The following is a 230,686-nucleotide window of genomic DNA, read 5'->3' as shown; positions in this document are numbered from 1 at the left end:
AGAAATGTGAAACTTTCCTAATAACATCAACACCGTGAGTACCGTTTTCTGGGAATAAGTTCAACGCATCGGGATGTGAACTGTTTCCATACAATTGACAGGATTTACATTGACCACAAGCAATCATTACATCGTCATTTGCATCATAGTGTACTGCACTGCATAACAATACACTCGTCAACCACCGCATAACATCTTCAGCTCCTAGTGCTAAACTACCTTCTAACAAAATCGCGTGTGGTAATTTTGCCTGCTGAATCTGTTTGCTTAGCTGTTTCTTTACTGGTAATAACCATGAGTTCATGTGTATGCCACTTTAAATACGATAAACTTTAGTAAACCAACACGACTTTCTGCATTGGTGAATAATTTCTTGTTATTTTGTTTTCTGCAAATACCTTTGCAATGCTTCATTGTGCGCTTGTAAATTGGTGCTAAACACGTGTCGACCATTTCCATCACTGACAAAATACAAAAAGTCTGAGATTTCTGGATCAACGGCTGCTTTAAGTGCCTCAAGCCCAGGCATAGCAATAGGAGTTGGCGGTAACCCTTTTATTTTATAGGTATTATAGGCATTTACATCGTTTAAATGACTACGTTTAATGTCACCTTGATATTCGTCTCTTACACCGTATATAACCGTTGGATCTGTTTGTAATCGCATTTTCTTATTTAATCGATTAATAAATACAGAACTAATGCGACGATATTCGGATTTATCTGCCGATTCCTTTTCAATAATAGACGCCAGTATCAACGCCTCATAATCACTATTAAGTGGCAATCCCAATTCTCTTTGTTGCCAAACTTTTGTCAACTCTTGGTTCATTCGTTGGTACGCGCGCTTAAGTATGGCGATATCAGTCGTATTATCAGTGAATGCATAAGTATCTGGGAAAAACATGCCTTCTGGATGCAAGTTTTCAATACCTATCGCTCTTGCAATATCGGCGTAGTGATGACTTTCTACTTTTTGTTGGATATTTGGGTGCTCGGCTATGATCTTAAGCCAGTCGGACAGACGAGTACCTTCTACAAAAGTAATATAGAACTGGTGCTCATCGCCTTTGTTCATCATGTTAAGTACTTCACCTACATTATGGTTCGGTAAAATTTGATAAGTCCCTGCTTTAATTTGGGCTAAGGTTGGATATAAGCGTACATAGTTTCTCAACCAGAATCGTTCACTGATGATATTTTGTTCTACCAATTGCTTACTGATCTGATTAAAACTGCTGCCCTTTGAAATCTTAAATAATTTAGGCTGAGAAACGAGAACTGGTTCTCGTACGACCTGATGGGTTAAAAATAGTAAGATACCCGCCATACTCACTATTAACAGTAAGCAACTTAAAAAGACAAGTTTAATCTGTTTACTATTAGTTTGCATAACGTTCAAACCTATTGATAATGTCTCTAACAGGTGCCATATCTAATGACTGTCCTTGAAATGTTGCCACAGGCACTACCTGCATAACCGAGTTGCAAACAAACATCGACATTGCACCGGAAAGCACGTTTATTCTTGAGTTAACTAATTTAACATCAGGTAATAGATTCATTAGCTTACTTCTCATAACCCCCGCGATACCAGCGCCAGTTATGCTTGGAGTGAACCACTGTTGTCCGTCGAACCAAAAGACATTGCTGCAACTCGCTTCGACAATAAAACCCTGAAGATCTGTAACCAGCAATTCCTGCTCGTATCTAGTGTCTAGTTCGCGTCTAATGAGTACTTGTTCTAAGCGATTTAAATGTTTAATCCCCGCAAGCGCCGGGTTATCACCCAATTGAAAGGTTGCAACACCTAAAGATATGCCATTACGTTTCCAATCAACATAATGAGCAACAGTATCATACACAAAAACATAAACATTAGGCTGCGCGTTTTCATCTCTGGCATATCCACGCCCACCACTACCAGCGGTAATTACTATTTTTAATACGCCCTCGTCAAAACTGGCGGCAACGCTTTTTACATAGATAGCAAGCTTTTGCCACTCAACATTTCCCAAAAACAAGGCTTCATTTCCGTGTTGTAAACGCTCAAGATGTGCGTGTAGAAATTGAATCTGTCCTTTGTGGATTCTAGCGGTAGTAAAGTGACCATCCCCGTAAGAAAATCCTCGCTCTTGCGAGTTTACGTGAGATATTTCTTGAAAATTAAGCGAACTAAAGCGCATATAAACGACTATTAGAAATGAAAAAACCTGAATACTTTAACATAGTATTCAGGTTTATTAACTGCGCTTCAAGCAATTTATCGTCTTAATTGATGATAATTAAGCGACTAAATTTTCTTAAATAGCAATGAGCCGTTTGTGCCACCAAACCCAAACGAGTTACATAAAGCAAACTCAAGTGACGCATCACGACCAGTATGAGCAACATAATCGAGATCGCACCCTTCATCTGGGTTATCCAAGTTAATTGTTGGAGGCACCTGACCATTCACTAGTGCTTGTATCGTGAATATCGCTTCTACCGATCCAGCAGCCCCTAATAAGTGACCTGTCATCGATTTAGTAGAGCCCACCATTAACTTGTGCGCATGATCACCAAAAATAGATTTCACCGCATTAGTTTCTGCAATATCACCCGCAGGCGTTGAAGTGCCATGCGCATTAATATAACCAATTTTGGTTAAATCAACTTTTGCGTCGTTAATGGCATTTTTCATAGACTGTGCAGCGCCTGCGCCATCAGACGGAGGTGATGTCATATGGTATGCATCACCACTCATTCCGAATCCGACAAGCTCAGCATAAATTTTAGCACCACGTGCTTTTGCTGTTTCGTATTCTTCTAATACAACAACTCCAGCACCATCACCAAGAACAAAGCCATCACGGTCTTTATCCCAAGGACGAGAAGCCTGTTGAGGCGCATCATTTCTGGTAGACAAAGCACGTGCTGCACCAAATCCACCCATACCCATAGGTGTTGACGCTTTTTCTGCACCGCCAGCAACCATTGCGTCTGCATCACCGTAAGCGATCATTCGCGCTGCATGGCCGATGTTATGCACGCCACTAGTACAGGCTGTAACAATAGTAATGTTTGGCCCTTTTAATCCGTATTTAATCGATAAATTGCCAGAAATCATGTTAATAATTGTTGAAGGCACAAAGAAAGGCGAAAGCTTTCTAGGGCCGCTTTTTAACATTTTTTCGTGATTTTCTTCAATTAAACCAAGACCACCAATGCCTGAACCAATGGCAACACCGATACGCTCGGCGTTTTCATCATTAATTTCAATGCCCGAATCTGCAATTGCCTGTGAACCAGCTGCAATACCATACTGAATGAACAAGTCCATTTTTTTGGCATCTTTTTTGGCCATATAGTCTTCAACTTGAAAACCACTAACTAAGCCAGCAAATTTGGTTGTGTAATCAGATGTATCAAAATGCTCGATATTACTAATGCCGCTTTTACCTGCCATCAAATTTTGCCAGGTAGCTTCAGGAGTATTCCCAAGTGGGCTTAACATACCAAGACCGGTAACTACAACACGCCGCATAGGATGAGTTGCCTCCGATAGATAAGAATAGAGAAAGGTATCAATGTAGCCATTAATGGCTGAATAAAGCAAATCAGGCGGTAAAGACCGCCTGATTGTTCACATTACTGGTTAGCAGTAACGTAGTCGATAGCAGCTTGAACTGTAGTGATCTTTTCTGCTTCTTCGTCTGGAATTTCTGTATCAAATTCTTCTTCTAACGCCATTACTAACTCTACTGTGTCTAGTGAGTCAGCACCTAAGTCGTCAACAAATGAAGCTTCATTTTTAACTTCGTCTTCGCTAACACCTAGTTGCTCAACAGTAATTTTTTTAACGCGTTCTTCGATAGTACTCATTTTGTTTCCTTTACTAGAAAATACAATTTTTTCAAATTGCGTGTAGTGTATTCGTCAACAGCTCACCATGCAAGCTTCTAATTTTGCTTTTTATGCTGGTCTAACCTGTTGACCATTAATATATTATGCTAAAGCACGTTGATTTATCAATAATTTTACCATTATTGATTAAACCATATACATGCCACCATTAACATGCAAAGTTTCACCAGTAATGTATGCAGCAGCGTCAGAGGCTAAAAAAGCAACAGCGCTAGCAATTTCTTCTGGCTTACCTAATCGGTTTGCAGGTACTTGTGAAAAAATACCTTCTTTTTGCTCATCCGTTAATGTTTGTGTCATATCAGTGTCAATAAAACCTGGGGCAATAGTGTTTACAGTGATACCACGTGATGCCACTTCGCGAGCCAATGATTTAGTGAACCCAATTAAGCCTGCTTTAGCCGCAGCATAATTTACCTGGCCTGCGTTGCCCATTGTGCCAACAACTGAGCCAATATTGATAATGCGACCATTACGCTTTTTCATCATTGGACGCATGACAGCTTTACTAATTTTGAAAACTGATGATAAGTTCGTGTTGATGATGTCATCCCACTCTTCATCTTTCATACGCATAAATAGGTTATCACGCGTAATACCCGCGTTGTTAACGAGAATATCTACAGTACCAAATTTTGCTTTAATTGCTTCAAACAATGCGTTAATTGACTCATCGTTAGTTACATTTAGCACTTGGCCACAACCTTCACCTAGGTATTCGCTAATTTTTTCGGCACCATGTTCAGACGTTGCGGTACCAATAACTGTAGCGCCTAGTTCCTTAAGTTGTGTAGCAATTGCTTTACCAATACCACGACTAGCACCAGTTACTAATACAACTTTTTCGTTTAAATCAAACATAACTATCCTATTCAACACACGCCAACGCTTTCTCGAGCGTTGCCTGATCATTTATTGACACACTTACTAAAGCTTTGTCGATTCGCTTCAATAAACCTTGTAATACTTTTCCAGGGCCGACTTCTAGGGCAATTTCGACACCTGACGTCGACATTTTTTGCACGCTTTCAGTCCAACGCACTGGACTATATAACTGTTTAACTAACGCTTGTTTAATTGCATGTGCATCGCTTTCAATCGCAACATCGACATTATTGATAACAGGAATTTGTGGTGCATTAAATGTAATCGCATCAAGCTCATTAGCTAATTTATCCGCAGCATCTTTCATTAATGCGCAATGTGAAGGAACACTTACTGGTAAAGGTAATACTCTTTTAGCACCTGCCTCTTTACACAGCTCTCCAGCTCTTTCAACAGCATCCTTGTGTCCTGCGATGACCACCTGACCAGGTGAGTTAAAGTTAACCGCAGATACAACTTGGTCGCCCGCTGCTTCACCACATGCTTTTACGATATCGTCATCTGCAAGTCCAATGACTGCGGCCATGGCACCTACACCTTCTGGTACAGATGCTTGCATCAATTCGCCACGTTTCTCAACTAGGACGACGGCATCTTCTAGAGAAAGTACGCCAGCACATACTAATGCTGAATACTCACCTAAGCTATGTCCGGCAAGTACACTAGGCTTTGCTGACGAAGAACCTTGCCATAATTCCCATAATGCTACACTTGCTGTAAGTAACGCCGGTTGGGTGTAGTTAGTTTGATTTAGCTTTTCTACTGGCCCATCTTGAATTAACGCCCATAAATCATACCCAAGCGCATCAGAAGCGCGCTTAAATACATTTCTTACGACGTCGTTTTCTGAGAATTCACTTAACATTCCAAGTGTTTGAGAACCTTGACCCGGAAAAATAAAGGCTAAATTTTCTTGCATGTATTTTCCTAATTTATTTGTTTGTCATGTCACGACCATATTCACTACATCGCAACACATAAATTTAATTGTTAGGAGACTGTCTGTTTATTAACGAATTACGTTGGTTAGTCCTTTTTCTAAAGAACATCTGATTTTATCAGGTACTTGACGTTCAACTTCTTTAGCAGCCTCCATAATAGCAGCGTGAAATGCTTTTGCTCCCGCGTTGCCATGACTCTTTACAACTATGCCGCGCAATCCTATCAGACTTGCACCGTTATACTGGTCGGGGTTCAGTGTTCTAAATAACTTTTTTAAAGAAGGAGATAGTAATCGACCCACAAATTTCGCTAGAACATGTCTCGATAGCACAGCTTTTAACCGCTTGTACACCAATCGAGCTACTCCTTCACATGTCTTTAACGCAACATTGCCAACAAAGCCGTCACAAACAATAACATCCGCTTTATTGGTGAAGATATCATTACCTTCAACAAAGCCTATGTAATTGATCGAAGGATTATCCTGTAACATGCTGGCGGTCATTTTGATATGATCGCTGCCCTTAATATCTTCTTCACCCATATTTAACAGTGCTACGCGAGGACTCGCAATACCATCAACCTCTTCCGCCATCACAGAGCCCATAATGGCAAACTGGTAGAGTATACTTGAATCGCTAAAAACGTTAGCGCCTAAGTCCAACATGAAAACATGCTTTTTCTCATCATATGTAGGCAACGATGAAATTAATGCAGGTCGTTCAACACCAGGCAATGTTTTTAAAACAAAGTGTGCCATAGCAAATAAGGCACCAGTATTACCCGCGCTGACACAAGCCTTGGCTTCTCCCGATTGCACTAAATCGAGTGCTTTACGCATAGATGAGTTTTTTTTCGTTCTTAATGCGATGCTGGGTTTTTCATCCATGGACACGATATCTGTCGTGTTGACGATGGTAATTCGTTGGGTATATATAGAAGAGTGATTATTAAGTTGTTCTTTAATAGAAGATTCTTCACCACACAAGAACAAGTGTAGCTCTGGCATGGAATCCAATGCCATGATAGCAGCGGAGATCGTTACAAGGGGGCCTTGATCGCCCCCCATAACATCTAACGCAATGGTTAGATTATTCAAAGCAGATTTCGCTTATTTAGCGATAACTTTAACGCCTTTGTAAAAGCCATCAGCTGTCACGTGGTGACGGCGATGAGTTTCACCAGATACTGGATCTACTGATAAGTTTTCTGCTGTTAATGCGTCATGTGAACGGCGCATGCCACGTCTTGAACGCGACTTCTTGCTCTTTTGAACTGCCATTGCCTAACTCCTAAAATCGGTTATTTACTTAAGTTTCTTTAATACGTCAAATGGATTCGGCTTATCTTGCTCCTCAGGCAACTTCCCCCAAACACTGTCAGCAGGTGCATGACAATCTTTAAGTTCGTGCTTAGGTATTAATGGAATCGCAAGTAATAACTCGTCTTCCACTAATTCGCGCAAATTCACTTCACCATTTTCATCTAATTCAATTGCGTCATAATATGACGGCAAGTTGTCAGCGGCCTCTGCATTTCTCACTGGACTAAAGCAAAACTCTACTTCCAGTTCATAAGCGAATGCTTCTGTGCAACGCTGACATGTTAATGTACTTGATGCCGAACCTGTGCCTGATATCACTACCAGCCCCAATTCATCCACATCAAATTTTACATTAACATTTACATGCTCACTACATGATACACATACAGCAAGCAGACGTTCCATTTCCGATGTTTGAAATAGCCCTTCACACTCAGTTCTACGCTGAGCATTCTTGTAGGGATCAATCGTAATCGGTAGCTTTAGATTCTGCATAAGGCGCGCATAATAAAGGTGATAAGTCTTGGTGTCAAAGAAAAATCACTAAATTTGTTTAAAATCCTAATATAGTCCTCATAATAGCAGCAATCTGATTAAAATTTGAAAGAAATACTATGAATTCTATCGTTTTGGCATCTACCTCGCCTTACCGCAAACAGTTGCTCGAAAAACTCTCAATTACATTTGTTACAGCTAAGCCAAATGTGGATGAAACGCCAATATTAAACGAATCACCAAACGCGCTGGTTGAACGACTGGCAATATTGAAAGCACAAGCGGTTGCCAAGCAACATAACAATGCATTAGTTATTGGTTCAGATCAAGTTGCTGTTCACGAGGGCAAGATATTAGGTAAACCACATACGAAAGAAAACGCACGAAAACAACTAATGAGTTTCAGTGGTAATAAGGTGACATTTTTAACAGGCCTATGTGTGTTAAATGCTTCAAGTGGTGAATTCAAATCGCTGGTGGAACCATTCAACGTATATTTTCGCACACTTACTGAAAACGAAGTTGACTTGTATATTGAGATAGAACAGCCGCTCAACTGCGCTGGTAGTTTTAAAAGCGAAGGCCTCGGCATCTGCTTATTTAATAAATTAGAGGGCAATGACCCTAATACTTTAATTGGCTTGCCGCTAATTCAACTAACTAACTTGCTTAAAGCATTTGGCTATAATGTATTAGATTCAGCTAATCATTCAGTAGAGCAATAGCCAAACTATCCTCTGTTTACAGATAGTGCAATTACAACAAATGTAATTGCACTACAATGGGCTATTTAGATAAGCGCTTAAGTAACTTACTTAAAGAAGGTTCTAGAGGAGCTTCTATTTTTAGTTTCTGCTCAGTTAAAGGATGTGTAAATTCGATACTAGCGGCATGCAAGAACAATCGTTTTAGGCCGTTATCTTTCATGAATGCATCAAACTCTGGATGTCCGTATTTCGGGTCACAAGCAATGGGGTGCCCCTTAACTTGGCAATGAACGCGAATCTGATGTGTTCTACCAGTAACTGGAAATGCCCTGACTAAAGTTGCATTATCGAAATGCTGAATTACTTTAAAACGCGTTTCAGATTCTTTGCCATTAATATTATCCACAACCACGACACGCTCGCCGGATTTCAAATCATTCTTCTTTAACGCATCAGTAACACGTGTAAGCTTAGGCGACCATCTGCCCTTCACTAACGCGTGATAGAATTTTTGCACTTTCTTATCGCGTAATTGTTGATGAAGGCTTCGTAGGGCTGAACGTTTCTTAGCAACAACTAAACATCCTGACGTATCACGATCCAGCCGATGTACAAGTTCAAGCATACGAGCATCAGGTCTTAAAGCACGGAGAGCTTCAATCACACCAAAGCTTAGGCCACTTCCTCCATGCACCGCCATACCAGAAGGTTTATTAATGACGAGTAATCTATCATCTTCAAACAGGATTTGTTTTTCTAGGTTAGCAACAACATTGAGTTGAGTAGACACCGTTGGTTCTTTTTCTGACACTCTGATTGGCGCAACACGAATCACATCTTCCGCTACTAATTTATACTCAGGTTTAGTCCGCTTCTTATTGACACGAATCTCACCTTTACGCAGCAAACGATAAAGCATGCTTTTCGGCACACCTTTCAATGTTTTCATTAGATAATTGTCGATTCTTTGTCCCGCATCTTCGTTGTCGATGGTAAAGAATCTTACTTGAGGTTTAGTACTTTCGTTCATGGGCGCTAGTCTAACACACTTTATTTTCGCCTAGTTAGTCTTTCTCCCCTGCTTTTTAAGAATATAAGGCAAATGTTACAGGTTCATTTTTGGATAAGTCTAAACACTGATATTACAACACGTTAAAATACATAAAACCCTATAGTACACACGACCTTTACACGTTAACCCTACTAATAGGTTCATTAATATCTCGACAGTCAAAACGAAGCTACAAATTAACTCAAATTAAATTCCAGATTTATTTGTCTTTTTCCAAGAAATAGTGGGATAATAAAAAGGTCGCGGCGTAAAAACGCTGAATAAGACATAAATAGGAAGCTTAAAGCGAAACGTAAGAGGCTGAATGCGGCCACATTATTGTACGAAGCTAATATATACTTTGATGCGATAATAGAAAGGCCTATTGCTGAATCCAATGTGTGTAACTTGTTGGAGTATAAAGCATAAACATAATGTCCAGCGCAAATTAAGCTTGTTTTAAAAATGATACATTGAAGTAGTCATGAAAAGAAATTGATTACCGGTATCTATAAGCACAGCACTTATAGCTGAGCACATGAAGAACAGATTCTCTTTAAAGGACAACCTTTAAAGCTTTAACGACAATCAGAATTTTCTAACAGCTTATTGCGTATATGGCGTAATAAGATTGACATCCGAGAGGCTGACAAATTGCTGTTAACATTGCGATAGATTGCTTTATGTACTAAGCAAGTAGTGTGCTGTGTCTAAAATTAGGTCACAGATAACTATGAAACGTATGTTAATTAATGCTACACAATCAGAAGAATTGCGTGTAGCGCTTGTTGACGGCCAACAGCTATATGATTTAGACATCGAAAGCCCAGGTCACGAACAAAAAAAAGCAAATATATATAAAGCCAAAATCACACGTATTGAGCCTTCACTAGAAGCAGCGTTTGTTGATTATGGTGCAGAACGCCACGGTTTCTTACCGATGAAAGAAATCGCTCGCGAGTACTTTCCTAAAGGCTACACCTTTCAAGGTCGACCAAATATCAAAGACGTACTGACGGAAGGTCAGGAAGTCATTGTTCAAATAGATAAAGAAGAGCGTGGTCAAAAAGGCGCTGCGTTGACAACATTTATCAGTTTGGCTGGTAGCTACCTTGTATTAATGCCAAATAATCCTCGTGCAGGTGGTATTTCTAGACGCATCGAAGGTGACGAACGTTCAGATTTAAAAGCATCACTCAGCAAGCTAGATTTACCCAAAGGTATGGGGCTAATTGTTCGTACCGCGGGTGTTGGCAAAGAATATGAAGAGCTTGAGTGGGATTTAAATGTATTACTACACCACTGGAAAGCTATTGAAGAGGCAGCAGAGAGCCGCCCTGCTCCTTTCCTTATTCACCAAGAATCAAATGTCATCTTAAGAGCGATTCGCGATTATTTACGCAGAGATATTGGTGAAGTACTCATTGATCGCCCTAAGATTTATGAAAACGTTAAGAAGCATATCGAAATCGTTCGTCCAGACTTTGCCAGCAAAGTAAAACTATACACGAATGACGTACCACTATTTACACATTATCAAATCGAGACACAGATCGAGTCAGCGTTTAAACGTGAAGTACGTTTACCTTCTGGTGGTTCAATCGTAATTGATCCAACAGAGGCGATGACTTCAATCGATATTAACTCTGCCCGAGCAACTAAAGGTGGAGATATCGAAGAAACGGCCTTCAACACAAACTTAGAAGCTGCAGATGAAATTGCACGTCAGTTGAGGTTACGCGATTTAGGTGGATTAGTGGTCATTGACTTCATCGATATGACACCAGTAAGGCATCAACGCGAAGTAGAAAATAGAATGCGCGAAGCAGTTAGGCCAGATCGTGCACGCATACAATTAGGTCGTATCTCACGTTTCGGTTTACTCGAAATGTCTCGCCAACGCTTACGTCCTTCTATTGGCGAAACCAGCCAAGGAGTTTGTCCGCGTTGTAATGGTACTGGCCACGTTCGTGGCGTAGAATCTTTAGCACTTTCTATACTCCGTTTAATGGAAGAAGAAGCAATAAAAGATAACACGCAGCAAGTTCACGCGCAGGTTCCGGTTCCGGTTGCTACCTATTTACTGAATGAGAAACGTCGTTCAGTTTTCCACATTGAAAAACACCACGGTGTTCGCGTCCTGATATTGCCTAATCCGAATATGGATACACCACAGTATGAAGTGATCCGCGTAAGAAAAGATGAAACCATCGCTGAAGCTAGCTACGACATCCCTGTAAATGAGGGAGTTTCAGAAGAGGCCGTAATGCCTAAATTTGAACAAGAGCCTGTCAAGAAAGACGAGCCGGTTCTACAAGGCATGTCTGCGCCTAAGAAAGCACCAATACAAGCTAAGCCTAGCAACGTAAAATCGCAGAAAAGCGAAAAACAACCTGAATCCAAAGGGTTAATTGCGAGCATAATCAGCTTTTTCGGCGGCTTGTTTAAGGAAGAAGTTAAAGAAGAGAAACCAGCGCAACGTCAAAATAACAAAGGCAGAAAACCACAAGAGCGTCGTCAAAACAGAAGCCGCAATGCACAACGCAAAGGTAACCGAAATGACAATCGCGAAGATAAGCGTGGTGATAAATCTGCTGTAAGCAAAGATGTAAAAGAAGAAAGAACTTCTAAACAATCAAGAAAACCACAAACTGAACGCCAACCAAAACCTAAAGAAGAGAAAGTTGCAGAGAAGCGTCAACGTCGTAAAGTGCGTAAGAAAGTTCGTGTAACAGAAGACGCGGCTAAACAAACAGATACTGCTCAGCAAGCTAGTAAGCAAGTTGATGTAAAAGTACAGCCAACGTCAAAGAAAGCTGAACCAGCTAATGTTGCGACGCCTGAAGTTTCAGTGGAATCAAATGGTGAAATAGTTGCTTCAGACGCTATAACAGCGCAAACTAACGAATCTAAAGCAAAGAACGAGAGTAGACAACGTAATAGACGCTCTCCTCGCCACTTACGTTCTCATGGACAACGTCGCCGTAGTCAAGAAGACGCTTCAAATGAAAAAGCGAAAGATGATTCTCAAGCTGTAGAAAAAGCGAATGCGAATGAAGAAGTACATGGTGAGATCACAATAGATCCGGTAGAAGCACGTTACCCTGCTGCTGACAATGTTGACGCGGTTCAACAATCGTCAACAACGACTGCTAATGAGAAAGTTTCTGAAGCAATCGCTGATAATCAAGCTATCGACGCTAAAACTTCGAATAATGCGGAAGAAGTGCAACAAGACTTGCCGTTTGAAACTGACGTTTCTAGCAGTGGGAACGATAATGCTGTTATAACGTCGGCCCAAGAACCACAAGCTATCGAAGTTGAAGACAATTCTATTTCAAATAACACTGAAGAAGATAAGCAAACCGAGCTTGCTTTCTCAAGTGAAAATGAAACAGAAAACAGTATTGAAGCATCAACTAGTGATCAGAAAGATGATGACAATGTTGCTGAAGTACAACGAACAGTCGCAGACGAAGCATCCAATACTGACAGTGTAATCAAGGAAGAATCTGCTGAAAGTGAAAATACTGCTGAGACAGAAACTGAATTCAGCGAACCAAAAGTTGAAGACGTTGCAGCGAAGGTAGACACTATCGATGTAGCTGCTAATAATGAAGAAGTAACAGTGGCTCAATCAGGTAACGCCTCTTCAAAAGAGATAATTGTTTCTGTAGCTAAAATCAAAACAAGAGCTTCATCTGGAATGGCGAAGCCGGAAACAGTCTCGTCAAACTTAGCAATACCTAGTGATGCTGTTGCTCCAGAGCAACGACAAAGCTTTAACAAGTCTGAAAAAGTGGCAATGGTAACAAGTGTTACCAACCATAGTCAGTCTGGTCCATTTAAAGCCGTTTAATCATGTCAAGGTTAATCCGATAATGAGAAACAACGCCAGTCAATAGACTGGCGTTTTTTTATAACGTTAAACGTGTACGGTTAATTTCCAAAATTGCTTTGCCGATTCCTTTTACATTGAGCAAACCCTCAAGGGTCTTGAATTCGCCAAACTCCTCTCGATACGCAATTATAGCCATCGCTTTTTTCGCGCCGATCCCTTTCAGCATGCTTAGTTGCTCTACATTTGCCTGATTCAAGCTAATCAAACCGACTTCGTCTGACGCTATTACAGAGTGTTCACTTGATATTGAATCTTGCCCCGTTGATAAGGAAGAAAACAATAGCCCCAATAAAACAATTGATATTTTAAGTAAGATTTTCACGATAAATTTCCTTGTTTAAATTTAACTAGCTAATGACACTCATTCCTCGAGTGACTCCTTATTGATAGTTAATTCTTTTTATATTCTCAACTAACATGCTAAGCATAAATATTGTGTAATTGTTGTTTTAATATTGGGAAATAAACATATACCGAATGAAGTAAATATTTGGTCAATTCAAAGTAATGTCAGGGGAGTTAGGACAAAGCAATTAGATAAAGTAGCAGTCATTTTCGGTTTTGTCTTCAGAGTGACATTTCCAACTTCCTGTCCATCGACGAGGATTAAGTTATCACATTGCTAATAAACCCTAATACCGAAGTTAAGAGGGTCACACGCGGCAATGTATAGTTCAACGTGGTTTTCACAACGATATTGCTATTTTTGCGATAGCAGGGTTCGGAAGATGTAATTCGAGCGATTTAACTCAATTGGTATTATTTTACATCCATCAATGTAGGTATTAAGCATTGGTAAATGTATGATTCCGTTTTGAGGCTTCTTATTAATTGGGTTGGAGTAAGTTATCAATTGTTTTTTGCTTTTTGTTTACAACAATGCATGTAAGCGATAAATAACTAGAGGTGTTTTATGGGCGGGAATGTTGTTTGTTGAAACCAGTAAAATTGCCACCGACGCTACTTATTCGATAGCAAATTACTGATAGGTAATTGATTAGCTCAAATACTTAGAATGTATTATAAACCTGCTATTGACTGGTTTATTTGGTTCAATACTGCTTGTGGAACATCTGATTTAGTAATTGGTCGGCCAACTACGAGATAATCTACGCCATCTTTAATCGCTTGTTCTGGCGTCATGATGCGCTTTTGATCATCACTACTCGCCCCTGCTGGGCGAATACCCGGGGTTACTAGTTTGAAATTTTGGCCAAATGCATCTTTTAACATCTTGGCTTCTTGTGCAGAACATACAACGCCATCGAGTTGCGCTTTGTGTGTTAAACTCGCTAGCGCCATGACTTGTTCTTGCGGTGTCTTCTGAATGCCAAGTCCGAACAGATCATCCTGTCCCATGCTTGTTAATACGGTTACAGCAATTAGCAAAGGTCTATTATCACCATAGGCTTGTAGCGCCTCGCGTGCCTTAATCATCATTTGCTCACCACCGCTGGCATGAACGTTAACCATCCATACTCCTAGATCGGCAGCCGCTGTTACCGCTTTCGCAACAGTATTCGGAATATCATGGAATTTTAAATCGAGGAAAACGTCAAAACCTTTATTGGTTAGCTGTTTCACAAATTCAGGGCCAAAATAGGTAAACATTTCTTTACCCACTTTCAAACGACAATCAGTTGGTGCAATCCTATCAACAAATGACAATGCATCTCGTTGGTTGTCAAAATCTAAAGCAACGACGACTTTAGGATCAATCATTCTGTATTCCTCTAACATTCAATCTTTTAGGACGTAGCGTTGAGACAAAAAAGAATTCACTATTCCCCTTCTAACCCTCTAACAGGCTTCAACTGTTCCCAGTCGTGGCAGCTTGGGCACGACCAATAATGCACGCTACTATTAAAACCACAGTTGCGGCAATTATACCTTTGTTTCACGTTTAGGTATGCACTAATCAGCTCTTTTATTACTTCTAAATGTTCGCTTTCAACATTACGCTGTTGAACTGACATCTGCATTTTTACAAAGTGCTGGAATCCCCTAATTGTAGGACGGCGTTTTAATGCCATTAATAAGAATTCTTGCGCAGTTTTATTACCTTTTTCACGCTCTAAATAGCTTAAGTATTTAATAAGGGCGGATGCACTTCCAGTCTCATCAAATACCTTCTTAATAAACTGATAAAATTCATCCTCGGCATCTTGTTGAAGATAACAATGGTGCATTTGATCGATAACGTCAGGGAAAAACTCTTTATCTTGATGATATATTGCCTGATAACACAAACACGCTTCATTATATTGCTGGTGCTCTTCGTATATTTCGGCAAGCAACCAATTTGCTCTTGAAGATTTGGGATCACACTTTAATGCGGACTCTAATAATTCAACAACCTCAATGTACTGGTCGTTTTCCTTAGCTAACGTTGCCAGCTCGCAGTAAAAATTCGCTAAGCTATGCAGTAATCGCTTATCATTGCTTTTGATAATCGCCTTATGCAGATCAATCCCTTGCTGCCAATCTTTCGTCGACTGATAAATCTGTAACAAGTAAATAAGGCATTTAGTTTGGTATGTTTTTGCCTTTAGTAGCTTCAAGAACATCGACTCAGCGCGGTCGTATAGTCCCGCACTTAAGAAATCTTTGCCTAACTCAAACGCGGCGTGCTGCTTGTCTTTTGTAGGTAAATGTTTTTGTCTAACTAAATGCTCATGAATTTTAAGTGCACGATCTAACTCTCCGCGCTTGCGAAATAAGTTAGCCATGGCGAAATGTGCTTCAATAGTGTCGTCTTCAAGTAATAATGCTTCAATTAAGTGTTCTATCGCCTTATCTTCTTGATTAGACAATAAATAATTAAGACCTGTAGAATATTTTATTGATAAGTTTTGCTTGGCGGTGTGTTGATTTTGTTTGACACTATTTCTTCCCATGAACCAGCCATAGCCCATCGCAACAGGAAGTAATAAAAACAATAACTCAGACATAACGTTTTAGACTGGTACCTGATTAAGCTTTTGACTTATCTTTTTTAAGGGAACGCGAAAGCTTCCATAACACACAGATGAGTATGCCAATAAGCACACCAATACTGGTAAACAAACTTACGGCTGCTGCAACTGGTAACTCTGTTTTGGCTATCATGTAGTTAAGTGTAATCACCTGCTCATTTTGACTACCAAAGACAAATGCCACAAATAGGCAAAAAAACATGACAATTAACGTTAGGTAAAATCGCATCCTAGTACCCTCTATGTACTAACAATTAAAAAAAACGGCATGCTAAAGCATGCCGTTTTTTATACAACTTTTCAATTACGACGCGGAAAGATTAACACGTTCTCGTAATTCTTTACCTGGCTTAAAATGAGGAACATATTTACCAGACAATTCTACGGATTCACCAGTCTTTGGGTTCCTCCCAATGCGCGGGGCTCGATAATGCAACGAAAAACTACCAAAACCTCTGATCTCAATACGTTCACCCTTTGACAGAGTTTGCGCCATCATTTCAAGAATTTCTTTAATAGCTTGTTCTACATCTTTTGCAGATAAGTGGCTTAATCTATCTGCGAGTCTTTCAATGAGTTCTGACTTGGTCATTAGACCTCCCAGTGTTCACTTAGCGTCACGCCAATGGTGGTTAAATCCGAGAAGGGTATAAATACCCTTCTCAATCTTCTCACTAAAAATTAGCTTTTAGCGTTTTTAAATGCTTCAGCCATTGCACTTAAACCAGTATCTTCTACTTGGTTTAAGCTATCCATAGCTTCACGCTCGTCTGCTTGGTCTTTCGCTTTGATTGACAAGCTAATAGTGCGGTTCTTGCGATCTACACCAATGAACTTAGTCTCAACGTCGTCACCTACAGATAATTCTGTTGTTGCGTCTTCGATACGGTCACGAGAAATCTCTGCAACACGTAAGTAACCTTCAACGCCTTCAGCTAATTCAATTTTAGCGCCTTTTGCGTCAACTTCAACAACCTTACCTGTAACAATAGCACCTTTTTTGTTATCTGTCAGATACATATTGAACGGATCGTCTTCAGTTTGCTTAACACCTAACGAGATACGCTCACGCTCTGGGTCAACCTGAAGTACAACAGCTGAGATTTCGTCACCTTTCTTATATTCACGAACAGCTTCTTCGCCGCCGTTCCAAGAAATGTCAGATAAGTGAACAAGACCATCAATACCACCGTCAAGACCAATGAAGATACCAAAGTCAGTGATTGACTTGATCTTACCTGATACTTTGTCGCCTTTGCTGAAGTTCTTAGCAAACTCTTCCCATGGGTTAGGGATACATTGCTTAAGACCAAGAGAAATACGACGACGCTCTTCGTCAATCTCAAGAACCATAACTTCAACTGTGTCACCCAAGTTAACAACTTTAGATGGGTGGATGTTTTTGTTAGTCCAATCCATTTCAGAAACGTGAACAAGACCTTCAACGCCTTCTTGGATTTCAACGAAACAACCGTAGTCAGTTAGGTTAGTTACACGGCCTGAAAGCTTAGAACCTTCAGGGTAACGCTTAGCGATAGCAACCCATGGATCTTCGCCTAATTGCTTCATACCTAGAGATACACGCGTACGCTCACGGTCGAACTTCAATACTTTAACTTGGATTTCATCACCAACATTTACGATTTCACTTGGGTGCTTAACACGCTTCCAAGCCATATCTGTAATGTGTAGTAGACCGTCGATACCGCCTAAGTCTACGAATGCACCGTAGTCAGTTAAGTTCTTAACGATACCTTTAACTTCAATACCTTCGGCTAACGACTCAAGAAGTGCATCGCGTTCTACGCTGCTTTCTGATTCGATAACTGCACGACGAGAAACAACAACGTTGTTACGCTTCTGGTCAAGCTTGATAACTTTAAATTCTAGGTCTTTACCTTCTAGGTGAGCAGTGTCACGTACTGGACGAACATCTACTAATGAACCCGGTAAGAAAGCACGAATGTTGCTAACTTCAACCGTGAAACCACCTTTAACTTTACCGTTGATAACACCGATAACAGTTTCTTTTTCTTCGTATGCTTTTTCAAGCACTTGCCATGCTTCATGACGTTTTGCTTTTTCACGAGAAAGGATTGTTTCACCGAAACCATCGTCAGTTGCGTCTAATGCTACATCGATTTCATCACCAATGTTGATTTCTACTTCACCAGCTGTGTTTTTGAACTGGTCGATAGAGATTACACTTTCAGACTTAAGGCCAGCATCAACTAAAACGTTGTCTTTGTTGATTGCAACTACAGTTCCTTTGATGATAGAACCAGGACGTGTTTCGATTTCTTTTAAACTTTCTTCAAAAAGTTGTGCAAAATTATCAGTCATTTATATATGAACTCAGATTTAATCCAATCAACTTACTTGTTTCATGGGGTTATTAATAATACCTTTCGCATCCTTACTAAAGGCTTAAGTTTAATTAAAGCTGGTTTTCAGTATTTAACCAGCTTCTTTTTGTGTCAGTTTTTCGTTAGCAAATGACAGTATTTTCAACACAACCTCTTCGATAGAAAGTTCTGTAGAATCAACCACTAACGCACCTTCTGCAGGTAAAAGCGGAGCTACCTTACGGTTCTGATCACGCTCATCTCTTGAACGAATGTCATCCAAAAGGCGCCCGATTTTAACATCAAAGCCCTTTTCGTTCAACTGATTAAATCTTCGCTGCGCACGTTCTTCTGCACTGGCAGTTAAAAATACTTTTACAGGGGCGTCTTTAAATACGACGGTTCCCATATCGCGACCATCGGCAACCAAACCCGGCGCAACTTTAAATGCTCGTTGTCTACGAAGTAATGCTTCTCTAACTCTAGGAAAAGCTGCAGCTTTTGAGGCTAACGCACCAACTTCTTCTGTGCGGATTGAATCTGAAACATCCTCACCTTCCAAAATGACGACACTTTCACCCTTACTGTTAATCTCAAACTGCACGTCTAAATGCGCTGCAACAGGAATTAAATGTTCTTCATCGTCCAAATTGATGTGATGATATTGAGCGGCAACCGCCAAGACGCGGTAAATTGCACCGCTATCGAGTAAATGCCACCCCAACTGTTCCGCCACCAAACGTGCTGCAGTTCCCTTCCCTGCTCCGCTTGGTCCATCAATGGTAATTACAGGTATTTGTTCATTCATATTTGTTACCTTGAGTAATTTATCGTGTTGCTAACGATAAACCTACGTGATTTGCCAACGTCACAAAATTTGGAAACGACGTTGCAACATTATCACAATCTAAAATAGTTATAGCACCAGTCGCTCTTAATGAGCCAATGGCGAAAGACATCGCAATTCGATGATCATGGTGGCTATTAATCGTACCCGTTTTCATTTCGCCGCCAATGATATCAATACCATCTTCATAGACAGTACATTCGATGCCAAGTTCCGTTAAACCGTCAGCCATCGCTTGAATACGATCGCTTTCTTTAACTCTCAATTCTTCAGCTTCTCTAAGTCGCGTTTTTCCTTGAGCACATGCTGCGGCGACAAATATAGCGGGAAATTCGTCAATGGCAAGTGGAACATCAGCAGGATCGATATCGATCCCCTTAAGTTGAGATGATTTTACGACGATATCTGCCACCGGCTCCCCGCCAGCCATGCGCTCATTGATAACAGTTAAATCACCATTCATTTGTTTCAGAATATTAATGGCGCCGATTCTTGTTGGGTTCATACCCACATTTCTAATGGTCAAATCACCTTCTTCAGCTATTAAACCAGCAACCATAAAGAATGTAGCTGAAGAAATATCGCCTGGCACTTCGAAGTCACAAGCAGTTAAGCGTCCACCACCTTTAATAGAAACCTTGTTACCGTCAACGTTTACCGGATAGCCGAACGCATTCAACATTCTTTCTGTATGGTCACGTGTAATACCAGGTTCAGTGACAGTAGTGACACCTTCTGCGTACATGCCTGCAAGTAGAATACACGATTTAACCTGTGCGCTAGCCATTGGTAACGTATAATCAATTGCCTTTAATTTTTGGCCTTCTTTTAAGCCGTGGCATTCAACTGGTGGCGTGCCATCGTCTGCAGCGTTAATATTCGCTCCCATTAATTGTAGCGGATTTACCACTCTACCCATGGGGCGTTTATTTAATGAAACATCACCACTCATTGATGAAGCAAACGATTGGCCAGCAAGAATACCCGAAAGCAACCTAATCGATGTACCCGAATTACCAATATCAATGTTTCCTTCTGGCGCAGATAACCCATCTATACCACGCCCCACTATCGTCACATTGTTATCTTCGTCAGGTCCATTAATTTCAACACCCATCGCTTTGAATGCATTCATAGTGGCAATACAGTCTTGTCCCGGTAAAAAGCCTTTAACGTGCGTTGTCCCATCAGCCAATGCACCAAACATTATTGAGCGATGTGAACAAGATTTATCGCCAGGTACTTTAATGTCACCTATCGCTTTGTTACTCGGTGCAGTTTCGATTACTAACCCATTACTTATTGAAGACATGTCACTTACTTCCTTAATCTACGAATGATAAGTAGCGAGCACTTCACTCATCATTCCTTTAAATTCAATACAAATAAAACCAAAAACCTGATGACTAAGCATGCTGCTTGGCAAAATCAGCCATAAAGCCAACTAACGCCTCAACACCTTCTATCGGCATTGCGTTATATATACTGGCACGCATGCCGCCAACTATTCTGTGTCCTTTCAGTGCAACTAAGCCAGCTTGCTCTGCCTTTTCGAGAAACGCTGCATTTAATGACTCATCTTTTATCCAAAATGGTACATTCATCAAGCTGCGAAATTGTGGTGAAATATTATTGTGATAAAAGCTATTGCTATCAATAAAGTCATATAGCAATTTCGCTTTTTGGCGATTAATGGCTTCAATTGCTGTAACACCGCCCTGTTCTTTCAACCACTCAAAAACCAATCCTGCCAAATACCATGCATAGGTAGGTGGTGTGTTATACATGCTGTCGTTTTCAGCGGTAAGCTGATAGTTCATGATACACGGCGTTTGTTTTTGAGCGTTACCAAGCAGGTCCTCTCTTACAATTACGATAGTTAACCCTGATGGTCCTATGTTCTTTTGTGCTCCCGCGTATATAACACCAAACTGACTAACGTCGATTTTTCGTGAAAGGATGGTTGATGACATATCTGCCACTAACGGAATGCCATTGGTGTTGGGTACTTCAAAAACTTCAATTCCGTTAACCGTTTCATTAGGACAATAATGGACATATGCTGCATCTGGTGACAATGCCCATTCAGATGTAGGTAACACACTAGTTTGCTCCTCGGAGGCACTAGAAATATCGATAGTATTGATTTTACCAAAATTTGAGGCTTCTTTTGCGGCTGCTGAAGACCACGAGCCCGACACTATATAATCAGCGTGTTTACCTTCAGGTAAAAGGTTAAGTGGGATTGCTGAAAACTGGCCTCGACCTCCACCATGACAAAACAGCACTTTATAGTTGTCAGGTATTTCCATTAATTGACGTAAGTTAGTTTCCGCTTGTCTTGCCAAAGCCATAAATTCTTTACTACGGTGACTGAGTTCCATCACCGAACAACCTGTATGTTGCCAATTGACGAATTCAGATTGAGCTCTTTTCATTACCGGCTTAGGTAACATCGCGGGCCCCGCGCAAAAATTATAGATTTCTGACATGGAAAAACAGCATCCTATATTTGGGGTATTAATTATTTATAACGTTATGCATTTGTTTCAACTGACACCACTCGGTTACAGTTAAAACAAAAAACTGCCTTATCATCCGAAAAAAAATAGGCGGTAATAACCGCCTATTTTAACTGTACGTGCGTTAACTATTCGTTATCGCTATCTTCGCCAGTTTCGGCATTTTCATTATCGCTTACCGCATTTTCATCCGTAGCAATATTTTCAGTGGTTTGTTCAGTGTCCACTTCACCTTCGACGATCGTATCATCCTCTTCGATTTCATCGATTCGCTGCAATGCTACAACGCTTTCATTCTCTGCCGTACGGATAATACGCACACCTTGTGTGTTTCGTCCGATCACGCTAACTTCATTAACGCGCGTTCTAACCAATGTGCCATTATCAGTGATGAGCATTATTTCGTCTTGGTCTTCAACCTGAACAGCGCCAACAACCGGACCATTTCTATCACTTACTTTGATTGAAACTACGCCTTTGGTTGCACGGCTCTTAGCTGGATATTCAGCAAGTTCAGTTCGCTTACCATAACCATTTTGTGTCACGGTTAATATCGCACCTTCAGATTTAGGTACGATCAGTGAGACTACTTTCTGATCACCTTCTAGTTTAATACCTCGAACACCAGTTGCAGTACGGCCCATAGCACGAAGTGCTTGCATCTCCTCGCCAGTTTCAGGATCTAATTTCACTTCCCCTGTTTCACTGTCGCGAACTTTTTCGTTAAAACGAACAACCTTACCTTCATCTGAGAATAACATGATGTCGTTAGTGCCATCAGTAATATCGACACCAATCAATGTATCGTCATCTCGCAAGTTTAATGCAATGATACCGTTTGCACGCTGATTAGAGTACGCAGTTAATGGCGTTTTCTTCACCGTACCTGACGCTGTCGCCATGATGATGAATTTATCTTCTTCATACTCGCGCACTGGTAAAATTGCTGTGATTTTCTCATCACTTTCTAGTGGTAATAAGTTCACAATTGGGCGACCACGAGCAGTACGACTTGCTAACGGCAACTGATAAACTTTCAACCAATACAACTTACCTCTGTTTGAGAAACATAAGATAGTATCGTGTGTATTCGCCACTAATAAACGTTCAATGAAGTCTTCTTCTTTCATCTTAGTAGCTGCTTTTCCTTTACCACCACGGCGTTGTGCCTGATAGTCTGAAAGCGCTTGGTATTTTACGTAACCTTCATTAGAAAGTGTTACCACTACGTCTTCTTCGTTAATTAAATCTTCTAACGACAAATCATGTGAAGCAGACGTAATTTCAGTACGACGTTCATCACCAAAATCATCGCGAATAACCTCAAGTTCTTCACGAATAACTTCCATCAAACGAACTGGGTTAGCAAGAATATGCATCAATTCTGCAATTAATTCTAATAACCCTTTGTACTCATTTAGAATCTTTTCGTGTTCTAAACCAGTTAACTTATGCAAACGTAAATCAAGAATTGCTTGCGCTTGTTGCTCTGTTAAATAGTATTGACCATCACGGATACCAAATTGTGGCTCTAACCATTCTGGGCGTGCAGCATCATTGCCCGCACGCGACAACATGTCACTAACGTTACCTAGTTGCCATCCACGACTTACTAATTCTACTTTCGCTTCACTTGGTGAAGGAGAGTTTTTAATGAGTTCAATGATTGGATCAATGTTAACGAGTGCGATCGACAATCCTTCTAGGATATGTGCGCGTTCGCGGGCTTTGCGAAGTTCAAAAATAGTACGACGCGTTACAACTTCGCGGCGATGTAAAATGAACTCTTCTAGCATTTCTTTCAATGTAAACAGTTTTGGTTGGCCGTTGGTTAATGCCACCATGTTTAAACCGAAAGAAACTTGCATTTGTGTTAGCTTATATAAGTTATTTAAAACTACTTCACCAACGTCACCGCGTTTCACCTCAATCACCATGCGCATGCCGTCTTTGTCAGACTCATCGCGTAGTGCCGAAATACCTTCGAGGCGTTTTTCTTTAACTAGCTCAGCCATCTTTTCGATAAGACGAGCTTTGTTTACCTGATATGGTAATTCGTGAACAACAATCGTTTCTTTACCCGATTTGTCGTCCACTTCAATTTCAGCGCGAGCACGGATTTTAATTTTTCCACGCCCTGTTTTATATGCTTCAAGAATACCTGCACGGCCACTAATAATACCTTGCGTAGGGAAATCAGGCCCTGGTATATGCTCCATCAATTCATCGATGGTCGCATCCTCGTTTTCAATTAGCGCTAAGCAGCCATTGATAACTTCGGTTAAATTATGCGGAGGAATATTCGTTGCCATACCAACAGCAATACCTGACGTACCATTTACTAGTAAGTTAGGAATTCTTGTCGGCATAACCGCTGGAATTTGTTCAGTACCATCATAGTTCGGTACAAAATCAACGGTCTCTTTGTCGAGGTCAGCAAGAATTGAATGCGAGATTTTCGCCATACGGATTTCCGTATAACGCATCGCCGCTGCAGAGTCACCGTCAACAGAACCAAAGTTACCTTGTCCGTCTACAAGCATGTAACGAAGTGAGAATGGCTGTGCCATACGAACGATCGTATCGTAAACCGCAGTGTCACCGTGAGGGTGATATTTACCGATTACGTCACCAACGACACGCGCTGACTTTTTATATGGTTTATTGAAATCGTTACCCAGTACATTCATTGCGAATAAAACACGGCGATGAACCGGTTTCAAACCATCACGTACATCAGGTAAAGCACGACCTACAATTACGCTCATTGCATAATCTAGGTATGAGCTTTTCAGCTCGTCCTCAATATTAACTGGGAGAATTTCTTTTGCCAGATCGGTCATAAAACGACAGTATCCCTAAATTTAGAACTTTAAGTTTATTATTGTATAAAGGCATAGGATGTTATCATAAAAGCACCCAATGCCATACAGCTTTATGACCCAACATTTTGCGATGGAATAGTTTTCTTTTCAAGCGTTAATTAAACAATGGAGAATAAAAGCCTAACACCTTGTTGTTTATAAGTAATTTTAACGAGTATCGACAAAAAAACGTGAGTTTCAGTACTCGCAGTGATAGCGGCTGACGCTAATCGCACAAATGACATACAACGAATCACCGTACGACTGTACCAAATGTAGTCAAGTGCTCAATTATTACACACGTAACTATTGCCGTTGCTTTGCCTCGTCAAATGATGCTCGTTTCTTGATTGCTTGAGTTTCTACTTGTTGCGCTAACTCTTTGTTAAAACCTAATCCAAAGTTTACTTCTGCAATCAAAAACAATGGTCCGATAAACAACTGATTTAAATCATCTACGAATGCAGGCTTTGCTTTTTCATACGCATGCCCAATAAATTGTAATATCCAACCAATAATAAATGCTGCAATTGCCAGATGAACCTGAAATTCAAGCCCAACAGTTAAGTGCGCACTATATATAAGAGGACCAAATAGTATGAAAGCCCATAGTGCGAGTACTGGTGATAAGAGCAGATAATAAAACAATACCACTACAGAAGCGATTGTAGCTAGTGTCGTCGCGGCAGTAACACCAACCAGAGAAAACTCAAATGAAACCCGTGTCAACAACACAGCGATAGACCATATGATCAGTGGAATTCCAAAAAAATGCGTTCTTACATTCTTAGCGTTCAAGTGAACACTTTTGTACGTTGAAAGTTGCTCTAACACTGTTTTCATATTAATCATCCTTAACCCACTTTATTATACATTTGTACAAATTATATGATAAGCATCGCTGGTGCAAGTCGTTAATGTTGCCATCTTACGTTGTATTGCACGCGGATTCGTTTAAAATCACAAGCATTAATATACACGTATAGTTCAAATTATCATGTCAAACGAAATTAACGTTAACCCAGAAGAAATTGCAAAGTTTGAAAAAGTCGCCAGCCAATGGTGGGACTTAACGGGTGACTTTAAGCCGCTTCATCAAATAAACCCATTAAGAAGACAATTTATCTTACAGCACTGTCCAGAATTGTTCGGCAAAGAAGTCATTGATGTCGGTTGTGGTGGTGGAATCTTGTCTGAAAGCATTGCCAAACTCGGTGCCAATGTCACCGGCATAGATATGGGAGATGAACCGCTGAATGTCGCCAAGCTCCATGCGCTGGAAACCAATGTTTCTGTGAATTACCAGAAATGCACAGCAGAAGCAATGGCACAGGATAAGCCAGAACATTTCGACATTGTTACCTGTATGGAGATGTTAGAGCACGTTCCCTCGCCCTCTTCCATTATTGAAGCTTGCGCCAAAATGGTTAAACCTGGTGGTTACGTATTCTTCTCAACGTTAAACAAAACGATTAAATCTTACCTGCTTGCTATCGTTGCTGCTGAAAAAGTCTTAAAGCTTGTGCCTGATGGCACCCATGATCACAAGAGCTTTATTAGGCCTTCTCAACTTATACATTGGGCAGAATCGGCAGCTCTGAAGTGTATCGATGCTGCGGGTATTCATTACAATCCGATTACCGAGAATCATAAACTAATTTCATCTCTCGATGTGAATTATATTCTTGGTTTTCAAAAACAATAAGCGGGAAACTAATGAGTAAAGCAGTATTATTCGATTTAGACGGTACGCTATTAGATACCGCCAAAGATCTTGGCGCAGCACTTAATCATGTGCTTGCAGTTAACCATTTGCCCGAAATTGCATATGACATATCTCGACCTTTAGCGTCAGACGGTGCCAAAGGTTTACTTGAACTAGGGTTTGGCAGTGCTTTATCACGTTTCAACTATGATGAATTGCGTGAGCTATTCTTACAATATTACGAAGAAAACATTGCTGTACATACAAAATTATACGCTGGTATTGAATCAATGCTCGCCAATATAGATAAAGCAGGCATACCATGGGGAATTGTTACAAACAAACCTGAAGCACTCGCTCAGAAACTCGTTGCTTTCTATCCCGCTTTGAACACAAGCCAAGTATTGTTAGGGGGTGATAGTTTACCTCAACGTAAGCCTGATCCTGAGCCATTACGAGTAGCTTGTGGGCAGCTTTCATGTGAAACAACCAATACGTGGTATATTGGTGATGCCCTAAGAGATATGCAAGCGAGCAACGCTGCCGGAATGACATCTGTTGTAGCCAATTGGGGCTATATTAAACTGACCGATGACGTAGAACAGTGGCACGCAGATTTTATAATCAACGATCCCCACGAGATCCTTCAGCTGATTAATTAACCAATCCGTACATTTATCACGCAAATCATCTATGTTATTGATCAATAAGAAAAACGGAGTCTATATTACTATTTGTCATATAGACTCCGTTTTTGTCACAAAAATAATTATACAAGCAAAAAAATTTGCAAATTATTCGTTGCGTTTCCTAAAAATCAAAACTTAAAAGAGTTGCTACGTTAGTCATTACTAACTGGTCAAATGTAGGGGTAATTTTCGTACTTTTTGACAAAGGTTTTAGGGTTGCAATAAGTCACAAACCTCATTATCTTGTGATGATGATTTAAAGGAACCCCTATATATAGTGCATTAACTAATCAAGTCGGTTGAAGTCTAATCAATAGGGATTTGTGGTAGATTTATTCCTTCAGAATAACTAAAACAACAATAAACAGATTTACAGGTCTTACATGAATAGCAATCTTTTTGTTACCAAACGCAATGGCGAAAAAGAACCCATTGACTTAGAGAAAATTCATAAAGTTATAGCATGGGCTGCGGAAGGATTAGATAACGTTTCCGTATCGCAAGTAGAATTAAAATCTCATATTCAGTTTTACGACGGTATTAAGACAGAAGATATTCATGAGACCATTATCAAGGCCGCTGCCGATTTAATTTCGGAAGAAACGCCTGATTACCAATTCCTTTCTGCACGCTTAGCAATATTCCATTTAAGAAAAAAAGCGTATGGTCAGTTTGAGCCACCTAAGTTATTTGACCACGTGGTTAAACTCGTAGAGTCAGGCAAGTATGATCAACATTTGTTGCAAGATTATACCCAAGCTGAATTTGAGGCGATGGAAGCATTTATTGATCACCGCCGTGATTTGAACTTCAGCTATGCAGCCGTAAAGCAGCTAGAGGGTAAATACCTTGTTCAAAATCGAGTGACTGGTGAAATATACGAAAGTGCACAATTTCTATACATTCTTGTAGCCGCGTGTTTATTTGCGAAGTATCCAAAAGATGTTCGATTAAGCTATGTTGAAGGGTTTTACAATGCTATTTCAACATTCAAAATTTCATTACCAACACCTATTATGGCGGGTGTTCGTACACCAACACGTCAATTCTCGTCATGTGTACTTATTGAGTGTGGTGACAGCCTAGATTCGATTAATGCTACATCTAGTTCGATCGTTAAGTATGTTTCTCAACGTGCAGGAATTGGTATTAATGCCGGTAGAATCCGTGCACTAGGTAGTTCAATTCGTGGCGGTGAAGCATTTCATACCGGTTGCATACCGTTTTATAAGCATTTCCAAACGGCGGTTAAAAGCTGTTCTCAAGGTGGTGTTCGTGGTGGCGCAGCTACCCTATTCTACCCGTTATGGCATCTTGAAGTTGAAAGCTTACTTGTACTTAAAAACAACCGTGGTGTTGAAGAAAACCGTGTTCGTCATTTAGATTACGGTGTTCAGTTTAATAAATTAATGTATCAACGCCTTATTAAGGGTGAAGCAATTACTTTATTTAGCCCAAGCGATGTACCAGGCCTATATGATGCGTTCTTTGAAGACCAAGAAAAGTTCGAAGAGCTGTACCTAAAATATGAAGCAGATGACAACATTCGCAAAAAATGCATTCAAGCAATTGAACTGTTTACTTTGTTTGCACAAGAGCGTGCCAGCACTGGGCGTATTTACCTGCAAAACGTTGACCACTGTAATACACACAGCCCGTTTATTCCTGAAGTTGCGCCTATTCGCCAAAGCAACTTGTGTTTAGAGATTGCGTTGCCAACGAAACCACTCAATGAAGTAAGCGATCCGGAAGGTGAAATTGCGTTATGTACGCTTTCTGCATTTAACCTTGGCGCTATTGATAGCTTAGATGAGCTTGATGAGCTAGCAGATTTGGCAGTACGAGCACTCGATAGTTTATTAGACTACCAAGACTATCCTGTACCAGCAGCTTACAATGCGACGATGGGCAGAAGAACACTCGGTATAGGTGTAATTAACTATGCCTACTACCTCGCCAAGAACGGTGTTTATTATTCAAATGGCAGTGCTAATAATTTAACACACCGTACCTTTGAAGCAATTCAGTATTACCTATTGAAAGCGTCAAATAAGCTAGCTATCGAGCAAGGAGCTTGTCCTAAGTTTAACGAAACTAAGCTATCTAAGGGTATTTTACCAATTGATACTTATAAGCGTGATATTGATAAAGTGACAAGCGAACCTTTGCATCTTGATTGGGAAGGGTTACGTGAAAGCATCAAGCAACACGGTGTTCGTAACTCAACCGTTTCAGCATTAATGCCTTCAGAAACTTCGTCACAGATTTCAAATGCAACTAATGGCATCGAGCCGCCTCGCGGATTGATCAGTATTAAAGCAAGTAAAGATGGTATTTTAAAGCAGGTTGTTCCTGAATATGAGCGCCTCAAAGGCAATTATGAACTGCTATGGAATATACCAAACAACGATGGTTACCTTGAGTTGGTTGGTATTATGCAGAAGTTTATTGACCAAACTATTTCTGCCAATACAAACTATGATCCTGCAAAGTATGAAGGTGGTAAAGTTCCCGTTAAGCAAATACTTAAAGATATACTTACTGCCTATAAATTAGGGGTTAAGACTTTGTATTATCACAACACACGTGATGGCGCTGATGACAGCCAAGGTGTCGCTGAAGACGACGGCTGTGAAGGCGGTGCGTGTAAGATCTAAGACAAATGCCGTATCATTTTGATACGGCATTTAGCTGTACTCAATAATAATAATAATTTTCTAATATTACCGAATAAGTTGTATGCCAAGGAGCATTTGATGACCTACAGTACATTTAACCAAATCCCAAATGACCCATTGCTCGAGCCAATGTTTTTGGGAAATAGTGTAAATGTCGCTCGTTACGACCAACAACGTTATATTGCCTTTGAAAAACTCATTGAAAAGCAATTATCTTTCTTTTGGCGCCCTGAAGAAGTGGATGTTTCTAAAGACCGTGCTGATTGGCAAGGGTTGACTGCTTCAGAAAGGCATATCTTTATATCGAATTTAAAATACCAAACGCTATTAGATAGCGTCGCGGCACGTTCAGTAAACGCGGTATTATTACCACTAGTTTCATTACCTGAGTTAGAAACTTGGGTTGAAACTTGGGCATTTAGTGAAACAATTCACTCTCGTTCGTACACGCATATCCTACGAAATTTGTTTACTGATCCTAGTGAAGTATTCGATGACATAGTCGTAAATCCCGCTATTTTAAAGCGCGCGACATCAATTGCGAAGTATTTTGATCAGGTTATATTAACGACGCAATTGCTGCAATCACAAGGCGAAGGCACCTACGAAGTAGAAGGCGAACAAATCGAAGTCTCTGCACGTAAATTAAAAGAAAGATTGTATTTAGCAATTTGCTCAGTAAACGCATTAGAAGCAATAAGGTTCTATGTTAGTTTTGCCTGTTCATTTGCGTTCGCGGAGCGTGAATTGTTAGAAGGTAACGCGAAAATCATAAAGCTAATTGCTCGCGATGAAGCATTACACCTCACAGGAACACAGCACATTTTAAATAACTGGGCGTCAGGTAAAGACGACCCTGAAATGAAGGAAATATCTGACGCACTTAAAGATGAAGGCTTGCAGATATTTATGGATGTTGTTGAGCAAGAAAAAGAATGGGCACAGTACTTATTCAAAGACGGTTCGATGATAGGTTTAAATGCGCAAATACTTAACCAGTATATTGAATACATCAGTAATCAGCGCTTAGTCGCGATCGGTTTTCCTGCTCCATTTGAAGTCAAGAGTAACCCTCTTCCTTGGATGAACGCTTATTTAGTCAGTGACAATGTGCAGGTTGCTCCTCAAGAGACAGAAATTTCAAGCTACCTTGTTGGTCAAGTAGACTCTTCTGTATCAAGTGATGACTTCGACGATTTTGATCTGTAATTCGCTATAAGCTAATTGAAGTGCGAGAGCATTGATTATTGACGTTAAACAAGTCGTTAAAACGAATAAAGAGTAATGGAAAAACATTACTCTTTGTCTTTACAGCAATTATCATTGGCTATTGTACAAACGTTGCACTATGAATCAGACCACAACAATTATTGTAACCAAGAGCTTGTTGACAACTTATGGCGCTAAATAATTCCATGACGGCGTCTATTCCGGTCGTAATTGTTGATGAAAAACGACTCGACTATCAGCAGTCTGATAAAACGCTACTTAATTGTTTAGAGCGTCATGACATTGAAGTGCACTTTCATTGCAGGGATGGATTTTGTGGGGCTTGTAGAGTAACACTTGAAGGTGGTCAAGTTTGTTATCCTAATGGCGAACCACTCGCGTTCGTAGGCGAAAACGAAATTCTTCCTTGTTGTTGTATTCCAACGAGTAACATCAAATTAAAAATAGACTGAACACTTGCAAGCAGCAATAAGAAAACTGCTTGGCTAGCTCATTTCAGTTTTATTACTTTCGAATTCTGCTTGCAGCTCTCTTAAGCCATTAACTATAGTATCTAGGTCTTCTGCCATTGCGTTATACAAACTACTATATTCATCTGCTCGCTGCTCATTAATAGCCAAATCTAATTTTTTCGTTGATTCAAATAGTTGCATAGCACCAATTGAACAGGCTACTCCTTTAAGTGTATGAACTAAGTTTTTTGCTGCGAATATATCGTTTTGTGATAATGCCTTGTTGATTTTTTCTTTATCTTGCCCATGATCTTGATAAAACATCAACAAAATTTCTTTAAATAGACCATCATCCCCTAAGACATTATTTACACCGAGCTGGTAATCTATGCCAGGGTAAATATCTTCATCCGATATATTACTACCTTGAGCGCTTGCGTGTGTTGACTGCGCTAGCGGTTCTTCGACATATGGCAACATTATCACCCTATTACGCCCTTTCGATTTAGCTTCATAAAGTGCTTTATCTGCTATTCGCATTAGATTTTCTAAACTAGTTGTACCTCCTTGTACAGACACAACACCAATACTTACTGTAATTGAAATATTCCCGTGATTATTGCCAACATCTATTTCCAATTTTTCTGTATGTTGCCGTATGCGGTCGCAAGCAAAAATGGCATGTTCGTCAATAGTGTTAGGCATGCAAACTGCAAACTCTTCACCGCCTACACGTCCTATAATGTCATAATCTCTTACTTGATTTTTAAGATTTTGCCCGAATGCCTTAAGTACTTTATCACCAGCTTCATGACCGTAGGTGTCATTCACTTTCTTAAAAAAATCAATATCCATCATGGCAAATGACAATGATTGATTACATCTGTTTGCCTGACTAATAGCCTTGCCCGAAAGTTCTTCAAAGCTTGCTCTATTATTAATATCTGTTAAGAAGTCTATTTTTGCTAAGGCTTCTAATGCCTTAGTTTTTTGAATTAAGCGCAAAGAAGTGCGAATTCGAGCCAACAATACCTTGGCTAAATATGGCTTAGTAACATAATCGTCTGCACCTAACTCTAATGCTGCAACTATTTCATTACCATCATGTGACGAAGAAAGCATGATTACGGGGGTATTGGCATGATTGTTTGATGATTTAATGCGCTTTAGCGTATCTAGCCCCGACAAACCTGGCATATACATATCTAAGAGAATCAGCGAGACATTCTGTAAACTCAACACCTCTAATGCCTGTTCACCCGATTCAGCGAAAATTACTGAATATCCTTCAGCAGTCAAATCAAACTCTAGTAAAAGTAACGTATCCTTCGCGTCATCAACAGCGAGTATTGTCTTGTTATCCACTAATCTTCCACCATTAGTTAGTCCGTCGTAGCTACTAACAAATACGACGCTTATTCGTCCTAGTTTCAGTATAGATGACTATTCAAATTTCTCCGTAGATATCTGAATTAATTCTTATTAATTAACATCAAACATGAAGTTGCCGCCAACGAGCGCTATATACAACTTAACTGACTATAGAGTCTGATTCACAACTAACTTGCTAATATAGGCAGTTCACGTACTGCTTGATAAAACAACTCAAATTGTTCTCTTGTTTGCGCGATATGCGCCTCTAATGATTGCTTGTCTTGGTTTTCTGCAAATAATTCAATCTCAATAGAAAGCGTTGCGATCTGTTGAGCGCCTATATTATTGGATGCCCCTTTCAATTTATGTGCATGCGCTTTAACCTGAATGAAATCATCGTCATTAATGCTTTCAGATAAACTATTGAGTAATTGCGGCGTATCATCTAAGTATAAATCGATGAGTTTTTGCGCAAGTTGCTGATTGTTTTGTATTCTCAGCAGAAAGTCTTGTTTTTTCCAAACCTGTGTATTTGAAGAATTTTCTCCGTTTTGAACAGTTGGTTCATATGAAGGAGTTTCGGAAGGTGTCAGATATTGATTCTGTTTTAATTCATTTGCATCAACCGTTTGAAATTGCTCTGTCAAATCACCGCCTGATTTGCTCATATGAATATGCAACCATTTAAGCAACGTATCCTTCACTGCCTCTGCATCAACTGGCTTGGCAATGTAGTCATTCATACCAGCTTCCAAACACCGTTCACGGTCCCCTTTCATGGCATTGGCGGTTAAAGCAACAATAGGAATCGTACTATACCTATCTCCAGCACTTCCTCGTCTGATCTCTTTTGTTGCTTCATAGCCATCCATTTCAGGCATTTGACAGTCCATGATCACTAATTGAAAAGGTGAGTCACTGTGAGACTGATTGAGCTTATCCAATGCATCAATGCCATTTATCGCAACTTCCGTATTCGCATGCAAATTTGCTAAAATACCAAGTAATACCGCCTGATTTACGCGATTATCTTCGACTATTAAGATTCTGACATTATTCAAAGAGTTGGACTCCCAAGGGCGATGTCGTACCACTTGCAAATTATGCGTTGTTATTAACGGTTTTAGCTGGGAAATTACGCTTTTGTTTTCAATGACTAAAGCGAGAGCATCATGTAAATCAGTTGTTGTAACTGGCTTAGGAAAGTAACCAGAAAACCCAAGCTGACCAAAATATTCAGTATCCCCAGGTTGCTCCAATGATGTCATAATTATCAACTTTATGTGCTTGCCGTTAGGATGCTGTTTTAGTTTTTTTCCGAGTTCTACACCATTCATTTCAGGCATTTTCATATCCAATAGCGCTATTGCAAATGACGAAGTATTCTTGTCCACTATCTCCATTGCCTCTTTACCATTTTTGCCACTAGTCACACTTGCGCCCCAAATTTGCAGTTGTGCCTTTAATACAGCTAAATTGGTGTCATTATCGTCAACGATTAGTATCGGTGTACCCGCAATATCTATTTCTGGGACACTAACATTTGACATCTGGCTAGGCAGCAAGCTAACTGCCACTGTAAATGTGCTGCCTTGACCAAGAGAACTTTGGACCATCACTTCACCTTCCATCAACTCGCAAAGCTGCTTGACTATCGCCAAGCCCAGTCCTGTTCCTCCGTATTTTCGAGTAGTAGTTGCATCCACCTGCGAAAATGATTCAAATAGTCCCCCTATCTTGGCGTCATCAATGCCGATGCCAGTATCGGAAATTTCGCACCTAAACAACACTCTGCCTGCGCCCTGTTTTGTTTTTACTTTAACGACAATTTCACCTTGTTCAGTAAACTTAATAGCATTGCCAATTAAGTTTGCAATGATCTGTCTCAACCTTCCTGGGTCACCACGCGCAATTCTTGTCTTAACCCCTGTTACATCAAGTATCAGCTCAAGTCCTTTTTCTTGCGCGCGGTAAGCCATAGACTCCACAAGCAGGCTCAGTTCGTGTTGCACATCAAAGTCAATGAGTTCAAGCGTCAGTTTTCCAGCTTCAATTTTTGAAAAGTCTAGAATGTCATTAATCAAGGTTAAAAGAGAATGAGCGCTTGAATTAGCTAGCTTCAGCTGATGGCGCTGCTGAGGCATTAAATCACTTTGCTCCATTAAACCCAACATACCTATTACACCATTCATTGGGGTACGAATTTCGTGACTCATACTTGCCAGAAATTCTGACTTTAGCTTTAGAGACTCGTTAGCGATGTCGAGGGCTTGTTCTTTAATCACTTGTAAATTATGTTGCTCAGTAATATCTCTGCTCGTTCCAACAATACGCTTGTCATCGCCTTGATTCTGTATTTGCGCGTGTGATTCAAGCACACGAATCGACTTATCAGGCAAGATAACTCGATAAATAAAGCTGACAACCTCCTCAGTGGCGATTATTTTCTCGAACTCCTTACTAATGATCACCGCTTCATCTGGGTGAATAGAGTGAAGCCAGATTTCCTCGGGGGTTAGTTCACTATCCATTGATGTCCCAAAGAGTTCGTACATTCTGTTGTCCCAGTGAATCTGCTGACTATTAATATCGAAGTCCCAAACGCCAATACCTGGCGCATCAAGGGCAAAATCTAATCGCCAAGCCAGTGCCTTGGTATGATCTAATACACGCTTTCTTTCGGCTTCAATGAGTTTTTGCGCGGTCACATCTCTAAGTAGTCCAGTAAAAATAACGCCATCAACGGTCTCAACTCGGCTAATACTTAAGTGCACAGGAAATTTATCGCCATCTTTTCTAATCGCCGGTAACTCCCTGCCGACACCTAAAATTGATGACTCGCCCGTTTCAAAATACCGCTCAATATGCTTACCATGTTCTTTTGCATACTCAAAGGGCATTAACATAGCAATATCTCGACCAACTACTTCTTGTTCCTGGTAACCAAATATATTTTGTGCAGCTTTATTAAATGAAAGAATTTTCCCTTCATTATCAATATTCACTACCGCATCAGCGATTGAGTCCAGAACTGCTTGAAGTTTAGCACTCGCATCTTTTGCCTCCTGAGTCGACGTTTTTTCCTGTTGAGATTGATTGTGAACCCTGAATAATAGGCGACTAAAGCTGCGCGCTAATACACCAATTTCATCTACATAATTAACTGGCAATGGTTTGAATATCCCTTCTTTTTCGTAACCATGAATTGCAGATGTCATATCAGCCAACGGCTTTATCATTCTCATCGACGCAATTATGGCAAAACCCAGCGTTATCACCGCAAGAAAGAATCCCAACAGCAACACGCGATATTGCATATTGCGTGCTTGTGTTAAGTAATCGGTTGATGCATTTTCAACAAGCAAATATAGCGGTTTAGTCGTTGAACCCTTCGTAGGTGTGATTTTAGATACAATGCCAAGTGAAAACTTGTCTTGAGACAGATTCAAATTTCTCTTACTTGCATCTAAATCGTTTACGAAAGCGCGTAATTCATCAACAACATGAGGGAACTGCTGAGAAATAGTAGTATTGGAACGATCAATATTTTCTGACCGAATGGGTCGGTAAATAATGCCACCATGGTAATCAGCCAAGTAAAAATTGATATCTTTGAGTTCATTTTGTGCCAAGTAACTAACATAACGTTCAAAATCTATTTCTATAGCCACCATGCCAAACAATGAACCTAATTCATTATCAAAAACCGTACCTGCTACGTATAAATTTACCTCACTTGTGTTTGTTGTATTGGCTGAAAGTACATTTGAAACGATTATACTCCCTAGCGGAGCGTTTTTAATTGAACTCAATGCTTCTAGTGGAACATCTTGAGGAAGCTGTTGGTCTGATAGCGCAGTTACAACACCATTTGTCCGTTTTGCACTTACCAATACTTGGTTCTTTTCACTAACCAAAATATAACTAATTTTATTGTACGAAGGCTTAGTTTTGAGTAGTTCTGTAAATATTCGTTGTAAGCGGGCCTGCCACACTCCTAAGCTTGCTTGGTCTTTATATTTAATCGCTTTTACAATAGCTTCAATCGGAGGCGTGTTTCGCAGAAAATCAATATCCTTGACCCCTTGATCATATATTTGAGTGAGCATAGGAGTAACAATTTGACTTTGCTGTTCTATTTTGAGTTGTTCTTGTGCGGTCAATATTTTTTGGCTTTCAAAAAGGTAAACTAGGCCAACGCCAATTGAAACAAATAAAGTTAAGCAAAAAACGGCCAAAGGTATCTTGTGCATCAAGCTAAATTTAGCCGATTGCTTATCGCTTTCTAGGTCTTGTTCTACGCCCACTATATTTTTCAAATGATTTTGTTGGTATTCAACCTCGTGAGTGTGTTGTTTGTCTCTATCAATCAACTATCACCTCAAATCTTATTTTGAAATATACTCACAACCCACCACTATTAGGATAGAAATTCTGCTAGTTCATGGGAATTGAATGGTTTGCGCAAAACAGGATAATGCCATTTATGGTCATCTTCACCTATATAGCCACTCATAGAATAAACGCTGATTTTCGGAAAATGTGCAAGTACGGTCTCTACAGCTTCCCGCCCTGAAATATCAGGCAATATCATGTCGGTAATAAATATGTCAAACACGCTCCCTTTGTCTAATTGTGCTAACAATTCGGCTTTGTTTGTAACATAAACAGCATTTGCTCCTTCGCTCTCAAGGTATAGTGAAACAAACTCAGCAATACTCTGCTCATCGTCAAGAACTAAGACATTCTTGCCCCTGATTTCCATTTTATGGCCACTAGGTTCAGCTTTAGATTGTAAGTGATGTACAGATTGGCACTTAAACAACAATGTGAAATGGGCACCTCCAAAGGCTCCTTTGCCCTCTACCCTGATTTCTCCATTATGTTTGTAAATTGTATCGTATACATTGGCCAAACCTATTCCATTGCCTTTGTTCACCGATTTACTGCTATAGAAAGGATCAAAAATTTTGGATAAGTTCTCTTGTTCAATACCAATTCCGCTATCTAGTACATGTACTTCTAACCAATCATCGTTAGTTACATTTGCTGAAATCTCTATCTTTCCAACTAAACCAGCTTCTCTTATGGCATCTTGCGCGTTTAGCACGATATTCAACAAGATGTTTATAAACTCCCCTTGCGGAAACTTTATTTGACAATGCACATTGTCGACATTGATTGAAAAATCAATCGTGCTCAATAGTAGCTGTTTGAATAAATACTTGTTTTCTTTAATCTCTTGAATGGGATCAAATACAACCACTTCAACGGGGGGCTTACGCGTAAATGCTAACAGCCTTTCTGTGACACTCTTTCCTTTATCGATGGCATTCTTAACTCTATCAATATAATTAGAAATATCTTGCTCACCTTGTGAAAACTTTATCTCCAGCATTTCGATCGCTCCCAAAGCGACCCCCAATACATTGTTAATGTCATGCGAAACGTTTCCAAATGTATTACCCAATAGAGCCAATCTATTGCTAATGATTTGTTGCTGTTCTTTCTTGAACTTCTCGGTAACATCTTCAACTATCCAAATATAAACAGATTCGTCTGCTTCAAATGTGACCGATATATCAAATACAGTGATAAAGTTATCAAAACTGATATTGGACTTTTTAACTTGCCCTTTTTCTTTGGCAAGTGTTTTAAATTTTAAGTAGTCGGAAATGCTAAAATTAATGTAGTTAAATAGTACTGAGCTTTGATTGCCAAACTGTGGGGATAAATCCTGATAAACAATATTGTCTTTTTCATCAATAAAAAATATAGGCACGCGAATGGTGTAGTTTACCATAGCTAGTAGCTTTAACTTTTCAAATGTCTCTTCAACATGCGTTATATCCCTGATTGCGCCGTAAATACTAATGACTTCGCCACTGTCATTTAATTCAACATCGCCTAAACATTCAACTTTTATACGCTTTTTTCGCTTATTAACAATCGTACTCTTAAAATAAAAGCCTCTCCGGTTTTCTATGGCCTGTTCCAAGTATTGTTCTATTCGACCGCGCTCTTCTTGGACATAAAATTCGATTGCACTGACAACTGTCGGGGAATACTCTTCTGCTGATAAGCCATGAATACGATAAACACCACTAGACCAGAATAACGTATGATCAAGCATATCAATACGCCAGTGGCCAGTGTTTGATAACTTTTCTCCCAACTGCTGACAGTGGTCATATTCTGGGAGTCGATACAAACGACTAAATTTGTCTGTTACGTCCTTTAGTACACCCTTTATGAATCGAGGCTGACCACATTCAGTTTTTTCAAATTGTCCAACGGCAGTAAACCAGTATTTAAAACCTTGTTTATTTACAAACGGAAACGTAACACATAATTGTTCTGTATACCCACACAAGTATTCTTCGCCAAGTTGATATATCCTTGCCCTCTCCATCCTTGAGATATGCTCATTGATAAACGACTTATCGAGGATTTCACCTTCTTGAGCGTAACCCAACAATTTTTTAGTATCATCTGAAACCTTTACCGTTTTATCAGCAAGATCCCATACCCATGTCGTTTTTAGCGAATTATTCATGGTAAATTCCTTTGCGCATCACAATGCCTACTGAGTGTCTTAATGCTTAATCGATAACATCAACCTACTTAACGCATTATCAGAAGAGCTCGTCTTCCTCATCAGTCTCTTCAATATTTTTGCGATGCTCAGATGAAACATTCATTGATTTCAATCGAGCAACACTTTCAAGTGCACCATCAAGCAATGCACCTATTTCAATAAAATTCTCATCATCCTTTGAGTGTTTTTTCAAGGCGCTATGAACTAAGTCTGTGAGATAATTTTCCTGTTCTTCATTCAAGTCAAGCACATGAAAACTCATACCAACATTCTGTACAATCTCATTCATCACATCCTGTTGATGACATTTGGACTGTATTAGCATCTGTTTCGTTTTATTCACCGCCAGTTCTATTTGTTCCTGCACTTCGACAAGTGAATCCTTGTATGAAATAAACTCCATACGTGCACCAATACACTCAATAACAGAGGCTAGCGCATCTATATAAATGTCAGTATCTACCGTACCTTCTTCTAGGTTCAAAATGAGAATTGATACCATTGGGTGATTAAAGATGGTGCGTGTTCCAAAACGAAATAGTCGAGGTTTTACTTTGAGTAGCTCCATTACACCAATTTCAACAGGTGAACAAAGACCGTTTTTGGAGCTGTAAAATACAGGAGGAACTTTTACAGGATAAAATGCCAAACAACCGCTTAATCCCATACTATAAAGATAGGTGAATACCTCATCCCTGATTTCTTCAATTGAAAAGCATTGATTAACTTTCGATGTCAGCTGCATACAGCTACCATATTTGGATGCCTGCGCCATCGAAATATTAATGACCCTGTCCTTCGAATTTAACTCACTTTCAAAGTCTTGAATCTTTCCTTGGTATGTCACTAATTTTTCTAACTTCGTTTTAAGCGTAAGCAATGAAATGGGTTTACTCAGGAAGTCATCTGCACCGCATTCCAATCCTTGCAACATTGCTTCTTCAGACGCCAAGCCGGAATATAGAACAAATGATGTGGCAACATCCCCTTGCGCCACTTTTTGTTTGATCCATTCAGACCCCTTTTCATTACCAATATTTTCATCAACTAACGCGATGTCTACACAACCATAATCACATATTTGACGCTCCGCTTGTGTCAAGTTTTCAGCGCTGCGTACTACAAAACTATCCTCTAACGCTTCCTTAAGTAAATCTAAATAATCGCTATCGTCATCAATAACTAGTACGCTAGGCTTAGACATAATTATCACTCCTGTTGTATTCCCGTTAGTCTCACTTCCATATACGCCAATCTAACTACACAATTACGTTAATCTTTCAAAAGTTACTAACAAACGTAAATTCTTACCCAAATTCATATTCTGTAGTTAACGATATTTGAGCCGTTTTAAATGTTCACTCATTACGCCATATATAACGCGCTTCAACTAATGAACCGCCTTCTTTGTATTCCAGTGAATCACATAGCTGCTTCACCAATTCAATACCTCGGCCACTTAATTCTTTCGATTGCTTATCAATATTTTCCGTTTGGCACGGCTCAAGGTCGAACCCATTGCCACTATCTTTTATTGTCACTAATACGCATCCACCATTTTCTACAGCAAAATAGCAAATAGATAGATTGACAAACCCATCTTCTAACCGGGCAAGCCTTAATTCACGCTCCCTGAAGTACTCTGCAAACCCTTCAGGTGAATCCTTTAGTTCTGACGACAGCTGCAAAACGCCATGGTCTAACGCATTAACGTAAAGCTCAGTCAGTACAGTAAATAGATTTTTCCAATGTTCTGCTTGACCTTCAATTTCACCAATTTGTGACATAACTAAAGGAATCGTATTAGTATTGCGTAGTCGACTCCCTGCTAAGCTCAACTGCCACGACCAACTAGGAGTTACACTAGAGTCGATAACGCAATTGTCATTGGTAGAGATATCTGTTTTATGTAAGTTTTGATTATTCTGTTCCCAACCTGAACATGGGAGGTCGACGATTGAAATATCGTCTTCTTGGGGCTGATTTTCACAGAAGTCCTGAACTGACGCCATGATGCTATCAACCACTTTACCGGCTATTATTCCGTCAGTCGCCGCTATTTCAAATCGCTCATACTCAAACATTTCGCCAGCGCTATTTCGTGCTTCCACAATGCCATCACTAATGAGAATTATGCGTTCTCCGTCATTGACGCTTCGCACCTCGATATGCGATTCCGGAAGCAGTTCAGGCAGTACACCTAACGGCGGGTGGGTTGAGCTGAGTTTTTCAACGATTTTTCCGAGGGCATCATAATGGTACACGTCTGGCAAACCTGCATTGAATACAAAAACTGATTTTTCGCTAACCGACAATGAAACAAACGCAGCAGATAAAAACAAATCAGCGGGTAATAGTTGGTGCAATTGTCGATTTACCTGTTCGACAATATCAAATAATGAAAATCCTTTACGCGTCATTGCTCTGAAAGTTTCACTTAAAGGAATCGCGCCAACCGAACTCCTTAATCCATGCCCAGTAAAGTCTCCGAGCAACACATTAATATTGCCATCTGGACTGGCAGCGGTTAGTTGAATATCTCCACTAAATAGGGTTGCAGGTTGCTTAACTATACCTATTTTATCCAGCGCATAATTACGCGACTCTATCACGCGCGACATCAATTGCTCGGCAAGCTCTGCATCTTTTTGTTGCTCTAGTTGCAACGACTTTACTTGGCTATAAAGATCACTAATGCGCTGAATCGATTTTATTTTGGCTTTAAATACATCTGGAGAAAATGGTCTTACAAGAATTCCGTCGCCACCTGCTTCTATCGCCTCAATAAATGCCTGATCACTGTCCATACTGGTAATAAATATCAATGGGCACAAAGAGTTTTTTGACAATGCCTTGATTTCTCTTGTCGCCTCGTAGCCATTCATCACCGGCATGTTAATGTCCATCAATACCAAATCAGGTTGGTACTTAATGTACATAGAAACGGCTCGCGCGCCATCATTAGCTGTAAAGACTCTGTATCCTTCTTCTTTTAACAAGACACTTAAGACTTTACATTGCATCACGGAGTCGTCAACCACGAGAGCTAATTTGGCGTTAATTTTACTCATGCCGTTATTTTGCGATCGTCATGAGGCGATGAAACTGCGCAATCTCAAGAATTTTATTCACGGCATACGTTGGACGGTTAATGATGACATTGCCTGATAGTTTTTCAGCGTGATCTTTTAATAATAAAATCATGCCGAGTGCCGAACTATCCATGTAATTAGTTTTTGACAAATCAAGTACGAATTGAGCTCCTTGCTCTTCGCACTTGATGTATGCATCACGAAATTGTTGGTGCAAAGAAAAATCAAATCTCTCGTCAATAGAAATGGATATTTCTTTACAATTATCAGATATGTGTTGTGTAACAGACATAGTTAACTCCATTTAATTTATCGCTAGAACAATTCAACGTCTCCTTCTTCCATCGACATCTGCGTAACACTTCTGCGTTGGTCGCTCTCCTTTGAGCGCTGACCTAACTCTTCGCACTGATGTTGCAATTCGACGAGCAAATTCAAAACATCTTCTTTCGGACTTAGTTTAATCCTAGTCAATTGCTGGGAAATTTCTCGTAAAATAGTTAAATTAGTTTGAAGAGAAGAAATTGTCTGACTAACCATATCTTCAAACTGCAACGAACGAACGCCAATTGCGGCCAGTTCAGAGATTTGTGGTGATATTTGTGCAAGCTCTGCGACCACATCATTAGATTCAGCATTGACTCGATTTACATGCTCCATCATTTGTTCAATGCGTTTTTTCTCGTGCAAAGTAGACGTCAAATCTTGTGATGCCATGCTTTCAACCGCATTACGCAGCTGTTCTATCGTGCTTTGCGCTTGATGTATTTCATTGCGAATATTTTGATTCAACGAAGTAGAGTTCTCAGATAAAGTCCTCACTTCGTTGGCAACAACCGCAAATCCGCGTCCAGCATCCCCCGCTCTTGCGGCTTCAATCGCAGCATTTAATGCTAATAAATTCGTTTGTGACGCCATGCTTTCTACTTGTTCTAATAACTCAAACATCCTTTCAAATTGTGCGACTACATCGTCTGTAAACTGAACCGTTTCCAAACTTTGTTTACTCGTATTCACAATGACTTCAACAAATTTATCTAGTGTACCCGCTGAATTCAAAACAAATTGCTCTATTGTAGTATGTTGGCTATCTCCCAAATTTTTGTTGACACTGACCACTTCTTTGACTTTTTCTACCTGTGTTTCGCTCAAATTTTGTAATTGCTTAAAACTCTTTGATAACCCAACGACAGATTCTTTGACAATTGTATTGGTACGAGTTAGCTCTTGCTCGACAACCTCTATTTGCTGTTGTAAAACGGATTCAATTCCAGACATCGATTGCGTTAGCATTTGAGACTCAATGTAACTGTTCGCGTCTTCCACTTTACGGTCAGTTAGCGTATTTACACTTGTTAGCCCCTTTCGCCATAGAATAAATAACGCGATTGCCAACAGTATTAAACAAGAACTAAAAAGCAGTTGATTAGCAACAAACGTATGCTCGATGAATAATAATAAAATTGCTGATGCTATTAGATATTTGCTGTGGTTCTCAGACATAAGTTGTCACCACCTTTTTCATAGATTGACGATCATTTTGCGCATGAGTCAGCGAAATATTTGCAATATCATTTAGCGGAGTCACTACACAATGAGCCTGAATTTCGTACGCGCTACCGGGCATTCCCCAGATTAAACTTGAAGCTTGGTCTTGAACGATCGTGAATGCCCCCGCATCCTTTAATCGCTTCATGCCACGAGCGCCATCTTGTCCCATTCCGGTGAGTAAGATAGCCTGAACGTTATCTGCCACTTCTATTAATGAGTCAAATAACACGTCGACGGACGGTCGATGCCTATTCACGGAAGGGCCATCATCAAGCGCACAAAACAACGAACCAGACTTAGCTACAATTCTTAGATGCTTGCTGCCCGGTGCGATATAAACATTGCCTTCCTTTATTTTTTGACCGTGTTGTGCCTCCTGTACTACGACAGCGCTGTACGCATCTAAGCGATTAGCAAAGCGCTCGCTGAATGTCTCCGGTATATGTTGCGTTACTACAATTGGTGGTGCATTGTTTGGCATGCGTGTGACAACTTCTCTTATCGCTTCAGTTCCACCAGTAGATGCACCAATGGCTACTAAGTGATTAGCTCGTGCTGTGCCAGTATATGCAATGGTTTTTTTGCACGTATCTGCTTTTAATGAGTTGATGAGTTCATAGTTTTTTCTATCTACTGTTACTGCACTTTTGACTTTATTGATCAACTCACCAGCAAATAGGTTTCTATTTTCAACTAACGATTCAAAGCTTGGTTTAGCGATAAAATCAAAGGCTCCCAGCTCAAGCGCCTGTAGGGTAATGTCGGCTCCCTGTGTAGTTAACGTAGATAACATAACCACTGGCATAGGTCTTAATCGCATGAGGTTTCTTAAAAAAGTAATGCCATCCATTTTCGGCATTTCAACATCTAACGTAATAACGTCTGGATTAAGCTCTTTGATCAATTCACGTGCAACAAAGGGATCTTTTGCTTCTCCCACTACGTCTATTTGGGGATCTAAAGACAAGATTTCCTTAACAATATTACGGATGACGGATGAGTCATCAACGATTAGCACTTTTATCCGTTTCATTTAGCGTCCCCTAGAACAACTCGATGTCACCATCAACATCATCATTGTCAATGCGATTACGGTAATCAGTTTCGCGCCTAACAATGGTGTCATTATGTAGATTATCGAGCTTCTTAATAAATGCTCTCCCAGTCGTTGGTTCAAACAAAACCTTTCTAGGAAAAACCGAACCAACATCTTCACCAACAATTGGAATGTCTTCAGTGACCAAGTATCGTTTGACAAACTCAGTGTTACGCTCACCTACGTCAGACATTTTTTTTAGAACCTTGCCGCCACCAAAAATTTTGGCTTGCAAGTTACAGCGTCGTCCGCCACATTTTAGAATTGCATTGATCAAATGCTCCATGGCAAAGTTTCCATAGCGTGTTGCGTCGGTCGCTTTGCCACGCTGTCCCCAATTAATTTCATGCGCTTCTTTTTCAGTTAATGGCAACATAAAATGATTCATGCCACCAATATTTGCTTTGCCATCCCAAATACAGGCTGAAATACAAGAACCTAGTGTTGTTGCTATATAGATTGGTTGAGATGTCATATAAAACTCACCAGGCAATATTTTGGCAACGACCTGTTGACGCTGACGATCCCAGAAGTGATTTATGTGCTCAAATTCTGGCTCGCAACCACTGAGCACCCTGTCAATTTCAACTTTAGCAACTGCGTTCGACAACATATTAGCCACACTGCCTGTTCAATATTGGTTTACGAAACATCGTCCGGCCTACATTTTCAAAATATTTCTGAAAGCCCCCAAGATTCTCACTGTGTCCTAAAATTAGCAGCCCATTGGGTTCAAGCAATTCATAAAACCGTTCAAATAATTCTTGCTGTGTTGGCTTATCAAAATAGATGATGACATTGCGACAAAAAATTACGTCAAATGGCCCTTTCATTGGCCACTGATGCAGCAAATTCAAGCGCTTGAATGTAATCAGCCGTTGAATTTTGGGGTGAACTTTTACACTGCTTTGATTAGTCCCTTTTCCTCGAATAAAAAAATCGCGTTTGTATTCTGGTGGGACACTTTCGATTTTCCCTTCTTCATAAACACCATTTTTGGCTTTTTCCAATACATTGCTATCAACATCAGTTGCAAGAATTTTGGCATCCCAATTTGACAAGTGAGGCTGCAATCCGCTGTATAAAGTCATTGCAATGCTATAAGGCTCTTCTCCCGTTGAACTGGCACTCGACCAAATACGAATTCGTTTTCCACTATTCCGCTTTAGTTCAATCAAACGAGGCAGTTCATTTTCTAAAAGATAACGAAAATGATGATCTTCTCTAAAAAAGCTCGTTAAATTAGTTGTTATCGCATTCACAAAGTAGTCTTGTTCACCTGTTGGATCTGCCTGTAACAACTGGCAATATTCACCAAATGTCTGCAATCCTCTGTCTCGTAATACTCGTGTTAGACGACGGTAAACCATTTCACGTTTACTGTCGCCTAACACGATGCCTGCGCAGTCATACGCAAATTGACAAATGAAGGTAAACTCTCTTTGAGACAAGCGAAACGAACGTTCTCGTTCTCTCATATTCACATCCGTATTAGAATTCTTCCCATTCTTGATCAGCTTCTACGACCGGTCTGCTATTTGCCTTTCTTTTCACCTGTAGAGTCGCTGGCTTAATAACATTTTTTGCCTGACTAAATGTTCCTGTTACGTTTTTAGACTCACCATTATTGAAAAACGACACTTGTTCTAGCAATAATTGCGATTGCTCTTCCATCGACTTACTTGAAGCTGCCGCCTGTTCAACTAACGCTGCGTTTTGCTGTGTCATTTCATCCATTTGACTTACCGCAGCGCTAACCTCGCCAATGCCAGCAGATTGTTCACGGCCTGCACTATCAATATCTTCAAGCATCTTGCCAACTTCTTCAATCGACGACACAAGTTCAGTAAAAGTTTGGCCGGTTTCATCAACGAGTTTAGTTCCTTGTCCAACTGCATCAACACTATCATTAATTAGCCCCTTGATTTCCTTCGCTGCACCTGCTGACCGTTGTGCTAAGTTACGTACCTCGGCAGCAACAACGGCAAAACCTCGACCTTGTTCTCCTGCTCTTGCTGCTTCTACAGCGGCATTAAGCGCAAGCAAGTTTGTTTGAAAAGCAATTTCATCGATCACGCTAATAATATCTGCAATCTTATTGCTCGACTTATTAATATCACTCATTGCGGTAATAGCATTTTGAACAACCAAGCCACCATTTGTCGCTTTTTCCATTACATCGTTCGCGAGTTTATTGGCTTGTGTGGCGTTTTCTGAGTTTTGTTGAACGGTACTAGTTAACTCTTCCATCGCAGACGCCGTTTCCTCTAAACTAGACGCTTGCGACTCAGTACGATGGCTTAATTCGTTATTACCTTCGGCAATCTCGCGGGAAGAATCAAACACATTAGTTGATGCTGAACGAATCTCATCAACCATATTACTTAATTTATCAATTGAGCCATTCATCGCTTTTGCTAACGCTAAGAATTCACCACCGTATTGGCCATCCATTGTTTGAGTTAAGTCGCCCTGAGCCAATGACTGAGCAATGGTGATAGCTTCATTGATAGGTTCAACAACCGCATTCATAAGTCCATTGATGTTGTCGCCTAGGTTTTTCATGAAGCCTTCATATTCAGAAGTGTCAATACGGCTGTCCAACTTACCAGAAATCGCATCGCTGATAAGTTTCTCAACTTGACGTTGTGCATCCTTCTCTTCGGTTAAATCCACCCATTGCACCGCTGTACCTAAGTGATTCTGTTGTTCATCACGTAAAGCAATAGCGATAAGTTCAAATGTCAGGCCAGCTACTGTGATTTCTGTTTTATATGGTAGGTTATCTGGGTTACCCAATAAGTTTTGTTGATGTGCGGGATTCTTATGAAATGAATCAAAGTTTGTTCCAACAATATTATTAACACTAAAAGAAGAGAAAACCGAGCGTAACTTGTCTTCGCGCTTGCGAAGCATAGATTTCACAGCATTATTTGCATATACAATTTTACCGTCGGTATCGGCCATCATAAAACTAGTTGTGCTACCTTCTACTGCAGAAGTTAACCGACCAACCTCTTCTTGTTTATCTTTTAGCGTTTGTTGCATGTCGCCTATGGCATGCAACAATTGGCCAAACTCGTCTTTATTGTCTGTTGATAAATCGTTGTCTAAATTTCCTTTGGCTATTCTATCGAATGTCGCAATGGCAAAGTCCATTGCTTTGATTGCTCCTTTAATAATGACAAAAGCAATAAAACAAGCCACTACTACCACCACTAAAATCAATGAAATTTCAGTATACATTCTGTTTTGTTTGCTTGTTGCGCGCTCTTCAAGAATGCCTGTCAGCGTGGTCATTACGGCGTTATTCAGATCGTATACTTTATCGATAGTTTGTGTTGTTTCTTCAAAGTAGTTGACTGTTCCGTAAGAGAAAGAAGTTGAGCGAACAACTTCACGGTTTATGAGTTCTACAGTGCTTCGAACTGAAGATAATGTATCTTCATATTTTGAAGATAGAACACGTTTAGCATCTGGGTTTTCTTCAAAAATGCGAACACTGCCCGTTTCTAATTCAGACAATAACCCGCTAATATTACTCACCTTTTCAAACATTGCTAACTTGGTTTTTTCATCCATTGTTTGGCTTGCAAGCACTTTCGCTCCTTGCGCTCTCGCAATTCCAAGATAATTCGCTAAGTTCGGTAATGCGTTGGTAACCGCCACCACCATATAATAGGAGTCTAAGTAAGCGTCGAGTGATAAGCCTGACTTATCAGAAACGAGCATGATAGCGCCGATAATATTTGCAAGCACTTGATTATGCATGTTTACAGAATCATCAGCGCTAAGTGTTAAATTAACATCAGCCAAGTCATCCCAACTCTTTTTCAAGCTATTTATTTCACTGTTTATTGGAAGTGACTCCGCTCCTTCCAAAGCCTTATTAAGCTCGTTAAAATGTTGATTAATATCATGTTCGAGAGGCTTTAATCGCGTACCTAATGCTTGGTTGCCGCTTAAGAACCCAGCAGAGGCTCCTCTATGTTGTGCAACTTTTTGAGCAATATCCTGTAAAGGTGCGATAGCTCTAACACCTTCAATACCGTGCTGTGCGATACCAATATCTTTTAGTGCCGTGGCGGTAAGGTAGTAGGTCGTAATAACTAAAGGAATGAGTATCATAAAAAAAGCTAAGCTTAATTTATAAGTTAATTTTACATTGCCAAGTAACTTATCTAACATCTTTCTCTCCGTAATGGTTCATTGAAAAAAGCGTCTACCTCATTTTTCAATCGTTTACTTCCTTAAACTTGTGTTTTCAGGGATGTTATACCAATCCGTATAAGAGATTGCCCACTTAGCGAGAGTTTAAAGGCTTAGAGGCAAGTCATTGATTGCAAAGAATGGTTACTCTCGGCAACTGCGTCCTGCGTTGCCCTACTACCCTACATCCATGTAGGAACCATGTTAAAATCAATAACGCAGCATATAAGTCTTTAAAACTCGCCCTTTGGGAATGCATGGGCAACATGATAACTTCACAAAATGAGCTTGATGTAGAATAACTATATCTTTACTCATTTCGTTTGTTCTAATGCCGCCCATGTCATTCTAAGTGAGTAATTCTTTATGCGGATTGGTATTAAACTACTTAATCAACAACAAACTCTCCTGTTTGCACAAACTATTTCAACTATCTAATTATTCTGCTACTTCCAGTACATCGTCTTTTTCTGACACGCAATATAATTCATCTTGATCGAGCAATTTTTTGGTATCAAGTAAAATAATCAGCTTGTCGTCGATCGATGCCAACCCACTCAAAAAGCAGCTGTCTATATGACTACCAAATTCAGGTGCTTGCCGTATTGCTTTAGGATTGACTTTGTATACTTCTGATACCGAATCAACGACAATACCTACCGCATTCATTCGCTCAGCTTTCTGACTACGGAGTATAATCGTGACTGTTTTTGCATCATATTCGAGTGGTTCGATATCAAAACGTTGACGTAAATCTATGACAGGAATAATTACGCCACGCAAATTGATGACCCCTTTAAAATAATTAGGCTTATTGGGCAATTCTGTCACCGAGCTCCATACTCGAATTTCCTGGACGTATAGAATATCAACACCAAACTCTTCGCCTTTCACTTTAAATGTTAAGTATTCTTTTTCTTCACTCATAACGATTACACCTCCATATGTTGCATTTAGGTTTGTTCACCTATCTGCTGTAAGGCTTTTACATTTAGCACAGTTACAACACTGTCATTTACATTGACTAACCCTTGAACGTTTTCCGGCGGAATACTACCGACAAATCCGGAACCGGCTTTGATATCGTTTTCATCGACATCGATAACATCCGAAACTGCATCCACTACTAACCCCATTGTTTTAGTTGAGGTATCGTTCTCAATGGTCAATACCATCACTACAGTTGAATCAATGTAATCTGCTCGGCAGATATTAAATTTGAGTCTAAAATCGATAATAGGAACAATTAGCCCTCTAATGTTAATCACTCCTTTTACATACTCAGGCGCATTAGGTATTTTTGTCGGTGCTTCCCAACTCCGAATTTCTTCTACACATAAAATGTCAACGGCATAACACTCACTACCGAGATTAAACATCAGGAACTGCTTGCCATTGGAAATAAAATCAATACCGTCAGCTACTGACTGATCACTATCTGGGATCTCATTAACTAGTGCTTGAATATCCATTTAAGCCTCAACCTCTTCAGGTAAGTTTTGTATATGACGATGATTAACATGCATATTATTGCCAATCGCCAGTTGAATTAGCCCAGGAATATCCAGAATCATCGCTACAGAACCGTCACCTAATATCGTAGCGCCAGAAATACCATCAACATGTTGATAGTTGTCTTTCAAGCTTTTGATGACAACTTGTTGTTGCGCCAACAAATCGTCAACCATTAAACCAACTTTCTGACCATCCGCTTCCACTACGACCAACAGAGAATTTTCAATTGACTCATGTTCAGCTTTTAGGTTAAACAATTGAAAAATAGGAATAACTGGCACGTTATCTTCTCTTAATCGATAAAGCACCATATCTCCCGACACTCGATTAATAAGTTCAGGCTTGGTTTGTAATGACTCTACGATAGTTATAAGCGGGATAATATAGGTTTCATCGCCAACACGAATCAGTTGACCATCTAATATCGCCAACGTTAATGGCAGGTTCACACGAAAGGTGCTACCAACATCAATGGTTGATTCAACCTGAACTCGGCCACCAAGCGCCTGAATATTTTTTTTGACTACATCCATGCCAACACCGCGTCCCGAAATATCACTTATTTCTTTAGCGGTTGAAAATCCCGGTTCAAAGATAAGATCAAATACTTGATTATCTGTAAGCATCGCGTTCTGTTCGACGATACCTTTTTCTATTGCTTTAGCGAGCACATCGTCTCGTTTAATACCACCACCATCATCACTTATTTCGATGACTATATTGCCGCCTTCATGCGAGGCATCAAGTGTAATAGTTCCCTTATCAGGCTTGCCTTTCGCTCTACGAACGTCTAAAGGTTCAATTCCGTGATCCACTGCATTTCTCACTAGGTGAACCAACGGATCACCTATTTGTTCCATAACTGTCTTGTCCAGTTCGGTATTCTCACCATTAAGTACCAATTCAATCTCTTTTCCAGTTTTTTTAGATAAATCATGTACAACGCGAGGAAATCGATTAAATGCAAAGCTTATCGGTAACATGCGAATTCGCATCACGCTCTCTTGAAGCTCTTTAGTATTTTGCAATAGTTGCTCTAAGCCTGAGGTAAGACGTTCAATTTTTGAAATGTCGAAGTCATTACCTAATTCAGATAACATCGATTGAGTGATAACAAGCTCACCCACTAAATTTATTAGACTATCAACTTTATCGACACCAACACGTATGGAACCAACTTCCGCTTTATTTTTGGAAAGACCTTTTTCAGTACTTGGTGAAGGCTGATTTGCAGAAGCGCTTTGTTCTATTGATTTACTAACCGATTTAATTTGCTCTCCTTCGCTTTGTGTAGAATGGTCACCTAATTCCGCACTGGATTTATCAGTATCGCTTGTTTCAGCACTTAACGAATGATTGGGAGTTGAAACAGGAGTTACTATCAGTTCGCATTCATCCTCTACCCATTCAAATACTTCACGAATATCCTGTTCTGTTGCATTAGATTTAAGTGATAATGTCCAACTTAAATACAGCTCTTCTGCATCTATAGCTGTTAATGCGGGTAAATGACTGCAATCTGCATTAACTTCAAGTTCACCTAAATCTCGTAATGCATTAAATAGAAATAGTGGGTCATTGCCAGTCTGGACTAAGTGATGCTCAGGTTTAAATACAATATGCCAAACCGTGAGCTCTTGTGTTTGTAATTGACTTTCTTCAGCACACGCAGCAGGTGATGTTTCACCGGATTGTAGCAATGTTTCGAGTTGGCTTGCTGTCTCGCTAATTTTTAACTCATCATAATCAACGCCATCGCGAATGGCTTCGATAAGCAAACGCATACAATCCACTGCTTGTAACAATAGCTCAACATCGGCAGATTGAATTTCTCGGCGTCCATCTCGCATTTCATCAAGCAATGTTTCAACAAGATGCGTAAACTCTGTGACGTGATTAAAACCAAATGTTCCCGCACCACCTTTGATTGAATGTGCGGCACGGAATATTGAATTAATTGTTTCTCCGTCTCCTTGCTGCAAATCCAGCAAGCTAGACTCCATCAATTCCAGCCCTTCGAAACTCTCTTCCAGAAATGTTGGTATGAATTGCGAAAGATCGACGCTCATGGTATCTCCCTATACTACGCGTTTTATTGTTGCTAATAGCTTGTCTGGGTTAAACGGCTTAACAAGCCATCCAGTAGCTCCGGCGGCTTTACCTTTTGATTTCATGTCTCCCGAACTCTCTGTCGTTAACATGAGAATGGGCGTAAATTTGAATGTAGGAAGCTTTCTTAATTCCTGACAAAGGTTTATTCCATCCATATTTGGCATGTTTACATCAGAAATAACCAAATCAAAATCAGAAGACTTAGCTTTCGTTAGTCCTTCCATACCATCTTTGGCTTCAACCGTGTCGTATCCGGCACTCTTCAACGTAAAACTAACCATGTCCCTAATGGAGTTCGAGTCATCAACAACCAGCACTTTGGCCATATTAGTTTCCTTTTTCCTTTAAAATCCTGCTTATTTGTAAACTAAAACACCCTAACTTAAGCATTGTTCCAGTAAGGTATCGTTTACCCCCAACTGTCGAATGCTTTGTCGAAGAATTTCCGAAGACGATTGCCAATCTAATGTCTTGTTTTGGGCTGCAATATATGTGACAGCCGACAACAGTAGCTGCACGCCAACAGTATCTATTCGTGCAAGCTCACTATCATCAATACTGATAGTATCGTTGGAATCAATGAATTGAATTAGGTTAGATTTACATTCTTCCACTTGGGCTATTGTTAAATCCTTTGGTAATTTAAACAAAGTACCGATTCCCATATCCATAAGTTAGAATTGCTAATTTAAAATATATGCCATAATTCCCACTCTGCAAGAAATGGATTCAAATTCATATGTAAAACACGCATTGCAATAATGTGTATGGATAGAACAGATAAATTCCTTTTCCATCCACCTTCGAAATCAACGTCAATTTCTGCTAAGTCCGCCAATACGTTACAAAACTGGCGCACTATAATGAGAGATAAAAACGTTATCCAAAAACCAGATTGTATAAAATATTCCATCCTGAAAAATAGTCTGGCATAATTGCACAGTTAATTGCTAAGAGGACAAAACAATGACAATTGGAGTTGGTGGCTCAACAGCTGAAATCGAACTGGCTAACCTTGTTAATATGGCTGAAGGGATTGAAGATATTTCGTTAGCTGAATACAAGAGCAGAATTACAAAAGCGCAACAAATAATGAAAGCGCACAATATCTCGGCGACTTATATCAATGCAGGCACAAATTTGTATTATTTTACAGGCACTAGATGGTATGCAAGTGAAAGAATGGTTGGTGCTGTCATTCCCCAGTCGGGAGAGTTATTTTATATAGCCCCTCATTTTGAAGTGAACACGCTTCAACAATATATGGCAGTTACAGGCGAAGTTGTTAGCTGGCATGAACACGAAAGTCCTTTCCAACTTTTTGCTGAGACGATTACCCGACTAGACTTAATCAATGGAGATATTGCCATCGATGAGTCTACAGCATTTTTTGTTGCCAATGGCATCCAACAAGCATTGCCTTCAGTAACTTTAGTTGATGCTAAGCCCGTTACTGCGGGTTGTCGCATGTGTAAGTCGCCGCAAGAGATAGCCTTGCTTCAGCGAGCAAAAGACATGACTTTGGCTGTACAAAAAGCGGTAGCTAGAATCTTACGTGAAGGTATTTCGACCACCGAGGTGGAGCAATTTATAAATCAAGCTCACAAGAAAGTTGGAGCTCCAAAGGGCTCCCACTTTTGTATCGTGCTTTTTGGCGAAGACAGTGCCTACCCACACGGTGTTAAATCCCCCAAAGTGCTAGAAAAAAATGATGTGGTTTTAATTGATACCGGGTGCCAAATATTTGGATATAACTCAGATATTACAAGAACCTACGTGTTCGGCGAAGCAAATCAACGACAACGTGAAATGTGGCAAATAGAGAAAGATGCACAGTTAGCCGCTTTCAACGCAGCTAAGCTAGGTGATAGATGTGGCGATGTCGATATCGCTGCCCGAAACTATTTGACGTCAAAAGGATTAGGGCCCGATTACCAAACACCCGGCTGCCCTCACCGGACAGGACATGGCATTGGCTTAGATATCCATGAATGGCCTTATTTAGTTAGTAGCGATGATACGCTATTAAAAGAAGGAATGTGCTTTTCAAATGAGCCAATGTTAGTCATTCCAAATGAATTTGGTATTCGGTTAGAAGATCACTTCTATATGACTAAAGAAGGCGCAAAGTGGTTCACTGAACCATCACATAGTATAGATAATCCTTTTGGATATTAGCATTTAGTTTTTATTAATCACAAAAACTCAAAAATATCACTGACGGGAACTAATACCAATTCGTATAAGCATTAGTTTCCCGCCAAAATTCTATTTTTTATCACGCTTGTCAAACATGTTAGCCCACTTTGTATGCCCTAACTATATTTGTTAAGTCTACTGATTAATTAGAGAGTTAAGTGTCCACAAATTTTCGAAAGAGAAATGGCTAATACCAATCCGCATAAAGAATTGCCCACTTAGAATGACATGGGCGACATTAGAACAAACGAAATAAGTGTAGATATAGTTGTTCTCGGCTTTGGCATCCTGCGTCGCTCTACCTCCTGCATCCATGCAGTCGTACATTAAGCTTATTTTGTGTAGTTATCATGTTGCCCATGCATTCCCAAAGGGCGAGTTTTAAAGGCTTATATGCTGCGTTATTGATTTTAACAAGGTTCCTACATGGATGTAGGTTATTAGGGCAACGCAGGACGCAGTTGCCGAGAATAACCATTCTTTGCAATCAATGCCTTGCCTCTAAACCTTTAAATTCTCGCTAAGAGAGCAATTTCTTATACGGATTGGTATAATATTAGTTATTATTGCCATGCCGTAGATTATCAGTTGGATCTAACGCTAGCATTAGATAGAATCCTAATGAAACAAAGTAATCGAGACCCCTTTAATTTATGAATGCAATTTTTGAATTTTTGCCCTTAGTGCTCTTTCTTATTGTATCCAAGTTGGTTGATATATATTGGGCTACAGCAACCTTAATCGCCTCTTCAGCACTTCATCTGGTCTATTTTAAAGTCAAAGGTCAACCCGTGCCTAAAAAGACATGGATGTTATTTGGTATGATAACTGTATTTGGCGGCTTAACGATATTTTTCCAAAATGATGCTTTTATCAAATGGAAAGTCACGATAATCAACTTTCTATTCGCTCTCACTCTTATAGTCGGCAACTACGTATTCAAAAAGAACTTTATTAAAGAATTGATGGGTGAAGCGCTAACCTTACCTGAAAGTGTTTGGAATAAAATGAATCTGTCTTGGGCAGCATTTTTTATCTTTTGTGCGTTACTAAATTTATATGTCGCCTATAATTTTGAGCAAGACACATGGGTCAACTTTAAAGTGTTTGGATTACTTGGATTAACATTTGTTTTCGCAATTTTGACTATATTGGTGGTACAAAAATACCTGCCAGAAGAACATGAAGATAATAACCAAGAGTCGGAAAAGATTAAATAAGGAAAATTCGTAAATGTTATACATGATTTACAGCGAAGACGTCGCTGATAGTTTATCATTAAGATTACCAGTTAGAGAGCAGCACCTGTCGCGAATCAAAGCATTACAAACAGAAGGTAGATTGATTATTGCGGGACCCTGCCCGGCAATTGACAGCGAAAACCCAGGTGATGCAGGCTTTACCGGCTCATTGATTATTGCCGAGTTTAATAGCTTAGAAAGCGCACAAACATGGGCAGATAATGATCCTTACATTGAAGCAGGTGTTTACGAAAAAGTTATTGTGAAGCCATATAAAAAAGTACTACCTTAATGAAAAATATACTTGTTAAGCCTACATTGCTCGCTACATTTATTCTCTTGAGTAATGCTACTTTTGCACAAAAACTGCAAAAAACAATAACCGAATGCGAATCAAATTATCAGGACGAATCTGAGCTTTCAATGTGCTTTGATCGTGTCAAAGAAGCGAAAGAGCGGGAACTACAAACGTGGATAAACAACCAAATATTTATTCTCGAAGAGTTCGCACTAAAAACAGGTAGACGTTCAGCACTTGAGATGTTTAAACGCTCTCAACGAAACTTTATTACGTTTAGAGAGAACAACTGTCGTTGGCAATATCTACACCTTTCACCAGATAAGAGTGCCGCACCTGCTTACAAGAAATGTTATATACAAATCACTGATCAACGTATCAAAGAACTGGGCGAAATTACAAATTAACCAATAGAGTATAAGTTCATAGCTTAAATAACCAACTAAACCGAGCAATTTGCTCGGTTTTTTATTTTATAAACCTTCACATATTCAAAGACTTAATCAACACCCAATCAAATGACTTGTAAACTTATCTAAAAATTAACTTACCCACTATTGACACACTGTATAAATACACATACTGTATAACAATACAGCACCAATTGAGACCGAGGTCACTATGAGTAAGCAAGATATGACAAACAAGAATGCAGTTCATTTAACAAAGCTAGATATAAGAACACTTTCAGATGAACAACTATTAGTAAACGAATATGCCAACATCTGTAGTCAATATAGGTCTACAAAACGTTGGATTATGATGGTTGACCCTGAAGAAGAATCGTTAGAGCAATTAGTATTGAGCGAATCAATCGATCCTACACGTGTGCTAAAAGTAAACTCTCGCCACCATCCAGTAAAACTAAACAACATAGAAAGAACGCTGTTAAAAGGTAACTGTTCTGCATTGATACTATGTAACCCAAAGCTAAAAAATAACGAAGTTAGCCAGCTAACCAAAATGGCAGCTATGAGCGATACACAGTGCATCATCTTAAATACCAAACAAAAATTACACTAGAGACTTGAAACCACTGTGGATCATTAACACTATGTAATATAATGCTGGCTTTCATTGAGAATGAGTAATTTATGTCTTGCTTTTGTTGTAGTAATTTGCCCTTTAACCAATGTTGCCAGCCAATTATTGAACAACAAACACTCGCTCAAACACCATTACAACTAATGCGTTCACGTTTCAGTGCATACGCTAGTGGAAATGCGGAATATATTCTCAATACTTACGCTTTAGAAAAGCGAAAGCAACATACGTTGACAGAGATCAGCGAATGGTCAAATGAATGCAAGTGGCTAAAACTAATCATTCACCAATCTTCGAACGTGGCGATTGAAGCGTTTGAATCAGCAGACAATTCTACGGTTACCTTTACAGCGATATATCGACAAGGAAATCACTATTTTCAGATGAAAGAACTATCTCGATTTGTTGTTGAAAAACACCAATGGGTTTATCTTGATGGTGATATTTTAATCCATGACGAGCTAGTTGTACCGAAAAGAAATGACCAGTGCTTATGCGGTAGTAAGCAAAAATTTAAGAAATGTTGTGGTAAGTAGTAAAACATATAACTTATTTTAGGACGGGACAGTTACGCTGTTAACTCAAACAAAGTCGATTGTACAAGCGTGTTCTGAATGTTTTTCAGCCAACCTTCCGCATTAAATTCACTACGCTTGGTCTCTGATTTTGTCTTGGTTTTATGCTGACAATGAATACTTGTATTTGTCAAAACACTAGTCGGAATATGCAGCTTATCGTCTCTAAATGCCAATGGTTTCGGATGCAAAGCATCTTGCAATCTTAAGTCGCTCAATCGGCCCTTTTCAATCATTTCAGCTTGTTCAAAATCTGAAATTTGTTCAACGGCTGTCAATGCTATAGGTGCTGGTTCTGGTAAGTCGAAGAAGCGTCTTAAATCATTAGTCTGCCTGATATGATCGAATTCATCTTTCTGAGGTAATGTAAATTGCGCGTGAAAACGCACATCCTCGTCGAGCATGGCCAACAAAAGCGAAAATTCTGAACGATTTCCTTGATGTACACATTGGTTCAGTGTCGAACCAAGCCTGTGTTCATCGATTAGTGCAGATTGTTGATTGAGTTCTGAGATCAAAGAGAATAACTTCTTAACACATTGTTATTCTCTTTATCGGCAGTTTAATAAATACTTTAGTAAATAATCGACATTCTATTCATGTGCTCAATAAAGTACCTATAAGTTACATAGGAGCTTAAACTACAATTTTTAGGCACTGTAAGATTGACTTACCGGCCAAGAAATTTTAAATGAAGCACCGCCCATCGGGCTATCCTCAACCCATGCGCTACCGTTATGCCACTCCATAATACGTGACACAATTGCTAATCCTAAGCCAAACCCACCGGTTTCTTTATTACGACTCTCATCGCCCCGTGAAAAAGCGTCAAAGATTGTCGGTTTAAAACTGTCAGGCACACCTCTGCCATTATCATCAACGCTAACGGTACACATTCCATCGTTTATGCCAGCATAAACAGTAATTTTTCCGTCACCATACTTTTTTGCGTTAGTGACATAATTAGCAATCGCTCTACTGATAAAATGACTATCACAGGCTACAACAAGAGTCTCGCTTGTACTTTGAATGTTAATATCACTAACAAATGGACGAACATTTTCCACTTGCTCTGCAATAATATTTAATAGTTCATGTTCTTGAATGACTAGCTCAGGTTTTTCACTATCAAAGCTCGCATACAAAAGCATTTCATTGATAAGCTCTTCCAATTCCGCAACGTCTTGAGTTATCTGATTGCGATAACGTTTTTGTTTTTCAGCATCACAATTCGATTCAAGCATTTGCAATGCAAATTTGGTTCTTGCTAAAGGCGTTCTCAATTCATGTGCAACTGCACTAGATAGTTCTTTATGGGCGTTGATTAGTCGCTGGATCTTTCTCGCCATCATATTAAACGCGCTAACCATAGAGGCCATCATATTCGATTTTGCAGCAGGAACATTTGTATTGAAATCGCCTTCGCCAAGCTGTTCGGCGGATTTTCTTAAGGCATCAAGATCTTTTGATATGGGTGACAGCCAAAACAAAATCACTAAACCTAGCAACGCCAAAATAAACGCTCTTAACAGCGCTTCTGCACGTGGCCGTGTTGGCATCTTAGCTGGCCCCAACACCAACAATGTTTGAGAGTTCTCTATCAAATGGTGCAGCACTACATCGTCATCACCATAATAAACGTAGGTATTTCCTTTATTGAGGGCTTTACGATCAGCACGCTCAACATCCTTGAGCTGTGAATATGGCATTAGTTTAAATGGTAATTGATATTTCTTCGCTACTGTTGCGGTTATTTCAGGCCACTCTTCTTGCGGGTGCTTCTGCATATAATCGCCAATAGCCTGCAACATAGTTTTATACCCAGTATAAGATTCAATGTCTTGCTCAAGATAAGAGCGCCAAAGCTCATCTAGCAACCATGAGAAAACAATAAAGCTCAATATAATGAGTGTATACAGGCTAAAAAATGATCGACCTAGTCTCATCAAAATTCCTTTCTAAAAAAAATGGTGAGATACAGAATCTCACCATTTATTCATTCAAATTAATTCCACGCATCCGGAACAAATAAATAGCCTTGTCCCCAGATTGTTTTTATACGAAACGGCGTTTCATTACTATCAAATAGCTTCTTTCTTAATCGAGAAATTCGCACATCAACACTTCGGTCCATTCCATCATACTCACGCCCGACGACTGCTTTGTATATATAGTCCCTATTTTGGACCTCGCCCGAACGACTTGCTAATAACCATAACAAGTCAAACTCTTGACTGGTTAATTCGATATTTTCTCCATCTAAAATAACTTGTCGAGAGCCTCGACTAATATGTAATTTGCCAATATCAATTTCTGTGTTTTCATTACTCTCGCCAGGCAAGTTTCCTCTGCGTAGTAATGCACTAACCCTAGCTAATAGCACACGTGGTTCTACTGGCTTAATAACATAGTCATCTGCACCAATTTCCAAGCCTAACACTTGATCAAAATCCGTACCTTTCGCCGTCAACATTAATACAGGGCCCTTATAGTTTGGTCGTAAGTCTCTACAAACGGAAAAACCATCTTTTCCAGGTAGCATTAGATCCAAGATAATCAAATCTGGTGCAAATAGCTCAACGCGCTTTGCCACTGTGTCGCCACGAAATTCCTGTTTAACATGGAAACCTTCACTTTCTAAAAAGTCAGTAACTAGGTTCGAAAGTTGGCGATCATCTTCTACCAGTAAGATCTTTTTAACTGATGATTTGCTATTGGACATAAAACACACTCCTGTATTATATACATTGCTTGTAAACCTTAGGCTAACAAATATTTTGTTCACAAGGTTTATCAATTTGTATCAACAACCATATTCGTTGAATGCGCCTAGATTAGTCAGTTGACTTGCGTTAAACAAGCGAAAATACAAGGTTTTACCGGGAGGTTACATAAAGTAACAAAACGGTAATTAAGTGCTTTAATGCTTTATCTCGGTTAACAACTCAAACGATTGCAACGGCAAGTTAAGCTAAATATTTATGCGGCATTTAGTTTGCAACTCTCAAATCTTAACAAATATATCATTTGCGCAGTTTGCATCAGTTTGTGGTAAATGAATTCCTTGCTATTTTTCTAGCCCTTAGGTTTTGTTATCATTCGTCACACAAATTGTCGCCAAAGGCTGTCTACATGATAATTCAAAGCAAATCACATATATTACAGACGTGGCTAATCAATACGTAGTACAAATTGAAATCTCTTCGATGCAAGGATCAAGAATAAATGAAAATAGTCTCTTTTAATATCAATGGCCTAAGAGCACGCCTTCACCAATTGCAAGCACTAATTGACAAACATCAGCCTGACATCATTGGCCTGCAGGAAATAAAAGTTCATGACGAAGCATTTCCTTTGGAAGACGTACAGGCTATGGGATACCACGTTTATTTTCACGGACAAAAAGCACACTACGGTGTTGCAATGCTTTGTAAAAAAGAAGCCGACGTAGTCATCAAAGGTTATCCCACAGACGATGAAGACGCCCAAAGACGCATGATAATGGTGAAAACCACGACGGAAGAAGGTGAGCCTATAACCGTGATGAATGGCTACTTCCCTCAAGGCGATAACATAGCTCATGAAACAAAATTTCCTTATAAACGCCAGTTCTATAAGGATCTAATGACGCACTTAAATGAACATCATGACGCAAGCGAAAACATTGTCATCATGGGTGACATTAATATTTCACCGCTAGACCTTGATATCGGCATAGGCGAACCAAATCGCTTGCGCTGGTTAAAAACGGGTAAGTGCAGTTTCCAGCCGGAAGAACGCGAATGGCTAAAAACCCTGTTAGACTGGGGTTTTGTTGATACCTTTAGAGCGTTACACCCAACGCGAGAAGAAAGGTATTCGTGGTTTGACTATCGCTCACGTGGATTTGATGATAACCGCGGTCTGCGAATTGACGTTGTTCTAGCCACGCCATCGTATGCGGAGCGATGTATAGAGTCTGATATAGATTACGAACTGCGCGGTATCGAGAAACCTTCTGATCATGCACCAATCTGGTCAGTATTTAAATAATCATGTGGTAATTGAAGTAGCGAGCCAGTCTCGTTACTTACTATCTAGCCTTATCCAGCTTCACTAAAAGTATCAATACTATGCCTAACTATTTATGTCCCATATGTAACCAAGCGCTGACGCAGCAAACGCGTTTATTCAAATGTGAAAATAATCATACATTTGACCTAGCTAAAGAAGGCTATGTGAATTTGTTACCAGTCCAGTTTAAACGTTCGAAAGAGCCCGGTGATAATAAAGCGATGGTAAATGCAAGAAGATCATTTCTTTCCAAAGGATATTATTCGCCTTTAGCAATTAAGCTTACCGAACTCATGCAAACTTTCCATCCTAATGCGAATACCGTTTTAGACGCAGGTTGTGGTGAAGGCTATTACACCAATCAGCATAAGACGGCACAAAACTGTGTATATGGAATTGATATCGCAAAAGAAGCGATAAAAAAAGCCGCGAAGAAATATGATGACTGTCATTTTAGTGTAGGCACGTTATCCAAACTACCATTTGAGTCACGTTCCATTGATTGGCTTTACTCTATCTATGCTCCGATACTAGAGCAAGAATTTACGCGTGTGCTAAGAAATGAGGGCTTTTTATTAACAGTGACACCTGCTGCTGACCATTTAATCGAACTAAAAACCCTAATCTACGAAAATGCTCTGCCGCACGATCAATCAAGAACCCCAATAGAACAACTAGCGCAAGTGCACGAAGAAAGATTAACTTATGATATGACCATGGAAACAGGCCTAGATACTTTGGAATTGCTTTCAATGACACCATTCGCGTTCAAAGCTAGCGAACAAGTAAAGAAATCACTAGCAGAAATGAAAAGCTTTAAATGCAAAGCAGATTTTTTGATACGGCTTTATCAAAAATAAAATCGATGGGTATATTTACTGCTTAAAATGAAGCGACTGATAACTCACATTTAATAATTTTGCCAAATCAAGATAACGCGGACGTTTTACCGAGAGCTTCACACTACCACCTTGTTCATTTACTTTAGCAACGCCTTGTTTATACCAGTTAGCCAACGAAGGCGGTAAAAACTTATCAGCCTTTACACCAAGCATTACCAGCGCCTGTACGGGAATCGTTAAAATAAAAAACAAATAAACTAAGGCATAAGGTAGATATGACATACCGCCAAGATATAACTGCAAAATAAAGACAATTAATGCGACAGTAGGTAAATAACGGCATGCCCCCCTGCCAACTTGAACAGCACGATACTCGTCAAAATACTGACTTAACTCTACTCTCTGAGGCCACAATAACATGTACTTACGGCCCAATTTGATAAGTTCTACTACACTCATATTCATAAGGGACACATTATAACAACTATTATTTAAAAGATAGCATAAAGTTAGCGCTTAACTAAAGGCATGCCGTAGTTTAGCGCAGAATTTTTGCAGCATGAAATCTAACGCAATGAGGTCTATGGACAACAATCTCAATTATTAAAGGGCTAAATATACATATAAAACTAGGCAAAATCCGCTTAATCCACCTAATAAAACCATTAAAAATATCCAGTTATCTTAAATTTCGCATTCAAAAGCATTTCAATTCAATTAACTATATAAACGTATGCTTATCCAACGACTACTCAAAAAACAACCTACCAACTTAACACAACAAAAACAACAAGATACACACTTTAACAAAGGTTAACAACAAAGATATCCACAGGATTTGTGGATATCCACACTGAAGTTTAGTTCAGAGAAACGCCTACATTTTTATATATTAACTGTCTATTAGCGACAACTACGAAGACTTTTCTAAGTTCAAATACACAATAAGATCATATCTTGATCTTACATGCACATAAACGATCGTCATATGAGGAATTTATTCCTCATTTTTATCAGTAGTATTTTAGAAATCACGACTATAAATGATTAAAAACACCAATAATCACAGCTAGAGATAAGCGCAAATAAGCGTTATAGTAGTGCTATCTAATTTGCCCTGTTAATTTCAATGAAATCACTTACTTTAAGACTACTAAGCAATACATTTTCTATTCACTCTTTACCAGCAAACAGCGAAATCCCAGCGGCTGTTCTAAATGCTGATATGTTTTTTATCGCAAAAACTAATGATGAAGTTTCAATTGTTGCACCTGAATCAGTCAAGATTGAAAGCGAAGATGTTGAAACAGACTGGCAAGCTTTAGAGGTAGTTGGTCCACTGGATTTTACGCTGACAGGTATTATGTCCAGCATTTCCACTGTACTCGCAAATGAAAAGATAAGCATTTTTGCTATTTCTACATTTGATACCGACTACATATTAGTTAAGAGCAATACATTAGAGGCAGCAATTGCTGCCCTTCGAGAGAATCAATACAAAGTGCTTACATAGCATTCATTGGAAAAATCATACATGACGACTATTTACGGCATCAAAAACTGTGACACGGTTAAAAAAGCGCTAAAGTGGCTAGATAACAACGGCATTTCCTACCAATTTCATGATCTACGCGTAGACGGCACATCTGACGATTTAATTGATGATCTTGTCTCTAAATCTGCATGGTCTGAACTGATTAATAAACGCAGTACAACCTATCGTAATTTGCCTGAAAATATTAAGAATAATCTAACAGATGATGCTGCAAAATCAGCCGTTATAGAACAGCCAACCTTACTTAAGCGCCCGTTGCTATTGATAAATAACCAACTACATGTTGGTTTTAAGGCTGAAAATTACCAAACGATATTTGCCAAATAGTATGCAAAAATCTGACGTAATTTCACTAACAAAAGAACTTATCAACAAACAGTCAGTAACACCTGAAGACGCTGGTTGCCAAGATATCATGAAGCAAATCTTATCAGATCTCGGTTTTGTCAACGAAACGATGGTGTTTGAGGATACGACAAACCTTTGGTCTCGACTAGGCAACACTGGGCCACTATTTTGCTTTGCAGGACATACTGATGTAGTACCGGCAGGTGATGAAAAATTATGGCATTCACCACCTTTTGAAGCGACTGAAAAAGATGGGTATTTGTATGGTCGAGGTGCCGCTGACATGAAAGGCAGTCTTGCCGCTATGTTAGTTGCCACCCAACGCTTCATTGCCAAGTATCCAACCCCTAAAGGCTCACTCGCCTTTTTGATAACGAGTGACGAAGAAGGTCCGTTTATTAATGGTACAACGCGTGTAATTGATACACTTGAAGCCAGACAAGAAAAAATTGACTATTGTATTGTCGGTGAACCATCTAGTTCTGATGAAGTTGGCGATGTCGTTAAAAACGGACGTCGCGGTTCTATTTCCGGGTTTCTCAGCATTCATGGTAAGCAAGGGCACGTTGCCTATCCAGAGCATGTCATTAACCCGATACATAAAGCGATGCCAGCTTTAGCAAAACTAAGTTCTTTACACTGGGATAACGGCAATGCTTATTTTCCTCCTACAAGTTTTCAGCTCAGTAATATTCAGTCAGGAACCGGAGCGACAAATGTTGTTCCACAATCACTCAATGCTTGGTTCAATCTAAGATATAGCACTGAGCTTACCGCTGAAGATATCGTAAATCGATGTGAACAACTGCTTGATGGCGAAGCGTTAGATTATGAAATTGAATGGACCTATAACGGTAGCCCTTTTATCACAGAACCAGGCACACTGGTTGATGCAACTGAAAAAGCAGTTTTAGCTATCACCGGCAAAGCCCCTCTACTCTCCACTTCTGGCGGAACTTCTGATGGCCGCTTTATTGCGCCAACGGGTGCACAAGTCGTTGAACTTGGGCCCTGCAATCGAACAATTCACCAAATTAACGAATGTGTGAAATGTGATGATTTGGAAAAGCTCGTCGATATTTACTACCAGATATTGGTAGATGTATTAGGATAGTTGAATGCACGCTGATTGTTTAACCGGAAAAAGCGACCATCATATCGATTGGTTAGGCGAAAATTTAGGTTTGCATCAGGCTGTTGTTGAACACTGGCAAGCTTTGTGTTCAGCAGCGCAGTCTGATGGAATTGATCTTGCCATTGTCAGTGGCTTTCGAAATTTCGACAGACAACTTGCTATTTGGAATGCCAAATATCAGGGTCTCCGTGCCGTCAAAGATCTGAACAACGACATTGTAGATCTTAGCAAAGAGTCTGCACTTAACCGCATTAAAGCTATTATGTTGTACTCAGCGCTACCAGGTACTAGTAGACATCATTGGGGTACCGATATTGATATTTATTCTCCATCAATGTTACCCGCAGATCAAACGCTACAATTAGAACCATGGGAATATGGTGTTAACGGTCCTTTCAACAAGTTAACTACTTGGCTTAGAAAACATGCCAATCAATTTGGCTTCTATTTTCCGTATCAAAAATACCTAGGTGGCGTAGCACCCGAGCCTTGGCATTTGTCGTACTATCCATTGGCAAATGAATTTATGTCATTGTTAACTGAGAAGGTTATCCACCAAGCGATAATTGAGAGTGACATTATAGGAAAAGAAGAGATTCTTTCTGCACTGCCAACGTTGTATAATCAGTATATAACCAATATTAGCACGAGCATAAATCACAATGAATAACTGGATTTTTTACGTAGCTATTGCTTTTGTTATTGTAATGATTGTCGGTAATTTTAGTACGTTTAACAGAGGTGCCAAAAAACCGATGCGCAAACAATCATTAAACGATTTGAAAGAAACCCTACCAAGAACTAACAAAACAAAACATAAAATGTCTACGGCGAATACCGAAACGCAAACCACTGATAACAACCCACAAGATAGTAAAAAGTCATAAAAAAACTCCGTCAAGCGGAGTTTTTTATGATCGCTGCTAGGCGCTTTTCAGCTTAAATCTATAGCACATCCCTGAAAGACAACGCAGGTTCAATAACGTCAAAAATTCTTTCAAGTACATCAAGTGTAAGCACATCACCATTTTCATTATAAAGCGTCACGCTAGTTTGTTCACCACTTGGTGCCAATACAAACTGATAACGTGCTTTTGGCAAGTCAATTACTGGAACGTCGTCACCCCAAATTTTGTCCCACAGACTAACTTCTGGCGGCTCAAAATCGACATAATAGATGCGTTTAGTTTCATCGAGGTCTGCCACAGTAAACCCATAATCATCGAAGAATACAGGCATATTGTTCCACAGTAAGTCTGATGTCATTTCTACAATAAATGCTGGCTCATCAGTATTATTTGTACCGATAGTTACCAACTTTTGATTGGCTCTTAAGAGTCGATTCTCTCGCTGCACCAGTCGATACTGATAATCCACTTCTTCAATAATGAGGTTAAGTAGTTTCTTCTCCATTCGCTCTTTGTCGATTGGATTGATGTTACGATGACCACCTGTTTCATCCGTTTTCATATAGTCAGTTAGTTCAACAGTTAAGGCAACACTTCTACCATGCGGTCGCTTTTCCAGCGTAAAACCAAACTTTGCTGACTCAGTCATTTCGATTTCTTCAAATCCCCACATACCGGAGATTTTCTCATCGTGTACCCAGTCAGTACCTAAAGTAAACACATCACCGTCTTCAGCTAATGACGATACTTCAACTGTTTTCGATGCCAGTTCTTCACGTATTGCTTTGATGATAAAATCCAGTAAATCGCGATCGTCTAATACCTGATCAAACCACACTTTAGCTTTAGTGTTATTCTCTTCAACACGCGTTGACGTGGCAACAGGGAGTACAAGAGAAGGCGCTCTAATATCCATCTCCTTGCCAATAGGACCATCATGATTAATTTTATTAGAAACTTCAAAATCAGACTTCTTATTTACAGGAGACAAGTCTTTCGGAACGGCTATCGGCTTAGATTCAGAAATTTCCGTATAATCAAAACCGCCCTCTGCTTGTTTTTGATTAATTGAGCCACAACCAATCACTGCAACACTTAGCAATGACAAGTAAAACATATTTCGATTCATTAATACTCCCGACAAATCTTGAATCTTTTAAATTCGGTCTATCTTTTATTATCTAGTTAGGTTGGGTGTTAAGACGTAAAAGTCTTACCGAAGTTCAATCACGACAAAACTTTCTTTAAATAGCCTAATCCGCTACGTATCACCGTTGGTGTTGTCAGATGCCGCTACCCAGTGATGCTAACTAGATGATTATTATAATTCGTAAGGCAAACATGGTACTTGCCCCTTATTACAAAAACAAGCAACATCCCTTAATAATTGTGCATCTGTCGCAACTTTATCATTAAATTAAGCCCACGCACTCGCTATTGGTTTGCGACATTTGATATTTGAGCTACAATAGCGCCCTTTTTAAACACTTAGGTTCTAAAATGTCACAATATCTCGTCTTAACCGCTATGGGTGCGGATCGTACAGGTAGTGTTAGCGAGCTAACCAAACTAGCGAGTGAATGCGGCTGTAATATTTTAGACAGTCGTATGGCCATTTTTGGTTTAGAGTTCACACTAATCATGTTACTTAGAGGGTCTGCCAAGGCAATTAACCAGCTAGAGCTCAAATTACCTGCTATCGCCCACGAATTAGAACTAATTACCATGATGAAGCGAACTTCTGGCTACAAAGACAGAACATTCACTGAACACTATCATGTAGAATATGCCGGTATTGACCAGCCGGGCATGTTGAAGTCTGTTACCGCATTCTTTGCGGCAAGAAACATCGATATTTCGTCGTTAAAGTCAGAGATTGATCCTGACACCAATCATAACAGCGCAGAAATACTCATTGCATTAAATAATGAGTATCCAATTGAAAAGCTCGAAACAGAGTTCATAGAATTATGTGAGCAAATTGATGTGCAAGGGTGCATTAAAAAAGTTAACTCAAATTTACTCTAAGGATGACCATGAATACTTTGACCACCGGCGATAATGCCCCATTATTTGTTTTAGCAGATCAAAACGGCAATGCAGTAGATGTTGCTGACTACATAGGTAAACACAATATTCTTGTTTATTTTTACCCCAAAGCAATGACACCTGGTTGTACAGTACAAGCGCAAGGATTGCGAGACGTAAAGGTTGAGTTAGAACAGAAAAATACTGTTGTGTTTGGTATTAGCCCTGATGAACCAAAGCGTTTAGCTAAGTTTTGCGAACGCGACCAGCTAAACTTTACGCTTTTATCCGATCCAGATCATAAGGTTGCAGATCAGTTTGGGGTGTGGGGTTTGAAAAAATTCATGGGAAAAGAATATGATGGCATACATCGTTTGTCATTTTTGATCGGATTAGACGGTAAAATTAGCCACGTGTTCAACAAGTTTAAAACAAAGAACCATCACGAAGTTGTGCTTGAGCAACTTGATTCGTTGTAAATAATACCACTTGGTATAACCCGCTTTGAATGGTAGTTCTTCACACCGCAAGAACTACCTAATTCATTCTATCCCTCATAGCCATTCGAGCCATTTGAGCTACTTGCTTTTCAAGTGATGCTATTCACACGCTTGAGCGAGTTAAGCTTCAGTTGACTGTGCACCTGGGTGTGTCGTAGACCATGCATTTATTACCGCTTTAACTAATGTAGCTAAAGGAATCGCAAAGAATACTCCCCAAAAGCCCCACAATCCGCCAAAAAGAATGACAGCAATAATGATGGTAACTGGATGCAGGTTAACCGCCTCAGAAAATAAAATGGGCACCAATAAATTGCCATCAAACGCCTGAATGATGCCATAGGCTAACATTACATAACCAAACTCAGAACCAACCCCCCACTGAAACAACGCAACTAACATAACAGGAAATGTAACAATAGTAGCCCCTACGTAAGGGACGAGTACCGACAAACCAACCAACACCCCTAACAACACAGCATAATTTAAACCAAGCAAAATGAACGTTACCGTTGACAAAGCCCCGATGATGACGATTTCTATTACTTTGCCGCGAATGTAATTCATAATTTGCTGATGCATTTCGTTACCCACTTGTATCGCCATGCGACGTTCGTTCGGTAAATAGCCCTCAATAGTATTCACAAACGTTGATTTATCTTTCAAAAAGAAAAAAATCATAATGGGCACTAAGATAAGATAAATTAGCAGTGCGACAATGTCAGAAATAGAGTTAAGTGATGCTTTTAGTGCCACTTGCCCCCACTCGATGAATTTGTCATTTATCATGCCAAATGCCGATTCGATTTGGCTTGCTTTCACCAATTCCGGATATTTTTCGGGTAAAGTTAGCAAGTAATTTTGCCCTTCTGATACCATATGAGGCACTTCTTGCAGCAAATTAGCACCTTGTCGCCAAATAACAGGTAACAAGCCCACGGAAGCTACCAGTACAATACCAACAAAGATCGATACAACAATAGAAGTCGCTAATGATCTACCCATTCCCATATGTGACAGCTTATTAACGGGCCACTCAAGTAAAAACGCCAACACTATTGCTACAAATACAGGCATTAATAAGCCACTTAAGAAATATATAAGTAAGAACGCAGTAATTAGGATTACAAGCAAAGTCACTGCATTAGGATCGGAAAAGTTTTTTTTGTACCAATTTGAGAAAAAAGAAACCATTATTCTATCGTACCTGATTTAATGTGAATGCAAATCGCCCCATCGAGCGACTGTTGGCTATATCTGTAACCCTTATTGTCCAAATACTTAGGGATATCATTAATAGAGCCTGAATCTGCTATTATGACAATACATTCGTCTGACGCGAGCATTTTTTTTAACATCACCCGCATTTTAACTAAAGGCAATGGACATTTATCTTTGCGACCATCATATTCATAAATCATAATAAAATCTAAATTCGACACTTTTGTTTAATTATCTTATTTGAGACAATGGAAAACAACATGTGTTATTCAGGATTGCGAGAGTTTAAGGCATTTTAAATGAATAAATTACCAGACAAACCCACGCTAAGGGAAATTAATGCCTACAAGAAAAGTTTAAACTGGGGCGAATTACCTCCTGTTTATCGCTTGGCGGCTAATGCCGTTAGCGATCTAGATGGCATATTGACGCACGGATTTAACAATGCCTACAAAGCGCTTTTCGATAAAAAGAATTGGAACCTAACACTGCTAGATGGCTATATTGACGAAACAAAAAATATTCAAACTCATCGTAAACCTAGAATCGCATTGAGTCATGTGTATACAAACGAAACATACGAGCTACATTGTCTACCAATCGTCAATAATGAAAAGGTGCGAGGCACTTTAATTAAACATTCAGGCTGCCCTTTTATCAATTGGACGCCGGAAACCATGCAAGTCATTATTCGATTAAACGCTCTCGTATCATTTATCACATACGCTTTCAGAAAAGGTGATACCGCAGACATGAGCTTAATCAAGTTTGCGCATCTAAAAGTTGAGCAATCAATTCTAAAATTAAGGGAATCTTTTGATATTACAGACGTCATAGGATATAACATAGCGGAGTTTTGTCAGGAAATTGACAGTAGAAAAAATGCTCCTGATATACAAGATTTACTTGATTCATGACCAAAATGTGGGCCCTATAATTTGCTAAATATTAAACCACTGATTCTCGCAACCAGCTTATCAAGCTTGTTAGCCATTGCATCAACATCCGCTATTGCACAAGACAAAAATAAATTACCCGATATCGGCGCTGCTGGCGGTAGTATTTTGTCAATAGAAAAAGAGCGTCAAATCGGCAAAGCGATGATGAAACAGTTAAGAGCGACACAGCCGATAATTAATGACCCTGTTTTAATAGAGTACATTAATGACTTGGGCAATAAGATGGTGCGCAACGCAAATGACGTCAATTATGGCTTTGAGTTTTTTATCATCGACAATAAAGAACTTAACGCTTTTGCATTTTTTGGCGGTCATATTGGCATTCACAGTGGCTTGTTGACAACAGCGGATAATGAAAGTGAACTGGCATCAGTTATCGGTCACGAAATTTCTCATGTTACCCAAAGGCACTTGGCTCGCAGATTAGAAGCACAAAGTAGAGCTCAGCCGTTAACTATGGCAGGAATGGTGTCGGGCGTCTTACTGGCGTTAGTCAACCCAACAGTAGGTATGGCTGCATTAAGTACTAGCATGGCCGCAGCGCAACAATCATCAATCAACTATACACGTAGCAATGAAAAAGAAGCCGACCGTGTTGGCATAGCACTATTAGCTAATAGTGGCTTTGATCCAAATGGCGCCCCAAACTTTTTCGCAAAAATGGCTGAGAAATATCGCTACCAAAGTAAACCACCAGCAATGCTATTAACCCACCCATTGCCTGATTCTCGAATAACTGATGCTAGGGTACGAGCACAAGGCTATGGTACAGTTAGTGTTCCGCCTAAATTGGAATTTGGCCTAGCTAAAGCACGTATTCAGTCCCGATACGAAGGTAATCCTAAAGACAATATTAAGCATTTTGAGCAACAATTATCACTCGAAGGAAGTGCTTTTAAAGCAGTGCCTTTGTACGGCCTTGCCAACGCTTATTTTAAAAACAAAGAGTACGACAAAGCTGAAAAAATACTAACTGATTTATATCAGGCAGATAAACGAAACTTATTTTACGCTGACGTACTATCAGACATATATATTGAAACAAAGAACTTTGACGCTGGTATAAAGATGCTTTCAGAACTGTTTGCGTTAATGCCAAACAATCAGGTTGTCACCTTGAACTACGCAAACGTACTTCAGGAAGCAGGCGATTTTTCAAAAGCAGAAGTTTTATTGCAAGACTTTTTGATTCTTTCACCAGACAACTTCATTGCGCACGACCTACTAACGACCGTTTATCGTAAGCAACAAAAAACTGATTTAATGCACATTAGCAAAGCGGAAGTATATGCACTTATGGGTGGATATGCACAAGCCGTAGACGAACTGCAGACAGGTTATAAATATGCGAATGACAAACCACTTATTCGCAAACGAATTAAAGCCAGAATCTTGCAATTGCAGGAAATGGAAAACAAATTAAAACGACTAAACTAACTTTGAGAAAATCTATGTTCACTATTTATCATAATCCTCGTTGCTCTAAGAGCCGACAAACACTCGCTTTGTTAGAAGAGAATAATGTTGAAACAACTATTGTTGAGTACCTTAAAACGCCTTTGAATGAATCAGAGATAAACTCGCTTTTAGCAAAGTTATGTATCTCTCCAATTGAGATGATGCGTACTAAAGAAGCCGAATTTAAAGAACAAGGCTTGGCTGGCGCAGATGACGCTACCCTTATTCAAGCGATGATTAACACACCGAAACTCATTGAACGCCCTATCGTGGTAAATGACGACAAAGCGGTAATCGGTCGCCCACCTGAAAATGTATTGCAATTAATAGAGAACTAATCAACAGATGAAAAGAGTTCTTAGTACGCAAACTCATAAGAAAATAGCCTTAATTGGCTATTTTTCTTTGCTAATTTACATGCCATTGTGGCTTTTATGGATAAATCCATCAGAAAGCTTATCTACAACGCTTACATTAGTGTTATTCACCTTACCTTTGCTATTTCCAATGAAAGGATTGATAAAGGGAAACCCCTACACATTTGCATGGTCTAATTTTGTACTTATGTGGTACTTCTTACATAGTTTGACCACATTATGGGTGTCTAGTAACGATCTTGTTTGGGCAAGCATAGAGCTGATTTTAACGACAATGATGTTTATATCAGGCACATATTATGCGAAATATCGTGGACAGGAACTAGGATTAAGTATCCGTAAAAAGCAAGATAAAGAAAGCTAGTCGATTTGTTACTCATATGTTAAGTTAGCGCCTAAATTTAAATGTTAATTTATATAAGACGCAATAATCTAAACATAGAATAAGGAAGTACGATGAAAAAGTCTTTGGTTGCGCTGTCATTGATTGCTTTGACAGCTTGTGGCGGTGGAGGTGGCGGCACCGATGAAGCACCAACAATCCCTAGTGCTCAGGCTCCAACTATTGTTTCAAGTGGCAGCTATTCACAGGGTGAGTCAGTAGAAATCGCCCTGCTATCACCGACGCAAGCCATTAGCAATATTCAGTGGCGACAAACCTCCGGCGAAAGCGTTACTTTTCACGCAGCCAACAGTAAAGTCATTTCGTTTGCAGCACCTGCGACAGGCGATTATGCCTTCGAAGTTAGCTATACAGATAGCAATGGTCAAAACGCCAGCCTGTCACATTCATTTTCTGTCTCAGGTGATTCCAGTTTATTAAGCGCACTGCTTAGCCACGCGGTAGTTGAAAGCAACAAAGTGTCTTTACGTGCATATGTCGATGAAAACACGAGTTTCGATTCGATAAAGTGGACACAAACAGCAGGGCCGCAAATAAGCTTATCTGGCGATACAAGTGCCGGAAGTTTAGACGAACAAGCTGCCATATTTTTTGACGCGCCAAACGTTGCCCAAGACATGCTATTAACATTTGATGTGACAATGTCAGCGAATAGCGAATCTTATGTTGATACCGTATATGTCCTCGTTGAAAACAGTAGTGTTGCTGTCGACAATGTGAATTCTATCCATGGCAGTAGAGTTGCCAATGTGCATGCATTTAATGCAACTTCCCCTTATGCAAATACACTGGTCGGTTGTGTGTATTCCAATGCTTGGCATATTAATAATTCATGCAGTTTTTCAGATCTACCGTTGATTGCTCATGACAACGAGCATCCAAGTTTAGATGACATTATGGATCGTGTTGTAGTTTCGCATAATTGGATGGGAGAACGTTTTCAACAATGGATGGAAGCATTTGATGAACACGATGATTTCAAAAATTTGTTGCGTGCAACCAGTGCAATTGTCATATCCTACGATATACGTCCTTCTTTTTATCATCCCTATTCTGGCGCAATTTACCTAGATCCCGATGATTTATGGCTTACACCGGAAGAGCGAGACACCATTAACCAAGCACCCGATTATCGTGCAGCCTTTGGCAGCACATTACAATTTGAAATGCCTTGGCGTTATACGCTCAATAACGAGTCTGTGTATTACTTCCCATTCATAGAACAACGTGCTTCAAGGGAACTTGAACATACTAAGCATGCATTTGCGTCGTTGCTCTACCATGAACTCGCACACGCCAATGATTATTTTCCACCTTCTCGCTGGCAAAGCATTAGTAGTTCCACAACGTATGTTAGCTACGTAAACAGTCAATTGAACAACATCAAATCAATTCAGTTAAACGACGTTTTTCCACTAGGAGGAAATGAGATGTTCGGTTTAGCAGAAGTCAGATTCCGTGGCGCAGATGCTTCAGCAACGCAACAATCTTATACTACTGAAGATGTAGCAAACTTTTTTAGCGTAGAGCAAGCACCACAGTTTTACAGCTATACCAGCACACGTGAAGACTATGCTATTTTATTCGACGGTTTTATGATGCAAGCACGCTATGGCATAATGCGCGATGTAGGTGTAAGTGATCAGGAATATGATAACGTAGTTTGGGGTCAGCGCGGACGCGAAGGCGACGAACAAATAAAGCCACGATTAAAGTTTACCGTGGCAGAAATTCTGCCTGAATTTTCAGAGGCTGATACATTGATTGACAATCTCCCAGCGCCAATTGCGCTGCCTACCGGCGTTCACTGGAGGGACACAAGAGTATTATCCGAAACCGCCCGTCCGGCAAAACAAAAGTCGTTAGCCGAACAGCTGCTCGATTTTTCAAGTGCGTCAAAAGTAAGACTAATGCCTATCGAAAACAGACGATTTAAGGAAGTGACACTAAATTAAGCCAAGCATGCAAACTGTTTAAAGCTTAATGACGCTCTTAATAAAGGGGATAGTAATTTTACGCTGTTCCCTTATTGATGCGCTATCTAATTGATCTAAAGCGGTTAATAGCGCTCTCATGTCCCGTGATAACCTTGTCATCAAAAAACTTACCACTTCATCTGACAGATATAAGCCACGCTGTCTGGCTCTAAATTGAATAGCTTGCATTTTTTCATCATCGTTTAGCAACTTGACTTGTTCAACCAGCCCCCATGATAGCCTAGAGTGTAAATCAGGTAGGGATATATTCAATTCAGGAACACTTACATTCCCAGTGATTAACAAACACTTGTTGCGTTCGCTAATCCGATTATACAAGTCAAAAATTGCACGTTGCCAACTATCATCACCAGCAACACAATGAATATCGTCGAGACAAACCAAATCCATATGCTCTAATCCTTCGAGCACTTCAACAGAAAGGCTTTTCAGTTCATTCAACGATAAGCAAATCGACGATTTGCCCATTTCTTGCGCGAACGCACAACTACCATGGATAAGGTGCGACTTACCACTGCCTGATTGGCCAAACAAATAGAAGCCATTAATCATTTTTTCAGCTTTCACGCTATCCATTTGACGAATAAAGGCTTTCAACTGTACAACTACGTGTTCATTAGTTTTTCCCTGATAACTCACAAACGTTTCATCATCAGGCAATTGTACAGCGAGTGCTAATTGAGCTTCTTGTTTCAAGGCTGACTCCAGTACAATACAGGAATCGCGTCAGGGTTTTCTGGCGCCAAAGGATCTAACCTTTGTTGCAGTGCATTGTCTAGCGCCAATGACGCAATAAACGCGGCTTTTGTCCCTCGAAGTTTCAATTCAAATTGTCTAACACGTTCGGCTACATTCACTAAAGTGACACTTTGAACCACAGATAAATTTGCCAAATATTCAGACACTTTTTTGGTTTCTGTTAATGAATTAGCATCTACAATGTCCACCAACAACGTCTGCTCAGCACTAACGTTAATGGCATAGTCTTGATATATAACTTCTGTCAAATCTGATAACGCCTGCTCCATTAGTACAGGTAATGCACTTCCTTGATATTGATTACCAACAGTTTCTGCCCCTTCCTCCATAATAAACTGCCAATCAAGCTGATATGACTTTTTACACAGAGGCTCACAAGTCAATAGGCTGTCTGACGCTGCCGGATTATGACTTGTCTCGTCGACAATGCGAACGACGACTATATTTTCTGCCTGGTAGCGCTGCGAGGCATAGTAAATTGGCGAATAAAAACGACCCCATAGGTCAGGCATTGATATCTGCTGACTGTCCGTTAAGTCCATTAAAGGCATTACCATCGGTAAACCTCTATTAGCTGAAAATGTTTTGACCGTATCAATTATCACATGCGCTTCATTATCAGCCATTACTTTGCGTTCCAACCCTTCCTCGAACAGAAGCCAAACCACAACTTGCGGGCGCAAACTTCCCCAAATAGGTATTTCTCCCTGCATGAATAAGTCATTGACCTTTTGCTCATCGAACGTGACGACAAGGTCTAATTGATTAGTTGTTTTTTCGTAACGATACGCAACTAGAAATTGCTTATACTGAGCAAGCGATCGTTTGATAAATGGCTCATTTAGTATCGATGGTTTGCCACCAACTTTTACCAAAACTGTCTTAAAAGCTTCTTTTATCGCCTGATCACGAGCGTTTTGGCTCTGGCTAGTCACAGCTACCTTGGCAAGGTACAGATCCTTGACTTCTACGCTCTGCACAGACAGAGAAACAAAAATCAAATATAAAACAATCAAATATCTATACATAAAAGGTAAAAATGCAAATTACATGTGGCGGATCTTACCACATCAAAAGCAGTTTTAGTCCTCTTAAAAAAATAATTTATTTAAAGATTTTATCCGTGACGTCACGCTGGTAGAATATGCGCTTTTATGAACGTTGGTTTTAATTGAGGTTTTTACCGTGAGCGACAATAAACAGTCTCTAAGTTATAAAGACGCGGGTGTTGATATCGATGCAGGCAATGCATTAGTTGAGAATATTAAAGGTGCAGTAAAACGTACTACTCGCCCAGAAGTAATGGGTGGATTAGGTGGTTTTGGCTCTGTGTGTCAACTCCCAACTGGTTATAAAGAGCCAGTACTTGTTGCAGGTACAGACGGTGTTGGTACTAAATTACGCCTAGCAATTGACCTTGAAAAGCACGACACAGTAGGTATCGACCTTGTTGCCATGTGTGTAAATGACCTCATTGTACAAGGTGCTGAACCTTTATTTTTCCTTGATTACTATGCCACAGCTAAACTAGACGTAGATGTTGCATCTGCCGTAGTTGAAGGCATTGCTGAAGGCTGTGTGCAATCAGCATGTGCGTTGGTTGGCGGCGAAACAGCCGAAATGCCAGGCATGTACCATCAAGGTGATTACGATATAGCGGGCTTCTGTGTAGGTGTTGCTGAAAAATCACGTTTATTAGACGGTTCAAAAGTTAAAAGTGGCGACCAACTTATTGCTTTAGGTTCAAGTGGTGCTCATTCAAATGGCTATTCTTTAATTCGCAAAGTACTTGAAGTATCTAATACCGATACAAATGAATTGCTTGACGGCAAATCGATCGGTGATCGTTTACTTGAACCAACGAAAATTTATGTTAAGTCTGTTTTAGCCTTGTTAAAAGAAGTTGATGTGCATGCACTGTCTCATATTACTGGCGGCGGTTTTTGGGAAAATATTCCTCGCGTATTACCTGAAAGTGCACAAGCAGTTATCAATGGTGATTCTTGGCAATGGCCAGTAATTTTCAACTGGTTACAAGAAAAAGGTAACATTACTACACACGAAATGTATCGCACATTTAACTGTGGTGTAGGTATGATTATCGCTGTTCCTGAAGACAGTGTTGAACAAAGCTTAGAGATTCTAAAAGCGCACGGCGAAAATGCATGGCACATTGGTGCAATTGCTGAAAAAGCTGAAGGTGAAGAACAAGTAATCATTAAATAAGGGTTGGCAAATATGTCACAACGTATTGTTGTCCTTATTTCTGGTAGTGGCACTAATTTGCAGGCGTTAATAGACGCCTGCAAAAATACACAGTTTCCTGGTGAAATTGTTGGTGTCATTTCAAATAAGGCTGAAGCCTATGGTTTAACACGTGCTAAAGATGCAGGTGTTAGCACCAAAGCTTTATCTCACAAAGCCTTTGATAGTAGAGAAAACTACGATGATGCATTAATTGCAGCCATCGATGACTATCAAGCTGATCTTGTGGTACTCGCGGGCTTTATGCGTATACTCACACCTAAATTTGTTCAGCATTATCAAGGGCGTTTACTCAATATACACCCTTCTCTTCTACCCAAGTATCAAGGACTAAACACTCATCAAAGAGCAATTGACGCAGGCGACACCGTTCATGGCGTCAGTGTACATTTTGTAACAGAAGAGCTAGACGGTGGTCCGGTAATATTACAAGCCAAAGTCCCTGTGTTTGAAGGCGATACCGCAGACGAGCTCGCAAGTCGAGTGCATGAACAAGAACATCGCATCTACCCTCTTGTTGTTAAGTGGTTTTGTAGTAATCGTTTAGCTATGATAGATGAAAAAGCGGTGCTTGATGGTAAAGTATTGCCTGATTCAGGGTACGCTAACGAAGAATAGTACTGGAGGTAGTTATATGTTAAAGCAGTTGATTGCGCTGGTATCGATGTCAATATTATCGTCGACCCTAGTATGTGCTCAGGAAAACCAACCTGAAACAAACGCCGTTGTAATAAAGCCATTTACCGCAGAGTACACAATACTCCGTAAATCCGACCCAGTCGGTAAAGGTATTCGCAAGTTAACGACGAATGACCAAGGGCAAACAGTTTATAGCTACGAAACGAACATTGAATGGCTGATTTTTTCAGATCATCGTGAAGAAAGTTCTGTAATTCAAATTGATAATGGCCATGTAACACCGCAACTATACCATTATGAACGTACCGGTACTGGACGTGATAAAGAATATAAATGGCAGTTTTCCATCGACAACAATCAGGCGAAAGACCTGTTAAAGAACCGAGTTGTTGACGTGGACTTTCCTACCAATATTCAAGACAAGCTCAGTTATCACTTACAACACCGTATGAATATGATGAAAAACCCGACGCAACGTCATTTCGTTTACCCAGTTATTGGTACATCGGGGAAAATTAAAAACCTTGTGTACGAGTATGATGGCGAAGAAGAAGTCATGTTGCCATACGGTTTAGTGAAAGCGATAAAGCTAAAACGAGAAGTTGTTGAGAAAAAACGCGTCACCTATGCTTGGTTCGCTCCTGAACTTGATTACCTGATGGTAAAACTTTACCAAGTAAAAGCTGGCGCAGAACAGTTTGAAGCGCAGCTAAACAAAATAACTACACACTAGCAACGATATCAACGAGATTACGTTCAAGTGTAACTAGAGCGCGGGGCAGTTTTTACAATAAATTGCCCCGCGTTTTTCTATCAGCTAGATTAACCATTCTCAGAGGGCTGCCCCTCAGTTTTTCCGGTAGCCACCGACTCACCTAAACAAAACAGCTGCCATTCGCCAGCAGACATCTTATACCACTCCTCATCAGCCGTGAGTGGCTGCGTAGCAATCACCGTTACAATGTCTTTGTCAGTCGTTTCTTTGTGAAAGTCTACTTCCACTTCCGCATCAATCAAACTTGCCATACCGAATGGTGCACGACGCGTTATCCAGTGCAAATTATTTGAACAAAAAGCAAATAAATGCTGACCATCGGAAAGAATCAAGTTAAATACGCCAAGCCTTTTAATACGTTCACATAGTGAGGCAATATAACGATAGAGTTGATCGCTCGTTGGTTCATCACGACCAAATTTATTGTGAAGCTGATCTAACAACCAACAAAAAGCATGTTCGCTGTCAGTTTGACCAACAGGTATATGTAATGATACTGGAAGTTCTTCTTTAAAGTCTTTCAACTGACCATTATGCGCATAGGTCCAATGACGACCCCACATTTGCCGAGTAAAAGGGTGCGTGTTTTCCAAACACACATTACCCGAATTCGCTTGGCGAATATGGCAAATCACGGCTTCGCTCTTGATCGGATATTCCGTGACTAAACGTGCAATTGGCGATTGAGCACTTGGTAGTGGATCTTTAAAACTACGACAGCCCTTTCCCTCATAAAATGTAATTCCCCAACCATCTTTATGTGGCCCAGTATTGCCACCACGTTGCATTAGCCCGCTAAAACTGAAACAAATATCAGTAGGCACATTTGCACTCATTGCCAATAGCTCACACATTCCAATTACTTATCCAATTAACTTCATATTTGATAAGTATACTAATATTAAAAAATACATTGAATTTTTTATAGAGCAAGATTAAGCTAAACGAGTCTGGTCTGACCTCTAAAAATAACTAAGGAATACATGTGGAAATGCTAACCTGGATTATTGTAGCGATAGCCCTTATTGGCTTCATGGCTTATACAAGAGCTACGCTTACAACATTCACTCTTTCTTTTGCCACACTCATGGCAATAGGCACTGTTTTTGATGTAGTGTCATTTTTTGGCTGGTTACTATTTGGTGTAATTGCACTGCCACTTAATTTAAGTGACGTGCGAAAGCAGTATATTAGTAAGCCATTATTAAAGATGTATCGAAACATCATGCCAGAGATGTCACGCACTGAACAAGAAGCTATCGATGCGGGTACTACATGGTTTGAAGCGGATTTATTCCGTGGCAACCCTGATTGGCAAAAACTGCACAACTACCCTCAGCCTCGATTATCAGCTGAAGAGCAAGCCTTTTTGAATGGGCCTGTTGAAGAAGTTTGTAGCATGGTTGACGAGTTTGATATCACACATAATCGTGCAGACCTTCCTCCAGAAGTATGGCAATACTTAAAAGATAACAAGTTCTTTGCCATGATCATCAAGAAACAATATGGCGGTCTTGAATTTAGCGCCTATGCACAATCTCGCGTGCTACAGAAGCTATCTGGCGTAAGCACAGTACTAGCGAGTACTGTCGGTGTGCCGAACTCATTGGGCCCAGGCGAACTGTTACAACACTATGGCACCAAAGAACAACAAGATTACTACCTACCTCGTTTGGTAAAAGGTGAAGAAATTCCTTGTTTTGCACTAACAAGTCCAGAAGCAGGTTCTGACGCTGGTGCAATTCCAGATTTTGGTATAGTTTGCGAAGGCGAATTTAACGGCGAAAAAGTACTTGGTATGCGCCTTACATGGAACAAACGCTATATTACGCTTGCACCAATCGCAACCGTTTTAGGCCTAGCTTTCAAACTACAAGATCCCGATCACCTATTAGGCGAAGAAGAAGATTTAGGCATCACCTGTGCGTTAATTCCCACTAACATTGATGGTGTCATTACAGGTCGACGTCACTTCCCTCTTAATGTGCCGTTCCAGAATGGACCAACGCAAGGTGAAAATGTTTTCGTACCTTTAGATTTTATTATCGGTGGGCCAAAAATGGCTGGACAAGGCTGGCGCATGCTAGTTGAATGTTTGTCAGTGGGTCGCGCAATCACATTACCTTCGAATAGCGCTGGTGGCATTAAGTCTGTAGCACTCGCTACTGGTGCATACAGTCGTATTCGCCGTCAATTTAAATTGCCTATCGGTAAAATGGAAGGTATTGAAGAAGCGTTGGCACGCATTGGTGGTAATGCCTACTTGATGGACGCAGTTACTACAGTGTCTACTGGCGCCATTGATCTTGGCGAAAAACCTTCCGTAATTTCTGCTATCTCAAAATACCATTTAACTGAAAAAATGCGGACATCAATTGCTGACGCTATGGATATTCATGGCGGTAAAGGCATTTGTTTGGGTAAGAGTAATTATCTAGGTCGAGGCTATCAAGGTGCGCCTGTTGCCATCACCGTAGAAGGTGCCAACATATTAACGCGTAGCATGATTATTTATGGCCAAGGTGCTATTCGTTGTCACCCGTACGTGCTCGCAGAACTCGATGCGGCCAAAACCAGTGATGAGACGAAAGCACTTGAAGATTTTGATCATGCGTTATTTGGACACATCGGCTTTGCTACCAGCAATATCATTAGAAGCGTTTGGTTCTCATTAACAGGAGCACGTTTATTAAAAGCACCGTTTAATGATGATACGCGCCGCTATTACCAGCTTATGACACGTTTTAGTTCGAACCTAGCGATGTTGTCTGATATTGCTATGGCAACACTAGGTGGTGAACTTAAGCGCCGTGAACGTATTTCAGCGCGTTTGGGTGATGTGTTAAGTTACCTTTATATTGCCAGTGCCACATTGAAACGTTTTAACGATGAAGGTCGACAAGCAGACGATCTCCCTCTAGTTCAATGGGCATTAGAAGACTCATTATATAATTGTCAGGAAGCAATGAATGAGCTCATCAGTAACTTCCCAAATAAGGCTGTAGCTGTTGCGCTTAGAGCGGTAATATTCCCATTTGGCACTTGGTTAAAGCGACCGTCAGATAAACTAGATCACAAGGTTTCAGTTATCTTACAAACGCCATGTGCAAGCCGTGATCGTATTGGACAAGGCCAGTATTTAAAACGTTCTGAAGACAATGTACTGGGCCAACTTGAGCAAACGCTCGATAACATTCTTGCTTGTGAGCCTATCTTTGATCGTGTTTGTGATGCTATTGGAGAAAAACTACCATTCTACCGCTTAGGTGAAGTAGCTGACAGAGGGCTAGAAATTGGTGCGATTACCGAAGAAGAGGCAGAATTGCTAAGAGCGACTGAAGCTGGTCGACTTGCTGCAATTAATGTTGATGACTTTGAACATGAAGAATTGATTTCAGCTGCACATAAAGCGGCAAGTTAAGCGTTCAACCCACCATTTGAAAACAGAAGGCAAGATATTGATATCTTGCCTTTTTTTCAACCACACCAATTAGAATCACTATTATTCAGCGTACACATGTGACAAAGAAAACCGTACACTTCCCTTTCATAAATCGTTAAAATATCTGTCACAATCCACTGAATTTAACGATAGATGCTTTCATTTTTGCCTAAATTTCTTTTGATGCCGCTTTCCTTTATTCTGTTTTGTGCAAACCTAGCATTTTGTGGAACATTAATCATGTTAGGCGGTGTTTTGCGTTTTTTAATCCCGCTTAAACCATTTCATCAATTATTATATAAGCCTATGCATGCAGTATATGCACTATGGGCACAGTCTAATTTTGTCATAATGAATATGTGCAATAAGGTGGACTGGGAAGTAACAGGAAACTTTTCGTTAAACAAATCTTCGTGGTATTTGATCATAGCAAATCATCAAAGCTGGTTAGATATCTTTGTGCTTTCTGCTTTCACTCGTAAACACACCTCAACAGGCAAATATTTTCTTAAAGACTCTTTGAAACATATTCCCTTTTTAGGTATGGCATGTAAAACATTAGACATGCCTTTTATGAAACGTTATAGCCGAGAGTTTTTAGAAAAAAACCCGCATCTCAAAGGTACCGACATTGAAACAACACGACGATCGTGCCAAAGCTTTAAAGAGCATCCAACGGCGATTATCAATTTTGTCGAAGGTACAAGATTTACCAAACAGAAAAAACAACATACTCAGTCGCCTTTTAACAATTTATTGGAACCTAAAGCTGGAGGTATTGCTTTTACACTAGCCGCCCTTGGTGAACAGTTCGATAAAATAGTTAATATCTCTATTGTCTATCCTGACAACCCAGGCCACATAATGAAAGACATGTTGGCGGGCAAACTCTCACGCATCGTTATAGATATTGAATTAATTGATATTACGCCTGATTTGATAGGCGACTACTTTGGCGATACCAGTTTTAAAAATCACTTTCAACAGTGGTTAAATAGTGTATGGCAACAAAAAGATTATAAGATAGCTAAAATTAATGCTTCACAAATAGCTGTAATGTCTCAAAATCCCATTGAAAATTTCAGTAAAACCAGATAATTTGTAACTTTGTTAACAAGGGAGTAACAATTAATGACAGCTATTATGGAAAAAAACACCGTCAAACGCCGTACCAAAGGTGAACAAACACGCAAACAGATTCTACATGCCGCAGTTGAAGTACTTGCGCAGCAAGGCATAAAAGGTACCACGCACAGAGCGATTGCCAAGCATGCCGGACTACAGCTTTCGCTCACTACCTACTATTTTAAAGATATACAGGAACTCGTCCATCAAGCGTTCCAACTAAACTCCGCTGATACTATGGCCAAAGCCCAGTTTGCGTGGCAACAGACATTCGATATATTAGATTCCTATTCAAAGACGGAATTGCGCAAGGTATCACTAAAAGAAGAATTGCGAGAAACACTCACTGAATTGGCCACAAATTATTTGCTCGACAAAGTTAAAAACCAACCGATTACGTTAGCGGTTGAACAACTCCTATTCACGTACGTACAAACAACACCAGAACTACGTCAACTTGCCAAAACCCATCGTGATGCATTAAAAGCACCGTTTAGTCGCTTGTGCAGATATTTTAGTAAGAATACTGCAGAAATAGATGCTGAAATATTACTTACGGTATTTACACAACTGGAGTACAAAAACTTAGGTATAACCTTCAGTGAAGTTGACGCTAACGAAATTTACGAACATATGTTCAGGTTATTAAGCTGGGTACTTAAGCTAAAATAACTTTGCACACTTGTTCAAATTACAGTAAATTTGATTGTTCAAAAACTAACTGTACATGGAGGCCTTGTGGCACTAATTGATCAAGTAAATCAACATAAAAGCTACTTTGATACCAATACCACGAGAAACATTAATTGGCGCAAGGAACAGCTTCAGCAAATCATAAAACTTGTTGCTGAGAATGAAAAACGATTAGTTGATGCGCTAAAGTCTGATCTTGGAAAACCACGAGCAGAGTCTTGGTTAACCGAAACATCATACATAGTTAATGACGCTAAGCACGTACTTAAAAATATCAATAAGTGGGCAAAGAAGCGCCGTGTGTCTACCCCAATTGTTGTGCAGCCGGGTTATTCCTACATAAAACCAGAACCGAAAGGAACTGTGCTTATTATTGGCGCTTGGAATTATCCATTGCAGTTAGTATTAGCCCCACTTATTGCGGTAGTCGCTGCAGGAAACTGTGCGGTTATAAAACCCTCTGAGCTTGCACCTGCTGTCTCCAGTGCAATTGCTGAGTTAGTACCTAAATATCTAGATACCAAAGCAATTTCGGTCGTTGAAGGCGGTGTTGAAGAAACCACTGAGCTACTAAACATTCCTTTTGACCATATTATGTATACAGGGAATGGCGCCGTTGGCCGTATCGTAATGACTGCAGCTGCTAAGCATTTAACGCCTGTCACATTGGAGCTAGGCGGTAAGAGTCCGGTATTTGTTGATGAAAGCGCAGACATCGAAATTGCGGCTCAACGCATCGCTTGGGGCAAATGGCTAAATGCAGGCCAAACCTGTATCGCACCAGACTATATTTTAACAACGTCAGGTGTCGCCCCTAAACTAATCGAAGCACTTAAAAAACATACCGAGCTTATGTTTGGTGAAAATCCGCAAACTAGTGAGCACTACGGTAGAATCGTTAATCATCGCCACGCTGAACGCATCGCAAGCTACCTTGGTAGTGGTGATTTAGTACTTGGCGGACAATTAGATATTGAACAACGCTATATTTCGCCTTCCATAGTGCTAGACCCAGAGCATAATAGTCCACTAATGACCAACGAAATCTTCGGGCCTATTTTACCTATTGTCACGATTGACGGTTTCGAAAGTGCGAAATCATTTGTGAAACATCGCGACAAACCTTTGTCGAGCTATATATTTAGCAAGAACAAGAGACAAGTAAGCAATTGGGTTTCTGAAATTAGCTCGGGTAGCCAGTGTATCAACGACGTCATCATGTTTAACGCAGTACCTGAACTACCGTTTGGCGGTGTAGGTCCTAGTGGTATGGGTCAATACAGTGGAAAAGCAGGCTTTGATAGTTTCAGCCATTTGAAATCAGTATTACACCGCCCTTTTCTTAGGGATTTGCCAGTACGCTTCGCCCCATTTGATGACTGGAAAATCAAGCTACTTAAACTAATACGCTAATTCAACACCAATTGAATCATATATCAATTGGTATAACTACGGGCTGTTTTGCTTAACGGCTCTTCTTTTAGCTCGTCACTCGATTCCAGCATCGCTGCGCTTTGCCACAACTGCTGAGATAGTTCACGTTGTGAGAGCCTTTTGTCAGATAAGATCCACTCGACAAGCGTCAAAGCAACATCCGGTGTACGCATCTGTTTGGCCTGACATTTACTGTTAAGCCATTCGCTAATGATATCACTATCAATTTCTAGCATGACTTTGCCCAACCCAAGTTGTTCAATCGCCAATGCATTCGACTCTTGTTCCATTTGACCATTGATAGGTTTAGTTAAAATAGGAATACCTAAATGGATACACTCACTATTGAGTTCAAAACCACTGTTGCAAATTACGCCACTAGCTCGTTGTAAATCCGCTTTAAATCCATCGTGACAAGTAGTTCTTAACGCTACATTTCCCTGTTGCCTATCAATCAGATCTTGCGAATATTGTACAAATTCAAACGCTGGAAAAGTATTCAGTAATTTAGTTATTGCCTGTTGGTCTTCAAATGGCAGGTAAACTAAGACCGGGCCGCTTTCTAACGATTTTTGTAAACTAACATCTATTATTGGTGGCAGTACATTGTCATCATAATTCGACCAGTGTAAGCCAAATGCTTGTTGTGCTGGTGCAAAATACTTCATGATCATTTTCGCGATAAAATTTTCACCCGCAAGTGGCGTATTCGAGCCAAATGCATATTGATGACCTATCGCTAGTGTAGGGACGCCTGAATTTTTGGCCGCCCATGCACTCACAGGTTCAAAATCAGTGATAACCAAATCATACTCGGACACGTCTAATTGGCGTATATCTCGCAAAAATTTAATTAAATTATTCTTTCGAAGCGTGGCTAGGTAATCAATTTTTCCTGCTTTGGTGACAAACGTCAGTCCATCTCGGTGTAAGTAATCACCAAACACTTCCATATCAAAGAATTTCTTTTTCTCTCTGCCTGAAAACAAGTATGTCACTTTAACGTTAGGTTGTTCCGCAAGGTATTTTGCCATTACGCGACATCGCGAAATATGCCCGTTTCCTGTGCCCTGAATTCCATATAATATGTTCATATATTTACCATTATGTACGCAATTAGCGTGCCCAAAACTGCTCCCGCAACTGTATCGGTGGGAAAATGTACCCCTAAAATTACTCGAGAAATTGCCACCAATAACGCCCATAGATATAAAGGAGCAGCAGCAGCCCCAAAAAACATTACAGATAATCCGGCTAAACAAAATGCCGCCATTGTATGACCCGATGGAAAACTAAACTTGTCGGATGCAATCACAATACTAGTAAAATCTGGCACAACTTCTGGCGGCCGCCTCCGTTTTAACCAGTTTTTCAATATAAAATAGATAGGTCGCTCAACCGAAAATGCCAGTAGCGCAAGTACAAAAAACGGTTGGCCAAGTTCTGGCGCAATAAATAAACAGCATAATGGAACCAGCAACTGCATGTAGCCATCACCGCTTTTGGATATGGTACGGATTAGCGCTATAAAAGGTGGGTAGTATCGTGATTTTCTACACCACAATAATAGTCGCAGATCGTACTGATAAATATCATCGAGCATCGCCATAATTGCCACGTTAACGACTGGTTGTGACATTAACATGACACGAATTTGGCACTTTAATGACACCCTGAAATTTTTTATATCAATTTTAATTATGTACTTTTTATGACAATTCTATTTAACACCAGAAAAGCTGTGAGGCTCGGCTACAATTAGCTATTAGAGAATTATTACTTCAACATTTATTCCCGCAAATTGTACCGTTTATTCAAATGAGGCAGGTGTATGCTATTTAGGTGGGTTGAATTTCTATGCCTATTCTGGATTATTCCAATTTGTTTGTTTGCTTTCAGAGAGCCTTTAGCACCGTTAATAATTCCATTCATAATTTGCGTGGCGCTGTTATGCAGTTTGATTTTATGGCGAGATGACAAACTACAAAAGCAATGGCAAAGGGCTAAGTTACTTCAACGCAAACATTTTCGTCCGATGTGGCAATCGTTTCTGGCGCTGGCCATTTTAACCATTATTTTTGTCTATTTTTATACGCCGAATACACTATTTGACTTACCTCTCAATCATACATATTCGTGGCTAGTGTTAATTGTCGCCTACCCGCTGCTGTCTGTGGTACCACAAGAAGTGATTTTCCGTATTTACTTTTTTCATCGGTTTAAAAAGCTTTTCTCCTCCAAATTAACTTGCGCTTGGCTAAGCAGTATTTGTTTTGGCTTTGCCCATATCATTTACAGTAATTGGATTGCCGTTATTTTCTCCTTTATGGGCGGTCTACTTTTCAGCTTTCGCTTTGTTCAAACAAAATCCATCGCTCTTGTTATCGTTGAACATTCTTTATGGGGAGTGTTTCTATTTACCATAGGCCTAGGTAGTTTCTTCATCGCAACACCGACCTAATTTCATCCCTTTGTCATAACAGGATCATCAAACTGTCATGTGTTCAAAAGAAGATAGTTATGCGTAATATGCCAAGGGGTTTGAATTATGCGGGCAACTCAACAACACAATGTTCAATCTCAACAAGATCAATTTTACCTCAGCAAGCTCAGCCATTATCTAATGCCTTTATTGGCGATAGAGTCAGTAACGCCCAATGACAATGGCTGCCAAGATTTTCTGGAAAAAGCGTTATCCTTACTCGGTTTTGACTGCCACCGTTTCACGGTAAATGGCGTAAGCAACTTAATTGCTAAAATTGGCGTAGGAAATATGCGGATTGCCTTTGCTGGGCATACAGATGTTGTGCCACCGGGCGACCTAAGTAAATGGACAACCGCCCCATTTTCACCTGAGATAAGAAACGGTAACTTGTATGCCCGTGGCGTTGCTGACATGAAAGGTGGAATTGCTGCCATGTTAAGCGCTTTTGCCCAAGTGAAAAGTCGATTAAACCTCGATGACTATAGTTTCTACTTTCTCATAACAAGTGATGAAGAAGGTGAAGCTGAACACGGCACTATTGAAATAGTGAATCTACTAAAACGCATAAACGAACTACCGGATTTATGCATTGTTGGAGAACCAAGTGCGACACAGAATACCGGTGATACGATAAAAATTGGTCGCCGTGGCGCGATTTCCTGTGAAGCAACAGTTAAAGGAAAGCAAGGCCATGTTGCATATCCCCAATTTGCCATGAATGCGGCGCACAGTGCTGCTGAATTGGCATTAAGGCTAAGTCAGATTTCTTGGGATGAAGGCAGTGCAGATTTTCCAGGCTCCAGTTTGCAGATAACGAATATCGATACTGGTGAATGGACTGACAATATTATTCCGGGTGAGAGCCAAGTACATTTTAACGTACGCTACAGTCACAAGTTTTCTGAGGCCTGCGTAAAGAAAACCGTGCTGAGTGCAATCGATGAATTACAGGTTGACCATCAGGGTATCGAACTAGACTGGCAACGTCCATGCCATCCATACTACACGCGAGGCAGCGAACATAGCCCTATCCAGTTGGTAACCATTGCTGAACAGGCAGTTTTTGATGTGTGCCAAACCTTTCCGAAATTATCCACGTCTGGAGGGACTTCCGACGGCCGATTCATCGCGGCAGCTGGTACGCAAGTGATTGAACTTGGCGTGCCAAACCATTCAATTCATCAAGTTGATGAGCATGTCGCTATTAATGACCTAATTCAACTAGAGCATATCTATAAAAAGATTCTCGTCCGCTTAATGAATTAATGAACTTAGTTAATACAGGTTGTGTCATAGTATCGCTTTCAACATAACGTATATCCAACTTTTTATTATATTAATAAACGAATGCCACCTAACAATAGTTAAAATGACTTTCATAATGGCGATTTATTCAGACAAATAGCGTGCTCGCTTTTTGGGTTTCAGTAGCGTGATATCGAGCAACACGAGCCCGTCAATGCAATCAGCAAAGTCTCGGTCTACCCCAAAATCTAGGAATTTTACCCCACCACGTTCTGTTAGTTCACTGTATTGCTTGTAAAGTGTCGGTACACTTGTCCCCATATTGGCGAGTAAGTACTTGAGATGGGCAAAATCCGTTTTGTAATCATCCCCAGTAAACTGCACCTTAAGCTGTTCAACCAAGGATTGCTGAAGCGTAAACGGAGAGCGAGATGGAGCTAATGCCTGTTCACAGCCAAAGTACAATTGATAAAAATACACCATCAACTCTTTTGCGGCTTGTGGCATCGCATTACTCATGCTAACAGGCCCAAATAAGTAACGGTATTTTGGATACTTACGCATGAACGCACCAATGCCATACCACAAATAGTCTAAACTACGCTTTCCCCAATATTTAGGCTGGACAAAACTTCGTCCCAATTCCAATCCTTGTGCCAAATAGGGGTTCATATCATTGCTCAGCGCAAATAATGTATGGGTATACAAGCCTCTAATACCATGCTTAGCAATAACCTCGTTCGTATCAGCTAGGCGATAAGCCCCGACAATTTCCAAATCTTGATCATCCCATAAAATCAAATGTAAGTAATGCTTGTCGTATTTATCATTATCACGACGTAATCCACTGCCCTCACCTACGGCTCTAAAAGCACATTCTCTTAACACGCCGATTTCTCGCATAATGGCACCGTTTTCACTATAACGATGCAAAAGGATCTGTTTGCCATCACTCGTTTGTCCGAGATACTCGCAATCACGAATCGCTTGCTTTAATACCTTTCGATCCTCTTTCGGAGCAATTGCACACTCTGTTGCAAAGACCTCTTCATTGTCCTTTTTTAATCGGTAAAGGTGACGTTTAAACAACTTTGTTTTAGATTTAATATCAACTTTTACTTGCTGGTAACTGTCATAAGGAATTTGACGTCCAACACGCATTGGGATGTCTTTTTGTTGCTGCTTAAACATCTCATCTACTAACAACAACGTCGAAGCAGGCTTATACATCATCGAAATCCCGTAGAACGTCGCTGAGTTTTTGGCCTGAATGAACACAGGAACAATTGGCGCTTTGGCTTGCTGAGCAAATCGAAGAAAGCCGGATTGCCATTTCGGATCGCGCACACCTTCGGGTCTAAGCCGTGAAACCTCGCCAGCAGGAAATACAATAACGGCACCTTCGCTTTCTAAGTGTTCATTTATCGCGACAAGGTTCTCTTTAGGGGTTTTTCCGCCCATATTATTCACTGGCAATAACAAAGGTTTTAGTGGCTCTATCGACATCAACAGGCTATTTACCACGACTTTTACATCACGGCGTATATCACTGACGAGTTTAATAAGTGCTAGACCGTCGATAGAGCCGATTGGATGATTAGCAATGATAACAACGCGTCCGTTTTGAGGGATGTTCTCGCGTTCAGAGTCTCGAACAGAATAGCTCACATTAAGGTAAGATAAAGTCTGCTCAACAAAATCAAACCCTGTTAAATGTGGATACTTTTGTTCAAACTCTTGGAATTTTTTCTCGTGCAACAATGATTTAAGAATCGCTTTTACAGGCTTTTCCAACCAAGGTTTGCGCTGCAATTTGGGCATATTTTGGTCAACAACTTCATCTACTTTTATCATAAAAGCTCCTATATGAGGTTTTATGTAAAGTAATGTTCTTGGATGACACTGAAGTTAAATATTATTGACAGTTTTGTGTCTAATCACACGAAAACTAATGCATTGAGTCATTGCGCGTCACAGCCATCGATGTTGACATTTTCTATTCAACATCAATGGCCATTTTTTCTGAGTTAACTTGCAATTGATTGCAATAACTCTGCAATTTCTTTTTCACGATAATCTTTACTTGCTTTCGCTATGCTCAATGCTTTTTCTAGCACATTTTGTGCTTGTTGTTTATTGCGTTTTGCGAGATGAATTTTGCCTGTCACTAGCATGGCCTGCACGTCATTTGGCATATAGAATTGCCATCGCTTAGCCATTGTCAACGCCTGTTCCAACTCATTATCCTTAAGCAACTTTTGCGTAATGAATCGAAGACAATTCACACTATTCCAACGATCTGCATTTGGATACACTGTAAAGCCATATCGCGAAGACAATGTTTGGTAGTAATCTTCAATATTTTGCAACGCGTCACCGGGGGCTTTGATAAGTTCACGATATTTGGGTGCCCAGATCGACTCAGGATAAACGTGTTCTATGAATGACAGCATACCTTTTAGCAACGCATCGTAATGTCTTTCATTGTCTAATGTTTCTATAATCAATTGTTTACTTGGTGTTTCGATAGATTGCAAACCACCTTTTAACTTGGCAAAGTTTTCTTGATATTCAGGATCGTTAATTATGTCATCGTCGGCTTCGGCAAAATAAACAATGCCTGGTTGTTCTCCAATTGCACGAATCTTTTTCGCTAACGTATTGTTGATTTCTTCATATAAAGTCGCCGACTGAGAAAAGCCCATGCCCACCATATCGCTTGACGCTAAGAACATATAGTCTTGAAAAAGTTGAGGATGATTGACAAGCGCATATAGCGGAAACAAAGCACTACCAGATACACCAATAATTTGACGATAATCATTAGCGCGGTAGCGATGCTCAAGAAATGGAAAAAGCTCCTGTTGTAGGTGCTTTATATAGTTATCCACTTGACCGTAACCGTTAATTTCAGACTTTCGCCACATGCCATTCGTGTAAACATTCGGAAAATGCCCGCTGTAATTCAGGCTAACAACAATTGAATCGGGCATACGATCAACAGAGGTTAAATGTCTGACAATCCCTGTGACCTGATGAAAGAATTGGTTGCCGTGGCTGCCATTAACAAACAAAACAGGAAACGTTTGATAGTGTTTACTGCTTTCAAATGTTTGAGGTAAATAGATATTTAGTTCAACATCACTTTCAAGGAATTTTGACTGAAATAGTATTTGCTTACCGTAAGTCAAAGGATTGCTATCTAAGATTGCCAAGCCTACATTTGATGATTCATCCTTCATGGGCCCTGCGTTTGTTTTTTTAATTCCTAATGCCAAAACCAGAAAGATACAGGCGACATACGTTGTTAATTTTTGCATTACCAAAACTCCGTAATTCTTTTAACTTTCAATCCTTCAAATTCGAAGACAGCCAAATGGTATTCCGCCTTATCTTCTTGTGATGATGCTTGCTGTAATCGTTGCACGGCGACAGATTTCCGACCAGGAATGATATTTACAATCTTGTATCTATCAGTCGTGTAGTTATATTGTCCTTCTTTGAGGTATTTAACAGTATTTCTATACAACTGCTGTTTAGTGTACTCACCACCGTATTGCTCGTGTACATAGATGAACTCTTGGCTGTACATGTTAAACAAAGCATCAGCATCTGAAGTGGTTGAACCTCGCATAAGTAATTTGTTCTGGTATTCGTTGATCAAATATATCTGTTTTATTAATTGTTCGGATGTCGCTATGTTTTGCGCGAGTGCGCCAAATGTCATGCAGCAAACAAACACCGTTGTTGCCATCACGTTTAATTTCATTTTTTTGTACCCTCGTTAGGAAAACCATGATGAGGATAAAACGTACAAAATTTAATCCTTGAATTTACGCTTAATAAAAGCTGATTTTTCGCTGAATCCTCTAACATCAACAAGTTAGCAGACTTTTTGTTGCAATTATTACTTCCTAACTGCTGCCCGTTTTGTGGTAATGTAAACACAGGAGAAAGGAAAGTTTGAGAAAAACAAGATGAAACACCAGTTTCGCATTAACGAATATTTGGTCGATATTAGCAAAAACCAGATTATAGACACCCATAATTCTGCCGATTCATCCGCAAAGAATATAGACACCCATGATTCTGCCGACTCATCCGCACAGAATATAGACACCCATGATTCTGCCGATTCATCCGCAAAGAATATAGACACCCACAATAGCGATGAGGCTGCCGTTTCAAATATGCCACCAAAATCACTCGAAGTGTTAACTGTTCTTGTAGAAAATGCGCCGAATGTAGTGAGTGTCGAAGAGTTAATGGACCAAGTGTGGAAAGATACGGTTGTATCACCTAATTCGGTACAGCGGTGTATTGCTCAGTTGCGCAAAGCAATGAACGACAGCAGTAAATTACAAAAAATCATTAAGACACATGCCAAAAAAGGTTATAGCATTGAAGCCAAAATTTCATTTGTTGACTCACCTTTATCACCTGCTTCAACAGCAAATGTAGCCACAACGAACTCTCTTGAAGAAACTACTCAACAAATAGACGAATCTTCGCAGTCTAATGAATCCACTGTATTCACACAACAAAATGAAAGTGTTCCACAACCCCGTTCAGAAAAATCAGATGCTGATTTGAACGCTAGTACAAAGCCAACGCAAACAGAGTTAAACCTTTCGCCAATTAAAAGTGAAGCCAAAGAACACCGCTGGGTGAAACGTTTGTATCAATTGAGATACTTCATAATAGCAATACTATTAACTATATTGGCCATTAGTAGTTTTCGTATGTTGCCAAAAGCCACGCGCAATCTAGAGTTTAATACTTTAACGCCTGTATTGGTGAGTGACGCTAAAGAAACGAATGCCTCATACACTCCTGACGGCACGGGAATTATTTTCCATCGATTTGACGGATTATGTGCAAACAATATTTGGCTGCGGGATATCAAGAATTCTGTGGAGCATCAACTCACACTTAGCACAGGCTTTTATGGACCACACCAGTTTACTCCAGATGGAAATAAAATAGCATTCATGGCCAAAGACACTTGTACAAATAATGAGTCGGCCGATAGAAGTGATGTTAATAATGACAAACATGACATTCATAACCATAAAAATAAAAACAAGACACCCAAAAATAAAAACAAGACACCCATAATTCGTCATTGCTGGAACTTGATGACCTTGGATATCAATAAAGGCCTGTCCGCGCCAGTAGAACCAGAGGTTGTAGTTAGTTGTAACGATGGTGAGTTATCAAACCCTATCTGGTTAGACAATGGCAATATCGCTGTACTGAAGAAAATTCAGGGCAATTGGCAAGTTGTTAAATATATGCCAGGCGCAAAGATAGAAAAAACGTTATACGCACCGCAACAACTTTCCATATATCATCTTGGTTACATGCGTAAGAAGCAAACAATTTACGTGTTAGCCATTAATAGACTTGGCAAACATGTCATGACTCTTTTGGATCAACAAGGAGGTGTCACAGCAAGCCATGAGATTATTCGACCTGAAAACTTGTCACCTTTTAGAATGATCCAACCATTTTACGACCCACACAGTGAACAGCTGGCATTTTCTACCGGCAAGAACCTTTACTCATTGTCTTTGAGCGGTAAAGTTAACAAGCTTACTCAACTTAGATATAACGACTTGAACAATTATTCTTTTTCACCCGAAGGGAAAAAGCTTCTCGCAACTGAAGGCAAAGTCGATATAGATATTTCGCAAACCTCAATTGAAGCACTTGCGAAACAACATCAGCCTGATTTCAGTCCACTTGCCAGCTTTAATGCTGTGCATCAACCATATCGAAGCATTCACAGAACCGCACATGTTGAACAGGATGCACAATTTCAACCGAATGGCCATCTAATCGCATTTATGAGTGACCGCACCGGAGACACCCAACTTTGGTTGCGAGATAACGACAAACTCACACAACTCACCAATTTTCATACTGATTCCCTATTCACTCATTTTGTATGGAGCCCACAAGGCAACAGCTTGATTGCGACGGTGAACGGTCAGTTGATTGAAATTGATTTAGATAAATCACAACGTTTAATAAATACGCCGTACCCAGTATTGGCTGTTTTTCAATGGACTGGCAGCGACTCACTATTAGTTCAAGTACGAATCGCCGGAGAAATTGCTCTCGCTAAATTTAGTCTTGCTTCAAAAGACTTAACCATAGTGCAAAACCTCCCCGTTAAATGGGCACAAATTTCAGACAGTGCCGGATTAGTTTATTTAGATACGTTAAACCAATTTTGGCAACACACAATATCTGGGCCGATCTTAATCAACAAATTATTAGCTCAAGTAGGCTCAAATAGATTTATATTACAAAATGATGATATATGGTCTTTCAATAATGACGGACGTTTGTGGAACTTTCATATCAAACAACAATCATTTGAACTAGTTGGCCATGTGAATTCTCAAGTTGCATATTTTAGTGACTTAAAAGATTCGACTTTATTGCTGACACAAATAATTTCAGCTAAGAAAGACATTGTAGAACTCACAATTCAAGAGAATTAATCAGGATTTTGCGTGGTTGTTGGTACATTGATTTCTATCAACACAACCACGCTCCTTTCCTCAAGACCACTGACAAGCAACCATTAGTGATGCTGCTTTTTCACACGTTGGCTGCCACGACTTGAAGACTGCCCCCTTTGGGATGAAGTTTTTTTATGAGATCTTGCTTTGTTGTGAGTGCTATTACTCTTAGGTTTAACCTTTGTACTATTGCTAGCACGAGCATTATCAGACCGATGATGATAATTATTATTCTTGTGCAATTTTTGCGAACTATGTTGCTTCACAGAAGATGTTTTTGCTTGTGTCATTGACGATTTGTGATGATATGCTGCTTTTTGCTTAGCAGATGACACTTTGATCGCTTTGTTTTTTACAATATGCTTATCCCGCTTCAGTGCGCTATTTATCTCTTTATGCTTATTGCGGTGAGTAATTTTTGCGTGCACTTTATCGCGATGGTTTGTACTGCGGTTACTATAATTTGTAATAGACTTGGCGTGCTTATCAACTTTAATCGCTTTATTTTTATGGTGATGGGCACGAGTTACAACGTTTTTACTATGATACTTGTGAGCTACACGTTCGGAACGATACGCTACACCTCGGCGGTGACTAGGCGCATGAATCCACTTTTTCGCATGGTGACTAGTGACAACTTTTTTCCGCGGGTGATGCCAATGATTGTGATGGTGATTGATGACAATATGGCGTTTATGCCAGTGAAATGCACTAAAATAGAATCCCACAGAAATATGTACACCGGAGTGCCAATAATAGGGGCCGTTATAATAAGCGTAACGGTGTGGTGAATGCCAATGAACAGGCGGATAGTGTACCCAATGCCAGTTACCATAAACTACGCGAGTATCATAGTATGGAACATACACAACCTCCGTCCGTTCTGGTTCTATGACGATGACTTTTTCTTCTCGAACAATTTTTACGTTGTCCATTTGCGCTAGATTGCCAGCATCATCAGCTTTTTGCCGCAGCGATTGGATGCTTGCTAAAACAGCCGCCTCATCTTCCAAAAAGGCATCGCCCAATTGTTGCATCCAATCGAGTTCACTACTTAATTTTTCTAAAACGGTTGGAAAAAGGAGAAGCGCTTTGACGCTAGGATCCCAACTTTTATCTCGACTGCGCGACTCAATATCTTCTGGTTGTATGTCTCCAATACGCGTTCGCCAGCGCTCCGCGTCAACCACCTCCAAAGGATATGTACTTGCAATTAAGATATGCGTTAACAAGGAATCAGGGTAAAGAGCAATAGGCGCGAGTAACTGCGCTAATTCCGCTTCAGTAATTACTTCTTGTTCTGCAGAATAACTCGTTGGCACTTGAGCGGAAACTTGCGTTATATAACTACTAGAAATTATTAGTGTTCCTACTAAGAACGCGCTTAGAATGCTTTTTTGTGAGCTTGTTTTCATCATCACTACCCTCTTTTCCTGAGATAGTGCTCATTCTATAAAAAGTAAACTGAACTTAACCTGAACAGTTTTCCCTAAATTAGGCCACCCATAGTTTACAATGGTTCCTTACTTTACTATATCAGGCCACCCACTACTCTTCTCTTAATTTAGCTTCTCTTAATTTAGCTTCTCTTAATTTAGCCACCCACAATTTATAATAAGAACAGATCACACAGAAAAGGCATTTCTCTTGCTTCACATTCTTATCAGATAAGTTTTTTTAAGTACTCGTTATGTCGCGTATAAAATGAAATCAGACGCTTTGGGGCTTATTTTCAAAAATTAGTCGTGCGAATCTCAGGGTAAAGCAACTCCCTATGTTCGCATTAGATTTTTCGTTATTTGAAGCTTCAGAGGCTTAATTATCCTGACGACAACCACCGCTGGCTGTTCGCAATGCCATGGCGACGAGATAAGCCAATGCTTTGATAATACTCACTAAGACTTTGTGGAGCTCCTACAGCACACGTAAAAACATGCTCAAATTCAGTTGCTATTTTGAGCCAATTCGTCGGCGAAACGTTTATTCGTGACAGCAAGGGCAAGCTTAAAGGGTCAATAACACCTGGCTTGTCTTCTCTCATTATTCGTCCCGTTGTGTCGACTAACGAGAAATAATCAATAAGCTCAAAGTGAATGCCTTTTGAATTATCGTTTCGTTCATTGCCTCTAAATTCGGCGAGCACTGCAGGTTGCTCTCCTTTTAACGCGGCTTTGATTCGCAGTTGAATGCTGGTGAAGTCTGATTGCTCTGGTGTTGTCGCTATTTTCGCTCTGACCGGATTTAAATCAACATACACCATACACGTGAGTAATGCTGCTTCATCTAACAATGCTTGTGACTTAAATCGCCCTTCCCAAAAACGACCTGTACACTCATCCTCCGCATTAGCTTTGCGGGCAATGTATTCGTTTAGAGCACGCATAAACCAACTAATGTCCATTAGTCGTTGTCGGTATACTTCGATACAACTTTTCACTGTCGAAACTTCACTCGATGACAAGGTGGCTTGATTAGTAAATAGTTTGGTTAAATGTGTGCCTTTGAACAATTCATGCCATCTTCTTAGTACTTCAATCTCAGACCACTTTTGAATTTGCTCAACATCCACATATAACACGAGGTGTAAATGGTTATGCATAACAGCATACGCACAGATATCAATGGCAAAAACTGAAGCCAATTGATGTATACGCCGTGCAACCCAATCTCTTCTGTGTTCGTAATTCTTGCCGTTACTTTCATCTATCCCACATAAAAATGCTTGTCGGACAACACGGCTACAAACATGATAGTAACGTGTATCACACAAACTAATTTGCTGCTCTCGCGGCTTCGGCATGGTCGCTCCTTGACCTTTAAAAATTCATTCTGACAAGTCTAGTCAAAGTCTAGAAATTCTCAATGAATTCTGAGCATTTGGAAATATCTTATCGTGGGTGGCCTAATTTGAAGCCCTCCCAAATCATGGCTGTCTTGAATTGCTACGATGGCTGTCTTGAATTGCTACGGAAACATCTAATCGTGGGTGGCCAAATTTGAAGCCCGGAAACATCTAATCGTGGGTGGCCTAATTTGAAGCCCTCCCAAATCATGGCTGTCTTGAATTGCTACGGAAACATCTAATCGTGGGTGGCCAAATTTGAAGCCCGTCTAATCGTGGGTGGCCTAATTTGAAGCCTTATTGAAACGTACTTTGAAACAAGCTCCTCTCAAATCATGGCTGTCTTGAATAGCTATACTTCCCTGATAGCTTTCAACTAAATCGCGAACAATCGCCAGTCCAACACCGTGTCCAGTTTCATAGGTATCTGCTCGCATTCCTCGGTTAAAAATGCTCTCCACTTTATTCGGTGCAATCCCGAGTCCGTCATCTTCAACAATAATTTCAATGTATTCAGGCTGTTCATTAACTGATAACTGAACTTTAGCGCATGCTGCTTTTGCTGCATTGTCTAACAAATTCCCAAGCAACTCGAGTAAATCACCCTCTTCACCTCTAAAAACTGTCTTCTCATTCGCCAGCAAAGTAAATTCTAACGCTTTATCACGATAGATTTTTTGCAAACTGCCCAGCAATTTTTCTGCGACAGGTTTAATTTCGATTCCCATATGCCAGGCGGATTGACCAGCACTTTGTGCCCTTTTAAGTTGATGTTCTACAATCTTATTTATGCTGGCAAGTTGATTACGCGTAAGCTCAGATAAATCAGACTGACTTTGAATTACCGCTAGTGGCGTCTTTAAACTGTGCGCCAAATCAGAAAGCGCATTGCGGTAGCGGGTGCGTTGATGTTGTTCAGTGGCAAGAAGCCGATTAATTTGCTCTGTCACACGCTGTAGCTCTTCAGGAAAATCGCCAATCAAGTGTTCTGCTTTACCTTTTTCTACTTCCGCTAATTGCTGCTTAAGTGTTGAAAGTGGTTTCAGTGTCCAGTTCAACCAAATAACTTGAAACAACAAAATCGCCATGATAAACAGCATCAAGACTATCCATAAACGTTCTTTGAATTCAGACATTTGTAATTCAAATGCTTCTTTTTGATAGACAATATGGATCACCATTGGTGTATCAATATTGTCACCCACATCATTAACTTCACTAAAATTAACAGACAAGCTCAATAGGAAATGTGCTTCGTTTTGAATGATAAGTTCCGTAAAATTAAATTCCCCCATATTGGGGTTGGGCAGCATCTTAGGATCAGCAAAACCTAGGTACGATGGCGATCGCCACAAGACATCACTTTCTTGAATGCGTCGCTTTTGCTTCGGCAACGCATTATTAAATTTAACGAATAAAGCATATAGTCCAGATTGCCCGGCGTTAAACCTATTCTCTAGTAATTGTTCAGGCATAATGAGCTGCTGCTCTTCGACTTCTGCAAGTGCTAAAATGGAATAACTGTATGCTGTCAGTTCACTTTTAATGCCTGACTGCATGTGTTTTTCATAAGCATTTATTATGGTTAACCCGATCAGCGGTAGCATCAGCAACACCATCACGACAGCGCTGATCAGAATTCGATACTTTAACGTGTGAAATAAGCGCATAGTTACGTCAGATTAACCAGCTAATCAAAAGCACGTAACCGATAACCTTGGCCACGTAAGGTTTCAATGAATTTTAGCTCATTTTCAGGGTCAAGCTTTTTACGCAATCGACGAACGAAAACTTCAATAACATTGGAGTCTAAATCGAAGTCTTGATCATAAATATGTTCGGTCAATGTTGTTTTGGAAACAATAGTGTTTGGATGCAACATCAAGTATTCAAACACCTTATATTCATAGCTGCTAAGACTTACATCTTGTTCATTAACACTAACTTGACCACTAGCAGTATTTAACGAGAATGGGCCATTTAATATAACAGGACTCGCTTTGCCCGCACTTCGACGAATAAGTGCATTCAATCGCGCTAATAATTCTTCGATTTGAAAAGGTTTGGTCAAGTAGTCATCAGCTCCTGCGTCAAGACCTTCCACCTTATCCTGCCATCTATCACGCGCTGTTAGAACGATAATAGGAAAGCTAATATCTGATGCTCGTAGCGCCCTAATCACACTTGTACCGTCTAACTTTGGTAATCCTATATCTATTATTGCCGCGTCATACGCTATTTCTTGCCCTTGAAACAGGCCGTCTTCACCATCTGATGCGCAATCTACGCTATATTTGGCCGCTTCTAATTGTTGTTTAACTTGTGCTTGTAAAGCTAAGTCATCTTCTACCAGCAATAACCGCATTATTTTCTTCCTGATATCCTGCCTGTCGCCGCATCAACGGTCACAGAAACTACTTGGCCATTCGCTTTCAATAACTTTACGCGATATCCAGTATTGCCGTTCAGCTGTTTGCGTTGAACCTTCAAAACTTTACCTCCATATCGTTGCTTCACGATTTGCGCCGCCTGTTGCGCGCTAGTAACCTTGAGCGCAGATCCTTGAAAGTAAGCTGCTTTTTGCAGTTTCACATTGCCATAGGCATTATCAGAGTATGCTAAAGCAGTCGGTTGCCCTAACAACATTCCCCCTAAAATAATGCTACTTATGATTCTCATTTACCCATTCCTACGGTGACTTGCCAATTCTATTGCAGATAAGTGTAAAAGAATGAACTGCGTAAATAAAGCTAGGTTAGCGTTTTCTACATGAACATTAACTGAACGGCAACACCTTGGCATAAAAAGAAAAATTTTTGCCTTCGTTCAGCTTTGATTAAGTTTGTCAGGCGCTAAATGGAGTCATTGACAACAAATAGGAATTGCTTATGAACAAGTTAACTCAAACACTTACAATTGCATTATTAACGTTGCCGCTTAGCTTAACTGCGCTTGCCAATTCTTTCGGCAAGACTGAAATTCAGACATTTTCAGCACAAGGCATAAAACTCGACAGTCAATCTGACTTACTACTTGAATCCATTAAAGAAAAGCAAGCTAGCGGCACGCCAGATCAAAATACGCAGGGAACTTCGCTCTATACACGTGATGAACACATAGCGCTAAAACAAAAGCGCCTACCATTGAAGCAATTCGCTAGTAAGCAACAACATTCGAAGAGCAAAGCGAAACATCATGCGTTCACTATTTACAGCGCATACACGCAACTCATTGAAGATTTCGACTACGATGGGTTCTACCAAACATTCAGCGTGACATTTGATGCCGATGTTTTATCGCCAATTGCAAATGAGTATGCCAGAGTATATGCAGAGCTTTACATCAGTGAAAATGGTGGGCCTTGGATGCATTATTTTACGACTGATAGCTTCAACATCTATGGTGAAAGTACCGACGACGAGTATGAGGTTTACTCAACACTAAACCAAGGTTTTCCTTCGGGAGAATACGATATTCTAATCGACCTCTACGAAGAAGGTTATAGCGATATTGTAGCTACCTACTCGGCAGAAGATGATCCAGCGCTATACGCGGTTCCGTTAGAAAGCAGCGATTACGACGTTGAATATACTGAGATTGTCGTTGAAAGCCATGGACATGGAGGTTCGTTCTCTGGTTTTGCCCTACTACCACTTGCTTTGATAGCGATAGCGCGTCGCAGAAAAATGCGCTAATTTTGGTCGGAGAGAGTAACGTGTTTTGCGTAGCTCTCTCTTTCAATATCAACAACCTCTGCTGTAATAGAAACTTGGTGCACACCTAGCTCTTGTAACTGCGCAATGATCCCTGCGGACAATGCTTTTTTTTGTGTTAATGTTCGCCCAGTCAAAATTTTAGCGACGACATGAATAAATCGCAACTCGGGATGTGCGCAATCAAAATGTTGAAACGATTGCAAACGACACTTGATGTCTTTAGGCTCAAACAATTGTGAATCTATCGCAGCCCATTTTACGCAATCAATAATGCTTCGTGCACTATTTTCAGCAACGACTGACTCAGAGACTTCTACAACAAAATGAGGCACAGTATTTTCCCTATTTCCTACGATTACTACCAAATAAACGCGAATAAATCGCCCAACAATAAATTAGTTACAGCACTAACGCGATTGAATAGCTGCATATTACATTTTTCAGGCTGAAATTCCCACTTTCAGCGGTAGGTAATAAACGCACACGCTTGCGTGCTCCGTTATTGTCCCTTTCCACATTCACTGTACGCCTAAAGTTCAATCTCTCGCGGTTTTCAAAGCGCAATTGCACAGAATCAACGTCCTCTCTCGACCAAAACCCTTGATAGCTGGACTCATCATATTGTTCAGTATCGGCATTCCAGCGTTCAACCAAAAGCGTAAATGTTTTGTCTTCTTGAATCGTCAACGTATTTGAGTTTGGGCAATTGTCACCCAAATATTCACTTTCAAACGGAATACTGTAATTAGTTACAGGCGGTACAAATCCGTCAGGAATTAAATAGACACCCACGTTATTTTGGCTAAAACTGTGATTGCCGCTAAAGATTAAATTGGTGGATGATATTTCATAACCTGCATTACCAAGTGTTGTCATAAGATCAGCTAGCATGTCTTGTGCATTTAATGCTGGAGAAAAAACGATGCTATTTTGCGTAATCCCATCTGGTGGCACTTGCTCACTAATCTGTACCTCAAATTCAGCCGCTTCCAATGACGCCACGACTTTTTGTTTTTCATGCGCTGTTAAATAATGCGGAAAAACATGCACAGTGGGCACAGATGAACAGGCGACCAACACTAATGAAAGACCAACTAACAGCAGATTCTTATAACTCATTTGGCACACACTCCTAACGAAACCATGGTCTGAGTAATTACTATTCATCGCACAATAATTACATCTGTAACCATCAAGAGATTACAGACGTAATTTGTTCATGTAAAGTCCATTTGGTGTTTTTTTCATGATGTATTTTATTGAAAAATAAACGTATTAGCGAAGGAGATCGTCATATATGACTCAACCAATCCATCAGGTTAGTCAGCACTTTGTATCGACTGTAGCCACGCTGTTATTTTGGGAAAATGATCTTGTACCGCCAGCTGACTGGTCAAAATATCGATATGCCCGTAATCAAATAAGTCACCTTCAGCCTTAGACAACACGGAAAACTTAGCCTGCGCATTGTTTGATTCTGCAATAAACGCTTTTACGTCACGAGGGTTGCCCAATACGTGATCGTTGATACCTGTGATGTGCCACGTTGGTGGCCATGCTAGCTTTTGCGCAGACGAAAAATAATCAAAATCATCATCGGTGTCACGCCATTCGCTCGGATAAATCCATGCGTTACTTTGCTTAAGTGCGCGTAATGTTTCGTTGTCAGCACCAAACTTTAACTTTTTGGCGTCAATATAACCTTGGTTACGGGCGAGCCAAGGAGCAACATAACGCCACAACACATCGATTTTCCAGTATTTTTCAAAGTTTCGGCTATGGATAACACGCTTAGTTCCAAAGCACACTTTACTGGCAATATTAGCCACTCTATCTGGAAAGCGTGCTAAAAAGCTCGCAAATAACACACCGCCCCAAGAGTGACAAATCACATGCACTTTTTGAGGGTTGTGCTGCGCAACAAAATCAAGAAATAACGGAATATCGCGTGTGATACTTTCTGTTTGTCCATGTGCACTATCTTCAACAATGGCGGGGCTACTTTCCCCCTTACCACGAAAGTCTGCCACGTAAACATCAAATCCTTGTTTAGCGAGATAGCAAGCCAATCCCTTGCCATTGTTGGTATAAAATATTTTGCCATTCTCAATGGTACCATGCAGCATCAGAACCGGCTGGCCTTGGGTATTATCGCCTCGAGTATCATCAAAAATGCGTCGAATGTGCAATTGATGATGTCCATCATTAATAAAGTGTGATTGTTGCTGCATAACTTCCAAAAAACTCAAAAGGTCAGACCAGAGAAATTACAGTGAAATAAGCTGCGTGTAAAGTAACGTAACAGAAGTGGTGAAAAGTTATTGAATTTAAAACGAGTGCAATAAGCCGCAGCCGTTTGCCCTATGCATGTATTAGACTAACGACAGCAGCTACATCAGCTTGTACCAACTGAATTAATCAACAAGTAATCCGAAGACCATCTCATCATGCCATTGACCATTCAACGTTGAATGGCGTCGCAATAAGCCTTCCTGCTCCATGCCAAGTTTTTCCATTAGTCGTGATGACGCATGATTTTCAGCCACGCAATAAGCCAAGAACTTGTTCACCTTTATCGTGCGTTTAACAATTCCAAGCAGTGCACTTACTGCTTCAAATGCATAGCCTTTGCCGTGGAAATCTGGATGAAAGCGATAGCCAATTTCAATACGACAATAGTCAACTGACTCAAAACGAAGGCATACCATGCCAATAAAATCCGTTGTGTTAGGTAAACTTACTGCCAAACTTGTCCATACCCCTTCTTCTGCCGACCATGGACCGATAAATCCCAAAACGCGTTGCTCTAGCTCATCAGAATAATCAATATCAGCAATATATTTCATTATTTCTGGGTTACGCTCGTGCTCGATTTCCAGTGGAATATCAGCTTCATTAAATCGTCGTAAGATCAAGCGTTCCGTTGCATGATTCAACGACATGATAACTTCAGCCAACACTTGATTATCTGGCATAAATACTCCTTAACTTGCTGATAATTTTTTGAAATACATTTCGACGAACCAACAACCTTAGCGAAAAGACACACTTTTAACAATAATGAATTAGCCAACTTGCCCTTTTTTGTTTAATCCCAAAATTCACGCATGTAGCTGTACCAAACAACGGTACAGCCAACACACTCGCTAGTTTAAGGTAACGTACACTGTTCCTCATCAATTTTATGGTAATGATCTACGTCCATCTTAAGCAGTTGCGGAAGCGTGGAAGATATTGCAATCGATGAATAAGTACCAACAGCAATTCCTACAAATAATGCCAGCGCGAAACCAAATAGGGTTTCGCCTGCAAAAAAGCCAATTGCAGCGACAGTCGTTAATGTTGTGCCAGATGTTATTAACGTTCTAACCATCGTTGCGCTGATAGCACTATTAATCAAGGCATCCAGAGTCTTATTCTGTTTCGCTTTCATGTGCTCTCTTAGCTTATCTGCAACGATAATAGAGTCATTCAATGAATACCCTATAATCGCCAACACCGCGGCAAGTACCGTTAAATCAAATGACACTTGTAGCCAGGCAAATACCCCAAGGACAATGATGACATCATGAAACAACGCCAGTACCGCCCCTAATGCCAGACGCCATTCAAAACGTACAGCGACATAAGCCAAGATCATGATTAGCGCCGTCAGTAATGCTAATCCTCCTTGTTCAATCAATTCATCGCCTACCTGACTTCCCATATACACTGCGTCAAGCGGTATAACATCCCCCGCTAACTCGCTTGCCAGCAGTTCCAACCACGACATATTGGTATCATCACTGCTAGTTTGTCCCATAGAGTCAGCTTGCCGTACCACCCAATGATGACCACCGTCAGCCATCGTAAGCTGAAACTCGTCAGGCAATACTTTACGTAGTGTGTCCTGCATGTCAGATTGCTTATATGCAGTAGAAGTTGAGTATTCCGTAAGGTAACCACCTGTAAAATCCAAACCAAGATTTAAGCCTTTAGTCCAAATGCCAATCATTGAAACAATCATGAGCAATATGCCAAATGCGAATCCAGAAACACGCAGCCGTGTAAAGCGATTAGATGAAAATAAATTACTCATTATTTGACTCCTAATAATCCGTTACGCTTGGGGTTAATCAGTGTTAATGTCGCCACTTTGGCAACAAATACGCCTGTAAATAAACTGGTTAAAATACCTAGACTCAGGGTCAAAGCGAACCCTTTCACAGGGCCATAACCAATAGCGTAAAGAATCAATGCTGTGATCATTGTGGTTAGATTGGCATCAAATATTGCAGTAAAAGCATTTTGATACCCTGCTTCAATAGCTCCACCAACTGTTCGACCTTTTCTCAGCTCTTCTTTGATACGTTCGAAAATAAGTACATTGGTGTCAACCGCCATTCCCACAGTTAGTACCAATCCCGCAATACCCGGGAGCGTCAGCACCGCACCAGGTAAAAGTGACATTAACCCAAGCAAACTAAGTAAATTTAATGCAAGTGCTCCATTCGCAATAAGCCCTAATTCGCGATACCACAGCATCATAAATAACAATGTAAAACCTAGTCCGACAGCTAGCGCAGTTATGCCATGTTCGATGTTATCTTCGCCGAGCGTTGCTTGAATAGTACGCTGTTTTACTATCGTCACTGGTGCTGTTAATGACCCCGCTCTAAGTACTAATGCTAGTTCATGAGCCGCTGCCGCACTTTCCATATTTGTAATGCTAAAACTTGCACCTAGTGGTTCTGAAATTCTCGCAACATTGATTACCTTGCTCGACTTAATCGTTTGATTATGTTCATTCTTTCTGTATTCGGTATAAACCGTCACGATTGGGTTGCCTACATTATCTTTGGTAAAGTTCGCCATGCGTTTTCCGCCTAATGTATCAAGCCGTAAATTAACCGAAGGGTTACCTATTTGATCGCGACCATTAGTCGCATGTTCAATTGAATTCCCAGTGAATATTGGTGTTGCATCCAATCTTAATAACTCACCATTTGCGCTACGCATCGCCTTAGTTGAAAGCGAACTTCCATTGGCCATTTGATAAAATGCCAGCGAAGCGGTTGCGCCGATAATGCGTTGTGCTTCATGCGGATCTTTTATCCCAGGTAATTCAATACGAATTCTATTTTTGCCTTGTTGCTGCGTTACCGCTTCAGTGATACCTAGCTCTTCAATTCGGCCACGCATGGTTTTAATGGATTGCGCCATCACCTCACGTCTAAACTGATTGGCCTGTTGCTCATTTACATTAACTACTATTTGTTTCACATCGCCCGATACGTTTTTGTCATTGATTGAAAATAACTGCTGTGAAGCTAATTGTTCGTTGACAAACGAAATCAAGTTATTGCGACCTGAGGCGTCTGTCAGCACAATTTGCTCTTTATCATTCAACTCAACATTTACACCGCGCAGTTTCGCTTGCCTTAGTTCTTGCTTAAGCATCAATACTTGGCTCTCTTTCATTTCAGCCAAGGCTTTTTCATGGTCAACTTCTAGCACAAATAATACCCCACCACTTAAGTCGAGCCCGAGTTTGATTGGCTTAGCGCCAAATGTTTGAAGCCAGAGTGGCTGGCGACGAATTTGTTCAGAATTAATCTCAAACTCTTGATCGTATAGTTGGCTTAAATGTGATTTTGCTTGAGCAAATTGCTGCTTATCATTTATCAATAGTTGCAGTTGTTCTCCACTAGCATTTGCACTGTCTAAAACGATGCCTTTGCCAGCCAGTTGGTTTTTCACCTGCTCAATTGTTGGTAAATAAGCTGAATTTTGCGTAGAAGATAGCGTTAATTGATTGGTAAACCCGTAGAAATTAGGTAACGCCTGTATTGTTAAAAAGGCTAAAACTACGGCAATTACCGCATATTGACTCCAATGGAATTTAGTTTTTTTAAAAGCACGAAGTCGATTACTTCTAGTCTCTGAATTTTTCATCAAATTTTCTCATAAATGCACGCTTTGGTCGTAAGCAAAGCGCTATAACGTTGGCGGCTCATCGGCACGCCAATTCGAATAATCGGACTATGACCTGTAAACGGTAACGGTCCGTCATTGGGGACGCAGAGTATTCTGCGAGAAATATGAGAACGCCTAACTTAAGGCGCTAATTTGATGGGTGTAAATTTGGTTACTGTCTTTCCATAACGACAGTCTGGCACTTGATTTGGAAGATTGTTGTGTTTCAAACCACTTAACGGATTTATCTGGGTTTGCTAATTTTGCAAAACTGGCACTCAATAACCCAATCGGAAAAAATTCCATTTCCAAAAAGTAATCAGGCTGAACTTGAGGCTCTGCTTGAAAGCACATAGCCGATGCACGGCTAAGAACTGTATGGGTGTCAATATCGAATGGCGTTGGGTTATCGCTAGATTTAAATATTTTTATTGGTGTTTGTGAGGACTCTTGGTGTTTACCCCTACCAACATCATTGAAACTAATAACGCTTACATAGTGACTTGACGCTAGAGCTGATGATTCATCCGAGAATACATTCGGTTGCAACTGAGCTGACAACGCTATTGAAGAGCTTAATATCGTCAACAAAAACAACAGCAACAACATCACTTGGAAAAGCGACGTTGTAGCATTATTTGTCTGTTGTTTGTGATTAACCAAAACGCAGCCAGATTTTCTTTTAACTAGGTAATTAACTCTCTTTATGTGGGCATTCTAATTAATTACAAGCTGAAAATACGTTTAATTTACATTCGAGCTAATGTTTTTGGGTGGCTTATCAAGACACCTGGCTTATCAAGACATGACTAATAAAGACACCCACATTTCGTTAGACTTAAATAAGTTGACCATACAGTGAATACAGCAGCCCAAACGCAATTCCTAACACCATGGCTTATCGAGACACCCATACTTCTTTACCGACTTTTTAGACTTACCTAAAGACTTATAAAGACACCCACATTTCGAAAAGACTTATAAAGACACCCACATTTCGTTAGACTTAAATAAGTTGACCATACACTGAATACAGCAGCCCAAACGCAATTCCTAACACCATAAGGCCGGCAAATAGATTAATACCTCGTTCCACATTTGGCTTTGCCAGCCATGGCGACATCTTTGCAGCACCTGCAGCTAATGTTAGAAACCAAACGATTGACGCAGTGATGGTACCCACTAAGAACAACAGCTTTTCATTACCAACATATTGCCCACTTAAGCTCCCCAAAATCATGATCGTTTCCAGATACAAGTGTGGATTTAACAAAGCAATCGCAAAAGTAGTAGCAATTACAACGCCACGTCCTTTTTTATTCCATTGCTGCTGTGCTTTTGACGGCTGGTATTTAATTGCCTGCTTAATCATTGAGCAGCCGTAATAGAGTAGGAACAACACGCCCCCCCAAGTAATAATTGCAGCGACTGTTGGGTGACTGGTAAGTAAAACCGCGCCACCGTACACGCCAAAAGTAAGCAGTAAGGCATCACACAATATACAGATAAATGCCACCGTCATATGGTAATGACGCTTAATTCCCTGATTAAGTACGTACGCATTTTGCACACCGATTGGAATAATCATACCCAGGCCTATCGCAAACCCTGTGACTAAAGGTGTAACAGACATAACTTTCCTCATAACGACATTGTTGAATTGACGTCACTTTAGAAAACAGCCCATAATAAGTAAAATTAAAGAATTTAATAATACATTAATTTTACTTATGTCAGAGTAACTACGCATGAGAGAACTAGATTACAAGCTGCTGCGGGCATTGCACACTGTCATGCTTGAAGGCAGTTTTGAAAAAGCGGCTAATAAATTAAGCATCACTCAATCAGCCGTATCACAGCGTATTAAGCAGCTTGAACAGCAATTCGCAGAACCTGTTTTGTTACGCACTCAGCCCATGTCACTTACGCCATTAGGTTCTAATCTGTTAACGCACTTTCAACAAGTGAATCAGCTAGAGTCTGACTTGCTTACAGACTTATTTCCCCATGAAAACAAAGGGCCGCTCTCTGTTGCCATTGCACTGAATGCTGATAGTGTTGCGGGTTGGTTTATTCCAGCGGTATCTTCACTGCTTGAACCGCTGAATATCGAACTAGATCTACAAATAGCAGATGAATCGCTCACGCAAGAACGCCTCAAAAATGGTGAAGTATATGCGGCGGTGAGTAGTCAAAGTAAAAGCTCTTCAGCGTATAGGGTAAGGCCGTTGGGTACACTTAAGTACTTCTTAGGTGCCTCCCCTCAATTTATTGCGAAACACTTTCCAAATGGTGTTACCTCTGAGGCACTGCGTAAAGCCCCCACGATGGACTTCAACCAATACGATCAGTTACAAAGTAACTTTTTACAAACCAATTTTGGTATTTCACGTGGGGAATACCCGTGCCACCGTATTCGTTCCGTTGAAGCCATGACACAAATGGTGTTACACAATTGCTGTTATGCCCTGCTCCCTGAGTTTTTGGTCGAGAAAGAGCTGGCTTCCGGCGCGATCATTAATATCCTGCCTAAAAACACCTTTGATCACCGACTTTACTGGCATAGTTGGACATTAGAAAAAGGTCGACTGAAAACACTGTCACAACATATTGTTGACTACGCTCACACGCACTTGTTGCAAACTGATCATTAAAATGGATAATAAACACGATATATCGTGCCATTTGTTCACGGCTAGTTTAAGCTTCAATTTTCACCACTGAGTAACTAATATGCCTACTAATCTCAACCATTTTTTATCAGATGCACAAATCATTTTAGACGCAGTTGGTGAAGGTATATATGGCTTTGATTTAACGGGTAAAGCTGTTTTTATTAATCCTGCCGCCGAGCGCATGACCGGATGGCGCAGTGAAGAATTACTCGGCAAAAAAATTCACGATTATCACCACCATAGCTTTGCTGACGGCAGCCCATACCCAGCTGAAGACTGCCAAATATACAACACCATGAAAGACGGTATTAGTAAGAGTGTGCAAAATGAGGTGTTTTGGCGTAAAGACGGTTCATCATTCCCTGTTGAATACACAACGACACCGATTTACCGAGATGGTGAAATCATTGGAGCTGTCGCTGTTTTTCGCGATGTAAGTCAACAACATGCTGACCGTAGTTCGCTCGAGTCAGCGCTAGCAAAAGTTAAGCATCTTACGCAGCAGTTGCAAGCAGAAAACACCTATTTACAGCAAGCGCTAGAACACCACCAATCATCTACAGGCCTAGTAGGAAACAGCCTGGAGTTTCAACAAATTGCGGCGCAAATCGAACTCGTTGGTCAAACAGATAGTACGGTGTTAATCCTTGGTGAAAATGGCACAGGTAAAGAGCTTGCTGCCAATAGTGTACGCAATGCCAGTAAAAGACGACATAAACCCTTTGTTAAAGTTAATTGTGCGGCTTTCACTGAGTCATTACTGGAGTCTGAGTTGTTTGGCCACGAACGTGGTGCGTTTACCGGTGCTACTGAGCGACGATTGGGCAGGTTTGAACAAGCTCACACTGGTACATTATTTCTTGATGAAATTGGTGAGCTTTCACTAGAAGCTCAAAGTAAGTTGTTGAGAGTATTACAAGAGCAATCATTTGAACGGGTTGGTGGCAATAAAACGATCAAAGTCGATGTTCGTATTATTACCGCAACGAACCGCGATTTAGCCAACATGGTTCAAAACGGTAATTTTCGGATGGATCTGTATTATCGGCTTAACGTGTTCCCGATTAAGATGCCACCGCTTAGAGCACACAAACAAGATATACCACTACTTTGTGAGACATTTATAAAACAACTGAACAAGAAACTTGGCAAGCAAGTGATAGCAATTAGTAATAAAAGCTTAGATTCGCTTGCACGCTATGACTGGCCGGGAAACATTAGAGAGCTGCAAAATGTGTTGGAGCGAGAAATGATACTGTCAACCAACAATATATTGTCGTTTAGCTTTAAGCCTCAACAAAATTTTTCTGTTAGTGACGATATAAATCAATCGCTAGCTGAAATCGAAAGATCTCATATTATTAAGGTGTTAGATCACTACCATTGGAAAATTGGGGGCAAAAATGGTGCGGCAAAACACTTGGGGCTGCCCGACAGTACGTTACGTTCACGCATGGCCAAGCTAGACATTCACCGTCAGACACCGAGCGCCTAATTTTCCCGCACGCCTAACCCTCCCAAGCCCTAAAACCACGACATTTCGCGCAACACACGAAAAACCGTGCCCGCATGTTAATAAACCCGTTCTACAATCACATTAATAACCATAATTTTCAAACACTTAATCTGCACGACGAGTTGGCATTCTTCCTGCTCTAGCAAATTCACATCCCGTTAGCAGTATTTCTAATTATGAGTTTTAACATTAGAGAAGAAGACTTAATCATTAAGCCTTACAAATCAGACAATCAAATTCACATCCGCCAACAAAAAGGAAAGTATCAACGTATCCGACAATATACCGGTACTGTGCTCATGCTGATTTTTATAGCACTACCTTGGCTTAGTTACCATCAACAACAAGCTATTTTGTTGGATATTGAAGCCCAGCAGTTTCGCATATTCGGCCTAACGTTTTTTCCGCAAGATTTAACTATATTGGCTTGGTTATTCATGGCCAGCGCGTTTGCCTTATTCTTTATTACGACTTGGCTTGGTCGTATCTGGTGTGGATTTTTGTGCCCTCAAACCGTTTGGATGTTCATGTATGTTTGGGTAGAAGAAAAAATAGAAGGCAGTCGAAATCAAAGAATCAAACTCGCCAATGGAGAAAAGAATCGCCAATATTATCTTAAAAAAACCACTAAACATGCCGCGTGGCTAGTAATCGCTTTTCTTACTTCAACCACGTTCATGAGTTACTTTGTGCCAGTGAAAATACTCTACACTGAACTTTTCAACCTACAATGGAGCGGTTTGGTTTGGTTTTGGGTTGGTCTGTTCACTTTGTGCACCTATGGAAATGCTGGTTGGCTACGCGAGAAGATGTGCATATACATGTGTCCGTACTCACGTTTTCAATCAGCGATGTTTGACGACAATACTATGCTCGTTGCCTACGACGAAAAGCGTGGTGAAAATCGCGGGCGTAGAAAAAGAAAAGATGACCACAAAGCCATGAATTTAGGCGATTGTGTTGATTGCAACCTGTGCGTAGAGGTTTGTCCCGCGGGCATAGATATCCGCAATGGCTTACAATATGAGTGTATTAGTTGTGGCGCTTGCATCGATGCCTGTGACCAAACTATGTCCAAATTCAACTATGCCAAAGGCCTAATCAGCTTTACCAGTGAAAAACGTTTGCAAGGCCAACAACAAAAAACACTTCGACCAAAAGTGTTGAGCTACGGGAGTTTTACTTTACTCGCATTCCTTTTGATGGCTTTGATGATCCATTTACGTGTACCCGTGGAAGCATCGATTATTCGCGATCGTCACGCACTTTATCGGACCAACTTTGATGGCTCGGTGGAAAACACTTATCAACTGAAAATCACCAATAAGTCACAATTGCGTCAGTCTTATCAACTTGAGGTCGTCGGAATCACGCATGCGAAGTTATCTGTCCCGCCAATTTTCACGATCGACGGGCAAGAAATGATCGTCGTTCCGCTCACCATTACAACAGCACCTGAATACCTCAACCAGCGCATGCAACCAATCACGTTCAAAATTACAGCGCTCGCGCAAGATGATGTTTCATTGGAAAAGTCGAGTTACTTTTACAGTGGCTAGCGCCAAGATATAAAGCACCTTCCTTTGCAACAGCGGCGTATTCTCGTATTTAATACGTCGCTTTTTTTATATGTTATACATGTTGGCCATTTATGGTGGTAAATACATTCCACACAATATTTGGTTATTAATAAATCGCTTAGCTTGGATAAGCAACAATTGAGTATTTTTCGTGTTGCAGTTCACGTAAAAGTCAGTATCATGCCGCCTTTTTTTCAGCAAACTAACATCAGGTACCAGGCCTTCTATGAGAAAACTACTCACTGCTCCGGCTAAAATGAACTTAACCGAACAAGAAAACTCTATTTATCAAAATGCGCTCAAGTTTATTACCGACATTAGTTTGAACCTCATGGCAGTAAAAGTTGAAAACCATCCACAAGACTTTCTTGGTTGGTGCCAGGAGTTGTTGGGTATTTGCCAATATGGCGTGAATCAAGATTTACTGGATGAAGCACAATTTAAGCCGTTTAACAAATTGCAAGATGTATTGCGTCAAGCAATTAGTACGCTTCAGTTAAGAATGCTACGTATTACGCCATGGCCGCTATTTTCGCAATTCATCCAGCAAAACGATGAGAGACAATCGCTCACTGAACGCATAGCGCTGCTCAATTATGTCAGTACGTTGAAAGCGTCCTCGTTTGCAGACATGATAGAAGAAGATCGACTGACTATTTTAGGCAAACACACCGCGAAGCACGAACCCAGTTTATTCCCATTCGATGTTGAATGGTTTGCCAGCACAAGACATGCGCGCAATTTTCATCAAGTAATGACGACTGAAGCACAAATCATCGATGCACTTTGGCAACACATTCCAGACGAAGGTGAAGTAACTTTTGCCCACTACCAAGCGTTCATTGAAAGTTTCCTTAACTTCTGCCAACAGCACTTGCCAGAAGAAAAAGCGTCTTTAACCATAGCGTCGCGCTTATTAGCCATGAAACGTCCAGATACTTTCGTTGCATTGTCGAATGCTAAGTTTGACGCTATTTCACTTGGGTTTGGTATTCCAAAACTTAACAACAGTAGTTTTCAAGATTATTGGTTTGAATTGATTGCCACAATGCGCGAAATGCCTTGGTACAATAGCGAGCAGCCGGAAGATGAATCAGAAGTTACATTGTGGCAATACCGCGCCATTTTGATTGACTGTTTTTTCAATGCTGCGCCGAGTCAGGCGGAGAACTCAAATTATATCAAACTACGAGATAAGCCTAAGAACACAACAGTGAAAATGCCAAGAGCGACTAAACGCACCAAAGCCTCGGCAAAGGAATTGGTTGACCGCGCTTTGACAGAAGGCGATCACCCAGAGTTTTTACACAAAATGCGCGGTACGTTAATTAAAAGTGTTCAAGACGGTAAGACCGTTGAGCAAGCAATTAACTTAATGAAGTCTATCTTTGGATAATTAATACCAATTCGCAACCACAAGCAAGTGAACGACTTTGGACGCGAAGCTAAAAGGATATATTAGCTTCGCCAACCAAAGGTGTTTATTTATTGTAATTCAGTTTACTGGAAAAGTTACTCCAACGGCTCCGACCACACAGCAAACTCTCCGCTACCTGGTTCACTAAAATGAAAACGTCTGCCACCTGGAAACGAAAATATTGGCTTGATAATTTTACCGCCGGCGGCTTCAACACTTGCCAACGTTTGCTCTAAATTGTTGCTGTACAACACAATTAACGCACTTCCCGTTTCGGTTTTCATAGTGTTGTTTGATAAATAAAAGCCTCCGTCAATGCCTTGAGCAGTAAAGCTGCTGTACTCTGGCCCGTAGTCAACAAATGCCCAATTAAACACACTGGCAAAAAACGCTTTCGTTGCCGTTAAATCTGCTGATGGCATTTCGATATAATTGATATTGTGATGTTTTTCCATTAATTAACTTCCTTTCGGCAAATCCTAAAACTTACATCGTTAAAGCATACCATCACTTAATACAAATGAAAGCATTAGCTTACCCCCACGTTAAACCAACTAATTTAAGCTGATAAAATATGGCTAAACGACGGTGCCGCCATAACAGGAAAAAATTCTGTGATGCTGTACTCAACTGCACCACTCTGAACGAATGGATCTGCGTCAAGCACCATTCTTAGCGCCTTTTCTGATGGATGTTGTGAGAGCAAAATCCCACCTGTTCTCGGTATTTTTCTCCCACCAAATAATAACAAGTCCTTTTCATATTCTTTTGCTAAATAAGCCCTATGCGTCTCGACTAGCTCAGGCGTAACCTTTTCAATATCGATAAAATTCATATTAACTAAAAACATCCGTTTCATTCCTTTTTAATGCTACACAATCTGTAGCAGACAATACCACTACAAATTATGTAGCGCAATCTCTGTTTTTAGTTATTTGTATACGTAGAGTTTTTATCTAATTGGTGAACAAATCAAATACATTGCCCAATGTACTTGTTTTTCCACGATAAAATTCAGTATATGTGCAATTAGCACAAATAACTGCAGTGAATTTTCGGTTTTGCATGTCAAATATTTTTGACCAACCGCTCCCCGTTGTAGCGATTGTATCCGTTTCATATTCACGGCAGTCACATTTCGGACATTTCCATTTGTTAGACATAATTGGTATTACTCCTGTTTCGAATTAGTTAAGTGTGTCAAGTGCTTGTGCATGATATAAGAGTCAACCAAACCAAAGCGTTTATGTTTATAGGCTTTAGGAATTGTACCTATGATTGTAAAGCCAAGTTTTTTCCATAGGTTGACAGCAACTTCATTAGTAGAAACTACTGAGTTAAATTGCATTGCGGTAAACCCCAAACTAAGTGCCATTTGTTGCGAATGCTCACACAATTTACGTGCAATACCTTTCCCGCGACATTCAGGATTCACCATATAGCCGCAATTAGCAATATGACTACTTGGCCCTGCGGCATTCGCTTTCAAATAATAGCTACCTAGTATCACACCGTTTTCTTTGGCAATAAACGATTTATCAGGCATCACACACCAAAGCTGATAGGCGTCGTCAACAGACATATCTGGTGCAAACGCATACGTTTCTTGTGCTTCGATTACATTTTTAAAAACAGGCCAGAAAGCCTGAAAATCTTGTCTAGTAATTTCTGTTATTTTCATTATTTTGTTCTGTCTATAGAATCACTTGCCAGTAACCTACATCAATCCAACGCTCAAACTTGAAACCAACTTCAGCAAAATGAGCCACCTTTTTCATACCAAATTTTTCATGTAGCGCAATGCTGGCATCATTTGGTAATGAGATCCCTGCAATAGCCACGTGGTAATTATCAACACGCAACTGCTCAAATAGCGCTTGATATAACAACGTGCCTAATCCCTGTCCATGCGCGACTGAAGAAACATAAACCGTCACCTCTACAGAATGTGCATACGCACAACGCCCTTTCCACTTACTCGCATAAGCATAACCAAGTACAGAGCCATCATCCGACTCTGCAACAAACCACGCTAAACCTGACGATAACGCTTGTGAAATACGCATCGACATTTCTTCAGAACCCACACAAGCTGTTTCAAAGGTTATGATGCTATTTTCAATATACTCGTTGTATATATTCGCAATCGCTTGAGCATCATCGGGAGTTACAATTCTAATGTTCATCAATTGACCTTAAGCTGTTAATTACTTAGGCGCTAGCCCCATATCATCTAATCTAAGCATTATTTCGGTTTTTCGCGTTTTTGCAATGCTTTGCCAATGTATTCCTTCTTGGGCACCAATAATGGCGTAAAGAAAATTTAAGCTTGTCGAAGGCTGTTTCCACTTCAAGCGTTGGTACAATTCAAACGGGTCACACTGATTAAATTGTTCAACCGTGTCTATGCCAACCACAGACAACATTGCAGCGCTTTTTACACCTAACCCCGGTAAGTCGGCGACTGTTGACGTTTTTGTTTTCATACACTTAATCGCATTAATTGTGTTAGTTGGCCGTTACGATTGACAAACCACTTAACCAAATCAGTTGTGCGCTATAACTCAGCCTTTGATGTAAACCAGGATTGGTCTTGTTCTTAAACGCATTAGCAAGTTTAATCATGAAGTAAATCGTTGCCACCAAACAGCCGATGGTGAAAATTCGAAACTCATAGCCAAAATATTGATTTTCAGGCATCAATATCACCATAATTGGCGCGATAATGAGAGACATCAACATGATGAATCCCGCCCACGAATGAATGTTACACGCCTTGGTCGGTGTTTTTGTATATGGGTCTGCATCCATTGGAAAATAACCTGCAACCCAAGTACACATACCGTGAACAATCACCATCAGACCGACGATTTTCATCACAAAGGATATTTCAGGCAATTGCCAAAAATACCAACCAGCCATGCAAAAAATTATGCCTAAAGGATAGTTGTTAATTCGTGGAGATAGTTTTTCTGTTGGGCTGCCTGCTGCCCCAAGTTCACTACAAAATTGTTTGTAATGATCATAATTAGGGTAAAACAAACTGGCGATATAAACGCCAAAAAAAATCCAAACCGATGCTAACACGCCCGAATAAGCTGAAAATTTAACTAGTGCGGCTTCCAAAACTAAATCCTTCTAATGGCAATACGAAATAACTATCTAATCAAGCATAAAGCTTTCAGTGACAAGTAGTTATACCATATTTTTATTACGTAAATTCACTTTTATCACGGTAAAATTGTTTCAAAAGTTGGCGCTCAACTCGTTAGGCAAAATTGACGAAGAATGGCGAAGCTAGCTTAATATTAATCCGATGCTGCAAAAATTGTCTCTCCCCTGTATAATCGCGCGCAATTGTAGGTCGACAGGAGAAGGCATATTACCCTTCAAGCAAATAACATTACGCAACAGTTTGGCGCAAAGCCTCTGTTCGAAAACATTTCACAAAAATTTGGTGGTGGTAACCGTTACGGTTTAATCGGTGCAAATGGTTGTGGTAAATCTACCTTCATGAAAATACTTGGTAGTGATTTAGAACCAACTTCAGGAAATGTTAGCCTCGATCCAAATGAGCGTATAGGTAAGCTACGTCAAGACCAATTTGCATTTGAAAATTACTCTGTAGTAGACACTGTCATTATGGGTCATACAGAGTTATGGGCGGTAAAAGAAGAACGTGACCGTATCTATGCATTGCCAGAAATGAGTGAAGAGGATGGCATGCGTGTTGGCGATTTGGAATCACAATACGCGGAAATGGATGGTTACAGCGCAGAAAGCCGTGCCGGTGAACTACTTATGGGCGTTGGCATTCCAATGGAGCAACACTATGGCTTAATGAGTGAAGTTGCTCCTGGCTGGAAACTGCGTGTACTTCTTGCACAAGCGCTGTTTTCAAATCCGGATATTCTGTTGCTTGACGAACCAACCAACAACTTGGACATCCACACGATTAAGTGGCTTGAAGACACGCTAAATGAGCGTGACTCAACCATGATCATCATTTCCCATGACCGTCACTTTTTAAACAGTGTTTGTACTCATATGGCCGATTTAGATTACGGCGAGTTACGCGTTTATCCGGGCAACTATGATCAATACATGCTGGCAGCTACGCAGGCACGTGCACGTCTTTTAGCAGACAATGCTAAGAAAAAAGCCCAAATTGCTGAACTTCAATCATTTGTTGCTCGCTTCTCAGCTAACGCCTCTAAAGCCAAACAAGCCACTTCACGTGCCAAACAAATAGACAAAATTCAATTAGATGAAGTAAAAGCATCGAGCCGCGTAAACCCATTCATTCGTTTTGAGCAAGAAAAGAAATTGTTCAGAAATGCACTAGAAGTAGAGAAGTTAAACAAAAGCTTTGATGACAACCATGTACTTCAAGACATGAGCCTAATGGTTGAAGTAGGTGAACGCATTGCAATAATTGGTGAGAACGGTGTTGGTAAAACAACATTCTTGCGTACTCTACTTAACGAGTACACGCCAAATTCTGGTGAAGTAAAGTGGTCAGAAAACAATAACATTGGTTATTATGCGCAAGATCACGCCCATGAATTTGAAGAAGACATGAACTTGTTCGACTGGATGAGTCAATGGCGAAGCGAAGGTGACGACGAACAGGTTATCCGTGGTTTCCTTGGTCGTATGTTATTCTCAGCTGACGATATTAAAAAGTCGGTCAAAGTATTATCAGGTGGTGAACAAGGCCGTATGCTATTTGGCAAGCTAATGATGCAAAAGCCCAATATCTTATTAATGGATGAGCCTACCAACCACTTGGATATGGAATCGATTGAGTCATTAAACATGGCATTGGAACAATATGAAGGCACTTTGATATTCGTATCGCACGACCGTGAGTTTGTTTCGAGTTTGGCTACCAGAATCATTGAAATCAAACCAAATGGTTACGTAGATTTCGCCGGTACTTACGACGAGTACTTAGCCGCTCAGCAAGACTAAGAAAAGACTCAACCATACTAATTGAATGCCAGCAATTTGCTGGCATTTTTTTAGTCGTTATCTATTGTGCAATTTAGACACCCACGTTTCTTATCTTATCCTCTAAACGAATCAACACTTTTGTCGAGACACTTTTATCGAGACACCCACACTTCCCAGGCGTCAAATTGAGTGAAATTTAACCAACAAATATTCGTTCATATACATTGTCTGAACTAAATAGTTAGGCCATGCCAATGAACAAGATCAAGAAATTTTTATACACGTGTATTATTGCTATCACATCATTTGCACTGTATGCCAGTGATGTGTCTACCACCTTCCCAACCGACCAAACGTCTGGCCAATTTACGCTAGGTATTGAACCTAAAACAGTAACCTTTACAGGAGGCGAAGTGCGTATTGCTGGTATTACTTCACTGTATCGCAGTGGTAGCCGCGCGTTTATGGTCCGCAATGAAACGGCAGAAATTACCTTTGGTACGCCCGCTGAAACATTGCTTTTTTACATAAAAGCACAGTCTGCTGGCAATGCCTTTGCTCGTTTGCTGGACGAAAACAATATCGAATTGCTTCGCGTTGAGGCCAATAGCTCTAGCTGGACACAAGTCATGCTGACTCATGCTGATGGCATACACAAAGTCGAATTTACAAATACCGCCAACGATTTAGCGGCAATGGAAGACTTTGAATATACTGCCAAAGTAGATACCGGACCACAGCCACCAACGCCAATTGACGACCCAATTGGTGCCATTATTGAAGAAGGTTCAGTTAAAGTTGATCTAACCGCGCTGGCAACAGGACTAGTTTCACCTGTGACAGGCGTTTCATACGCTGCAATGCCGAATTTTGTCTATATCGTCGACCAAATAGGAAAACTTTATAGTTTGGCGCTCGATAGCAACGAATTAGCTATGATACTGGACGTGAGTGGAGATTTGGTCGCGGTTAACCCCAGTTTTGATGAACGTGGATTACTCGGTTTCGCCTTGCACCCAGATTTTGCCAACAATGGCATGGCATATACATATATGTCGGTACCATCTAGCGAATCAGCCGATTTTGCATTAGCATCGGAAGCCAACCACGATACCGCGATTATGCAATGGACTGGCAGTATGAACAGTGAGACTGGCATATCGATTGATGCCAACAGCGGCGTTGAGCTTTTACGTATTGAGCAGCCGCAATTTAATCATAACGGAGGAACGCTGGTATTTGATCAAAGCAATATGCTGCTCATCTCCCTTGGAGACGGTGGTAGTGCTGATGACCAAGGGGATGGTCACAGTGATGGCGGCAATGGCCAAGATATGATGAAAGCATTAGGCAAAGTGCTTCGAATTGACCCACTCGGCAATAACGCTACCAATGGAAAATACGGTATTCCAGCTGATAACCCTTATGTAAATGACGCCAATGTCTTAGACGAAATTTGGATTAGTGGGGTAAGAAATCCCTATCGAATTACTGTAGATGGAGCTGACACTTATATATGTGATGTCGGACAAAATAAAATTGAAGAAGTCACCATGGTTAGCGGCGGTGAGAACTTAGGCTGGCCATTAAAAGAAGGTACGTTTGCGTTCGATATGAATGGCGATGATGACGGTTTTGTTTACGAACCGGCAAACGCAGAACTACCGGAAGGGCTCACAGATCCACACTGGCAGTATGATCATGACGAAGGCATTGCAATCATTTGTGGTTTTGTTTATCAAGGCGCAATTGAAATGCTACAAGAGAAACTGATCTTTGGTGATTGGATTAACCCTACTACAGGCGGCGGCCGATTATTTTACAATGCAGATACGAACCTTATTGCTGATATTCCCATCATGAGTGGCATGGGGACGAATAAACTGCTCGGCTTTGCGCAAACTGCCGGAGGCGACGTACTCGTGTTGACCAATGAAACGGGGTTACCCAACGGAACATCTGGCACAATTAGCATGATGACAGAGGTTCCTAATAGCATGCCCGCTGCAGTCGCTTCAGCAAGCCCAGCGTCAGTAAATGAGGGCGCAGGTGTTACCCTAACAGCCGCAAACTCCACTGACCCGGACGGTGATAGTTTATTCTTTGTATGGACACAAACCGTCGGCACAACGGTTACGTTGAGCGATTCATTAGCCGCTTCACCGACTTTCACTGCGCCAATGGTGACAGCCGATGAAACATTAACATTTATGGTTGAAGTATCCGATGGACATTTGACTGATGTTGCAGAAGTCTCCGTTACCGTTATGGATATTCCGGCTCCGCCTCCTCCACCTGCTAATCCTCCAACTTCAAGTTCAAGCGGTGGTGGTGCTATGGCGATAAGCTTGTTATTACTGGCTTTATGCTATCGAATGAGAACACTAACGATTATTAAAGCCTGAGTCTGAAAACTAAAGATTAGCCCCCTGAAAAAAGCGCTTGAGGTCATTGCTCAAGCGCTTTCCTTTGCAACTTATGACGCAAATGTAGTCTTACGAGTGAAAGCATTAAAAACGACAGGTAACACAAATAATGTTAGGAATGTCGCTGTAAACAATCCTCCTATAACAACCGTTGCCAATGGTCGTTGAATTTCACTGCCGACCCCGCTAGACATTAGCATTGGAATCAATCCTAAAGCCGACGTAATAGCGGTCATGAGTACGGGCCTTAACCTTGAAACAGCACCATCGAAGATCGCGGTTTGCTTATCTACCCCCTCCACCAGTTGCTGGTTAAAGCTCTCCACCATAACCACACCGTTGAGCACCGCAACACCAAATAGCGTGATAAAGCCCACCGCACTTGGAACAGACAAATATTGCCCTGAAAAATACAATGCAAATACACCACCAATTATGGCAAGCGGCACATTTATCATGATCAATAAGGCTTGTTTCATTGAGGCAAAAGCAAAATATAGCAACAACAGAATTAACAGTAACGATAAGGGAATAACGATTATTAATCGCTGTTGAGCGCGTTGCTGACTTTCAAACTGACCACCAATTTTCACTACATAACCACTAGGTAAATCGACTTGTGCTGCAATAGCTTGCCTAATATCAGCCACAACATTTCCCATGTCCCGACCTTCGACATTCGCCTGTATCACGACTCGCCGTTGCACATCATCTCTTCGCACTTGAGGAGGACCTGATTCAAACTTTACATGTGCTACATCTCCCAAACGCACCCAAGCGCCTGCGGGTGATTGTATTCGTAAATCAGCAATACTTTCCGGTGATTTTCGAAATACATGTTGCAATCGAACATAGATATCATACCTTTCATTCCCAGAAATAACTTGCCCGGCAGTAACACCACCGACACCGTTTTGCACCATCGCCATGACATCCCCCACAGCTAGTCCGTATCTTGACAGCTGTTGACGCTTTGGCGAAATCACCAATTGTGCTTCTCCTGCAACTTGCTCCAGTGCCACATCTTTAGCGCCGTCAATCTGTTGCACAACGTCAGCAATTTCTTGTCCTTTCTCAGCAAGGATGCTTAAGTCTTTGCCGAACAGTTTTATGGCAAGTTGTGCTTTCACGCCAGATAAAAGCTCATCCACTCGTGTTGCAATTGGCTGTGAAAAGTTAAACAACAAACCAGGAAATACTGTTAGCTTTTCTGCCATTTGTTGCTGTAATAACAAGCGATTTTTTGCACTTCGCCACTCATTTATTGGCTTCAACCCAATATAAACTTCGATATTATTTACCGGTTCAGGATCACCGCCTATTTCAGGGCGACCAATGCGACTCAACGCGTACTCCACCTCAGGGAAAGTCATAAGTATTTGTTCTATTTTTGGCGCAAGTTCAATCGCAGTGGTTAAGCTTGAAGACGGTGCTAAGGTAACGCGCATGTTAATTGTGCCTTCTTCTAATTCCGGCACAAATTCAGTGCCGATTTTAGGTGCTAGCACTACGGCGCATCCAAACAAACCAAATGCGGTAAATAAGATGACCTTAGGAAACCGCATAGCGACTAATAAGAGTCGTTGATAAACGGCCTCAAAACGTGCTATCGCGCTGTTTTGTTTTGGTTTAAATCCTTTCCTAAACAACAAACTCGCTAACGCAGGCACTATTGCCAACGCAACAAAAATCGCAGCAACTACGGCCAAGATAATACTGGTCGCCATGGGTTGGAACAGTTTGGCTTCTACGCCCTCAAAACTAAACAATGGCATAAACACCACCAAGATAATCAATGCAGCGAAAAATATCGGTCGTGCGACCTGCTTACCCGCTACAAACACGATGCTATTGATGTTCATTTGGTGACTGCTGTCATCTTGAGAATAATTTGGATGTTTGGATAGCTGCTTAAAGATGTTCTCGACCATCACGACCGAACCATCTACCAACATACCAATAGCAATCGCAATTCCGCCCAACGACATTAAGTTTGCAGAAATTCCAAGCCATGCCATAACCATTAGTGCCAAACCAATTGAAATGGGAATAGAAATAAGCACGAGAAATGTGGCGCGTAAGTTCATCAAAAACAGTAAAAGCACTGCAATAATCAATACAAACGCGATAAGTAGCGCTTCAACAACGGTATTAACGGCTTTCTCAATTAACTCGCCTTGATCATAAAATGGCTCAAACCTGACTCCTTGTGGTAATGCCTGATTGATCAAATCGATTTTCTGCTCAATTCCTGCAATCGTTGCCTTAGTATTGGCGCCCATGCGCTTAAGTACAATGCCGGAAACTACTTCTCCTAGCGCCTTAATTTCACCGTTGGCAAGCCTTTTAGTCATCGTTACCGCCCCTTGGCGAATCTCACTGCCTAGCGACACATCTGCGACATCCCCAACCGTAATCACAGCCCCTTCAACTGTTTTTAAAGGAACTGAACCAATTTGACGTATGCCTTCAGCGTCACTTGCAAACCAACCTGTTCCGCGAATAACAAGCTGCTCCTGACCACGATCCATATACCAGCCGCCGACGTTGGTGTTATTGTCCTCAATCGCCGCAACCACATCTTGTTGCGAAAGCTGATAGGCTAGCAACTTATTCGGCTGAACATTGACCTGATATTGCTTAACTTCACCACCGAATGACAGTACGTCTGTAACTCCATCAACGGGCATGACTAAAAGCTTAACAATCCAATCATTCAAACTGCGTAGTGTCATCGCATCAAACTTGCTGTTGTCCTCAGCCAATAGCAAGTATTGATAAACCTGCCCTAAACCTGAGGTATTCGGCCCCATTTCAGGCACTCCTACACCTTCTGGAATAAGCTCTTTGGCTGCATTTAGACGTTCAAAAACAAGTTGTCGCGCGAAGTAGATGTCTGTGCCTTCATCAAAAACCACTGTAACCCCAGAAAGACCGGTTTTTGATATCGACCGCACTTGACTGACATTGGGCATCGCATACATCACCGCTTCAATGGGATACGTAATAAGTTGCTCAACTTCTTCCGCCGCCAGCCCCGGCGCTTCCGTATTAATAGCGACTTGCACATTGGTCACATCAGGAAAAGCATCAAGGTTTAGCTTTGGAATGGTTAAGTATGATGTAACTGCAAAAGCGATCAACAAAATGACAATCAGCAAGCGATTGCCAATCGACCATGAAATAATTCTCTCAAACATATCGCCTCCTAATGGTTATGCGGATCAAAACCGCCTTTCGCCAGTTCAGAGGCAACGTAGAAGGCACCGTACATAACGATATGTTGACCTGGTTGAACGCCTGTCACCTCAATCAATTCTCCAAATCTTCGTCCGCGTGACACTTCAACCGCTTTAAAAGTATTTGTTTCGTCTTCGACATATACAGTCCAATCACCGTCAGCAGAACGCATCATTGCTTGTTCAGGTAATGCAACAATAGGAGATTTGGCAGTAATCGAAAAATACACATCAACAAACATGCCTGGATGCAATTTATCATGTGCATTTTTTACCGCCAGTCTGATAGTTCGCGTGCGTGTAACAGGATCTATTGTATGGGCTTCTTGTATTACTAAACCTTCATAGCTTTCATTGTCTACGCTTATTATTGCCACTGAACCAACGGGCACATCGAGTGGTTTACTAGTAGAAACTTTTGCTTCTACCCATAATTCAGATTCATCAGCAAGCAGCATAATTGTTTGGCCTGCAGATACACGTTGGCCTTGTGAAAATTCATCTTGCAACACAGCACCTGCTCTTTGTGCGACAAGTGTGTATTCGCCAAGGCCTGACGAATTGTCTTTAACGACATTCGCTATTGCCTGCTCAGTTAAGCCAAATGCCTTGAGTTTACTTAGCGCAGCAATATATTTTGTTTCATCAGATAAGAGTTGGCTTTCACTGACCGTGCCCTGTGCCAGTCGTTTCGAACGCTGCCAATCATTATAAGCCACACGATAACTGGCCTGAGCCTCTGCCATAGCTTCACTAAAAAGTGTTACTAACGGGTCACCAAATTGTACGTGTTGCCCCAAAGTGGCGTGTCGACTAACCACCACGGACTCTATTCGCGGCGATACCACATAACTTGTGTAACCGTTTGCTTTGACTTCACCCGGCGCGTAAACACGTTGTTCAAATATCGATGATTTGGCTGGAGACACAATTATATTTGCAAATTCTATTTGTTCTGGTGTGAGACTAACCTCATTTGCGTGGGTGTCTTGATTCTTACCCTCATGAGAAACATGGGTGTCTTGATTGTTGCTATTGATTGTTGTCCTATGAGAATCATGGGTGTCTCGTTTCTTATCCTCATGAGAAACATGGGTGTCTTGTTTCTTGTGATGAGAATCATGGGTGTCTTGATTGTTTTGAGAAACATGGGTGTCTTGATTGTTGGCATTAACAATACCAGCACTTGCCGACTGAATTGTCGAAATGTTGAATATGCACACGCACGCAACTATTCCCCACCTTAACAGGCGGGCGTTTTTTAAAGTATTCATAAAATTTCCTATTGCTTGAGCATATAATGCTCAGATTAAGTTCTTGGTTAATTAACAGAACTTACGCAATAGGAGGTCGATGCTCAGGAGACGTAGCAATTGATGAAAAGTGAATATTTCCCCTAACAGCCTTAATATCTCGATGATACGGGGCAACTGGATTGTCTTTAATTAAGGTATAAACAGGTGTTGAACCATGGCAGTGACAACAGTGATGGCAGTCATAAGTTGAACTTGGTTTGCTATTATTCTGTTCAATGTTCAAATCAGCTGTAATAAGCTTTTCATCGGACATTTGTAATAAAACAGCTTGGTGCTCTTCATGCCCATTGTGTGATTCATCAATATTCACATGCACGCCCTCTTCCTGATGCGATTGGTGCGCATCAAATGCAGAGGCAATGGTTTGACAAGCAAACATCGCGAGCAATAGCATTGTGATAATACGTTGAATCAAAATAAACGAACCTAATTAATAAGAGTGCATATTGCACCACAGCATAAGCCGATTTGCAATCGACTATGGCTACTGCACCAAAGATAAAATGTTAACATTCATGTCGCTACAGCAACCACAGCTGTCAGGTATTGCGACAGATTTCAGAATTTCGGTAAGCCAAATAACGCACTAAATTATCATTTGGAGTGAACCATTCAACTTTCGATTGCCAGAATATGTGGGCATCTGGGTAAACGGTTTCTAGCTGATCAAAAGCCGCAAGTGCTACTTCAATGGTATCTTGTACTCGATTAAAACGAGATTCAAAAAACAAACTCGAGCCGCATTTTTTGCAAAATGAACGAACGCTACTATTCTCTGCTTCATAATGTGTTAGCATCTCTCGCCCAGCATGCCATTGGATATCCTGAGATCTAACCTCAGCAAATGTTGAAAACGCTGCGCCATGAAATTTCTGACACATCTTGCAGTGGCAATGAGCCACAAGTGGCATGATAGCGCTGACCTCAAACTGAATGGCACCACATAAACAACTTGCCAGATTCTGCGAACGGTTTTGTAGAGCATTACTATCGCTATGAGACATAATTCCTCCTCACAATTAATCTAAGTGCTCGGTTGTAAGTTCTGACACTCTTACAGCCACTGACATACCGTCAACTGTCCATTGTTGAGTGATTTTATTTAACAGCACACGGGCGATTAGTGTTTTATTAGAACCGTCATCATAGTCTACATGCATATGGCAAAATTGGTTATGTATGGGTTGATAATCAGGAATTGAAACCCTGATAGGCTTGACCACCGTTTTATTGGGGTGACGGCGTTTGTACCAGTCTTTTTCAATAATAGTAAATTGATAATTCAATAATTTTCCTCTAACTTAGTTTAAATATTTACTCTTTATTTGTTTAATTTATATTGTTCAATAAACCAGCGCCATTTTAGCTGCTTGACACCTGAAAAAGCAAATAACGTAAAAATGAAATACGCAAAAGCATGTACAGTAAAAACAAAAACACTATGCTGATGGCAATTTGGAAATAACTAGAGCGTGTTGATCTTTGAGGTACAAATTTTGTTCAACTTGAGCGTGCTTTGATCGCGGCGCTCGGTTTGTAGCATAGTTGTTCTACGTAAAAATCGAGCAACAATGAGCAAAGCGCGCTCAATTGAACCCTTCGGGCAGCGCCCGTTTGGCATTTATACTGTGTTATCGCCTTACTGGAGGAGAATAACTACACGACGAAGGCTCTGCCTAGTCTAAATGCCAAACTGTCAGCCGCAAAAATGAACAGCAAAGGTCAAAACGCTCTAGATGACTGAATTAAAAACACAAGAAAATGACGCAAGCGTCGAAGAATTTATTAGAGCAGTTGAACACCCTCAAAAACAAGCAGACAGCTTCGCGTTGGTTAGTTTAATAGAAAAGTTAACCGACAAGCCGGCCAAAATGTGGGGAAATAGCATCATAGGTTTTGGCAAATATCACTATGAGAACACCTGCAAAGGGGGAAGTTGGCCTATTGTCGGTTTTTCTCCCCGAAAATCAGCCATCAGCGTTTACATTATGCCAGGATTCTCAGATTATCAGCCACTACTTGATAAACTCGGCAAGCACAAAACAGGTAAATCGTGTTTGTACATCAATAAACTGGCAGATGTTGATATGGAAGTGCTCAAACTACTGATAATTAAATCAATTGAGTACATGAAAAGTAAATATCGGTGCGATTAGCCAATAACGCCTTTAAATTTCAAAAGATGCTACTGGCTTATCTTCATGCACGACATAAGGTATAGAGTTTAGTCTTCTTCTTTTAATTCGCTCGACTCAATTTCAGCTGGTGCTTTAGCCACTTTTTTGCGCAAAATTGGCAAATCACCGGCATCTTCTGCGGCTAAGAATGCTTTTTTCTTCGCTTTCACTGGTTTTTTCTTTTCAGCTTTCGCTTTAATTGCTTTAGCTTTTGAAGGCTCAGTTGATGCTTTTTTCGCTTTCTTGGGTTTTAATCCCTTAAACTTAGCAGGCAAAGATTCAACTGCATCAAAATCGAATTCAGTCTTCAAAAAGCCTTCAATGTTTTTAAAACTTAGCCAATCTTTCGGTCCTACTAACGAAATAGCATCACCTTTCTTGCCCGCTCTGCCTGTGCGGCCGATGCGATGAACAAACTCTTCACAATGTTTAGGTAAATCAAAATTTATTACATGAGAAACATTGACCAAGTCTAAGCCACGTGAAGCTAAGTCTGTGGTGATTAGGATTTTTTGTTGTCCCTTACTAAAGCTATCCATTATTTGATTACGCTGGCTTTGCGTGAGTTCACCACTTAAAGCTACACTATCAAGCCCTTTGCCGTTCAGTTCTTTCGACAATCTTTCAGTGTCTGCACGAGTCGCCGTAAATATAATCAATTGCTGATATGCTTCGGTCGCCAAAAAATGTTCAAGTAGCGCTTGTTTGTGATCAAGGTGATCTGCAAAGTAGAATTTTTTGTTGATATCTTTATGTTCGTCATGACCGCTATCGATGGAGATTTTTTTAGGGCTGTTTAATAACTCCAGTGCAAATTCATTTACTTGCGCATGATCCATCGTTGCAGAAAACATTAATGTTTGGCGCTTACGATGGTCAGCCGCTTTATTGATAGTGCGCAGTTCTTTTGCAAAACCCAAGTCAAGCATACGATCAGCTTCATCAAAAATTAACAGCTCTAAGCCATGCAAATAAAAGTGGCCTTGTGTTAAATGGTCAGCAAGTCGACCCGGTGTAGCAACGATAAAGTGCGGATCTTTTTCCAGCGTTTTCACTTGATCGTTAAAGTTTTCACCACCTAGAATGAGCACCGACTTGAAGTTACTTCCAGTAGTAAACAACCTCAGTTGAGTGAATACCTGCTTTGCTAGTTCACGTGTAGGCGTCAAAATTAACACTCTTGGGTCACGTTTACTTAGCGCCCTATTCTTAGTTAAACGATGCATAGCAGGCAAAATAAACGCCAGTGTTTTACCCGAACCAGTTTTAGACGATGCCATTAAATCATGACCTGTCATAGCAACAGGTATAGCTTGCTGCTGTATTTCAGTTGGACGATCAAAGCCTAAATGTTCTATGGTCGACATTAATCGTTTGTCAAAACCAAAATCACTAAACTGCAAAGGGTTCTCCTAAAGTTACTCTTCAGATAATTAACGTAATTATAACGCGTTTCATCTATTTATATGGTCAAAAAGTTAAACGGTCAAAAAAGCCAAGACATTTCGTCTTGGCTTTTATCTTGAAATAATGGTGATACTTAGCTATTTGCGGCTCTTTCAGCAATTACGGCAAGCGCCATATCGATTCGCGTTAATACCTTTTCTTTTGGTAATAACGCTAGCGTGATATCAAGCGACGGTGAATTACCAGCGCCTGTAGCAGCCACACGTAGTGGCATCCCTACTTTACCCATACCAACTTCCAGCTCTTCAGCCGTAGCATTGATAACAGCATGAATGTCAGCAGCATTCCAGCTCTCTAACGCTGCCAACTTGCCTTTAACAACTTCTAACGGTTGCTGCGCTACAGGACGCAAGTGCTTTTTCGCAGCTGCGGCATCAAATTCGCTAAAATCTTGATAGAAGTAACGTGAAATTTCAGCCATTTCTTTCAGTGTTTTAACGCGATCTGCCTGTACTTTAACAACTTCAGCCAATGCAGGCCCTTCACTAGTATCAATACCTTGATCACTCATATGCCATGCTAAGTGCTCAGCAACGTATTCAGGATCAAGCGTTTTCATATAGTGCTGATTCACCCAAATGAGTTTTTCAGTATTAAACGCTGACGGTGCACGATTACAACCAGTTAAATCAAACAACTCAATCATTTCTTCACGCGAGAAGATTTCCTGATCGCCATGTGACCAGCCTAAACGCACTAAGTAATTGAGAAGCGCTTCAGGTAAGTAACCATCATCACGGTATTGCATTACGCTCACCGCACCATGGCGCTTAGATAAACGTTTACCATCGTCACCCAAAATCATTGGAATATGTGCATATGCAGGTAATGGTGCACCCAACGCTTTTAAAATATTTATTTGACGCGGCGTGTTATTTACGTGGTCATCACCACGCACTACATGGGTTACCCCCATGTCCCAATCGTCTACCACAACCGTTAGATTGTAGGTAGGAGAACCGTCAGAACGAGCAATAATTAGATCGTCTAGCTCTTGGTTAGAAATAGTGATTTGGCCTTTCACTTGGTCTTCAATTACTACTTCACCGCTAAGTGGGTTCTTAAAACGAATAACGTATGGCTTGTCTGCTGGCCAATCAGTACGTTCACGCCACATACCGTTGTACTTTTCTTTCTCACCTTTCTCACGCGCTTCTTCACGCATGGCTTCTACTTCTTCTGGTGTACAGTAGCAGCGGTAAGCATGGCCAGTTTCTATTAACTGAGCGATGACTTCTTTGTAGCGGTCAAATCGCTTGGTTTGAAAATATGGGCCTTTGGTCCAATCAAGGTTTAACCAATTCATACCATCCATGATTGCGTCAACAGATTCTTGCGTTGAACGTTCAAGATCTGTGTCTTCAATACGCAAGATGAAATCGCCGCCATTCTTTTTAGCATATAACCAGCTATAAAGTGCTGTACGCGCACCACCAACGTGTAAGTATCCTGTAGGACTTGGCGCAAAACGGGTTGTTAAGCTCATATAATCTTCACCATTTTGATTGATTGACCACGCGCTTTTGTGCGTAGTCGAATATTTCTTTTAAAATTGGCGCATATTCTAGCAGGCAACGCGACTGAAAACATCTTTTACCCTTCAACATGGCCTAAAAAGTTTGTAAATTAATCAAGATGTTGAAAATTAAATCACTTAGCACGATTTCAAAAGAAAAACTGAAAAAAATAAACTTTTCTTATTGACAGTATTTTCGATCCACCTATAATACGCCCCCACAGAGACGGACGGTTAGCTCAGTTGGGAGAGCACCGCCCTTACAAGGCGGGGGTCACTGGTTCAAGCCCAGTACCGTCCACCACTCCTCTTATGTGGCGTTTCTGATTATTGAAGTATTTATAGACCTGGACGGTTAGCTCAGTTGGGAGAGCACCGCCCTTACAAGGCGGGGGTCACTGGTTCAAGCCCAGTACCGTCCACCACTTCAAAACTAGGTCTATACCAGATATATTCTGGACGGTTAGCTCAGTTGGGAGAGCACCGCCCTTACAAGGCGGGGGTCACTGGTTCAAGCCCAGTACCGTCCACCACTTCAAAATTAGGTTTATACCAGATATATTCTGGACGGTTAGCTCAGTTGGGAGAGCACCGCCCTTACAAGGCGGGGGTCACTGGTTCAAGCCCAGTACCGTCCACCATTTCTTTGTTAAATTTCTTTGTTAAATTTCTTTGTTAAGAGCTTATTAATTGTCTTGTTATATTCAAGGGTTAAGCACCTACTACTCTTTACAACCCGCGCCAAATCACTGGTTCAAGCCCAGTACCGTCCACCACTTCTACTTTCAAAAACAATCACAAAATTAAACGACCAAGAGATATTCAAGGGTTAAGCACCTACTACTCTTTACAACCCGCGCCAAATCACTGGTTCAAGCCCAGTACCATCCACCACTTCTACTTTCAAAAACAATCACAAAATTTAACGACCAAGAGATATTCAAGGGTTAAGCACCTACTACTCTTTACAACCCGCGCCAAATCACTGGTTCAAGCCCAGTACCGTCCACCACTTCACATTCAAATTTCAAATTAAGAAAAATCATCCTTGCTGGGGTCAGAGTCAACTATACTCGTCGCCATATATGCAATTCAAATTTAGGTCTACGTTTATTGACTCTGACCCCGTAGAATCACTCTCTATGTAAAGCGAGTGGTTGTTGAACCAAGGTACAATAAACCCATGTTTCAAATAAACAACACCTGTTAATATCTTGTATATTTTGCTATAACATGAGCGGTTGTTTATTCAAGGTGGATTCTTTGGCCTTGTTACTAATTTGGTGGTTTAACTTGCAACAATTTATAAAACTTAATGCGAGCTATTTATTCTTTTTTGTCGGTAGTTTATTAATCGTTTGGCTGAATAACCATCTGGATTTACGCGCTCAATTTCCTTCAAGCAATATTGTCATCTGTGGCATATTATTTTGCACCAGTTATTTGTGCTATCTGAAATTAGGTTCTAAATCTTTCAAACTTCTCTGGCTATATTCAGCAATTGCCCTGTTAACTCTCGCTTTGGGTCAATTAATCTATCAGCATTATTCGCCATCGGCGCTTATCGTACATTCATCGACGCTTCTCGCATGGTTATTTGCTTTTCTTGCAATCGAAACGACACCAAACGTTGGAGAAACACCGCAAAGCCAATTCACATCAAGACGCGTCTCAGCCATTGTTTTTAGTATTACGCTCTTTACTTATTTGGTATTAATCCCCAAGCATGACTCAAGCTTTTTTGCTATTGAAAACAATCAAATAGAGTTGTTCAACATGCTATTGTCTTTAGTGCTCACGTTTAGATTATTTGAGGGCTGGCAGTCAAGTAACATCAAAGGGTGGAAAACGTTTTATGGGCTCGCGATTGTTGCAAGTCTTATATTTTGTTTAGGCAATGGCTTTAAATTAATGTCGTTAGCACCAAGTAATGGCACGCATGTGTTATTGGCTAGTATTGTTTTTCTATTACTGACTTTTTTTACATTAAAAAACAAGGAAACATTTACCGCCAAAAAGTACCAGTTTTCTGCAGAGATGTACCTTATCATCCAAATTATGGCGTTCACTGGATTGCACCTTTCGCTTACCAGACAGAGTGGCAGTGATAACTTAAGCTACCCGCTAGAATCACTGTTATATGCGATTTGGATGGTTGGAGTGCTTGGCTTTTTGGCCTATATAATTAGTAAGAGCAGACACAAACAACAAGCAAATGAATTAAACAAGCAAAGTTTACAACATGCAATCGAAAGCCTTGAAAAAAAGCTCGTAAAGTTGAACGAAGCGTTGATATTTAGTGAAGAAAAAGCCATTGTTGCCAGCTCAAGCAATGCTATTTTAACGGCTTCAACTAATGGAGAAATTCTCTCAGCAAACCCTGCTGCCGTGCAAATGTTCCAGTATTTAGAAGACGAATTAATCGGACAAACCATAGCCACCTTATTTGACGATAATGATGAGCTCCATTTCTTCTTCAATTATCAAAGTAATGTTTTCTCGTTGGAACGTAAAAAGAGTGGCATATCAAAAGAAAGTCTTTGTAAAAGAGCTGATGGGCACGAATTTCCAGCACAAGTGGAGATGCAATGGGCCGAGAGAAAAGGCTCCCCACTCATTGTTATCACCTTTATCAATTTAACGTCTCGTAAGCTCGCAGAACAACAAACGTTAGAACAAAAAGACGCGTTTTTGGCCAATGTTTCGCACGAATTTAGGACACCACTCACCTTGATCAATGGGGTGATTGACAAATTCATTGAATCGGCAAAAAACAAAAATGAAGTTGAAGATTTGATCACTGCGAAACGTAACAGTTTGCGACTTGTAAGAATGGTTGAACAACTTCTCGAATTATCAAAAATGCAGGAAAGTCCCTCGTTAAACACCGCTACCTACGAATTGTCTCATCTATTGCAAATGCCGCTTGATTCATTTCGTCAGCTTTGTGTGCAACAATCGCTTGGGTTTACATGTAACATCCCCGATGCGCTTTATTTGGAGTGTGATGCCGAAGCATTTGAAAAGATCATCTTTAACTTAGTAGCAAACGCCGTCAAATATACGCAAAAAGGCGGCGAAATTACAGTTAATGCCTACAAGAGTGGTAGCGATATACTCATTGACGTTATTGATACAGGTATTGGCATAAGTCAGTCATTTCAAAACGTGATATTTAATCGTTTTGAGCGCGTTCAAGAGCCCGCCAGTATTGCACAGTTTGGTGTTGGTATCGGGTTATCGTTAGTTAACGAATTGGTTAAGGCACATCATTGGCGAATTAGTCTAATTAGCGAGCCTAAAAAAGGAAGCAAATTCACTTTGCATATTCCAGCAGCAACACAAACAGATAAAACCCAGTTAGCAACGGCGAGCATTTCTCATCAAGAAATTTCAACGCTATTGCTCGATGCTAATCAATCGGAACAAAAGCTAATAAAGCCTGAAGACAAACGCGTGGTATTGCTAATTGAAGACAATAAAGATATGCAGCAACATGTTCAACAGCTGCTCGACACGCAACACCATTGTATTACCGCAGATGATGGCGAATCAGGCATTGCACTAGCAGTAGAATACATTCCTGACATAATTGTTTGCGATATCATGTTAACCGGTATTGATGGCTTTGAAGTTCTTACCTTTCTTAAAAATCACGAAGCAACTAGCCATATTCCGGTGATTTTACTTACTGCACGTTCAGATTTAGAAAGCCGACTTAAAGGGTTAGGGTTGCAAGCAGATGAATACCTCGGAAAGCCATTTAATCGCAAAGAACTTCTGACACGTATCGATAGCCTTATCGAGAATCGTCGCCGATTAAAACAAGTGTATGTTGGCAAATACATGGATGCCCAGCAGAAGCAGCGCAAGCAACAAAGTCATCAGCATATTTCACATTTGACCGAGTCTGAAATGCCAGAAACATCTGCAGACGATAACTTCCTAAACAAGTTAGAGCAGTTTGTTGCGAAACACTATACAAACCCTCAACTTGAGATCGCAGAAATTGCCAGTCATCTTGCGATGAGTGAACGACAATTACAGCGTAAGATTCGTGTCTTGCTAGGCTCTACACCAAACCACTACTTAAAAGAGTTCAGATTGAGCAAAGCAAAGGAAGCGCTTGCTATGGGTAAGCCGATTGGTCATATTGCACTAGACGTTGGTTTTTCTTCACAAACCTACTTTGGTCGATGTTTCAAAGAAAAATACGATATGACGCCAAAACAATACCAATCTAGTTTAGAAAAATAAATTGTCACATCGATACAGATTCGATTAGTGCGTGCGCTTGCAACTCAAGCACTCAATTCGTGAGCGATGATTTATATCTATAATAGGATAATTAACTTCAGTAAATGGATCTTTAGACAAGAATGAACACATATTTTTGGTTTGCCGTATTGGTTGCTGTTAACTCAGCATTAGTGTTAGCGCTCGCGATGAACGTTTCACGGCTACGAATTAAACACAAAGTGTCATTGGGTGATGGTGGCAATAAGAGCCTAATGGCCGCAATTAGGACACATAGTAACTCTGTTGAGCAGTTGCCAATATTTGCAATTGTTATCCTTGCACTAACATTGGTACAACCCGCTGCAATGATATTACCTATTACGGTGATTGGCTTTACGTTGTCAAGATTTGCCCACGCCTACGGTATGCTCTTTCGTGCTTTTATTATTCGTAGAATTGGCGCAGGCTTTACTTATATTTTTCAAGCGATTGCAGCTGTGTCAGTTGCAACCTACCTGCTGATATAACTGATTCGCCAATCCATACAACTAGCCGTGTTTGATAATGGCGAACTGTTTTAGTTCTTCTACAGTTACACTCTTGATTGCTGCGATATAGTCGAATGGCTTTTCATTGGGTCCCAACAGACCAAGCCATTGCATATCTTCTTTTTCATCCATAAGTTTCAAGCAATGCTCTGCTAATACGCTCATCTGATCCCAATTAACATGTGCCGTATCTTCTATATCAAACGGATAATAACTAAACACAATTTTTGCAGAGGTATTTATTTGCGCAGAACCTTTTATGCGATTTGCCAATGATTGAGCCAGATTCGTTACTTGGTTTTCGTTATCGTACCCTATAATGGCAAATGTTGATTCATCCCATCGAATTATCAAATCTTCTTCGCCACTTGAGTAAGTCAAAATGTCCACCAGATTTAACAGTAAACTGTTAGTGGTCTCCGTTGGCAAACGCACCATACACATATACAGTTTAGGCAACAAGTGCCGCTCTACAGGCGATAGGTTTTGATGTATTTGCATCATCAATTTACTTGCCTGTTCTATGTATATATCAAGGTATCTGCGGCTTTTTGCATTGGTTAGCTTGTCAACAATGGCAGCGTTTTCAAGTTGCACGTTAGCTCGCTGTAACTCCTTGTTTTTAAGTTGTAAATTGTGTGTTTTTTCTTCTACTTGCTGTTTCAAGTCTAATCGCATTTGTTGCTCTTGCACCAATTTACGATTGATAAATCGAGAATATGCCAATACAAGCCCAGCGATCATACAAATATAAAGTGTATATGCCCACCAGGTATTCCATGGCTTAGGCGCCATCCAAATACTAACCAGCGTAGTTGGTTCGCTCCATATACCATCACTGTTTTGGGCTATCACCTCGAGCGCATATTGACCCGAAGGTAGGTTGGTATATGTCGCACGTTGAGATTTGTCCGCATCTATCCACTCTTCGTCAAAACCTATGAGACGATATTTATATTGTGTCGCGTCTGGATCACTAAAATTCAATCCGACATATTCGAAAGTCACCACTTGATCAGTGTAATCAAATGATACTTCTCCTAGCTCAGCCATCGCTTTGTCAAAATTCATCACTTCGTTTAAGCGATAAATATTCACTAGTCTGACGATTGGCGCAGTATGATTCATATTAACTTTGTCTGGCGCTACACCAGTAAAGCCATTTGAACTGCCAAAATACAAGTTGTACTTAGGGTCCTGGTAATAAGCACCATGGTTATATTCCAACTCTGCTAAACCGTGCGCCATACCGAAATGTTTAAAGTTTTTAGAATCTGGCGAAAACCGAGAAATGCCCTTGTTTGTACTAAACCAGATATTATTTTCTTTATCTTGACTAATACCGTAAACCGTCCGGCTTTTCATCCCGTCTTTTACGTTATAGCGCTGAAATTTATAATCCTGTTTACGCTGGTTGTCCAATGGCAAAAAGTTCAATCCAGCGGCCTGTGTGCCTACCCATAAATTTCCCTGCTTGTCGCGATGAATTATCCAAGATAAGTCACTACTGATGCTTTGACTGTCATTGTCGTCGTGGGTTAGATGGGTAAACTTCATGGTGTTAAGATCTAAGCGATTAATACCACCACCGTATGTGGCAAGCCAAAGTTCTTCTAACTCCCCTTCAATAATCTTCACTATATGGTCAGAGCTAGGGCCACTCTCTGGTGACTCACTGTTTGGTTGGAAACGCGTAAATGTTAAGTCACTGTTTAGCCTATTTAAACCCTTATGATAAGTTGACACCCACAACTCGCCATTGCTTAGTTTGACTATGTCAGTAACGCTATTGGCTGAGATCGACAGCGGATTATTTTCGTCGTGAGCGAAATGTACCAAGATGTTAGTAGCGGTATTATATTTAAACAAACCCGCTGTTCTCGTGCCAACCCATATTTGCTCGTCGTCAACCAACAATGACATAATTCGGTAGTTCAATAGGTCTTTTGGTAATGGCAGCAATGAAATGTCATCATTGCTTTCATCAAGTGTATAGATTCCACCGCTATATGTGCTAAAAGCGATACGAGACTCATCAAACTGAGAAAAATCAGTTATGGTGCTGTTCGCTAGGCTCGGATACTTTTGCGAGTTGTATAGTGAAAATGTGGTTAATTTGGGGTCCCAACGACTCACCCCAGCAAGGGTACCAATCCACATCATACCGTTTACATCTTCAAAAAACGTAAGCACAAAATCATTTGTTAGGCTAAAAGAGTTGGTAGGATTATGTTTATATCGCCAAAAGTTATCTGCTTGACGATTATATATAGCCAATCCATTATCCGTTGCAATCCATATACGGCCAGTACTGTCTTCAATAACATTTTCAATAGTATTACTAGGGATTGACAAAGAGTCCGCTCGATCAACTACATAGTGACTGAGCTTTCTTGTAGGTAAATGGTATTTAAACAACCCATGCTCAACCGTACCTATCCATACTTGCTGGTCATTATCTAACACTAATGAATTGACTAAGTTCACGCGACTGTCAGTAATGTTTATGTCGTACTTATAGTTTCCATCTAAATCAAATGCACTAATACCGCCTCCGCTAGTCCCAATCCAAATCTCATTGTGACCAATTTCAACGATGGCATGAATAATGTCATGGTTTAAGCCGTTTTCAGGTATATCGGCTTTGTAATGCTTAATAATCTCGCTCAGTTCACCTTCAGCGTTGAAGCGAAGAACGTTGAGCCCTTTTTCAGTCCCAACCCAAATATTGCCCCGACTGTCTTCCATCAACGTATTCACGTTATTGTGGCTTAACTGGTGAGACGCTGAATTAGTCGTGATATGGCGAAATCTCTTTTGACCCAAAGTAAGAATATTGAGACCACCGCCTCTCGTACCAATCCACAGTTGGTCGCGTTGATCAAATATCATTCGGCTCACAACATCTGAGCTTAACGAAGTAGGATCAAGTACATCATGGTGAAAACTCTTGAATTGCTTACCATCATAACGATGCACACCTTCTTGCGTGCCAAACCAAATGAAACCGTATTTATCTTGCTCAATAGTTCGGATCATTTGATATGACAACGGGTTGCTAGCATTAAAATGAGGGAGAAAATTGAGATCCTGAGCGATTGTCGTCAAACTGACAAAAAACAGCAAACTCCACAACCTTTTTAGCATAAATTATCACCATAGTTACGATGTAAAAACATTAGCAATGTCACGTAATACTATTCACACAAACAAAAAAAAGCACCTTTTTCTTCAAAAACTTCAAACAATCCGTCGTTTTTGAATTAAGGTGCTTTTTTGCAACTAATTACAATATGTGTTGAAGGCCTGCATGGCCTTCAAAGTAAAACTCTACTGCTGTTCAACCCAATGGTTAACGCCAATCCCTTCTTGAGCATTAAAGTCAGCGTTATTTTTCCAAATAAAGCCATCAGAATTTAACGAGTTTTTCCAAATAAACCCTTCAGTATCAAGTGCATTTTTCCAAATGAAACCGTCTGTAAATACTGCATTTTTCCAAATGAAACCGTCAGTTACAACACTGTTCTTCCATATGAAACCACCCACTTCAACGGCGTTTTTCCAAATAAATCCACTGCCAGAAACAGAATGCGGTTCAACACTTGCCTGCCAGCGATATTTATCGCCAAGACCTTCGATGTAAAAATCACCATTTTCGTCCATATTAGCAGGACCGTAAAAGTGTTTTTCGCCATTTAAATCTTTTGCAATATCTAACTCTTTGTTAGCACAGTTATTTGTATCACTCGCTAGCATTTGGCCAACGTTGAGCATACCTGCGCCTTGTTGAAATACGCTAAATGCCAATGAATCATCGTTGTTAAATGCCATTTTTGCCGTTGATGTAATACGACACTTAACTTGATCTGGTGACAAGTTCGGCTCTTGGGTTAACAATAACGCTGCTGCACCAGAGACAACTGCTGCTGCCTGAGACGTACCAGACATTTCAAAGTAACGACCACCGTCATGAAATTCAGGGTGTTCTGTCACGATAGTCGTGTCAAACGACATTAGGCCTGAAAGGTGACCACCTGGAGCAACCAAGTCTGGCTTAACAAATCCCTCAACTGTAGGGCCCGCCGCACTAAAACTCGTCACAAAGTCATCTACGTTATTATTAGTTGTATAGTTATCCGACGTTGCACCAACGGTGATAATATAAGGCACGTTACCCGGTACACCGATAGTCATAGGGTTTGGACCGCTGTTGCCTGCAGAAGCAACAACCACGATACCCGCTTGCCATGCTTTCATAACCGCTTGGTTTAAAGGATCTTCCCAATAAAATGAACGCACTGGACCGCTAAATGACATATTTAACACGCGAAGGTTTATTTGATCCTTAACACCAATCGCCCACTGAATACCGCGAATTACATCTGCATAAGTTGCCTTGCCTTCGTAATCAAACGCTTTTATACCCACTAGTGCAGCGTTCGGTGCAACACCGTAAATTTTTCCTGTTACATCGTAATCACTATTTGCCGCGATACTCGCAACGTGCGTACCGTGACCATTCGCTTCATTATCGTAATTTGATACCGTGTCATTTATCGCGTCATAAGTGCCCCACGCCTTATCTCTACGGTATAAATCAACTGAAAGACCGCTTAATTGGTCTAATCCAGTATCTAGAAACCCAATAGTGACACCATCACCAAAGTTGTATACCGAATGAGCGCCTTGAGCGTTTATAGCTTCAACCACTGTCGCTAATGGTTGCCAACGTCTCTTACCAACAGCACGACCATTATTATCGCCTGCTAATTCAACAGAATAGTTTTCAGAAATGTTAAAATTATGCTGTTCAGTAAGCTCAGTAACCTGCTGCTCTGTTAACTCAGCAACAACCGAGTTTATTACACTTAGCTGGTGACTTGTTTTGATGCCCAGTTTCGCAACAATAGATGCTAGTTCATCATAATCGTTGCTTTGCACGATATATGACATTGACTTAGGTTTCTTTACATCATAAGCACTTGAATTATTGTAGATTTCTACGAATGTTATTAACGCAACAAACGCAGTTAACGCGACAGCAGCAGCTATAGCGATTATTTTTTTGTTAGAACTGATAGAGTTTTTCAACACTTTTCCCTTGTTCATCCGATCACACCCTCAATTAAAGATCTAAGTAACAAGTTAGCTTCTGTGCTGACTCGACAACTATGCGACCAACGAAATTCATACATCTAATTTACAATTGGTTACAAAGACAAATTAACGGTTAATACTACAAACTGTCAACAATAAAAGCTGTTTATTACTATTTTTTTGTTAAGTTTACAACTGCAGAAACGCTAAAATCCGGCCGCTAGGAAGGCCGGATTTTAACAATTAAACAGTCAATCGATTAAAATGTAACTGTTGATTCATCAGAACAGTTATTTGTTCCCTCATCACACACTTTGTATGTATATGAACCGTATGTTCTGAAAGCGTCAGTGTAGGCACCATCGTTTGATGTTGTTCTGTAAAGGCTACCGTTTCGGTATATATCTACACTAGATGTAGATGCACCGCTCCACGATAAATCAACTCTGTTTTTACCTTTAGAACGATAACCAGATGTGCTCAAAGAAATGTCACCTGCTGGTGGTTCAGTAACATCGCCTGCACAACCATTAGTTGATAAGTAGTTATGTGCCGCTGCTGCCTTAACAATACCGTACCCAAAGTAAACATCTTTGCCAGCCTGACCTTGGTCTTCAGCAGTCGCTTTAAGCGCGTCACGAATTTCAGTACCAGTACAGTCAGTATGATTTGACCAAACTAGCGCTGCAATACCTGATACCGCAGGTGTTGCCATTGATGTACCACTCATCATGCCATAGTCGCTAGTACCAATAGTTACATTGATATTACTTGCATTCATGATTGCGCTACGATCTTCAAACGCTGCACCAACTGCAGGAATTGACGTTGCATTTGTGTCGCCAAGCGTACCGTAAAGCATGCCAGCTTCGTTATTAATAATAACTGCGCCAATGCCGCCTGAATCTTCACAGTTTTTCACTTTATCGTGGAATGAAATGTTACCACGGTCTATAACACAAACCATGCCGTTAGCCGATGCGTCTACCGCTTCAGCAGTGCCCATGAAGTAAGTACTGCCAGATGCATTGCCTGAGTTTTCCATAGAAGAAGAGGCAATTGCTTGGCCATCAATTGTTAAGCCGGAGCTTGTTGCCATACCCGCAGGATATGTAGATAACGTGTCTACACCACCAGCCGTAACTTCAACACACACTGTTTCATCAGTAACTGTTGTTGCACGCTTGCCCTTACCTGTTGTAATAGTACAGCTTGGGTATTGAGAAAAATCAGCGATATTATTGTCTGAATCGTTTGCGCCAATCATCATTACTGACGAATAGCCCGCAGGGTAAGAACGAACGCTGTTTCCATCGTTACCAGCAGCTGCAACGACTAAACCACCGGCTTCTGTGAATGCTTTAAACGCATTCTCTTCGGTGCTGTTAGCGCCGCCGCCACCAAGGCTCATGCTAATGATGTTTGCACCCGCAGCAGAACATTTTTCAGCAGCGTGTGCTAAGTCAGAAGAATATCCCCAACCGCTTGCGTTGAACACTTTGATAATGTGCATATCAACACCTGGCGCCATACCTACAACGCCTACGCCATTGTCTGCCGCACCAATCGTACCCGCAACGTGTGTACCGTGTGGACCGCCGTGCTCATACCAATTACCAGTACCTGAATCGTTATCACCAGTAATGTTATTCCAAACAAAATCAGTATTTGAGTTGTCTAAACCTGAGTCAATAACACATACCTTCATGCCTGCGTTGGCATTAAAATTAACTTGGTTTGCTTGAGATTGGTACACTGCATACGGTGTAATTTGTTGAGTCATCGGGTTACCAACATCATCGCTGAATGCACTAAATGGCACACGGCGTTGATCTTCTTCCACTAACTCTACATGCGGGTTATTTAAAATACCTTTTACTTCTGATAAATCGCGACCAGCGAATGTCGCTGAGAAGAAGCCATTCCCTTCATTATGAATTTCAGCACCTAGCTTTTTAGCTAGCGATTTTACGATTCCTTTCCCGTTGTTTGAAACTTTGATGATGTATCTATCATCGGCTGCTTGTGCACTCAATGCTGTTGTTAATGCAACAGCTAATACTGAGGCTTTAAATGTAAACTTTGACATGTTTCTCTCCACTAGGAATTCGGATTTTTTATTATTGTTATTGTTTTATATTAATAATTTTGTAACACGCTTGTTTTAGTATTATTAGCGTCCGAGGCTGCTGTCACTTGATAGTATCGAACCAATGATTATTCCCTAGTAAAAATACGACCTTTTTTAGTACAAAACCGACAACGCAAAACTTCCCTTATAAAAACAACAAGATATAAGGACACAATTTTTAACAAATGCCGATATGTTACAAATGTGTGAGCAGTAAACATTCATGATTTGCTCATTACACAAACATGAAGAACACTAATACCTATTAACTATCAAGCGTACCTTTTAGAATGAACGAATTAACCGTATAATCGCCCCCATGTTAAAAGAACATTAATGACTATGGCTGACGAACTCATCATTGTAGAACTTGCAGAACAACCCATCGAACTATGCAAATTGTTAAAAGTGGCCAACTTAGTTGGTGGTGGTGGTGAAGCAAAAATTGTTATTAGCGAAGGATACGTATACGTCAACAATGAAGTTGAATACCAAAAACGTAAGAAGATTTATGATCAAGACATCGTTGAGTTTAACGGTGAACAAATCTTAGTTGAATGTTCAGCGCCAGTTACGATCAAAACAAAAAGCGTAAAACCTGCCGCCCCTGCAACAAAGGACAGCAGTAAAAATAAAAATCACCGTCAACAGCACCCGTCTAAGAAAAATAGTAGCAACCAAGCCAAAGTGCCTACAACCCCAGAGAAAAACCCCAAAGGCAGACGCAAGCCCATAAACTTTTAGTAGCATGTTTTAGCATGCTCTCTCTAAAACTCTAGTAAATGTCCCCTCCTGACTTTAGGTAGTCTGCAAAAATGTTCGGTTTTTAACCTTATACCAATCCACATAAAGAATTACACACTTAGAATGACATGGGCGACATTAGAACAAACGAAATAAGTGTAGATATAGTTGTTCTACATTAAGCTTATTTTGTGCAGTTATCATGTTGCCCATGCATTCCCAAAGGGCGAGTTTTAAAGACTTATATGCTACGTTATTGATTTTAACAAGGTTCCTACATGGATGTAGGTTATTAGAGCAACGCAGGACGCAGTTGCCGAGAATAACCATTCTTTGCAATCAATGCCTTGCCTCTAAGCCTTTAAACTCTCGCTAAGTGAGCAATTTCTTATGCGGGTTGGTATTATTTGATTATTTTTTTGCATAGCCTGTAATAAACTCTTTGCTCACTCCACTAACCAAGCAAAATTAAGACGATAAGACAGGATTCGAATGGGAAGTGACTTTTATCAGCTTCAAATACTGCCTTTTGCCCCAATCATTATCAAAATTTGTCGGGCATATACGAATACGCAGGAAGATTTTGAAGATTACTATCAGGAAGTTTGTTTACAAATTTGGCGAAGTAGAGACAACTTCAATAACCAGTGCCAATGGTCTACTTGGATTTATCGAATTTCACTGAATGTCTGCCTTACTTATTTAAAGCGACGCAAAACTACAGGTAATCAAATTGTTTCTGACACTTTACCTGATGAAGCAATTGACGATAGCAAATCATTTGTCAGCGATGAAATTAACCAATTGTACAACGCAATAAAACACTTGTCTGAAACTGACCGAGCGGTAATTTTGCTTTACCTCGAAGAAAAGTCATACAAGGAAATTGCCGAGATTATCGGTAGTAATACCAACAACATTGGTGTCCGAGTAAGTCGTATCAAAGAACGACTCAACAAGTTTATAAATCAGGAGTAACAACACATGGCAAAATCAATTGAATCTATATGGAAAGAAGGTTTCGTAAACGAAACTGAGTTAACAGCCCCCAAAATCAACGATTTATATAACCGAAAGTCACAAAATATTGTAGACAAGCTACAAAAGATGTTTGCAATTAACATTAAAGCTATCATCGTTGGTAGTATCATCATGCTCATCATGATGACGCTTGTCGGCGCACCATGGCTTGGGTTATACCTTTGCTGCTTGCTTACACCTTTAGTCATCATCGCAAGGAAAGAGCTGAATAAATCTATCGATCTTTCCAAAGGGCAAAGCAGTTATGACTACATAATGAATTTCAACAATTGGCTACAGGATTCAATCAACACCTACGCGATTTATTACAAGTATTTTTATCCATTGTGTTTTTTGGGAATGGCGATTCAAGGGATTGTCAGCGAATCTGGTGGCAAAGTAATTGCTTCTTTATTAGAAAGATTCCCAACAGAACTATTTCTATTGGGTCTACCCTATTATGTCGTCGTACTTGTTGCCGTTGTAACCTTTATCGTCGCACTTAGCTCTCAAGCGCTGTACCGATTAGACCTCAACTTAATTTACGGTCGTCAGTTTAAAAAATTAGAAGAACTAATTGCAGATATGAAAGCATTGAGAGAATAAAAACCTTCTTTAACCTTCATTAATTTGTCGGTGGTATTATTTAAATTTTTCGACTGAGCCACCGGCACCATTTAGCTGCCAACAATACCTAACATACGCTATTCACCTATTAATCGCGCCCAGAAAAGTTTTGTAGCGTTTATAATTAACCCAACTTAATATACTTTATCGTTTCCTAGTTTGAGGCTAATTATGCTAAGAACACTAATTGTCGTCTTCTCTGTGCTTTTATTGACGTCAATTAATAACTGCTTAGCAGAACAAAACACTATAGCAGCAGGCGTATTTTTAGGCGTAATTGAGAAAGACGGTTCTGGTGCCTATCAACGCATTCTTCAAGAGGCCGCTAATAGAGCCAATATCAAATATACTGAACACGTATACCCGCTTAAAAGAGCGGTCGAAATGTTTAAAAACCAAAAAACGCTTGCCATCTACGGCATGACTCACGCCATTATTGAAGATATGGGCGGCTCTAATATCATCACTAGTTATCCGCTTGGCGCATACAAAGCCTTCGTGTTTACCCCAAAAACGCACCCTAAAATATCGAGTTATTCGCAACTAGCGCATCTGAAAATAGGCGCAATAAACGGCTATCAACCTTATTTTAAAAGCCTAACGAATAAAAATATCACAATTGATTATTTTACTCATGAAGATAAACAGCTTGAAAGACTTCGAGCTGGACGAATAGATGCAATCATCGGCTTCCTGCCTGATTGGCTGCCTTATTTGTCAATTCTCAATTATGACCCCAATTTTCCTATCCATATTGGCTACGATTATATGACAGTCTGGAATACACAGGCGGGACAAAATTTGTCGAATCTATCTCGCCTGCTCTAATGAGTATGAAACAAGATGGGACAATACAAGAAATTCTTGGTGAACGTTTTATTGATTTTGATTATAACCCTACACAAGAATACGAATGGATCCCTCCTTCTCATCAGGAATAATTTATGTTTTAGGGATTTGAGCATCAGCTGTCACAATAACACCGCGTTTCACCGTCATTTTAGGCTGTTCTATAGTCTTAATATTGCTATGTGGATCTTCATTAAGTACAACTATTTATTTTGTCGAATGCACTTTTGAACAAAACAGTATGTCTTCAGCTTGTTGCTTATCGTGCTAATCCGCCAACAATATTTCAATAGTCATTATTAAATCCTTTTTTTGAGAAAAACTAGGTACAAAAAAAAGTCCTTACTATACTTCGTTGTATGAACAAAAAGAAACACTTATGCCAATACGAAGACCCTGACGGCTACGAGTGCTTAGAAGAAGGCAACGCCACAGGTTACTGTTTCTGGCACGATAAAAGTGCAGATAAATCTGATCCCAACGTTAAAGATTGGCTGGTCGAGCATACGCGTTCAGGCGGCATGACCAGAGGCATTTGTTTAAAATATGCCGACCTTAGGCAAATTGATTTAGTTAACCATCATCAAAAAGAAGGATTTGATTTTTCTTACGCCGATTTTTATCGGGCAAATCTCAGTGGCGCTCATCTATTCAATATTAATTTTCGCAATGCAAGCTTGATGAAAGCCGATGTGCGCAACGCTAAACTAAATTGTGCGCAAGTAGAAGATGCTAATTTACTTGGCGTAAAATGGGGTGGCTGTAAAATTGAGCACATGAAGCTAGGCAAGCGCGTACTACAAGAGAAACAGGCTAAAGCGGCATTCAAAAAACGTGAGTATGCGATAGCTGATGATTTAAACGAACAAGCCGAGGAAATATACCGAGATTTGCGAAAGCATGCCGAGTCAGAAGGCATATTTACCCTTTCAGGCGAGCTCATTCAACGTGAATTAACGATGCGTAGGTTACAAATGCCGCGTTTAAGTTTCAAACGATTGGGGTCGAAAATTGTCGATTTGTTTTGTGGTTACGGTGAAGCCCCTCTGCGCATTGTCGCTATTTCTATTCTTCTCATCTTTATTTGTGCCACCACCTACACCTTTACCGGACTGAATTATCAGGGTGATATTCTCAAGTATTCATCTGACAACAGCTTTACGGAAAACTTTTCATTTTTTCTTTCATGTTTATATTATTCCATCGTTACCTTTACCACCTTAGGCTACGGGGATTTTACCCCGGTTGGTATTTCCCGAGCAATTGCTGCCATTGAAGCCTTTACGGGCAGTTTCACTATTGCGTTATTTGTTGTCGTATTTGTGAAGAAAATGACACGGTGATGTACTTTACATTCACCATTAAATAATCCCAAATCATCGCTTTTTTTACTTTTTCCTTCGCCAGTGCCCTGTTAGAATGTTCGCCAATTTGAATTATTAATTTATCAACGGAATTTGTTATCCATGCGTACCAGTCAATATTTACTTTCTACGCTGAAAGAAACCCCTGCAAATGCAGAAGTAATCAGTCATCAATTAATGCTACGTGCAGGATTAGTACGTAATGTTGCTTCGGGTTTATACACTTGGTTACCGACAGGATTAAAAGTACTTAAAAAAGTAGAAAATATCGTTCGTGAAGAAATGGAGCGAGCTGGCGCAATTGAAACCTTAATGCCAATGGTGCAGCCAGCAGATTTATGGGAAGAGTCAGGCCGTTGGGAAGATTACGGACCTGAGTTACTTCGCCTACAAGACAGACACACTCGCCCGTTTGTTTTAGGTCCTACGCACGAAGAAGTGATCACCAAGCTGATCAGTAATGAACTAAGTAGCTACAAGCAATTGCCGCTTAACTTATTCCAAATTCAAACTAAATTCCGTGACGAAATTCGCCCGCGCTTCGGTGTAATGCGTGGTCGTGAATTCTTAATGAAAGACGCATATTCTTTCCATATTGAAGATGAATGTTTGAAGAAAACTTATCAAGTAATGTACGACGCATATTGTCGTATATTCGAGCGTCTCGGCTTAGATTACCGCCCTGTTATTGCCGATACAGGTTCTATTGGTGGCGATGCATCTCACGAATTCCACGTATTAGCAGATTCTGGTGAAGACGATATCGCATTTAGTGATGGCAGTGACTTTGCCGCGAATGTTGAAAAAGCAGAAGCATTAGCCCCTGCTGGTGAACGCCCAGCTCCTTCGGCTGAAATGGCAGAAATTGCAACACCTGACGTAAAAACCATAGAGCAAGTTGCCGAATTTCTAAAAGTAGATGTAAAACAAACAGTAAAAACATTGTTGGTTATGGGTGAGCCAACTGAAGACAGCGAGGCGCCAGTGATTGCATTGGTGCTACGTGGTGATCACCAACTGAACGAAATCAAGGCTGAAAAAATTGACTGCGTTGCATCACCACTAACATTTGCTAGTGATGAACAAATCAAAGCAGCTGTTGGCTGTAACGCAGGTTCTATTGGTCCGGTAAACTTAAGTATTCGCGTTGTTGTTGACCGCAGTGCTGTTCACTTAGCTGATTTTGTTTGTGGTGCTAATAAAGATGATGTGCATTTAACTGGTGTTAACTGGGATCGCGATGCAATCAACTATCAGGTTGAGGACATTCGTAACGTAGTTGAAGGTGACCCAAGTCCATGTGGCCAAGGTAACATTGTTATTAAACGCGGCATAGAAGTAGGTCATATTTTCCAACTTGGCGAAAAATATGCCAAAGCTATGAACTGTGGTGTTTTAACTGAAAGCGGTAAAAACCAAACGTTAACTATGGGTTGCTATGGCATCGGTGTTTCACGCATTGTTGCTGCTGCAATCGAACAAAACCACGATAAGTACGGTATTAAGTGGCCAAAAGCAATCGCACCTTTCCAAGTAGCGATTGTGCCAATGAACATGGCGAAATCTGCGCGTGTTAAAGAAACGGCTGAAGGTTTGTATGAGCAACTAAAAGCTGCTGGTATAGAAGTATTATTCGATGACCGCAAAGAGCGCCCTGGTGTTATGTTTGCCGATCACGAATTAATTGGTACACCATTACTTCTTGTGGTTGGTGAACGCAACCTAGACAATAAACAAATTGAAGTAAAAGACCGTATTACCGGTGAGAAATCACTCGTTGATATTGATGATGTTATGAGCTTGTTTGCTTAGTTTTTAATACTAACAATATTCTAAAACGTCAGGCATTGCCTGACGTTTTAGTGAAATTCATACATCATTAAGTAATCAGATAGATATGAGACCGGCTGCTTGATTAAAGTGCGCTACGCTGAATCTTCGTAAAGTCAATACTTCGATGGGATGTAGCGTTATTTGTCATTTATAGTGTGTTGTTAGCAAAATAAATGACAAATTGTCTCATTCTTGCACTTCTTCTTTAGTTCGAACTCTTAAATTGATTTAAAACATTGTGTTGTTGTTTTTAGGGTTTTCTGGAACAGGCTGCCCTACGCTCCAGTGCTCTACGACCATCCCGCCCTTCATTCGAAAAATATGCATCATAGAGGCGCCAAGAGAGTCTGGAGTGCGCTTTACATGAAGGTGCAACCAAACAAGATCACCTTCAGAAGCAGAACGCTTAATAGACATTGATAGCTCCGGGTATTCTTTATATCGACTCAAAAATAGATTAAATAACCCTTCTCGGCCACCGCTAATATGGGGTGAATGCTCTACAAAGTTATCGGAATAGCACTCATTTCTTAAAATATTGATCCTTTGCGAAGGTTTAAGATCGTTTCTATTCTCTAATATTTCCATACAGTATATGGCTTTATTTAGGTTTGACTGTTCTGAAGAGCTGTGTGACTTTGCATTCGCCCGACAAACCAAAGTGAAAGATAAAACTATAAACCCCGTAAGAACTAAATTAAGCGCTTTTTGAACATTCATTTCCCATTCCTTAATAAATACATATGCTTTTGTGCATCAACGCCAGCAAAAATGGCGTAAAAGTACTTGGATAAAATCAGTAAGATATGAATTCAAGCCAAGTATTATGTCCAATCTTCATGCTCTTATTGCTTATATCGCAACAAACTTTTCAGCGGGAATACCTATGAGTGTTGATGCGCAACCTCCATATTTATTTATATATTCCGAGACTAAATTAAAACCGACCCAATAACCCGCACGCTCAGGTAACTTAGCATCGTTTCCAACACCAAAATAATCAGGATAATTAAAATCCTGATTATTTAAGTTAGTTTGCATTTGGTTATATAATTCTCGCCACTCAAACTTTTTTACTTCATTGAGAAATCTTGGTGTTGTATTCCCATTAAATTTAGTTTCAAAATGGCAAGCTAATCCTTCAGATATTAGGGTTTGAAATAGCGTTTTTTCTTGCACACCAGACAAAGCTCTTATTGCATGATGAAGTTCATGGGCTATTACAGCAGTTAACTCATTGTGTATGACATCTACGAGATCTTCTCGATCTGTATCTACCAATATTTCAATTAAGTAAGGTGTACTCACACAACCTAAAATTCCACTGTCAGTTTTATATTCGTCAGGAGCTGGGCTTATAATTATATCTAAATTAGGTAATTGAATATGTTGGCTAATTTTTGAAAGTGAATACTGTCCTTTGGATTCTAACAAGTCTAAAACATCATTAAATTTTTCAGATGCGTTTAAAACATTTATTTTAGTCATCATAACGTTTCCATGTACTCAAACCTCTAAATCGGCGTTAAATAAATAGCTAGCTAAAATCATAAGCTGTGCGAACACAACCACGTATTTTGTATCCGCTTGTTTAAAGCCTTATATTCCCTTTACACCATAGCAAATTTTATCGGGTGCACTTTTGTTAAATTAACACTTTGTTTAGCTTGCCAAAGGTCATAATTATCTTGCATGGTCAGCCAACTTTCTGGTGTACGACCCAATGCTTTAGACAAACGCAAAGCCATTTCAGGAGTAACGGAGCTCTTCCCTTTAAGAATGCGATTCAATGTTGAAGCAGCTACATCGAGTTGTGATGCAATAAAGCGACAACTAAAACCAAAAGGCTCCATATATACATCGGAAATAAATTCACCCGGATGCGGTGGATTATGCATATTCATTAGTGATAATCCTCGTAATTTAAAATAAACGCATTACCGTCAATAAATTCGAAAGTAACACGCCAATTGCCATTCACAGTTATTGACCAAATACCATCACGCTCACCTTTAAGCGCGTGCAATTTAAATCCAGGAAGATCTATATCATCAATTGTTGTCGCGGTATCAATAGCAGCTAATTGCATTCTTAACTTACGTTCATGTTTAGCTTGTATACCAGCCTTACTTCCTGTTTCAAAGAACTTCTTTAGCCCTTTATGTTTGAATGATTTAATCATTGTGAAAGTGTAGCGTGTTGCGCAACACGAGTCTATAGATATAACGCCAAAATTAATGACTATTTGTAGTTGACTAAAACATGTGACGCATGAATCAAAGCCAACTATAGTGGAAAGCGAGTCAGTGACAAATGAGAATGATTCGTATGTGTCTCCGACCCCTGTTCTCCTGCATTGTGGCTTATTTTGGTGCTCGTACTTTTTTCAAAAACCTTCCCAAAGATGACATTACCGATTTGATGGCTCACTGGTTGAGACGAGCAGCCTGATAAAAAGATAATAGTCAGTAATGACAGATACTTCATGCGATCTCCGTTTGCATATTGGGCTTCAATCAGAGATAAAAAATAAGTTGGTAAACATTAGCGACGCAAGAGCAAAATCAACTATTTTATCCTGTTGAATAGACTTATAGCTACTTTATACGTTTGGCTCAGTTGGTTTTTCAGTTTCTGCGAACAAATAATAAAACGTTGCGCCAATATTAATTAAAGGCATTAAACCAAGAGCTCGTGCATATCGTAAATTTTTTGATTTGCGTCGAGCTAAAATTAAACAAGGAAAAGCGAAAATAACTATTTGCAAAGGGACAATAAGATAGAGGATATGTAACTCCCCCGTTCTAAACATTTCAATAATATTTCCAATTTGATCAAAGATTTCCATACACTCTCCGTTTGTCCGTTTGATTATGTAGTTGAAGTCGCAATTACAGTAGCTAACTCCCTATTAGCATAAATTCCAAATTAATCTGTCAGCAATTCGAAAGTCCACGCTTTAATTCAATAATTTTAGGAACTTAACACGTAACAGCGATACCATCAACGATTTGAAAATTTTACATTCCATACCATCACAAAGCTAGCCCACTATAGCCACTCAATTAATTCAAGTTGGTTCTCACCTTCCGCTAGGTTCATTTTGATGATTTTATTGTCTTGGGTTACGGTAATCATTCTTGGAATGCCACCTTGGGCAAACTGCGAATAAATCTTTCTGTCAGGATCAACCGCCAAAGGCACTTTAATGCCATTTTCGTCGCGCCATTTTAAAACCTGCTCTTTGCTCTCTTCGCGTGCTATGGCAACCACTTCGATGTTTTCGTCATTCAATAATGGCGATTCATTAAGCGCCTTTAATGCGCGATTTGAATCAGAACACCATGTGGCAAAAAGAATCACTAGCTTCTGTTTTTCAGGGTTTGCTAAATCAACTGTTTCACCATCAACGTTTTCAATTGAGGTAAGGGGCAAGGTTTGGCCAGATTGGATATATTCAGGGTATTTTGGTGTATTCTCAGCAATGGCGTTGTCAGCGATTACATTGTTTAACTGACACCCAGCGATGAACATTGAGAATATTGATACACTTAACAGTCGTTTCATTATTATCCTTATTATTGATAGAAACTTCGCTAACATTCTAGCAACATAATATAAAGACTCAATCCATTTGTTATCTCTTGTTACATCTAAAAATTTCGATCATTGGCCAAATGGGTGAACTTTAGACAATGTAACGAGCTCGTCTCTAACACCCGACAAGGTTTTCGCATAAATAAGTAAACTTTCAAGTCCTACTTCAATACGTGATTGTACCTGCGTAATTCGCCCCCGTGGTGTTGGTGTCCACGCATGAGACAAAAAATCTTCCACATTTTGAATAATGGCATGAAGTGGTAACCACACTAAATGGCTATTCTTGGCTGTATAAGCTTTCATTAACGAAACAGGATTACTGCCACCTCCAGATGCCGAAACACCAACCGCAAAAGCAGGTTTGTGCCCCAATGGTAACCCACCAGCAGAGCCATTAGCGGTTAACAAGAACAAATTCACCAGTGCTGGCGGCAGCATTCCGCCCCACTCTGGTGAAACAACAACTATTCCGTCGCAGCCATATAGCTCTGCTAATACTTGTTCTTTGCTTGATTGCAACGCCGCATCGTTGTCTCGACTGTGACTGTAATGATCAAGCAGATAGGGATATGTAGACAAATCTAGCACCGAACTCTCCACATTTTCCATGCCACTTATGACATTTTCCTTTATAGCATGAGCTAGCTCCGCACTTTTTGAGCCTTTACGTTGACTGCCACTAACAATAAGAATTTTCAATTACTACTCCAACAATAGCGATACCAAGAACATTTGCATACCGTATACACTTTGGTGGTATTGTAAAGCTTAGCGATTCACTTATCGCTTCACAGCTTAAAAATGGCAGGTTAGCCTGAATATTGTCTTCGAAACTGTAAAGGTGAGATTCGCGCTATTTGCCGAAATTCGCGCGTCATGTGTGCTTGATCGGAAAAACCACAATCAATTGCGATACTCGCGAGTCGACTGTTAGGTTCATTTTTTATCGCATCAAGCGCTCGCGCGATACGAAACACGCGGTGACAGTGTTTAGGCGTCATCGAAAGCCATTGATTAAATAAACGCTCAAGCTGGCGCTGACTAACGGAGGCATTGATATCTGATTGATAGTGAAGCGTATCGGATTGAAGCTGCCTCAAAGCTAAGGTAAGTGACGTAGGTAAATTATCTGCTATCATAATTCGTTCGATAAGATACAAATAGAGTTGCCTAAGTCTTGAATAGTGGCCTGTAGAGCGGCGTAAGGTACCATGTAACAGGCTTAATTCTGGTAGTTTATCGGGCAATGCAGAAAAGGCTTCCGGACGTTCAAAGTTTCTTCCCCAAAACGCATAACCCACGGCAGGGTGCAACCTAATGCCAGCTAACTTAGTCCCCGGAGACAAACAAAGAGTTTGAGCACAGCGGCTATTTGGTAAAAAATAACCGCCCGATGTGTATTGCTGTTCGCCAAACGAAACACTGCCTTCTAGCACGAATACTAAACCACTACATGCATCACCATGTAGTAACTTATTTACATCATTACAGTTCGCAGCAACAGTGGCTGACCATAGCCCCTGAACCCATGGTGCCAATGCGCCTTTAGGATGAACAAGTTTCAGTGTAAAAGCATCTGTCAATGTGCCCTCCTTTAAAACACTTTCTTGATTTCCTTAATGCGTAAGATTAACTAGCCAAGGCTACCAATTTCCGGCTTAAATATCTTTGCAATCCGATTCCAGCTATTTATTGCATTTACTGCAATAGTTAAGTTAACAAGCCCCTGTTCTCCTAGGTGGCTTAGCGATTCTTGGTAAAGGGTGCCAACCTCTGCTATGTCTGTTGTCAATTTTTCCGCCCATCCGAGTGCAACTCTTTCGTTCGCCTCATAAAATGGTAGTTCCTGCCAAGCAGATAAACCAACAATACGCTCGGTAGACTCACCTTGTTTAAGCGCTGCACGGCTATGCATGTCTATACAAAAAGCGCACTGGTTAATTTGCGAAACGCGTAGCTTAACCAACTCCCACATGGCTGGACTTAGCGTTGCCGTTTTTTCAAAGATTTGCTGCAAGTATGCTTCTTGCTCAAGTAATAAATTGAATGCCTGTGGTGCGATTGAGAAGTAGTCTAATTTTTGCGTCATATTGATCTCCTTAAAATAAAAAAGAGCTTAGCTGTACCCACTTAACAAATATTGAAAATTTTCGACATTTATAGGTTTATTTCAGAACCACTGATCAACAAATCAGGACAATCCCAGCCATAGGCATATTCGTTAACGCGGCTACCACACGGGGCGTCCCAATACTTTTGCTCCAACAAAGCTGCACCTAATGACTGATAAAAACCAATGGCTTTTGGGTTACAGGCCAAAACCTCAAGATAGACGCCTAAATTGGCATAGTGTGTTTTTGCCCACAAGGCCATAGCATTCAGTAATTGTGTACCGATTTTTTGCCCTTTAAATCCGGCCTTAACATGAAGATTGTCAACAACAGTACCGTACTTGGGGTGCTGCTGACCAAATGCACATATAAAGCCACAAAATTCCTCGCCTAACTCTGCAACCAACACCAATTGATTATCGACAGGTTGATCAAAACGCGCCTGCCAAACGGCCATGCGCTCTGCATCTACCTTATTATTGAGGTAATCCGCTGATAATGCCTCTGCATAGTTTTCACGCCAACTTTGTGCATGTAATTGCGCAATATTAACCAAGTCTTTTTGTTCGGCATGTCGAATATTTAACATTAATTTCCTCGCAATTAATCTTCTATCTTTTGCTAAAGGGCGTTATATGAAACGGGTTCTTGCCAAATTTGAATACAATCCAGAAGCACCACGCTATATATACAACTAATATTACCTTAGCTAACGTCCACAGGCTTGCCCAAATATCTACATAATTAACAGCAATATCGATCACTCCAGCAAACGATAGCAGTAAACAAAACACAGCGCCAAACGCTGCACAAGCTCTGATGAGAGGGTTAACAAGTATATTTTCCATTACAACCATTCCATTAAGAAAACGCACTATTGCACTAACGCATAATTACCCAAAAGCATAGGGCTCCGCGAGCGTTTGTTGGCTGTGTAATAATGCGCACTATCACTTCCTTGTTTGATCACTTAAAATCAAAGTAATCAACAGTTTGGAGTGTTAAAAGCCTAGTCTACATTATTCTTATATAGGAAAGCGAGAAGGTTAAACAGAAAATACGAAACAAATCGTTTTAGCCGCAAACAACAACATCATACAATAAAGCAAAAATGCTAAACCACCGAATGCTGACAACCGCATTGATTTTTACATTCATGGTTCACACCACTGTCAGTAAATTCAAATGTGCAACATTGCCTCAGCTTCACTTTCAGCGCTTGTCTGCCGCGCGCAATTCTTGATTTGGTAGCAGAAAGCGACAGTTGATACTTATCTGCCGCAAGTTGCTGACGCATACCGTTTAACTCAGTGTCTAATAACAAGTTTTTTTGCTCTTCAGGCAACTCTTGTATCAATATAGCCATACACCGAGATATTTCGGCCAATTCCTTAGCATTGGAAGATTGCATTAACGCAATGTCGGCTTCTGAAACGGTTGAATCGTTAATGGTTAAGTTTGGCTGCTTACGTATATGGTCGATGATAGTCGAACGACATAATTGATATAGCCATGCGGTAAGCTTATTTGGCTCTTTTAACTGAGGTAATTTCGTTTGCACCTTAATAAATACTTCTTGCAGAATATCTTGTGCGGTATCAGGGCAATTCACTCTTTTAAGGATAAACGCATATAGCTGACGATGAAAGTCTCGCCATACTCGATCAATCTGACCAATATGATCTGTATATGTTACTTGTTCGTTTTGCACAACCACTCCAAAGCATGTAATTCCAATTAAATTAATATCAACAATTAGAAAGGAATGCTCGATCAATATGGCAACTATTGTACATTAACCGAGCATGTTTGGCCTATCCCAAATTGGTGCTAACTACAGCTACACTGGCAAGAAGCACAACGACAGTCGTTTCCACATTGGCACGCACACTGACACATATCACTACACGTACAACTGGCGCCGCCACAACACACGGTCAACTTGTCAGTAGTGTCGTTGCTTGCTTGACTTGTCACACATTCACAACTCGGCGATTTACGTTGATTTGAATTCATCTTGTTCTCCTTTTTATTCATACTCGAATGCAAGTATGTTGCATTGTTCAACTATAGAGACGTAAGTACTTAAAAAAGGACGCAAGAATTTTCATCAATATTTCAGCAGGCTAAAACTCTATCAACTATAGTAAATATTAACCCTTACCGAGAATGAGAAAAAACAATGTCAAATCATCATACTTACAAGAAAATTGAAATGGTAGGTTCGTCAAAAACCAGCATAGAAGATGCGATACACAATGCGTTAGCTGAGTGTAGTAAGTCGCTTAAGAATATGGATTGGTTTGAAGTCATTGAAACACGTGGCCATATTGTTGACGGCGCAGTAGGCCATTTTCAAGTGACATTAAAAATAGGATTTCGCATAGAAAATAGCTGAGTTACCTAAGGGGCAATAAGTGACAATAGGGATCTTCAGCCATGACTTGTGCTTAAAGCACGACATGGGGGAATTTCATCCAGAGTGCCCAGCAAGACTAACCACGATTAAACAAAGCATTAATCAAAGTGAATTAGCGCCACATGTTCGGCATTTTGAAGCAACACCAATTCAGGATGAGTGGCTACGTCTGGCACACTGCCCTGATTATATTCAGTATTTAACTCAAAACGCGCCGATATCAGGTCACTTCATTTTAGACGGTGACACGTCAATGATACCTGACACATTAACTGCCGCCAAACTATCTGCGGGAGCAGTGATTAATGCCATAGACAAAGTTATCGACGGAACAATAAACGTAGCATTTTGTGCCACCCGCCCACCTGGACATCACGCTGAATATGATAGAGCCATGGGCTTTTGTTTTTTCAACAACATCGCTATTGCTGCGCGTTATGCGCAGAAAGTTCACAACATAAAACGTGTCGCCATTCTAGATTTCGATGTTCATCATGGCAATGGTACTGAAAACATCATTAAACGCTTTGATGACATTTTGTTCTGCTCGACCTACCAATATCCATTTTACCCATTCAATGTAAAAGCGAGTGACCAGTCGCCAATCATCAATATACCACTTGATGCCAATGCACAAGGTACAGAGTTTAAAGCAGCTGTAACCAATCACTGGCTACCAGCCATTAAAAACTTTGAACCTGAATTAATTCTCGTCTCTGCCGGATTTGATGCTCATATAGAAGACAGCATGTCGCAAGTTAGGTTAACCGATGAAGATTATGCATGGATTGGCAAACAGATTAAATTGCTGGCAGATAGCTACACGCAAGGGCGAATTATTTCAGTGCTCGAAGGAGGCTATGCATTAGAGGCGCTGGGCCGCAGTGTTGTCGCCTACCTTAAGTCAATTGGGGTCAATTAGTTCGATGGTGATTTATGCCGCAGTTTATAGTCGTTTGGTGTCATTCCATAGTACGCCTTAAAGCTACGACTAAAATGGCTTGGGCTTACAAAGCCTAATGCAAAACACACTTGGGTAATTTGATGCCCTGCCACTATTTGCTTTGCTGCTGACTTTAAGCGTTGCTGCAATTGAAAGGCTGTTGGAGTACAGCCCATATGAGCTTTGAAGGTAGTGAAGAACTTGGTGCGGCTCATGCACGCTATTTTGGCCAGATCATCCGTATTCATTGGCATGGCCAAGTTATCTAATATGTGATGACATACTGCATTAATGCTATTCTTTTCAGGATCATGCTGACAGTAACTCACAATAAAATCACGCGTTTGATGTCGAAGTAATCGCGCACTTAACTCTGTAACCGCGAGATCGATAAGGAATTCCCTATCATCATGATTTTCTGTAAAAATATGCACCATGCGGTTAAGCAACGCTTGTGTTTCTGCACTGTGGTGCGTGTGCATATACGACGTTCTCAAAGACCAATCGCGATAATCACTTAACAATGGGCTCTCGATGCTTAACTGATTGGCTACTTTTGAGATTCGTTCAGGCGATATTTCTATCGCTAAACACGTTGTTGGTTGGTCAAGAGCAGCATCAGGAAAATCTATTTCTACCGTTTGATTGGGCGCCATAACAAATGATTCGTGGGGCAAAAATGTCTGATGGATATCTACGGCATTGGCATGCATCACTTTTGTTCCCGTCAACATCCCACAAAACATGAGTTGGTCTGACGATAAGCCAACGCGCTCAACCGTCTGATAGGTATCGTAAATACTGAGTTCGGTATTCTCTGCGGCAAAGCTGACTTTATTCTCAACCAGTACCTGAGGTTCTCTGTTAAATAGTGGATGATGAATCATAGGTTTTCCTTTTTCTTGAACTGACAGTCAACTTTTTTGGATTCATAGTCAAGTCAAAAAATGAAAAATGCGCTAATTTTAATCAAGTATGCATTCTTATAATCTCAAAAAACAACGTTTAGCAAGGAAATACTATGATTTACTCAGTACCAGGTTCAGACGACGCAGTAGTCCAATTTAAGCAACGATATCAAAACTTTATTGGTGGCCAGTGGGTTGAACCGTTTGATGGTCAATATATGGATAACCTAAGTCCTGTTAACGGACACGTATTTTGCCAAGTACCTCGCTCTAACGCGAAAGACATTGAACTCGCATTAGATGCCGCTCACAAAGCTAAAGACAGCTGGGGCAAAACCTCTGTTACCGAACGCTCAAATTTGCTATTGAAAATTGCCGATCGTATCGAAGCCAATTTAGAAACGCTTGCTGTTGCAGAAACTTGGGATAATGGTAAAGCGGTACGAGAAACATTAGCGGCAGATATTCCGTTAGCGGTTGACCATTTTCGCTACTTTGCTGGTTGTATTCGTGCACAAGAAGGCTCGTTGGCGGAGCTCGATGAAAAAACCATGTCTTACCATATTCATGAACCGCTTGGTGTGGTTGGGCAAATCATTCCGTGGAATTTCCCTATTTTAATGGCCGCATGGAAACTTGCGCCTGCGTTAGCCGCAGGTAATTGTGTAGTATTAAAGCCAGCCGAGCAAACACCTGCATCGATTCTTGTATTATTTGAACTCATTGAAGATCTCATCCCTGCAGGCGTCGTAAATGTTGTTAATGGTTTAGGCAATGAAGCAGGTCAAGCACTTGCCACCAGTAAACGCATCGCCAAAATTGCCTTTACCGGTTCAACACCTGTTGGTTCACATATTTTAAAATGTGCCGCAGACAATATCATTCCCTCAACGGTAGAACTCGGCGGCAAGTCCCCCAACATCTACTTTGCCGATGTCATGGATTTTGAAGACGAATACTTGAGCAAATGTATCGAAGGCGCCGTGCTTGCCTACTTTAATCAGGGAGAAGTGTGTACTTGTCCTTCACGTTTATTCGTGCACGAGTCTATTTACGACGAATTCATGCAGAAAGTGATTGAACGCACGAAGGCGATAACCCGTGGTAACCCGCTAGATACCAACACTATGGTGGGGGCGCAAGCATCTAAAGAGCAATTTGATAAAATCATGAGCTACATTGATATTGGCAAGAAAGAAGGCGCTAATGTACTGATTGGTGGTGATGCTGAACAAGTTGGTGGTCAATTTGATAACGGCTTTTACATTAAGCCAACGCTGTTAGAAGGCCATAACCAAATGCGCGTATTTCAGGAAGAAATTTTCGGCCCGGTAATTTCTGTCGGTAAATTTAAGGATGAAGCTGAGGCATTGGCGCTAGCGAACAGCTCAGAGTTTGGTTTAGGCGCCGGCGTTTGGACGCGAGATATGAACAGAGCGTTTCGTGTTGGGCGGCAAATTGAAGCGGGTCGTGTTTGGACAAATTGCTATCACATGTATCCCGCGCACGCAGCATTTGGTGGGTATAAAAAATCTGGCATTGGACGAGAAACTCACAAAATGGCATTAGAGCATTATCAACAAACCAAGAACTTATTGGTAAGCTACGATACTAACCCATTGGGCTTCTTCTAACATATGTAGATGAATTGGGTTCGTCTTGAATAGCTTCTGTTCAAGGCGAACCCAATCAATAATTAGAATGATTTAGCCAGCGCTATAGCGAGACAATGGCTTAGTTAACAACACGGCTAACAGCAAAAATACACTTGCCCCTACTAAACATGCTTCTAAACCGTACGATTGATACAATGCACCAGACAATATAGTACCGATTAATCGCCCAGCGGCATTCGCCATATAGTAGAAGCCAACATCTACAGACACGCCATCTGCTTTGGCGAAGCTCACGATTAAATAGCTATGAAGTGACGAGTTCACAGCAAAAACGGCACCAAATAACAGTAACCCTACAACTAGCACAAGCTCAACATGCCAGTTTAATAGCAGTAAATAAGCGATAGTAACGGGGATAAACAACAATATGCTTACCCATAACAAGGCCTTATCAGAATTTGAACGATTTTGGCCTCCCCATTGCGTAATTTTAGGCGCTTGCGTTTGAATCAATCCATAGCCGATGATCCACGAAGCCATGAAGGCACCAATAAACTCATGCTGCCATGCTAACTGCGTTGATAAATAAACAGGCAACGCTACAACAAACCAAATATCACGTGCGCCAAATAAAAACATTCGTGCAGCAGATAAATAGTTAATACGAGGCTCTTTAGCAAATAGTTGCTTAAATTTAACCTTGTGTTTTGCCTTACCCAACTCAGCTTTAAGTAATAATAGGCTCAAACACCAAACAACCAGCAAAAACGCCACCATCAAGGCAATTGCACCACGAAACTCAAACAAAGTTAATAGCAGGCCACCTAAGAAAAACCCACAACCTTTCAACGCATTCTTTGAACCCGTTAGCACAGCGACCCACTTGTACAAAGTGCCTTGCTCGTTTTCCGGAAGTAACGTTTTAATGGCACTCTTAGCGCTCATTTTATTAAGATCTTTAGCTATGCCAGATAATGCCTGTGCGGCCATAACGTAGATAACTGACAACATAGATGTTGGCACTAGCAACATTGCCAATGCTAACACCTGTAATGCCAAGCCAATATTCATTGTCTTATTAAGACCAATGCGGGCACCAAGCCACCCACCAACTAGGTTAGTAACCACGCCAAAGAACTCATAAAACAAGAACAGCATGGCGACTTCTAATGGACTGTACCCTAACTGATGAAAAAACAGCACGACCAGCATACGTAATGCGCCATCGGTTAAGGTAAAGGCCCAATAGTTTCCTGTCACCAATAGATATTGGCCAATTGGTGATTGAATAAACGACGTTTTCATATTGTTCTTCAAAGCAAAACTTATACGATTTCGCCTACTTTCGCGACCAACTCTACCGTTCTATTGGCATAACCCCACTCGTTATCATACCAAGCGTAAATCTTAAGTTGGGTATCATTGACGACCATTGTAGATAGCGCATCAACGATGACTGAACGAGGATCCGTTTTATAGTCACATGATACCAATGGCTTTTCTTCATAGCCTAAAATACCAGCCAACGTCCCTTCTGACGCCTGTTTAAATAGTAAATTTACTTCTTCAGCTGTGGTCGCTCTGTCCATTTCAAATACACAGTCGGTTATTGACGCATTCTCAATAGGTACACGCACAGCGTGACCATTAAGTTTACCTTTCAACTCGGGAAAAATATGTGTTATTGCCGTTGCAGAGCCTGTCGTAGTTGGAATTAAGTTAGTGCCACAAGCACGTGCACGACGTAAATCTTTGTGTGGTGCATCCAAAATAGATTGGGTGTTGGTAATATCATGGATCGTAGTCATCGAACCGTGTTTAATGCCAATACTTTCCTGCAACACTTTGACCACAGGTGCAAGACAGTTAGTTGTACAAGATGCTGCTGTTACAATCGAGTGCTCTTCAGGGTTATACAAATGGTCATTCACGCCCATGACAACATTAAGTATCCCCTCTTCTTTCACTGGTGCAGTAACTACCACGCGCTTAACGCCTTGATTCAAATAGGTCTGTAATAGCGATTTTTTTCGCATCACACCACTGGCTTCAATGACTACGTCACATTCAGACCAGTCTGTTTCATCAATTTCGCGGTTTTGCGTACACGCAACACGCTGCAAACCAACGACCATAGTCTGTTCTTCATGGTGCGTTTCGTGCGCCCATTTTCCGTGAGTTGAATCGTAACTCACCAAATGCGCCGCAGTTTCCGCGTTACAATACGGATCGTTAATTTGAATAACTTCCAATTCACTGTGTTCATGTGCAATACGAAAAGCCAGTCTGCCCATGCGACCAAAACCATTGATACCAACTTTAATAGTCATATTTTTTCTCTTTAAATCTAACGGTAAACTCAATATTTATTTTCTTAACAACATACCTCCTGACGAATAGGCCTATCTCCCATGGCTCGAAGTGCCTGAGAAGATTCGCTTATGTAGTCAAGATTCGATTGGTAAGTATGTTCTAGTACTACTCTGAACCAATCAGGTAATGACGGGTGTATTGAATAAAACACCCACTGTTTATGTTTACGATCAACCACGATCTGCTGTTTTTTTAACAACGCGAGGTGACGGGAAATCTTAGGTTGGCTGTCGTTTAGTGCCGACATAAATTCACATACACAAAGCTCTTGTTCCTGAACCAACAAGCATAAAATCTTTAAACGCGTGTCGTCTGATAGCACTTTAAATAAATCGGGTAGTGAATTTCCCATAGTTTTGCCTTTATAGGTAAATAACTACATATGGTTTACATTATATATGAAAATTCATATACACCAAGAAAAGTTATCGACAAAAAAACCGCCCCTACCCTACAGTGTAGAAACGGTTATCATAATCAACAATAAATATACATCGATTATCAGTGGTCTATACTCGCCTTTCCAATCTATACAGACTGGCTTTGAAGTATGCTAGCAAATGGCTATTGCTTAGTTACCACAACAGAAAAGTCGGTACCATATTCATCGTCCTGTTCAGTAACAATAAATAAATCACCACTATTTTCATCTAGGGAAAACTCGGTTTGAGCGAGTAGTAACTGACTCCCTTCTTCCATGGTCGTAACAAACACGCGATAGGTATTATTAGGTAAAACAATTTGACCCACATTGTCGTTTTGATTCGTCAGTTTGTACTGCGCGGTTTCAATTGTTTCATCGCTTCTGACAAAGAAAATATCAAGCAATGTGTGCTCTTGGATAAAATTAATCACGTTGATTTGGTGATCGTAGATACTCACGCGATTACTATTATCGACAGTTAAGGACATTACTGTTGGTAATTCTGGCGTATCCGAATCTGAGTCATCATCAGAGTCGTCATCTTCGGGGTAGTCTGTATAGAAAAAGACCGTTTTATCGCTATTGGCGGTTAAGGTCAGCAAATGATTGTTAATAAATTCTTCATTCGATGTGTGTTCTTTTACATGCATACTGTAATCACCAAACGCTAATGACATGGTGTCACTAAAGTTACTCAATTGAACGTTCGAGAATACTGGCGAATCACCAAATTGCTCGAGGTACAAATCAATTGATGCACTTGCTTTGGCACCATTGTAAACGCGCAGCTCAGCTGTCGCATAGATGTCGTCTAGTCGTTCAATACTTGCCGACTTAGATAGTTTATCAATCGAATAGAGTGAATCACCCGGCCCCGTATTATCACGCACCACCATAATATACTGGCTTTGATATGCAAAATTCACTTCCTCACTTTCAAATAACACCTCTTGCTGGCCAGACAATGTGATATAAAACTTATACTTCCCTAGGTCATTATAAAAGCTGTCGGTCATCAACTCATGAGACAGCGAGGATATTAAAGTTGCTTGCGCAAATGTCTCATGTTCATCGCTAATATAAACATCTATGTTTTCTCCCGTAGTATGCAGATTCAGCCAACGGAATGTATATTCTTCATTATCGTCATCATCAGGTGATTCATCCTCATACTGATACACAGTGAGTTTTGGCGCATTAAAGTCTCCTGATACCACCATGAGTTGCGTATTGTCATTCTTAATATCAACCGATTGCTCGAAAATGGTTTCGAAGCTGTCTTCGTCAGACTGCCATTGTACTTCTACGGTGTAATCATCAGACGCGAGTTCATAATATGAGGTTGCTTCGGCATAGTTAACATCTGGATATGTGTAATCATCGATGACCATTTGCACGGCCGGTGAATTGACACTGGCATTGTACATTTTGATATAACCAGCGTTACTACCATCAGAATCACTCGAATTGCAGCCGGCAAGTAAGCCCATGGTAATGACGCTCAATGTTAACTGCTTTACCGAAATTAGGGATAGTCTCAAACTTTCTGTGTGCATTGTTTCTCACTCTATTTTGTCGTTAATAACGTCTACCACCCAAAGCCTGATAAACGCGTTTTTCGCCACAATAGAACAAAATGAGCGGACTTAGTTCCTGATTTTACAAAAGCTATACATAGCATTACCTTTCTTTACGTTGGCTTACTTTGATTTACATAATTGATGGTGCATTCGACAAATTAAAACAAGCGTTTGAATATGTAATTACTTAGGTTTACAATGCCAGTAGTTTTAGCGAAAAAAGAGCACCAATGAAGCTTCATGTATTAAACGGCTATATACAATCAATATATCTGGCTGAATATCCAAATAAATTACTTCTGCTAGACGGCTGTTGTCGTGCTGATGTTGACACGGTCATTCAATTTATTGAGCATGAGTTAGGCAAAAACCGTAATGAACTTTCCTTGGTTGTAGTAACCCATATGCATCCAGATCATGCAGGTGGTGCTCACCGTTTGCGAGATTTGACTGGGTGCAAGATTGCTTGTGGTAACGTAGAGGGGCAATGGTACTCGGGTATCGATGGCCACTTAATGCATTGGACAGACATTGCGCTTACGCGTTGGGTAGCTAAACGTCAAGGAAAGCCAGCCAAGAATGTTTGGTACAGCGCAAAATTGCAACCCGATATAAAACTCAACGATGGGGACTTGTTACCCAATTTTGAAGATTGGCGAGCCATTGAAACACAAGGTCATACAGATCGCGATGTATCGCTGCATCATTTACCCAGCAATAAGATTTACGTTGCAGATCTTATCGTAAAAGTAAAACAAAAATATCTGCCCCCCTATCCTATTTTTTACCCGAATCGCTATAAACGTTCACTGACAAAAATTTATCAAGCGCAAGCAGACTCGATTCTACTTGCTCATGGTGGTGAATTAACTTTTGATCAGAAACAATACGAACAACTAATGCAACGTGCGCCAAGTGTGCCACTTACCCATTGGCGCTCAGTTAAATCTAAGTTAGCTACGGTATTAGGTTTCGGACAATCGCGCGCTTAGACATAGTGATGGCAGGGCTACTCAGCGTTTGCTTTTCGCCACAAAATAACTGGCCCATCACCTTCACTAGCTAAATAATCATCCTCATTGTATATAGGACATTTCTTTAACGACAAACAACCACAACCAATGCAGGTAGAAAGAGAGTTTCTTAATGCCGTCATTTGTGCAATTTTTCTATCTAGCGACGCTTGCCAACGGTTAGCTAGCATTTCCCAGTCTTGGGTTGAGGGAGTTCGTTGATCGGGTAACGTAGAAAACGCTTGTTTGATCTCCTCCAGTGTTATTCCCATTTTCTGAGCAGCTTTAATGACTGAAATTCGACGTAGAACTTCTCGTTTATAACGTCGCTGATTCCCATTATTACGCCAACTTCTAATCAACCCTTTTTCTTCGTAAAAGTGTAACGTTGAAACTTTTATGCCGCAGCGCTTGGCTACGTCACCAACTTTTAAGTTAGCGTCTTCTAGTCGTCCATTTCCAGTACTCAATTGTCCTCCTTTTCGACCACCGTTAACTTATTGGAATAGTTGGCAAGTGATAATTTTGTAAAAAATCAAAAAAACACTTTACCTCAAGCTTACCTGAGGTTTTAACATCCTAAGCCAAGATTATCAACAAGGAAAAGACTATGACTAAACCAAACGCTAACAATGAAGCAAACATTTATGCCGTATTAGTTCGATTAATTGAAATCCTAAATAATACGATGAGACATAAATAATGACGCTTTCACCAGCGCTATTAATGCTAAATGACAACGTAAAGCGATTAGAGTGTACGTTCTAGTCGCTTTTACCTAACCATGACAATGGAATAAAAAGTTGCTAACTGGTACATCAAAATCATGTGCAACAGCTAGCAAGGAAGGAAAGCGTACGTGCACATTACGATAGTCTTGTGCCATTAGGTACAGGTAAATCAACGGTGGCTAACACAACACCTTCATCTCCTCGATGAAATCCAGTAACCAAACATTGAGATTTAATCGGACCAATTTGCTTACTTGGAAAATTGACTACGGCAATCACTTGTTTTCCTATTAAGTCATCGGGTTGATAGAAACCTGTAATCTGCGCACTTGATTTAAGTACACCGATCTCTTCACCAAAATCAACATGCAATATGTAAGCTGGATTTCTTGCTTCGGGAAATTTTTCCGCGTTCATTATTGTGCCAACACGTAAATCAACTTGTTCAAATTGCTGCCAGGTTAACGTCTTATTCATTTCTTCTCCTTAGCGTTTATACGAGATTATGATGACGTTTTTTCAGACAAAAGTCTTTCGAATATCGGTGTTAATTTTTAGATTTTCGGCGAAATACACTTGGCGAAATTTGCATAACTTGATTAAAGCGCTCGCTAAACGCAGCAACACTCGCGTAACCAACTTGTTCCGCAATTTTTGAAATACTATCATTGGAATGAATGAGTAATTGCTTCGCTTTTTCCATGCGTTTTTCAATAATGTATTGCTTGGTAGATTGACCATAATAGGTGCGAAACAGCTCGTTTAAGTGACGAACACTCAAACAACCTATGGAGGCTAGCTGCGGAATGGTGATTAATTGATTCTCATGGTTATCAATAAATGCTTTAACAGCAACAATGCGTTTATCTATATTAACTTGTTTGCTAAACCTCTCCTCAAGCAACGCAACCAATGTATCGCCAATGATTTGGTGACATCCACCAGTCCCATTTAAATAGAGCAGCATGAACTGTAAATACTTTTGAAAAGCTAGGTCTAGCGATGAAAATGCAGGAAAATTCGCTAAATAAGGTATTTTACTATGCGGTATATCAACAACGATAAATTGGTTATCTGTTGACGCACTATAGGCATGCTCTTCCCCTGCCGCAATTATTGCAACATTATGATTGTTTAGCAGGTTTTCATCATGCCCAATCCGAAGTTCTAACGCACCACAAACAGGAAACACTACTTGGTGAAAGCCGTGCGCATGAATATGGCTCTCGCTATTGTAGCTTTTTAAATGAATATGAGTCGTAGACATGTTCACGATTATAACAAGCGTTCAAATTTATTCGAGCATTGGTTAAATGTGAACTTGAGAGCAGCGATATTGTTGCTCTCACCAAAACCCTATTTCGATAAAGTTATGCAGCATCATATAAATCGGATTGCGCTACAACATATTTTTGATGGAGTTTTTTGGCCAATTGTCCTTTTTTACGCGTTAAACCCGATTCCAGTTTTTTAACAACCAACCCTATCGCAGTATATAGATTCTTGTCACGCGCACTTACTTTTACGCTATTTCCTTCAAATTGTGTTGAGAGACTAATCGCTTGCCCTTGTGCGTCAATTCTAATAACGGCATTAATGATTGAAAGTTGAGGAAAGTGACTACTCATTTTAGTAAGCTTTTTCAACGTGAATTGCTCAATTGCCTGCGTTACAACGACATGATGACCAGAAAATTTTACCTTCATATTGCGTCCTCTTAATAAACAATGCACGGTTTATATTGCCTTAATGCACAAGAGGAACAACCAATTCATCGTAATAATTTGTAAACCTGTAAATACACTGAGAAGCTATTTTTACACGAAATGCTGTCTTAAAAGATTTAATTTTTGCTAGAATTAAAATGTTACCGCCTACTTACCTGAACTACGGTTACTATCATGACGAAACCCAAAAACGATAATGCAATACTTAGTCAAAGTAACCTCAAACTACTATTTGCATCGGTTATTGATTCGCTGGGAGCCTATATTTATATCAAAGACCTTGAAGGTCGCTATGTGTACGTTAACCAGCTTGTTGTCGACCTTTTCAATCAACCATTGGAAGAAATTATTGGTCAAAAAGACGAACGTTTCTTCTCACTTGATATATCAGAACAGCTACGTAAAAATGATCAACGTGTTATGGAACAAGGCGAGATTGTTGAAAGTGAAGAACGAAACATTATTACTCATTCAGGTGAAACGAAATATTATTGGAGCGTAAAAAAGCCAATTCATGATGAGCAAGGAACCATCATAGGTATGTGCGGCATTTCAACCGATATAACCCAACAAAAAGCACTGCAACTAGAAGTTAACAAAAAACAGCAATTACTCGACACTATTGTCGAAAATGTTGATGCTTATGTTTACATGAAAGATAGTCATCGGCGGTTTCAGTTTATCAACTCTAAAACCGCAGAATTATTTGGTGTCCAAGCTCATGACATTATTGGCAAGCGTAGTGAAGAGTTCCTGCCACCTTCTGTAGTAGAACAATTTGAAGTACTCGATAATAAATTGCTTGCAGAATGCAGCCCTGTTGCGGGCGAAGAAACATTTATCGATGAAAACGGCAACGTGAAGTATTATTGGTCAAGTAAGGTACCTATTAAAGATGAAGATGGTAATCTTCAAGCATTTATTGGATTTTCAAACGATATCACTGAACTCATCGAGTTAAAGAAAAAACTTGAAGTACAGGCATCTATCGACGATCTTACTCAAATTGGCAATCGCCGGCGTTTGTTGGAATTCGCCGAAAAAGAATTCAAGCGTGCCAAACGTAATAAAACAAGTTTGTCTTTCATCAATATTGATATCGATCATTTTAAACAAATCAATGACAATTATGGTCACCATGTAGGCGATAGTGTCCTGACTGAGGTGGCGCAAACCATTGAAAAATGTCTGCGTACCTCTGATATTGTAGGCCGTATGGGCGGAGAAGAATTCACCATAGTGTTGCCTGAGTCAGATATTAAGATTTGTCAGGTGATCACCGAACGTATCCAGCATGCCATCTCGCAACTGCCATTGTCACCTAATTGGCCAGATCCAAATATCATCGTGAGCTTAAGCTTAGGTTTAACCGAACTTGATCCTCAATCTAACAGTTTAGAACAAGCACTCATCATGGCAGATAAAGCGCTTTATCAAGCCAAAAATAATGGCCGTGATCAGTACTGCATTTATAAGTACTCGGCGTAATATAAACATTAAGTTTGCTGATATATGCTAGGCTTTGTTCATTAGCTTATAACAGAAATGACAATCACGGAGCTTAGCTATGAATCGAGTTATTATTCACGCGTTTACATTAGCCATACTTATGTCCCATACCTCCCAAGCAATTGCAGATGATGATCCAGCGAAATTATGTAAGCAAGCAGCCACCCTGTTTGAAGAAGGAGATCTGGAAGGCGCATTAGAAGAGGCAAAATGGTGTGTAACGCAACTAGAACAACTTAAACAAAGCCAAACAGCCAAGTACTTTAAAGACAAAATATTAAACTATACAGGTGGTGAAATTAGTCAGCAAAGCGCTATGGGATTTACCATGATAGAACGCTCTTACGCGAGCGCAAATAAAAAGATTAAAGTAGCATTAACGGGTGGAAACTCTGGCGGCGCACTAAGTGCTTTTAGCGCGCTAGCCCAATTTGGCCTGCAAGGAAGCGGAACAAGCAAAGTACGTATTCAAAAACGTAGTGCAGTGGTCACCAATGAAAATGGGCACTTATCAATGATGATTACACTGAAAAGTGGTGCCATGTTAGGACTTGAATCTGACGAAGTAACTAAAGATGAGTTGGTTGAATTTGCCAAAGCCTTTCCTATTAAAGAGTTAGATAACTCATTGATACAGTAGCTAGTAGCCGAATGTTACGGCAATTTATGTTTAACAATTCGGCATCAATTGTATAGGAAAAAATCTGATAATCGGGTATCGATTTTTTCTTATACAAGCCCTTGGCCGCAGTAAAACACGAACCAATACAACGAAAGGTTATTTGTTCGGCGCTGGTTGCTATACTTAATAACATATTGTTCTAGCGAACAGCGTGTTTTTGCAATATAAAGTGAATGACGTTCAAATATGTAGTGTGACAATGAAAATATTTTATCTACTCGCCTTAGCTCTGTTCCATTGTTTCGCATATACTCAAGAAATTGTATGGTTTACAGACGATCAAGCCGATCTGCATGATCTGCTAAGAGATAACCCCGTCTCAATCAGTACCGATACAAACAATCTAGTGCTAAAAGTTCTGCCTCAATATCAAATTAATTTTCAATATGCACCGATCCCAAGAATTACTAATCAATTGATTAATTTAGAAAATGCTTGTGTAGGTAATAGGATTAAAACCGAAGAAAGAGTAAAGGATAATCTATTTAGTTTGCCGCTGAATTTTTATCCGAGTTATCGACTGTATTACTTGAAGAATAACATATCGCTCCCTCCCGAATTATTTAACGACAAAAACCAACTGATATCTCTGGCGCACCTATTTGAAATATTGCCGAACACTGTGCTAGCAGTTGAAAAAGGTCGGTCATTTGGCCCAACGTTAGATGAAATTATTCCTAACTTGCCAGAAAACAATGTATTTGTTCGCCCCGGTAACGACGGCTATTCCGCAATAAGTAAATTGCTGTTTATTGGCAGAGTAGACTTTATCATCGGCTTCCCAACTGAAATGAAAGAGCGGATTAAGAAAGCAACAATTGAGCAAGAAATACAATCTGTCGAAATTGCCAATATAGATAACTATATTGTTGGTCATATTGCTTGTAGCAAGTCACCTATCGGCGAAAAATTCATACACGATGTCGATAATATTCTAAAGCGAGCGTATCAATCTGATGAATACATCAACGCCCACCTACGTTATTTGGATAAGGTTGATCATCAAGCATTTAGAGATTATTTTGATGTCTTTAAAAAACAACTATTTCTCACACGCTAACGGATTCACTAAAAAAAGCGCTATTGACCTAAGCCAATAGCGCTTTACATCCTCCCCAGGACGAATCTTGGATTTACGTTGCTAGTTTAACAATCCCATTAACTGGCAATCTGAAACGCTTGTGTTTCACCTTGTAGATTCATATCAAAATCAAATTCATCTACACGTACAGCTCGCTCACGTTTTAGGTTGTAATCAACTAATTGGGCACGTTCTTGCTCTGAGATTACCCCAGCTGAAAATGCATTTTCAATGGTAAATTGAAAATGTGTCCCTGCAGTGAATACTTTCGCGCGCAAAGCTTTCTTCACTTTGCTTAACAGTGGTAACACGGCCAATTTCGCTTTGTAAGCCTGATGGTTTATATCGTGACCATCGCCAGGAACACTCACAATTAAGTGCGTTAATTGCTGTTTGAATTCAGTATCTAGCTGGCTTTGGTGTGCCAACTCGCGCACTAAATCATCGCTTATCTTAATTGTCTTGTCTGAATAGGTCACCGTTAGTGTACGCATAGCCACTCTTGCCGCACCTGACGGAAAGTTTTCTAAGAATGCCGATATAGCGTTTTGTGCCTGTTGCAACGACCAACGAGTCGCATAATGAAAATATGGTGCTGCGTTTTTTCGCTCAGCTGCTGACACTTTCTGCTCATAATAACGAATAGATGCCATTGCTGCATACAGATAACTCATAACGTCACCTAATCTTGCAGACAACATTTCGGCTTGTTTTAGCTTGCCACCAAGCACTAATAAAGAAAAATCGGCGTATACCGCCAACTTCGAAGCAATCGCGTTGACTTTTTTCTCATAAGATTTTACTTCAGGCAACGCAGATGAAGCGCCAGCTGTGAATGGCAATAAACCATTCTTAAATGCTCGCAAGCTATTATTTACGCTAAAGCCAATCGTCTTCGCCAAATTGCCACGGAATGCCTTATCAGCCCCCTGCTCATTGCTGTGAATATTCTCAACCAGTGTTTGAAGATAAGGATGGCAACGCATCACACCTTGACCAAAGATCATCAAGTTACGCGTTAAGATATTAGCGCCTTCTACAGTAATAGCGATCGGTTGCGCCATGTAGCCATAAGCTAACGTATTTTGAGGACCACATTGAATCGCTTTACCTGCCTGAATATCCATCGCAGAATTTAAAATATCACGACCTAGTTCCGTCATGTGATATTTAGCAATGGCTGTTACTACAGAAGGTTTTAGACCCATGCCTAACCCTTCCGTGGTTAAACATCGCATAGCTTCCTGCAAATATGTTTTACCCGCAATATCTGCAAGCTTTTCTTGAATACCTTCAAACTTACCAATAGATAAGCCAAATTGTTCACGCACTGCGGCATATTCACTGGCTGATTTAAACGCGACTTGCGCTGTTGAACAACCAAGCGCAGGTAACGAAATTCCGCGACCAGCCCCTAAACAACTCACCAACATCTGCCAGCCACGACCAATATTCTCTTGACCACCGATAATGAAGTCCATTGGAACAAATACTTTGTTGCCGCGTGTAGTTCCGTTGTAAAAACGCATGCCCATCGGGTCATGACGGTTGCCTAATTCAACACCCGGGTGACTTTTCGGGATCAACGCACAAGTAATACCAAGATCTTCTTTTGAGCCAAGTAGACCTTGCGGATCTTTTACTTTAATCGCTAGGCCCAGTACGGTAGCGATAGGCGCAAGGGTAATGTAACGTTTGTCCCAAGTTAGCTCTAAGCCTAACACTTCGCGACCTTCATATTCCCCTTTGGTCACAATACCAACATCAGGAATTGCACCAGCATCTGAACCTGCTTCAGGGCTAGTTAACGCAAAACAAGGAATATCCGTGCCATCAGCTAAGCGAGGCAAGTAATAATCACATTGCTCCTGTGTGCCATAGTGCATCAATAGCTCACCTGGCCCTAACGAGTTAGGAACCATCACCGTTACTGCAACTGCACAGCTCTTGCTGGCAATAGTGGCAACGATAGTTGAGTTCGCGTATGGACTAAACTCTCTACCGCCAAATTTTTTCGGGATAATCAACGAAAAGAAGCGGTGCTCTTTTAGGAATGCCAAGATGTTTTCAGGAATATGTTTGCCTTGCTGAATGGCATGATCATCGATCATGTTAATCAATTCATGTACAGGACCAGTCAGAAACTCTTGTTCTTCATGCGACAACTCAGCAAGCGGTACTTTTCTTAACGCAGCAAAATCAGGTTTTCCTTGATAAATAGATCCTTCTAACCAAACATCGCCTGCATCAAGCGCTTCCTGTTCTGTAATTGATATACTTGGTAATACTTTTCTAAGACTTGTACGTAAACTCATAAAGACTCATCCGACCACATAATTTATCTATATTACGTCATACTTTTTTATTTAAATCAATGGCTCATATGAACTCATGGTGACAATTAAACACCAATTTAAAACAATCGTTTGAATTTTAAAAGAAAAAATTTAGAGAAAATATGAAATTGTGAGTAGAAATATGAAGGTAATGTTTGGAACACCGAATGATAATTCCTGTTAGCAAGCAAGTAGCTTTATTTGAATGAGCAATCGAACTCACTACTTACCGAATTGATATTGGTTACTTTGTACAAGTCCACCAAAACAAAGAAGCCGCATATTATGCGGCTTCCTTTCTTCGCAATGACAAATAGTCAACTATTCAACGATCGTCATTTCCTCAACGATATTATTCGCACCATCAATATGCTCCATGGTCCATAGCATGAATGGCACGCTGGTATGAATAGCACGTTTGAATTTCGGATCGTAATCCCAATCGCCAATGATTGACTCATAAACGCCATCAAATACTAGACCAACAAACTCGCCTTTACTATTGAGTGTTGGCGAGCCTGAGTTACCGCCGGTTATATCTAAAGTCGATAAGTAGTTAACCGGTACTGAACCAAGGCTAGCACGTGCGTAATTACCATAATCTTTATTGGCAATAGCTGTGCGGATGTTCTCGAATAAATCAAATTCGTCATCACCTGCAACATATTTAGCAAGCATACCTTCAAGTGTTGTGAAAGGCGTTGCGACTAAACCATCCTGCGGCGAATAACCTTTCACGTTACCATAGGTGATACGTAATGAGCTGTTGGCATCAGCATACACCGGCTCTCCTTTACTCTGCTTAAAGGCAATCATCGCTGACATATATGCTGGACGGGCTTGGGCTAACTTTCCTGCGAGTTCTTCCGCTTCTTGCTCTAGCTTACGGTCATACTCGTAAAGTGAAACTGCATACTGAATATAAGGATCTTCACTGTTTTTGAATTCGTCAACCGACTTATCCATCCACGCCAAACGCACAGCTTCTTGATCAAGTTGCGTATTGCTGTGCATGCGATCCAACTGCTTATTCAGCTTGCTAGCGTCGAAGCTACTATTTAAGTCAAAGAAGTTATCAAACGCCGAGTGACGCTCTGCTTTTGGAAACTCAGCATACTGCGCGATAAAATGAGCCAACACTGCCTTGTCAATTTCAGCATCATAACGGCGGTTTACCCTTTGCATGCCTTGCGTGAAGCGGTTCATATCACGCGTTTGATAGCCAGGTTTACGCTCTGCATCTGGTTTTTGCTTTTCATGCGCTAATCGATATAAACGCTTCGCCACTCCCATCAGGTTAGTACGGCCAATATAGGCCATGATCAAGTCGCGTTCTTGTTGGTTTTTGCTTTGCGCCACTAACGCCATAAGTTCAGTTAATGCTTTGCCGTATTGCTTTTGACGTTCCTTAGAACCATTAACCCAAGCTTGCAATTCAGCTAGCTCTTGCTGTTTACGCGATAGCATATCGCCTTTATTAAAGCTCTCAATCATCGAGCCATAGTTTTTTGCATAGTTTGCAAGACTCGCAAGCGTGCTCTCGTATTTGATACGGGCTTCGCTGCCTGCTGGCGCGGTGCTTTTTATGATATCGATATATTCTTCACGATAGCGTTTAGCCGTTGGGTATACCCATGTAAACTGGTTTTCAACTTCATCGGCAATGCGATAGCGGTTGGTACGTCCCGGGTAACCCAACACCATCACGTAGTCTTTTTCCTCAACCCCTTTAGCATTCACTTTCAAGAAAGCGTCTGGTTTGAACGGTACATTTTCTTTAGAGTAATCAGCTGGTTTGCCGTCTTTGTTAACGTAGGCACGATAGAATGACCAATCACCGGTGTGGCGTGGCCACATCCAGTTATCAGTATCACCACCAAACTTACCAATACTCGAAGGTGGTGCATACACTAAACGTACGTCACGTATGGCTAATTGCTTAATTAAGAAATACTCCAAACCACCGTGAAAACTGTATACCTCGCAGCGATAATCTTGCGACGTTTCACATGCGGCCACCAACGCCTTTTCATTGTTCTCAATAGCCTTATAGTACGCCTCACCTTGTACCGACTTATCGATAGTACCCGTGATTTTATCAGTAACATTGGTTAATGATTCGGTAACGTAAACGCGAGAACCCGGCGACGCTGGCAACTCTTCTTTCAGGTTTTTAGCGACAAACCCATTTTTCAATAAGTTATTTTCTTCCGAGGAGTTATATTGAATGGAACCATAGGCACAATGGTGATTGGTAACAACTAAGCCCTGCTCAGATAAAAAAGATGCAGTACATCCACCAAGGCTGATAATGGCGTTCATTGGAAACTGGCTCAGATTTTCCATTTGTTTTGGATCAAGTTCCAAACCAGCCTGTTTTAGTTTCCCACTTATTTGTTGTAATTGGTGTGGTTGCCACATCCCTTCATCAGCCTGACTAAAGCCAGCAAACATCAGAGATGTTAAAGGAAGAACCTTTAACACATTTTTTAATTTCATGCTTATTTCATCCTCATTCTATTTGTTTTTATGTAGAATAAATTTCGAGATACAGCGGCGAAAGCTCGCTCCGCCTATGTTTTCTTATGATCGTAGCTACATGTCTGACACTAGGTTTTTATGAGTGATTGTTGACGCCGTCACTTGCTTGAAAAGCTATTTAAACCGAATCTTTTTTACTGTTCGCCAAACTATGCCTACATCAGTGTCCGACACCTTAGCACACGAGACGAGTCATTATCTAATGAAATCAGCTAGTTTGAGGTAGAATTGAGTTCGAGGGAGCAATTTCAATTAAACATGAGTTCTAAGTTGAGGACTGTTGAGAAAGCGCCTGTCTAGTAAAGATACGATCAGCAGACACGACACACTGAAGCGAATAGTTAGAAATGGACCTAAGATGTTGGTAGGTAAATTATGAATTGCGTTCCCTTTCCTAACTGGCTTTTTACTTTGTACTCGGCGCCAAGATGCTTCAATAATTCTTTCGCAATTGTTAGCCCAATTCCCATGCCTTCGATACAATTTTCTTTGGCATATTCAAGCCGTTCAAATGGTCTAAAGATTCGTTCGAGATCAGCATCGATCATACCAACTCCCGTGTCTTCAATGATAATGCACACGCGGTTGTCATCTTGTAAAGACGCAAATATTTCAACTTTGCCATTTGGATGATTATACAAAATGGCATTGCTCACAATATTTAACAACACCTGCCGTAGTCTACCTTCGTTAGTTACTACTCTCAATTGCGAAGGGACATAGTTTATCGAGATATGCTTGTCGTTTGCCAAAGGCGTCAGCATGGCAATGCTCGATTGTATGATCGCGTGCAAATCACACGGTTCAACCGCAATAGTGATGTCCTGTTTTTGCATTTGTAAATTACAAATAATGTCATTCACCAGCATCGACAAATGTTGGCTCGCTACCGTAATTTGTTTACTAGTGTATTTATCCTCTTCATTCCACTCATCTGCATGCTCTGCTAGCACGTTGGCTCCAGCAATAATTGCCGCAAGTGGTGTGTTAAGTTCATGACTTATGCGCGACATAAAGTTGATTTTATCTAGATTTAACTGTTCCGCCCGCTCTTTCGCCAAAGAAAGATCTGCCGTGCGTTGAGCCACTTTGTGCTCTAACGAATGATTGGTTGTTAGTAATTCTTGCCGAGCATTTTTTAGCTTTTCCATCATTTCTCTAAAAGCGCGTTCAATAGCCGAAAATTCGTTTTTGCGAATTAACTGTAAATCAAGCTGTTCATTCGAGCCGTCATCAAATTCTGTCTTTTCAATAAACGCCAGCAAATTCTTTAAAGGACGCACTAACATATATTTACTGACGTAGTAAAAGATAAGCCACAGCGCGATGGTTTTGATCACCGCGTTTATGATGAGCAAGGCAATACCAATTTTAACGCGATCAAACACCACTTCGGCATTGGCAAACACTGTCGCTGTACCAACTTTTCGCTCTTTTTTACGGAACGTGTAATTAATGGTAAACGTGTGTGCTAACGGAGGATTGGTTGTTAACCGGTTATCTAGCAATAGTTCGCCTCGATCTGAATATTGCTGTATACGGCTGTCTTGTGTGATAACTTCCCCCATCGCCGCCAGCAATTGTTTGTCTTGATGAATCATGATCCCAGTGACAACCGGCATTGCCATGATGCCCTGTAAGGTGTTTGTAATCTGTTCCTGATCTAAGTTCCAGACACTCGTACTTAACACACTAACAAACATGTTCTCAACTTTAGCAAGCTCTGTTTCAACCACAGATTCGGTATGTTTATACTCCGCAAAAATTTGCCCAGCAGTAACAACCACAGCCACAATGCAATACAGTGCAAACACCGTTCTTAACAGTTGTGTTGCTATTGAATTGCCAAGTTGCGTTAAACCTATCATCATTTACCTAACTCACTTTGGCGACAATCTTTAGGGATCCACTCTTGCCATATGGTTTGGTTATTCGCTATCCAATCATTAGCAACTTGCTCATGTGGCTGTTTATGAAAATCTACTTGTGCCGCAACGGCGGAAATTGTTTGGTTATCAAATTGTATATTAGTCAAAATTTCGTATGCACAAGGCCAGCGCTCAGGCATTCCAGCCCACGCTGCTTTTTTCAACCAACCATCTTTCGGATTACCACAGTCATAATGAAATTGCTTGTTTTCACCCCAGCTTGGGTCTGTTTCACAATCAGGATGATACTCCGGAAACTCAACAAACTTTCCTTCATAAATGGCCTCGACCCAATTAGGCGTCCAGTTAAATAAAACGATAGGTTTATTACGTGATTTAGCACTAGCTAATGCTACCCAAAGTTCGTCAGCCTGTTTTACAGTTTTGATAGTAAAACCCAAATCCAAGGCTCTGATCTTTGCGCCCTCTGGCTTTTCCCACGGGCCAGCCAAGTAAATACCTAAGCTTGAATTTTCTTCAGAAAATATTGCTGCACATTTTTTCAACGCTCGCCAATCCGGTAACCCAGGGCATTGTTGCTCTACATAAAGCGGATACCACCAATCCTCACGTGTATTCGCATTGTGCGCGCCAGCGTCAAGTATACGTCCTGCCTCAACCATACGGTCAAACATCTCTGACATCGTGCCTTGCCACACTTCTATTTGAACATGATCAATGCCATGCGATAATGAACCCCATTGTTCATTAGTGGTAGAAAACGAGTATTCAACTCGATAGCCTGCATGTTCAAAAAGTTTGCCTGTTACATGAGCCAACACTATTTGGCTTGTCCAATCATTTACGATGACTTTGATCGGCTGAAGGTTGATTGATGCCATCGCATACGTCGCGTTAAACCACAGCAAGGCAATAATAAATAGCCGATGAGTCATACTAATCCCATATATTTAAACTCAATATGACTTAATTAAAGCATTAAATACTTGAAATACAATGCATGTAACCTATCTCTGTCTGAGTTTGAATTAATTAATGACAGTTACAAATTGCTACGATTAAGTCGCCACAAATCAGCGACAATGTGCTCGGATATACATTATGATTAACACAATTTAAGGTAATTTAAGGACGTAACATGCTCAATTATTCAAACAAGGTAGTTTCGGTAATAATTAGTGTACTCGTGATTTTATCAAACGTAGGATGCGCTAATCAGTTAGAGAAAACTGCACAAATGGAACAGATAAACGTTAAGGTGAAATACTTAGACCGTAGTATGTTACCTAAAGGCAGTACGTTAACCGTTTCACTAATAGACGTTTCATTGGCTGACGCCGAGTCAACGACCATCACTGAGATAACACAAGAATCGATAACCGCTCCGCCCTATCATGTGTCATTAGACTATGACGTGTCATCGATTAAACAAGGACACAGTTACAGCATACGTGCAGTTATTTATCACCAAGACAAACTACTCTATACCTCAACCAGTACTACAGATCCTTTTGCTCAACGATTAAACCAGCACATAGATATAACCGTAGACAAGGTACGTTATGCACCAGTTTCTAAACCAAGTTACAGTGCACTGAATGGCGAATGGAAAATAAAAGAAGTTTACCAAATGATCGTTGGTACTGATCAGCTTCGTAAACTTCCTTATTTAAAATTTGATGAGCGAGGATTTCAGGGATTCAGTGGCTGCAATGGTATTAATGGCATTGTTGTCCACGATAAAGAAGGTATCAGATTCACGCACATCGCCAGCACGATGATGCTATGCCAAGATACAGCTAATGACCTTGAATCCCAGATTAATAAAGCGTTATATGACGTTCGACGTTTTTCGATTGAAGCTAAAAAGCTACTTTTAAAAGACGAATCTAATAATGTTGTAATGCAATTAGAGCGTGTGTAGTTCAAGTGATACGAAACAGGCCACTTTTTTGGGTGGCCTGTAAATAGCTTGCTTTAGTTTGCTTTAGTTTGCTTTAGTTTGCTTTAGTTTGCTTTAGTTTGCTTTAGTTTGCTTTAGTTTGCTTAGGAATTGTTCGTTCTTTTAAAACAAATCCTTAAGCTTGTTCTTTAATTTATCCTTCAACTTATCTTTAGCTTCTTCTTTCGCTGCACTACTAATATCTGGCTTAACAGAAACATTATGAAATGGTCCTTGCACGCGTACAGGTATCTTAAAGCCCGTACTGGTGTCTTGTGTCCCTTGCCCTTCAATTGAACTTACGATGCCAGTTATCAAGCGATAATCTGTTTGAGTATTTGGTAAGTCTACTGTTCCTTGACCTGTAACTCTTAACAGCGGGCTTTTCATTGTTAGCGTATTGGTACTACTCACGCCTTCAGTAAAAGTAAATGATCCCGTAAGCTCTGAAAAGTCTGTCGATTCTGCATCGTCAAAGCTTTTCGATAACCCTTCCTGTGTTAATCCTTTTTCAAGTATGGACTTAACTGATCTAACTAATGATGCTAAATTTGCCCCTTGTACAGCGCCGTCTGTTAAGCCAAACCCTAATGTCCCTTTAAGACTTTTTATGAACGCTTTTTGGCTATTACCATGCATATTAAAGCGCCAATCTAATTGACCTTTGCCCATGAGTTTTTCAAACCCTGCTACATCAGTGAGCAGTGGCTTAGCCTGAATGCCCGAAAAATTAAACGCCGTTGTGATGGCATACGGAGCCGTTTTGGCATTAATATTAACACTTCCTTGGCCATTACCTTCGTATGCTTCAAACTTACTTAGGGTTAGCTCACCCACACTGTCAGCCAGCTTAACTGTGAATTCACTTGCGCCAAGCGTAATATTTCTTGCTTTAAGGCCTGTAGCACTTACTTTCAGCTCAGCATTTAACGCGGCCAGTGCTGATAAATCTATAGGCGTTTCATCCCAAACAATGGGTTGAGCTTCAGAACTTTCAACGGGTTGAGCTGATTTTACTGGCTCAGGCAAATACGGATTAAGATCTAACATCCCCAAATTAACATTAGCGTTAATCGTTAGTATTTGGCTGATATCAATATTAGCTTCACCTTTGATCGTCAACGCGTCTAACGACAACTCCATCTCTGACAGTGTTAGTTTATTATCCGCAAATGAAATATCACTATTCACTGAGAATTGATTAAATGCCGCTTGTTTGACCGCTATGGATTGACCTTGCCAACTTAGTATGTCTTTCAACGAATCACCGCTAAGCGCTAAGTTCCCTAAAACAGTTGTGAGGTTTTGTTCAATACGTCCTTCATAACTTAACTGAAACATGGCAGATTCTAATGCCAATCTTAAGTTAAAATCTTTTCCAGACAGTAAATCGTTGGGCGTAGTTAAACTTGTGGCGATTTCAAAGACCTGCTCTTTGAAGCTAAGTTTTCCTTCAATCTTTAGCGGTTCATGTAATGTGGGGAGTAAAACGGCTAAATCGAAGTCTGACATGGTTAGGGTTTCGCCCGTTTGATGATCTAAATAACCAAACTTGCCACCATAAACAGCAACTTCCCCTAATTTAATATCAAAGCCACTCGGTAGCTGTGTCGAACCACCTGACTCTTTTTGCTCAGCATTACCCGAATTATCGCCACCTTGCTGCATTATTTGCCAATTAACCTCACCGTTAGTTAACTTTTCTAATAGTACGTCAGGGTTTCGAATGACAAATTTATCCAGAGCAATGTTGCCAGTTATCGCTGAAAGATAAGGTATCTGAATTTCAATCAATTCAATTTTCGCCATATCCGGACGAGACGCCTCGGCTATGTTTGCCAAACGGACATTGCTTAGTTGTACTTTGAGCGCAGGAAACAACGACAACGAACGTTCACCATCAATAGACAAAGTTCTGCCTGTCGTTTGCTCAACCGCTTGTGTCACGTGAGCAAAAATATCTTCTTCGGAAATAACCATAGGTAACGCTACGATCAAAGCCACAACAATGGCAGTAATCCACATTACTAACTTTGCAACGAGATTCATTAAGTCATCCTTTTAATATGTTGTTTATACAGCGAAATATCAGAGAAAAATACAGTATTAACAATAGTATGATACAGGAGTTGTAACTTTCCTAGCGCTGAAAAATAATTAATGATAATAAATTATGGAAGTGATTAATAAACCACAATGTAGGCAGGTGATTAGTAGGATAAGAAAAAGCAGGAAAATAAGCTTAAGTTATCGATAAAGATAATGGATTTAAGTGAAAAGCCAGCGCGCGATGCGCGCTATCAGAGTAGGAATTTTGAAGTTCTCAAACACAGCCTATTCAATATCCAAGTGGTGATCACCGTGTGTTTTCTTGGTTTTTAAATACTGTGTATTATCATCTTTAAGGTGTAATTGCGTACTGACGTGTTCAATTAATTCAAAACTCTCTTGCATAGCGGCAATCTTTCGCGGATTGTTAGTAATGAGTTTTAAGCTTTTAACTGACAGTGCTTGAAGCATACTTACCGCAGAATCGAACGTACGTTCATCATCTTTAAAGCCTAAATGTTGATTAGCTTCGTAAGTATTCATTCCTTTACTTTGCAATACATAGGCATCAATCTTGTTATATAGCCCAATGCCACGCCCTTCTTGGCGCAAATAAAGAATAATGCCACCATTTTCTTTCATCAACTCAATGGTTTCATTAAGTTGCTCACCGCAATCACAACGTGAAGAATGAAACACGTCCCCCGTTAAACATTCAGAATGAATCCGCACTAAGGGCGCAGGTTGTTTTTTATCTGCTTGCTTAAAAATAATCGCGATATGTTCATCACCTACTTCAAATTCAGTGAAGCTAACCAACTCAGCAGGAATATCACTGTTTTTGCCTACTTTCAAATGCACTCGGGCACGTACTTCATTCATATTGTTTATACCACGTTGTTCTCTGTTAATAGACCGACATTTACCAACATATGTTCACGAATTCTGTCGATTCAACTACCAGAGCAGTCAAGATTTACTCAGCTTGCCATTACAGACTTTCTTAACATGGCGTCATGCATGTCAAATTCAAGGCTAATTGTACATTAATTTATGTTTCTCAGTGTCAGAATCATCTAACCAAGGGCATATTAAATAACACTTAGATAGTTTAGTATGGCTGATATATCATGCCCATGTTTACTATTCACAAATGCAATTACCAATACAAATAAGTGCAACAACATCACTACAACAAGCATTTAAGCCACTAAATAGAGTTTTGCTAACCACTGAAGCGCAATTGAATTTTCAATCTATGACTGCGGGATGGTATGGTGATGAAGATAATATCCTGAACATTCAAATAACACTGCAAAATACCCAGGAGTTTAGTGAACAAGTTCAGCGTGAATACCTAAACGAAATCGTTACACTGTACGCTGACGATGTACAAAGCGTGGCCACACAAGACAAGCTAGCTTTTTACATCTACATTGCTGTGACCGAAAAAGAACAAGTTTTATTTACCCAGCACCACAAGTTAATCGAGAAAATTTGCCAAACTAAGATAAGAAAAGTGATAAACCTGATCGCCTCAGATTTATCACTGCCACTACTGCCCTAACATGCTACAGGCATTAGCTGCATCTATACCAACGTATAATCAATAGCGCCAGTCACGGCGGCGACCTGCGCTAAGATACAATTTTCATCATCAACGAGTGGGCTGTCAGGATAAACTTCGGTTGTGGTGACATACTTGGCATCTGTCATTCCCATGCACAATCCAAGTGGTCGCGCTTCATAGTTAATTACACCAAACTGCGACAATGGAACACCTATCAATTGGTTATTTTCATCAGCGGGTGCAATGTGTGTAACTTTTTCGACTGATTCAATAATTGCCCGTTGAAATGCTATTTCAGGCTTACTGGTATCACCTACCAAATAAAAACCATCAGGAATATTCCAGCTCTTTTGTGGTATCGCATCACGTGCGGCTAACGCAGGTCGAAACTCGCTATTGTCAGTGTCGGTAGTTTCGTGCAAATCAATATGCAATAAAATATCCGCATTAATTTGAGTAAGATAAGCCATTAATGCAGCTGATTCTGCGGCAGGTGAATCTTGATAAAATGAACGATTTGGATCAACTGCGTTAGGATTCCATCGATTGATCGTTTCGTATCCCCAAGGGCTTACACATGGCGCCACAAGAATATTGTAGTGATCATTGTACCGCTTAGCTTCAGTTTCAACGAATCGAATCGCTCCCTGAACACCGCTAGTTTCATAGCCATGTACCCCACCAGTCACCAAAATTGTTGGTTTGTCGTTTTGCCAGTGCTTAGAACGAATAACAAACAATGGATAAAGAGCTTGATCATAAGGTAACGCGCCATATTGAACAATGTCATAGTCGGTCGCAAGTGCAGTTATCTTACTCACGACTTGTTCTTGATAAGAACGTTTAACTGACTGCTGTGCTAACCACTGTGCTTTTTCCTTATTGCCCCACGGCTGGCCTAGTTCACCAATTGAATATTCAACGCCTTTATTGCTCATTAATTCTCTCATTTATTACTGTTTTTCGTTGTTATATCGCATATTAAATCAATCATGTTGATTTCACCATAAGTGATTGCTGTCGCCCATATCATTCTAAGTGGGCAATTCTTTATGCGGATTGGTATGAATACCAATAATGCGTACAGCTTTCGGGAGAAAGAGACAAACAACCTCAATTTAGTAAACTACAATTAATAAAAGTACTTTTACAAATTCAATATATTAATTTTCTTGAAAGCATCGATATGTGTTTTTAGTGACTTATGAATAGCAAACTAGATGAATACCTTACCAATCTAGAAAAACTACTCGATTACCGTGGCATGGCATGGTGGTTAATCGATCTAACTCACTGTCCCGACAAATTTTACTGTAACCAGCAAATGTGCCATTTGTTTGCTTTACACCTTGCTCGACAGCACACCATTGAGGAAAACAGCCCTTTTGTCGGCGAAAAGCTAAACAACATCGCCCAAATTAATGCAGCCATTGCAGACAAAGTGAATGAAGAATATCAGCAATTACTCGATGGCAGCATTGATGAATACGCCAACCAGTTCCCTTATTACAATTGCGACAGGGAGCAGACTCTTTATTTTTCCAGTCGCGCTAAAAAGTGCTAGAAAAAGACGCCAACAACAACCGTGAGCTAATTTACGGCATTATTGTCGACGTTACCGAGAAAGAACAGCATAAGCTTGAACTGAAAAAGCAACGACAAAAATTCAAAAAATTGAGTGAAACCGACACTTTAACTAAGCTCTACAACCGTCACTATTTCATGAAGGCGTTCGAATACGAATTTAGCAAAGCAATGCGCGCGCATCGAAGCATGGCCGTAATCATGCTTGATATCGATTTCTTTAAACAGTACAACGATCATTACGGACATCTTCAAGGAGATCGGTGCCTTTATAAAGTGGCAAAATGCTTAAAACGTGCGCTCGAACGAAAAATAGATATTGTCGCCCGTTACGGCGGTGAAGAATTTATCGCGTTTGTTAGCGACATCACACAAACGCAGGTAACCAGCATTATTGACAAGTTACAAGTAATGATACGCGCAAGTAAGATTCCTCATGAATCTTCACCAAACACCAATACCCTTACGGTGAGCATTGGTGCAGTAATCGGATTTCCGACACACAAGCAATCAGTGGGAGAAGAGTTCATCGCGGCAGCCGACAGCAATCTATTCAAAGCTAAATCGGCAGGTAGAGACTGCTCTATAATCACAGCAATTGATGAACAGTAAACAAAGTCACAAAGACAACAAAGTGCGAATTTAGCGCGTTTTGCTCTATTTTAATGCTTGAGATTTTTTGCACTTTCATTACACTTACCGGGCTTTTTTGTCCCCTTACTGTAAATCAACCACACATGCATAAAGTATTAATCGTAGAAGATGAAGGCGACATTGCCACATTAGTTGAACGCTTTTTTCAAGCAAGTAATTTTGCCACATGTGTTGTCAATGACGGGGCAATTGCGGTACACACGTTCGAGTTATTTTCGCCAGATTTAGTCATTTTGGACATCACACTTCCAAATAAGAGTGGCGTTCAAATATGTCAGGAGCTTCGTCGAACTTCTGATGTTCCCATCATCATGCTTACAGCGCAAACCCAAGAAGCAGATCGTATCAAAGGCCTTAAAGTAGGTGCAGATGATTACGTTTGTAAACCGTTTAGTGCGCCTGAACTCGTTTTAAGAGCGCAAAACATTCTCAAGCGTGTTGCACCTGTAGAAGCCCCACAAAACGATTGGCTGGTAGATCAGGCAAGTAAAACGGTTCGTTTTCAAACAAATGAAATTGATTTAACAATATACGAATTTAGTATATTTCATTTATTGTTTAGCTCGCCGGGACGAATATATTCACGCGAGCAAATTATAGATTTTGCTTTTCAGCACAGAGATGTAAATGACCGCGCCATAGACAGCCATATAAAAAATATTCGAAAGCGAATAAAAGCAGCAGGTGTAGAGGAGACTGTCATTGAATCAGTATACGGCGCAGGCTATCGATTCAAAAAATAAGTGTTGACGATATGGCTAGGCAATCTACATGCACAATGTCATATTTAACACAAAACTTTTGTATCTTGTACTGTGTCTATAAACGCTTGCCACATTACTTTGTCAATTTTAACTTGGTCCAAAATTTCTAACATTTTTTCCGGTTTTATTTTGCCTTTTTGTTGCAGCAAATATACTTCCGTAATCAAGTTGGAGCGATACAATAAATCACCTAGTTTAGTCGTTCGCTTAGTACGCTGCTCTAATAACGCATTACAATATTGTGCCGGTAACTGCCATTCTTTAGCAATAAAGTACGACATATCTATCGACATCTCTGACATTAGTGATTTAAACGCTAAACTGCCTGGGGAATCATCGAGCGCAGCTTGCTGGAATGCTGAGCACAGCGCATTGAAAATCACAATCTTACCAACGTCATGGATCAACCCCAAAAAATGCGCATCAAATTCGTCAAGTTCCCAATAGCTGGCAACAATTTGAGCTAAGGTTGCGCATTGTTGTGAATGTTCCCAAATATGCTTACCAAACATCTTAAAATATATCGGCTGGTGCGGCATTATTTGTTTTACTAACTCAGTAGTTGCAATAGTGGCAAGGCCTGATTTTCCAAGTATGTTTACCGCTTTGCGGATTGATTGAATGTTATCGTTACCGCGGGCATATTTCGCAGAGTTCGCCACTTTCATGATATTTATCGCTAACGACGGATCTTGCTCAATTATTTCGGCAAATGTGACAAAATCAGCTTCTTCATCTTTCAATGCATCGATAAGTTGCAGCGTTATATTGGATAACGGCGGTATGAGTTTCGATAATTGCTCTGGAGAATCTAATACCTCCCGAATATTAGCAAGGGTTTGTTGCTCCAATTCATTCATTTGTTCATTGGAACTTGGCTGTTCAAAGATGGCATCATAAAACGCGGTTGAAATGGTTTGTGGCATATCCTTCCCACTCATTTTCAATACATAAAGTTACGTATAAGCCTAAGTTTAGATGATATTTTTCTCGATGCTATGTTAAAATTACTCTTTCGCCGCTAACGCCACATACTAATGACCGGCTTCTTTCTGAGTTTGCTGACAATCAAGTGGCACACAAATTTTTATTTGCACACCACCCAACTCAGACACATTGGCGCGAATATTTCCTCCATGAAGCTCAATGATACTTTTAGCAATAGTTAACCCTAGCCCAGAACCTCCGTGATCACGGCTTCGTGTGCCATCGGCACGATATAACCGCTGAAAAATCTTAGGTAGTTCACGCTTATCAATGCTTGGTGCTGAATCTTCAACAACAATAACCAAATGCTCATGTTCAACAAATGCTGTGAGTGCTGTCGTCCCCGGCGAGTCGGTATACTTGACGGAATTTCGCACCACATTCATTAGCGATTGCTTCAAACGAATATGGTCACCTACCCAAACGGCTTCGGCAGAAATATTAATATGCTGTTGAAACTTTAATCCTCTTTCGCTAGATAACCCGTGAAAATCGCGAGCAATTTGCGTCATCCAAGGTTGCAATTGAATAGACTTAATATCGAGTTGTAATATTTGCGCTTCTAATCGCGCAATTTGGTATATATCATCAATTAATACGTCAATTTCAGCGATCTTATCATGGAGCTTACTGTACGTCGTTTCTTGATCTGTGATCAAACCATACTCCAGTGCCTGTAGCTGCAATTTCAGTACCGACAAAGGCGTACGTAGCTCATGTGAAACATCTGCAAACAGTTGATTTCGTCGCTCAATAGATTCCGAGAGCATCGCTTGTCTTAAGTTGGCTAGCCTTCGCTTAGAATAAAATACGTAAACCCCAATTAATAACACGACAAACAGCAACGCGGTAACGGTATTAGCCGTTTGCTTTTGTAATTTAGCTTCTTTAAGCTGTAATGCTCCCTGAAGTTTTTGCGCTTCCAGTATTTTTATTTCTGCATCTTTACTGACCGTTTTAAGTGCATATTTTTGCTTAGCCGTACGGAAAGAATTGATTTGTTGATTTCGCTTTAACGTTTCTTCAGTTAACTTTTTTTGGAAGTTAAAAGCGGCGGGATAGTCATTTCGTAAAGCATAAGTCTGCACTAAACCAGCAAGTGTATCCACGGTTAAATGATGTGAATTAGGCTGTTGCGCAAACGCAAGCACTTCCTTAAATATGCGCTCTGCTTCATCAAGGTTGTTTTGGCCTAGATAAGCTTGTGCAAGCGACTTTTTAACTTCATAAAGCAAGGCACTATTGCCTATCGCCGACAACTGATTTACCGCATCTGTGTATATGTTTACCGCAGTACTGTAATCTTGTTTTGCCAAATAGACATTGGCAATGTTAGATTTCGCCCACGCAATGTGTCTTTCAATTTTAGTTGCTTCAAATACGTTTTTACCTTCCTGTGCATATGCCAATGATTTTTCGAGATTACCCTGTCCAATATAAACCTGAGACAATTTAAGAAGAGAGTGTCCAATATTAATTGGAACATTTAACTGACGATCTAGCGCTAAAGCCTTTTGAAAGTATGATTCTGCCGACGCATAATCTTCTAGTTGTCGGTATCGTTCAGCAAATGCGTAAAAGTGGTCTGCACGATTTTCAGGCTTGACGGTTTCTATTGGTTCATAGGTTAACTGCTCGAGTTCATATTCCAATGCTTCTTGATACAACCCTAAATTAGCGTAAACCTCTGCCAAATCACCTAGAGCATAGCCAATTTCTTTATCTATTCCATGTTCTTTAGCAATTTCAATGGCGCGCTCTATAGAGGCAACCGCTTTGGCATATTCACCTTTTGAACGTAAGCAATAAGTTGCACGACGCAGCGCCCGAACCTGATTTTTGTATTTCTTTATTCGTTCAAATGCTTGTGCTGCTGATTCAAATAAGGCAAGCGCTTGATCATATTCACCGCCATCTTTTAGTAACATGCCCTCATGGTAGTCGGCAAAGATGGTATAAAACGTTAATTGATGTTTGTGTGCGTGCAACCTAACTTGCTCAAGCGTATCTAAGCTTTCTTGATGACGGCTCAGTTTACGCAAAATATCTGCTCGCCTAATCAGCAACGCTGCCAGTGATTCTGGCGTATCTTGGGGGGTATTGTTTGCAATTTTTGCCTGAATTTGTGCCAGTTCTTCATCCATAGACAAAGCTTCTTCCGCATTGCCAACTGTCGAGGCTAGTACCTCCGTAGTATATGCAGGTGCCAACATAAACATCGTAAACACAATGCTCAACAATATGCGTGTTAATGAAGTATCTTTACACATGCTAAATTCTATCGGAAGAAATGTATCTCATGGGTTTTGTTCAGAAAAACAATGGTGGCTTCATCTGCCTGTATTGCTCGAAAATTCAAACACTATGCTAAATCAGCCAACAAAGGAGTAAAACAGTGTTTATTTATATGATACTAAGTAAAAATAGTGGCAAAAATGTGTAGAAGTATCAATTGACCATTTCAATAGCAAAACAGTAAGCGGCTAAACTAAGTTTATACCGCTAGTACTACCAATATGCATTCGCTATTTGTCAGCTCTGCTCATGAATTTCTGCTCAGCGGTGTTCACTTTGATGCGATCTCCCGTTGAAATATGCTCAGGTACTTGAACAATCAACCCTGTAGACAATGTAGCAGGTTTAGTGCGAGCGCTTGCCGATGCACCTTTAATTGAAGGATCTGTTTCCACAATCTCCAATTCAACACTAGATGGCAAATCAATGGCGACAGGCACGTTATCAATAACTACAACATGCAAGCCTTCTGTTGCTTCTGTAATATAAAGCAACTCTTCTGCAATGCTTTCTTTATTAAGGTTATATGGCGTGTAATCTTCATTATCCATAAACACGTATTCGTCACCATCAGTATACGAAAACATTGCCGCACGTCTTGTTAAGTCTGCCAGCTTTAACATTTCTTCTGCTTTAAAGGTTTCATCAACTTTACTGCCAGTTACCACATCGTACATGCGCATGCGATACAAGCTTCCACCTGCGCGGCCTTGAGGAACAGAACGAGTAATATCTTTGATGATCAAAACCTTACCGCCATGTTCGATCGCCGCATTCTTCTTTATTTCACTTGCCTTTGGCATGTCAGTATCCCTTATATGTCAGTTCCCGCTCAGTTTACGGTACTTGTACTTAGAACAAAGTACCGTAAGATACAGGAGTTGAACGGATAATTCGAGCGAAAAACATCAAGGTAATCTTCTCGCTTAATGCGCTTTATTTATGCCGACAAAATGATATGAGCATTCAAATCCATCACTTGACCGATTAGGAAATTTGCCTATTGTTCGCACTTATATTTTCAGTAGACCTATTAATGTGTATACAATAGAAGCATATTTGGGCTAAGCATATCTAACCAACTACCTTATGGATAATTATCAATTCATCGTCGCTGTTTCAATGGCAATTGTCGGTATTATCTTTTTTTCTCTGTCAATATTAGCGACACGTAAGTTCAATCAGATGCCCGATAAGCCCTTAGCAGGTGTACTCATTGCCAGCGGCATACTCGCACTTGTACCAGCCATTGAGTCTTTAACAACGGTAGATTTTTTTACTCACTTTTTAGTCATCGTTTTTCCTGCATGGCTACTTTTGGTTCCTTATTTATGGCGTTATGTTATTTCGTTAACTGAGCAGAAAATAACGAGACAATCCAAAAGTAAGCGCTGGCAACGCCTATCAGCAGCTATTGCGGTTATTATTAGTACATGTGTTGTTATGCTCTCTGACGCAGATAGAGCCGCATTATTCGTAACCAATGACAGTGCAAATAGCCTGCTCTCGAGGTTTACACAAATAGCCATTTTTATTGCAGCGATTTACTGGCTGGTGTCTACCTGCTTCTATTTGATGCTAATAGTTAAACAATTACGCCAACACCGACAGCGATTAAAGCAGTATTTCGCCAACTTGGAGCATAAATCGTTAATATGGCTAGACAGTATAATTACACTTTCGGTCGGCACCTGGCTGCTATTAACTATCATGTTAGCAACAGAAGCATTGTTCGAATTATCTGTGATATCACCGAACGTTGAAGTTTTGCTTTATTTGACATTAATTTGGGCCTTTAGCTTGTTTGCTGTTACTCAACCACCGGTATTTTCAATAATGGCCACAGATACAGCAACAAACGAAGTCACAAGTGACACATTAGCCAATACTGCAACACGACAAAACAATAATGAAAAAGCAGAAAAGAGCAGCAAATATCAACGTTCGGCACTGTCAAAAGATCAGGCTAAACGCATTGCCGACAAGTTAAACAATGTAATGCAAAACGAAAAGCTCTTTTTCGACTCATCTTTGTCCTTACCAAAATTAGCTAATCATATGGGAATTTCTGCTAATTACATTTCGCAAACATTAAATGAGTCTCTTGATACCAATTTTTTTGATTTTGTTAACGGATGGCGAATTAAAGAAGCCAAGGCCCGTATTGTTGAGAGTAACGACACTGTCTTGGCGATTGCGTTAGATGTTGGCTTTAATGCCCGCTCCTCTTTTTATAAGACATTTAAAAAAGAAACAGGCATGACACCAGTCGAATATCGAAAATCATCGCTTACGCAAAACGTCGATTAACAATAGAGTTGCAACCGATAAAAGAATTTACGCCCTGTGGCAAATAGAACGACTATTCTTCGGCGATAACGTCACAGCGGTAAATGAGTTTGTCACTCTCTCCTAGAGTTTTGGCAAGTTTAGGCAATAATGCTTTCATTTTGTCAAAGAGTGTCCATGGGGGATTTATCACAATCATCCCTGAAGATGTCATGCCACGCTCAGCAGAATCCTCTTTAACCCCTAATTCAAAGCATTGAATATTCTTAATACCGCTTTGCGCAAATTGAGTGTGCATGTTATCAATCACGCTGCGATTTACTACCGGATACCAAATTGCATAAGTCCCTGTGGCGAACTTTTTATGTGCGGCCGCCACCGTTTTAAACACCTGTGAATATTCAGTTTTAATTTCATACGATGGATCAATCAACACCAGCGCACGTCTACTTGTTGGCGGTAGCAAACTCAACATCCCTTGCAAACCATCTTTTTGGGTAACTCTGATCCGTTTGTCACGTTCCATGTTGGTTGTTAGGTGGTTAAAATCTTGTGGATGAAGCTCAAATAACCAGCCGCGATCTTGTTGTCTCAATAACTGTTTTGCAATTGATGGCGAGCCCGGATAAATATTCTTGAGTCCCTGTTTGTCATATGCGTTTACAACATCAAAATAACTTTGAAGTTCAGGGAATTCACTTTGATTGAGCTTAGCAATACCACCTAAATGCTCTTGGAGCTTTTGTGCATCGCTACTGTCGAAATTAAACAAACCAGCGCCAGAATGCGTATCGATGTACTCGAACGGTTTGTCTTTGATCGCCAAGTAATTCAATATTTCTACTTGCACAATGTGCTTCAACACATCGGCAAAATTACCCGCATGGAAAGAATGTCTATAACTTAACAAAGGCTGCTCACTTGATTATTTAACAGAGGTTATGACTGAACGTGTGACAGTATGATTTGATGAATGTCATCAATACTTTTTACGTCACCATTTTCTGTACAAGCAATAACTTGCCAGTCTTCAGATTGCTCAAGTTGTTTATAAACCTCATACACATTTTGCAAATAGCCATGTGCAGCTTCGTGAATATCTTCTTTCTCATCAGTGTAACTACGCTGTTTCTTTTTGAGCACCAACTCTTTCGATACCGACAATGGAACATCGAGAAAAAACGTAACATCTGGTTTTGGTAAGCTATTGACACCGTATTCAAGTGATTTTACCCAGTCAATAAAATCAGCACGGTCTTGCTGCGGTAGCTTTGCCGCCTGATGGGCAATATTGGATTCCACATAGCGGTCACAAACAACGTAAGTACCCGCTTCTAGATCGGCGAGTAAGCTCGGCTTTTGTTCAAGACGATCTGAAGCAAATAGAATAGAGGCGAGTTTTGGATGTACTTCATCAATTGAACCAAATTCACCACGAAGAAATGCCCCAACTTCCCTTCCAAAAAATGTTTCTTCATAAGCAGGAAAACTGTAGATTTTTGCATTAACGCCCAATTTGTTAAGTACTTCTACTAACTTAGTTGCTTGGGTTCCTTTGCCACTACCGTCAATACCTTCAATTGTTATTAATTTGCCTTTCATTCGTCACTCGACACGTATTTATAATTTCATTTTTTTGGGCTATTTACTCTCTTGATAACCGCAACCAAACAGTAATCGTGAGCAAACAGTCCAATAATGGAAACAAACGACAAATCATTTCAAATGGTCTTAAACCAATCGCTATAAAACGGGGAGATTTATCGTGCTTTTTTTAAGAGTTGGCATGGTAATTCATTGCATATGGCAATGCAATGAATTACCAACTGTGAGTCAATTGTACCGTTTAAAATGACTTAATTTCTGCGTCTGATTGGTTGAAGATAAATCGGTTAATTTTACCACATTGCGCCATGTGATTATTCGACGCATAAGGAATCCCTTGTTGTGAAATGTCAGACTCCCAACCCTGACCGTTTTTGACAAAGGCCTTAAGTTCGAACCAGCCATTCGCCGTTCTATCACAATCCATATCCACATCTAGCATCCAGTAATGTGCGCCCCAAACATTGAGGGGTTCTTCACCATAACCATCAACGGCAACCGTTTTCTTCTCTCCCCAATTTATCGGCCACAAATCGATAGTCCAGTCTAGCGGTGTTCCTTCAGCGGCACTCGATTGGTTTATTTGAGCTCCATACCAGTCAAGGTAACTGTCTCCTACTTTCCACGGTGATGTTGTCGCATTTTTAAGGTTGCGATGCTTAATGGGGATTGCACACAAAAAGTTAGTGATAGTGCACTCTAGGCCCATATGCTGACGAGCATAGTCATGGTCAATACCACCACGCACGAACATATCTTGCCCACTTTGGGTATTGGCCGAAATAAATACCACTGTCCGTTGCCAACCGTCACTAGGTGGAACAATTTGACTAGTTTTAGCACCTTGATGAATCGCCAATGCCTGCCAAGCAGCTAAATTAGTATCAATTGTTCCGTTAGCGCTCACTTCAACCGTATCTCCTGAACATGAATTGCCATCTTCACTGAGTTGTCCGTTAAGCACATTACAATAAATCCCCGGTGCCATGTCCGTTACAAGCGAAACAGACATAGTACTATCCTCTTTATTTATAGCGACAAAACCAGCACTACCTCGCCCAAATGCAATTTGGTTATTACCATTGTCCCACCAATTGGTCACTGTCCAGTTATCTGCGGTATTATTTCTAAAATCAACTGCGCCAGCGATATACTGCCATCGATGTTCACACTGCCAATCTTGCGCAAAACACATGAGTTGACCATTGTTATGGACGGGTACATCAGGCGCACCAGCATCAGTATCGTTATGAAATGCAAAACTCGACATTACCTTCGGATAGCCATACGGATAAGCTAACATGAACACATTCGCTAATTCGTATAAACGACCATCTTCAAAGGTCACTACGTTACCAGCACCGCCATGCCCTCGCTGATTATCGTGATTATCAACAAACACCACCGCATTGTAGCTAGGCATAAACCCCCAGCTTTCGCCGAATGTTTTCAACCAAGCGAGCTTCCCTTGTTTGAACGTTTCCCCTAACTTGGTTGAGTACTTAAACTCGGTAACTAAACCCGTACTAAGGTATTCACTGGCACTTATCGCTTCTCCTCCTTGGTCGATCACTTCCTGAAAGACCAAAGGTGTTCCATTGACTTTTGCCAGCACAGCTTGGATATCTTCAACTGCCATGTGTTTTGAGGCATCTAAACGAAAACCCGCGACACCAATGGACAATAAATCGTTCAGGTAACCTGCTAGTGTATCCTGTACATAAAATGAGCTAGTGTTTAAGTCTGCCAAACCAACTAATTCGCAGTTTTGCACTTGCCAGCGGTCGCCATAATTATTGATTGCACAAGTGTCATGAAAATCCCATGGGCTGTAGTCTGGAAATGATTTTTGACCATACGAACTTCCCGATACCCCCGTTCCACTTCCCGCAGCCATATGATTAATAACAGCGTCTACGTATATGTCTACGCCAACGCCTTTACAGCGAGTGACCATGTCAACAAATTCCGCTCGCGTACCGCCTCGACTGGTTAGTTGATAACTAACAGGCTGATACCTTGTCCACCATGCATCACCTTGAATATGTTCATTAGGTGGTGATACCTGAACCGCTGCAAATCCATTTGGCCCAAGATTACTTTCACATTCTTTTGCAACATCAGACCATTGCCACTCAAACAGATGGACAAATGTAGTCGGTTGCGAAGCCGCCTGCACTTGAATGCTTCCGACCGTGACCAGTAAAGCGCCTACCAGAGGGCTCAGTATTGTTGTTTTTTTCATATAATTCCCGCTTAGTTATTGTTGTTAAATTATTGTTACCCCTCATATCATCGAACAAAAAAACAACAATTCCAGCACTGAATAGTGTGAATACGTATGTAGCCGCACACAGTTGACTATGAAATGGGATAGAGTGAAATTGGAGGAGTCAATTTCTCAGTTGACGTAGCAAGCTGGCTCTAATGCATATACATATATCTATCGACTTGCCAAAAACTTCTCAAAATTTTCAGTAATTACAAACACAAAAACAGTTTTTAGTTTACAAGTTTTGTACTTTACGTTACGCTGACAAAAATTTGTAAAAGGCAAGTATGGCGAAATCCATATACGCAAAGCTTCCGACCTAAGGTGAAAACTATGGTAGCGGGGTTGCTGAAAAATTGAACTCACCAAGTTTTCTTGCCTTATTAATCAACTACATCACATTAGTTACTACTGCTGAATATAGCTATTGGATGTTTGAATTGAGACAAGGAAATTGCACATGAAAACGGGTTCATTTCGATTAGTTACTAGCGCGATAGTATTAAGCACTCTGTTCGCGACACAAGCAAATGCCAGCTTAGTAACCTCTTCAAAACACGAGCAAAACTCCGACGAACGTTTGAGCTATTACCTTTCGGGTATGGAAAACAACAATATTTTAGCCGCTGAAAATTCAGTGCTAAATATCCCTATCGATCTAAACCACCAATTTAACAGTAATTACGTTGTCTACAGCGACAATGACACGATTTCAGGACAAGTAAAAAACAATGTCCTTACGCTAAACATTGAAGAAGTGTCGAAAGATACGACAGTAAGTGTTTCACTCGTTAGTGACGATGAGTCGCGTAAAACTGCGTTTAGTCTTGTTGTCAATGTTTTGGACCAACCGACCTTTGCAATGCCTAACTATGCAATTGCGCTTAACGAAGATGCTGAACTTTCTTCTGCTTTATCGGGCGCGTCTATATTAAATATCGACAACGGCGGTATTTACTCCAACGGCAGTATCGATGAATTTTCGCCGTTTTCGCAAAAATCTTCGAGTTCATATGCAACGGCAAGTAGATCAAATGGAAAGGATAATGCCAGTGGTTACATTGCTTATGCCGGTTCAAAGATGCCCGCTTTAACACCAGATATGTTTAGCATTGAAATGTACTTACCATCATCCAATGGTGATATGAGTAATAATCAACTCAACGATCCAAAAGAAGCGATCATTGCGGCATTCAAAAAAGTAGCTGCACAACACCAAAGAAACAACGCGCCAACTATTACTGTTGCTGGAAGCCCACCTCCACAGGGTGCAGAAGAAGGCAATGACAATACGAATGGTTCGGATGAACAAAACAATGAACAAGTAGCACAGCAAGAAAATACTTCGCCAAACACCCATAATGCAGGTGACCCAGAAGGTACTGAGCCAAACTCTCCTACAGGTGATGATAACGAAGAGTTCACCGCTAATAACGACGGTGATTCAGAAAATGAAGGTGAAAACTCGCCGTTTGTAACACCAACCCCGGCTAATGAGAATGCAGAACTTATCGTCGCACAAACAACGGTAACTGAAATCCCAGAGCCTGCTACCTCTGCAATATTTGCTCTTGCACTTGCGGGGCTGGTTACTCGACAAAAATTAAAAAAACAGTCTATTTAGTATTTCTCTCTACTTCCATCGAAAGATGATTTTAAACAGGAGTTATTAACTCCTGTTTTTTTTCATTTAGAAGTATAAAGGTTTTGTTTTCCTCCCTTTTTTGCGCAGTCGGAAACAAAATGTAATACATTCCCCGTAGCATATTTTCATCTGGCGCTTTATGCTTTGCAGATTGAACTGATTCGCCTTTCTTACCATTCTTTGTGAAGCATGGCATAAGAGCCGATGATTTAACGGAATAATGTCAGATAGAGGACAAAATGGATAATAACAATCAAACGTCTCTGGCGATCAGCCTTTGCGCCTTACTTTTTGCCAGCCCTGGCATCGCGAAGAAAACTGATACGCAAAACTTAACTTTTAACAAATCCACGTTGAAAGCCGACGTTGCATTAAGTGGACACACAATGTGGTTACATAACGATAATGCAGCTAAGCACTTGCTTATTGCCGATAAAACCTTTGCGAGTAGGCAATTTATACTATTTAAAAATATCGATAACGCTGATATCCAATCAACAACCGTAGAAATGCCAAATGAGGCCATTGCCTATAGCGCAGGTACGCTAGCCGGTCACGATACTGAAGTGCTTTTTTACTTAACCGATAGCCAAGTGCTGAGTTATGACGTTACTACGAACAAACAACAAGCACTTTTTACCAGCCAGTCAATCTATTCGGGTGAGAAAGTGATCTCACCATCAGATGACATTTCATTTGCTGAAGATTTAAATAAAGATGGGCTAACAGACTTCATTTTGACAGACTTTCACGCAAGCCACATTTTCATGCAAAACCCAAAAGGCGGCTTTACCAAGTTCGAACTCGAAATGAAGCCCGACACTTCTCTTTGGCGCCAATCACGAACATTTTCTCAGCAAACGTATAAGCTTTTTGACGCGAATAACGATAACCTGATTGATATTGCCTATCAAAAGGAAGACGAATTATTTGTGCATTTACAACGGGAAAAGAACGGATTTGATCCAAAACCTACCGCCATTCAACTAAACGCCAATATCATCTCTCGACAAATGGTTGATGCAAAAGAAAGAGAAACTGAAGGAAAAGTAAAACTCGATTATGCGTCCTTTGTCGATTTGGTTGACATTAACAATGATGGTCACATTGATTTGGTGACACAACGCAGAAAAAGCGACGGCATATTCAACCGTCAAGGAACTTTAGAGATTCGCTATGGCCACATTAAAAATGCCTTAATTGCTTTCCCTGCATCACCTAACACACAGCTACCATATGAAGGCCAACTAATGTCATTTGGTCAAAACGTTAATACCTACAAGTTTGCTGACTTAAATGGCGACGGCTTAAAAGACCTTTACTTTCCGCGCAAGGATTTCGGCTTCTCGGATATAATCGCAGGCTTAATTTCACAATCTACCGATGTTAACGTGGAGTTTTTCTTAATGACTGAACAACAGAACTTTGTTGAAGAACCTAATCAAGACAAAGAAATCGAACTTGCCTTTGATTTAGACAGCGAATCGGCAGAAATTCCATTGTTTGCACTTGAAGACTTCGATGGCGACGGCATTAAAGATCTGCTAATGCAAATCAGCGATGACAAAGCACGACTTTATGTGGGTGATCAAAAAGGCCCGTTTAGTCGTAAGGGCCAACGATACGAAATGCCACTCCCAAGAAATGGCAACCTAGTGCAAATCAAAGACATCAACAAAGATGGCAAAGCTGATATTCTCTTTAGGTACGACCGAACAGACAGCGAAGTAAAAGCGAAGACGTTAGAATTATGGCTGTCAAATAGCACCGAACTGTTGGTGAAGAATCACTAGCGCCTTTCCTTAAACAATATTTAATAGCGAGGTCACCATGCCCTCGCTACTTTTCAATTGGAAAATCGACTAATTTCACGCAAGCGGTACAGCCAAACCGTATTCCCTTCTTACTTCATCAATCAACCTAAATCGAGAACTTCTGGCTCTTTCATGAGGTGCAAATTCTGCGCTAGCGCTATCTAACAAGTTAACCGCCTTTTCTAATCGCTCAAAAACTTGTTGATCTTTTTCTTGGTAATCCAATAGCTCACTAATTTCAGCGATTGCCAATTCCTTGGCCGCGATGTCTTCAGGCAACCCAGATTTAGTACATAAACCATAAATACCGTTTAAGAAATGCCCCCACTCATTCTTAACATGAGCGTCTATGCATTCATTCAGTTCTGCTTTTTCTGTACTATGGCCTGCGGTTGATAGCCTATCAAGTGTTGCTAAATATCGTTGATAAAAATTGGCATAGCAAGCTGTTTCATTTGGATTTGATTGCACAATGGCTAGCCAAGATGTGTAGCCTTTCGCATAAAACTCCTGACTTTCTTGTGCTTGATGAACACCAAAAAAGGAGTCACATTCAACATTCATTGATATTTTATAAGACGCTTTAGGTGCTAGTCCCTGTGCTTGCCATTGCTCCAGCTCTGATGCTGAAATTTTTGTGTTAGCCAACAAAGCTTCTTTCGTATAAAAATTATGCGTTAAGTATTTCCATAAATGCATTGCTAATCACTCCCGATACCAAATGATAGAAGCAAGATGAAGCCAGCATACTAACAGCAAAAATTCAGTTATTCGATACTATCCTAAGAAGAAACGTATGAAATATTTAGGAAAAAATCCGCTCTGCCCAACGTGCTAGTCCAACCGTTACACTGCCAAAATGATCCCCTACAACCAGTGGAATATTCGGTAGTTTTTCTTGCAAAAATTGATTAATCACCGGCGATTTTGCCGTGCCCCCAGTCACAAACACAGCATCTGGTGCAATGCCTGCGTCTTTAATTGCATCATCAATTAATTGACCAATTTGATTAAGCTGACGCGCATTGGCTTGCAGCATCAATGCACGTGAAACTTCAACTTTCAGGTTTTCATCCAAGTCTTGCAACTGAATATTTTGTGACGCTTGCTTGGTTAGTCCAATTTTTGCCTGCTCTGCTCCATTTACTAATCGATAACTTAATTTGCGATCATGCGCTTTTAATAAACGAGCCAACTTATCTGGCTCCTCGGCATCCCGTATAAGTTCTTGCAATAAACGTCGATTACTCGCACTGTAGAATTCTGTCTGTTCATTGATATTGTTGATCGCGACCGCCTGATTAAAGCAATTAGCTGGCATCGGCTTCCCAGATTTTTGCAATGAATCCAGTCCCAAACTTGGCATAATACCTCTGAGAGCCAGCTGAATATCAAAATCGTTACCGCCAATACGAACGCCACTATGAGAGAGCAGATGTGATTCACGCGATGTTTGTTGCATGTATTGTGGTGACATTAATATCATCGAGCAATCAGTAGTTCCGCCGCCTATGTCAACAACCAGCACCCGAGTTTCTTGTGTTAGTTTGGCCTCATACTCAAGCCCCGCTGCCACAGGTTCATATTGAAAAGCAACCTCACTAAAACCAACACGCTTTGCTGCATTGGTTAGAATATCAATGGCTTGACGGTTACTTTCTTCACCTCGTAGCCCCTGAAAATTTACCGGTCTTCCAATAACTGCCTTGCTAATATCCTGTTCAAGCGTACGCTCCGCAAGCGATTTAATATTTGCCATCATCGCTGCGACAATATCTTCAAACAGGTTTATTTGCATAGCTGCCAAGCCACTGGCACCCAAAAACGATTTTGGCGACTTGATGTAATACCCTTCATCGGGTTCGTCCAAATACTTGGCTAATGCAGATTGACCAAAAGCAAGATCTGTCTCAATGCCATCAGCTATTAGTTCTCTTAATGCTGACTGGCTTTTCTGCAACGGCAATGCGCGCTCACGCTTAAACTTTATTTGCTCGTTAGGCGCTATTTGTTGGTAGAGCCAATGAACAATGACATCTCTACTGGGCGCGTATAACGTTGAAGGAATATATTTACCATGTTCTCCCAACGACACCACCTGTGGCTGTCCTTGATGCATGATACCAACCGCGCAATTTGATGTACCATAGTCAAATCCAATGAACATGAAAATTATCCTCAGCGAAAAATGGTCGCGTAGGATACTGATTTACCCTCCATCAAGCAAGGCACTTCTATAGTTAAAGGCCATTTCTGTGTATGTACCTGTTAGCACGCACTATATAAATACAATTACAAATTACGTATACAATTTGAATTTTTCTTCGCCTATTGCTCAACAAACAATAAATTTTTTTGTTGTTTTTTTTACAGACAACCCAACTCTACAACCTATTGAAAAAACAAAGATAAAACTCAAAAACTTAGCATTTAATCACTCACCTTCTTGTTTAAAACTCATCTTACATTCGTTACCATCTTGTAAATTATATTTTATACAATATACTTTGCAGTGCATTTTTCATGCAACTAATCACAATAAATCGACCATTTGAGTTGAATAAAAACAGAACAGCAATTTGAGGAAACTGTCGTGAACAACAAATTAAGCCTACTAAGCACGAGCCTTTTGCTTAGTACATTTATGGCGAATCCAGTACAGGGAGCGCAGCAACAGTCGGGCAGCATGAGTAATCCAACACTACTCTCAAGCAACGCTCACCATGCTCAATACCAGAAAAGAACGGATAAACGAGGGTTCAATCCACCAAGAGAAATATCTCCTTTCCAGTACCAGCAATTACTTGAAAGCAATCAGCCCGTTAATGATTATTACCAGTTATCGAAGCAGGCAAATAAAAAAATGCGTGCTAGCGTACAAAGTGTGAATAGCAGTTGCACTTCGCCTGCTGAGCTACAAGGGCTATCAGGAGAAGATTTAGTTAATGCAGTTAAATCAGGTGTTCTCAATACGTGCCTTTACGGCTTGTTTGATAATTCACTGGTTGGCACCGACGTATTTTCTGATGCGAGTATTACCACAATCGCCAACGCGATTAACGCTCATTTGGCCACATATGATGCGACAAATGTAACCAGCGCGGCAGAACTTGAAAAACTCGTTATCTACCTTCGCGCTATGCACTGGGCAGAAAGTGCAAACAATCGTGTATTCCCTGCCGATTACAATGCAGCCGTTTCACAAGCGCTTTCAACATATATTAATGGCGATAATTTCACGCAATTTAATGGCGATGCAACCCGAGATTTCATGATCCGATACGAAATGCTCGTGTTGTTAAATAGTTCAGGAAACAACCGCATTCCTTTCTTAGAAAGAATAACTGAAGCGTTATTGGGCTACGCAATCACCATAAGCCGAGACAACAACTGGGGTGTGTACTATGAAGAAAATAGTATGACACAATTGCTAGTGCATTTGTTTAATGCCTCAGATTACCAAACGGATGAACTTGAAGCTGCGGCCCTTGGTAATCCAAGTATTATTAATAACCTCAAACAATTTGTTGACGTGCAAGGTAAATGGCTAGTTGGTCACACCCGTGAGTACCAATGGTCAGACGCTGTAAACGAACTCGCTCGTTTCTTAAGGTTTGGCGGAGCACTAGCCGAAGCAGTACGCCCAAGTATTCAAGCATTATTGCAGGAATATAGTTACGAAGGCGCAGGCAGCAAAGGCTGGTTAAATGCTCAATCAATGGTTAAATACTACGACGCTGGCAACTGCGATATGTACGGAGACGCATGTAGTTTTGATCTAGAAGATTATGTTCTTTCCGGTCGTCATACATGTGGTTCAACGCTCAAGATTCGCTTCCAAGAGCCTATTATCGAGGAAAATCTTGCTCAAATTTGTACTAATTTGGCCAAACAAGAACAGAAGTTTCATAACCTGTTTAAAACCAACGCCACAACGCCTGTAGCTGATGACCAAAATACAGATCTCGAAGTAGTGATTTTTAGTTCGTATACCGACTACGACAACTACGCAGGTGGCTTCTTCGGAATTGGTACAGATAATGGCGGTATGTATTTAGAAGGTGACCCTTGGGTTGACGGCAATCAGGCACGCTTCATCGCGCATCAGGCAACGTGGTTGCCTGAGTTTGCTGTTTGGAACCTAGAACATGAATATGTGCATTATCTGGATGGCCGATTCAATAAATGGGGTAGCTTTGGTGACCAACCTGCCAACTCAGTTTGGTGGGGCGAAGGTTTAGCGGAGTATCTATCACAGCCTAACAACAACGCTAATGCGCTCGCTGTTGCGCCGAATGGCACATACACATTGAGTGAGCTGTTCCAAACAACGTATGAGAACAGCAATACCGAGCGCACCTATCATTGGGGTTATCTTGCGACACGATACATGATCGAAGAGCAAAATACTGAAATTGAAAATAGCCTATTGCCGTCTATGCGTGCACCAAAACGTGTAATTTCCACGGCACCGTGTGAATTCGACTGGGGCTGGAAATTGAAAACCGAGGCCATAGAGAATGGCTGGGCATGGGCATACGATGACAGTGAGTGGTCAAGCGGCGCTTGGGTTTGGACCTGTGGACAAGCACAAGGAGACGTTCCAGAGCTGCCACCATATACCCCGTACCAAGACATTTTGTCTACATGGGGAACCTCGTTTGATGAAGACTTTTCAACTTGGTTGCTTTGCCTAGTTGAAGGTGAAGGCGAATGTCGCAGAGTAGATACCAACCCAGCAGACCTTGACGGCAATGATGCGATTGATATTCGCGACATCAAACTGTTCAGAGATTTGCTTCGTGGCAATGACGAATTATCGCTAGCCTTGGATTTCAACAAAGACGGAACGGTAGACCGTAAAGATGTTCGTCCAATGATGGCACTTTGCGACCTGCCACGCTGCGCAATTGCAGACTAAATATTAATAGCAACACGAATTACGGGGTCTACTCGGGCCCCAAAAAACTTAGGAACAAACTACAATGAAAAATTTACTTTTGGCCATGTCTCTACTACTAAGTGTTAGTAGCAATGCCACCATTATTGAACTGTCTTTTGACCAAGATGTGTATGAACAAAGTGACGTAATCACTGGGCAACTAATCGCCAGTGACTTAGATTACACATTAGGTGGCTTTGCCAGTACCATTGCCTTTGACGATAGCCAATTGGCACTTACTGGCTGGTCGTTCGGTGATGGCTTTGACGATGGCTTTGGTAGTTATTCGTACGGCGACGACAGCCTTGCAGGTTCTCTATTTCTAGAGGATTATGCAGATCTTTTTGCAGACGAGTTGGCAATAGCAGCCAATCAAGGCACTAGCTTTGTCCTCGCGAGCTTTACCTTTACAGCACTTACTTCAGGTTTTAATACGGTGTCATTACTCGGTGGCTCAGAAGTATTAAGCTTTGACAATTCAATGTTAGATACATTGGCGGGTCATTCAGCTTCTTTTGAAGTGACATCAGTGCCAGTTCCTGTAACTAGCGTGCTATTTGCTTCATGTTTATTATTGCTTAGAAGAAAGCTGTTTTAAGCTGTTAGCTCGCCAATTTTGTATCAAGAAGCACGTGCCAGTTAATCCCCTATTGGTACGTGCTCTTTTAGTCTTATTTATCACCCATCGTACTTATTCTTTGCATTTGCTCCAAATCTTACGCCACCTTAAGTCATTGAACTATTGAAAATATATGTCTATAGTGCTTCATCGGAGGAAATATGAATACTTTAAAAACGATTACCCTGGTGGCATGTGCTGTTCTATCGCCACTTGGCTTAGCAGCAGGCGACAAACCAAGCACCTCACAACAACAATTTGTATCTGAAGCGCCATTAGTATCTATTGATAGTCATGATCAATTTTTTGAACGTATTAGGCAATATTGCGGTCAGGCGTTTGAGGGTAAAGTCACCGTTGACAATGCACAAAGTGATAGCTTTTCGTCTAAAAAGCTAGTCATGCACGTAAGACGCTGTTCAAATTCGCAACTTCAAATTCCGTTTCATGTCGGCGATGATGCCTCGCGCACGTGGATCATCACAAAAACAGGTTCAGGTTTGTCACTAAAACACGATCATCGAAAAAGTGACGGCACGCACGATGAGTCGACCATGTATGGCGGACACACCATAGATGCAGGCTGGCCAGAAGTGCAATCGTTCCCCGCTGATCAGTACTCGAAAGAGTTGTTCGTTCGATTGGGCATTCCACAATCAAACGCTAACAATTGGCAAATGTTTATTTATCCCAGCAAGTTTACATATCGCTTAACAAGGCCAGGACGAGAGTTTCGTGTAGATTTTGATTTAACCAAGCCAATTACGCCACCAACTGCTCCATGGGGATATCAAGACTAGTACAGAATGAGGTTCAACGCTGAATAAATTGATATTTGTTGATTAGTTGTAGATAGAGATCAGATTGAATAAACAACTGATAATGCCGATTAAATACTTCACAAAGCTGTTCAGAAGTACACCCTAAGTGATAATTGGTTGCAGGAAAGTAATAATTAACATGAATACTATCCATGAACGACTTTCCTGCAATGTTTCGGCTTAAGTAGTTGAAAATATTAATGTCCATTACTACCATGTCAGTGCGTTTATTCATTAATAATTCTACCTGCCGGCTTTGCAATGGTACTTCAAGGTAACTGGTGTTTTCTGCCACCGCAGCTGCATATTCAGCACCTAATACTTTGGTAGCGTTTTGAAATGCTACCACCGACTTGTCTGAAACATCTTCTAGTTTACTTACATCAATATTCATCGATTTTAGGGAAATAACCGCATTTTGATATTGAATGTATGGAGCACTAAGCACCATGCCTTGTGGTTTTTGTCTTGGGTTTATCGTTAAAGCAATATCAGCAGCCCCTTTTTCCAGCAGTGTAGCCAAACGCCCATGAGGGACATAATTAAAGTGAATATTGATATTGGCTAATCTAAAAACTTCCCGGATCAATTCCAGTTCGAAGCCGCTACTAGTCGCTTCTATGACATACGGAGGTTTTGTCCATCCCACAATGGCTTGAACGGTATGCGCTACAACATTTGTAGAAATTAACCAACAGCATATAATTGCACAGACAATACGTTTAATAGGCATAGCAAACTTTTTACTGAACAAACCTTTTTCCTTTATAACACTTTCTATACTAATGTGACGCATAAAACGAACCACTCAATCAATATTTTGTTTGAGCGTCATGGTTATTTTCACCCCTTTTTCTGGCTCACTGACCAAGGTGATCATTCCTTCTAGCTCTCCTTCTATGAGCTCTTTGCAAATTGCCAACCCTAATCCTGATCCGCCCTTACCAACTTTTGTAGAATAATACTTATCAAACGCTTGTTGCACTTGCCCCTGATGCATACCAACACCATCGTCCTGATAGGTAAGCACGACGAACTCTTTATCTACGCTAGCGCTAATGTTTATATGGCCCGCTTTCTCCCCTTTAAAACCATGCAATAACGAGTTATTCACTAAATTTGTAATCACTTGTGCCAATGCCCCCGGATAGCTATTTAACGTAATAGTATCATCAATATTTAGGCTCACTTCATGAGGACATTTCTTTAGTTTTGGCTTAAGCGTTAATATGATATCTTCAATATATTGGTGTAATCGAAACTCCATTTTCTTGTTACTACATTGGTTGACCGCTACCTTTTTAAAACTATTCATCAATTCATTCGCGCGAATGGTATTCGAATTACACAAGATTAAGGACTCTTTCATTTGCTCAAGATAGGCGCTAAGCAATTGTTTAGAAAGTTTGTTATCTTCTATTAATGATATTAATGAATCGGTTTCTTCTTGCATATAATCTACCGATAATCTCAAATTGCTCAACGGCGATGCTACTTCATGAGCAATGCCGCCAACCATACTGCCTAATTCCGCCATTTTACTGATTTTATTTAGCAACTGGCGTTCAAGTTTAGCTTGTTTTACTAGAGATAATTGATAGTTAACCCGTGCTTGAACTATGTCCTGATTGACAGGTTTCGTGATGTAATCGACCGCTCCAACTGAAAATCCTAGCCGTAAGTCTTCCGGTGCCACTTTTGCGGTGACAAAAATTACGGGGATATCTTTGGTTGAATCCGATGCCTTTAACGCTTTACACGTTTGATAACCGTCCAGTCCTGGCATCATTATATCGAGCAAGATGAGATCAGGGTTGACCTTAGGTACAATCTCAAGTGCCTTTTCACCACTTGTCACCGCGGAAATGAGATATTCATCTCTTTTGAGGTATTGCCTTAGGACATCGATATTGGTGGGATTATCATCGACGATAAGTATCGAAAACTCAACAGATTCATCTATCATCATCTGTTCCTTGTAAAAACACTTTTAAGCCATCGAAGTCATAGTCAGTCACAAACTGACGTAACTTATCAAAATAAGCACTGTATTCAGGATGTTCATGTGCCATTGCTGAGATAAGTTGCTCTACTTCATTTATTCGATATAGTTCACATTGTTCAATGATTTCTTCAATTTGTTTTTCGCTCAATTCAAACGAGCCATTATCAACTGACTCTCCATCTGCACGTAAACTTGGGTATTTATCTTGTTGATATTCAAACTCAACACCCAGTAATTTTTTAAGTAAGTGATAAATATCATCGAAGCGAAATGGTTTAGAAATGTAGCTCGCAAAGCCTTTGTTTAAAAAGTAACTCTGTTCGACTTCTAAACTAGAAGCACTTATCGCAACAATAGGTATTTGCGCATGATGTAGCTTAGATTCTTGTAGTAATGTTTCTCCGTCCATCCTCGGCATCATTAAATCAGTAAAAACTAAATCAAACTTAGTTTGGTTCATTAATTCAATGGCTTCTTTACCATCAGCAGCGGTTTGCACAGTAAAGCCAACATCCGTTAACATACGCGCCAGAATATCACGGTTAACTTCAATATCATCTACCACTAAGATATCTTTACTTTGTCCACTTTTAAGGCATTTCACATAGAAGTTTTCTTTGTGCTCTTTCGCAGAGATAACAATTGGTAGTGTTAAGTCAAAAATAAAGATGCTGCCCTTTTCCACGTCCGATTGAAGATGTAGCTCACTCGACATTAACGTAAGGTACTTTTTAACGATTGCCAGCCCTAATCCTGCGCCTCCAGCATCTGCATTGATACTGCCTTGATTGAACGCATCAAAAATAGTTTGTTGATATTCCTTGGCAATTCCTATGCCGCTGTCTTTTACTTCAAAGCGAAACAGATTATTGGCTTTGCAGGTCACACTAAAACTTACGAACCCCTTGTTAGTATACTTTATGGCATTAGCAACAAGGTTGATTAGTATTTGGCGTATTTTCCCCTGATCGCCCTTAACAATAATATGATCGGCAGCAAAATCATGAACAATTTTCCAGCTCAAGTTCTTTTGTTGCGCTTTAAGTTTAAACATATCACTTAACGTGTTGCACAGTTCCACTAAATCAAACTCATCCTCTACCAACGGTGTCGCACCTGCTTCAATTTTTGACAAATCCAACACATCGTCAATTAGCCCTAACAAGTGTTCACCCGACTTGTTAATAATAGATAAAGAGTGCAATTGATCTTTGTTAAGATGTTCATCGCGCTGCAATACTTGGGTATACCCTAAAATCGCATTCATTGGCGTTCGAATTTCATGGGAAATATTGGCTAAGAAGATAGATTTTGCTTTGTTAGCTGCCACAGCTTCAGCTTTGGCCAATTCTGCCTGAACTTTTGCTTGATCCGCATTATCTTTAGCAATTCTTAATTCCACTTCCGCCTGTTTTCGTTCCGTGATTTCTTCAGCCAAGTACCCATTTAATTGATTGAGCTTCATGTTATTCAAGGTGAGTCGTTTGATAAAAAATGTAAAGCCGGCTAATCCTAATATCAGCAATACAGTGATCATTACGACCATCTCTAAAAAGACCCGATTGGCATGCGTAATACCTGAAGACAACGGCTCAACGACTTCTAATACACCGCGAACATCACCGACTTTCCAGCCTACTTTTGGCGTTTGAGGATGGCTATTATGACAACCGACACAATCTGGGCGCATGACATCAGCAATGGCATAGCGAACGCTTAAAATACCATCAACCAATTCAATTCGAGTGAATGGCTTGTCAGGGTTTTGAATCAGAAATTGCCATGCATCTTGACGAAAATCATCTCGCAGCCCCCCTGTTTTTTCTCGCCAGGGAAAGGGATAAGCACTATACAATTCAGCACTTACATCGAGCCCTTCTACCCCCATACGTTCGCCAAACAACATGCTCAGTGTGGCGGGTAGTGGGATAGCATTTTCTTTCTCATGATAATCATGGGTTATTTCAATACCCATTTTAGCAATAGTATCAACGACTTCAGAGGTATATAGGGTTCTGAACTGGTTAAGCATTTGCGCATATTGTCGCGTACTTTGTGTGGTTGTTTCTTCAATGAGTTGAACGTTAAGGTTTTTGATATGAATGAAAACAAGTAAAGATCCGAAAAAGAACAATGTTGCCAAAGTTTTTATCGGATGCCGATGCCAAAATATCGAAAATTTTGACTGATTACTTTTGTTTTCTGACATACACGCTAGACTCCCCCACCTTAAGTTAAAAGAATAGCTTATAAATCAAAAAAATAAACTCTTAAAAGCCAGTAAATCTACTAACAAAAAATTGGTTGAAACAGCACTATCGTGCCAATTCCAACCAATTTGGGAGAAATGTATCAGTGCTGTTATTGGCAATACTGAAAATGCCAGTTCGCGGATTCGCTATTTTCACTTACCTTGTCCGTATATGGTTGATATACGATATTCGCAATACTGGCTTCCAACGCGCCATCGGTAAGCATTGAGAATGGCACTGTCGTATCAGCAAATGCCATCCCCTCTTGAACGAAACAATCAAGTTTAACCGAAACTGTTTGCCATTCGCCTATAGGTAGATTTTTAAGTAAGCGGGTTATCTCGTAATCTGAGCGACAATCGCCCTCTCCTTCACAAACCAGTGAAATACTTACTTTTTGCGTCGGCTTTTTCGTTACTCTTATGTCAAAATTTAATGACGCATCAGCAGCTAAGCTACCACGTAAATCTTCACGAAACGCCCCTTTGCTTAACAAGCGAACGCCTGAGTTTTGTGTACCTGCAAAAGATATTTTAAACGCATCTTCCTGTACAACTTTGTCGACCGTACGATAAGTTAACCCTGACAAAGTATGAGCATTTGCATTGACTTGCAACGACTCATCGCCTGAAAATAACCATAATTGCCATGGTTCATGCACTGCGCCAGTAAACAAGTGACGAATCTGTGATTTATCATCCGCAACGGGTTGCGATTCATCTAAGTTGTCCGCCAGTACATTTTCATCCTGATATGTTAAGCCAAAACCAAATGATAATAATGGGTCGTAATTCGAATCACCTATGTTGAGCTGAGATTGTGTTGCCAATTTAGGCCATGAATAAGATAACTTACCTTTAAAGTCATGCTGAACTTTGTCATTCTTATCTCGTAAAATCACATCAGCAATACCGCCGCCTTCGGTGCCCGGCAACCAAACAGCGACAAAAGCATCTGATTGATTTAGCTCAGCATTTACCCACATAGGACGACCACTGACAAACAGAGACACAACAGGAATGCCGGCAGATTTTAAGCGCTTAAGCAACGCCAAAGATTGCTTGTCGCCGCGTTCAAAATCAAGATTCTCACGGTCGCCATGCCCTTCCGCATAAGGATTTTCACCGAACACTACAATAGCGACATCAGGTTTGACTTTATAATCACCTGTTACACTGAGGATGACTTTGCCGCCCGCCTGCTCAACTTGACTTGCAATACCTTGATAAATCGAGGTTGCGCCCGGGAAGTCTTCATTCACATTACCTGTTCCTTGCCAAGTTATTGACCAACCACCCGCTTGCTTACCAATATTATTCGCGCCGTCACCTGCAACCAAAATGGTTTGCTTAGGCGAAAGTGGCAATATGTTCGCCTTGTTCTTAAGTAGTACTAACGACTCTCTAACTGCTCGTCTCGCCACTTCACGATGCTGCTCTTGTCCAATTAGCGCAGTTTTCCCCGACAACTTGCGCTTGGCAGGACTAGGTTTATCAAATAGCCCTGCTCTAAATTTCACGCGCAATATTCGCGAGACCGCGTCATCTATACGAGACAGTGGTATTTCACCACGCTCCACTTGTGCAATGGTATTTTCGTACAAAGGCTTCCACGCATCGGTTGGTACCATATACATATCCAATCCCGCATTTACCGCTTGCGGACAATTGTCGTTTGAACAACCAGCTACTTGACCATGTCCATTCCAGTCGCCAACCACAAAGCCATCAAATCCCATTTGATTTTTTAGCACTTCAGTTAACAAATAATGACTACCATGTGCTTTTTTGCCATGCCAGCTATTGAACGAAGCCATAACCGATTGAGCACCTGCAGACAAGCCTCCTACATAGCCTTGGCCATGGATACGAAACAAGTCACGTTCTGTGGAAATATTATTGCCTTGATCGTCACCATCAATGGTGCCGCCATCACCAATGAAGTGCTTAACGGTACTGATTACACGTTGTTCGCCCAAAAATTCATTATCAGGTGTACCTTGCAACCCTTTTACAATTGCGGCAGCGTAGCTTTTAACTATCTCTGGATCTTCTGAATAACCTTCGTAGGTTCTCCCCCAACGATCATCTCTCACTGTCGCTACGGTTGGTGCAAAAACCCAATCGATGCCAGTTACCAACACTTCTTTAGCCGTCACTTCGGCAATTTCTTCAATTAACTTAGGATTATTAGCCGCCCCTAAGCCAATGTTATGAGGGAATAGCGTCGCGCCTATGACATTATTATGACCATGTACGGCGTCTGTTCCCCACATGGTTGGAATGGCAATACCGTCTAAGCTATCATCAATTGATGCTTGATACATCGCTTCGGCAAGTGCAATCCAATCTTGCGGTGTCGCGTGTTTGTCATTATTTGGAAAGGCGCCGCCACCATTTAAATAGGAGCCAAAGCCATACTGACGCATATCTTCTACAGAAATATCGCGTATTTCAGGTTGAATCATTTGTGCAACTTTCTGTGCCAATGTCATTTTAGCCAATAGGTCATTTACTTTTACTTCAATCTCGGCGTTTTTTGCCACATTTGATTCAATGTGCGGCCAAATAAACTTGTCATTGGTAATTTGCGCGTTAGTAATCGCTTTATCTTCGTTACCCGAGCAAGCGCTAAGCACAGCTAATGAGCATGCCAGCAGCGTCATGTTTTGTATTGGTTTCATGTTATTTGCCTCTAACCTGAACTTTTGAGCCACTTAGGCCATAAAAAGCGATGTAAAAATAGCACAATGCCGGAAGGATAAACGCAAGCTGCACTCCCACCTGATCGGCCAGTATCCCTTGTGCTAGTGGCACAAACGCACCACCAACGATTGCTAAACATAAGATACCGGCACCGTTACTGGTTGCTTCACCAAGTTCATTAATCGCCAAACTAAAAATGGTTGGAAACATGATCGAATTAAACAAGCCAACCGCGAGAATTGCCCACATCGCAAGCCAACCAGAACTAGTCACCGCCAGAATAATGAGCAAAATTGCAACAATCGCATTGAAGGCAAGAACTCGACCAGCAGGGATATAACGCATTACAACTGCGCCAATAAAGCGCCCTATCATCGCACCGCCCCAGTAGTATCCAACCAACTGCGACGCCTGCGCTTCTTGCATGCCAGCAATCGCAGGTAAACCAATAAAACTCACTAAGAAGCTGCCAATCGCCACTTCAGCCCCCACATACAAAAAAATACCAATCGCGCCCAAACGCAAATGTTTGGTTTGCCACGCCGTTTTGATTGCTTGTAATGAAGTGCTACCGTTGCGATTCGTTGTATGACCCAGCTCAGGTAAGCGTAATTTGGCAAATACCACCGCAAGTAGAATCAGTAAGGATGCTAAAATCAGGTACGGTAGCTTTACCGCGTCAGCCCCCGCAGACGCTTGTTCAGCATGATGACCAAATATCAGCCATGCTCCAAAAAATGGCGCAATAGTTGTCCCTAAGGAGTTAAAGGCTTGTGTCATCGTAAGGCGTGAAGACGCAGTTTTGCTTGGCCCAAGCACGCTTACATAAGGATTCGCCGCTACCTGTAGTAAGGTAATTCCAGATGCAAGAACAAATAAAGCCAATAAGAACAAGGCATAGACTTTAATCTGCGCCGCAGGGTAAAACATCAAACAGCCTACGCTTGCGATACTCAACCCAACAACAATGCCACGTTTGTAGCCAATTTTGCCCACAAGCCCACCTGCCGGCAGAGAAACAATAAAATAAGCGCTAAAAAAGCAAAACTGCACAAGCATTGCTTGCGTATAGCTTAAATCAAACGCTCCTTTCAAATAAGGAATGAGAATGTCATTAAGACACGTGATAAATCCCCACATGAAGAACAATGAAGTAAGCGAAATCAAGGCAAACTTTTGGCTCTTTTCTTGATTCGCATTATTCGAATTATCTTGTGGCTCAATAGAAACTGAAGATGTCGCCATAAACAAGATCCTTTAAATTGAAGTTGAGACTAGCCACACTAGCTAACTGCGCCAGTGAGTAGAGTCTTATAAAACAGAAAGAAAACGTACTTCACCGTAATGAAGTACGTTAAGACTATTTAAAAGTGATAACGCGCACCTACGATGTAACGCGGGCCGTATTCTCTGGCAAACAAAAATTGTTCTTCATAACGTCCAAAGCCCTGCTCGGTTTCGTTATTGAGATTAATACCTTCAAAAAATACGGTGAAATCGTCGTTTACATCATAATTGACACTGAGATCCCATTGACCGAACGCTTTAGCAAACTGAGGTGGATTATCTGATGAACCCTGTGATTGCCCTACGCCGATCAAGTACTCATCACGCCACGCGTAGGTCACCTTAATTGACCAGCCATAGTTCTCGTAAAACACTTGTAAGTTAGCTGAATCGCTTAAGCCAGTGAGTGGCGTTTGTTGATCTAAGCTGTTCACGTCAAAAGTGACATCGCCATCAACAAATGTGGCATTTGCGCCCACACCAAAACCACTTTCACCAAACAAATGCTGCACTGCCACTTCAAAACCATCTACGGTTTTCGTATCAGGTGCATTGAATGGGCGGCTGATATCCCAAACAATCAACGGATCATCAGCGTTTGGTTCTAAATACCCTTGCGCGTTTAACGCAGAACCATTCGCTTGCATTTCAGCAAAGATAGCATCATTAGTTGCTTGATCACCTCTTGCTTCAATACTCGCTACCGCTTGATTCCAGCGAGGTCCAAGATAAATATCATGGAAGCCATCAATAGTCGTGGATACAATTTGACTACCAATGAAGTTTTCAACATCCTTCCTGAAGTAGCCAACTGCGGCGTAACTACCATCGGCATAGTAATACTCTAAGCTCAAATCTAAATTAGTTGACTCGAACGGCAACAGATTAGTGTTCCCTTCACCACCATTTCGAGAACCAATTTTAGGGCTGCCTGACAAGCTTCTTCCGCCAGCCAAATCACCTAATGGTGCACGAGAAATCGTTTTACCCCATGAAATTCTTCCCACCAAGTCATCAGATAAGTCAACTTTTAGATCCACCATAGGTAAAAAGACATCATGCTCACCGTTAAGTGTGAGGAAGTTATTTTCGCCCGCTAAATATTGCGTGTGCCACTCACTGCCACCTTTCCACCACACTTCGGTAGGTACAGGTTGTAGTACTTTACTGGTAACGTCTGTTTCTTCGTAACGAACACCAATATTTAACTGTACAGGGAAATTAGCTACTTCAAATTCAAACTGTCCCTGTAGGTAAATACTCTTAGTTTCTTCTTGTACAGAGCCTTCGCTAAAGGTGCCCATGTCGTGATATGCAGTCGTTGCGAAGTAATCATTACCACCAAGCACTTCATTGGTTAGGAACGCTTCAGAACGAGCAACAACCTCATCAAAATCAAAGGTATAATAATACCCCGGATTCAATGCGCTACCGCCGCCGGCTAATTCAGCAAGAAAATCACTGGTGTCGTGACGAATAAACATACTATCAGGGAATATTTCTGGCCATGAAGGGTTAAACAAGAATCCGCCGATTAATCCGCTCCATGCTTTTGAACCACCCATTATTTGATCTGTGTAGGCTGCACCAAATTTAATTTGTACTAATGGAATGTCAAAGGCATCATTCTCCCATGTACCGTCAATTTGCAATTGTTCAACAGTCGATTTTCCAGGGGAGTGAATAAACTGACTAAAATGCGAGTCCATTTCGCTTGGTAGTAGTTCGGTCGTGCCATTGTTCCAAAAAATTTGTGCGTGCGGTACTTCTCCGCTGCGATAATCATAAGTTTTAGTAATGAGCTGATCTGAACCAAGGACGAGCGAACCATCGCTACCCATGCCCTTATCTTTACCATTATCAATTTCGCTCGATGAATCGTGATAATCAATCACTAAATTAAACGCATCGGATATCTGCCAATCAATGTTGATACCAACAGATGATTCTTTCACTTCAGTCGTGCTACGCGACGCCGTAAATGAACCGTCGTTACCACTCATGTCTGCAAATACAACCGTTCCGTTTTCATCAATTTCATAGGCATTAATGTTACCACCGTAGTCGTTCCACATACCCCAGCCAATACCATTCCTGCCAGTAATTGAACGTGTTCCGGTATAATCAAGCGACACGATTAAATTATCGTATGGCGCGTACTGCAACATCACGTGACCATTGGTACGTTCACGTTCTAAGTGCTCAATACCGTAGTTCATATCTCTTGGAAAAAAGTGATTACCAATACGATTGCCTTCTTCGTCGACAGGTCTCGGATCTACCACATTTTGTTCCGGCAAATTACTTGGCAACGCCACATTGGCTTGCCATCCCTGAATATTTGCTTGTTGTTTTTGAAAGTCTCGTTCTTGATGGGCGAAAGAAAATGCCACACCAAAGCTATCATCGGCAAAGGTATTTGAATAGAGCGCCGAAAACTCGGGCGTAACATCTTCCCCTAATTCATTAGACGTATCGTGGATCGCTTTGCCTGAAATCGCGAGCTTTTCACCCGGACTAGATAATGGCTTACGGGTGACGATGTTAACCGTTGCACCTAGTCCTCCACTCGGGTTGGCTGCCCTTGCAGTTTTGTAGACTTCAAGTGCAGACACGCCATCAGACGATAAATTCTCAAGGCTATATGAACGTGTATTCCCTGTTCCCGGCATTTGGCGACCATTTAAGGTGATCAAATTAAAACTCGGCCCAAATCCACGGACAGTAATTTGACTACCTTCACCATCGCTTCTACTCACAGCAACACCCGTGATCCGCTGAAGTGACTCCGCCAAGTTGGTGTCAGGAAATTTCCCCATTTCTTCTGCTGAAATAGCATCGACGACGCCCGACATGTCGCGTTTAACGTTCATTGATCGGATCAAACTTCCTTTGATCCCCGTTATTTCAATCACTTCGACGTCATCTTTTTTCTTTTCAACCAGTGTGTTTTCTTGTGCTAACGCTGACTGGAAAGTGCTTGCTGCAATTACAGCAGAAACCGCTAACGCCACAGGCTTTCTTGTAAATTGTAACTTTTTCATGTTTACCCTACTTATTCATTCTATCTTTGCCTAGCGTGGTTATGGATACCACGCGATAGTGGTTAACGAGCTTACGCTGGTATATGTTCAGTAATTGGTTGCTGAAACACTCCCTTTGCTCTCGTTTCCCGAGTAGGGAAAAACCTATTTACCTTACCCTCAAGCAATTGTGGGTGAATACGTGCACTGTTGAATTTAAAAAGTGAAGCACGTGGCTTTGATTGCGGCACACTGCTCGGGTCATAAATCATGACATTGTCTAATCGATAAACCGCTCCTTCACCTGTGCCCCATGCAGGAAAAACCATGATGACGTCTATTTGACTAATATCTAAGCCAGCATCGAATAAGTCTAATAATGAAAACGTGTATGTTTGCCATTCACCAACCACCGGTGCCTGACCTTCCATACTTGCCGATAAATCGAGTTCTACTGCAGATGTACCATCGCCGCCTTCGATTTTGAACTTCCAAACCGAATCTGTATTGTTTGGCGGTGTAGTCACTTTCATTTCAAACTGCACCACGCCACTTTGCAATAGTGAAGACGCATCCAAATAAACATCATCATCAGCTAACAAACCCATTACCGTTGGCGCTGAGCCGATGACAAATTCCGCCGTCATACCATGGTCAGTATCGTCATTTTCAAGCGTGGGGGTTGAGCCTCCACAACAATCCCAAATCGACCAGTTCTCAAACGCCTGATCAGCAAACAATACGTGGCCATTAAAACCTGACGATGCATTAGGATCATAAATTTTTACGTTATCAACACGGTAGACTGCGCCTTCACCAGCGCCCCATGCAGGGAATATCATCACCACATCCATTGCACTAACATCTAAACCTGCATTGGCTAAATCCGCCAATTTGAAAGTATAGGTTTGCCATTGGTCAGCACTTGGTGCAACACCTTCAACGCTAGTAGTTAAGTCAAGCTCGACAGCCGTTGCAGCGCCAACACTCTCCATCTTAAATTTCCAAGCGGCACTTGCATCATTTGGCATTGACGTTACTTTCATTTCAAACTGCACGACACCGTTAGCTAGTATTGCGCTGGCATCAAATGGCGAAGGTTGCGCTGCTGGGTCAGTAATAAATTCTGCGCGAGAGATAAATCCCATAACAGTGGGGTTAGCCCCAATGCTAAATTCAGCAACCGCGCCATGCGCTTCATCGTCCATTTCCACCATTGGTGTTGAACCACCACAACAGTCCCACATAGGCCAGCTAGCGTTTTCGCCGTCAGTAAAAATAGTAAGTTGTGGCGCGCTAATATCGGCAGCGATTTGCAGCTCTGACACGCGATAAACCGCGCCTTCACCCGCTCCCCATGCTGGGAAAATCATCACCACATCAATAGCACTCAGATCTAGCCCCATATCGGCGAGCATTTGTAGTGAAAATGTATACGTTTGCCATTCACCCGCTGACGGCGCAACGCCCTCAACACTTTGGGTTAACGGAAGTTCTACGGCTGTTGTTGCACCTTGGCTTTCTAGCTTAAGATTCCATTGCGCGCCAACATCATTTGGCATTGAGGTAACCTTCATTTTGAAACTCAACATGCCAGTTTCAATAAGTGGACTAGCATCAAACGGTGAGGCTTTACCGGCGGGGTCAGTAATGAATTCATCGCGAGAAATAAAACCATTGACCGTAGGTGAAGCACCCACCGCAAACTCCATGACGTCCCCCTCTGTTTCATCAGTGACCACTTGCGGCGTAGAACCACCACAGCAATCCCAAGCTGGCCAGTTAGGGTTTATTGTGCCGTTAAAAATAGTTAAGTTTTGGGCCACGCCTGAAGATGGCGGTGACGGAATTGGCGCCTCACCTTCGACCAACGCATCATCTAGGCTGTCGTAGCCTCCGCGCACCGTTTCACAACCTTTGCCAGTTTCAGGGTTGGATTGACACTGATATACACGCACGTAGTCAATCTCAAAATGCTGACCATTGGTAAAAGCCGACGCATCAACACCTAGATTATTAACGTTTTCAGGCCAATCTCCACCTACGGCTAAATTAAGCAATAAGTGAAATTCCTGATCATAGGGGGCATTGTCCCAGTGTGTGGTTAACTCGCCTGAGCCTTGGTCAAAATATTCAGCAAACCAGCCACGATGTGCTAAACCAACAGCTTCACCTTTGCTGTTGTAGCGCACAGTTGAGCGACGCTGCGTTTGGTACAAGTAATCATCAACATACCAACGAATTTCCCCCTCTTGCCATTCAATTGCATACGTATGGAATTCATCCGCTGGATTTGCTCCCTCTGGCAAAGTGTAAGACTTACCGCTATGCACATTGTCTGGCCAATCTTTACCGTAGTGCAAGGTTCCGTATACGCGGCTTTCAACATTTCCGTCGTTATCAGTTGTCTTTAAATTAACGGCTTCTAAAACATCAATTTCACCGGATTTTGGCCAACCACCGTAAAATTCATCAGTAGGCAACATCCAAAACGCCGGCCAACTACCTTGACCACTTGGTAATTTCGCGCGAACTTCAAATCGACCATATTTGAAATCGGCTTTATAACGTGTGTTTAGTCTGGCAGATGTATAAGGCAATGCCGCATCATTGGGCGCTGGCAGCGCAACTATATGAAGTGTACCGTCTGCGACATAAGCATTTTCTGCGCTATCGGTGTAACATTGTTTTTCATTATTACCACCACCGCTACAATTAACTTCGTGAGTCCACTTTTGTGCATCAATCGCACCACCGTCAAACTCGTCACTCCATACGAGTTGCCAATCGCTTACGGGTTTCGCAGGATTTATAATTTCTGGATTTGTATTCGTTTCAGCACCACCCCCGCAGCTAATCAACATTAATGTCGATGCGCAAGCAAGCATTTGTGAAACATTTTGTGCAGCTTTAATCATGTTTTATTACCAAGTTTCTAAAACTATGACATGCCGTTGTGATCATGAATTGTCTTTGTAATTGTCACTAGCATGTTTAGATTTCACTGAAATTTGACAGCCACCTCACCATAAAAAAGCAAAGCTTTGACTCTCCCCTGAAATCATACTGGTTGATATGAAAATTCGTTACAATTGAAATACGCCATCCCGTTTAAAGTATGCGGCATCGCTAGATTTTTAGACAATTCCACGACAACACGACACAAAAATACGACAACATGTTATATCGCCTTTGATGAGGCAAGCTTTTGAATTTCATCACTAAAATTACGGCTAACTTTGAGTTGTACGCTGTTACCGAGATCAAGCATGCATTCACTGTTACGCATTGGACGAATACTCTTGATGCAATTAATGTTAACAAGCGTGGATTTATGTATACGTGAAAATACTTTTGGGTCTAGCTGCTCAACGAGCTTTTTCATTGTAACGCGAACGACAAAGGTTTCGTCTGCGGTATGAACACACATGTAGTCGCCTGCCGCATCTATCCAACGAATATCTTTAGTTGGCAAGAAGACTTTTTCATTGTCACTGTTTCTTATCACCAACTCTTTGTCGTATGGCGAAGGAAATGGCTGGTCTGACGCTAACCAATGCTCTAGCACTTCAGTTTCAACACCCGAGGTATCGCTTAGCGCTTTTAGCAATTTAAACTTTTCTCGATTTGCATCAATTGGCGTAACCCGTTGCAAGATGCGTTCAACCGTTTTTTGTAATCGTCCTAAATTGGCAGGTTTTAATACGTAGTCTATGGCGTTTAATTCGAAGGCGTCTAACGCATACTCTCCATAAGCACTGACAAAAACTATCATCGGCATGGTATCTGATTGCAATGCTTGCACGACTTCAATGCCATTAAGCCCCGGTAAACGCAGATCCAGAAACATCACATCTGGGCACAATTGCTGAGTCAAACGAATCGCTTCATCACCATCACTGGCTTGAGCAACCACTGTGATTTCGGGAATTTTTTCAAGCCTTAGTTTTAAGCCTTCCAATGCAAGTGGCTCGTCATCAACAATAATTGCGGTTAATGGTTTTACACTCATACTCTTACTTCCATTCTTACCTCGTAGCCAAATGGCATCGAAATAGACACGGTTGTTCCATGAGGTAAGCTATTGCTAAAATTTAGCTCAAAGTCACCATTAAACATAGCATCTAAGCGCGCACGCGTATTGCTAATACCAATGCCAAAGCCTTCTTCAGCTTTATGGCTAATTTCTTTGCCTTCATCAATGACACTAATGCATAATCGTTCAGCTTCACGATATGCACGAATCATGATTGTTCCCTTCTCCTTACGAAGCTCAACGGCATACTTGATTGCATTTTCAATAAGTGGTTGCAATAACATGCTCGGCACATGGCAATTTAATACTTCAGGTGCAATGTCGAATTCAATATTTAAACGTTCGCCAAAACGTACTTTTTCAATCGATAGATACAGCTCCAATAACTCAAGTTCTTGTTGCACTGTAGAGACACTCTTGTCATTTTTATCGAGCGAGTAACGGAAGAACTCACACAATTTGTCGAGCATATCATTTGCTTTGTCATTTTCGTGCTTGTATATCAGCGTTGATATGGCATTCATGGTGTTAAACATAAAATGTGGGTTTAATTGATAGCGCAGCATTTGCAACTGCGCTTCTTTAGTCGCAGTTTGTGCACGCAGCAGCATTTCATGTTCTTTTTGTAAGCGCGTGTTGTAAAGCATGATGAAGAATATGGACGTCCAAACAAACATTGTTGTAACCGAAAACAATAGCCAACCGCCAAATTCAAGCATATCCCAAGCTTCATTCCAGCGTTGGTGATATATAATCACTTTAAATGAGCTTAACTTGATCACATTAAACACTATGCCTAGCGTTGCCGCAGATAAGAAGCTTAGTGTTAGCGTTTGATTTAACGGCAGGTGAACAATGCGACGAATGAACAACCATTGCAAATAGGAGAGCAAAAACCCGCTAAGGGTTTCCACCAACAAGTTGAGCAGCTGACCTGACATATTGAAATCAGGCTGAGGAATTTGTGGTCTAATGATCGCCAGAAATACCACAAGCGCATAGCCAAACCAGCCAGCAATTTGTAACACCCAAAATTGATTGTTTTGTTTGGAAAACGCGTGCGTCCCGAGTTCAAGCATATCTACGACTCAGTTGGTACCTAAACGATTAACGAGATTTTTTTCGTTGTGCATTAATTCAGTAATGTGCATTAATTCAGTAATGTGCATTAATTCAGAATAGAGATTCTAAATGAGTAAAGATATAACAAATTTAGTACATAAAGGGGAAATTGCGGCAAGGCGTGCAAATACAGCGACAACTTTTGCGAGTGTTTAATAATATTTTCTTGGCTCGGATTAGCTACGTACTAACGCAGGCCAAGTATCTCTTGTCTATTTTTCTATTGACGTTATTAGGTACTTTATCCAGCACTTAATAGCTCAACAGCGAATATCCCTCTTTGTTTGTTGTTATGGCGTAACCAACAATAAAATCATTTACTGCTAATGGTTTAACATCTACCACCTGGGTATTGTTATCAGTAAACACTTTTTTAATTATTTCATAGTTCCGATTACTTGCGATAGTTTGGCACAAAGCCTCACCTAACCCACATTCATCTTTAGCGTACATAGCCAATATTGTTGTTCCAGAGTCATTCCCGGCGACTCGCATTTTATGACCATACAATGTAATTTCTTTATTTGCTCCAGCGTAATTGTCACAATCCCTTGTCAAATCAAGATCTGAACAGCTCAAAGACATTGCGTTTATGGGCTGACTACCTTTAGCATCATTGACGGATACATTCTGAATTGACTTAACATTTACGCACCCAATAAACGTTAAACTACATAAACTTAGTAATACAACGTTTCTAAACATTTTTAGACTCAAGTGTCCCTTTAAATACTGGTATTTCCACTAAAATAAACACCTCAATAATTAGTGTTCGTTCATTATCCTTCGGGGCAGAAACCCCAAAGAAATAATATTGACGTGCATAGTTTAAATGATTAATTCTGAACATTTAACAAGAATGAAGCCCTGATTCATAATTCTTGCTGTAGTGCATACACCATCAGGTACAAATTTGAATGGTTGTAGCTGTAACATATTTATCTATGAGCACCCGAATAAATACTTACATAGTATTTGCCTTGTAGGATTGGTTCATTACTTCTTCAGAAATGTTATTGTTTCTGTGATTGCCAACAATTCGATTAACTTTTAACTGTTTATTTTTAACAAAATCAATAAATTGCTTACTATAGCTAGGGAGAATATTAGCGATGGTATTGTCATTGGCGACTTCTAAGAAATCTGACTGAAAAATAATCCCGCTTTGCGCAAAATAGGCAAAGCTTTGTCGCTTCGATCGTGCGCTCTCTAAAACATAAAAATGCACGTCATCAATCGCTTGTGCATGTGAAATTGCTTCAAATGAAAACTGTTCAATTGCGTTGGCAAAGCGTGGATAGGCTTTTATTGCATTAATGGTATAGGCGTCCGCATGCACTTTTGCTCCTTGTTCAACATAAGGTAAAAGCCCTGCGATATGATCGCTATACGGGTGTGTAACAAATACGCCGCTAATCACTTTGTCAGGAAAGCGTTGTTTTATAATATTTATCGTTTGTTCAGCATACTTACTATTCGTTGGTACGCCAAAAACCATAATATCAATGTCATTAACCTTAAATAAGGTGTTAATTTTGGCTGACTCGTCAGCGACTAAGTACAGATCATGTGCTATTTGAGTTGCAACCAATTCCAGGTTTTTCGGCGAATACATTTTGTTATATCCACTCGGTAGCGTTAACTTCCCCTCATCAATGTGCTCAATAACTTCAAACTTCTCAATGCGGGTAATAAAGCTAGGGATTGGCTCTTCATTGTAATATTTGATCAACGAGTGGGCGAAATTGTAGCCATTGCTTATTTGATAATCGTCATACAGGTAGATTCTTTTTCTCGCTTTGTTATGGATGGAATCTAAACGCAAGGGATTCACATTAAACACATACTCCATTATCTTATTTTCAGCATAGCGATGGCTTATAGTTGCTTTGCCTGATTTTACATCGCGTTGAAAATCTATTTTTTCATCTATTTCTGCCTCCAGTAATAGCGGCTTAACAGCGAAAAAATCCAGATTCATTAAGGTTAGGTTTTTGTATCGCTCAAAGCTATTCATGTCTTGCTCAACGGCAGCTTTACCCAAAGAGATCCCATTCCGCTCATAACGCAAACTTTCATAACGGTTTTGAAAGTGAATTTCATCGAAATACAGTCCACCAGTATTGTGATGTACAACATTTTGATAGTAGTGCTGCTTTTCCAGATCGATATCTGTCACTTTAAAAGCCTTATAGCGACTAGGTGCTTGGAAATCCCATGACTGATAAGGATCGCTGCGACCTAAATAGCTATGTGTTAACGAAAATGCCTTAATAGATGAAGTGTGCTGATAGTGCTTTTTAAGCTGACTTATGAATGATTTAGCGTCATTAGCATGTCCAAATGCAGTAACGGAAGGATGAACCAAGATAAGTAAAAATACGACAATATAGAGTCTCACATTAAATCCCTTTTTTTAAGATATCAGCTAATGATACTTAACCGCCCATGTGGATACATAGTAGGTTGAGTTACCCTCAAATATATGAGTTACGCTAACTCAGTTGATATTTATGGTAAAGGTTAAATGCGATGAATCGCCATTAAATGTAGACAAGTAATATATGGATTTATAGCCTTGTTTACCGAACGTTGTAGGCTGTAATTAATCGAAACTAAGCAACAATAAAAAGCCAATTATCATCGCAATAATCAGCAAGTATTTTCCGAATGAAGCTGTGTCTTGAAGCGTCTCTTTCTGCTGTGCTTTAAATTGCACCAGTTGATAATCTGTAAGCTCTGAGCAATGAGGGCATTTATCTAAAGATTTATCGTAATATAACTCGCACCTATCACAGCGCTTTTGTTTTCGCTGCTTTAGCCTCCAAGCTAAGTTCATTCCTACCGACATTACCACTCCAATTAAATATACGCTGCAAACAACGGCTTAAAACTGTTGGCTAAAATTAGCGAGGCACTAGCACAAAGCCAACGTAAAATTGTACGGTTCAGTACCTTGTTAGGCAAAGTTCAGTTCCATTATTGTTTCATCAAATTCATCTTGTTCGACAACTTGAAAGCCAAACCGCTCGAAGAACCTTTTCATTACGTCATGCCCATTCACGTAGCAAATTGATACCGCATTAATGCTTGGTAGTTGCTTAATTTCCTCTAATACAAGTTTTATCGCTTCTGAACCAAAACCTTTACCTTGTAAACTAACGTCAATTATCAATTGATCGATGAATATTTCATTCGGTTTTCCATCTTCGAAATTTGGGTAGTACTGTACAAACCCTATTGGCCTATCCCCTAGATAAACGCCACGATTAACGTAATAATCATAAAACTTGGAAGCAGCAATGGCTTCAGATGGCAATGCTACGTATTTTTCTTGTTCCTTCGTAATATCAAGATCGATCATATCGACCCAATTATCTTTGGTTATATCGTGTATTGTTACTTCCAATGAAAATTCCTTAGTAGACGTTTAAAAATGTTAAGGGGCGAAAATACCAAACTTTTTTAACAATATCATTAAGATTGGAATATGCACATACTCAGAAATTATCTCTCGCCCAATCACTTAGCTCTTCTATTGGTTTTGGAAAACCAAGTGAATATACAAATCTATTCTCATCGTCGTTAAAAATATTGTTTCCAACGGCAAGCAAAATAAAACCTTCATTCAACAACGTACTTGCGTCTTTTGAACATTCAGTTTCAACAATTTTGGTGATTTTCCAAAGTTTATTTTGTGACGCAGTTTCTTCCAAATCACTCATATAGAACCTCGTGCATGTAACAACCATTATAAGTGGCTGATAAAGTTTGTAGCAAAGCATTAACGGATGAATATTGGGTGCCTCACAACATCCTTAATCCTAACACTGTCATTTAAGCTTAGTTTGATTGCCTTAATTTTGAAATCGAGAGAATAAATCCAAGTCTTTCTGAGTTAGGTATATCTAGGCATGGTAGCCTCCTCAATGAAGTGAGGAGATGTAGTGGCATAGTTAATTTGGCCACCTGATTAGAGGTGTTAATATACACCTTATGAACTTACAGGTGAAACAATGACTAAAAGAACCAGACGTACATTTAGCGCAGAATTCAAACTAGAAGCTGCC

Annotated in this window: 204 protein-coding genes, 4 tRNA genes and 1 riboswitch (1 of these 209 cut by a window edge); of the genes, 75 read left to right on the top strand and 133 right to left on the bottom strand. The window is 40.5% G+C overall.

The features are described 5' to 3' along the window. The 10 genes from ACSLUK_RS11235 to yceD all read right to left on the bottom strand — a co-directional run. Positions 1-304, bottom strand: the beginning of a protein-coding gene (locus ACSLUK_RS11235; RefSeq protein WP_448548693.1) for a DNA polymerase III delta subunit-related protein. 650 nt of this gene lie to the left of the window's left edge; only the first 304 of its 954 coding nucleotides appear in the window; its start codon is at positions 302-304; its stop codon lies beyond the left edge, outside the window. 72 nt (positions 305-376) lie between these two features. Continuing rightward, entirely contained in the window at positions 377-1,393 is a 1,017-nt protein-coding gene (mltG, locus tag ACSLUK_RS11230) for an endolytic transglycosylase MltG (RefSeq protein ID WP_448548691.1), read from the bottom strand. After that, on the bottom strand, positions 1,383-2,186 hold the full coding sequence (pabC, locus tag ACSLUK_RS11225; protein WP_448548689.1) for an aminodeoxychorismate lyase: 804 nt from the start codon (positions 2,184-2,186) through the stop codon (positions 1,383-1,385). The genes mltG and pabC overlap by 11 nt, the downstream gene beginning before the upstream one ends. A 107-nt stretch (positions 2,187-2,293) precedes the next feature. After that, a complete protein-coding gene (gene fabF / locus ACSLUK_RS11220; RefSeq protein WP_448548687.1) occupies positions 2,294-3,526 on the bottom strand; it encodes a beta-ketoacyl-ACP synthase II in 1,233 nt (410 codons plus the stop codon). Positions 3,527-3,630: 104 nt separating this feature from the next. Continuing rightward, positions 3,631-3,864, bottom strand: coding sequence for an acyl carrier protein (gene acpP, locus ACSLUK_RS11215; RefSeq protein ID WP_184422433.1), 234 nt, complete (start codon positions 3,862-3,864; stop codon positions 3,631-3,633). Between the two features lie 168 nt (positions 3,865-4,032). Then, a complete protein-coding gene (fabG, locus tag ACSLUK_RS11210; RefSeq protein WP_448548686.1) occupies positions 4,033-4,767 on the bottom strand; it encodes a 3-oxoacyl-ACP reductase FabG in 735 nt (244 codons plus the stop codon). 7 nt (positions 4,768-4,774) lie between these two features. Further along, a complete protein-coding gene (fabD, locus tag ACSLUK_RS11205; RefSeq protein WP_448548685.1) occupies positions 4,775-5,710 on the bottom strand; it encodes an ACP S-malonyltransferase in 936 nt (311 codons plus the stop codon). A 90-nt stretch (positions 5,711-5,800) separates the two neighbouring features. Further along, positions 5,801-6,802, bottom strand: a complete 1,002-nt coding sequence (gene plsX, locus ACSLUK_RS11200) for a phosphate acyltransferase PlsX (protein ID WP_448548725.1) — start codon at positions 6,800-6,802, stop codon at positions 5,801-5,803. A gap of 42 nt (positions 6,803-6,844) precedes the next feature. Beyond that, positions 6,845-7,015 carry a 50S ribosomal protein L32 gene (gene rpmF, locus ACSLUK_RS11195; RefSeq protein WP_116000475.1) on the bottom strand — a complete coding sequence of 57 codons (171 nt, stop codon included), beginning with the start codon at positions 7,013-7,015 and terminating at the stop codon, positions 6,845-6,847. A gap of 24 nt (positions 7,016-7,039) precedes the next feature. After that, the gene (gene yceD / locus ACSLUK_RS11190; protein ID WP_448548683.1) at positions 7,040-7,552 is read right to left on the bottom strand and encodes a 23S rRNA accumulation protein YceD; all 513 of its coding nucleotides are present in this window, start codon (positions 7,550-7,552) and stop codon (positions 7,040-7,042) included. A gap of 119 nt (positions 7,553-7,671) precedes the next feature. On the opposite strand from yceD, the gene ACSLUK_RS11185 reads away from it, so the two are divergent. Next, complete coding sequence (locus ACSLUK_RS11185; RefSeq protein WP_448548681.1) at positions 7,672-8,277, top strand: Maf family protein; 606 nt, start codon at positions 7,672-7,674, stop codon at positions 8,275-8,277. A gap of 61 nt (positions 8,278-8,338) precedes the next feature. Here ACSLUK_RS11185 and rluC read toward each other — a convergent pair whose 3' ends face one another. Beyond that, complete coding sequence (gene rluC, locus ACSLUK_RS11180; RefSeq protein ID WP_448548679.1) at positions 8,339-9,289, bottom strand: 23S rRNA pseudouridine(955/2504/2580) synthase RluC; 951 nt, start codon at positions 9,287-9,289, stop codon at positions 8,339-8,341. 754 nt (positions 9,290-10,043) lie between these two features. On the opposite strand from rluC, the gene rne reads away from it, so the two are divergent. Further along, complete coding sequence (gene rne / locus ACSLUK_RS11175; RefSeq protein WP_448548678.1) at positions 10,044-13,169, top strand: ribonuclease E; 3,126 nt, start codon at positions 10,044-10,046, stop codon at positions 13,167-13,169. Between the two features lie 58 nt (positions 13,170-13,227). Here rne and ACSLUK_RS11170 read toward each other — a convergent pair whose 3' ends face one another. The 11 genes from ACSLUK_RS11170 to ACSLUK_RS11120 form a co-directional block, all read right to left on the bottom strand. Next, a complete protein-coding gene (locus ACSLUK_RS11170; RefSeq protein WP_448548677.1) occupies positions 13,228-13,533 on the bottom strand; it encodes a ComEA family DNA-binding protein in 306 nt (101 codons plus the stop codon). 698 nt (positions 13,534-14,231) lie between these two features. Further along, positions 14,232-14,933, bottom strand: a complete 702-nt coding sequence (gene pyrF, locus ACSLUK_RS11165) for an orotidine-5'-phosphate decarboxylase (protein ID WP_448548676.1) — start codon at positions 14,931-14,933, stop codon at positions 14,232-14,234. Between the two features lie 59 nt (positions 14,934-14,992). Then, positions 14,993-16,162 carry a lipopolysaccharide assembly protein LapB gene (gene lapB, locus ACSLUK_RS11160; RefSeq protein WP_448548675.1) on the bottom strand — a complete coding sequence of 390 codons (1,170 nt, stop codon included), beginning with the start codon at positions 16,160-16,162 and terminating at the stop codon, positions 14,993-14,995. 22 nt (positions 16,163-16,184) lie between these two features. Next, on the bottom strand, positions 16,185-16,415 hold the full coding sequence (locus ACSLUK_RS11155; protein ID WP_448548674.1) for a lipopolysaccharide assembly protein LapA domain-containing protein: 231 nt from the start codon (positions 16,413-16,415) through the stop codon (positions 16,185-16,187). A gap of 75 nt (positions 16,416-16,490) precedes the next feature. Then, positions 16,491-16,778 carry an integration host factor subunit beta gene (gene ihfB, locus ACSLUK_RS11150; RefSeq protein ID WP_448548672.1) on the bottom strand — a complete coding sequence of 96 codons (288 nt, stop codon included), beginning with the start codon at positions 16,776-16,778 and terminating at the stop codon, positions 16,491-16,493. Between the two features lie 89 nt (positions 16,779-16,867). Beyond that, entirely contained in the window at positions 16,868-18,529 is a 1,662-nt protein-coding gene (gene rpsA / locus ACSLUK_RS11145) for a 30S ribosomal protein S1 (protein ID WP_448548671.1), read from the bottom strand. Positions 18,530-18,643: 114 nt separating this feature from the next. Continuing rightward, a complete protein-coding gene (gene cmk, locus ACSLUK_RS11140) occupies positions 18,644-19,339 on the bottom strand; it encodes a (d)CMP kinase (protein WP_448548669.1) in 696 nt (231 codons plus the stop codon). A gap of 19 nt (positions 19,340-19,358) precedes the next feature. Continuing rightward, on the bottom strand, positions 19,359-20,690 hold the full coding sequence (gene aroA / locus ACSLUK_RS11135; RefSeq protein ID WP_448548668.1) for a 3-phosphoshikimate 1-carboxyvinyltransferase: 1,332 nt from the start codon (positions 20,688-20,690) through the stop codon (positions 19,359-19,361). A 94-nt stretch (positions 20,691-20,784) separates the two neighbouring features. Then, positions 20,785-21,870 (bottom strand): 3-phosphoserine/phosphohydroxythreonine transaminase, encoded by a 1,086-nt coding sequence (gene serC, locus ACSLUK_RS11130; protein ID WP_448548666.1) that lies wholly within the window; start codon positions 21,868-21,870, stop codon positions 20,785-20,787. A gap of 158 nt (positions 21,871-22,028) precedes the next feature. Next, on the bottom strand, positions 22,029-24,743 hold the full coding sequence (gene gyrA / locus ACSLUK_RS11125) for a DNA topoisomerase (ATP-hydrolyzing) subunit A (RefSeq protein WP_448548665.1): 2,715 nt from the start codon (positions 24,741-24,743) through the stop codon (positions 22,029-22,031). Between the two features lie 327 nt (positions 24,744-25,070). After that, positions 25,071-25,607: an Mpo1 family 2-hydroxy fatty acid dioxygenase gene (locus ACSLUK_RS11120; RefSeq protein WP_448548664.1), complete on the bottom strand. Its 537-nt coding sequence runs from the start codon at positions 25,605-25,607 to the stop codon at positions 25,071-25,073. A 154-nt stretch (positions 25,608-25,761) separates the two neighbouring features. On the opposite strand from ACSLUK_RS11120, the gene ubiG reads away from it, so the two are divergent. From ubiG to yfaE, 5 genes are all read left to right on the top strand, one after another. Next, positions 25,762-26,469: a bifunctional 2-polyprenyl-6-hydroxyphenol methylase/3-demethylubiquinol 3-O-methyltransferase UbiG gene (ubiG, locus tag ACSLUK_RS11115; RefSeq protein ID WP_448548662.1), complete on the top strand. Its 708-nt coding sequence runs from the start codon at positions 25,762-25,764 to the stop codon at positions 26,467-26,469. Positions 26,470-26,480: 11 nt separating this feature from the next. Continuing rightward, entirely contained in the window at positions 26,481-27,131 is a 651-nt protein-coding gene (locus ACSLUK_RS11110) for an HAD family hydrolase (RefSeq protein ID WP_448548661.1), read from the top strand. Between the two features lie 410 nt (positions 27,132-27,541). Next, entirely contained in the window at positions 27,542-29,815 is a 2,274-nt protein-coding gene (gene nrdA, locus ACSLUK_RS11105) for a class 1a ribonucleoside-diphosphate reductase subunit alpha (protein WP_448548660.1), read from the top strand. 99 nt (positions 29,816-29,914) lie between these two features. Beyond that, the gene (nrdB, locus tag ACSLUK_RS11100; protein ID WP_448548658.1) at positions 29,915-31,045 is read left to right on the top strand and encodes a class Ia ribonucleoside-diphosphate reductase subunit beta; all 1,131 of its coding nucleotides are present in this window, start codon (positions 29,915-29,917) and stop codon (positions 31,043-31,045) included. Positions 31,046-31,233: 188 nt separating this feature from the next. Next, on the top strand, positions 31,234-31,518 hold the full coding sequence (gene yfaE, locus ACSLUK_RS11095; protein ID WP_448548656.1) for a class I ribonucleotide reductase maintenance protein YfaE: 285 nt from the start codon (positions 31,234-31,236) through the stop codon (positions 31,516-31,518). Between the two features lie 33 nt (positions 31,519-31,551). On the opposite strand, the gene ACSLUK_RS11090 is transcribed toward yfaE, so the two are convergent. The 16 genes from ACSLUK_RS11090 to ACSLUK_RS11015 form a co-directional block, all read right to left on the bottom strand. Continuing rightward, positions 31,552-32,883, bottom strand: coding sequence for a diguanylate cyclase (locus tag ACSLUK_RS11090; protein WP_448548655.1), 1,332 nt, complete (start codon positions 32,881-32,883; stop codon positions 31,552-31,554). 194 nt (positions 32,884-33,077) lie between these two features. Continuing rightward, positions 33,078-37,265: a response regulator gene (locus ACSLUK_RS11085; protein WP_448548654.1), complete on the bottom strand. Its 4,188-nt coding sequence runs from the start codon at positions 37,263-37,265 to the stop codon at positions 33,078-33,080. A 47-nt stretch (positions 37,266-37,312) separates the two neighbouring features. Continuing rightward, positions 37,313-39,448: a hybrid sensor histidine kinase/response regulator gene (locus tag ACSLUK_RS11080; protein ID WP_448548652.1), complete on the bottom strand. Its 2,136-nt coding sequence runs from the start codon at positions 39,446-39,448 to the stop codon at positions 37,313-37,315. Positions 39,449-39,527: 79 nt separating this feature from the next. Further along, positions 39,528-40,694 carry a response regulator gene (locus ACSLUK_RS11075; protein ID WP_448548651.1) on the bottom strand — a complete coding sequence of 389 codons (1,167 nt, stop codon included), beginning with the start codon at positions 40,692-40,694 and terminating at the stop codon, positions 39,528-39,530. Positions 40,695-40,848: 154 nt separating this feature from the next. After that, positions 40,849-42,561 carry an ATP-binding SpoIIE family protein phosphatase gene (locus ACSLUK_RS11070; protein ID WP_448548650.1) on the bottom strand — a complete coding sequence of 571 codons (1,713 nt, stop codon included), beginning with the start codon at positions 42,559-42,561 and terminating at the stop codon, positions 40,849-40,851. Between the two features lie 4 nt (positions 42,562-42,565). Continuing rightward, positions 42,566-42,874: an STAS domain-containing protein gene (locus ACSLUK_RS11065; RefSeq protein WP_448548648.1), complete on the bottom strand. Its 309-nt coding sequence runs from the start codon at positions 42,872-42,874 to the stop codon at positions 42,566-42,568. Positions 42,875-42,897: 23 nt separating this feature from the next. Further along, entirely contained in the window at positions 42,898-44,085 is a 1,188-nt protein-coding gene (locus tag ACSLUK_RS11060; RefSeq protein ID WP_448548647.1) for a methyl-accepting chemotaxis protein, read from the bottom strand. Further along, positions 44,078-45,166 carry a protein-glutamate methylesterase/protein-glutamine glutaminase gene (cheB, locus tag ACSLUK_RS11055; RefSeq protein WP_448548646.1) on the bottom strand — a complete coding sequence of 363 codons (1,089 nt, stop codon included), beginning with the start codon at positions 45,164-45,166 and terminating at the stop codon, positions 44,078-44,080. Before cheB ends, ACSLUK_RS11060 begins: the two co-directional genes overlap by 8 nt. A gap of 10 nt (positions 45,167-45,176) precedes the next feature. Continuing rightward, positions 45,177-45,842, bottom strand: coding sequence for a chemoreceptor glutamine deamidase CheD (gene cheD, locus ACSLUK_RS11050; protein ID WP_448548645.1), 666 nt, complete (start codon positions 45,840-45,842; stop codon positions 45,177-45,179). Position 45,843: 1 nt separating this feature from the next. Beyond that, a complete protein-coding gene (locus tag ACSLUK_RS11045) occupies positions 45,844-46,707 on the bottom strand; it encodes a CheR family methyltransferase (protein ID WP_448548644.1) in 864 nt (287 codons plus the stop codon). A gap of 13 nt (positions 46,708-46,720) precedes the next feature. Then, on the bottom strand, positions 46,721-49,417 hold the full coding sequence (locus ACSLUK_RS11040) for a methyl-accepting chemotaxis protein (protein ID WP_448548643.1): 2,697 nt from the start codon (positions 49,415-49,417) through the stop codon (positions 46,721-46,723). Between the two features lie 459 nt (positions 49,418-49,876). Continuing rightward, positions 49,877-50,365 carry a chemotaxis protein CheW gene (locus ACSLUK_RS11035; protein WP_448548642.1) on the bottom strand — a complete coding sequence of 163 codons (489 nt, stop codon included), beginning with the start codon at positions 50,363-50,365 and terminating at the stop codon, positions 49,877-49,879. Positions 50,366-50,391: 26 nt separating this feature from the next. Further along, on the bottom strand, positions 50,392-50,910 hold the full coding sequence (locus ACSLUK_RS11030) for a chemotaxis protein CheW (protein WP_448548641.1): 519 nt from the start codon (positions 50,908-50,910) through the stop codon (positions 50,392-50,394). Further along, entirely contained in the window at positions 50,911-53,022 is a 2,112-nt protein-coding gene (locus ACSLUK_RS11025) for a chemotaxis protein CheA (RefSeq protein ID WP_448548640.1), read from the bottom strand. A gap of 9 nt (positions 53,023-53,031) precedes the next feature. Further along, positions 53,032-53,391 carry a response regulator gene (locus tag ACSLUK_RS11020; protein ID WP_448548638.1) on the bottom strand — a complete coding sequence of 120 codons (360 nt, stop codon included), beginning with the start codon at positions 53,389-53,391 and terminating at the stop codon, positions 53,032-53,034. A 51-nt stretch (positions 53,392-53,442) separates the two neighbouring features. Further along, positions 53,443-53,736, bottom strand: coding sequence for an STAS domain-containing protein (locus ACSLUK_RS11015; protein ID WP_448548637.1), 294 nt, complete (start codon positions 53,734-53,736; stop codon positions 53,443-53,445). Between the two features lie 295 nt (positions 53,737-54,031). Here ACSLUK_RS11015 and ACSLUK_RS11010 point away from each other — a divergent pair, with 295 nt between their 5' ends. From ACSLUK_RS11010 to ACSLUK_RS10985, 6 genes are all read left to right on the top strand, one after another. Further along, positions 54,032-55,243 carry a M24 family metallopeptidase gene (locus tag ACSLUK_RS11010; protein WP_448548636.1) on the top strand — a complete coding sequence of 404 codons (1,212 nt, stop codon included), beginning with the start codon at positions 54,032-54,034 and terminating at the stop codon, positions 55,241-55,243. A 674-nt stretch (positions 55,244-55,917) separates the two neighbouring features. Continuing rightward, positions 55,918-56,484: a septation protein A gene (locus tag ACSLUK_RS11005; RefSeq protein ID WP_448548635.1), complete on the top strand. Its 567-nt coding sequence runs from the start codon at positions 55,918-55,920 to the stop codon at positions 56,482-56,484. 13 nt (positions 56,485-56,497) lie between these two features. After that, a complete protein-coding gene (locus ACSLUK_RS11000; RefSeq protein WP_448548634.1) occupies positions 56,498-56,797 on the top strand; it encodes a YciI family protein in 300 nt (99 codons plus the stop codon). Next, a complete protein-coding gene (locus ACSLUK_RS10995) occupies positions 56,797-57,210 on the top strand; it encodes a lysozyme inhibitor LprI family protein (RefSeq protein WP_448548633.1) in 414 nt (137 codons plus the stop codon). Before ACSLUK_RS11000 ends, ACSLUK_RS10995 begins: the two co-directional genes overlap by 1 nt. 214 nt (positions 57,211-57,424) lie before the next feature. Further along, the gene (locus tag ACSLUK_RS10990) at positions 57,425-57,826 is read left to right on the top strand and encodes a hypothetical protein (RefSeq protein ID WP_448548632.1); all 402 of its coding nucleotides are present in this window, start codon (positions 57,425-57,427) and stop codon (positions 57,824-57,826) included. 71 nt (positions 57,827-57,897) lie between these two features. Then, positions 57,898-58,383, top strand: coding sequence for a YchJ family protein (locus tag ACSLUK_RS10985; RefSeq protein WP_448548631.1), 486 nt, complete (start codon positions 57,898-57,900; stop codon positions 58,381-58,383). Positions 58,384-58,415: 32 nt separating this feature from the next. On the opposite strand, the gene ACSLUK_RS10980 is transcribed toward ACSLUK_RS10985, so the two are convergent. The 3 genes from ACSLUK_RS10980 to ACSLUK_RS10970 all read right to left on the bottom strand — a co-directional run bounded on the left by ACSLUK_RS10980 (position 58,416) and on the right by ACSLUK_RS10970 (position 61,144). Further along, positions 58,416-58,940: a VC2046/SO_2500 family protein gene (locus ACSLUK_RS10980; RefSeq protein WP_448548630.1), complete on the bottom strand. Its 525-nt coding sequence runs from the start codon at positions 58,938-58,940 to the stop codon at positions 58,416-58,418. A gap of 132 nt (positions 58,941-59,072) precedes the next feature. Then, positions 59,073-60,368 (bottom strand): ATP-binding protein, encoded by a 1,296-nt coding sequence (locus ACSLUK_RS10975; protein WP_448548629.1) that lies wholly within the window; start codon positions 60,366-60,368, stop codon positions 59,073-59,075. A 59-nt stretch (positions 60,369-60,427) separates the two neighbouring features. Beyond that, positions 60,428-61,144, bottom strand: coding sequence for a response regulator (locus ACSLUK_RS10970; protein ID WP_448548628.1), 717 nt, complete (start codon positions 61,142-61,144; stop codon positions 60,428-60,430). Positions 61,145-61,647: 503 nt separating this feature from the next. On the opposite strand from ACSLUK_RS10970, the gene xthA reads away from it, so the two are divergent. Both xthA and rlmA read left to right on the top strand, forming a co-directional pair. Continuing rightward, positions 61,648-62,454 carry an exodeoxyribonuclease III gene (gene xthA / locus ACSLUK_RS10965; protein WP_448548627.1) on the top strand — a complete coding sequence of 269 codons (807 nt, stop codon included), beginning with the start codon at positions 61,648-61,650 and terminating at the stop codon, positions 62,452-62,454. 80 nt (positions 62,455-62,534) lie between these two features. Beyond that, positions 62,535-63,335: a 23S rRNA (guanine(745)-N(1))-methyltransferase gene (gene rlmA, locus ACSLUK_RS10960; RefSeq protein WP_448548626.1), complete on the top strand. Its 801-nt coding sequence runs from the start codon at positions 62,535-62,537 to the stop codon at positions 63,333-63,335. 15 nt (positions 63,336-63,350) lie between these two features. Here the strand turns inward: rlmA and yfbV are convergent, their stop codons facing one another. Continuing rightward, positions 63,351-63,782: a terminus macrodomain insulation protein YfbV gene (yfbV, locus tag ACSLUK_RS10955; protein ID WP_448548625.1), complete on the bottom strand. Its 432-nt coding sequence runs from the start codon at positions 63,780-63,782 to the stop codon at positions 63,351-63,353. A 664-nt stretch (positions 63,783-64,446) separates the two neighbouring features. Here yfbV and ACSLUK_RS10950 point away from each other — a divergent pair. Genes ACSLUK_RS10950 through ACSLUK_RS10930 form a run of 5 tightly spaced genes read left to right on the top strand, consistent with a single transcriptional unit; the run spans position 64,447 to position 67,242 of the window. After that, positions 64,447-64,830 carry an ACT domain-containing protein gene (locus ACSLUK_RS10950; RefSeq protein ID WP_448548624.1) on the top strand — a complete coding sequence of 128 codons (384 nt, stop codon included), beginning with the start codon at positions 64,447-64,449 and terminating at the stop codon, positions 64,828-64,830. 21 nt (positions 64,831-64,851) lie between these two features. After that, a complete protein-coding gene (locus ACSLUK_RS10945) occupies positions 64,852-65,199 on the top strand; it encodes an ArsC family reductase (protein ID WP_448548623.1) in 348 nt (115 codons plus the stop codon). Between the two features lies 1 nt (position 65,200). Continuing rightward, positions 65,201-66,334: a succinyl-diaminopimelate desuccinylase gene (gene dapE / locus ACSLUK_RS10940; RefSeq protein WP_448548622.1), complete on the top strand. Its 1,134-nt coding sequence runs from the start codon at positions 65,201-65,203 to the stop codon at positions 66,332-66,334. Positions 66,335-66,338: 4 nt separating this feature from the next. After that, entirely contained in the window at positions 66,339-67,025 is a 687-nt protein-coding gene (locus ACSLUK_RS10935; RefSeq protein WP_448548621.1) for a M15 family metallopeptidase, read from the top strand. Beyond that, on the top strand, positions 67,018-67,242 hold the full coding sequence (locus ACSLUK_RS10930) for a hypothetical protein (protein WP_448548620.1): 225 nt from the start codon (positions 67,018-67,020) through the stop codon (positions 67,240-67,242). Before ACSLUK_RS10935 ends, ACSLUK_RS10930 begins: the two co-directional genes overlap by 8 nt. 58 nt (positions 67,243-67,300) lie before the next feature. Here the strand turns inward: ACSLUK_RS10930 and ACSLUK_RS10925 are convergent, their stop codons facing one another. Further along, the gene (locus ACSLUK_RS10925) at positions 67,301-68,392 is read right to left on the bottom strand and encodes an NlpB/DapX family lipoprotein (RefSeq protein ID WP_448548619.1); all 1,092 of its coding nucleotides are present in this window, start codon (positions 68,390-68,392) and stop codon (positions 67,301-67,303) included. Between the two features lie 371 nt (positions 68,393-68,763). On the opposite strand from ACSLUK_RS10925, the gene ACSLUK_RS10920 reads away from it, so the two are divergent. After that, on the top strand, positions 68,764-69,291 hold the full coding sequence (locus ACSLUK_RS10920; protein WP_448548618.1) for a glycine cleavage system transcriptional repressor: 528 nt from the start codon (positions 68,764-68,766) through the stop codon (positions 69,289-69,291). Positions 69,292-69,299: 8 nt separating this feature from the next. Continuing rightward, positions 69,300-69,770, top strand: a complete 471-nt coding sequence (gene bcp, locus ACSLUK_RS10915) for a thioredoxin-dependent thiol peroxidase (RefSeq protein ID WP_448548617.1) — start codon at positions 69,300-69,302, stop codon at positions 69,768-69,770. A gap of 141 nt (positions 69,771-69,911) precedes the next feature. Here bcp and ACSLUK_RS10910 read toward each other — a convergent pair whose 3' ends face one another. Continuing rightward, positions 69,912-70,985, bottom strand: coding sequence for an AI-2E family transporter (locus ACSLUK_RS10910; protein WP_448548616.1), 1,074 nt, complete (start codon positions 70,983-70,985; stop codon positions 69,912-69,914). Beyond that, a complete protein-coding gene (locus ACSLUK_RS10905) occupies positions 70,985-71,212 on the bottom strand; it encodes a sulfurtransferase TusA family protein (RefSeq protein ID WP_448548615.1) in 228 nt (75 codons plus the stop codon). Before ACSLUK_RS10905 ends, ACSLUK_RS10910 begins: the two co-directional genes overlap by 1 nt. A gap of 99 nt (positions 71,213-71,311) precedes the next feature. On the opposite strand from ACSLUK_RS10905, the gene ACSLUK_RS10900 reads away from it, so the two are divergent. The 5 genes from ACSLUK_RS10900 (at position 71,312) to ACSLUK_RS10880 (ending at position 76,164) form a co-directional block, all read left to right on the top strand. After that, positions 71,312-71,929, top strand: coding sequence for a hypothetical protein (locus tag ACSLUK_RS10900; protein WP_448548614.1), 618 nt, complete (start codon positions 71,312-71,314; stop codon positions 71,927-71,929). Between the two features lie 21 nt (positions 71,930-71,950). Continuing rightward, the gene (gene bepA / locus ACSLUK_RS10895; RefSeq protein WP_448548613.1) at positions 71,951-73,408 is read left to right on the top strand and encodes a beta-barrel assembly-enhancing protease; all 1,458 of its coding nucleotides are present in this window, start codon (positions 71,951-71,953) and stop codon (positions 73,406-73,408) included. 14 nt (positions 73,409-73,422) lie between these two features. Next, positions 73,423-73,767 carry an arsenate reductase (glutaredoxin) gene (arsC, locus tag ACSLUK_RS10890; protein WP_448548612.1) on the top strand — a complete coding sequence of 115 codons (345 nt, stop codon included), beginning with the start codon at positions 73,423-73,425 and terminating at the stop codon, positions 73,765-73,767. Positions 73,768-73,774: 7 nt separating this feature from the next. Then, positions 73,775-74,170: a DUF2069 domain-containing protein gene (locus ACSLUK_RS10885; RefSeq protein WP_448548611.1), complete on the top strand. Its 396-nt coding sequence runs from the start codon at positions 73,775-73,777 to the stop codon at positions 74,168-74,170. A 92-nt stretch (positions 74,171-74,262) separates the two neighbouring features. Then, positions 74,263-76,164: a PKD domain-containing protein gene (locus tag ACSLUK_RS10880; protein WP_448548610.1), complete on the top strand. Its 1,902-nt coding sequence runs from the start codon at positions 74,263-74,265 to the stop codon at positions 76,162-76,164. A gap of 18 nt (positions 76,165-76,182) precedes the next feature. Here the strand turns inward: ACSLUK_RS10880 and hda are convergent, their stop codons facing one another. After that, positions 76,183-76,902, bottom strand: coding sequence for a DnaA inactivator Hda (hda, locus tag ACSLUK_RS10875; protein WP_448548609.1), 720 nt, complete (start codon positions 76,900-76,902; stop codon positions 76,183-76,185). Next, positions 76,899-77,993 carry a DUF2066 domain-containing protein gene (locus tag ACSLUK_RS10870; RefSeq protein ID WP_448548608.1) on the bottom strand — a complete coding sequence of 365 codons (1,095 nt, stop codon included), beginning with the start codon at positions 77,991-77,993 and terminating at the stop codon, positions 76,899-76,901. The genes hda and ACSLUK_RS10870 overlap by 4 nt, the downstream gene beginning before the upstream one ends. Positions 77,994-78,150: 157 nt before the next feature. Between ACSLUK_RS10870 and purM the strand changes: the two genes are divergently transcribed. The 3 genes from purM to ACSLUK_RS10855 are packed head-to-tail and all read left to right on the top strand — an operon-like array spanning position 78,151 to position 80,602. Further along, positions 78,151-79,191 carry a phosphoribosylformylglycinamidine cyclo-ligase gene (gene purM / locus ACSLUK_RS10865; protein ID WP_448548607.1) on the top strand — a complete coding sequence of 347 codons (1,041 nt, stop codon included), beginning with the start codon at positions 78,151-78,153 and terminating at the stop codon, positions 79,189-79,191. Positions 79,192-79,203: 12 nt separating this feature from the next. Continuing rightward, positions 79,204-79,848: a phosphoribosylglycinamide formyltransferase gene (gene purN / locus ACSLUK_RS10860; protein ID WP_448548606.1), complete on the top strand. Its 645-nt coding sequence runs from the start codon at positions 79,204-79,206 to the stop codon at positions 79,846-79,848. 16 nt (positions 79,849-79,864) lie between these two features. Next, positions 79,865-80,602: a DUF3108 domain-containing protein gene (locus ACSLUK_RS10855; protein WP_448548605.1), complete on the top strand. Its 738-nt coding sequence runs from the start codon at positions 79,865-79,867 to the stop codon at positions 80,600-80,602. A gap of 89 nt (positions 80,603-80,691) precedes the next feature. Here ACSLUK_RS10855 and ACSLUK_RS10850 read toward each other — a convergent pair whose 3' ends face one another. Next, a complete protein-coding gene (locus ACSLUK_RS10850; RefSeq protein WP_448548604.1) occupies positions 80,692-81,498 on the bottom strand; it encodes a class II glutamine amidotransferase in 807 nt (268 codons plus the stop codon). A 131-nt stretch (positions 81,499-81,629) separates the two neighbouring features. Between ACSLUK_RS10850 and fadE the strand changes: the two genes are divergently transcribed. The 4 genes from fadE to ACSLUK_RS10830 all read left to right on the top strand — a co-directional run bounded on the left by fadE (position 81,630) and on the right by ACSLUK_RS10830 (position 87,317). Beyond that, on the top strand, positions 81,630-84,065 hold the full coding sequence (fadE, locus tag ACSLUK_RS10845) for an acyl-CoA dehydrogenase FadE (protein WP_448548603.1): 2,436 nt from the start codon (positions 81,630-81,632) through the stop codon (positions 84,063-84,065). Positions 84,066-84,239: 174 nt separating this feature from the next. Beyond that, a complete protein-coding gene (gene yihG, locus ACSLUK_RS10840; protein ID WP_448548602.1) occupies positions 84,240-85,184 on the top strand; it encodes a 1-acylglycerol-3-phosphate O-acyltransferase, YihG family in 945 nt (314 codons plus the stop codon). Between the two features lie 33 nt (positions 85,185-85,217). Then, complete coding sequence (locus tag ACSLUK_RS10835; RefSeq protein WP_448548601.1) at positions 85,218-85,883, top strand: TetR/AcrR family transcriptional regulator; 666 nt, start codon at positions 85,218-85,220, stop codon at positions 85,881-85,883. Positions 85,884-85,949: 66 nt separating this feature from the next. Further along, positions 85,950-87,317, top strand: a complete 1,368-nt coding sequence (locus ACSLUK_RS10830; protein WP_448548600.1) for an aldehyde dehydrogenase family protein — start codon at positions 85,950-85,952, stop codon at positions 87,315-87,317. 23 nt (positions 87,318-87,340) lie between these two features. Here the strand turns inward: ACSLUK_RS10830 and ACSLUK_RS10825 are convergent, their stop codons facing one another. Further along, positions 87,341-88,432: an MJ1255/VC2487 family glycosyltransferase gene (locus tag ACSLUK_RS10825; RefSeq protein WP_448548599.1), complete on the bottom strand. Its 1,092-nt coding sequence runs from the start codon at positions 88,430-88,432 to the stop codon at positions 87,341-87,343. Continuing rightward, positions 88,429-88,977: a phosphatase PAP2 family protein gene (locus tag ACSLUK_RS10820; protein ID WP_448548598.1), complete on the bottom strand. Its 549-nt coding sequence runs from the start codon at positions 88,975-88,977 to the stop codon at positions 88,429-88,431. Before ACSLUK_RS10820 ends, ACSLUK_RS10825 begins: the two co-directional genes overlap by 4 nt. Positions 88,978-89,169: 192 nt before the next feature. Between ACSLUK_RS10820 and ACSLUK_RS10815 the strand changes: the two genes are divergently transcribed. Further along, entirely contained in the window at positions 89,170-89,799 is a 630-nt protein-coding gene (locus tag ACSLUK_RS10815; protein WP_448548597.1) for a CPBP family intramembrane glutamic endopeptidase, read from the top strand. Positions 89,800-89,886: 87 nt separating this feature from the next. Continuing rightward, positions 89,887-91,089: a succinyl-diaminopimelate desuccinylase gene (gene dapE / locus ACSLUK_RS10810; protein ID WP_448548596.1), complete on the top strand. Its 1,203-nt coding sequence runs from the start codon at positions 89,887-89,889 to the stop codon at positions 91,087-91,089. 123 nt (positions 91,090-91,212) lie between these two features. Here dapE (ACSLUK_RS10810) and olsF read toward each other — a convergent pair whose 3' ends face one another. The 3 genes from olsF to ACSLUK_RS10795 form a co-directional block, all read right to left on the bottom strand. Beyond that, a complete protein-coding gene (gene olsF / locus ACSLUK_RS10805; protein WP_448548595.1) occupies positions 91,213-92,922 on the bottom strand; it encodes a bifunctional ornithine lipid synthase OlsF in 1,710 nt (569 codons plus the stop codon). Positions 92,923-93,095: 173 nt separating this feature from the next. Continuing rightward, entirely contained in the window at positions 93,096-94,388 is a 1,293-nt protein-coding gene (locus ACSLUK_RS10800; RefSeq protein ID WP_448548594.1) for an alpha/beta hydrolase, read from the bottom strand. Beyond that, positions 94,388-94,837, bottom strand: coding sequence for a hypothetical protein (locus ACSLUK_RS10795; protein WP_448548593.1), 450 nt, complete (start codon positions 94,835-94,837; stop codon positions 94,388-94,390). Before ACSLUK_RS10795 ends, ACSLUK_RS10800 begins: the two co-directional genes overlap by 1 nt. A 208-nt stretch (positions 94,838-95,045) precedes the next feature. On the opposite strand from ACSLUK_RS10795, the gene ACSLUK_RS10790 reads away from it, so the two are divergent. Next, positions 95,046-97,580 carry a winged helix-turn-helix domain-containing protein gene (locus ACSLUK_RS10790; protein WP_448548592.1) on the top strand — a complete coding sequence of 845 codons (2,535 nt, stop codon included), beginning with the start codon at positions 95,046-95,048 and terminating at the stop codon, positions 97,578-97,580. 83 nt (positions 97,581-97,663) lie between these two features. Here the strand turns inward: ACSLUK_RS10790 and ACSLUK_RS10785 are convergent, their stop codons facing one another. The 5 genes from ACSLUK_RS10785 to ACSLUK_RS10765 form a co-directional block, all read right to left on the bottom strand. Continuing rightward, positions 97,664-99,019, bottom strand: coding sequence for a DUF3300 domain-containing protein (locus ACSLUK_RS10785; protein WP_448548591.1), 1,356 nt, complete (start codon positions 99,017-99,019; stop codon positions 97,664-97,666). Between the two features lie 401 nt (positions 99,020-99,420). Then, positions 99,421-100,401 carry a transposase gene (locus tag ACSLUK_RS10780; RefSeq protein WP_448548590.1) on the bottom strand — a complete coding sequence of 327 codons (981 nt, stop codon included), beginning with the start codon at positions 100,399-100,401 and terminating at the stop codon, positions 99,421-99,423. Positions 100,402-100,727: 326 nt separating this feature from the next. Beyond that, positions 100,728-102,113 (bottom strand): ATP-binding protein, encoded by a 1,386-nt coding sequence (locus tag ACSLUK_RS10775; RefSeq protein ID WP_448548589.1) that lies wholly within the window; start codon positions 102,111-102,113, stop codon positions 100,728-100,730. Between the two features lie 20 nt (positions 102,114-102,133). Beyond that, complete coding sequence (locus ACSLUK_RS10770; protein WP_448548588.1) at positions 102,134-102,808, bottom strand: response regulator transcription factor; 675 nt, start codon at positions 102,806-102,808, stop codon at positions 102,134-102,136. Beyond that, the gene (locus ACSLUK_RS10765; RefSeq protein ID WP_448548587.1) at positions 102,808-103,122 is read right to left on the bottom strand and encodes a PepSY domain-containing protein; all 315 of its coding nucleotides are present in this window, start codon (positions 103,120-103,122) and stop codon (positions 102,808-102,810) included. Before ACSLUK_RS10765 ends, ACSLUK_RS10770 begins: the two co-directional genes overlap by 1 nt. 209 nt (positions 103,123-103,331) lie before the next feature. Between ACSLUK_RS10765 and ACSLUK_RS10760 the strand changes: the two genes are divergently transcribed. Continuing rightward, a complete protein-coding gene (locus tag ACSLUK_RS10760) occupies positions 103,332-104,138 on the top strand; it encodes a choice-of-anchor H family protein (protein ID WP_448548586.1) in 807 nt (268 codons plus the stop codon). Here the strand turns inward: ACSLUK_RS10760 and ACSLUK_RS10755 are convergent. The 8 genes from ACSLUK_RS10755 to ACSLUK_RS10720 all read right to left on the bottom strand — a co-directional run bounded on the left by ACSLUK_RS10755 (position 104,135) and on the right by ACSLUK_RS10720 (position 111,747). Further along, entirely contained in the window at positions 104,135-104,491 is a 357-nt protein-coding gene (locus ACSLUK_RS10755) for a 5-carboxymethyl-2-hydroxymuconate Delta-isomerase (RefSeq protein ID WP_448548585.1), read from the bottom strand. The genes ACSLUK_RS10760 and ACSLUK_RS10755 overlap by 4 nt on opposite strands. A 67-nt stretch (positions 104,492-104,558) precedes the next feature. After that, entirely contained in the window at positions 104,559-105,278 is a 720-nt protein-coding gene (locus ACSLUK_RS10750) for a hypothetical protein (RefSeq protein WP_448548584.1), read from the bottom strand. A gap of 200 nt (positions 105,279-105,478) precedes the next feature. Then, positions 105,479-106,390: an alpha/beta fold hydrolase gene (locus ACSLUK_RS10745; RefSeq protein WP_448548583.1), complete on the bottom strand. Its 912-nt coding sequence runs from the start codon at positions 106,388-106,390 to the stop codon at positions 105,479-105,481. A 183-nt stretch (positions 106,391-106,573) separates the two neighbouring features. Continuing rightward, positions 106,574-107,134 (bottom strand): GNAT family N-acetyltransferase, encoded by a 561-nt coding sequence (locus ACSLUK_RS10740; RefSeq protein ID WP_448548582.1) that lies wholly within the window; start codon positions 107,132-107,134, stop codon positions 106,574-106,576. A 176-nt stretch (positions 107,135-107,310) separates the two neighbouring features. Further along, positions 107,311-108,237 (bottom strand): protein translocase subunit SecF, encoded by a 927-nt coding sequence (secF, locus tag ACSLUK_RS10735; protein WP_448548581.1) that lies wholly within the window; start codon positions 108,235-108,237, stop codon positions 107,311-107,313. Continuing rightward, positions 108,237-110,093, bottom strand: coding sequence for a protein translocase subunit SecD (gene secD, locus ACSLUK_RS10730; RefSeq protein ID WP_448548580.1), 1,857 nt, complete (start codon positions 110,091-110,093; stop codon positions 108,237-108,239). Before secD ends, secF begins: the two co-directional genes overlap by 1 nt. A 156-nt stretch (positions 110,094-110,249) precedes the next feature. Next, positions 110,250-110,777, bottom strand: a complete 528-nt coding sequence (locus ACSLUK_RS10725; protein WP_448548578.1) for a hypothetical protein — start codon at positions 110,775-110,777, stop codon at positions 110,250-110,252. Positions 110,778-111,120: 343 nt separating this feature from the next. Continuing rightward, entirely contained in the window at positions 111,121-111,747 is a 627-nt protein-coding gene (locus tag ACSLUK_RS10720; RefSeq protein WP_448548576.1) for a LysE/ArgO family amino acid transporter, read from the bottom strand. A gap of 115 nt (positions 111,748-111,862) precedes the next feature. Between ACSLUK_RS10720 and ACSLUK_RS10715 the strand changes: the two genes are divergently transcribed. The 4 genes from ACSLUK_RS10715 to ACSLUK_RS10700 all read left to right on the top strand — a co-directional run bounded on the left by ACSLUK_RS10715 (position 111,863) and on the right by ACSLUK_RS10700 (position 117,281). After that, positions 111,863-112,768, top strand: a complete 906-nt coding sequence (locus tag ACSLUK_RS10715) for a LysR family transcriptional regulator ArgP (protein WP_448548574.1) — start codon at positions 111,863-111,865, stop codon at positions 112,766-112,768. A gap of 79 nt (positions 112,769-112,847) precedes the next feature. Next, positions 112,848-114,284: a sigma-54 interaction domain-containing protein gene (locus ACSLUK_RS10710; protein WP_448548573.1), complete on the top strand. Its 1,437-nt coding sequence runs from the start codon at positions 112,848-112,850 to the stop codon at positions 114,282-114,284. A 197-nt stretch (positions 114,285-114,481) separates the two neighbouring features. After that, complete coding sequence (gene ccoG, locus ACSLUK_RS10705; protein WP_448548572.1) at positions 114,482-115,864, top strand: cytochrome c oxidase accessory protein CcoG; 1,383 nt, start codon at positions 114,482-114,484, stop codon at positions 115,862-115,864. A gap of 247 nt (positions 115,865-116,111) precedes the next feature. Then, on the top strand, positions 116,112-117,281 hold the full coding sequence (locus ACSLUK_RS10700) for a hypothetical protein (RefSeq protein WP_448548571.1): 1,170 nt from the start codon (positions 116,112-116,114) through the stop codon (positions 117,279-117,281). Positions 117,282-117,397: 116 nt separating this feature from the next. Here the strand turns inward: ACSLUK_RS10700 and ACSLUK_RS10695 are convergent, their stop codons facing one another. The 7 genes from ACSLUK_RS10695 to ACSLUK_RS10665 form a co-directional block, all read right to left on the bottom strand. Then, on the bottom strand, positions 117,398-117,757 hold the full coding sequence (locus ACSLUK_RS10695) for a VOC family protein (protein WP_448548570.1): 360 nt from the start codon (positions 117,755-117,757) through the stop codon (positions 117,398-117,400). A 104-nt stretch (positions 117,758-117,861) separates the two neighbouring features. Further along, the gene (locus tag ACSLUK_RS10690; RefSeq protein WP_448548569.1) at positions 117,862-118,152 is read right to left on the bottom strand and encodes a YciI family protein; all 291 of its coding nucleotides are present in this window, start codon (positions 118,150-118,152) and stop codon (positions 117,862-117,864) included. 106 nt (positions 118,153-118,258) lie between these two features. After that, positions 118,259-118,465: a zinc ribbon domain-containing protein gene (locus ACSLUK_RS10685; protein WP_448548568.1), complete on the bottom strand. Its 207-nt coding sequence runs from the start codon at positions 118,463-118,465 to the stop codon at positions 118,259-118,261. An 8-nt stretch (positions 118,466-118,473) separates the two neighbouring features. Beyond that, complete coding sequence (locus ACSLUK_RS10680; protein WP_448548567.1) at positions 118,474-118,983, bottom strand: GNAT family N-acetyltransferase; 510 nt, start codon at positions 118,981-118,983, stop codon at positions 118,474-118,476. 13 nt (positions 118,984-118,996) lie between these two features. Next, positions 118,997-119,488: an arsinothricin resistance N-acetyltransferase ArsN1 family B gene (locus tag ACSLUK_RS10675; protein WP_448548566.1), complete on the bottom strand. Its 492-nt coding sequence runs from the start codon at positions 119,486-119,488 to the stop codon at positions 118,997-118,999. A gap of 21 nt (positions 119,489-119,509) precedes the next feature. Further along, positions 119,510-119,797: a TfoX/Sxy family DNA transformation protein gene (locus ACSLUK_RS10670; protein WP_448548723.1), complete on the bottom strand. Its 288-nt coding sequence runs from the start codon at positions 119,795-119,797 to the stop codon at positions 119,510-119,512. Between the two features lie 13 nt (positions 119,798-119,810). Then, positions 119,811-120,428, bottom strand: coding sequence for a DUF998 domain-containing protein (locus ACSLUK_RS10665; protein ID WP_448548565.1), 618 nt, complete (start codon positions 120,426-120,428; stop codon positions 119,811-119,813). A 255-nt stretch (positions 120,429-120,683) separates the two neighbouring features. Here ACSLUK_RS10665 and ACSLUK_RS10660 point away from each other — a divergent pair, with 255 nt between their 5' ends. Beyond that, positions 120,684-122,276: an ABC-F family ATPase gene (locus tag ACSLUK_RS10660; protein WP_448548721.1), complete on the top strand. Its 1,593-nt coding sequence runs from the start codon at positions 120,684-120,686 to the stop codon at positions 122,274-122,276. A gap of 236 nt (positions 122,277-122,512) precedes the next feature. Continuing rightward, the gene (locus ACSLUK_RS10655) at positions 122,513-124,663 is read left to right on the top strand and encodes a PQQ-dependent sugar dehydrogenase (protein ID WP_448548564.1); all 2,151 of its coding nucleotides are present in this window, start codon (positions 122,513-122,515) and stop codon (positions 124,661-124,663) included. A 71-nt stretch (positions 124,664-124,734) separates the two neighbouring features. On the opposite strand, the gene ACSLUK_RS10650 is transcribed toward ACSLUK_RS10655, so the two are convergent. The 5 genes from ACSLUK_RS10650 to ACSLUK_RS10630 all read right to left on the bottom strand — a co-directional run bounded on the left by ACSLUK_RS10650 (position 124,735) and on the right by ACSLUK_RS10630 (position 130,525). Continuing rightward, positions 124,735-127,884 carry an efflux RND transporter permease subunit gene (locus tag ACSLUK_RS10650; protein WP_448548563.1) on the bottom strand — a complete coding sequence of 1,050 codons (3,150 nt, stop codon included), beginning with the start codon at positions 127,882-127,884 and terminating at the stop codon, positions 124,735-124,737. 8 nt (positions 127,885-127,892) lie between these two features. Further along, a complete protein-coding gene (locus ACSLUK_RS10645; protein ID WP_448548562.1) occupies positions 127,893-129,197 on the bottom strand; it encodes an efflux RND transporter periplasmic adaptor subunit in 1,305 nt (434 codons plus the stop codon). A gap of 61 nt (positions 129,198-129,258) precedes the next feature. Beyond that, on the bottom strand, positions 129,259-129,654 hold the full coding sequence (locus tag ACSLUK_RS10640; protein ID WP_448548561.1) for a hypothetical protein: 396 nt from the start codon (positions 129,652-129,654) through the stop codon (positions 129,259-129,261). A 124-nt stretch (positions 129,655-129,778) separates the two neighbouring features. Continuing rightward, complete coding sequence (locus ACSLUK_RS10635; RefSeq protein WP_448548560.1) at positions 129,779-130,243, bottom strand: GFA family protein; 465 nt, start codon at positions 130,241-130,243, stop codon at positions 129,779-129,781. A 15-nt stretch (positions 130,244-130,258) separates the two neighbouring features. Continuing rightward, a complete protein-coding gene (locus ACSLUK_RS10630; RefSeq protein ID WP_448548559.1) occupies positions 130,259-130,525 on the bottom strand; it encodes a hypothetical protein in 267 nt (88 codons plus the stop codon). A gap of 450 nt (positions 130,526-130,975) precedes the next feature. On the opposite strand from ACSLUK_RS10630, the gene ACSLUK_RS10625 reads away from it, so the two are divergent. Then, positions 130,976-131,395: a DUF1801 domain-containing protein gene (locus tag ACSLUK_RS10625; protein ID WP_448548558.1), complete on the top strand. Its 420-nt coding sequence runs from the start codon at positions 130,976-130,978 to the stop codon at positions 131,393-131,395. Between the two features lie 68 nt (positions 131,396-131,463). Here ACSLUK_RS10625 and ACSLUK_RS10620 read toward each other — a convergent pair whose 3' ends face one another. Together ACSLUK_RS10620 and gltX are read right to left on the bottom strand one after the other, a co-directional pair. Next, positions 131,464-132,819 (bottom strand): DEAD/DEAH box helicase, encoded by a 1,356-nt coding sequence (locus ACSLUK_RS10620; RefSeq protein WP_448548557.1) that lies wholly within the window; start codon positions 132,817-132,819, stop codon positions 131,464-131,466. Positions 132,820-132,956: 137 nt separating this feature from the next. Then, positions 132,957-134,369 (bottom strand): glutamate--tRNA ligase, encoded by a 1,413-nt coding sequence (gene gltX / locus ACSLUK_RS10615; RefSeq protein ID WP_448548556.1) that lies wholly within the window; start codon positions 134,367-134,369, stop codon positions 132,957-132,959. A 258-nt stretch (positions 134,370-134,627) separates the two neighbouring features. On the opposite strand from gltX, the gene ACSLUK_RS10610 reads away from it, so the two are divergent. From ACSLUK_RS10610 to ACSLUK_RS10585, 6 genes are all read left to right on the top strand, one after another. Beyond that, positions 134,628-134,703 (top strand) — tRNA-Val (locus ACSLUK_RS10610). 45 nt (positions 134,704-134,748) lie between these two features. Beyond that, positions 134,749-134,824: transfer RNA gene (locus ACSLUK_RS10605), tRNA-Val, on the top strand. Positions 134,825-134,856: 32 nt separating this feature from the next. After that, positions 134,857-134,932 (top strand) — tRNA-Val (locus ACSLUK_RS10600). 32 nt (positions 134,933-134,964) lie between these two features. Next, positions 134,965-135,040: transfer RNA gene (locus ACSLUK_RS10595), tRNA-Val, on the top strand. Between the two features lie 622 nt (positions 135,041-135,662). Next, entirely contained in the window at positions 135,663-138,656 is a 2,994-nt protein-coding gene (locus tag ACSLUK_RS10590; RefSeq protein ID WP_448548555.1) for a hybrid sensor histidine kinase/response regulator transcription factor, read from the top strand. A gap of 122 nt (positions 138,657-138,778) precedes the next feature. Then, on the top strand, positions 138,779-139,165 hold the full coding sequence (locus ACSLUK_RS10585; protein WP_448548554.1) for an MAPEG family protein: 387 nt from the start codon (positions 138,779-138,781) through the stop codon (positions 139,163-139,165). Between the two features lie 21 nt (positions 139,166-139,186). On the opposite strand, the gene ACSLUK_RS10580 is transcribed toward ACSLUK_RS10585, so the two are convergent. The 3 genes from ACSLUK_RS10580 to ACSLUK_RS10570 all read right to left on the bottom strand — a co-directional run bounded on the left by ACSLUK_RS10580 (position 139,187) and on the right by ACSLUK_RS10570 (position 146,372). Then, positions 139,187-142,333, bottom strand: a complete 3,147-nt coding sequence (locus ACSLUK_RS10580; protein ID WP_448548553.1) for a ligand-binding sensor domain-containing protein — start codon at positions 142,331-142,333, stop codon at positions 139,187-139,189. Positions 142,334-142,516: 183 nt separating this feature from the next. Then, entirely contained in the window at positions 142,517-144,295 is a 1,779-nt protein-coding gene (locus ACSLUK_RS10575) for a S8 family peptidase (RefSeq protein WP_448548552.1), read from the bottom strand. Positions 144,296-144,542: 247 nt separating this feature from the next. Continuing rightward, on the bottom strand, positions 144,543-146,372 hold the full coding sequence (locus ACSLUK_RS10570) for a S8 family serine peptidase (protein WP_448548550.1): 1,830 nt from the start codon (positions 146,370-146,372) through the stop codon (positions 144,543-144,545). Between the two features lie 378 nt (positions 146,373-146,750). Here ACSLUK_RS10570 and ACSLUK_RS10565 point away from each other — a divergent pair, with 378 nt between their 5' ends. The 6 genes from ACSLUK_RS10565 to ACSLUK_RS10540 all read left to right on the top strand — a co-directional run bounded on the left by ACSLUK_RS10565 (position 146,751) and on the right by ACSLUK_RS10540 (position 152,830). Beyond that, a complete protein-coding gene (locus tag ACSLUK_RS10565; RefSeq protein WP_448548549.1) occupies positions 146,751-147,158 on the top strand; it encodes an RNA-binding S4 domain-containing protein in 408 nt (135 codons plus the stop codon). A 492-nt stretch (positions 147,159-147,650) separates the two neighbouring features. Further along, the gene (locus tag ACSLUK_RS10560; RefSeq protein ID WP_448548548.1) at positions 147,651-148,136 is read left to right on the top strand and encodes an RNA polymerase sigma factor; all 486 of its coding nucleotides are present in this window, start codon (positions 147,651-147,653) and stop codon (positions 148,134-148,136) included. A gap of 6 nt (positions 148,137-148,142) precedes the next feature. Further along, entirely contained in the window at positions 148,143-148,784 is a 642-nt protein-coding gene (locus tag ACSLUK_RS10555; RefSeq protein WP_448548547.1) for a hypothetical protein, read from the top strand. Positions 148,785-148,976: 192 nt separating this feature from the next. Continuing rightward, the gene (locus ACSLUK_RS10550) at positions 148,977-149,633 is read left to right on the top strand and encodes a transporter substrate-binding domain-containing protein (RefSeq protein WP_448548546.1); all 657 of its coding nucleotides are present in this window, start codon (positions 148,977-148,979) and stop codon (positions 149,631-149,633) included. A gap of 380 nt (positions 149,634-150,013) precedes the next feature. Continuing rightward, the gene (locus ACSLUK_RS10545) at positions 150,014-150,997 is read left to right on the top strand and encodes an ion channel (protein ID WP_448548544.1); all 984 of its coding nucleotides are present in this window, start codon (positions 150,014-150,016) and stop codon (positions 150,995-150,997) included. A 123-nt stretch (positions 150,998-151,120) separates the two neighbouring features. After that, a complete protein-coding gene (locus ACSLUK_RS10540; protein ID WP_448548543.1) occupies positions 151,121-152,830 on the top strand; it encodes a proline--tRNA ligase in 1,710 nt (569 codons plus the stop codon). Positions 152,831-153,079: 249 nt separating this feature from the next. On the opposite strand, the gene ACSLUK_RS10535 is transcribed toward ACSLUK_RS10540, so the two are convergent. The 12 genes from ACSLUK_RS10535 to ACSLUK_RS10480 all read right to left on the bottom strand — a co-directional run bounded on the left by ACSLUK_RS10535 (position 153,080) and on the right by ACSLUK_RS10480 (position 160,273). Further along, complete coding sequence (locus tag ACSLUK_RS10535; RefSeq protein WP_448548542.1) at positions 153,080-153,571, bottom strand: nuclear transport factor 2 family protein; 492 nt, start codon at positions 153,569-153,571, stop codon at positions 153,080-153,082. A gap of 132 nt (positions 153,572-153,703) precedes the next feature. Then, positions 153,704-154,342, bottom strand: a complete 639-nt coding sequence (locus tag ACSLUK_RS10530) for a DUF2268 domain-containing putative Zn-dependent protease (protein ID WP_448548540.1) — start codon at positions 154,340-154,342, stop codon at positions 153,704-153,706. Positions 154,343-154,461: 119 nt separating this feature from the next. Further along, on the bottom strand, positions 154,462-154,755 hold the full coding sequence (locus ACSLUK_RS10525; protein WP_448548539.1) for a HigA family addiction module antitoxin: 294 nt from the start codon (positions 154,753-154,755) through the stop codon (positions 154,462-154,464). Then, positions 154,755-155,033, bottom strand: coding sequence for a type II toxin-antitoxin system RelE/ParE family toxin (locus ACSLUK_RS10520; RefSeq protein WP_448548538.1), 279 nt, complete (start codon positions 155,031-155,033; stop codon positions 154,755-154,757). Before ACSLUK_RS10520 ends, ACSLUK_RS10525 begins: the two co-directional genes overlap by 1 nt. A gap of 420 nt (positions 155,034-155,453) precedes the next feature. Beyond that, the gene (locus tag ACSLUK_RS10515; RefSeq protein ID WP_448548537.1) at positions 155,454-155,699 is read right to left on the bottom strand and encodes a hypothetical protein; all 246 of its coding nucleotides are present in this window, start codon (positions 155,697-155,699) and stop codon (positions 155,454-155,456) included. Positions 155,700-155,902: 203 nt separating this feature from the next. Continuing rightward, complete coding sequence (locus tag ACSLUK_RS10510; RefSeq protein ID WP_448548536.1) at positions 155,903-156,418, bottom strand: TlpA family protein disulfide reductase; 516 nt, start codon at positions 156,416-156,418, stop codon at positions 155,903-155,905. Between the two features lie 99 nt (positions 156,419-156,517). Beyond that, positions 156,518-157,150, bottom strand: a complete 633-nt coding sequence (locus ACSLUK_RS10505) for an NAD(P)H-dependent oxidoreductase (RefSeq protein ID WP_448548535.1) — start codon at positions 157,148-157,150, stop codon at positions 156,518-156,520. Between the two features lie 110 nt (positions 157,151-157,260). Continuing rightward, complete coding sequence (locus ACSLUK_RS10500; protein WP_448548534.1) at positions 157,261-158,034, bottom strand: AraC family transcriptional regulator; 774 nt, start codon at positions 158,032-158,034, stop codon at positions 157,261-157,263. A 50-nt stretch (positions 158,035-158,084) separates the two neighbouring features. Further along, complete coding sequence (locus ACSLUK_RS10495) at positions 158,085-158,540, bottom strand: carboxymuconolactone decarboxylase family protein (RefSeq protein ID WP_448548533.1); 456 nt, start codon at positions 158,538-158,540, stop codon at positions 158,085-158,087. A gap of 68 nt (positions 158,541-158,608) precedes the next feature. Further along, positions 158,609-159,151: a GNAT family N-acetyltransferase gene (locus ACSLUK_RS10490; RefSeq protein WP_448548532.1), complete on the bottom strand. Its 543-nt coding sequence runs from the start codon at positions 159,149-159,151 to the stop codon at positions 158,609-158,611. 22 nt (positions 159,152-159,173) lie between these two features. Continuing rightward, on the bottom strand, positions 159,174-159,410 hold the full coding sequence (locus ACSLUK_RS10485; protein WP_448548530.1) for a hypothetical protein: 237 nt from the start codon (positions 159,408-159,410) through the stop codon (positions 159,174-159,176). Positions 159,411-159,676: 266 nt separating this feature from the next. Beyond that, complete coding sequence (locus ACSLUK_RS10480) at positions 159,677-160,273, bottom strand: sigma-70 family RNA polymerase sigma factor (RefSeq protein WP_448548529.1); 597 nt, start codon at positions 160,271-160,273, stop codon at positions 159,677-159,679. 471 nt (positions 160,274-160,744) lie between these two features. Between ACSLUK_RS10480 and ACSLUK_RS10475 the strand changes: the two genes are divergently transcribed. Both ACSLUK_RS10475 and ACSLUK_RS10470 read left to right on the top strand, forming a co-directional pair. After that, positions 160,745-160,960: a dodecin gene (locus tag ACSLUK_RS10475; protein WP_448548528.1), complete on the top strand. Its 216-nt coding sequence runs from the start codon at positions 160,745-160,747 to the stop codon at positions 160,958-160,960. A 19-nt stretch (positions 160,961-160,979) separates the two neighbouring features. After that, on the top strand, positions 160,980-161,903 hold the full coding sequence (locus ACSLUK_RS10470) for a histone deacetylase family protein (RefSeq protein WP_448548527.1): 924 nt from the start codon (positions 160,980-160,982) through the stop codon (positions 161,901-161,903). Here the strand turns inward: ACSLUK_RS10470 and ACSLUK_RS10465 are convergent. Then, the gene (locus ACSLUK_RS10465; RefSeq protein WP_448548526.1) at positions 161,900-162,811 is read right to left on the bottom strand and encodes a helix-turn-helix domain-containing protein; all 912 of its coding nucleotides are present in this window, start codon (positions 162,809-162,811) and stop codon (positions 161,900-161,902) included. The genes ACSLUK_RS10470 and ACSLUK_RS10465 overlap by 4 nt on opposite strands. 134 nt (positions 162,812-162,945) lie before the next feature. On the opposite strand from ACSLUK_RS10465, the gene exaC reads away from it, so the two are divergent. Continuing rightward, entirely contained in the window at positions 162,946-164,466 is a 1,521-nt protein-coding gene (gene exaC / locus ACSLUK_RS10460) for an acetaldehyde dehydrogenase ExaC (protein ID WP_448548525.1), read from the top strand. 72 nt (positions 164,467-164,538) lie between these two features. On the opposite strand, the gene arsJ is transcribed toward exaC, so the two are convergent. The 4 genes from arsJ to ACSLUK_RS10440 all read right to left on the bottom strand — a co-directional run bounded on the left by arsJ (position 164,539) and on the right by ACSLUK_RS10440 (position 168,801). Beyond that, on the bottom strand, positions 164,539-165,753 hold the full coding sequence (gene arsJ / locus ACSLUK_RS10455; RefSeq protein WP_448548524.1) for an organoarsenical effux MFS transporter ArsJ: 1,215 nt from the start codon (positions 165,751-165,753) through the stop codon (positions 164,539-164,541). Positions 165,754-165,773: 20 nt separating this feature from the next. Then, positions 165,774-166,778, bottom strand: coding sequence for an ArsJ-associated glyceraldehyde-3-phosphate dehydrogenase (locus ACSLUK_RS10450; RefSeq protein WP_448548523.1), 1,005 nt, complete (start codon positions 166,776-166,778; stop codon positions 165,774-165,776). A 44-nt stretch (positions 166,779-166,822) separates the two neighbouring features. Beyond that, entirely contained in the window at positions 166,823-167,173 is a 351-nt protein-coding gene (locus tag ACSLUK_RS10445; protein ID WP_448548522.1) for a metalloregulator ArsR/SmtB family transcription factor, read from the bottom strand. A gap of 212 nt (positions 167,174-167,385) precedes the next feature. Then, the gene (locus tag ACSLUK_RS10440; RefSeq protein ID WP_448548521.1) at positions 167,386-168,801 is read right to left on the bottom strand and encodes a DUF4397 domain-containing protein; all 1,416 of its coding nucleotides are present in this window, start codon (positions 168,799-168,801) and stop codon (positions 167,386-167,388) included. A gap of 254 nt (positions 168,802-169,055) precedes the next feature. Between ACSLUK_RS10440 and ACSLUK_RS10435 the strand changes: the two genes are divergently transcribed. Continuing rightward, positions 169,056-169,817 (top strand): MBL fold metallo-hydrolase, encoded by a 762-nt coding sequence (locus ACSLUK_RS10435; RefSeq protein WP_448548520.1) that lies wholly within the window; start codon positions 169,056-169,058, stop codon positions 169,815-169,817. A gap of 17 nt (positions 169,818-169,834) precedes the next feature. On the opposite strand, the gene soxR is transcribed toward ACSLUK_RS10435, so the two are convergent. The 4 genes from soxR to hpf all read right to left on the bottom strand — a co-directional run bounded on the left by soxR (position 169,835) and on the right by hpf (position 172,275). After that, on the bottom strand, positions 169,835-170,308 hold the full coding sequence (gene soxR / locus ACSLUK_RS10430; protein WP_448548519.1) for a redox-sensitive transcriptional activator SoxR: 474 nt from the start codon (positions 170,306-170,308) through the stop codon (positions 169,835-169,837). A 396-nt stretch (positions 170,309-170,704) separates the two neighbouring features. Continuing rightward, entirely contained in the window at positions 170,705-171,046 is a 342-nt protein-coding gene (locus tag ACSLUK_RS10425) for a tRNA-binding protein (protein WP_448548518.1), read from the bottom strand. 70 nt (positions 171,047-171,116) lie between these two features. Beyond that, positions 171,117-171,836, bottom strand: a complete 720-nt coding sequence (locus tag ACSLUK_RS10420) for a helix-turn-helix domain-containing protein (RefSeq protein ID WP_448548517.1) — start codon at positions 171,834-171,836, stop codon at positions 171,117-171,119. 103 nt (positions 171,837-171,939) lie between these two features. Then, a complete protein-coding gene (hpf, locus tag ACSLUK_RS10415) occupies positions 171,940-172,275 on the bottom strand; it encodes a ribosome hibernation-promoting factor, HPF/YfiA family (protein ID WP_448548516.1) in 336 nt (111 codons plus the stop codon). Between the two features lie 195 nt (positions 172,276-172,470). Here hpf and ACSLUK_RS10410 point away from each other — a divergent pair, with 195 nt between their 5' ends. From ACSLUK_RS10410 to ACSLUK_RS10400, 3 genes are all read left to right on the top strand, one after another. Then, positions 172,471-173,784 carry a sensor domain-containing diguanylate cyclase gene (locus ACSLUK_RS10410; protein ID WP_448548515.1) on the top strand — a complete coding sequence of 438 codons (1,314 nt, stop codon included), beginning with the start codon at positions 172,471-172,473 and terminating at the stop codon, positions 173,782-173,784. A gap of 79 nt (positions 173,785-173,863) precedes the next feature. Continuing rightward, a complete protein-coding gene (locus ACSLUK_RS10405) occupies positions 173,864-174,445 on the top strand; it encodes a hypothetical protein (protein ID WP_448548514.1) in 582 nt (193 codons plus the stop codon). Positions 174,446-174,686: 241 nt separating this feature from the next. Further along, positions 174,687-175,547, top strand: a complete 861-nt coding sequence (locus tag ACSLUK_RS10400; protein ID WP_448548513.1) for a hypothetical protein — start codon at positions 174,687-174,689, stop codon at positions 175,545-175,547. Positions 175,548-175,645: 98 nt separating this feature from the next. On the opposite strand, the gene ACSLUK_RS10395 is transcribed toward ACSLUK_RS10400, so the two are convergent. The 4 genes from ACSLUK_RS10395 to ACSLUK_RS10380 all read right to left on the bottom strand — a co-directional run bounded on the left by ACSLUK_RS10395 (position 175,646) and on the right by ACSLUK_RS10380 (position 183,269). Then, positions 175,646-177,883: an acyl-CoA dehydrogenase gene (locus ACSLUK_RS10395; protein ID WP_448548512.1), complete on the bottom strand. Its 2,238-nt coding sequence runs from the start codon at positions 177,881-177,883 to the stop codon at positions 175,646-175,648. Between the two features lie 342 nt (positions 177,884-178,225). Beyond that, on the bottom strand, positions 178,226-180,403 hold the full coding sequence (locus ACSLUK_RS10390; RefSeq protein WP_448548511.1) for a S46 family peptidase: 2,178 nt from the start codon (positions 180,401-180,403) through the stop codon (positions 178,226-178,228). 395 nt (positions 180,404-180,798) lie between these two features. Further along, positions 180,799-182,316, bottom strand: coding sequence for a sensor histidine kinase (locus ACSLUK_RS10385; RefSeq protein WP_448548510.1), 1,518 nt, complete (start codon positions 182,314-182,316; stop codon positions 180,799-180,801). Next, positions 182,313-183,269 carry an ABC transporter substrate-binding protein gene (locus ACSLUK_RS10380; protein WP_448548509.1) on the bottom strand — a complete coding sequence of 319 codons (957 nt, stop codon included), beginning with the start codon at positions 183,267-183,269 and terminating at the stop codon, positions 182,313-182,315. Before ACSLUK_RS10380 ends, ACSLUK_RS10385 begins: the two co-directional genes overlap by 4 nt. Before the next feature lie 203 nt (positions 183,270-183,472). Between ACSLUK_RS10380 and ACSLUK_RS10375 the strand changes: the two genes are divergently transcribed. Further along, positions 183,473-184,258, top strand: coding sequence for an META domain-containing protein (locus ACSLUK_RS10375; protein ID WP_448548508.1), 786 nt, complete (start codon positions 183,473-183,475; stop codon positions 184,256-184,258). A 141-nt stretch (positions 184,259-184,399) separates the two neighbouring features. Here the strand turns inward: ACSLUK_RS10375 and ACSLUK_RS10370 are convergent, their stop codons facing one another. Further along, the gene (locus tag ACSLUK_RS10370; protein WP_448548507.1) at positions 184,400-186,325 is read right to left on the bottom strand and encodes an AsmA family protein; all 1,926 of its coding nucleotides are present in this window, start codon (positions 186,323-186,325) and stop codon (positions 184,400-184,402) included. A 285-nt stretch (positions 186,326-186,610) separates the two neighbouring features. Beyond that, entirely contained in the window at positions 186,611-187,207 is a 597-nt protein-coding gene (locus ACSLUK_RS10365) for a GTP cyclohydrolase II (protein ID WP_448548506.1), read from the bottom strand. A gap of 271 nt (positions 187,208-187,478) precedes the next feature. Here ACSLUK_RS10365 and ACSLUK_RS10360 point away from each other — a divergent pair, with 271 nt between their 5' ends. Then, the gene (locus ACSLUK_RS10360; RefSeq protein ID WP_448548505.1) at positions 187,479-187,892 is read left to right on the top strand and encodes a hypothetical protein; all 414 of its coding nucleotides are present in this window, start codon (positions 187,479-187,481) and stop codon (positions 187,890-187,892) included. A gap of 23 nt (positions 187,893-187,915) precedes the next feature. Here ACSLUK_RS10360 and ACSLUK_RS10355 read toward each other — a convergent pair whose 3' ends face one another. Next, positions 187,916-188,845: a M14 family metallopeptidase gene (locus ACSLUK_RS10355; protein WP_448548504.1), complete on the bottom strand. Its 930-nt coding sequence runs from the start codon at positions 188,843-188,845 to the stop codon at positions 187,916-187,918. A gap of 254 nt (positions 188,846-189,099) precedes the next feature. Here ACSLUK_RS10355 and ACSLUK_RS10350 point away from each other — a divergent pair, with 254 nt between their 5' ends. From ACSLUK_RS10350 to ACSLUK_RS10340, 3 genes are all read left to right on the top strand, one after another. Then, the gene (locus tag ACSLUK_RS10350) at positions 189,100-189,459 is read left to right on the top strand and encodes a hypothetical protein (protein ID WP_448548503.1); all 360 of its coding nucleotides are present in this window, start codon (positions 189,100-189,102) and stop codon (positions 189,457-189,459) included. Then, positions 189,453-190,091 (top strand): GGDEF domain-containing protein, encoded by a 639-nt coding sequence (locus ACSLUK_RS10345; protein WP_448548502.1) that lies wholly within the window; start codon positions 189,453-189,455, stop codon positions 190,089-190,091. The genes ACSLUK_RS10350 and ACSLUK_RS10345 overlap by 7 nt, the downstream gene beginning before the upstream one ends. A gap of 125 nt (positions 190,092-190,216) precedes the next feature. After that, complete coding sequence (locus ACSLUK_RS10340; protein WP_448548501.1) at positions 190,217-190,876, top strand: response regulator; 660 nt, start codon at positions 190,217-190,219, stop codon at positions 190,874-190,876. Positions 190,877-190,920: 44 nt separating this feature from the next. Here the strand turns inward: ACSLUK_RS10340 and ACSLUK_RS10335 are convergent, their stop codons facing one another. The 3 genes from ACSLUK_RS10335 to efpL form a co-directional block, all read right to left on the bottom strand. Next, positions 190,921-191,823, bottom strand: coding sequence for an HDOD domain-containing protein (locus ACSLUK_RS10335; protein ID WP_448548500.1), 903 nt, complete (start codon positions 191,821-191,823; stop codon positions 190,921-190,923). A 108-nt stretch (positions 191,824-191,931) separates the two neighbouring features. Beyond that, positions 191,932-194,154, bottom strand: coding sequence for a tetratricopeptide repeat protein (locus ACSLUK_RS10330; RefSeq protein WP_448548499.1), 2,223 nt, complete (start codon positions 194,152-194,154; stop codon positions 191,932-191,934). A 255-nt stretch (positions 194,155-194,409) separates the two neighbouring features. Continuing rightward, the gene (gene efpL, locus ACSLUK_RS10325; RefSeq protein ID WP_448548498.1) at positions 194,410-194,982 is read right to left on the bottom strand and encodes an elongation factor P-like protein EfpL; all 573 of its coding nucleotides are present in this window, start codon (positions 194,980-194,982) and stop codon (positions 194,410-194,412) included. A 286-nt stretch (positions 194,983-195,268) separates the two neighbouring features. On the opposite strand from efpL, the gene ACSLUK_RS10320 reads away from it, so the two are divergent. Then, positions 195,269-196,489: a helix-turn-helix domain-containing protein gene (locus tag ACSLUK_RS10320; protein WP_448548497.1), complete on the top strand. Its 1,221-nt coding sequence runs from the start codon at positions 195,269-195,271 to the stop codon at positions 196,487-196,489. Positions 196,490-196,541: 52 nt separating this feature from the next. Here ACSLUK_RS10320 and ACSLUK_RS10315 read toward each other — a convergent pair whose 3' ends face one another. The 3 genes from ACSLUK_RS10315 to ACSLUK_RS10305 all read right to left on the bottom strand — a co-directional run bounded on the left by ACSLUK_RS10315 (position 196,542) and on the right by ACSLUK_RS10305 (position 200,318). After that, positions 196,542-197,378: a 23S rRNA (adenine(2030)-N(6))-methyltransferase RlmJ gene (locus tag ACSLUK_RS10315; RefSeq protein ID WP_448548496.1), complete on the bottom strand. Its 837-nt coding sequence runs from the start codon at positions 197,376-197,378 to the stop codon at positions 196,542-196,544. A gap of 29 nt (positions 197,379-197,407) precedes the next feature. After that, a complete protein-coding gene (tmk, locus tag ACSLUK_RS10310; protein ID WP_448548495.1) occupies positions 197,408-198,070 on the bottom strand; it encodes a dTMP kinase in 663 nt (220 codons plus the stop codon). 244 nt (positions 198,071-198,314) lie between these two features. Beyond that, positions 198,315-200,318, bottom strand: coding sequence for an alpha-amylase (locus ACSLUK_RS10305; protein WP_448548494.1), 2,004 nt, complete (start codon positions 200,316-200,318; stop codon positions 198,315-198,317). A 297-nt stretch (positions 200,319-200,615) separates the two neighbouring features. Beyond that, a riboswitch (cyclic di-GMP riboswitch) is annotated at positions 200,616-200,698 on the top strand. A gap of 107 nt (positions 200,699-200,805) precedes the next feature. On the opposite strand from ACSLUK_RS10305, the gene ACSLUK_RS10300 reads away from it, so the two are divergent. Next, positions 200,806-201,969, top strand: coding sequence for a PEP-CTERM sorting domain-containing protein (locus ACSLUK_RS10300; protein ID WP_448548493.1), 1,164 nt, complete (start codon positions 200,806-200,808; stop codon positions 201,967-201,969). A gap of 260 nt (positions 201,970-202,229) precedes the next feature. Continuing rightward, the gene (locus ACSLUK_RS10295; protein ID WP_448548492.1) at positions 202,230-203,783 is read left to right on the top strand and encodes an FG-GAP repeat domain-containing protein; all 1,554 of its coding nucleotides are present in this window, start codon (positions 202,230-202,232) and stop codon (positions 203,781-203,783) included. Between the two features lie 75 nt (positions 203,784-203,858). Here the strand turns inward: ACSLUK_RS10295 and ACSLUK_RS10290 are convergent, their stop codons facing one another. Continuing rightward, a complete protein-coding gene (locus tag ACSLUK_RS10290; protein ID WP_448548491.1) occupies positions 203,859-204,503 on the bottom strand; it encodes a DUF6058 family natural product biosynthesis protein in 645 nt (214 codons plus the stop codon). Positions 204,504-204,609: 106 nt separating this feature from the next. Next, the gene (gene yegD, locus ACSLUK_RS10285) at positions 204,610-205,971 is read right to left on the bottom strand and encodes a molecular chaperone (RefSeq protein WP_448548490.1); all 1,362 of its coding nucleotides are present in this window, start codon (positions 205,969-205,971) and stop codon (positions 204,610-204,612) included. A 426-nt stretch (positions 205,972-206,397) separates the two neighbouring features. Here yegD and ACSLUK_RS10280 point away from each other — a divergent pair, with 426 nt between their 5' ends. From ACSLUK_RS10280 to ACSLUK_RS10270, 3 genes are all read left to right on the top strand, one after another. Continuing rightward, on the top strand, positions 206,398-208,725 hold the full coding sequence (locus ACSLUK_RS10280) for a collagenase (RefSeq protein WP_448548489.1): 2,328 nt from the start codon (positions 206,398-206,400) through the stop codon (positions 208,723-208,725). Between the two features lie 64 nt (positions 208,726-208,789). Further along, entirely contained in the window at positions 208,790-209,344 is a 555-nt protein-coding gene (locus tag ACSLUK_RS10275; protein ID WP_448548488.1) for a PEP-CTERM sorting domain-containing protein, read from the top strand. 182 nt (positions 209,345-209,526) lie between these two features. Further along, on the top strand, positions 209,527-210,165 hold the full coding sequence (locus ACSLUK_RS10270) for a hypothetical protein (protein ID WP_448548487.1): 639 nt from the start codon (positions 209,527-209,529) through the stop codon (positions 210,163-210,165). A gap of 13 nt (positions 210,166-210,178) precedes the next feature. On the opposite strand, the gene ACSLUK_RS10265 is transcribed toward ACSLUK_RS10270, so the two are convergent. The 14 genes from ACSLUK_RS10265 to ACSLUK_RS10200 form a co-directional block, all read right to left on the bottom strand. Next, positions 210,179-210,940: a substrate-binding periplasmic protein gene (locus ACSLUK_RS10265; protein ID WP_448548485.1), complete on the bottom strand. Its 762-nt coding sequence runs from the start codon at positions 210,938-210,940 to the stop codon at positions 210,179-210,181. A gap of 54 nt (positions 210,941-210,994) precedes the next feature. Then, positions 210,995-212,155, bottom strand: a complete 1,161-nt coding sequence (locus ACSLUK_RS10260; protein ID WP_448548484.1) for a sensor histidine kinase — start codon at positions 212,153-212,155, stop codon at positions 210,995-210,997. Next, positions 212,142-214,400: a response regulator gene (locus ACSLUK_RS10255; RefSeq protein WP_448548483.1), complete on the bottom strand. Its 2,259-nt coding sequence runs from the start codon at positions 214,398-214,400 to the stop codon at positions 212,142-212,144. Before ACSLUK_RS10255 ends, ACSLUK_RS10260 begins: the two co-directional genes overlap by 14 nt. A gap of 152 nt (positions 214,401-214,552) precedes the next feature. Then, positions 214,553-217,126 carry a glycoside hydrolase family 3 protein gene (locus ACSLUK_RS10250; RefSeq protein ID WP_448548482.1) on the bottom strand — a complete coding sequence of 858 codons (2,574 nt, stop codon included), beginning with the start codon at positions 217,124-217,126 and terminating at the stop codon, positions 214,553-214,555. Position 217,127: 1 nt separating this feature from the next. Continuing rightward, positions 217,128-218,393: a sugar MFS transporter gene (locus ACSLUK_RS10245; protein ID WP_448548480.1), complete on the bottom strand. Its 1,266-nt coding sequence runs from the start codon at positions 218,391-218,393 to the stop codon at positions 217,128-217,130. A 119-nt stretch (positions 218,394-218,512) separates the two neighbouring features. Beyond that, positions 218,513-221,479, bottom strand: coding sequence for a TonB-dependent receptor (locus ACSLUK_RS10240; protein ID WP_448548479.1), 2,967 nt, complete (start codon positions 221,477-221,479; stop codon positions 218,513-218,515). A 71-nt stretch (positions 221,480-221,550) separates the two neighbouring features. Then, positions 221,551-224,376, bottom strand: coding sequence for a family 16 glycosylhydrolase (locus ACSLUK_RS10235; RefSeq protein ID WP_448548478.1), 2,826 nt, complete (start codon positions 224,374-224,376; stop codon positions 221,551-221,553). Positions 224,377-224,639: 263 nt separating this feature from the next. Continuing rightward, positions 224,640-225,470 carry a LytR/AlgR family response regulator transcription factor gene (locus tag ACSLUK_RS10230; RefSeq protein ID WP_448548477.1) on the bottom strand — a complete coding sequence of 277 codons (831 nt, stop codon included), beginning with the start codon at positions 225,468-225,470 and terminating at the stop codon, positions 224,640-224,642. Then, the gene (locus ACSLUK_RS10225) at positions 225,467-226,573 is read right to left on the bottom strand and encodes a sensor histidine kinase (RefSeq protein ID WP_448548476.1); all 1,107 of its coding nucleotides are present in this window, start codon (positions 226,571-226,573) and stop codon (positions 225,467-225,469) included. The genes ACSLUK_RS10230 and ACSLUK_RS10225 overlap by 4 nt, the downstream gene beginning before the upstream one ends. 295 nt (positions 226,574-226,868) lie before the next feature. Continuing rightward, complete coding sequence (locus tag ACSLUK_RS10220; RefSeq protein ID WP_448548475.1) at positions 226,869-227,321, bottom strand: hypothetical protein; 453 nt, start codon at positions 227,319-227,321, stop codon at positions 226,869-226,871. Between the two features lie 259 nt (positions 227,322-227,580). Further along, positions 227,581-229,017, bottom strand: coding sequence for an MBL fold metallo-hydrolase (locus tag ACSLUK_RS10215; RefSeq protein WP_448548474.1), 1,437 nt, complete (start codon positions 229,015-229,017; stop codon positions 227,581-227,583). 204 nt (positions 229,018-229,221) lie between these two features. Further along, positions 229,222-229,467 carry a hypothetical protein gene (locus ACSLUK_RS10210; protein WP_448548473.1) on the bottom strand — a complete coding sequence of 82 codons (246 nt, stop codon included), beginning with the start codon at positions 229,465-229,467 and terminating at the stop codon, positions 229,222-229,224. Positions 229,468-229,575: 108 nt separating this feature from the next. After that, a complete protein-coding gene (locus tag ACSLUK_RS10205) occupies positions 229,576-230,025 on the bottom strand; it encodes a GNAT family N-acetyltransferase (RefSeq protein WP_448548472.1) in 450 nt (149 codons plus the stop codon). Positions 230,026-230,116: 91 nt separating this feature from the next. Beyond that, the gene (locus ACSLUK_RS10200) at positions 230,117-230,341 is read right to left on the bottom strand and encodes a hypothetical protein (protein ID WP_448548471.1); all 225 of its coding nucleotides are present in this window, start codon (positions 230,339-230,341) and stop codon (positions 230,117-230,119) included. Between the last annotated feature and the right edge of the window lie 345 nt (positions 230,342-230,686).

The sequence above is a fragment of the Thalassotalea fusca genome (assembly GCF_053485835.1).
The sequence above is the reverse complement of the archived record's forward strand: the minus strand, read 5'-3'. Positions and strand labels throughout refer to the sequence as shown.

Coding starts and splice junctions, on each gene's coding strand:
- ACSLUK_RS10350 (WP_448548503.1), top strand. CDS start 189,100: ATGAATAGCAAACTAGATGAATACCTTACCAATCTAGAAAAACTACTC.
- ACSLUK_RS10395 (WP_448548512.1), bottom strand. CDS start 177,883: ATGAGTTTACGTACAAGTCTTAGAAAAGTATTACCAAGTATATCAATT.
- ACSLUK_RS10420 (WP_448548517.1), bottom strand. CDS start 171,836: ATGTCTACGACTCATATTCATTTAAAAAGCTACAATAGCGAGAGCCAT.
- ACSLUK_RS10750 (WP_448548584.1), bottom strand. CDS start 105,278: ATGAGTTATAAGAATCTGCTGTTAGTTGGTCTTTCATTAGTGTTGGTC.
- olsF (WP_448548595.1), bottom strand. CDS start 92,922: ATGATAAAAGTAGATGAAGTTGTTGACCAAAATATGCCCAAATTGCAG.
- ACSLUK_RS10450 (WP_448548523.1), bottom strand. CDS start 166,778: ATGACTATTAAAGTTGGTATCAATGGTTTTGGTCGCATGGGCAGACTG.
- fabG (WP_448548686.1), bottom strand. CDS start 4,767: ATGTTTGATTTAAACGAAAAAGTTGTATTAGTAACTGGTGCTAGTCGT.
- ACSLUK_RS10775 (WP_448548589.1), bottom strand. CDS start 102,113: ATGCGCTTATTTCACACGTTAAAGTATCGAATTCTGATCAGCGCTGTC.
- ACSLUK_RS10425 (WP_448548518.1), bottom strand. CDS start 171,046: ATGAATAAGACGTTAACCTGGCAGCAATTTGAACAAGTTGATTTACGT.
- ACSLUK_RS11045 (WP_448548644.1), bottom strand. CDS start 46,707: ATGAGAGAACGAGAACGTTCGTTTCGCTTGTCTCAAAGAGAGTTTACC.
- ACSLUK_RS10200 (WP_448548471.1), bottom strand. CDS start 230,341: ATGAGTGATTTGGAAGAAACTGCGTCACAAAATAAACTTTGGAAAATC.
- ACSLUK_RS10685 (WP_448548568.1), bottom strand. CDS start 118,465: ATGTCTAACAAATGGAAATGTCCGAAATGTGACTGCCGTGAATATGAA.
- ACSLUK_RS10910 (WP_448548616.1), bottom strand. CDS start 70,985: ATGGTTTCTTTTTTCTCAAATTGGTACAAAAAAAACTTTTCCGATCCT.
- ACSLUK_RS11110 (WP_448548661.1), top strand. CDS start 26,481: ATGAGTAAAGCAGTATTATTCGATTTAGACGGTACGCTATTAGATACC.
- yfaE (WP_448548656.1), top strand. CDS start 31,234: ATGGCGCTAAATAATTCCATGACGGCGTCTATTCCGGTCGTAATTGTT.
- acpP (WP_184422433.1), bottom strand. CDS start 3,864: ATGAGTACTATCGAAGAACGCGTTAAAAAAATTACTGTTGAGCAACTA.
- ACSLUK_RS10245 (WP_448548480.1), bottom strand. CDS start 218,393: ATGGCGACATCTTCAGTTTCTATTGAGCCACAAGATAATTCGAATAAT.
- ACSLUK_RS10950 (WP_448548624.1), top strand. CDS start 64,447: ATGAAATCACTTACTTTAAGACTACTAAGCAATACATTTTCTATTCAC.
- ACSLUK_RS11015 (WP_448548637.1), bottom strand. CDS start 53,736: ATGGATATGGGAATCGGTACTTTGTTTAAATTACCAAAGGATTTAACA.
- ACSLUK_RS10780 (WP_448548590.1), bottom strand. CDS start 100,401: ATGCCGAAGCCGCGAGAGCAGCAAATTAGTTTGTGTGATACACGTTAC.
- ACSLUK_RS10520 (WP_448548538.1), bottom strand. CDS start 155,033: ATGATTAAATCATTCAAACATAAAGGGCTAAAGAAGTTCTTTGAAACA.
- ACSLUK_RS11075 (WP_448548651.1), bottom strand. CDS start 40,694: ATGTCTAAGCCTAGCGTACTAGTTATTGATGACGATAGCGATTATTTA.
- ACSLUK_RS11010 (WP_448548636.1), top strand. CDS start 54,032: ATGACAATTGGAGTTGGTGGCTCAACAGCTGAAATCGAACTGGCTAAC.
- ACSLUK_RS10305 (WP_448548494.1), bottom strand. CDS start 200,318: ATGAAAAAAACAACAATACTGAGCCCTCTGGTAGGCGCTTTACTGGTC.
- ACSLUK_RS10295 (WP_448548492.1), top strand. CDS start 202,230: ATGGATAATAACAATCAAACGTCTCTGGCGATCAGCCTTTGCGCCTTA.
- ACSLUK_RS10320 (WP_448548497.1), top strand. CDS start 195,269: ATGGATAATTATCAATTCATCGTCGCTGTTTCAATGGCAATTGTCGGT.
- ACSLUK_RS10580 (WP_448548553.1), bottom strand. CDS start 142,333: ATGCTAAAAAGGTTGTGGAGTTTGCTGTTTTTTGTCAGTTTGACGACA.
- ACSLUK_RS10655 (WP_448548564.1), top strand. CDS start 122,513: ATGAACAAGATCAAGAAATTTTTATACACGTGTATTATTGCTATCACA.
- ACSLUK_RS11065 (WP_448548648.1), bottom strand. CDS start 42,874: ATGTCTGTTACACAACACATATCTGATAATTGTAAAGAAATATCCATT.
- ACSLUK_RS10935 (WP_448548621.1), top strand. CDS start 66,339: ATGCACGCTGATTGTTTAACCGGAAAAAGCGACCATCATATCGATTGG.
- aroA (WP_448548668.1), bottom strand. CDS start 20,690: ATGTCTTCAATAAGTAATGGGTTAGTAATCGAAACTGCACCGAGTAAC.
- ACSLUK_RS11185 (WP_448548681.1), top strand. CDS start 7,672: ATGAATTCTATCGTTTTGGCATCTACCTCGCCTTACCGCAAACAGTTG.
- bcp (WP_448548617.1), top strand. CDS start 69,300: ATGAATACTTTGACCACCGGCGATAATGCCCCATTATTTGTTTTAGCA.
- lapB (WP_448548675.1), bottom strand. CDS start 16,162: ATGTCTGAGTTATTGTTTTTATTACTTCCTGTTGCGATGGGCTATGGC.
- ACSLUK_RS10690 (WP_448548569.1), bottom strand. CDS start 118,152: ATGTTTTTAGTTAATATGAATTTTATCGATATTGAAAAGGTTACGCCT.
- cheB (WP_448548646.1), bottom strand. CDS start 45,166: ATGAAACGGATAAAAGTGCTAATCGTTGATGACTCATCCGTCATCCGT.
- ACSLUK_RS10850 (WP_448548604.1), bottom strand. CDS start 81,498: ATGTGTGAGCTATTGGCAATGAGTGCAAATGTGCCTACTGATATTTGT.
- ACSLUK_RS10855 (WP_448548605.1), top strand. CDS start 79,865: ATGTTAAAGCAGTTGATTGCGCTGGTATCGATGTCAATATTATCGTCG.
- ACSLUK_RS10700 (WP_448548571.1), top strand. CDS start 116,112: ATGAGAAAACTACTCACTGCTCCGGCTAAAATGAACTTAACCGAACAA.
- ACSLUK_RS10985 (WP_448548631.1), top strand. CDS start 57,898: ATGTCTTGCTTTTGTTGTAGTAATTTGCCCTTTAACCAATGTTGCCAG.
- purN (WP_448548606.1), top strand. CDS start 79,204: ATGTCACAACGTATTGTTGTCCTTATTTCTGGTAGTGGCACTAATTTG.
- ACSLUK_RS10560 (WP_448548548.1), top strand. CDS start 147,651: ATGGGAAGTGACTTTTATCAGCTTCAAATACTGCCTTTTGCCCCAATC.
- ACSLUK_RS10555 (WP_448548547.1), top strand. CDS start 148,143: ATGGCAAAATCAATTGAATCTATATGGAAAGAAGGTTTCGTAAACGAA.
- ACSLUK_RS10375 (WP_448548508.1), top strand. CDS start 183,473: ATGCTCAATTATTCAAACAAGGTAGTTTCGGTAATAATTAGTGTACTC.
- ACSLUK_RS10825 (WP_448548599.1), bottom strand. CDS start 88,432: ATGAACATATTATATGGAATTCAGGGCACAGGAAACGGGCATATTTCG.
- ACSLUK_RS10820 (WP_448548598.1), bottom strand. CDS start 88,977: ATGTCACAACCAGTCGTTAACGTGGCAATTATGGCGATGCTCGATGAT.
- rne (WP_448548678.1), top strand. CDS start 10,044: ATGAAACGTATGTTAATTAATGCTACACAATCAGAAGAATTGCGTGTA.
- ACSLUK_RS11020 (WP_448548638.1), bottom strand. CDS start 53,391: ATGGCCAAAGTGCTGGTTGTTGATGACTCGAACTCCATTAGGGACATG.
- ACSLUK_RS10360 (WP_448548505.1), top strand. CDS start 187,479: ATGCAATTACCAATACAAATAAGTGCAACAACATCACTACAACAAGCA.
- ACSLUK_RS10720 (WP_448548576.1), bottom strand. CDS start 111,747: ATGTCTGTTACACCTTTAGTCACAGGGTTTGCGATAGGCCTGGGTATG.
- ACSLUK_RS11035 (WP_448548642.1), bottom strand. CDS start 50,365: ATGAGTGAAGAAAAAGAATACTTAACATTTAAAGTGAAAGGCGAAGAG.
- yihG (WP_448548602.1), top strand. CDS start 84,240: ATGCTTTCATTTTTGCCTAAATTTCTTTTGATGCCGCTTTCCTTTATT.
- ACSLUK_RS10585 (WP_448548554.1), top strand. CDS start 138,779: ATGAACACATATTTTTGGTTTGCCGTATTGGTTGCTGTTAACTCAGCA.
- ACSLUK_RS10260 (WP_448548484.1), bottom strand. CDS start 212,155: ATGATGATAGATGAATCTGTTGAGTTTTCGATACTTATCGTCGATGAT.
- arsC (WP_448548612.1), top strand. CDS start 73,423: ATGTTCACTATTTATCATAATCCTCGTTGCTCTAAGAGCCGACAAACA.
- ACSLUK_RS10290 (WP_448548491.1), bottom strand. CDS start 204,503: ATGCATTTATGGAAATACTTAACGCATAATTTTTATACGAAAGAAGCT.
- ACSLUK_RS10870 (WP_448548608.1), bottom strand. CDS start 77,993: ATGTATAGATATTTGATTGTTTTATATTTGATTTTTGTTTCTCTGTCT.
- ACSLUK_RS10920 (WP_448548618.1), top strand. CDS start 68,764: ATGTCACAATATCTCGTCTTAACCGCTATGGGTGCGGATCGTACAGGT.
- ACSLUK_RS10880 (WP_448548610.1), top strand. CDS start 74,263: ATGAAAAAGTCTTTGGTTGCGCTGTCATTGATTGCTTTGACAGCTTGT.
- ubiG (WP_448548662.1), top strand. CDS start 25,762: ATGTCAAACGAAATTAACGTTAACCCAGAAGAAATTGCAAAGTTTGAA.
- ACSLUK_RS10645 (WP_448548562.1), bottom strand. CDS start 129,197: ATGAATACTTTAAAAAACGCCCGCCTGTTAAGGTGGGGAATAGTTGCG.
- ACSLUK_RS10540 (WP_448548543.1), top strand. CDS start 151,121: ATGCGTACCAGTCAATATTTACTTTCTACGCTGAAAGAAACCCCTGCA.
- gyrA (WP_448548665.1), bottom strand. CDS start 24,743: ATGACCGATCTGGCAAAAGAAATTCTCCCAGTTAATATTGAGGACGAG.
- ACSLUK_RS10405 (WP_448548514.1), top strand. CDS start 173,864: ATGAATCGAGTTATTATTCACGCGTTTACATTAGCCATACTTATGTCC.
- ACSLUK_RS10385 (WP_448548510.1), bottom strand. CDS start 182,316: ATGATGATAGGTTTAACGCAACTTGGCAATTCAATAGCAACACAACTG.
- ACSLUK_RS10975 (WP_448548629.1), bottom strand. CDS start 60,368: ATGAGACTAGGTCGATCATTTTTTAGCCTGTATACACTCATTATATTG.
- fabF (WP_448548687.1), bottom strand. CDS start 3,526: ATGCGGCGTGTTGTAGTTACCGGTCTTGGTATGTTAAGCCCACTTGGG.
- ACSLUK_RS10745 (WP_448548583.1), bottom strand. CDS start 106,390: ATGCAGCAACAATCACACTTTATTAATGATGGACATCATCAATTGCAC.
- ACSLUK_RS10680 (WP_448548567.1), bottom strand. CDS start 118,983: ATGAAAATAACAGAAATTACTAGACAAGATTTTCAGGCTTTCTGGCCT.
- ACSLUK_RS10240 (WP_448548479.1), bottom strand. CDS start 221,479: ATGAAAAAGTTACAATTTACAAGAAAGCCTGTGGCGTTAGCGGTTTCT.
- rluC (WP_448548679.1), bottom strand. CDS start 9,289: ATGAACGAAAGTACTAAACCTCAAGTAAGATTCTTTACCATCGACAAC.
- ACSLUK_RS10335 (WP_448548500.1), bottom strand. CDS start 191,823: ATGCCACAAACCATTTCAACCGCGTTTTATGATGCCATCTTTGAACAG.
- ACSLUK_RS10515 (WP_448548537.1), bottom strand. CDS start 155,699: ATGGAAATCTTTGATCAAATTGGAAATATTATTGAAATGTTTAGAACG.
- ACSLUK_RS10250 (WP_448548482.1), bottom strand. CDS start 217,126: ATGAAACCAATACAAAACATGACGCTGCTGGCATGCTCATTAGCTGTG.
- ACSLUK_RS10970 (WP_448548628.1), bottom strand. CDS start 61,144: ATGTCCAATAGCAAATCATCAGTTAAAAAGATCTTACTGGTAGAAGAT.
- ACSLUK_RS10230 (WP_448548477.1), bottom strand. CDS start 225,470: ATGAGTGTAAAACCATTAACCGCAATTATTGTTGATGACGAGCCACTT.
- gltX (WP_448548556.1), bottom strand. CDS start 134,369: ATGAGCTTAACAACCCGTTTTGCGCCAAGTCCTACAGGATACTTACAC.
- ACSLUK_RS10275 (WP_448548488.1), top strand. CDS start 208,790: ATGAAAAATTTACTTTTGGCCATGTCTCTACTACTAAGTGTTAGTAGC.
- ACSLUK_RS10210 (WP_448548473.1), bottom strand. CDS start 229,467: ATGTCGGTAGGAATGAACTTAGCTTGGAGGCTAAAGCAGCGAAAACAA.
- ACSLUK_RS10355 (WP_448548504.1), bottom strand. CDS start 188,845: ATGAGAGAATTAATGAGCAATAAAGGCGTTGAATATTCAATTGGTGAA.
- mltG (WP_448548691.1), bottom strand. CDS start 1,393: ATGCAAACTAATAGTAAACAGATTAAACTTGTCTTTTTAAGTTGCTTA.
- pyrF (WP_448548676.1), bottom strand. CDS start 14,933: ATGATTGATCCTAAAGTCGTCGTTGCTTTAGATTTTGACAACCAACGA.
- ACSLUK_RS10490 (WP_448548532.1), bottom strand. CDS start 159,151: ATGTTAAATATTCGACATGCCGAACAAAAAGACTTGGTTAATATTGCG.
- ACSLUK_RS10675 (WP_448548566.1), bottom strand. CDS start 119,488: ATGAACATTAGAATTGTAACTCCCGATGATGCTCAAGCGATTGCGAAT.
- ACSLUK_RS10785 (WP_448548591.1), bottom strand. CDS start 99,019: ATGATGAAAACAAGCTCACAAAAAAGCATTCTAAGCGCGTTCTTAGTA.
- ACSLUK_RS10525 (WP_448548539.1), bottom strand. CDS start 154,755: ATGAATATGCATAATCCACCGCATCCGGGTGAATTTATTTCCGATGTA.
- ACSLUK_RS10225 (WP_448548476.1), bottom strand. CDS start 226,573: ATGCTTGAACTCGGGACGCACGCGTTTTCCAAACAAAACAATCAATTT.
- ACSLUK_RS10925 (WP_448548619.1), bottom strand. CDS start 68,392: ATGAATCGAAATATGTTTTACTTGTCATTGCTAAGTGTTGCAGTGATT.
- dapE (WP_448548622.1), top strand. CDS start 65,201: ATGCAAAAATCTGACGTAATTTCACTAACAAAAGAACTTATCAACAAA.
- ACSLUK_RS10945 (WP_448548623.1), top strand. CDS start 64,852: ATGACGACTATTTACGGCATCAAAAACTGTGACACGGTTAAAAAAGCG.
- ACSLUK_RS10485 (WP_448548530.1), bottom strand. CDS start 159,410: ATGGAAAATATACTTGTTAACCCTCTCATCAGAGCTTGTGCAGCGTTT.
- ACSLUK_RS10445 (WP_448548522.1), bottom strand. CDS start 167,173: ATGGGAAATTCACTACCCGATTTATTTAAAGTGCTATCAGACGACACG.
- ACSLUK_RS10235 (WP_448548478.1), bottom strand. CDS start 224,376: ATGATTAAAGCTGCACAAAATGTTTCACAAATGCTTGCTTGCGCATCG.
- ccoG (WP_448548572.1), top strand. CDS start 114,482: ATGAGTTTTAACATTAGAGAAGAAGACTTAATCATTAAGCCTTACAAA.
- ACSLUK_RS10440 (WP_448548521.1), bottom strand. CDS start 168,801: ATGCACACAGAAAGTTTGAGACTATCCCTAATTTCGGTAAAGCAGTTA.
- ACSLUK_RS10835 (WP_448548601.1), top strand. CDS start 85,218: ATGACAGCTATTATGGAAAAAAACACCGTCAAACGCCGTACCAAAGGT.
- ACSLUK_RS10340 (WP_448548501.1), top strand. CDS start 190,217: ATGCATAAAGTATTAATCGTAGAAGATGAAGGCGACATTGCCACATTA.
- ACSLUK_RS11060 (WP_448548647.1), bottom strand. CDS start 44,085: ATGTCTGAGAACCACAGCAAATATCTAATAGCATCAGCAATTTTATTA.
- ACSLUK_RS10330 (WP_448548499.1), bottom strand. CDS start 194,154: ATGTGTAAAGATACTTCATTAACACGCATATTGTTGAGCATTGTGTTT.
- ACSLUK_RS10900 (WP_448548614.1), top strand. CDS start 71,312: ATGAATAAATTACCAGACAAACCCACGCTAAGGGAAATTAATGCCTAC.
- ACSLUK_RS10475 (WP_448548528.1), top strand. CDS start 160,745: ATGTCAAATCATCATACTTACAAGAAAATTGAAATGGTAGGTTCGTCA.
- ACSLUK_RS10885 (WP_448548611.1), top strand. CDS start 73,775: ATGAAAAGAGTTCTTAGTACGCAAACTCATAAGAAAATAGCCTTAATT.
- ACSLUK_RS10995 (WP_448548633.1), top strand. CDS start 56,797: ATGAAAAATATACTTGTTAAGCCTACATTGCTCGCTACATTTATTCTC.
- ACSLUK_RS11070 (WP_448548650.1), bottom strand. CDS start 42,561: ATGAGTAAAATTAACGCCAAATTAGCTCTCGTGGTTGACGACTCCGTG.
- ACSLUK_RS10550 (WP_448548546.1), top strand. CDS start 148,977: ATGCTAAGAACACTAATTGTCGTCTTCTCTGTGCTTTTATTGACGTCA.
- hpf (WP_448548516.1), bottom strand. CDS start 172,275: ATGAAGGTAAAATTTTCTGGTCATCATGTCGTTGTAACGCAGGCAATT.
- xthA (WP_448548627.1), top strand. CDS start 61,648: ATGAAAATAGTCTCTTTTAATATCAATGGCCTAAGAGCACGCCTTCAC.
- serC (WP_448548666.1), bottom strand. CDS start 21,870: ATGTCAGAAATCTATAATTTTTGCGCGGGGCCCGCGATGTTACCTAAG.
- ACSLUK_RS10365 (WP_448548506.1), bottom strand. CDS start 187,207: ATGAATGAAGTACGTGCCCGAGTGCATTTGAAAGTAGGCAAAAACAGT.
- ACSLUK_RS11030 (WP_448548641.1), bottom strand. CDS start 50,910: ATGGATATTCAAGCACTAGTTAATGAGATCCCAGATAGTGATCAGTCA.
- rpmF (WP_116000475.1), bottom strand. CDS start 7,015: ATGGCAGTTCAAAAGAGCAAGAAGTCGCGTTCAAGACGTGGCATGCGC.
- ACSLUK_RS10635 (WP_448548560.1), bottom strand. CDS start 130,243: ATGTCTCATAGCGATAGTAATGCTCTACAAAACCGTTCGCAGAATCTG.
- nrdB (WP_448548658.1), top strand. CDS start 29,915: ATGACCTACAGTACATTTAACCAAATCCCAAATGACCCATTGCTCGAG.
- rpsA (WP_448548671.1), bottom strand. CDS start 18,529: ATGACTGATAATTTTGCACAACTTTTTGAAGAAAGTTTAAAAGAAATC.
- ACSLUK_RS10270 (WP_448548487.1), top strand. CDS start 209,527: ATGAATACTTTAAAAACGATTACCCTGGTGGCATGTGCTGTTCTATCG.
- ACSLUK_RS10740 (WP_448548582.1), bottom strand. CDS start 107,134: ATGCCAGATAATCAAGTGTTGGCTGAAGTTATCATGTCGTTGAATCAT.
- ACSLUK_RS10530 (WP_448548540.1), bottom strand. CDS start 154,342: ATGATGACTAAAATAAATGTTTTAAACGCATCTGAAAAATTTAATGAT.
- secF (WP_448548581.1), bottom strand. CDS start 108,237: ATGAGTAATTTATTTTCATCTAATCGCTTTACACGGCTGCGTGTTTCT.
- ACSLUK_RS10650 (WP_448548563.1), bottom strand. CDS start 127,884: ATGTTTGAGAGAATTATTTCATGGTCGATTGGCAATCGCTTGCTGATT.
- secD (WP_448548580.1), bottom strand. CDS start 110,093: ATGAAAAATTCAGAGACTAGAAGTAATCGACTTCGTGCTTTTAAAAAA.
- ACSLUK_RS10905 (WP_448548615.1), bottom strand. CDS start 71,212: ATGATTTATGAATATGATGGTCGCAAAGATAAATGTCCATTGCCTTTA.
- ACSLUK_RS10495 (WP_448548533.1), bottom strand. CDS start 158,540: ATGACGCAAAAATTAGACTACTTCTCAATCGCACCACAGGCATTCAAT.
- yegD (WP_448548490.1), bottom strand. CDS start 205,971: ATGTTCATTGGATTTGACTATGGTACATCAAATTGCGCGGTTGGTATC.
- ACSLUK_RS10300 (WP_448548493.1), top strand. CDS start 200,806: ATGAAAACGGGTTCATTTCGATTAGTTACTAGCGCGATAGTATTAAGC.
- yfbV (WP_448548625.1), bottom strand. CDS start 63,782: ATGAATATGAGTGTAGTAGAACTTATCAAATTGGGCCGTAAGTACATG.
- ACSLUK_RS10380 (WP_448548509.1), bottom strand. CDS start 183,269: ATGACTCATCGGCTATTTATTATTGCCTTGCTGTGGTTTAACGCGACG.
- ACSLUK_RS11155 (WP_448548674.1), bottom strand. CDS start 16,415: ATGCGATTTTACCTAACGTTAATTGTCATGTTTTTTTGCCTATTTGTG.
- ACSLUK_RS11000 (WP_448548634.1), top strand. CDS start 56,498: ATGTTATACATGATTTACAGCGAAGACGTCGCTGATAGTTTATCATTA.
- ACSLUK_RS10790 (WP_448548592.1), top strand. CDS start 95,046: ATGAAACACCAGTTTCGCATTAACGAATATTTGGTCGATATTAGCAAA.
- rlmA (WP_448548626.1), top strand. CDS start 62,535: ATGCCTAACTATTTATGTCCCATATGTAACCAAGCGCTGACGCAGCAA.
- cmk (WP_448548669.1), bottom strand. CDS start 19,339: ATGAATGAACAAATACCTGTAATTACCATTGATGGACCAAGCGGAGCA.
- ihfB (WP_448548672.1), bottom strand. CDS start 16,778: ATGACCAAGTCAGAACTCATTGAAAGACTCGCAGATAGATTAAGCCAC.
- ACSLUK_RS10770 (WP_448548588.1), bottom strand. CDS start 102,808: ATGCGGTTATTGCTGGTAGAAGATGACTTAGCTTTACAAGCACAAGTT.
- ACSLUK_RS10990 (WP_448548632.1), top strand. CDS start 57,425: ATGAGTAAGCAAGATATGACAAACAAGAATGCAGTTCATTTAACAAAG.
- exaC (WP_448548525.1), top strand. CDS start 162,946: ATGATTTACTCAGTACCAGGTTCAGACGACGCAGTAGTCCAATTTAAG.
- ACSLUK_RS10570 (WP_448548550.1), bottom strand. CDS start 146,372: ATGTCAAAGTTTACATTTAAAGCCTCAGTATTAGCTGTTGCATTAACA.
- ACSLUK_RS10765 (WP_448548587.1), bottom strand. CDS start 103,122: ATGAGAATCATAAGTAGCATTATTTTAGGGGGAATGTTGTTAGGGCAA.
- ACSLUK_RS10800 (WP_448548594.1), bottom strand. CDS start 94,388: ATGCAAAAATTAACAACGTATGTCGCCTGTATCTTTCTGGTTTTGGCA.
- nrdA (WP_448548660.1), top strand. CDS start 27,542: ATGAATAGCAATCTTTTTGTTACCAAACGCAATGGCGAAAAAGAACCC.
- tmk (WP_448548495.1), bottom strand. CDS start 198,070: ATGAAAGGCAAATTAATAACAATTGAAGGTATTGACGGTAGTGGCAAA.
- ACSLUK_RS10695 (WP_448548570.1), bottom strand. CDS start 117,757: ATGGAAAAACATCACAATATCAATTATATCGAAATGCCATCAGCAGAT.
- ACSLUK_RS10465 (WP_448548526.1), bottom strand. CDS start 162,811: ATGATTCATCATCCACTATTTAACAGAGAACCTCAGGTACTGGTTGAG.
- ACSLUK_RS11025 (WP_448548640.1), bottom strand. CDS start 53,022: ATGAGCGTCGATCTTTCGCAATTCATACCAACATTTCTGGAAGAGAGT.
- ACSLUK_RS11120 (WP_448548664.1), bottom strand. CDS start 25,607: ATGAAAACAGTGTTAGAGCAACTTTCAACGTACAAAAGTGTTCACTTG.
- plsX (WP_448548725.1), bottom strand. CDS start 6,802: ATGGGGGGCGATCAAGGCCCCCTTGTAACGATCTCCGCTGCTATCATG.
- fabD (WP_448548685.1), bottom strand. CDS start 5,710: ATGCAAGAAAATTTAGCCTTTATTTTTCCGGGTCAAGGTTCTCAAACA.
- ACSLUK_RS10575 (WP_448548552.1), bottom strand. CDS start 144,295: ATGAACAAGGGAAAAGTGTTGAAAAACTCTATCAGTTCTAACAAAAAA.
- ACSLUK_RS10220 (WP_448548475.1), bottom strand. CDS start 227,321: ATGTTTAGAAACGTTGTATTACTAAGTTTATGTAGTTTAACGTTTATT.
- ACSLUK_RS10760 (WP_448548586.1), top strand. CDS start 103,332: ATGAACAAGTTAACTCAAACACTTACAATTGCATTATTAACGTTGCCG.
- ACSLUK_RS10930 (WP_448548620.1), top strand. CDS start 67,018: ATGAATAACTGGATTTTTTACGTAGCTATTGCTTTTGTTATTGTAATG.
- ACSLUK_RS10625 (WP_448548558.1), top strand. CDS start 130,976: ATGACTGAATTAAAAACACAAGAAAATGACGCAAGCGTCGAAGAATTT.
- ACSLUK_RS11005 (WP_448548635.1), top strand. CDS start 55,918: ATGAATGCAATTTTTGAATTTTTGCCCTTAGTGCTCTTTCTTATTGTA.
- pabC (WP_448548689.1), bottom strand. CDS start 2,186: ATGCGCTTTAGTTCGCTTAATTTTCAAGAAATATCTCACGTAAACTCG.
- ACSLUK_RS10535 (WP_448548542.1), bottom strand. CDS start 153,571: ATGAATGTTCAAAAAGCGCTTAATTTAGTTCTTACGGGGTTTATAGTT.
- efpL (WP_448548498.1), bottom strand. CDS start 194,982: ATGCCAAAGGCAAGTGAAATAAAGAAGAATGCGGCGATCGAACATGGC.
- ACSLUK_RS10545 (WP_448548544.1), top strand. CDS start 150,014: ATGAACAAAAAGAAACACTTATGCCAATACGAAGACCCTGACGGCTAC.
- ACSLUK_RS10795 (WP_448548593.1), bottom strand. CDS start 94,837: ATGAAATTAAACGTGATGGCAACAACGGTGTTTGTTTGCTGCATGACA.
- ACSLUK_RS10435 (WP_448548520.1), top strand. CDS start 169,056: ATGAAGCTTCATGTATTAAACGGCTATATACAATCAATATATCTGGCT.
- ACSLUK_RS10715 (WP_448548574.1), top strand. CDS start 111,863: ATGAGAGAACTAGATTACAAGCTGCTGCGGGCATTGCACACTGTCATG.
- ACSLUK_RS10815 (WP_448548597.1), top strand. CDS start 89,170: ATGCTATTTAGGTGGGTTGAATTTCTATGCCTATTCTGGATTATTCCA.
- ACSLUK_RS10255 (WP_448548483.1), bottom strand. CDS start 214,400: ATGTCAGAAAACAAAAGTAATCAGTCAAAATTTTCGATATTTTGGCAT.
- cheD (WP_448548645.1), bottom strand. CDS start 45,842: ATGTTGTCGAACGCAGTTGCTAAAGTTGAAATTGACAGGGTGCTCAGT.
- ACSLUK_RS10370 (WP_448548507.1), bottom strand. CDS start 186,325: ATGAATCTCGTTGCAAAGTTAGTAATGTGGATTACTGCCATTGTTGTG.
- ACSLUK_RS10400 (WP_448548513.1), top strand. CDS start 174,687: ATGAAAATATTTTATCTACTCGCCTTAGCTCTGTTCCATTGTTTCGCA.
- ACSLUK_RS10410 (WP_448548515.1), top strand. CDS start 172,471: ATGACGAAACCCAAAAACGATAATGCAATACTTAGTCAAAGTAACCTC.
- dapE (WP_448548596.1), top strand. CDS start 89,887: ATGCGGGCAACTCAACAACACAATGTTCAATCTCAACAAGATCAATTT.
- yceD (WP_448548683.1), bottom strand. CDS start 7,552: ATGCAGAATCTAAAGCTACCGATTACGATTGATCCCTACAAGAATGCT.
- ACSLUK_RS10565 (WP_448548549.1), top strand. CDS start 146,751: ATGACTATGGCTGACGAACTCATCATTGTAGAACTTGCAGAACAACCC.
- ACSLUK_RS11040 (WP_448548643.1), bottom strand. CDS start 49,417: ATGTTAGATAAGTTACTTGGCAATGTAAAATTAACTTATAAATTAAGC.
- ACSLUK_RS10390 (WP_448548511.1), bottom strand. CDS start 180,403: ATGAAATTAAAAAATGTGTTAAAGGTTCTTCCTTTAACATCTCTGATG.
- ACSLUK_RS10710 (WP_448548573.1), top strand. CDS start 112,848: ATGCCTACTAATCTCAACCATTTTTTATCAGATGCACAAATCATTTTA.
- ACSLUK_RS10510 (WP_448548536.1), bottom strand. CDS start 156,418: ATGAAACGACTGTTAAGTGTATCAATATTCTCAATGTTCATCGCTGGG.
- ACSLUK_RS11080 (WP_448548652.1), bottom strand. CDS start 39,448: ATGAATAATTCGCTAAAAACGACATGGGTATGGGATCTTGCTGATAAA.
- arsJ (WP_448548524.1), bottom strand. CDS start 165,753: ATGAAAACGTCGTTTATTCAATCACCAATTGGCCAATATCTATTGGTG.